This is a genomic window from Parafrankia sp. BMG5.11 (genome assembly GCF_004337455.1).
Genome location: NZ_SJXI01000001.1, coordinates 55624 through 280073, shown reverse-complemented (window position 1 = coordinate 280073; position 224450 = coordinate 55624). Strand labels below are relative to the sequence as shown.

Sequence of the window (224450 nt, the reverse complement as noted above, 5' to 3'; positions counted from 1 at the left end):
GCCGCTACGCAATTGTCGAGCCGGTGTCACAGTGAGCAAGCTTGTCGACGATCTGGTTACCCTAGCGCGGCTCTCGCCAGCACAGCTGAAGGAGAAGTGGACCGGGATAGAGGGCTGTGTTCCTCCCTCGGTTCCACCAGGCCTGCTGCGCCGCCTCATTGCACAGCGCCTGCAGGAGCGTCGCCATGGAGCCCTGCCCGCCATCGTGGCGAGAGAGCTTGCTCGCATCGCGTCGCAGGGTGTGGAACCGCCGCCACCTCGCCGGCAGATCCGTCTCACGCCCGGCGCGCGGCTGGTACGGGAGTGGAATGGGCGGACCGTGACTGTTGAGGTGCTAGAGCACGGGTTTGCTTACGCCGACCGCACTTGGCGCTCACTCAGTGAGATTGCCCGTCACGTCACCGGCGCCCACTGGTCGGGACCGCGCTTCTTCGGGCTCACCGGCAATGGCTGAGAAGCTGCTGCGCTGCGCGGTATACACCCGCAAGTCCACCGAGGACGGTCTCGAGCAGGAATTCAACAGTCTCGACGCCCAGTACGAGGCCTGCGCAGCCTATGCGCTCAGCCAGCGGCACGAAGGCTGGGTGCTGGTGAAGGATCGCTACGATGATGGCGGCTTCTCGGGTGGCAATCTGCAGCGGCCCGGCCTTAAGCGGCTGCTCGCCGATGTCGAAGCTGGCAAGGTCGACATCGTCCTCCTCTACAAGATCGACCGGCTGACCCGCAGCCTTACCGACTTTGCCAAGATCGTCGAGGTGCTCGACAAGGCGGAAGCAAGCTTCGTCAGCATCACCCAGAGTTTCAACACCACCACCAGCATGGGTCGGCTCACGCTTAACATGCTGCTGTCGTTCGCCCAGTTCGAGCGTGAGGTCACTGGCGAACGCATCCGCGACAAGATCGCGGCCTCCAAGAAGAAGGGTATCTCGATGGGCGGGCCAGTCCCGCTTGGATATCGGGTCAAGGATCGCAAGCTGCTCGTCGACGAGCGCGAAGCAGAGCAGGTCCGGCATATCATGCGCCGCTATCTTGCACTGCAGTCGGTGCCGGCCCTGATCGAGGGAGCTGAACCGCGAGGGTTACGCGACCAAGGTCCAACGGCGGAGCAGCGGACCACACAAGGGCGGCTCCATTTATCGCCGCGGCACCCTCTACCACCTGCTCTCGAACCGCATCTACCGCGGATTTATTGTCCACCAGGGCAAAGCATATCCCGGCGAACACGAGGCAATCGTCGAAGAGCCCCTGTGGGACGAAGTTCAGGCGCTGCTCGCCGCGAACGCGTCGGGCACATCACGCCGACTGAAGCACCAGCATCCAAGCCTGCTCGTCGGAAAGACCATCGACGGCGAAGGACGCGAGATGACCCCGAGCCACGCGACCAAGTCGCGCCGACGCTATCGCTACTACATAACCCGACCAGACCAGCTCGATGGCACCCGCGCCTGGCGCGTGTCAGCGCATGACCTCGAGGAGCTCGTGTGCTCCAACCTTGCAGCCAAGCTGGCCGAGGGTCAGTTCATCTACGAACTCGCCGGTTCTACCGATCCGAGCGCGGAGCAGTTTCAGGCAGCCACCTGCGAATCCGACCTCATCGCGGCGACTCTGCGAAGCGGTCATGCAAGCGCCAAAGCCGAGTTGTTGGACCAGTTCATCAAGCAGGTCCGGCTACGCGAGGATCAGGTTCAGGTCGAACTGGACGGCCTCGCCATCGCCGAACGGCTCGGTTTGAAGACCGTGTCAGAAGCCCCTGAGACGCTGCTAATCACGATACCAGCAGTCCAGATTCGACGTGGCCACCAGCTCAGGCTCATCGTGCCCGGCCCCGAAGTCGCTGCGCCGATGCCAAGACGTCGTGACAGCAAGCTAGTCGCGCTCATTGTTGAGGCTCACCAGGCAAAGACGCTCATGCTCGCCAACCCCGAGAAGTCCATTGCGACGATCGCCCGTGAACAGGGTCGATGCCGAACCCGACTTCGCAAGTTGGTCGCGCTCGCCTGCCTCGCTCCCGATGTTGTCACGGCGATCGTTGAAGGCAGGCAACCCCAGCAGATTACCGCAGTGCGACTGATGGGCACGCCGCTGCCGCTCGCCTGGACGGACCAGCGCCGCGAACTCGGTCTCTCCTGACCAAATCCAAATCCAACTGCAGTCAGAATTTTCCGGCCTGAGACCGTGGGCGAAAGGAGGCTGGATTTTCCGTTCGCGAGCCAGTCTCTGACTACAACCGTACCAACCGAAGACCAGAAAGGCCGCGGAACTGCGCCACTCATGACGCCAGTTACGCGGCCTTGCAGATCCTAGCGGATCACTAAGGACTGTGTGGTGCAGGAAACAGTCTTGAGCGAACTCGTCTCGCGTGGATTTCCCCTTCAAAAGGGAATTGGAAAGGAATTTCGCCCGGTTTCGGCTGGTATCTGATCTGGCACGGCTCCAAACCCTCGTAAAACTGCGGCTAGTGAGACGTATTCCCATCGTGCGTGGAGGGGAATTTCTAGCCCGCCTGAGGGGAGGCAAGCCGGCGCCCAACGTGACCGGAGGCTAAACGCCCGAGAGCGGCCTCAGCGGATAGTGCGCATTGGCGAAGAGGACTTAGAGCGTCGTCGCTGATGGGGTATTGACCCGCGCGCGGGCGTTACTAAGTTGGTCCGCGGTTGATCTGCCACGCGCTGATCAGCTGGTTCCTCGGCGCTTAGTGCGCCCTCTGAGATACCTAGAAGACGAGGAAAACATAGGCGGAACGTGACGGGCCCGGTGCTCGCGCATGGTCTGCCGATTGCGTTTCTCGTCTCGTCACTTCCGGCGAGGCGGCAACCGGGGCCGCGCACGCAGCGAGGCTCCTAAGTCGAGGAGCCCGTGATGGGACTCAGTGCTGGAAAATTGAGGGCAGGAACTGCCCGCGGCGCCATTAAGTCGCCCGAATTGCTTCGCTACGAAATGGTCAAGCTCGACGAGCTGAAGCCGAACCGCAAGAACGCGCGCAAGCATTCAGATCGGCAGATCAAGCAGATCGCGCGCTCGATGGAGCAGTTCGGGTCGATCAGTCCGATAGTCGTCGGGCCCGATTACACCATCATAGCGGGCCATGGGCGCTACGCCGCGGCCAAGCTCAAGGGCGACGTCGAGGTGCCGGTCCTCGTTGTGGAGGGTCTTACCGCGGTCCAGCTCAAAGCGTACGCGCTCGCGGACAATAAGCTTGGCGACCTGTCGTCATTCGACACCAAGCTGCTGATCGAGGAAATCGAGGGCATCATAACCGACAGCCCCGAGTTCGACATTACCGTTGCCGGGTTCGTAACCGCCGAACTCGACGCGATGACCGGAGTGATCCGCACCGGCGACCTCAACGATCTTGAAGATGACCCTCCGCCCGACCCGCCGCATATTCCAATAAGTCGCGAAGGCGATCTGTGGGTCCTGGACGATCATCAGCTCGCCTGCGGCGATTCCACCAAGCCGGCATTGATAGACGAGTTACTCGGCGGCGAACACGCACGGCTGATGCTGTCGGACGTTCCATTCAACCTCAAAATCGAGGGCTTCGCGTCGGGTCTCGGCCGTAAGGGTCACTCGGACTTCGCCATGGCCACTGGGGAGATGACCTACTACCAGTACGTCGGCTTTTTGCGCCGGTCGATCACCGCCTGCATGGGTCATCTGGTCGACGGAGCGATGGTGCTCTTGTTTATCGACTGGCGCCATGCCGCCGAGATGCTGGACGCGGGCCGTACAACTGGCCTCGAGCTCAAGAACGTGCTCGTGTGGGTCAAGGACAACGCCGGGATGGGGTCGCTCTGGCGCTCCCAGCATGAGCTAATTGTCGCGTTCAAGCACGGCAGTGCGCCGCACGTAAACAACGTGCAGCTCGGGGTTCACGGCCGCCATCGTTCCAACGTGCTGCAGTACCCGGGTATGAACAGCATGACAAAAGGGCGCGGGAAGGCGCTGACGATGCACGCCACGGTTAAGCCGGTCGCGCTGATCGCCGACTTGATCCTCGACGTCAGCGATCGCGGCGACATTATCCTCGATCCATTCGGCGGCTCGGGCACGGCGATCATCGCAGCCGAGAAGACGGGGCGCCGTGCGCGCCTCGCCGAGATCGATCCCGGCTTTGTCGATGTCTCTGTGAACCGCTGGCAGGACCTCACCGGCGGCACAGCGCGGCTCGCTGCCACCGGTCAATCGTTCGCTGAGGTAGGCCGTGACCGGCTTGGCGATGACCTCGAGCGTCAGGAGGCGCACCGTGGCTGACCGCGACCAGGATGCCAACGGCGAGCGCGCGGCCCCGCCCGACGACGCTAAGCACGGCTATGAGGTCGGCTACTGCCGTCCCCCCAAGCACGGGCAGATCAAGCCTGGCGAGGTCCGCAACAAGCGCGGCCCGCTAAAGGGCACCCGCTCGCTCAAGAACGATATTCGCGAAATCCTAAACATGCCGGTGCCGCTCAACGACCCCAGCAAGAAGCGCAAGGTGACGACCCGCAAGGCAGCGCTGCTCAAGCTTCGCGAAAAGGCGCTCAGGGGCGATTCACGCTCGCTCGACCGACTGCTCGAGTACGCCCGTGAGCACGACGCGGAAGAGGGTCTGGTTTCCAGCACGGGCAGCCTGATGGGCGAGGATCCGCAGATCATGGCCAATGCAATCGATCGTAGGAATCAGGCTGCCAAGGCTAATGCCCCCGACCCCGACTTTAAGGCGGACCAGCAGGAGGAAAGCTCATGACTGCAATGCTGGTCGATCCTCAACGCGAACTCGACGCGTTCTTACGCAACGACCTGGTCGCATTTTGCGAGAAGGTTTTCCACCACCTCAACCCCGGCAGGGATTTCACGCCCGGCTGGTACATCCGGGCGATGGCGTACCACCTTCAGGTGTCCGCCATCGAGCGCCAGGTTGACCGTGTGATCATCAACTTGCCGCCGCGTTCGCTGAAATCGACGATGGTCTCGGTCGCGCTTCCCGCGTTCTTGCTTGGGCGCGATCCGACGTTGCGGATCGTTGTCGCGAGCTACAGCCAAGAGCTTGCCAACATGCTCGGGCGGCAGACCCGCTCGGTCATGCAATCGGACTGGTACAAGAGGCTGTATCCCTCCACCCGCCTCAACCCTCGGCGGACGGCCGAGCACGACTTCCAGACCAAACGTGGAGGCTTCAGGTTGGCGACCTCGACGGGCGGCACTCTGACGGGTCGTGGCGGCGACATTCTTATCGTCGACGATCCGCTCAAAGCTGACGACGCCTACTCCGATGTCCGGCGCAACAGCATGATCGAGTGGACCCGAACCACCTTGTTCTCACGCCTGGACGACAAGAAGCGCGGGGTGATCATCAACGTTCAGCAGCGCCTTCACGAGGACGACTTGTCCGGCCATTTAATTCGAGCCGGGGGCTGGATGCACCTCAACCTGGCGGCGATCGCCGAACACGACGAGTGGGTCCAGCTCGGCCGCGACCGCGATCGCTATTTTAGGCGAGCCGGCGAGCCGATGGACCCCGAACGCGAGCCGCTGCAGGTGCTCGACCAGATCAGGCGCGATTTGGGCTCGGCAATCTTCTCGGCGCAATATCAGCAGTCGCCAACGCCTGCTGACGGCGACGTGATCAAAATGGGCTGGTTCAAGCGCTACGACGTGCTGCCGGCGGGCGGGCAGCTGGTCATGAGCCTCGACACAGCCTCGAAGACCTCGGAGCACAGCAGCTACTCGGCGATGACCGTCTGGCGGGTGGTCGAGGGGCGCTATTATCTCGAGTACGCGTGGCGTGACCGCGTCGATTACCCAACCTTGAAGCGCCGCGTGATCGGCTTTGCCGACGTTCTTCACCCTGACGTCCTCCTGATCGAGGACAAGGTGTCGGGAATGGGCTTGATCCAGGATCTGCAAGCCGAGGCGCAGGGGTACCCCGTGGTCGCCTACTTACCCGCCGGCGACAAGGAGACCCGCATGCGGTTGCAGTCCGCCAAGATCGAGGCAGGGCTGGTCTTCCTTCCGCGCGAGGGCGCCTGGTTGGCCGATTTCGAGGAGGAAGTGCGCCAGTTTCCCGGCGGCAAGCATAATGATCAGGTCGACTCGATGTCGCAGATGCTCGACCACATGGCCGCGAAGCACACCGGGCAGCTGTTTATCGGGTCGTATCGGGTTTAGGTATTACGAACACGCCAGGGAGCGTTGGCGCAGTTCGAGGGCGTGAATGTGGCGGGATTGCTCAGCGGCGCCGGCTTGGTCTGGGCAACTGACGCTCGCTCTCGAGCGCCCGTCGTTAATAGTCGTTCTATTGCTCGCTTAGGAATGTCCCCTTCCCGCCCAGTGCGGACATTCGCGACCGCGCCAATTACCTGTCGTTGATCTTTGCAAGCCGCTGGGCATAGGCGAGGAACAGGCCGCGCTCGAGCACGACGGTCCAGTAGCCTTCACTAAATCGCTCCGCGCGTTTGATCGAAAAGAGGCCGAATAGCAACTCCTCTCGGCTCAGGTCGCCGACCTCTTGAAGAGTGGGGGAATCTTTGTCTCGCGCAGTCCACGCTTCGTAGGCAGTCCGTGTCACGGTCGACAGCCCGGCGTGGTTTAGCGCGACCCAGAGGCGATCCATGCCCGCCTGGTAGTTTGGGTAGCCGACCTGCCAGCTCTTGTCCGCCAAGCGGACAGACGGGACGTCCTTCACGTAATGAGAAATGGGCAAATCACCGCGAGCGAACGCCTCGAGCTCTAGGATGGCGTGCGGAAGCAGATCGCTTGCGTCAATTTCGACCATTCCGCCTCCCCATCGCGCGAGTGCTCTGTGACCTCTCGGACTGCACACCCGCTAGCCCTTCGGCGAGTCCGATGATGCACGCTGTACGAACCACTGCGGGGTGGTGGTGTCGCTACTGTAGGGCATCCTCATTGGTCTGATCTCCGCCTCGACCCACCATGCTCGGTTCGGGCGCGATAGCCAGTCAAAGAGACGGTCCGTCAAAAGCCGCGGTCACGAGCTGCTGCGCATCGTTGAAAGCTGCATGTGGACTTCTTGCCCGAGAGCCCGCTTGGTGCCGGCCAAGAAAGGCAGGGCGATGATCGACGAGAGGCTGGCGCGCGATGCGATTGGCTTGCTCAGCACTGCCGCGGCGATGCTGATCGAGGATGCGCACGACGCCCTGGTCATGCGGCCGGCCGATGCCGCTTCGGCAGCCGCCCTGGCGAGCCTCCTGGAAAGCCTGGGCGCCGATATTGGCGCTCTGGGGGCTGCCGCCTCGGTGTTGGCTCGTGGCGATCGGTAGAACGGCAACAAAGACGTTCGCACTCCTTAGCCGGCCTTTTCCATCAGCCAGCCAGTCAGCCCTTGGTCGACAGCCTGGACGGCCAGCTCCTCAACGTTCCAGATGTGGACGGTCCCATTGGCCAGAGCGGGCGCAACCAGCGGACCGGGCGAGCTGTGGCAGACAAAAAAGAAATGGTTCGCCGAGGCGCTGTTCGCAAAGGTCGAAACGCAAGCGTCGAGCACGCGCTGATCGGCCGTCGACTTGACCTGGACGCTGGCGCGCTCGCCCGTCAGGGGCTGCTCGATCACCAGGTCGAGGTCCTTCATCCGCCCTCCCAGCGCCGACACCCGGCGCCATCCCGCGCGGGCAAACAAGAGATCGACGAACAGCTCGAAGTCCGCCCAGTGCAGATGGCGGATCAACGCTTCGACCGCTTTGCTCAGGCCGTCCCGGGCGATGCGGGCAGCAGCGACTATCGGTTCTTCCTGCCCGTTGATCCGCCGAACCAGATAATCCGTCGCAGAAACATTACAGATCGTACCGCGGTAGGCGGCGAGCTGGGTGAGCCTGCTGCTCAGGTCATGGTTTCGCAAAGGGAGGCCACGGATATCGTCCTTGCGCCAGCGGCCGAGCACGGGGCGTATGGCCCGAGGCTCGGTTCCTGCCTCCCCAGTGACCACGGTCACACTCGGCTCGCTGAAGGCCCACCAGAGGTGATCGCGGGCGAAAGTGATCCAGAGGCAATTCGGACCGAGAGTATAAAACTCGCGTATCTCGCGGGTGAAGCCGGTCGCAGTAGCCGGCGAGACACCTTGACCACGGTAAGCCTGCTTCACTGCATCCCAGTCACCGGCCGCAGCGAGTTCGTATGGGTTCGAGCCCATTCCCCAACGGATCGTGCCGCTGTCTAGGCAATCGCTTTCCCACGCCCCGCCTGGGCCGAGCTTTATGTAGCGCACAGCGTGGGGTGAGACAGGCTCAAAGCCCGTATCAGTGCCCGCACTTCGACCTGGTTCGCTATCGTTCGGCATCGCCAGACGTGTTGCTTCCGCGCCAACCCAAGTCCAGCGGTTTGTGACTCATCGTCCGTGGCCCGTATAGTATCGCGCGGTCCACCTCGGGGACGATGGATGTACGTAAGCGCCTGGGCATGAACTTGCGTCGGCTTCGGCTTGAGAAAGGGCTGGGTCAGGAGAAGTTCGCGCTCGAGCACGGGTTCGATCGGACCTACATTAGCGGGATTGAGCGGGGCGTGCGCAACCCGACGGTAGTCGTCGTGCAGAAGCTTGCTGATGCCCTTGGGGTGCCGATTGAAGCGCTGCTTACTTAGCTCGGAATACCTCTGCGCATGCAAGCTTCGCGCTCAATCTCATTCAGTTGAACACCATTAAGACCTGAAGGGACACGCAGCCCCTGTGCACTGAGCAGCTAATTGGCCGAGTGGGATTGTAAACGGAAAGTTCTTGATGATTTTGTTCAAAGCGCCTCGACAAAGTGAACCTTGAGCCCTTGCCACCGCTTGGTGAACGCAAGTCGCGTTCTCGCGCTATTTCGGTTAAATTCAGTATGAAGGACGCTCGCCCTAGAATGGTGTCGCCCATGAGCTCTACGTGGATAGCAAGACAGCAAGACCGGGGGCGTTGGTACTAGGCTTTAGTTTGCCGGCGCTACCGATGTTCAAATTGGGACGCGCGCATCGAGTGCCCAACACAAAGCACTCAAGCGGATCATCAATTTCCGTCCGAGTCAGTGCCGGGGTCATCTATTCCCAACAATCTCCGTAGTTCAGCAGCTGTTTCCTCCTCCGCGCGATCATCCACCTGATCGCGCGGATGTCCGCGCGCTGAATCAGGGATACTCATGGCGGCCTCGCCCGTCAGCACGGGAAAAGCTACCTCGTTATACCACTTTACTGCCTCCTCATGGGAGAGACCCCAAACATCGCTGAGAATCGCTAAGGTTTGTTGTTCCCTAGCTTCAAACACGCCATCCGCTGACGCGACTTGGGTGCAGAAATAATATGCGGTCTTTTGCAAGAAGGGGTCCGTGATGTCACGCGCCTGGTTCTCTTCGAGGCTTCGCAACTCGTGTTGAGTGGAGACGCCCTGTCTCGCTTTATGTAGCTGCAATAGTACTGGGGGCAATCCTAACAGTCCTTCGATGGATAACTCGACGGGAGTTGCAGGATCAAACATCTCGCTTGCCGCTTCCAGAGGGACGCCGTTCTCGAATGCCTCAATGGCACTTCGGGCGTGCAGCATTCGACGTATTTCACCCCGCACTAGTGACAGGTGAGACTTTTCTTCTTCTGCCAAGTGAGCGTCGCCGACCGCTACCAGATAAGCGCATCGCATCACCAGATCCGCCTGCTCCTCAATAAGCAACTGGTCTCGGCGCAAAGTGTCTATCGATCCTGTCCGTTGCTGCCAGTTGAGGTACGGAGAGTGGCCAGGATTAGCATCGCTAACTCCTGCGTTGTGCCAATGTGTAGAGGATCCCCTGAAGCGAGCCGGGCTTGCGCCATTTCGACAGACTGCGCGCCGTCGTCTGACGCGAGTACCCGTTGCGCTACTTCTTGAAGAGTTTGGGCAGGATCCAGGAACCCGGCAGGTTCATTGGGATCCTCGTTTTGATAAGCTTGCGTCCAGTTGCTGTGCGAAGAAAGCTCTGTTTCATCGAAAGCGTAGGATCGGACACTCACCTCCGAGCCTCTCCCATCAACCCAGAAACCTGGAAATTGCATCTTCTGCTCCTACCGTCCGCGATACAGGCGCTCATTCGAGCCAGCTCTAGTGCCCCTCCCGATTACGACGCGCGAGCTCAGTAATGCTTTCGCCGCCAGGCAGTGCGTTTTTGGTCGTCGCGCCCGCGTCGAGCAAAATTTTGGCTATCGTGGTATTTCCCCTCCGCACGGCATTGCCCAATGCAGTGTTTCCGTCATGTGCCACAGCATTCACGTTAGCGCCGCGCTCCAGTAAGAGCTTCACGATAGCCTCCTGCACTGTACGTTGTGCACCGGCCAACGCTCCCTCGCCTTCCCCTCCTGGCCCCTGCGCGGCGATTATCAGAGGTGTGATCCCTTTGACGAAGGATGCGTCGACGTCTGTGCCCTGATCAAGCAACTCCCTGACGCGCTCAACGTCGCCAGACTCAGCGGCCATAGCGAGCGCCAGTCCATTTCCACCGCCGTCACTGCGTGTTCGAATCGCAGGAGTGATTTCCGGATCATCAAGCACTTCCGCGATCGTGATTATGGATGGCTCGCCCGCAGGCTGGTTTACGTCCGCCCCGGCCTCCAGAAGCGCCAGTATATTCCGCCTCAGCGCGTTTCTGTAGGCCTCTAATGACGCATGTTGGGACCTTATCTCCTTTCCTTCATCTTGATCGGAGAACTTGCCTTCAGCAGCGAAGAGCGCGATGAGGGCCGTCTTGAGAAGGGGGTCGTCTTGGAGCCGCGTATTTGCGTCTAAGCCGCCATCTAGCTCCCGCCGGAGGCCATCTACGTCGCCCAAGTTGAGCAACATCTCAACGGCTGACTGCTCCTCTTCCATTCCGAAAAGCCCTGCCCGTTCTCGTCTGACTCGCCCAGCGAGGATCTCTCTAGCCTGCTTTTTTGACTCCGCCGACGCAGCGAACAGGATCTCTCCGCCTTCCCACGATGAGCCGGAAAAGGTGATCTCGTCCCCGTCTTCATCGATTTCCGTCCGCTCGAGCAACTCGGGCTTTAAGCCAATGGAAAAACACTCTTTGACGAGCTCAGCATTCAATCGAAGCCAGCCGGGCAATTTATCGGCCGAGCCAAACTGCGGATTGAGTTTCGCCTCGTAAATGGCCAGCACCGCTACGTCGGGAGAGCGTACAAGAGGTTCTCCAGGGCGATAGGCTCCTGCCAAAGGTGTCTCGCGGAAATCAAGGGCAACCACCTCCGTTCCAGTCAGACGCGGTGAGTTCGCGAAGGCAGAATGGAAGCTCTCGCTGGGCGATAGATATTTATCCTTCCCCCTTTGGGACCGACCTTCCGGGCTCACTTCGAGCGAGAATGACATCATCCTGTCGACCTCAGAAAACTCGCTTACGAACCAATTAGAGAGGAGGTTACATGCAGCGGCGTAGTGAGGACTCTCTGGGTCGTTTCGGGACTGCTCCCACTCTCTCCTCGCTTTTGCGAAATCGGAGGGAAGCGAGGCGGCATGATCTTCCTCATCATACCGCAGCTCGGTGCAGTACACCCCAAGGTAAACGGTCGACTGTCTACCCCGGGGTTGCCGAGCCGGAGCTTCGGCTAATGCGACCTTGTTTGAGGAGGTTCGGGAGCGTGTTGATCCCGACGACTGCTTTCGGTCCGGCACCGGCTCGTCCATTCGAGCCCCGGCGCCTTTGCGAGTGTATGGAACACTCAACTGCACTGCTCGTGCTGTCACGCTCTTTGCAGAAAACCCCTCTCCAAATTCATCCGCCAACTCCCGCACCTTCTCGGCGTCAAGAGGGGCTGCAGACCTTATAGCTTGATCAATGGCGGTGGTGTAGCGATCGACACGGCTTTGCTCATCCGCATGCGCGCTTTGAGGTTCTTTTCGCCCAAACAGCCACCTGAACATTCTGGTCCTCCGTGCTCGAGGTCGTTTCTAGTTAACTGGGAAGAGCTCCAATGTATCCTCTCCGCAGCGTGCCAGGGGTGGGTCCATGGAACGGGCGAAAGACGATCACCCATATCGGAGGTCCCTCATCTTTCGAGCTCAAGCGTTTTTTACCCTATCGTTCAATCAGCTCACCTTCCTTTGTTAGCCATGCGCTTGCGTTAAACGTTCGATTGCATTGACTGGGAACGGTCAGTTGTAACTGGTTGCCGAAACGCAGGGAGAATCGGGGCATGAACGAGGGAATCGAACGAGCCGACGCCCGGCTGAAGGAAGCATTTCGTCGGATCAATTACAACCTCGGCACCAACGCCAGCGTGATCGACCATACCGAGGTCCGCGACCGGCAAAACCGGTATCTCTTCGCATGGCATCGACATAAGAACCACCTGCTGTTCTACCTTCGACGCGAGGCTCTTGACGCCCGCACAACCCTTCGACAATCGGCCATCGGCCAGCATGGGCTGGAGGCAGTGCGACAAAACAATGGCCGCGAAACACTCATCACATTGACGAGTGAGCAGGATGCCGAGAAGCTGGTGGATTGGCTTATCCCCAAGCTCCCCTTGCCCTGATCTTAAAAGATTATCTGAATGAGATGGAGGCGCTTCATTCCAACTCTTAAGGCGGACAGCATCTCCGTGTTGCGTTGGCGCGACGTTCGCGGGCCCATCCGACCTCCACCGGAACCCGGCCACTTGGCCCCAACTGTTAAGACTCGTAGCTAGGCCGCGCGGTGCATCTCTCCGACCACAAACACCAGCCGCTCGGCCGCTGCCCCAGGCAGATGGATTCGAAACGCCTTTGCGAGCTCATCATAATACCAGAGCGAGCCCTCGCGGCCTCCGGTGAAGCGGTCCCAGAGTGAGGGGCCGTGAACCACCAAATCGTCCAGAATCGCGCGGGCGTTGTGCGTCTTGTCCGCCAAGCTGACCAGCAGTGAATCCGGGTGCTTGTGCGCTAGGCTTGCGATGTAAGCATTCTTGCGGGCTCGCCACGGTGGCTTGGGATCGGTGTCCGCGTCGGTGCAGTCAGACACAATGTCCGCTACCCGGTCACCGTATCGGTCTCGGATTTCTTCCAGGCACTTAGCACCGCCCTGATCTTCGACAGCGTCGTGAAGCAGCGCGGCAATCGCCTGGTCTTCATCTGCGCCGATCTCGAGGGCGATGGATGCCACACCAAGTAGGTGCGATACGTAGGGTATCTCGGTGCCCTTGCGGCGTTGGTCCCGATGCAATTCGACGGCGAACACGAGAGCCTGCTGGAAGCGTTCGGTGAGGTCTGTCACACGATCTCCTGATAGAATGTCCCGGCCCGCCTCCGGGGCAGCGACAGGAAGGGCCTAGAATGGGCAGCGATCCAAATGAGGCACCCTCGGAAGGCTACACGGTAGTGGTCGACGATAACTCCCATTACCAGGACCCCGACTATAGGCGAGTCATCACCGGCTTCGCCACGGCGGACGAAGCTTTGCAGAAATGCCGCAGCATTGTCGACGCGTGCCTGGCGGAGTGCGCAGAGCCGGGCGACACGGCGGACCAGATACTCAGAGGCTATCAGTTCTACGGCGACGATCCGTGGATAAGAGGTTCGGACGTGCGGTTCTCGGCATGGGATTACGCCGAGGAGAACGCCCACAGGTTTGTGAAGTAATGGCTGGTGCCCGGACCGGTGATCGAACGCGAGGCACAAATTTCTCATATCGCGTTGGTGGTTTTTCGGCACCTTGCGCCTCGTTCGCTCTATCAAGGGTTTCGTCGATTGGCTGGGATCTCCGCCGGCCTTAATCCATGACCCCGATTTGCGTGGTGCCTTCGGCGCGAAGCTTATGAGCTAACGGTCAGCTTCGGAATTTCGACTGGTGCGGTTCGGTCTTCGAAAGACCTTTAGCGAGGCCAAGCCGCCCTCGACGCTTGCCGAGCGTGCTACTTGACATCTTGACATGTCGCATTCTTTTTGACACGCTGCCAATATGTCTGGAGATGAACTCACGCTCGAAGAGCTGGGCAAACGCACTGGCGTTGAGCCTCGCACGTTACGCTCCTGGGTGAGCGACGGGTTACTCTCGCCGCCGCTCAAGTCCGGGCGGGGGGCGCGATATCCAGCCAGCAACATCAATCGCGCGCTGGCAGTTCTGGCGCTCAAGGACATTCACGGGCTTTCAATGTCTGAAATCGGACGCCGCTTCATGGTCGCGGCCGAGGACCAGTTGCTGGAATGGGCTTCAGAGAGGAGCCCCACGTCCGCGCCGCGCGGATCGGCGCGCGATTACCTGAGCCGCATCCAAGGGCGAAGCACCTCGCCTAAGTCGGCCCGGCGATCGACAGCCGCGTCTGCAAGCTCGCCATTCGACCACCAACCAGCACCAGTTCCACTAAAGCCGCAATCCGGCCCACGTGGCGAACGCTCCGGGGGTCTGGCGAACATAGAGCGGCTGATACTGCAACTCGAACAACTGCTCCAATCCCCAATTCCTAGACGGTCAAGGGGAGCCTTGTGGACACGCATCTCGGTCACGCCCGACCTCGAGTTCTCGGTTCGCGGAGACCTCGAACCCCGGGAGCGGATCCTGTTTGAACAACTTGCGGATCAGTTTCGCGCCATTTTGACTGGAGGGCCCAGGAATGACTGATGTGACACTCGCCGCCGCCGCTACCTTCGACCGGACGCTTTTCTGGAAAGGTGGGGACTCCGTTCGCTTCCTGGTTGCGAGACTGACGGCTCGCCGACTGGACAGCCAACCCCTGGCTGAACGGACGGGGCTGAACATCAGCCTTGTGATTGATGCGAGCGGTTCGATGACCGGCGGAAAGCTGGAGGCAGCCAAGGAAGCAGCGCTCGGGCTGGCCGAACGCCTGGGGGAACAAGATCGACTCACCCTCGTCTCTTTCTCGTCAGATGTGCAGGTACATCTCGACGCAATGCCGGTCACCAAAGAAAACGCTGCCCGGATCCGCTCGGAAATCTCAATGCTGGAGACCCGTGGCATGACCTGCCTTTCTGGTGGATGGTTCGCAGGGGTCGAGTGTGCTGCCCGGATCCTAGAAGAGGACTCTCGGATGACGCCGCGGGTCATCATCCTGAGCGACGGCCACGCAAACGAAGGAATATGCGATCGGGAAGAGCTTCGTGAACATGCCGGCGAACTCAGGATGCGCGGGATTCTAACGTCAGCTCTCGGCATTGGAGATGATTACGACGAGCAGTTGCTGCGTGGAATCGCGGAGAGTGGCGGCGGCCGCCTTCACGATGCAGAGCACACCAGCGAGATTAGCTCAGTCCTTCTAGGCGAGCTTGAAGATATCTTCGGCACACTTGTCGAAGACGCGCAGATCACGTTCACCGTGCCGGAAGGCGTGGGCATCCGTGTACTGGGCAAATTTGATGCGGAGCTTCACAATGGCCGGGTCCAGGTTCCCTTGGGCCCGATTCAGAACGGCATAGAGCGCGTGGCAGTCCTTGAAGTGAAATGTCCTAAGGCGCCGCCCGCTGAGGAACTGAGATTTGAGTTAAGTGCAACCGGGCGCTCAGTGGATGACGGATCAGGGCTGGAAACCACGGGTGCTTCTGCCACCCTCGTCGCTTCAGACGGGTCAGCCAACAAGGGCCAGCCGCGAGACCCCGAGATCGCCGAGATCGTTGCCCGTACGTGGAGCGCGCACGTCGTCTCCACTGCGGCGCGCATGAACCGGGAACGAGCATTTAAGGATGCCAAGAAATATATTGAAGGAGAATTGCGCCATTTCCGCCGCTATGTGGAGGGAATGGAGCGCGCGCAGGATATGATCCGCGAGCTGGCGATGCTGGCGCGAAACGTCGACCGCGAATTCTCGCCCCGGATGGCAAAGGAATTAGTCGTTCAATCTTCGCTGGCCATGGAGAGCAGGGTAGACCGGCGAGGCACCGGGAAGGCTTCTTGGAGCGCTCGAATGAACCGCGGCGACTAATCTGCAACACAGTCATGCTCTCGTCTCACGGACGTGCGCTCGCTTGTCCTTGATGGCTACTCCAAAGGAAGACGCATGAGCATTGAACAAACGCTGGCAAGACTTTCCAGCATGACTTCGCAACAGCGCGATACCCTGCGAAAGAACGCGGTTGAAAAGCTCGCGAGCGGCGATCCCAAGTGGATTGATGACGCTCACAAACTTCTCGCAGCCCTGGGTGATTTCGACGCTTCTCAAGAGCGGATCTATAGCGAGGGACGGCGCAAGCAAATTTCTGCGCTTGAAGCCAAGTCAGATGCCGAACGGATTGTTGTTGCATTCAAGCTAGACCCCCCAAGCGAAATCGAGGCAAAGTTAATCGGTTCGCTATTGGAGCATCCCGACAGCACTTGCGCAGAGCTCTCGTCCCACATGGGCTGGGCGCCGGGGGACTTGGGATATGGGGTTTGGCTCGGTCTGCTCCCAGCGGATGAACGTCCTGTGGCCGTTGGAGCCTATTTGTTCGTGAGGAAAAGCGGGGTTTTATCCGCTTTCTCACTGTGCAGCGGCGAACCGACGATCAGACAATTCGATACACGTTGAAGCCAGAGGCAATCGAGGCTTTCAAGCGCCTTGGTAACTGACGGATTGGAGAGCGCATATGTGGAGGGCGCTTAGAATTACTGGCTTTCGGCCAGACAACCAGCAAAGCTTGCTCCATGCGCACAAGCCATTCGCATCCACTGCAGATTGCATCTGTGCAGGCTCAGCCTGGCTTCGGCCACGTCGGCATTACCTTCTGCCCAGGGAAAAAACAGCCTTCTGGCCTGACTGGTGGATGGGACCGCGACTTGGGCCTCGATCTGCAGGCCATTCGCGAGTTCGGCGCGACAGCCGTGGTAACCCTCATTGAGCAGCACGAAGTCGAAACGCTGCAGGTGAACAATGGGCGAGGAGACTTCGCGCCGACACATGGATTGGCTGCACTTGCCCATCCGGGACATCTCGGTACCAGGTCCTGAGTTCGAGCAGGCTTGGGACATACATGGAGAGGGTCTTCGAGCAAGGCTTCGCAACGGGTTTAACATCCTTGTTCACTGCAAGGGCGGACTTGGGCGTGCAGGTACAATTGCGGCTCGCCTGCTCGTGGAGCTGGGCACCGGACGAGAAGAAGCAATCAAGGCGGTTGGCGGTCGGCGATGCGGTCGGCACTACTCTCGAGTTCAAGCAGAGAGACTCCTATCCGCTGCTGACGGACATGATTGGCGGCGGGCCCTTTCGCTTGAAGCCGGGCGAGTGGACAGATGACACTGCGATGGCTCTCGCTCTTGCCCAGAGCCTGATCGACTGCGGGGACCTTGATCCAGCGGATTTGATGAAACGCTTTGTCCAGTGGCGAAAGGACGGCGCTTACTCCTGCACAGGCACCTGCTTCGACATCGGAATGACCGTGAGTTCAGCGCTCAGCCGCTGGCAACGCACGGGCGATCCCTTGGCCGGCAGCACAGACCCAGACACCGCGGGTAACGGCTCCCTGATGCGGCTGGCTCCGGTCGCTCTGTGCTATTTCGGCGACCGGCAGAAGCTGCGCCAAGTGGCTGCTGATCAGAGCCGCACAACCCATGGCGCACCAGAGGCTGTCAGTTCATGCGTCGCTTACGCCGAACTCATTGCGGAAGCGATCGAAGGATCACCGAGAGGGCAAGTACTTAAACCACGTGACGGCGATTACGCACACCGCATCGGCAAGATCCTCGATGGATCCTGGCGTGGCAAGCCCCGCGAAGAGGTCAAATCAAGCGGCTATGTGGCGCATTCGCTTGAAGCTGCCCTCTGGAGTATCGGCCGGACTGCTGACTTTCGATCGGCGATCTTAACTGCCGCTAACCTGGGCGAAGACGCGGACACGACCGCTGCCATTGCTGGCCAACTTGCGGGCGCGCTCTACGGCGCGAGCGGAATACCCGACGATTGGCTTCAGAAAGTAGCCTGGAGAGATGAGATCCAGAAGAAGGCGTTAGAGCTGCTTCGCATCTGAACGTGATTTGGCAGCCGGGTGGGAAACACGGGCAGGGCAAAGCATCGCAGCTGGCGTTTTGGCCAGCTGCGTTGTCCCGCGCTTGAAAATCAGCGGGGTTTGAGTGCGACGGCAGCAGCCCATAATGTCAAAACTAGGTTCTGGCTCATCGTCACACCTTGATCAATAACCCGATTTCAGCGTTAGTAACTGGCGATAGAGTTACATAACCCTACGTTTGAAGCCAGGTCCATAATAACAATGGAGGCGATCGATAAACTAGCGCACCCGGTGGGCGAATTACTCTCCTGAAAAAAACACTTTGATTTCTGCGTCGGGCTGGATGTCAGGATAATCAGACTGGTTGATCACCCATGTCCGTAAATACTCTTTGATTGTGCGGCGCGCAGATTCTCGCGCGAAGTTTTTAGTCTTCTGGCTACTCGCTAAATCGCGTAGCTCGGGCCCGATAGCACGTAGGGCCGCGTCTCGCGTCCCCTGATCAGGCACGAACCAGCAGCTCTCTTCGGCGCCCTTCCTGAGTCGCTCAAAGTCAATTGGCACCGGCAACGACGGCTCTAACTGCGGGACATGTGCGATGAGCGCACCATCATGATAACGTAGCGGCCACTTGGAGGCGAGACGCACCCGGTAAGTAATTTTGTATGGAGCAGTCCAGCTAGCTTTTTCGCGGCAGTATGAAAATTTTTGGCCCAGAATTTCGGGATCGAAGGCCTTGGGAAAATTTCGCGTCCCAGTCACGGAGGCCACTTCGAGCATGCCTCCCTTGGTGCGAACGACTACGGGAAAGTCGGTGTCTGCCGATCGCCCTTCTTCCTTCACCTCGACGACTCCGAAGAGGCTGGGGAAAAACTCTGTTACCGCTCGAAGTACCGCGTAAATGGCAAGCAGCAAGAGGAGGATACCTGCCAAGCCTTTGACCATTTTGTTCATGAGATTCCGCCTTTTGCGAAGGGAGGCGAGGCCTGACATCCTACCGACGGATTGTCCATGGAATGGTCACGGTCGTGAGACACAACATTCTCCAGTCCATTTGGAGTGCGGCATTCACTAGAAGCCGATCGAGCGATTAGTGGTTCGCGCCTCGGCTTCCAGAAGCAGCCACCGAACAAGTATGGATGGATCCCGCTCCCCCAGGATTGCGGCACGCTTCGCTACCACGGAGAAATCGCCGGGCGTTTGGTCATGTAGTCCGGTGCCCGCAGGAAGCTCCGTCCCGAAATAATTACGGAACAGCGCGGAAGCCCGCCCGTGATCAAGAGCGCGAAACTCAATTCGCATTGTGAAGCGCCGTTGCGTGGCCGGATCGAGCTGGTCAGCCAAGTTGGTAGTCGCCACGAAGGGGCACTCCAGCGCCTCCATCTGGCGAAGCATCTCATTCACCATGCTGCGCTCCCAGCCGCGGGTCGCGTCGCGCCGGTTCGTGAGAAAATCGTCCGCCTCGTCGATCAGAAGAAGCGCCCGGGCCTGGGACGCCTTACGAAACGCCCGGGCGATGTTGGCTTCCGTTTCTCCGACGTACATGCCGAGCAGATCGGAGCCACGCTTATCTATAATTTCAACGCCTAGGCGCTCCGCGAGGTGGCGAGCATAAGCGCTCTTTCCTGTTCCGCTGGGGCCTGACAACAGCAGGCTCCACCCTCTCTCAGGAGCCTTTGAAAGTTGCCGCGCGAGAGCCTCGAGATCGGTGTCAGCCACGGCTAGCGTGGGGTCGTAGGCGGACGGCAGGCGGAAGGGCGCTGGTGGGCGCCCTTTCGTCACCGTAACAAGCCCCTCGCCGATCAACCATGCCTCTCCCCCGCCCCCGCCAATCTTCTTTGCGCCCTGGACTGCGCTGGCGAGCAAGGCTGGTGCCGCGGGTAGGGAAGCTAACCGGGCCACATCCTCTTCGGTCAAGCGAAGCCGCGTTTTCTTCGCATGTCGTTCAATTATCCGGTGGCGGACAGGAAGAGGTGGCCGCGGAAATTCAATGGCAATACTCATGCGGCGGATGATCGACTCCTCAAGCAGACGGGGCTCGTTGATGATCCAAACGGTCGGGCGCTCGCCTTCCTCGACAAGCCGATTGAGCCACAACTTCGACCTGCGACCTCGACTATCGTGATCTCCTAGCTGAAGAATATCGTCCGCCTCATCCATCACGAGGAGTCGGGTGGGACAGTTGCGAGTGAGCGCCCTCAAGACTGTGAAATGGGCGATGCGACCACGGCGACTGGGCTCCTGCCCAGCTTCGTCGCTCAAACCCGCAAACACCGCCCGCATGTTCGCGCGGCTCGCTAGCAGCCGGGCAAACTCGGTCTTCCCCGTTCCTGGGGGGCCGTAAAGCAGGATGGACGCACCTGACTGACTTCCGACGAGCTTCTCGGCGATCTCCCGCTGCGGGCCGATGTGGGCGAAATCTTCCCAAGCCAAGCTTGAACGAGCCGCGGCAGGCATAAGCTGGTGGCTGAGGCGCGCTGGACCCGACGGCGATCGAGCAATTCGCGTAAGGAAATCGCTCGCAGAGACTTCACCGTCACCATCGTTGTCGACGAGGCCGGTGTTTGATAGCCGCGAGCCCGGCGCGAGCCGTTCTTCGATCCTGCTAGCTCGCAGTCCAGTCAGGAAAGAGATGCGCCCGCTGCTCGGCTTACGCCCTGTGCCGGGTAGCGCGGTCAGAAGCTCCGCCCATTCATCGTGCACCGCTACGCGTGCCAAGATGGCAAGGAGCGCGCGTTCTATCTCGTCGAGTCCAAGCGTCTGGGCCAGCCACTCAACCCGGCGATCGAGGGGGGCGGCCCTCGGTCTCCGGTGGGGACGATACACGAACGCTAAATCCCCGAGCAAAGAAGAATAGCGAGCAGCAATCGGTCGCTCGAGTTCCTCCTCATCTTCAATCTGGTGGTCCGGCCTGGCGATATGTTCGTCGAACACTTCAAGCATCTGCTTGCCACGATCGCGCAGCTGGTGCGGTGACATGCGCTCCACGGCATCGCACCAGGCTGACACAAAGAGCGCGGCCTCGATGGGGGTCACGAAGGTGCTGTCGGAAGATCGGTGGTGGCGCGCTCTAGGACGCCGGCGAGTGTGCTGGTTCATTCGACGGAGATAACGGTAATCTACGACAGGATCGGTCGCCCGAAAATCGTTTGCGACGACACACTACAGTTCCTCAGGCCGGCGGTCCCGAGCAAAAAGTCTGGCGATGGCCGTCCGCCTTTAGGTCACCCCTCGGCGCTTCAGCCATGCCTGTCGGTCGACTGCATAGAGCTTTTCGCCTTTCGCCGGTTTCGGATCTACCGAAGGTGTCATGTCGAGCTTTTCCATGATCGAAACGCTGGCGCTGTTTTGCTCGTCAGCACGTGAGATTACGCGCAGCAAACCCCGGACGAAAAATGCCATGTCGAGGACTGCTTGAGCGGCTTCTGTCGCGAACCCCCGCCCCCACGCGTCGTGGCGCAGACGCCAGCCAATTTCAACTTCGCCGACTAGATGGTCCGGAACCTCGTAGCGGAGGTGATCAAGGCCGCAGAATCCGAGAAAACGCTGTGTTGCACGCTCCTCCAAGACCCACAGCGTGTAGCCAAACTCTTCGTAGCAACGCTCAAACCACCGGATGTCCTCGCTCACTTCCCATGGATCCTGAACCCCCCCGAGGTAGTTCATGACCTCGCCAGTGTTGCAGAACTGTTGATAGGGCTGCTCATGTCGCGCCTCCCATGTTCTCAGGATCAAACGTTCGGTCTCGGCTACGATCGGCATGTTCGCTATTCCTTCAATTTATCGGTTCGCTGGGTGACAGGCACCACTCCACTACATCCCACTCGGACTTGCCGTCAGGCCATGGGCTCCAACGCCAGTGGAAGGCGGGAGTTGGGCCAGCCTCGCGCCCGTTTCGGAAGCGGACTATAATCTCGGTCTTTGCCTCCACCGGGCAGTCAGAACCGCGGTGCTTGTGCCAGAGGGTGTCGCTCATGAGATCGCTGTTTCGCCGTGACTGGAGAAACCGAGCGGCTATAGGTTTCCAATGACAGATCCGGTCGCAACTCGCTCTGAAACGACTCCGAGAGGCGAGGGTGCTCCATGACGGAGAGGATGGCCAAGCTCGACCGGATCCTGACGCTGGTTCACTGCCTCGCCGATTCGAACGAAGGCCTCACACTTGATGAGATGGCGGAGAGCCTTGGGGTCAATCGGCGTACGGCCGAGCGCATGCGCGATATTATCGCACGACACTTCGAACTCGATGAACGGACCGAAGAGCGCCGCAAGCGCTTCCGCATAAGGGGCTCGCTTCGCCGGTTCTATACGCGCCCGAATGCACCTGAGATTGCAGCCCTCCAGACCGAGATCGATGTCCGCAAACGGGAAGGTGCGCCGCAAGCCCGGCTTCTCGAGAGCCTACTTGAGAAAATCAAAAGCGCATTCGACGGCCAGGAGAAGAGCCGGATCGAGCCCGACCTGGACCCCCTGGTCAATTTGCAGCGGAGCCTCTTCACGCCCGGGCCGATGGTTCAGACCGATCCGGACGTCCTGGCGACGGCCCAGCAGGCAATAGTAATGGGGCAATGCCTCGAGTTTGACTACCAATCGGACGGTTCGGATCGGCCCAAGTGGCGTCGTGTCGCAGCTTATGGACTGATCCATGGCCCTGTGAGTTACCTTGTCGGGCATCTTCCGGACTATGCCGATCCAGTCCCTTTCCGCCTGGATCGAATGCAGAATGCGCGCGTGTCCGATCTAGCCGGAGCGCCCCCCAATGATTGGAGCCTCGACGCGTGGATGGAGCGCAGCGCCAGCATCTGGCGGGAGGACGAGTACCCGATAGTTCTTCGGGTTTTCCCAGACTCGGTGGAGCTCGCTCGCCAGTGGCGCTTTCATCCTCGGCAGGTGATCGAGGCGGACGGCGATTGTCTCGTTGTCAAATTCCAGTCGGGGGGCCTGTGGCAGATCGCAGATCAGGTTTTTTCCTGGGGAGGTGGGATCGCCATCGTTGGTCCTGAGGAGTTGCAACAGGTGATGCAACAACGGTTCGAGGCCTCGACCCAAAATCTGAAATGACCGCCTCGGCACGCGTCAACGAACCAAATTTTCAGTCAAAGTTATGATCTAGGGTCGAGAATGTATTTCCGAAGATATGCTTAGCGCCGCATACGCCTAGTTCAAGTCGCCCACCCGAAGCTCCTTGTACCAATGTCCGTATATCTGACAGAACCGGAGCGCTATCGCAGAGACGGTGTCAATACGATTTTGACTAAAATCAGTATGCCCAATGTGCCTGTTAGACAGGTACCCGAGGTCTGCCGCGCCCCTGTCCGTAGGAACAGCCTTTTTCCAATAAGGCCAGTCTACAAATTCGCTAACGAAGGAGCACTGGCGAATTTCTTCCGGGCTCTTGAACCCGAAACGCACATCTTCATCCGGAAGAGTGTTCATTTTGTCGACCGGAGGCGTGTTGCCATCGGAACGGTTTGCCTCGAACGGCCAAGCGCGCAGATTTCCGACGGAACTGATCCACCATTTAACGCTCGGGGGAATGTCGTGTTTTTTTCTGATTAGGCTCTCAGGCAAAATATGATCCCAGTCCCAAGGCCGATTACTGTCTTCAATCGATTCCGGAAGTGAGGGGTCAAAGGCGGGGTACCAGTTGTGTAAGCTTGCCCGCTGCGCATAGACTAATACAGTTTCCCTACCGCCGTGCAAAGATTGGAGGAATCGCCACGCGGCTTGTGCCGTAAAGTCCCCGCTATCGTCAGATTCCTCGGCACCTTGGTCTCCGAAGCGCTCCGGCGATTCCCTACGCATCACCTCAGCTAGCGCGGGGGCGAACTGCTCATACCACCAGTTCCAGCCAGTCCAAAATCCGCCTTGAGGAAAGAATACCGTCGCCTCGCTCCGTGTCTGTCTGGTATTCCCCCGCCCAATAAATCGCTTGGAAACCCTGCCCAAGGCTTCGGGGGAAGGTAGCGGTATCATTTTCAGCCTCGCTTGATAGTCAAGTTGGCAGGCAGAATTGAACCGGGTGGAGTTAAAACGATTCAGAAGTTTCTGATCATCCAGATCTCTTTTTTGAAGGCCGCGCCAAACCGCGGCACATGCCTTCTCCTTATCTGGCGCAAACCATGCGATCGCGGTCAGGAAGCCCAAGGTACGCCGATGCAGTTTTGCTTCAATCTTCTCAACCGAAATGCCTTGATCAAATAGACGGTCTAGCCAGCGCAATAATAATAAGAATACGTCTGGCGAGCGCTGTGCGAGATCGACGACCTGTGTCGGCAGGAGGCGGAAATCCGGCTTACTTACTACAGCATCGGGTAGCGCCAGAAAAGCCCACGCTGAACTGAACAGTCGCTCTGCATCGCACTCGAGAAATGTCTTAAGGGCCTCGCTGAAACTGTCGTCACTCATCTGCCTTCGAAAATCAGCCATGCTCGGCATGGTAGGCATGACAGAGCGGTCAGACTCTTTCTTGTGACGCGCGCTTTGCCGCGCCAAAACCAAACGAACGCACATGGCCGCGATGCGCGAAGGCAACGCGGGGCGGCGGGGAAGGTCCTGCATCCATTGGGCAACCTCGGGCCACCGCGCTTTGATCAGCGAGTAAATTAGCTCTTCGCCAGATAGGGCCGTACCGCTGGCATTGAGGCGGATGAAAAGAAGTTCGACATCGTCCGTGGCTGCTGAAGCAACATTGCCGTTGATCACGGCATCACTTGCTTTACCGATGACGTCCGAGGCATTCATGTGCAGCACCAAAGCAGGAACTTGGTACGGATTAACTGAAAGTAGCGCGTGGAATCTCTGGACCACCCGCCGAAGTATGGCGTTCGATGGCGTATTGGGTTCGAAACACTCTCTCAACGCGATCTGCTGATCCCGCACCTTTTTAAGCGTTTGATCGGCTGGTTGATCTTCTCCAACGGTACCGTCCGGCAGTTCCCGCAGGAGTGGCAGTGAACTCATCTGCTTTTGAAGCTGAATTATTGCCCCATCCACATGGTCTGGGTTTTCGGTTACTGCTTGAATAACGAGTGCGACCGGCACTGGGGCTACCGCGTCCCAAGGCCATACCTCATGCAGGGCGAAGTCAGCGGAGCGGCTTTTGCGCGCACCGCCCAGCACAATTTCAAAGCACCGAAGCGCTGCTCGGATGGCAGCGCTTCCAAGGCGTTCACCTGGGTTTGTTTTGCTATATCCCCATGGGTGGGAGCGAGTGAGCACCCGAAGTATGAACTGCCGGTCGTTCTCTTTCGGCGGCTCGGAGATATCGATCCATAACGCGCCCTTTGCTTCGCTGTCTTGGCGCGCCCAAATCGCGTCAAACCCAAGGGCGATGGCAGTGGCGCGCTGCTGACCATCAAGTAGAAGATGAGTTGCGGCTCTTCGATCTAGAATCGCTGACTGGTACTTGAAATTCTGTCGCCCTAATGCTGCATCTGGCGGGGAAATTGTGAAGGCCCCAATGGGAAATCCACGCAATATCGAATCCCATAGCTCTTCGATCTGACGCACCCTCCAGATCGCACCGCGCTGAAGTGCGGGCAAATCGGCCACTACGTCGCCCCTAACGGCCGGCGGGGTTGCAATTTGCCAGCCAGCGATCTGTGCCAGGGTCAGGAACTTCGGGTCGGACGAAGACGCTACCATGCTGTTTCCGCAATAAATGAGACTGTTACGCTTCTGAGTTGACCGTCGCAACTCGAGGAATCGCTGAACTGGAGCTACTGCAGAGTCGGCGCGCCAGCACGATCATCGCTTCTGTATCCCGGCAGCAATAGTCACTCAGCGCGACTCTCAACTCACGGCGGCGTAAGTCGCTGGTGGCCGGGCTGATGGCTTCAAGATAGGCGATTTGCGCAGCTTGGCCGTCTCCTACAGCAAGAGCTGAATAATCGAGCTCCGGCGCTACAGTCGGGAGGACCGCCTTGATGGACCAGCTGCCTCGCTGTTCTCGATGATACCAGCACGTTCTTGCTACTGGCAGTAGATCCACGACTCGACTGGCCAGTAGCTGGAGGCCCTGCGCAAGATCGGGGAAGCAGGAAGCCAGTTCCAGAATCCGAGCCTTCTCGAAGCTCGCATTATAGCCGATGACGGCGCCGGACTGGGGCAGGTGCGCGAGCAATGCCTCTGCGCACTCTCGTCGGGGGTCGCTGCCATCGAGGTTCAGGAACTCCCGGTGCCTGATCGATCCATCCTCGTCCTCGACGTGCACAGAGAACTGGAAGGGTATCTGCTGGTACGGCCTCGTGCCGACCCATCGCGGGATTGCAAAGGTGATTGTTTCGAAGTCCAGCCAGCTTCGAGGATACTCCCAACCGGCCAATGTGGCGCAAGCCGCATCGCGGTCGTGGAAGATGGCCCCCGTTGCGGTGGCGTCGTAGACTCTTCGATGCAGGGGGCTCTTAAGCTCTGCGGGATCCACTTCAAGAAGGTCTGCAACCCCGCGTTCCAGCCAACGGCGCCCCCCGCCGTTCGGCAACACGGTGACCGGCCAGTCCGGCACCCCGTTGCCCGAGTGGCAGTAATCCGCGAATTCGCACGGGAAAGGGTCGTCGCAGTGGCTTCCAGTCTCGCGCTCCGGCTCGCTGCCCGCGAGGGTTTCCCGGGCTGAAGCCACGATTGCCGACCGCCCTGCTGCCAGCGCTTCCGATGACTCCATGACGGCATCGACGAAGAGCCCGTGGTAATTGCCTGGCTCGCTCAGGACAAAGGTGTTGTCGATGTGTCTGATGGATGCGCTGCTGACCTCCACGCCGGCCCCATCGGCGACCCACAGCTGGGTCGCAAGATCACCGACATGATACTCCTTGGCCCGTGTCGAACTCTTGACTTCGGCCATGTGCCACCGGCCTCCGCCGCGTGGCTCCAGGATGTCGATGCGGACCAAGACGCCCTCGTGTTCTACAGTCGCCTCGAAGATCGGACGAGGAACGGCCGCAGCAAGCAGTTCCCGCGTCCGTTCGAGTGCCGCGGCAAGATCGGGTTCCGCGAGTACCATCTCGCCTCCGGGGCAGAGCTCGCAGGCTAGGGCTCCGACTTCATGTCCTGTGGCAAATCGCGCCTGCGACCCGTCATCATGTACGGCAAGTTGGGGACGGTGGACCGAAAGCCACAGCCGCTTCGGACACTGTTCGAATGCCGTAAGGCGCGACTTTGACAGCCCGGAGCGTGGCCGGCTCGTCATGTCCTGATCTCCAGCAGCCCTTCAGCGGGCCGATCTGCAGATCGCTTCATTCGGGTAGCTGGTGACTGATCGCGTGGGCAGGCAGTCACGCGCGACGGTCCTGCAGAGTCATGGTAGCGGAGGGGCGTGCTGGCGAATGTCATGGACAAGCGCATATCTTGCTGTTGCGACAGAAATGGTCGCACCAACGCTGCTTGGTTATAACACGCGCAAATTTGCCCACGAAATGCAGCGACCCCCGAATCCCTCCGGGGAAGCTCCACCCGATCAGGGGGATTTGCAACAGATAAAGAATGGCCGTGGAATTGTTTGGGCCGACCCCTGTAGGGAAATCCGGATGATTGACCTATGGGATGGAACGCGTTCAACTGTCAGAGAAACCAGATGGGCAATATGGCAATGACGCATCGTTTCCCTTCCGCAAGCCCGCTCCATCACGCAGCGCTGAAGACAAAACAGCGGTCCCTTAGGGAGGGATTCCCGCTTCCGCTCACTTTGAGAGTTCACCGTGCCCTGAGCTGGCTGACACGCGCAGAACAGGAAAAGGACGACGAGGATGTCCGTTTCATCCTGCTCTGGGTCGGCTTCAATGCCGCCTATGCGGTCAACATCGAACAGGAAGCACATAGCGAACGCGGGCGTTTCCAGGCGTTCTTCGGGACACTCGTCGGGCTCGATGCCGCGCACCGCATCTATGACATGGTCTGGGAGCGATTCTCGAACGAGATCCGGCTTCTGCTCGACAACCGGCATGTCTTTGCGGCGTACTGGGCCCACCAGAATGGTGAGGCCGGTTATGCTGACTGGGAGCAAAGACTACAGCGGAGTCGGAACTCGGTTGCCAAGGCTCTGAGAGAGCATGACACGGCCCGGATCCTGTCGATCCTTTTCGATCGCCTTTATGTGCTGAGGAACCAGCTCGTGCACGGGGGCGCAACATGGAACAGCGATGTCAACCGGGGGCAGGTGAGGGACGGCGCCTCGCTGCTCGGGTGCCTCCTCCCGGTATTCATCGACCTGATGATGGACCATCCTGATCAGGCATGGCCGATGCCGCACTACCCGGTAGTCGAGGACTGAGATCGAGTTTGCTCGAGGCGCTTTCGCGCCGCGTCCAGGACGCCTTGTCCGAATTGTTGAGGATGTCGAAGGGCTACCGCCTCGAAGGTCAGTTCCGGCATCCCCCGATCGATCAGCATCTGGAATCCCGCTGACTCCTTTCCGGTGACGAGATCTGCAACCGACTGGAGTTCGCCGTCTCGCGCGATCTTCTGTCGGGTCCGTGCGAGCAGCGTGGTTTTGCCGCGCTCTCGTTTCAGAGCGCCCTCGAGCGCATGAATACTCTGCCAGACGTCATGTTCGAAAGTACCCGGCCTTGCTGACGGCATTACCGAGTACAGTTTCAGAAGAGCCGCATGCTCGACCTTCGAAGCTCCGCTTGCACGCGCATTCTCTGCCAGGCGTGAAAGCTTCTCGGGATCGGAGCAGCTGGCCACGAGGGACAACGCTCGGTCTTCCGGTGATTCGAGCATGCATTCCTCACAGTCGGGTTTGAGACTAGCCAGTACGCCTAGCCCTTCGGGTCCGTTGAATATCAGTCGATTTCTGCCGCGCCAAAGGCGACTGTGGAAACTGGCGCGTCTAAAGGCAACAGTGTGTGAGTATCTAAGGCAGCACCGAAGACAGGCAGGAAGTCCCGTGACCAGGCAGCACGCAGCACCAGTTCTCCTGCCAGCACACGGCGGCCGGCCTTCCGTTCTGGCGCTGTTGAACATGTCAGCCAGTTCGCAGGCAGTCAGCGAGGCTGACATCCAGCAGCTCGTGCAGGACTATCCTGCGTGCCTTCCGATAGCGGAGATCGACCCGCTCTTCGCTGATCCGGTGCCGATCTGTCTTGAACTCAACACGCCGGCAGGTCCGATCGACAACTTCATGGTCACCGCGAGCGGGCTCCCCGTGATCATCGAGTGCAAGCTGTGGCGAAACCCGGAAGGCCGCCGGGAAGTCGTCGGGCAGATCCTGGACTACGCGAAGGAACTGGGACGATGGTCATCTTCTGACCTGCAGCGCGAGGTGGGGCGCCGGCTAAAGCGAGAAGGGAACATCCTGCTTGAGCTCGTGCGTGCAGCTGGCCACGACGTTGACGAGATCGCGTTCAACGATGCCCTGACCCTGAATCTTCGTCGGGGCCGCTTTCTTCTTCTCATCGTAGGTGACGGAATCCGGGAAGGCGTGGAAGCCATTGCGGAGTATCTGCAGGCTCACGCAGGACTGCATTTCACGCTCGGACTGGTCGAATTGCCTGTCTATCTGCTTCCCAACGGAAGCAGGCTGGCGGTCCCGCGCGTCCTCGCCCGAACTCAGTTGATCACGCGGACGGTCGTCCTGGCACCGGAAGGCGCGCAGGTACTCGACGGAGAGACGATGGACGGCGGCCGTCCTGACGATGCAATCGATCCCGCCACTGCTCAGCGAGTCGCCTTCCTCGAAGAGGTCGTTCGAGGCCTTGCCCTCGATGATCCCGACCAGCCTCGTCCGAAGGTCACCCCCAAGGGCTACTGCTATCTCTACCTGCCTGCGCCAGCCAGCAGCTGCTGGGTCGCCATCACGACTAAACCGGGTGCCGCGGGGCTGTATGTGACTTCGAACACGAACACCGTCGGGGAGCAGGCTCTCCAGATGATTACCCGAGAATGGGAAGAGACACGAGACGAACTCGGAGGTCAGGTCGAGCTTCGCCTCGTGAAGGGACAGCGTCCTGTATTCGAGGAAATGCGCAACTTCGGATCAGACCCGCAGGAGATGATCGAGTGGCTGCGGACCCGAGTGAACGACTTCGTCAACTTCTTCCGTCCGCGGATCAAGGCCAACGTTCTCGATATCGAAAGTTCGCCCTGAACAACGGGTGCCTCATAGGTGCGCCGCGGGCTAGCCCGGAACATCCCCATCCCGGTATTCTCCGACGACCCAGATGAAGCTCTGGATGTCGATGTTGCCGCGCGGTTCCAGCGTGGAAATGGCGGTTCGCGTTGTCTCGACGAGATCGAGAAGCGCGATATAAGTGTCGGCATTCGGCTCGGGCGAATATCGATGTCGAAAGTCATGACTCACCCGATCCGCAAAGTCTGCAGTTACCGTCGGCTTGAGAAACATGTGGCGGTGGAAATCCCAGAGGAACGGGAGGTAAGTCAGCAAGGGCCACGAAATGCGCCCATGTTGGGCGACTGACGCGGACATCTCCTGCGCACCAGGCGCGTAGTTCCCTCGGGCAAAGTCTGCCGCCCCGCGCAGGTATCGCCCGCCCGTCTCGCCCAGCAGAGTGTCGCGCAGTCTTGCGGCCTCGAAGGGAGAAAGCATGTTTGTCTGAATACCCCCGCCGGCCACCCGGAGTGCGTCGTCATTGCTGGCGTAATCGGCCTGCCCGGCGGGGAGGATCCGCTGAAGTCGTTCGGCAGCTCTGTGCTTGTATTCGCGTTCCCTCCCTTGGCTCATCGCACCGTGGAAGCCCTCAGGGAAAAACCGCAAGTAGCGCTGAATGGCTCCATCGAAACCCACGTAGTCTGGGTGGAGGCGGCCGGCTTCATTTCGCAGACGAACCAGAAGGCGCTGCTCGTCAGCGTCATCAAATAGGGCAACCCGCTTGCCGCCGAGAATCACGGCGCCGCTGAAACCTCCGTCCTTGACCGCCTGCCACTTCAGGGTGGCCTGGCCGTATTTCTCTTCGTTCACCCGCACTTGTCGACTCCCCGCGCAAACCCATGACCCCTTCGCGCCAACGGCGCTCAGCGCTCGTTGATTGTGCGCCAACTTGCGTGAGCCGGTCACATGACCCGCTTGTCGCCCCAGAACTTCGTCACCACGGGAAACCGCGGCACTCCGTCCGGAGTCATGTGGAAAAAATGGACGGTGACCACCTTGTGCTGCTCATTCAGCAGTTCAACGGCTCGCTCTTTGCTCCCCTTGATCCCGGCACCGAAAGTGCGTCCGTCGGGCAATCGGCAGATAACGCTTTTGGCCATGCCAGCCCAGTTTCCGATGCCCTCCTCAATCGAGACTACCTCGAATTCTGCATCCTGAAACTCCTTGCGCTTCATCAGCGTCTTCGAGCGCTTCTGCTCATATTGCGCGTCACCGCGCCACATGGAGCCCTCATAGCCGGCCTCCAGCCACTCGCCGTGAAGCTGATCGTATTGCCCCTCGTCCTCCACACGCTCCGTATCGGCAAGCTGAACGGTCCCTAGTGACGGGCCCGCGATCACATCGGCCAGTTGCGCGTAGCGGTGGCTAAAGACAGCTTCCGACGAAGGGAGGTCGTAGGCGTGATACTGCACCAGCTCTCGCGAACGAGCGAGGTGATCTGCATCAGGTTCCTTTTTGCGCACCAGACTGATGATCTTGTTAAAGTCGTCCCTCAAATCGTGGTTATATAATTCGCCATCGATTATGAGGTCGGGGTGGCTAGCGAACACCCGCAAAAGCTCTTCGTGAACATGCGGAGCGCCAAGAATGGGCTGGCCTTCACGAGTGAAGAGACCTTCCTGGCGAGCGACGCAGCGCACTCCGTCCAGCTTGGGTTGCGCAAAGCCAGGGGCAAACGTCTCGTATTTCCGTGCGAGCATCGGCTTGAAGAACCGAGGCGCATCAATTTCTGATTCGCTCTCGAAGTACTCGCGCTTCAAGTGATGCGCATACGCCGACCGTATCTCGAATTCGGTCTGTTGGAGGTCGTTGCGCCGCTGCTTTCCCTCAGGATGTATCCAACCGGTGGCCACGGTCGCACCGCCCTTAACGCCAGATAGGATCCGGTAGGAACTTCCAGATTGCTCAATCTGCCATACGCGCACGTTGCCGGTGCTATCGCGCTTATAGATTGGGCGATGAATCACTGAAGCCTCGCTCAAGTTTCGTTCTCCTTCGATGACCTGCCAACCCGAAGCGATGGAGCGCTCGCAAGCAACGTTGCGATGCTCTCGAAGGCTGCATGTTCATCAGCAAAGTCCTCGTCCGCGAGCTTTTTGCGAACAGCTTCAAGCGCGGACTGGCTTTCCCCATTTGCGATGCTGGCATCTGCGCCCGCAGTCAGCAACAGTTCGACAACCTCCAGGTGTCCCTGCTCGGCAGCTCCAAATAATGGCGTGGCGTCATACCCGTCGGTTGTCACGGCGTTTGGATTGGCTCCTGCATCCAGCAGCAACCTGACGACGGAGGAATGTCCGTTATAAGCAGCGCTCATCAGCGGGCCCCATCCCTCTGCGTCGAAGAGTTCAGTGTCAGCACCCGCCTCGAGAAGGGATGAAATCACCTCATCATTCCCCTGCTGGGCAAAGAACTTGAGCGCAGTGTTACCCGCGCCGTCAGCGATATTTACCCGCACACCTCGCTGAACTAGCAGTAGCGCCATTTCCCCCTGGGCTTCACGCCCCGCAGAGAGCAGCGGCGTCGAAGCTGTCCAGTCTCCCAACTCGATGCTCTCAGGCAGGTCTAGATCGGGATCAGCACCTAATTCCAGCAAAGCCAGTGCGGCCTGAGAATTGCCACTTGCTACTGCGGTCATCAACGCCGTGTGCCCGTTGTTCATGCGATGATTCACCTCAGCGCCGGCCTTGATCAAGGCGTGCACCGCTTCGGGAAAATCATACTGAGCCGCATGGCTGAGAGGCGTTATTTCTCGCTTGGCAGGCCGGCCCTCGTGAGACAGTCCATCATGCAGTGTGGGTAATTGCGGATCAGCACCGTGATCCAAGAGCAGCTGAATCATCTCGAGATTGTAGGTCACGATTGCGCTGGCGAGCGGGGTTGTGCCTGCTAAAGACCGCCGGTCAGGGTCTGCCTTGTCGTTCAACAGGAACCGCGCAACATCCACACTGCCCGATCTGACGGCCATCTCAAGGACGGAAACGCCCCCATATAGAGAATCCCGTTCTGTTGGGGACATCTGCTCCCAGGCTTCGCGAAAGGCTGCCAGATCACCGTCTTGCGCGCGCAGCACTATCTCAGGGACACTGTACTCCTGGTCCTCGTGGTCGTCGTCGGCCTCAGCCTCGTCGCTTCCGCCAATACCTAGCGCTTCCATATTCGCAGTGAGCATTGCGATCAGCTGGTCTACATCTGTTTCGTCCCTGTCGTCGCTCGGATCGGTCAGAACTTTGCCAGCGGTTTTGATGTTCGCCAGCAAATTATCGAGGATCTCAGCACGCGGCTGATTGCCCGTGAGGACAGGATCAGCATAGGTCTGGAACCATTGATCAACCGCATCCGGGTCGAGCGCCCACACAGCGGCGATGTTGTTCAACGAGGTGCGCTCCGACGGGTGAAGCTCTCCGTCTGCCTCTGCCACCTGCATGCCCACAATCAGTGCTACTTTTCGCACAAACGGGTCGCTAATCTTGCGGGCGGTCTCCTGCTCTAGAGCCAACAGATCATTCGAATTCGCGATGGCAGCTCGCTTCTCAACCAAGCCCAGGAGGTCTGGATGGACGTCGGACAGAAGATCTCCCACATTGTGCTCGACGGGAGTGTCCGCCGAGAAAAGTTTCCTGGCTTCCTGGATATCTTGGGTTAGCTCGTAGAGTTCGATGGCTTCACGAGCGGCAAGAATTCGGCCCGTGCCGCCAATATTTTCCTGTATGCCTCTCAGCTCATCCTCGGACACCGTATAATCCCCGGCGCAGATGAGAAATGCACACTCAAGGATGTCGATAATGTTCCGATCGAGCGTCATGCAATCTCCTTAAAATCCAGAGTTTCAGATAGCACTTTTCCCCAAGATTAGCAATTATTTACGCGCAATTTGGCGCTAAAAAAGCGACCTATTTGCCTACCCGGCGAGCGCTTAAAAAGCGGCGCGGGGAGGCGCGCAGTGCACTACGGGCAGCGAGAGAGAAGCGGGTAAAAACATGCGTATTCTTCACACGAGTGACTGGCATCTGGGGCGCCAGTTTAACGGCATCTCGCTCGAGGAAGATCATCAGGCAATCCTCGATCAGGTGTTAGCAGCGATCGACGTCCGCAAACCGGACGTACTCATTATTGCCGGCGATATTTTTGATAGAGCGGCTCCACCGGCGAGCGCGGTTCGCCAGTTGAACAATTTCGTGAAACAGGTGTGGGCGGACACCAGCACTGCGATTGTGATGATTGCCGGAAATCATGACTCGGGTGATCGCGTCGGTGCGATGGGGGTGCTCGCGGCAGGAGGCCGAGCGCTGATCAGTGGCCCACTCGACCCGGTTATCCAACCGCTCATCATCCAACACGAAAGCGGACCGGTCGCTTTTTCCGCCCTGTCTTTCGGGTTTGAATATGCGGCGCGCGAATGCTTCGGGAATGAGGACATCAATTGCCCTGAACACGTACTCAGGGCCCAGATGAACGCGGCGCGGGCGCAACTACCTCCAGATTGTCGCTGGGTGGTGACGGCGCATGCTTATGTAGAGGGCGCGAGAAACAGCGAGAGCGAGCGATCCCTGGGGCGCACCGTTGGCGGCATCGAGACCGTTGCGCCGTCAATTTTCGAAGGCGCCGATTACGTGGCGCTGGGCCATCTTCATCGTCCGCAAACGGCGGGCGGCGAGCACATCCGTTATTCCGGCTCGCCGCTCGCCTTCGGCTTCGACGAGAGCGAGCATGAGAAATCGATGACGTTCGTCGAGCTCGCTCCTGATGGATCAGTCACCGTTGAACTCTTGCCATTCACGCCGCTGCGACAAGTTCGCACGCTCCGCGGAAAGCTGTCCGAGCTACTCGCCAGCAAGGGGCAGTCTAACGATTTCGTTAAGGTCATTCTCACAGATGCATCGCCTCAGATTGATGCGATGAAACGGATGCGGCAGATCTACCCAAACGCGGTCCAACTGAACTACGAAACGGACGGAGCACCTACCGGCCAAAAGCTGGAAAATGGGCGCTCGTCGCTCGACGCCCCCCAACAGGTCGTCGCGCAATTTCTGGGTGCGGTCCGCAGCCTGGAATTCGCGAAGACGGAACAGGCGATCGTTGATGAAGCTCTCAACGAGTTGGCGATTGAAAGCGACGCAGCATGAAACCGATCAAGCTGGTTATGCAGGGCTTTGGTCCTTATGCAGGCCGCGAAGAGGTCGATTTCCGCAACGCCATCGCCGCTCGCCTGTTTGGTATTTACGGCCCGACCGGATCCGGAAAGTCGTCAATTTTCAGCGCAATCACTTTCGCTCTGTTTGGCCAAGCCGCAAAAAACGAACAGTCGATAGGGACCTTGCGATCCGACCACGCTGCACCGGATTGTCCAACTCAAGTCGAGCTCCTCTTCGAACTTCGCGACAAACTCTACTATGTTCGCCGGCGTCCAGATCAGGAGAGGCCAAAGAAAAATAGTGGCGATGGTTTCACCGCCGATCAACATGCCGCCTGGCTATTCGACGCTACCGGTCTCGAAATCGAGAGCATTGGCCCGGACAATTGCGGCAAGCCGCTCGCCGAAAAAAAAGTGGGCGCGGTTGGCGAAGAAATACACAGGCTGCTCGGCTATGGAGCGGATCAGTTCCGCCAGATCGTCCTTCTTCCTCAAGGGCGGTTTGAAGCATTTCTGGCAGCGAAGAGCGAGGAGCGTCTGACGATCTTACGTTCCCTGTTCGATGTATCGCTTTATCGCAGAATGACCGACAAGATGGTCGCCGATGCGCGGGACTCCGAACTTGCGGTAACAAATGGCCGGACCTTGTGCGGCATCAGGCTTCAGCAAGTGGGATGTGAAAGCGCCGAGGCGCTTCATGATGCGATCCGTAATGCCCAAGAGGAGGCGGGACGGCGAAGCGGCGAGTTGGTGGCAGCGCAAGCCTCACTCGCCGCAGCAAACGAAGCATATGCCACTGCCAAAACTTTAGCCGATCAATTTGCAGCTCACGTCGCCGCAATGGAAGCTCTTGCGTCAATCGAAACGGAGAGCGGCAAAGTCGACGCCTTGAAAGTCCGTCTCGAAAAGGCCCGTGCGGTCCACGGCCTCGCTGACATCGACCGTGAGATGTCGGACGCAGACAGCGCATTGGCGATCGCAAAAGACGTTGCCGACAAAGCAAAGTTGGCAAACGCGGTTGCCGGGGATCAGCTCGGGCTCGCGCAGGTGGCACTGCAAGCGGAAGAAGCCCACTCGGCCGAAACTGCGAAGTTCCTGGCGGAGCGAGATGCGCTGGAACGTCACTCGGAGACTCTTGAGACTGTCGGATCGTTGAGAGACGCATGCGCTGCCAAGGAACGCACAAAGCAGGAGACTTCTGAAAAACTCGACCTCATCAATCTTGATTATCAAAGCCTCGTAGCCAAACAGAAAGCGGATGCGGAGGCGCTCAATCTAGCGAACAAGAATGAGGCACGGCGAGCTAAAATTGGTTCGCGTCTGGAAGTCGCAAAATCTGCGCTTGAAGCCGCAAGAGCCTACGGTGACGCATCACGGCGAGCGGATCGAGCCGTATGTGATTTAGCCGAGGCAAAGATCTTAGCGGAGGATGCACGAGCAGCGCGAGATGCGTCCAAGCAGGTTCATCAGACGGCCACGAATGCGCTGGAAAACGCCCGGGCCCAGATGCTGGCCGAAACCTTGATTGCAGGCGAGGCCTGCCTCGTATGCGGATCTCGTGATCATCCGTCCCCCGCAACAGGCGACGGGAATACAGCCGGTCTTGAGGCGGCAGTTCAAACTGCACTCGCTGATCTCGAGCGCCAGCGGGATGCCGAGAGAGCGGCGATAATGGCGGTCGCGACAACCGAAGGCCAAGCCAAAGAATTGAGGCTAGGTCTATCTAAACTTAGGGCCCCATCCCAATCAGACGTGGAGCTGTCGAACGAAACGGAATCGCTCGAAGCTGATCTTGCTGCGCTTGGGCCAGAGGCCAACGTCCCCAGTATGGAGGCTGCGCTCAAGTCACTTGCTGCCCGCGTGGACACAAAAGCCAATGAGCTAAAATTTGCGCAATCAAACGCCTCCGCGGCCCAGACCGAGCTAGCAGTCGCGCTAAGTTCTCTTGATCTCGCATTACGCGATGTGCCCGAGATCTATCGTGACGCCTCTGTTCTGAACGCAGAGAAGGATCGCCTGACCGTTGCTATCAGCGAGCAACAGGGTGCGCTCGAGACTGCTAGGTCAAATGAGAAGGCGGCCGCTGCTGCCGCGCAGTCAGCACAGAACGAATTTGAAAGCTCAGCCCGGGATTTGGCGAAGGCTGAGGCAGCGTTTGAGAAATGTTCGATCCGGTTAAATAATCGGCTGGCCGACATAGGGTTGGATCGCGAGACTTACGATGTCCACAAGGCGGACATCCAGGAAATCGGAAACCTCTCACAAGCCGTCGCAGAACACGAGCGCGCGTTGGACCAGGCGCGTGGGAGCGTACAGCAAGCGAAGTTAGCTCTTAGAGACCTAGAGCACCCCAACCTCGAGCATTTGGCACAGGTGCTGACGGAGTGCGTGTCAGCCGTAGAGGTCGCCGGCATTGCATCAGCAAACGCCAGTGCGAAGTTTACGCTCTTGCAGGATCTCGAAAAAGAGTTGGCAGCGGAATTTGCCCGCTTGGATCGTCTGGAAGAGGCGACGGGCCCGCTACGCGCGTTAGCCGCTGCGTTCAAAGGCGAAAACAATCTCAAGACCACGCTCGAAAGTTATGCGATTGGCGCAATGTTTGAGCAGGTCGTCGCAGCGGCCAATCTTCGCCTCATCCCGATGTCGTCAGGGCAATATCGCTTCGAGCGCGACAGCGAAAGTGTCAGCGGTCGAAGCAAGCGTGGCCTCGATATTCGTGTCCATGACGTTCACACGGGTCGGACGCGGGACATCAGCACGCTTTCGGGCGGCGAGTCCTTCATAGCAGCTTTGTCGTTAGCGCTTGGTCTTTCTGACGTCGTTGAGATGAGCAGCGGTAACATCCGCCTGGACACTATTTTCATCGATGAGGGGTTTGGAAGCTTGGATACTGACAACGACAGCGGGACGCTCGATCGGGTCCTTCAAGTGCTTCAGGATATTGTCGGGCAGAACCGGTCTGTCGGCCTGATCTCGCACGTCCCGCTCGTCCAGCAAGCGATTCCCAACGGCTTCACAATCCGCAAAACGTCAACCGGCAGTTCGATCGAAGCGCGAACCGGCTGATGACGCGGTGCTACCGCTACGTGCTCATACGATGAAAGATTGTACGTTATCAGTGGTTCTGCCAGCACTTCCCGCCATAATGAGCTTAGCGTGCCGTGGGTCCGCGTGCCCGCGCAGGAGGCCCGAGTTCCGATATCCACTACCGCACCGCGTTCGAGTTCTCTCAGACGCCGAAAAAAGATACCTGGCGTGATCCATGGGTGGGCTGGGGCCATCTCGCCTGCTCCAATCTACCATGATGAATGCGGTAGCCCAGAACGTCGACTCGGGCGCTTCACTCGAAATCGCGAAAGTGTCTGTTACCAATTTCTCTGATAGACGAGGGGGGCCTGTGACAGCCCTGCCGGGAGATCGACGTCATAGGTCGTCAGGCCGAGAAAGGTAGCGGCACGAGTAGCTCCAACATAAATGTAACGGTCAAACAAATCAGGCTCACGTTTCGCAAGTTGATCCACCATCACAAAGAACACGGCTTCGAATTCCAACCCTTTGATATCGGATATGGGGAATACTCTAATTTCATTAGTCTTGCCCAGCTTTTCACCATCAGAGGCCTTGGCCTGTAGGTTCAATCCAGCAAGATGTATATTAAGCAGCCCAGTGAGCACTTCTGCACTTTGGGCGTCCGGAACGAGGACCGCAATGGTCGGTAGCCGATCATCCGAAAGACGCTCGATTTCTCGGATCCGCTCGGTGAGCCAGTTCGCGGTCGATTCATCGTCGGAGAGTCCGCTGCCGTGCACGGGATCGTAGCCGACGTTCTCCGCGAAATCCGGAGCGTTGTCGTCCACTTCGGCCCCCTGGAGCCTCGCAAGCTCGCGCGCGTAGGCGGCAAGCTTCCGACTTTGCCTATACGTAATCGAAACGCGGTTGATTTGTAGGTCCGGCGCCGCCCAGGCGAGCTCCTCCTCAGAGCTCGTACCCCAGCGCGTCAAACGCTGGTTGAAGTCACCTGAAAGGAATAGCGATCCAGTGCCGAGGCTCGCCAACTCGGCCATCGCAGCCAGTTGAACCGGGGAGAAATCAGTTGCCTCGTCGACCAACACCTGATTGCGCCGCAATTGGGCGATCGTATCTAGGAGCGGTGGACGCCTGTCCGCTACGCGACTGGAGAGCGAGCGGTCCGTTTCCATTTCCCGCGCCGAGCGCAGCATCGCCAGTACGATTAGATCCAGCTCGGCCGGATGCAGTTGCGCCGCCAGTCCCGAAACGGGACCGTACCACCGCTGCTCTGAGCGCATCACTCGCCGAAAGCGGCGATACCGAGCGGGAAGCCGACGCAGATAATTTGAAGTTGCGCCGGCGAGACGCCCCGCAGCTCGCTGCAATAGCAAGAGGCGGCCGACCTCTTTGAGCTCAGGCTGCTCGAGCCCGCGTTCAGCGAGGAACGCGAGTATCCGGCCGGCCCGGCTCGTTTGTGCCGGCTTGCGACCCTGCGCCTGGCGCAAGGCTGCGGTTCGCATCGCGCGGCGGAAAACGTCCGCGACGAGCCGGCGCCCGTGCAATGCTGGACGCGGCTCACCGCTTTCAACTTCCCCGTCATCACCTTGGTCGTCAGAATCATCGGCGTCATCAGCATCATCGGCATCATCATCGATCGCGTTGCGAAGCATATCGGTGACGAAGACAGTTAGTGCATCGAGAAAATCGGGGTCCGCCGCGGCGAAGACGCGCAGCGGCTGCGCAAGCACACCGCGCGTTTCCCCCCCGAGGCGGGCCGCCAATCTGGCCAAGTCGGCCCGCATGTCGGCTAGGCCGGCTAGCGCGCGCAGTGGGTTGCTGGATCGCGCAAGCCCGGCGCCGACCCGCTCGCCTGCGCGCTGCGCGTCCCCATCGCCCGACTTGGCGAGAATGTTCGCCTCGGTAGTGAGCTGGCGGATGAAATCGGCGGACTGCCAGGCTTGGAACGCCTCGAACCAACCAATCTGGTTTTGCAACGCATCGTTTGCGAGCCACTCGTCCGGGGCCGCGAGTGAGACGACCAGCCCCCCGCCGCTTCCCTTGCGCAAGATACCCAGGGCGTTGCGAGCGATCGTGGCGCGGTATTCGTCCCACGTGCGCAGCCGCTCGTCGTGCGCCGGGACGCCCTCCTGCCCCAGCGCGTCCTTGACGTAGAGGCGCAAGAGCTCGGTTGGAGTGAACAGCAGCCAGCTATTGGCATGCGACAGACCGGCAGCATCTGGCTCTTCGACCAGCAGTTTCTCGTCCTCCTCGAGATATTCGAAGTCGAGCTTCTGGCGCAGCCGTCGCACCATGGTGGTGGTTTTCCCAGTTCCGGGCGGACCAAGCACAGCGATCCTGCTGTCGATCGGCAGGCGGAAGATGCGGTCCTGGAATGAGTCGAGGATGGGTGCGACCCGCAACTGCATCGCGGTCAGCGCATCGCGTCGGATGCCTTCAAGAATATTGCCGTCACCATCCTGTGCTTCGCCCTCTTCGAGCCAGGCGGCAACTGCATCGACTTCCTCGGCCGGAACGCCGGCCTCGCGCAGCAGCTCCCTCAAGGAGCGGATGGTAAGCGGGGCGGAGCGTTCACGAAAATGGATGGCGGGCTGAGAGTCCCAGCCCTCGCCGTTCTCGATCGGCCTGAACGTCATCTTTTCGCGCAAGATGAGCCATGCCTCTCCGCGCGGAAGCATTACGTCGATCTCTTCACCCACCGCTCCGGTGGCGAGACGCCCGAGCGGGCTCATGTAGCTGCACACCCGAACGGAAGCAGAGGGCGGAGAGCCAGCGGGGGAAAGGTAGAGCGTTTGCGTCGCACTGCCCTCGTCTTCGTATACGAGCCGCGCAATCGCGGGTTCGCGCCGCAGACGCTGCAGGTTGCTGTTCCGGTCGGCGTTCCGGTTTTGCAAGTCAGCCGCCAGCTTATCTGCTGTTGCCTCGTTGACAGTAGCGAAGGAATCGAGCGTGATCCCCCGGTCGGCAAGACCGCCGCGAGCCGATCCCGCGATAGATGCAAATGCGTCGAGCGCCTCACGCGCAATCGGTTTCAGTTCTTCCAAGTCTGCGTCCCCCTTATAACAAGCACGGTGGCCTCGCCCGCCGATACTTGCAGCACCGCCCCATCTACTCGCGCGGCGACGGCTGCCGTCCGAATGTCTTCCCCCATTGCACGCGTGGTAAGATCGAGTTCCTCGAAAACTTTGGATTGAAATCTCTGCTCGGGCCTAACCATCCGGATTTCAAGAACGAATTGAAGTGACTGTTGCACTTCACAGGGTAGCTCTTCGCTCACGCCCTTTCGCTTCCCTTGCCACGAAAATCGAAAACCTTGGGCTGTCCCTCTCCGTTTCCGTATGCCTTGAACTATTGAGTTGGGCGCAGGAGCGCGAAAGCTGCCCGAAGGATCGATGCTGTTTCATTGATCTCTTCCCGGGTGGTGAATCGCCCGAGTGAAAGGCGAAGGCCCGAGGCCGCGTTATCGGAGGAGAGGCCAAGTGCCTCCAATACGTGAGAGTTGTGGGGCCGACCACTAGTGCAAGCAGACCCCGTTGAAGCAGCGAGATGAGGCTGAAGACGCGACAAAAGGTCGTCGGCGTTAATTCCGTCGACCCGGATGTGCAGAGTGCCGGGATGCTGAGGGACGTCCTCGATTGTTTTCTGCACCTCTGGAAGAAGACCCTGGAGTGTTTTAGCTAGCTCGTCTCGTAGAGATTGAACGCGGGCTCGTTCAACGGAACCTTCGGAAGCCATAATTGAGAATGCCTCGGCAAAGCCGACACAAAGAGGCGTGGGGAGCGTACCGGGCCGCAAACCTTGTTCCTGGCCTCCACCGAACAGGAGTGGTTTCGGCCGCCAAGGAGAGGCCGCCGAGAGGTATAGAGCCCCAACGCCTTTCGGGCCGTAGATTTTGTGGCTCGAGAAGCTCGCCGCATCGACGCCGAGCTCCGTCAGATCAATTGGCAACGCTGCCGGAGCTTGCGTGGCATCCGTATGAACGAACGCTCCGAATGCCGCAGATTCACGGACAATCGGTTCAAGCTGTTGAATTGTGCCAATCTCGTTGTTGACCCACATTACCGAAACCACAGCGACATCGCTGCCTAGCTTCGATTGCAGATGCGCAAGTTCAATCATGCCGTTGCGATCGACCGGCAGCAGCTCGACCGCGAAGCCGAGCCGTTGGGCCGCGAATGCTGACTCTAGGACTGCTTTATGTTCGGTAGCTCCGATCAGTATGCGGCGTCGGCCCTCTGGAGCTCCCATCGCCGCTCCAAGCACCCCGATGTTATCCGCCTCAGTCGCGCCGGACGTGAAGACGATTTCATCAGCCGCGCAGCCAACCGCGCGCGCAATGGTGGCCCTAGCTTCCTCAACCCGCGCTCGCGCCGACCATCCGGCGCTATGACTTTCCGAGCTCGGATTGGCAAAATCCTGCTCCATCACCTCCATCATCACCGCGCGCACCCGTGGATCAACCGGGGTCGATGATTGATAGTCTAGGTAGATGGTCACTATTCCCCCAACTACGGGCCTGGTCTCTGAGACCAGGCGTTGACATAGCCGGCGGCCCCAAGGCAATCAACTGGAACCCTAGACCAGTGAGACCCTATGCCCCGCAGCATCATCGATGCCACCGAAGATAAACTCCACTTCGCTGGCCATGAGACGTTCCCTTTGCGATATGGCTGGCTGAAGAAGGCGTACGATGCAGTCGATGCCGAACAGAAGGCAGGCCTAGTGCCCGGCTCGATATTCAACGACGACAAGTCAATCGCGGTGTTTGGTGTTGGCCGCAATATGGTGCTTTCTATGAAGCACTGGGCCATCGCGACAGGTGTACTTTCCTCGCAGGATGTGAAAGGCGAGCGGAACGCCAGAATTAGCACGGGACCGGTCGGCGATCTACTTTTCGGCCATGCGTTAGATCCATACCTCGAGCATCCTGGTTCGCTGTGGCTCCTCCATTGGACGCTAGCTTCGAAGCCCGGGCGCGCGACTGCCTGGCATTGGGCGTTTAACGAGTTTCACGAGCCAAGCTTCGATCGAGAACTGCTTCGGCGCCGGCTTACGCAGCGCTGCGAGAAGCTCGCGGAGTCAGGGCGCCTCGGCAGCGGCCGCGCCGTTAGCGGTTCGACGATCAAGCGAGACGTCGAGTGCCTTATCCGCACCTATTTCGCTGGCTCGAAAGGTTCGCGCCGCGCGCCGGAGGATAGCATCGAGTGCCCACTTGCCGAGCTTGGGCTGGTGCAGGCCGCAGGCCTCGGAGATCTTTACCGCTTCCGCCGCGGCCCTAAGGCCTCGCTCCCGGACGAGGTGTTCCTGTTCGCCGTCTTGGAGTTCTGGGAGAGCTTTTATCCTGGCCGGCGCTCCTTCTCGGTCGAGTTTCTGACGTTCGAGCGTGGGTCCCCGGGGCAAGTGTTCCTTCTTGACGAAGATGGCGTGGCGGGCCGGCTTGCACGGCTGGAATCGCTCTCTGGAGAGAAGCTGCGTTGGGACGAGTCATCTGGGATGCGGCAGCTCTACATGCACGAACCTGAAGGCCTGAGCCGCTGGGACGTTCTGAGGCAGATGTACCAACATGATATGCGGGCGATCGCGGCATGAGCCCGGTTCTTTCCGATCTGGTCAAAGTGTCGCGGCGGTTTACGCGCTCGGTGCGAGTAGACACCGATGTTGGCGATCCCGCTGCTCTTGAGGGCTACATCTGCCCGCCTTCCGCTATCGACACTTTGCACGCCATGGCCCGCCACCGGATGGCAACGGGGCACAGTGCCTTCACGTGGACAGGTCCTTACGGCAGCGGAAAATCCAGCTTAGCCGTTGCCCTTGCATCGCTACTCCAGGGCGGAGAAGCGGGTCTCGCTGCTGCTTTGGGTGACGCCGGCGCCCCGCGGGAGGTTGAAGAGCTCAAAGGGCATTTCCGGCCGAGTTTAGATCCATGGCGTATCTGCGCAGTCGTTGGGCAGCGAGCTGATCCCGAAGCGTCCATTGCTGCCGCCATGAAGGCTGCTGGTGGCGGATTGCCGCGCAGGGCGAAGGACGAACCCTTTGCTGCGTGGGTGGGACGAGCGGCCGCTTCGATACCGGGACCGGGGCTTGCACTCATCATCGACGAGATGGGCAAGTTCCTCGAGTATGCTGCGCTTGAATACGGCGACATACACCTCTTCCAGGAGCTGGCAGAAATCTCCTCGCGCAGCGGTGGTCGCCTGCTTCTCGTTGGAATTCTTCACCAATCCTTTGACGAGTATGCGCAGCGCCTGTCCCGCGAAAGCCGCGACGAATGGCTTAAGATTCAAGGGCGCTACCTCGATCTCCCGGTCAACCTTGCTGCCGACGAGCAGATTGAACTCATCGCGCGTGCGATAGAGGCGCCTTCTCACACGGCTGAGATCGACGAAGGAACGCGCCTTGTCGCTTCCACGATGCGCGGCGGCCGCGCCAGCGATAGCGAACGGCTCGCCGATAAGCTTGCGAACTGCTGGCCGCTTCACCCCCTCACTGCTGCGTTGTTGGGGCCCATCTCACGCCGCCGCTTTGGCCAGAGCCAACGGAGCATCTTTGGCTTCCTGACCTCTGCAGAGCCGTTTGGTCTCCAAGAGTTCCTGCAAGAGACCGCTCCAGGCGAGCGGCGCTTCGGTCCTGATCAGCTGTGGGATTATCTTCGCGCTAACTTAGAAGCTGCGATTCTGGCCTCCCCGGACGGCCATCGCTGGTCAACAGCGGTCGATGCAATTGACCGATGTGAGCGGCGCGGCGGGACGGCCGCGCACATCGCAGCGATCAAAACCATCGCGTTATTGGACTTGTTCAAGGATCGATCGGGGCTGCAGCCCACGCCCGAAGTCGTCATGTACGGTGTCGGGGTGTCTTTGGATCGGCAATGGTCGACGCTCTCAGCCGATCTGATCAACTGGTCGGTAGTTGTCTTCAGAAAGCACACGGGTTCTTATGCGATCTACGCGGGCAGCGACTTCGACATCGAGAAGGCGCTCGATGACGCTCGGGCCAAAGGCGTCAGCACTGATTTCGTAAGACTTGAAGAGCAGTCCGCACTGAGACCCATATTGGCCAAGCGCCACTACGAGGCGACCGGAGCACTTCGCTGGTTTGAAGTGGGTATCGGACCCCTTCACGAGGCAGAAGAGCGGGTGCGCAGCTACCGGCCCGCTCCAGGCTCCGCAGGCATGTTTCTCATTCTGGTTAGTGCCTATGGGGAAACAAAAGTCATTGCGAGGCGCCTTGCGCGCGCAGCGGCTGATCAGGCTGGCGAGAACTTGGTTATGGTTGGCTGGACCCGCGATAGCTATCGCCTGCGCGAGCTCACCGCTGACCTTGCGGCCCTGGAGCATGTTCGTGCTCAACAACCTGAGCTCGAGGGTGATGCAGTCGCTCGCCGGGAAATCGATGCTCGCCTCGCTCGCTTGTCTGCTGAGTTAGATGATCGGCTGCGCGATGCGGTCGACCAGGTGGACTGGTACGGCCCGAGAGAAGATCTTGCGGTAGATCTTGGCGAGAACACGGGGCCAGCCGGCTTGAGTTTGCTGGCATCTCGCCTCGCGGACTGGCGATTTTCTTACACGCCGCGGCTGCACAACGAGCTAGTCAACCGTACCAGACCTTCGTCGAATGCCGTCGCAGCTACCCGGTCGCTCCTCCATGCAATGGTTGAGGGGCGGGGGGCGCCGAAGCTTGGTTTGCAAGGTTATCCGCCAGAAGCAGGGCTGTTCTTCAGCTTGCTGGAAGCCACGGGTCTCTATGGCAAGACTGCCGCAGGGAAGGTTGGCTTCGTTGCACCTCCGGCTGACGATCCGCACTGCCTGTTTCCAGTCTGGCAAGCCGCAGATACAGCGCTCCAGAGCTCTGAGGACGTCAGCATCGCGGACATCTTCGGCATTTGGCGCAAATCGCCCTTCGGAGTGAGGGACGGTCTGCTGCCGGTGCTGGGCCTTGCTTACGTATTGACGCGCGCAAGTCATACTTCGCTCTACCTCGATGGAGTGTTCCGGCCGCAACTCGACACCTATTTCGTGGACCGCATGTTGCAGGATCCCAGTGCAATCCGAGCCCGACACGTCGAGCTCACACATCATGACGTCTCGCTGGTTGCTGAGCTTGCCGGATCGCTGGGCGACAGTGATCACGTCGCCCCCACTCCGCTTGACGTCGCCAAGGCGATCGTTGGCCGAATCCGCGCTTTGCCGAGCTGGTCGCAGAGGACAGCGATGGTCTCGCCTGAGGCGATCAACTTGCGTCAGCTCGGGCTTAAATCGCATGACCCGAACCAGCTGCTATTCAACGACATCCCTAGCAAGTTCGAAGGCGAGCCAGGAGTGGTTGCCGGCGCAGTTGCCGCGGCTCTGACCGAACTACAGACCGCCTATCCCGCGATGCTCGAAGACTTGGCTAGAACGCTTCTGACAGAGCTGCGCTGCGACCCAGCCTCGGATCCCGAGCTCAAAGATCTTCATGAGCGTTGCGAAAATTTGCGAGGTCTCTCGGGCAATTTCCGCCTCGATGCACTCGCGACGAGGCTAAGTGCGTTCACAGGCGAGATCAGCGAGATTGAAGGCATCGCCAGCCTTGCTGCAAATAAGCCTGCGCGCGATTGGGTTGACCGCGATATTGATGCGGCGAAAATTGAACTCGCGGCTCTGGCGCAACAGTTCTTGCAAGCGGAAGGGCTAGCTCACCTGAAGGGACGAGGTGATCGCCAGACCAGCGTGGCCGTATATATCAGTGACCCAAGCTATCCCGCGCCCGCGTCTCCGTTTGTCGAGCTGAACGACATTGAGCGGAAAAAAGCTGATGCGTTGGCGATTGAGATAAGGCGTTTGATCAACGAGTCTGATGCGGGTTCAGCTGTCGCGCTTGGGGCCATCGCGCGGCTAGGGCTATCACTAGCCAAAGAGCTCGATGACGTTCAGCAGCCGGCGCAGGTGGCGGCATGACCGAGCGCCACGTTCTTGGAATCTCTGGTGGCAAGGATAGTGCAGCTCTCGCGGTTTACATGCGTCAAGCGAAGCCTGAGCTTGATATCGAGTACTTCTTCACAGACACGGGGAAGGAGCTGCCGGAGGTCTATGAGTTTCTAGGTCGGCTCGAGGGCTTCTTAGGCAAGCCCATCCTGCGGCTGAACCCCGATCGCGACTTCGACTTCTGGCTGCAGGAGTACAAGAACTTCCTGCCGTCTCCGCAGACCCGGTGGTGCACGAGGCAGCTTAAGATCAAGCCGTTCGAACAATGGCTGAAGCCTGCCTTGGCCGCAGGGGAGCAGATCCACAGCTACGTCGCCATCAGATCCGATGAAGATTACCGTGAGGGATACGTTTCCGGTCAGGACAGCCTGAAAGTGCATCTGCCTTTTAGAGAAGCAGGCATCGACAAAGCTGGTGTGACGGAAATCCTCGATGCGGCGGGTCTGGGTCTCCCCGACTACTATCGCTGGCGTTCTCGGAGTGGGTGCACCTTTTGCTTCTATCAGCAGAAAATTGAGTGGGCTCGCCTCCTAGACGAGCACCCGGAAGCGTTTGAAGAGGCAACTAGATACGAGAAGAATGCGCTCGAGCACGGTTCGCCATTTACCTGGAGCCACGGCGAATCCTTGGCTGAGCTTTCTCGCCCAGAACGTCTCGATCAGATCCGTCGTGACCACGCTAAGCGGGTCGAGCGGGTGCGCTCTCGCCGCCCGGTCAACATCCTTGCTGACGAAGAAGCGGTCGATATTGACGAAGTCTATGGCGCAGGCAAGCTCTGCATAACCTGTCATAAGTGAGCTGCCGTCCGATAACCAACGAGTAAGCCGAACCTCACTTGGGCTCGACCCCTTTTCCGGCCGCCCAGGTAAGTGTAGCCACTGCACACGGGTTTATCGTATTGAAAGAAGTTGCCGATTAGCGGTAGCTTGCTGAGAATGGGGCTCTTGGGGAGGGGATTGGTGGAAGAATCGTCAACTAATGCGCGTGCAGCTGAGGGGCGCGCCTTCGACCCTATCGAGATGGATAAAATCATTCGACAAATCGTCGACAAAGTGCGCGGCAACTATTTCCAGAACGGCGAAACGGGTCGGGGCATCCCGGGTGAGGTCAAGCGCATCATCGAAACCAACATCGATCGAGTATAATGCATGCTGATTGAGTTCATCCGGATTAACAATTGGCGCAGCTTCTACGGGGACAACGACTTTCTAGTATCCAAGGACCCATCAAAAAACGTTACTTTGATTAGGGCGGAAAACGGGGTTGGTAAGACAAGCCTTTTGGCCGCAATAAATTGGTGCCTTTTCGGTATATTGCCGAGCGAAAGCGAATTCGAAAATCCGAGCAAGCTCGTCAACGAATGCGCTATCCAGAAAGATGGCCAGACTAAGACGACCGTCGAGATCGACTTCGTGCACGAAGGAAAGGCTTACCGGGCATCGCGGAGCTTTGATCAAAAGACGGAGACCACCCATCCCCTGCGACTGCGCGAGCTGGCCGACGGCGGGGAAATCCCGTCGTCCAAGGATCGGCCGGACCGCTTTATCAACTCCGTCATCCCGCGCGAGATGGCGCCGCACTTCTTTTTCTACGGGGAAGCGACGAGCCGCTACACCGGATCAACGGGTGCGCGAAAATTTGGAGAGGCTGTGAAAGGGATCCTCGGTTCGACCGTCGCCCGAATGGCGCTCGAGGATTTGCGGAAGGCGTGGCAAGACTTCAATCGCCAAGCTTCTGACAACACGAGTGCTGAAGCCCAGGACGCAGAGCGTGAAATCGAAGAGGCCGTACAACGTATCGCGCAATATCGTGAAAACTTACTGAAGCTTGATGAGGAAATCGAAGCGGCAAATAGCCGAATTGACAGACTCAATCAGGAACTAGCTGGCGCCAAGCCGGCTAAAGAGGCGCAGACTCGTCGCGCGCGAATTGAGAGTCAGCTCGCTACCCGCGAAACCGAAAAAGCCAAAGCACTGCAGCGGTCCAAAGCGTGGATGCGAACTTACATCACTTCAGTTCTGGCTGAGGAGCTCGTCAAGGAATCGGCGCACGTCGTTAAGGCTGAGGACACCCGCGGGAGATTGCCCGCGCCCTACGATCAGAAGTTCGTCGATGAAATACTTGAGGATGGAACGTGCGTCTGCGGTCGCCCAATTGCCAAGGGTTCAGAGGAATTTGACCGCATTAAGTCCCTCCTAGACTCGGCTGGCGATCAAGCTGTCATGTCGCGTGTGATGACCACCAACACAGCGCTCGGTAGGCTCGAAGCGGGCGCCACCCGCGCCTGGAGCGATTACGAGCGCAATAATGAGGACCTTCGCAGGGTAGAGGCCGAAATACAGCGCCTCGATGCAGACCTCGTCGAGATTTCAAAGGAGCTGGCCGCCAATCCGCTCACGGACATCGCGGAAAAAGAAGCGGCGCGCGAGCGAGCTAAAACTCAGCGAAACCAGGCAATGAGTCGGAAAGTGGATATTCAAACATCCATTAATAACTTCGAACGTCAAAAGTCAGGGTCTGAGAGCAAACGTGACGAGCTGGTCAAGAAGTCAGAAGCGGCCCGTCGTTTCGTCAAGCGGGCGCAGCTTTCTGCCGCATTGATGGCTCGTCTGGAGAGCCGGCTTAAGTCTGAGGAAGAGGCAGCTCGCGAGGCGATTGAGAGAGAGGTCGACGCGATCGTCAAGAAGTTCATGCGGAAGCCGGCGACAGTGGAGCTCGATAAGAATTATCAACTTCGGCTCTATGACGAACGAAAGATGGAAATCGCTAAGAGTACCGGTGAGAATCAGCTCCTTGGCCTGGCCTTCACGGGAGCCATCGCGAAATATGCAAAGGAGAGAGAGAAAGACGTCGATGACATCCTGTTGCCGGGCACCGTCGCGCCCCTCGTAGTGGACTCCCCCTTCGGTCACCTCGACCCACTTTATCGTCGCAGCGTCGCCGAGTTTCTGCCGAACCTGGCTTCACAGGTCATCTTGCTCGTTTCCACATCGCAAGCGTCGGACGCGGTCATGGGAACGCTCGCGGACAAAGTTGGCCAAGAATACGTCCTTACCAGGCACAATCGGAGCGATGGTAAGGGTAAGCAGCCCGAGGTTATCGAGATCAGGGGTGACACATACGACCTTACGGCTTACAACAGCGAGATCGAGGGTACTCGCATCACGGAGGTGCGGTAGCGATGCGTTTGATCCACTCACCCGTTCGGCGAAGCAAGCTATACGAAGATACCTTGCAGAAGCTCGGCGGCAAGGAATCGTCGCTGTTCCCGACCTTGCGGGAAGCACTCACTTTCTGCGCGGTTCTGGGCTACAAGGAGAGGCGGAAACTGCCTCTCGACCAGAAGGCTGGTATGGAAGATATCGCGGGAGCGCAGTATCAGATTAACGAAGCCGTCGACCTTTTATTTGCTCTTGCATTAGCGGATAGCAAGACGTCAGACGTGTTGCGCCCAGAACGGGAGAAAGACTGCGTTCAGATTTACGAGGAGTATGCCAACGGCGGACTTGAACTCGTTAATTCTTGGATCGAGCGCTATGCGGACCTTGACGTAGAGGACGCGGTTTGGCGCGGCCTCAATTCTATCGGGGTTAAACCTCCGGCGGCGGCACAACCTGCTGGCGATGTTGTTGCTCCGACCTTCTGATGTTCCGCAAACTTGAACTGAAGACCAACTACACCTCGGAATCAGATAACCTCTACACAGAGTTCTTTTTGCCCGCTTTGACCGGAGCCATTAAGTACCAGCGTGCCGTAGGCTTCTTTTCGCTAGGTGTACTATTAAACGCCCCGTCTGCAATGTCGACTATCGTCGAAAACGACGGGCGGATTGAGCTAATTTTTGGCAAGCTTGTGGCGCCCGAGGATTTTGAAGCTATTCGTGAAGGCGCGAGTCGACCCTGGGGAGAGGATGAGCTGCCCCGCTTTGATGAAGTGCTCGCGGAGAATAGCGGGGGCCTTCTCGAATATCGAATCCGTCTACTTGCGTGGCTGTTCACTACTCAGCGGCTCGAGATGAAGGTGGCAGTTCGGCCCCAGGGCATGTTCCACCAAAAGATTGGCGTACTGGAAGACCGCTTAGGGGATACAATATCCTTCAGCGGTTCCATGAATGAGACGATGAGTGCTCTCGATCCTCGCTTTAATTCCGAAGAGATCACGGTTTTCCGTTCATGGAGCGAGGGCCAAAGGGACTATGTGGAAAACCATGCTCGTAATTTCGCCAAGCTGTGGTCGGGAGATACGGGTAGCTCCACCCTCATATGCGCCCTTCCTGAGGCGATCGAAGAAGGCCTCAATTTTGTCATGGAGCGCTTTCCGGGTCGCCCGCGAACTGAAGAAGAAGATGTAAAGGTTCGAGCCTTTTTCGAAAAGCAAGTCGGAACGACAAATTCGAAGCCTGCGGTACCTACCACGGTGGGCGGCGCTGCCTTCGCCATGCGGCCGCACCAGTTGGAGGCATTGCGAGCTTGGAGCGCGAATGGACACAATGGCATCCTCGAGCTCGCCACAGGTGCAGGCAAGACAATCACTGCCATCTATGCAGCCACGAAAACGATCGAGGCCAACATTGGGATCGCCCTTGTTGTGGCCGTTCCCTATCAGGATCTCGCCGACCAGTGGTGCGAGGAGCTGCGGCAGTTTAACATCCATTCGGTCCGATGCTACGGGTCTCGCAAAGAGTGGGAGCCTGTAGTGAACGCGTATCTCCGCCGAAACGCAGGGGAGCAGCGTGAGTTCATTGCAATAGTAGTGGTCAATAAGACCCTCAAGTCAGACTACTTTCAATCGTTCGCGACAAAGCTCGACTCAAGCAGAGTGTTTTTTATCGGGGACGAGTGCCATCACCATGGTGGAGTTGGATATGTCGGGAAATTGCTGGAAGATGCTCGCTTTCGGATAGGCTTATCGGCCACGCCGTTTCACTATCTGGATGAAGAAGCCAACGCCCGGATCCGGAATGTCTATGACCGCTCCGTCTTCCAGTACAGCCTAGCCGATGCAGTTCGCGACAAGGTCCTCACCCCCTATGAGTACGTTCCAATTCCAGTGGAGCTTACCGCGAGGGAGGCTCAGGATTATGTCGATCTTAGCGACCAGATAGCGCAGGCTTTTGCCGCTTCCCGTGACCGCCAGATGGGGCCAGGCTCCGAGCGATTGAAGGCGCTGCTAATGCAGAGGGCACGCCTTATTGGCGCCGCCGAAAATAAGATGGTCGAGCTTGAGGCGCTCCTCGAGACCGAGAAGGTGCAAGCTCACTCGCTCTTCTATTGTAGCGACGGCAGGACCATTGTTGACGAGGATGCTGATGGCGCCGAAAGCGCCGACGACTCTGTCGAGATGAAGCAGAGGCACGCGGTTGCACAGGCTTTGATGCGCCGGGGCGTGCGCGTTTCACCGTTTACGTCCGACGAGAACAGGTGGCAACGTCGGGAGATCCTGCGCCAGTTTAAAGATGGTGAGACCGAGGCGATGGTCGCCATCCGGTGCCTGGACGAGGGGATCGACGTCCCTGCGTGCAGAACTGCCTACCTTATCGCAAGCTCTCGCAACCCCCGCCAGTTTATCCAACGGCGCGGCAGGATCTTGAGGCGATCACCGGGGAAGGATCACGCCAAAATTTACGATTTCGTAGTTGTGCTGCCAGAGGACAATGCCAGGCCAGTGAGCGCCGCAGTCGACTTTCTCCGAAACGAACTTGGACGCGTCGCTGACTTCGCCCGCAATTCGCTTTATCCTGCAAGCTCCATTAAACCTTTGCTTCCTTGGCTTCGGAAGTATGATTTGGAGCACCTCGCTGCCTAACCCTAACTTAGTCAGGTGAAGGGATTGCCACTCGCGTTCAGAGAGTCGCGGGGAGCTGCGCCAGAACTTTCTGGGCGTCCGGCGGAATATAAGAGTTCCCAAATTGCTCGCTTGATTAGGACCAAATCATAGGTCCAGCAAATTCCTCTAAATCTTCTGTGTGTTAGCGACAAGGTCCCCAAACCACGACGTTCCATTGGACTTGCTGCGCACCGCAAGCATTGGTTTTGTCAGTGAATCGCGGCCCTGAAGTGGGGCCGCACCCCTGACCGGCGCGCTCGGCAGGGCCTTGGGTGGTGGGAGCGGCGCGGTGCTGCTCCGCCATGGAGAACCAACCAATGATCGAGGCAATTGAGAACAAGCCCGATACGAAGCGCCCTCGGCAGATGGCGCGCGAGCCAAAAGCGGCAGGCGCAATTGCGGTCCCAGACACCAAGCTCAGCTCCGTTGTTGAACCGAAGCCGTTCAACAAGTCCAGCCTCGTTCTGCAAATGCTCCAGCAACTCGAGGGCGCCACAATCGCGCAAATCGTTTTGGCAACCGGCTGGCTGCCACATATGACGGGAGCCGCACTGACTGGCTTGAAGAAGAAGGGCCATGATATCACGAGCGAGAAGATCGAAGGCGAGGAGCGCGGTTACCGTGTTGCGGCACGCTGATGAGGCGGGGCGCTCACGTCACCCTTGACCGGCTTGCAGTCATGACAACCGGCGAGCTGAAAGCGGAGTGGGCGCGGCGCTACGGCGCGCCCACTCCCAACCTGTCGCCGGAGCTGATGCGACTGGGGATCGCCTATCGGCTGCAGGAGCAAAGGCTCGGCGGAGTGAGCCGCTCGACCAAATCACTACTGCGTAAGCTGGCTGCGCAGCCCAAAGAAGGGGAACGGAAGGGCACCCCACCTCGCAAGCTTACGATAGGAACCCGGCTGGTCCGCGACTGGCACGGTGTCGGCCACACCGTGACCGTCCTAGAAAAAGGCTTTGAGTACGATGGGAAGCAATGGCCATCACTCACCGCTATCGCCAAGGCTATCAGTGGGTCGCATTGCAGCGGTCCGGCGTTCTTTGGCCTGACGGATCCCAAGCCATGAAGCCGCTGCGCTGCGCGGTCTACACCCGCAAGTCGACCGAAGATGGGCTCGAGCAGGAGTTCAACAGCCTCGATGCCCAGCGCGAGGCCTGCGAGGCATACATCCTGAGCCAGCGGCACGAAGGCTGGACGCTGGTGCCGAACCGTTATGACGATGGCGGGTTCTCTGGCGGGAGCATGCTCCGTCCGGGTCTCACGGCGCTGCTGGCCGATATCGAAGCTGGCCTCGTAGACGTGATCGTCGTCTACAAAGTCGATCGGTTGACCCGTAGCCTCGCCGACTTTGCCAAAATCGTCGAACAACTCGATGCAAGGCAAGCCAGCTTCGTCTCGGTCACACAGGCCTTCAACACAACCACAAGCATGGGTCGTCTGACCCTCAACGTGCTGCTGTCATTTGCCCAGTTCGAGCGCGAAGTCACCGGCGAGCGGATCCGCGACAAGATCGCCGCCTCAAAGAAGAAGGGCATGTGGATGGGAGGGCCTGTGCCGCTGGGATACGAGGTGGTCGATCGCAAGCTGGTTCCAGTTCCCGAAGAGGCCGAGCGGGTGCGCACGATCATGCGCCGCTACCTCGAGATCAGATTGGTCCCGGCCCTGATCGGGGTTCTGCGGCGGGAAGGGTTCATCACGAAGGTCCAGAACCGGACCAGCGGGCCACACAAGGGTGGCATCCCCTTCCGGCGCGGGAGCCTGTTCCACCTGCTCAAGAATCCGATCTACCGCGGCAAGATCGTTCACAAGGGGCAGGTCTACGAAGGCGAGCACGAAGCGATCGTGGACGAGGACATGTGGGATGCGGTGCAGGCACAGCTGAACGAAAAGGCACCCCCAAGGAAACGCCCCACCAATGACCCGCAACAGGCCATGTTGCGCGGCCTGCTTACCGATCCACACGGACGCCCAATGGTGCCGACTTATGCCACCAAGCGCAGCCGCCGCTATGCCTACTACGAGACCCGCAAGGATTTGGCCCGACCAGGCGATCCGCCAGCAACGCGGTTCGTACAAGGGCAACTCGAGCGGCACCTTGTCGTTCAGCTCACCCAGCTGTTGGAGGATGAGCATGCCCTGCGCCGACTGTCAGGGATCGAAGAAGCGGGTCGACTGCGTACCATGTTCGAGACTGGTCGATTGCTTGCCTGTCGGCTTGCAATTCAAGGTTCCCGCGAAACAGCGCTGCAAGATCTGATCTCCGCGATGCAAGTGTGCGCCGAGCGGATCGAGGTCGTGTTGAACTCGGATGCACTGGCGGTGGGCACGGGTCGCGAGCTCAACTGGAGCATCGCGCTGCCAGATCGAAAGCCGTTCCGCGAAGCAAGGCTCAGGATTAATGCCGAAGACAAGGGCAGCTCGCTGGATAACAAGCTTGTCCAGCTTATCGCCGACGCACTCGAAGCTCGGCAGCTCGTCATCAGCAACCCGGGGCTCAGCATCAACCAGGTGGCACACAAAGAAGGCCGCTGCCGCAAACAGCTTACCAAGCTGGCGAGCGTAAGCTGGCTGAGCCCACGTATCGTTGAGTCCATTGCAGCAGGCACCCAGCCCAAGGCGATCAACCGTACCTTGCTGCTCGAAACCACGCTCCCCACCGATTGGGCCAATCAAGAGGCCTTGCTCGGCTTTCAGGCCTGAGCGGGATCCACCGCATCTTTCCCTCCGGGTGGGCGGGAAATCTCCAGTCAGAGAATGGGGCTGACGTTAGCCGTCCTCAGTGCGAGGTAGCGGCCTCTCGCGCCCACGGAACAGAAATTCATGGCGCCAAACCCCGCAGAACTGCGCCACTTTCAAACCGCATGGCGCCCGAAGGCGAAATCATGTCTGCTTGGCTGACTGTTTGGTGCGGTCGAGAAGACTCGAACTTCCACGGGCTTTCGCCCACAACGACCTCAACGTTGCGCGTCTACCAATTCCGCCACGACCGCACATCGGATGAAACAAGGGCCGGCGCACCGGCCCTCGGTAGGCGCGCGCCTCTAGCAACGCGCCGGGCCAGCCGCAAGCGCGGTTTTACGGCAGAAACGGCTCCGCCACCGCGGCGGGCACCCGCACGAGCCGGCCGCTGGCCTTGTCGAGCATGGCCCAGGTGCTGCGCACCGCGACCAGGCGCTTGCCCGCCGCATCGCGGAACTCCACGCTCCGTTCGAACTGTGCACCGCGCGGCGGGGCGGGAATCCAGGTCTCCGCGCTAACGGTCTCGCCCAGGCCGACATTGCCGCGATAGTCGATCTCGTGCCGGGTCACGACCCACACGTAACGCTCGACATCGGCTGGCGCGGCGACCGCGGTCCAGTGCGCGGTGGCGATATCCTGCACCCACTGCAGCCACACCGCGTTGTTGACGTGGCCCAGCTCGTCGATGTGCCGCGGCGCGGCCGTGAAGCTCTTGGCGAAGCGGTTGCTCATGATCGCATCCGGCCCGCCGACGGATTGCCTGCAGCGGCGATCACATCCCGAACTGCCACAGGATGAAGGCGAATTCCTCCGCCGTTTCGCGCAAGCTTTCGAAGCGGCCCGACTTGCCGCCGTGCCCGGCGCCCATGTTGGTCTTCAGCAGCAGGACGTTGTCGTCGGTCTTGAACTCGCGCAGGCGCGCGACCCACTTCGCCGGCTCCCAGTAAGTGACCCGAGGATCGTTGAGCCCGGCGGTGACCAGTAGCGGCGGGTAGGCCTGGGCGCGGACGTTGTCGTACGGGCTGTAGCTCTGGATCAGTTCGAACGCGGCGCGGTCCTCGATCGGGTTGCCCCATTCGGGCCATTCGCCCGGCGTCAGCGGGAGCGAGGCGTCGAGCATCGTCGCCAGCACGTCCACGAACGGCACGTGCGCTACCACCGCGCCCCACAGCTCGGGGTCGGAGTTTATCACCGCGCCCATCAGCTCGCCGCCCGCCGATCCGCCGGAGATAGAGATGCGGCCCTTCCCGGTCAGGCCGCGCTCGATCAGCCCCTTCGCGACATCGACGAAGTCGGTGAAGGCGTTGGTGCGGCTCTCCAGCTTGCCGGCCTTGTACCACGCGCGGCCGAGGTCATCCCCGCCGCGAATGTGAGCGATGGCATAGGCGAAACCGCGATCGACCAGGCTGAGGCGGGTCGTCGAGAACCCCGGCGGAATGGCGATGCCATAAGCGCCGTAGCCATAGAGGTGCAGCGGGCCGGGAGACACGCGATCCTTGCGGACCATGATCGACACCGGAATGTCGGTCCCGTCGCGCGCGGTGATGTGCAGCCGCTCGGTAGTGTAGAGCGAGGCGTCGTAGCCGGAGGGGATCTCCTGCACCTTGAGCACTTCCAGCCGCCGCTCCGCGACGTGGTAGTCGTACGTCGTCGCCGGGCTGACCATCGAGTTGTAGCCGACCCGCAGCGTCTGCATCGCCCATTCGGGATTGTCGCCCAGGCCCGCGCTGTAGCTTTCCTCGGGAAAGGCGATCGGCTCGACCCGCGCCGGGTCGTCGTAATAGCGCACCTCGATCGTATCGAGCCCCGCCTGCCGCCCTTCGACCACGTAGAAATCGCGGAACAGGTCGAATCCGGTCAGGTAGAACGCGTCCGACCCCTCGATCAGCGTGGTCCATTCGCCGGGCGCGGACAGCGGCGCGGTGGCGAGGCGGAAATTCTCGTGCGTGTCGTTGGCCAGGATGAAGAGCGTGCCGTCGCGCTCCCCCACTTGCTGATAGACGTCGACATCGTATTCCACCCCCTTCTGCCGCGCCTTGACCAGCAGCGGCGTGGCCAGGGGGGCCGCGGCGGGGATCAGCCGCACTTCGCTGGTTTCGTGATCGCTGGCGGACAGCACCAGCCACTGCTCGTTCGCCGACAGCCCCGCACCGACGCGGAAGCCCTCGTCGTCCTCGTGATAAAGCTCCACGTCCTGGTCGATCGGCTGGCCCAGCCAGTGGAGCCGCGCATTGTCGGTCCGCCACTGCTCGTTGGCCAGGCTGTAGACGATGCCGGTATCGCCCGCGACCCACACCAGCGACGACAGCGTGCCGGGGATCTCGTCCGGCAGCAGCTCGCCCGAGCCGAGATCCTTCACCCGGACGGTGAATCGCTCAGACCCGTTGTCGTCGATCGCATAGGCAAGCTTCATCCCGTCGTTCGAGACCGAGATTGCGCCGAGCCGGAAATACTCCTTGCCCTCCGCCAGGGCGACCTCGTCGAGCAGCAGCTCGTCCGGCCCGCCGGAGACGGGTTTGCGCCACCATTTCTTGTACTCGGCGCCGTCCTCGTACTCGATCCAGTAGAGCCAGTTGCCGTCCTTCTGCGGCACCGAGGTGTCGGCTTCCTTGATCCGCCCGCGCATCTCGGTGAACAGCGCGTCGATCCGGTCCTGCTGGCCCGCCATCGCGGCTTCGAACCAGGCGTTCTCGGCGTCGAGGTGCGCGAGGATTTCCGGGTCGTCGACCGTGGGGTAGCTCTTGTCGCGCAGCCAGGCGTAGTTGTCGCTGACGGTGATCCCGTGGTGCGTAGCGGTGGAGGGGCGCTTGGCGGCGGCGGGCGGGGTCTGCGGCGGCCCGGAGGAGGCGTCGTTCATGGTGGAATCGGTCATGGGTGGCCCCTATGTGGGACGTGAAAGGACCGCAACAATGCTCATGCAAACGCACGAAGCCCGCCTGGCAGCCCTCCGCGAGGAGCTGAAGCGACGTGGGCTCGACGGGTTCGTCGTGCCCATTTCCGACGAACACATGAGCGAATACATCGGCGCCTATGCCCAGCGGCTCCACTGGCTGACCGGGTTCGGCGGTTCCGCTGGTACCGCCGTGGTGCTGGCGGATGAGGCGGCGATCTTCACCGACGGGCGCTACACCGTGCAGGTGCGCGAGCAGGTGGACGGCAAGCTGTTCGATTACCAGAGCGTCCCCGCCACCAGCCCGGCGAAGTGGCTGGGCGAACACGCGCCCGAACGAGCGCAGATCGGCTACGATGCCTGGCTCCACTCCAAGGGCTGGGCCGAGGGTGTCGCCAAGGCGCTGGAGAAGAGGCACGCCAGCCTGGTGCCGGTGGATGGCAACCCGATCGACGCGGTGTGGGCCGATCGGCCGCAGCCCTCCACCGCTCCCGCGCTGGTCCACGACGATAGCCGGTCGGGCCGCAACAGCGCCGACAAGCGCGCGGAAGTGGCCGATTGGCTGAAGCGCGAAGGCCATGACGTGGCGGTGATCAGCGCGCTCGATTCGGTCGCCTGGCTGCTCAACATCCGCGGCACCGACGTCGAGCGCACCCCGGTCGCGCTGTCGTACGTGGTCGCCCATGCCGACGGAACGGCGGAGGTGTTCATCGGCGAAGACAAGGTTACCCCCGAACTCGCCCAGCACCTCGGCAATGCGGTCAGCATCCGCCCGCGCACGGCGTTCGAGAGCGCGTTGGCGGCGCTTTCCGGCAAGACCGTCGCCGTCGATCCCAACTACGGGGTGGCGGCGATCTTCCACGCGCTGGAGGACGCGGGCGCGCAGCCGGTCGCGGTGCGCGATCCCACGATCCTGCCGCGTGCGGTCAAGAACCCGGTCGAGCAGCAGGGGCACCGCGATGCGCAGGCACGCGACGGGGCGGCGATCGCGCGCTACCTCCACTGGCTGAGTGTCGAAGGGCCGAAGGGCGGGCTCGACGAGCTCACCGCCGCGGCCAAGCTGCGCGAATTCCGCGATGCCAGCGACATCCTTCGCGACCTGTCGTTCGACACCATCAGCGCCGCCGGTCCCCACGCCGCGCTGCCGCACTACCGGGTGGACGAGGAATCGAACATCCCGATCGCGCCCTCCAGCATCTACCTGTGCGATTCGGGCGGCCAGTACCTCGACGGGACCACCGACATCACCCGCACGGTGTGGATCGGCCCGGGCGAACCCTCGGCAGAGCAGAAGGACCGCAACACCCGCGTCCTCAAGGGCCACATCGCGATCGCCCGCGCGGTGTTCCCGGCCGGCACTGTTGGCGGCCAGCTCGATGCCTTTGCGCGCCAGTTCCTGTGGGCCGCGGGCGTCGATTATGCCCACGGCACCGGCCACGGGGTGGGCAGCTTCCTGTCGGTTCACGAAGGGCCGCAGCGGATCGCCAAGATCACCGGCGCGCAGGCCGGCAGCGACCAGGAACTGCTCGCCGGGATGATCCTGTCGAACGAGCCCGGGTATTACAAGGAAGGCGCCTACGGCATCCGGATCGAGAACCTGGTGCTGGTGGAACCGCGCGAGATCGCGGGCGCGGAAGGCGACTACCTAGGGTTCGAAACGCTGACCTTCGCACCCATCGACCAGGCGCTGGTGGAGGTATCGCTGCTCACGCCTGAAGAGCGCGAATGGTGGAACAGCTATCATGCGCAGGTGCGCAGCGTGCTCGCCCCGCAGCTCGACGGAGAGGTGCTGGCGTGGCTGGAAGAGGCTTGCCGGCCGCTCTGATGTTCGCGTATTGTTCCGCCTGGTTCGAGTCGCCAGCAGGAGCATAGTCATGATCGGATACGTCACCCTCGGCACCAATGACCTCGCGCGGGCCGCGCCGTTCTACGACGCGATCGCCGCCGAACTGGGCGTGGGGCGGATGATGGAATTCGATACCTTCATCGCGTGGGGCGAACCCGGCGGCGCGGCGGGAATCGGCGTGACCAAGCCGTTTAACGGGGAAGCGGCCTCCATCGGCAACGGGGTGATGGTCGCGCTGGGGGCGAAGGACGAGGCGCAGGTCCAGCGGCTGTACGACATCGCGCTCGCGCATGGCGGATCTTGCGAAGGCGCGCCCGGCACGCGCGGCGGCGGGTTCTACGCCGGTTACTTCCGCGATCCTGACGGCAACAAGCTCAACGCCTTCGTGATGGCCCCGCCGCAATGAGCGGGATCCGCCTCGAAGATCGCCCGATCCATCTGGGCCGCGGCGCGACCGCGGTGCCCCAGCCGGCGTTCACGGGCATGGACTGGTATCAGGGCTACGGCGAACGCCACGATGGCGACGGGCCAGACGGGCGGCTGGTGAGCTGCCACGAATTCACCGGCAGCTGGGACAGCTGGGAGATGCATCCCGCTGGCGAAGAAGTGGTCCTGTGCCTCGAAGGCGCGATAACCCTGCATCAGGAGCATCCTGACGGAACCACCGCCAGCGTCACGATCGAGGCGGGGGAGTACGCGATCAACCCGCCCGGCACCTGGCACACCGCTGACATCGCCGGCCGCGCGAAAGCACTGTTCATCACCGCCGGCATCGGGACCGAGCACCGCCCGCGCTGACTTGCGCGCTGGTGAACGCCGGGGCTGGCGCGTTACACTGTGCGACAATTCTCCGGCTACGCGGCATAACCGTGCGACATGACGGGCCTAGAACCGTCGGCATGAGTTGCGCGGAGCCGGTGGGTTTTCCTCCCCCTTCCCCGCCGGGTCCCGCAGCTCTCCCCCGTTTCTTTTCCGGAGAGTTCGTATGCGTAAACTGACCCTTTCGATCGGCGCCGCACTGCTCGCCACCACCGGCGTCGCCATCGCCGCGCCGCAGATCGCCAAGGCCGACATGACCCGCGCCGAAGCCCAGGCTAAGGCCGCCGAGCGGTTCGCGAAGATGGACGTCAACAGCGATGGCAAGCTCGACCGGGCCGACCGCGCCGCGCGCCAGGCCCAGCGGTTCGACCGCCTCGATGCCGACAACAACGGCACCGTCAGCCGTGAGGAATTCGCCGCGAAGCACGGCGAGCGTCGCCAGGGCGCACAGGCTGCCCGCCAGGGCGGCGACGGCGCCCAGCGCATGGGCCGCCGCGGTGGCCACGGCGGCAAGATGGGCATGGCCCGGATGGCTGACACCAACAACGACGGCGCGATCAGCCAAGCGGAGTTCACCGCCGGGGCGCTGACGATGTTCGACCGGCTCGACGCCGACCGGAACGGCACCGTCACCCAGGCCGAGCGCCAGGCCGCCCGCGCCGCGATGAAGGCGCAGTGGCAGCAGCGCCGCGCTGGTGCGGCCACGCAGGGCAACTGAGGTTACCGGACGGCAGGCGCGCTTGCGGGCAGCCTGCCGAACGGGCACCAGATGACGCCGTGACCGAACCTGTGTCCACTCGCATCCTGCTGGTCGACGATGAGGCCACGCTGCGCGAACCCCTGGCCGCCTATCTGGCGCGCCAGGGGTTCGTGGTGCGCGAAGCCGCCAGCGCCGCTGCCGCGCGCGCCGCGCTGGTGGAGGAGGTGCCCGACCTCGTTCTGCTCGACATCATGATGCCGGGAGAGGACGGGCTGTCGCTGTGCCGCCACCTGGCCGAAAGCAAGAGCGTCCCGACCATCCTCCTCACCGCCAAGGGCGAACCGACCGACCGCATCGTCGGGCTTGAGATCGGCGCCGACGACTACGTGGTGAAGCCGTTCGAGCCGCGCGAGCTGGTCGCGCGCATCCGCTCGGTCCTGCGCCGCGCCGCCCGGCCGCCCGCCGCGCCCGAGGACGACGCGCTGTACGAGTTCGAAGGCTGGCGGCTCGATCCGCTGAAGCGCCGCCTGGCCGACCCGGACGGCGCGACGGTGCCGATCTCCACCGCCGAGTTCCGCCTGCTGACGGCCTTCCTCGACCGGCCGAAACAGGTGATCGACCGCGACCGCCTGCTCGACCTGGTGCAGGGGCGCGAGGCGCACCTGTTCGACCGCGCGGTCGACAACCAGATCAGCCGGCTGCGCCGCAAGATCGAGGAAGATACCCGCAATCCGCACTTTATCCAGACGGTGCGCGGCGGCGGCTACCGCTTTGCCGCCGACGTGCGCCGGATCGCCGCCCAGTGATTTCATGGCCGTGAAAATCTGGCCGCGCAGCCTGCTGGGCCAAGTGCTGGTCGCGGTGGCCGCTGCGCTGCTGGTGGCGCAGGCCATCTCCGCCGCGCTGCTGCTGCGCGCGGGCGACGAGCGGCGCGAACAGCGCGTGGTCAGCTCGCTTGCCGCCCAACTGATCGCGGCGCAGGGCGCGCCGGGGCTGACCGGGCTCGGCCCGCGCCGCGATGGCGGCGACCGTCCGCCGCGCGGGATGCGGCGCTTCCGGTTGCAGGTGAGCGCCGCCCCGCCCGCGATTCCCGCCGATCGTCCCGAACCCCGCATCACCGCCGCATTGCGCGACATCGCCGCCGAGCAGGGGCTCGATGCCGCCCGCCTGCGCGTCGCCAGCCGCCCGGCGATGAGCGATCCGCGCGTGCTGGAGCGCCTCGCGCGGGGGCGGCCGGTCGGTCTCGACAGCTCCTTCGCTGACGCGCGCATGGTGCTCGCGAGCCTGCCGGTGGGCGGCGGGCAGTGGGTCACCGCGCGCGCGCTGGTCCCCGCGCGGGAACGCGGCGCGCTGAGGGCGCTGGTGATCCAGACCGCGGTGCTGTTCGGCGTGCTGATGCTGGCGATCGGCCTGCTGCTGCGGCGCATCACCCGCCCGCTCGCCGCGCTCACCCGGCGGGTCGAGCAGTTCGCCGTGCGGCAGGACGCGTCGGATCCGCCCGCACCGCAGGGGCCCGACGACGTCCGCCGGCTGATCGCCGCGCACAACGCGATGGAAGCGCGGATCGTCGGCATGCTGGATGAAAAGGACGTCATGCTCGGGGCGATCGGCCATGACCTCAAGACCCCGCTGGCGGCGTTGCGGGTGCGCATCGAATCGGTCGAGGACGATACCGAGCGCGCGCGCATGGCCGATACGATAGAGGACATTACCCGCACCCTCGACGATATTCTCAGCCTCGCGCGGGTCGGCCGCGCGACCGAGCCGCCCGAACGGACCGAGCTCGCCGCGCTCGCCGCGTCGGTGGTCGAGGAGTTCGAGGACATGGGCGATCCCGTCGAGCTGGCCGAGGGGCCGCGCGTCGTTGCGCCGGTCCACGTCACCTGGGCCAAGCGGGCCCTGCGCAATCTCATCTCGAACGCGGTCCGCTACGCCGGCAGCGCCACGGTCGAGGTGTCGCGCGAGGGTGGGCTGGCGATCCTGCGGGTGAGCGACACCGGGCCGGGCATCCCCGAAAGCCGCATCGCCGCCATGACCGAACCGTTCACCCGGGGCGAGGCCAGCCGCAACCGCCAGACCGGCGGCGCGGGCCTTGGCCTCACGCTCGCGCGGGCGATCGCCGAAGCGCACGGCGGGCGGCTGGTGCTGGCGAACCGCCCCGGCGGCGGGCTGAGCGCGGAGCTGCGCCTGCCGCTCTAGCGTTCCCCCGTCTAGCGCTCTTTCGTGGCCGAGAACGTCAGTTCGGGGTTCTTTTCGACCTGATAGTTCACGTCCCACGGGCTCTTGGCCATGAACACCGGGTCGCCGTCGCGGTCCTTGGCGAGGTTCGCGCGGTTGAAGTCGGTGAAGGTCTTCAGCGCGGCATCGCTGCCCTTGACCCAGCGCGCGGTGGCGAACGGGGCCATTTCCAGCGCGGCTTCCACCTTGTATTCCGCCTCCAGCCGCGAAACCAGCACGTCAAGCTGCAGCTGGCCGACCACGCCGACGATCCACTGCCCGCCGATCTCGGGATAGAACACCTGGATCACGCCCTCTTCCGAAAGGTCGTCGAGCGCCTTCCTCAACTGCTTGGTCTTGGTCGGATCGCGCAGCACCACCCGGCGCAGGATCTCCGGCGCGAAGTTGGGCAAGCCGGTGAAGCGCACGTCGTTCTTTTCGGACAGGGTATCCCCCACCCGCAGCGTGCCGTGGTTGGGGATGCCGATGATGTCGCCAGCTTCCGCGGTGTCGGCGATCTCGCGGTCCTGCGCGAAGAACAGGATCGGCGAGTGAACCGCGATGGGCTTGCCAAGGCCCGACGGGGTCAGCTTCATGCCGCGCTTGAAGGTGCCCGAAACCATCCGCATGAATGCAATCCGGTCGCGGTGCTGCGGGTCCATGTTGGCCTGCACCTTGAACACGAAACCGGTCACCTCGTCGCGGGTCGGCTCGATCAGTCCCTCGCTGCTCGGCTGCGCGCGCGGCGGCGGCGCGAACCGGTCGATCGCCTGGATGAGTTCGGTGACGCCGAAGTTCTTCAATGCGCTGCCGAAAAACACCGGGGTCAAATCGCCGCTGCGAAACGCCTCGAGGTCGAATTCTGGGTAGCCGCCTTGCGCCAGCTCGGCCTCGTCGGCGAAGGCCTGCGGCATCGGCTCCCGGTCGCGCCGGCCGAGGTATTCCTTGCTCGGTCCATCCGGGCGGGCGATGTCGCCGCTCGCGAAGTCGAGCACGCCTTCGAACACCCCGCCCATGCCCACCGGCCAGGCCTGCGGACTGACGTCGAGCGCCAGCATGTCGGCCACCTCGTCCAGCAGGTCGAAGGCGCTGCGCCCCTCGCGGTCCACCTTGTTGACGAAGGTGATGATCGGGACGCTGCGCAGGCGGCACACCTCGAACAGCTTGCGGGTCTGCGGCTCGATCCCCTTGGCGGCGTCGATCACCATGATCGCCGAATCCACCGCGGTCAGCGTGCGGTAGGTGTCTTCGGAGAAATCCTCGTGCCCCGGGGTGTCGAGCAGGTTGAACACCGTGCCGTCTTTCTGGAAGGTCATCACGCTGCTGGTCACCGAAATGCCGCGCTGCTGCTCGATCTTCATCCAGTCGGACCGCGCCCGCCGCGCCTGTCCGCGCGCCTTCACCTCGCCGGCGAGGTGGATCGCGCCGCCCTGCAGCAGCAGCTTTTCAGTGAGCGTGGTCTTGCCCGCGTCGGGGTGCGAAATGATCGCGAAGGTGCGGCGGTTGGAAGTCATCGGAATTTCCTGCGTCATCCCGGCCAAACCCGGGATCGTGTCGAGCGGGGCGCCTGGCCGGACGAGGTCCCCCCAGGGGCCGGGACGGCGGACGGCGTGCTAATCGTGCGCGCGCGCCACCCGGAACCCGGCGAAGTCCTGGTTCACCGGCATCAGTTCCAGCCGGTTGATGTTGAGGTGCGGCGGCAGTTCGGCGATCCAGCGGATGGTGTCGGCGATATCCTGCGCGGTCATCGGGTTGACCCCGGCGTAGAGCGTGTCCGACGCTTGCTGGCTGCCGGTGCGCACCAGGGTGAACTCGGTCTCGACCATGCCCGGCTCGATGCTCGTCACCCGCACCCCGGTGCCGTGCAGGTCCGCCCGCAACGCCAGCGTGAAGTGGTTGGCGAACGCCTTGCTGCCGGCATAGACGTTGCCGCCCGGGTAGACGTAGTTACCCGCGACCGAGCCGATGGTGATGATCGCGCCCTTGCGCGCGATCAGCCCCGGCAACAGCTTGCGGGTGACGGTCACCATCGCGGTCACGTTGGTGTCAATCATCGTCTGCCAGTTGGTGAGGTCAGCGTGCTGCGCGTTCGACAGCCCTTGCGCGAGACCCGCGTTGTTCACCAGCAGGTCGATGTCGCGAAACCCTTCGGGCAGCGCGGCGAGCGCGGCGTCGAGCGCATCGGTGTCGCGCACGTCGAACACGGCCGGGTGCACCTTGTCCGCGCCCAGTTCCGCCACCAGCGCATCCAGCCGCTCGGCCCGCCGCCCGGTCGCGATGCAGCGCCAGCCGCTCGCGACCAGCGTGCGCACGGTGGCCGCGCCGATCCCGGCGGTCGCTCCGGTGACCAATGCGGTCTTCATGCTCTCAGCTCCGCGCCCAGTTTGCCCGCCGCACCGATGATCTTGTCGGCGATGCCGGTGAGATCGGCTTCGGTGTAGGTTTTGTCGCCGGGCTGCAGGACCACCTCGACCGCGAGCGATTTCTTGCCTTCGGGAATACCGGCGCCGCGGAAGTCATCGAACACGCGGGCGGCGACGACGTTGACCTTGTCCGCCCCCTTGACCGTGCGAACGAGGTCGCCCGCCGGCAGCGCCTGATCCACCAGGAACGCGAAGTCGCGGGTCACCGCCTGCAGCGCCGGCGGGGCGTAAGCGGGCCGGACAAAGGCAGCGTTCTTTTTCGGCGGGATCGCGTCGAAATAGATCGAACAGGCCGCGACCGGCACGGACACGTCGAACGCGCGCAGCAGCGACGGGTGGACCATGCCGCAGCGGCCCAGGATCGTCTTCGGCCCGAGGCGCAGCGTGGCCGAGCGACCGGGATGCCACAGTGCCCCCGCCTCGCCCATCACCTGAAGATTGGCGACCGGCGCTCCCGCGGCGGCAAGCAAGTCGAGACACAGCGCCTTGGCGTCGAAGGCGTCGAACGGCTGCGGCTTGCCGGTCTGCCAGTCGCGCGCGGTGCGGTGGCCGGCAAGCACCGCGACCAGGGTCGGAAGCTCCCCATCGCTGGTGTAGCGGCGCCCGATCTCGAACAGGCGCAGGCTGTCGGCACCGCGATCGAAGTTGCGCCGGACCGCCTTCAGCAGCCCGGGAAAGAGCGACGGCCGCATCACCTTCAGCTCTTCACTGATCGGGTTCTCGAGCGTCCACACGCCGCCGCCGACCGCAGCCGCGTCGGCCGGGGAAACGAACGACCAGGTGATCGCCTCGTTCAATCCCGCGGCGGCGGCGGCACGGCGCACCTTGCGTTCGCGGATCTGCTCGGGCGTCGCGGTCGGACGGGCCACCCCGTCAGGGCGGGGCAACGGGGTGGAGGGCACGTTGTCGAGGCCGTGGATGCGGACCACCTCCTCGACCAGGTCGGCGGCGCCTTCGACGTCATGGCGTCGCAGCGGCACGGTGACGTGCCAGTCGTCGGACACTGCAAAACCCAGGCTTTCGAGGATGCGGCGCTGTTCGGCCTCAGCCACCTCGATCCCGCCGAGGCGTTGGGTAAGGCCGGCGTCGAACGCGATCGTCTTGGGCGTGCTCGGCGGCGCGCCCACCCGCATGACCTGCGTGATCCTGCCGCCGCAGTGGCGCTTGATCAGATGCGCCAGGATCGTCAGCGCCTCTTCCAGGAACGCCGGATCGACCCCGCGTTCGAATCGCGAGCGTGCATCGGATGCCAGACCCAGCTTGCGCCCCGTCGCGCCGATCCGCGCGGGATCGAAATAGGCGATCTCAAGCAGAACATCGGTGGTGCCGGGCGTGACCGCCGAATGCTCCCCGCCCATGATCCCGGCGATGTCGTGCACGCCCTGGTCATCGGCGATCACCGTCATCGTCTCGTCGAGCGTGTAGGTCTTCTCGTTGAGCGCCAGCACCTGTTCGCCGGCGCGCGCGCGGCGAGCGACCACCGGCCCGCTCAGCCGCGCCAGGTCATAGGCGTGCGATGGGCGGCCATAGGTCAGCATCACGTAGTTGGTGATGTCGACGATGGCGGAGATCGGGCGCTGGCCGGCGGACTTGAGCAGCCGCTGCATCCAGTCCGGGCTCTCGCCATTTGTGACGCCTTCGATCACGCAACCATAGAATGCCGGGCAGCCCTCGGCATCGTCGATCCGGATCTCAGCCCGGCCGCCCGCGGGTCCGTCCAGCCGGGGCAGATCGGTCTCGGCGAAGGTGCCAATGCCCGCCGCGGCCAGATCGCGAGCAATGCCGTAAACGCCCATGCAGTCGGGGCGGTTGGGGGTGATCGCCACGTCGAACACCGGCGACGTGCCGTGATACCTCGCAAAGTCCGCGCCGACCGGGGCATCGGCGGGCAGCTCGATGATCCCGTCGTGCTCCTCGCCCAGCTCCAGCTCGCGGACCGAGCACATCATGCCGTTGGATTCGACTCCGCGAATGGCGCTCTTGCGCAGTTCCATCCCGTTCGCCGGCACCACCGCGCCCGGCAGGCCGAGCACGCCCTTCATCCCCGCGCGCGCGTTGGGCGCGCCGCAGACCACCTGCAACGGCTCGCCGTCTCCGGTAGAAACGGTCAGCACCTGCAGCTTGTCGGCTTGCGGATGCGGAGCGGCGGTCAGCACCTCGGCTACCCGGAAACCGGCGAGCTTGTCCGCCGGATCCTCGATCCCCTCGACCTCGTGGCCGATGCGATTAAGCGTCGCCGCGATCTCGGCCACCGATGCCTCGGTGTTGAGGAAGTGCCGCAGCCATTCGAGCGAGAACTTCATTGGCGCGCTCCCACTCCGCCCGACAGCGTCGGCTGGTCGAACGCCGAAAATCCGTAGTGCGCCAGCCAGCGTCCGTCGCCGTCGAAGAACGCCCGCAAATCGTCCATCCCGTATTTCAGCATCGCCAGCCGGTCGACGCCGACCCCGAAGGCGAAGCCCTGCCACTGATCGGGATCGAGCCCCGCGAATTCGAGCACCCGCCGGTTGACCATCCCTGATCCGAGCAGCTCCATCCACCCGTGTCCCGGCGCGTCGCCATCGCCGCCCAGCACGCGCCGCCCGCCCACATCCTGCCAGCCGACATCGACCTCGACGCTGGGCTCGGTGAACGGGAAATAGCTCGGCCGCAGCCGCAGCACGATGTCGTCGCGTTCGAAGAACGCCTTGAGAAACGTTTCCAGCGTCCACTTGAGGTGGCCCAGGTGAATGCCCCGATCGATCACCAATCCTTCGACCTGATGGAACATCGGCGTGTGGGTGGCATCGGAATCGGACCGGTAAACCCGGCCCGGCGCGATGATCCGCAAAGGGGCACCGTGCTCGACCATCGAGCGGATTTGCACCGGCGAAGTGTGCGTGCGCAGCAACATGCGGCGCTGCCCAGACCCAGGTTGAACCTCTTGTGCGTCGACTTGCTGCGGGAAATAGAAAGTGTCGTGCATCGCCCGCGCCGGGTGGCTTTCGGGCATGTTGAGCGCGGTGAAGTTGTGCCAGTCGTCCTCGATCTCGGGCCCGGTCGCGACCGCGAAGCCCATGTCGGCGAAGATCTCCGCCAGTTCGTTCATCACCTGGCTCACCGGATGAACCGAGCCTTTGGGGCTGACCGGCGCCGGCAAGGTCAGGTCGATCACCTCGGCCGCCAGCCGCGCCTCCAGCGCCGCGCTCTCCAGCGCCGCCTTGCGCGCCTCGATCGCCTCGCTGATCGCGGCACGCGTCGCCTGGATGCGGGGGCCCTGCTCCTGCCGCTCCTCCGGCGACATGCCGCCCAGGGTCTTCAGGGCGGCGCTGACCCAGCCCTGCTTGCCCAGCGCGGCGATCCGCTGCGCTTCGAGTGCATCGGCATCGCCAGCGGCGGCGATCGCGGCCAACGCTTCGGTCAGCCGGGGGTCCTGTTCAGCAGTAGTCATAGCGTGCACGCCCCTAGGGATGCAGGCGCGCTATCGCAATCGCGCATACGAAAAGGGGCGCCGCGAGCCAGAACCCGCAGCGCCCCGTTTGTTCTGTCACGCCGTGATCAGGCCGGCAGGGCGGCCTTGGCCTGCGCGATGATCGCGGTGAAGGCACCGCCTTCGTTCATCGCCAGGTCGGCCATGACCTTGCGGTCCAGTTCGATGCCCGACAGCTTCACGCCGTGCATGAACTGCGAATAGGTCAGCCCTTCGGCGCGGACTGCGGCGTTGATCCGCTGGATCCACAGCGCGCGGAACGACCGCTTCTTCACCTTGCGGTCGCGGTAGGCGTACTGCCCGGCCTTCTCGACCGCCTGGCGGGCGACGCGGATGGTGTTCTTGCGCCGGCCGCGATAGCCCTTGGCCTGGTCTAGGAGCCGCTTATGCTTCTGGCGAGTGGTTACGCCGCGTTTGATACGTGCCATTTGTCAGTACTCCTCAGCCCAGCCCGTAGGGCGCCCACTTCTTGATCACCTTCGCGTCTGCGTCGGAAATCACGTCGGTACCGCGGTTCTGGCGGATGTACTTGGCGTTGTGGCTGATCAGGCGGTGGCGCTTGCCGACGACACCATGCTTGACCTTGCCGGTGGCGGTGAGCTTGAAGCGCTTCTTCACGCCGCTCTTGGTCTTCAGTTTGGGCATTTTCGTCTCCTTTCGGGGACACGCTCGAACCAGCCCTGGCAGCCCTTGTTAGCCAGGCCAGCTGTGAATCACGTGTCGGTGAAGGGGGCGCCCCTAGTCGCCCATGCGCGAAAACGCAAGCGGTCGATCACCGCGCGACCAACCAGACGCCTGCCAGCAGAGCCAGACTGGCGAGGCTAAACAGCCCGGCGATGAGGTTGAGCCTGGGCCCGCCCAGCGGCCGGGCCGCATGCGCCTGCAGTCGCTGGCAAACCTTGCCCGCGCTGCGCGCGGCGGCGATAAACACCAGCACCCCGGTGAGCACGAAAACGCTCGCAATGACTCGAGCGAGATACGGCGGCTCCAGCTTGTCGAACAAGGCATGGAAGCCCACCCCGACGCCCACCGACGCAAGCCCGGTGCGTATCCACCCGGCGAACGTGCGCTCGTTGGCGAGCAGGGTGCGGTCCTCCGCCCATTCGGTGCGCTCGTGCGCCAGCCGTTCGCGGGAATCTTCGTCTGCGGAATCGGTCATGACGCCCAAGCTAGGCGCGGTCGTCCGTCACGCAAGCGCGGTTAGCGCTTCCGGTGCCGGTCGCGCCACCGTTCGGAACCCCAGCGGGCGACCACCGCATCGACGCGCGCCTTGTCGGCGCCGCTTAGGGAAGCATACAGCCCGCAGCGGTTCCGATCGGCGAAGCAGGCCTCTCCCGTGTCGAGCCGCAGGCTGGTGAGCGCGCCGTTGGCCCCCGCCAGGCCGATAGCGGTCGGCCGGTCGAGCGAGCCGATGTGCATGAACGGCGGAACGGGCACACCCGGCGGGCCGTCACCGCGGATCGCCGCGCTCAGGATAGCGCGGTAATCGGCCAGACCGATCGGTCCGGGCGGCAGCATGTCTGGCCGGCTTGCCACGAGCAGCGTCTGGAACTGCTGCAAATTGATGATGTGTCCGTGGCCCAGGAACCCGCTTTCGAACAGCTCCTCGCCGTGGTCCCCGGTGACCACCAGAATGGTATCGTCCCACACGCCCTTGGCTTTCAGCCGCTTGACCAGCTCCCCCAGCCAGTGATCGGCATGGGCGACCGCATTCCAGTAAGTCTCGCGCACGCGTGCGGCATTGGCCGCGCTGATCTCGCCGCGCGACAGCGGCCGGTCGGTCAGGCGGTGTCCCACCCCGGCATGGTCGTAGGGAAAATGCGCCGACTGGAAATTGAAGTAGGCGAAATGCGGGCGGACTTCCCAGTCCTCCGCCCCAAGCGTCCGGTCGAACGCCGCGACTAGGTGGCTTTCGTCCACCAGCAGCGATCCTTGCGCGGCGAAGTCGAACGCGCGCTTGTCGCGCAAGGTTTCGGCGTCGACATAGACATCCGCGGCTTCCCGTGTTCCCACGGTGCTCGCGATCCCGCCGAAGTCCTCTGGCTGACCCGAGAATACCCCGACCCGGTAGCCGCTCGCCTTGAGGTCGCGCAGCAGCTAGGGGTCACCGTCGCGGGGTGCTAACTGGCCGGAGAACAGCGATTTCAGGCTCTGCGTAGTGAAACCGACGTGGCTGTACGCGGGGCGCGTCACGCTTCCCGCCGCCGCCAGGGCCTCCAGGTGAGGCGCGACCGGTTTGCCGCCCACTCGCTGGCCGAGCACATCGGCGCGAGTGGACTCAAAGACCACGACCACGACATGAGGCCGCCGTCCGGTAAAGACTTGCGGCCCAAGCGGCGTTGCCAGCGGCACAAGCTGCAGGTCTCCACCGTAGCCATCCTCGTCGATCCCATTCCCCGGCACATCGAGCGCCAGCGGGTGGCGTGCAGGATCCAGCGGCGCATGGTCGTGCTGCACTCCGAACAGTCCATAGCCATCCCGGTCGAAGTCGGTCGCCAGATCGAGCGCGCGGGTCAGTCCGCCCCACGCGAGGGTGTGGTTCAATCCATGCGCCGCGTCGCTGCCGGTGCGCGGAATGACCGCCGCAAGCGCGAGGAAGACAAGCGCCGCCCCAAGCCATAGCGAGCGCGGCGGCGCCGGCGGAACCGGAAGGTCGCCCGGCAGGAGGCGGGCCAGGCTTTTCCACCCAAGCCACGCCGCCAGCGCGAGCGCGGCCAACGCCAACAGTCCGACCGCAATCTCGTTCATCCCGAACAGGATAGCGTCGATCAGGCTGCCTCCGCCCAGCTGCTTCAGGAGCGCGAAGCTCATCGCATCGCTGAAGTAGGCGGCGAGTTGGTATCGCGCCGCCAGCAATCCAAGAAACAGCGCCCCGTTGACCAGCGCGAAGATGAAGGCGGCCGCCCAGCCCGACCTGCCATGGGCCAGGCGCACCGCCAATGCCCAGCCGCCGATCGCCAGCAGCGTCTGGACGGACATGTAGCCACAGAGGAACAGCGCGCGTTCGGCCACACTGTCGACGGAGCGGCTCGTGCCGAACCCTCCGGTGAACAGTCCGAACTTGCGGTCCGCGAGCAGCAACTCTGTCACGGACATGGCGATCATCACCGCCGCAAGCACCCACGGCCACGCCGATGCCAGCGCGCGGGTCGAGGGCACTGCGCCCAGCCGCGCGTCATCGCGAGGTGAGGAAAGGGCGCTGGTCGCCATCGCGGCAGCTTAGCGCCCCCGCGTTTACGATTCGGCTAACGCGGCGGCTTCTAGTGCGCGCAAGCGAGCGCTTCGACCACGTCCTCCAGCCGTGCGGGATCGCCCAAAGCAATAACGTGGCCTTCGCTGCCGGCGTGGAGCGGCTCCCCGTTCCAGTCCGCCATCGTCCCGCCCGCACCCTCGACCACCGGCACCAGCGCGGCGAAATCGTGGAGCTTCAGCCCATCCTCGCACACCAGGTCGATCTGTCCGCTCGCGAGCAGGCCATAGTTGTAGCAGTCCCCGCCCCAGATCATCCGCCGGTGCGCGGTCTGCTGCGCCAGCGCCATGAAATGTTCGGCGGCATGGTCGGAGAACAGCGCCGGGCTGGTGGTGGCGAGCAGCGCGTCGGACAGCTCGCGGCATGGGCGGGTGCGCACCTCCGCGCCGTTGAAGGTGGTCCCACGTCCCGTCGCCCCGACCCACCGTTCGCCTAGGATCGGCTGGTCGATGACCCCCACGACCGGAAATCCGTCCTTGAGCAGCGCGATCAGCGTGCCGAAGATCGGCCGTCCAGCGACGAAGCTGGTGGTGCCGTCGATCGGATCGAGCACCCACCGGCGGGTGGCACTCTCCCGCTCGATCCCGAATTCCTCCCCCTGGATGCCGTCGCGGCTCGCTTCCGCGGTGAGAATCCGGCGCATCGCCTCTTCCGCCGCGCGATCGGCCAGCGTTACCGGCGAGGCATCGGCCTTGCTCTCCAGGCCGATGCTTCCCCGCCAGTAGGGGCGGATGGCTTCACCCGCGGCGTCGGCCAACCGGTGCGCGAGCGCGATGTCGTCGGTCAGGCTCATCTGCGGTCAATCGAACAGCGAGCTGACGCTGCTCTCGTCCGCGATGCGGCGCACCGCCTCGCCGATCAGCGGCGCGATGGTGAGGATGCGGATACGGTTGGAATCCGCGACCGCATCGGTTCCGCGGATCGAATCGGTGATGACCAGTTCTTCCAGCGCGGAATCGTTCACGCGCGCCACCGCTCCGCCCGACAGCACGCCGTGCGTGATGTAGGCCGCCACGCTGGACGCCCCGCCGTCGAGCAGCGCCTGCGCGGCGTTGCACAGCGTGCCGCCAGAATCGACGATGTCGTCGATCAGGATGCAATGCCGTCCCCGCACGTCGCCGATGATGTTCATCACCTCACTCTCGCCCGGCCGGTCGCGCCGCTTGTCGACGATCGCCAGCGGGGCGTTGTCGAGCCGCTTGGCGAGCGCGCGGGCGCGCACCACCCCGCCCACGTCGGGAGACACCACCATCAGGTCCTTGTCGCCATAACGGGCCTGGATGTCGGCCGCCATGACCGGCGCGGCGTAGAGATTGTCGGTCGGGATATCGAAGAAACCCTGGATCTGCCCGGCGTGCAGGTCGACGGACAGCACCCGGTCGGCACCCGCCTCGGTAATCAGGTTGGCGACCAGCTTGGCCGAGATCGGCGTGCGCGGACCGGGCTTGCGGTCCTGCCGGGCATAGCCGAAGTACGGCACCACAGCGGTGATCCGGCGCGCCGAAGCGCGCCGCAGCGCGTCGATGCAGATCAGCAGTTCCATCAGGTTGTCGTTAGCCGGAAATCCGGTCGACTGGACGACGAAGACGTCTTCGCCGCGCACGTTTTCATGGATTTCGACGAAAATCTCCTCGTCTGCGAACCGCCGCACGCTGGCGTCGGTCAGGGGCACTTCGAGATAACCGGCGATTGCGCGCGCAAGCGGCAGGTTGGCGTTGCCCGACATGATCTTCATCGGCTGGGGTCCCTCGTGCCCGGAATTAGGTCGCGGGCGCGGCTTAGCCGAGGGTCATGCGATTGCAACAGGGGCGGCGAGCGCTGGCTCGGCGGAATGCACCGGCGAGGAGCCACTCGCAGGGTCCGGAAGGAGATGAAGGGGCTGCGCCGGCCCCCTCATCTGCGCAGTCACAAACCGCTGACCGCGGCGAGCGAGATCACGGCGCCCGGTGTCCCGCGCGCGGCCCAGCTGGAATTTACCCGCTGGGCCCGCTTGGCAACCTCGGCATTCAAGCGCCTCAATTGCCTCTGGTCATCGGCCACGACGACCGCAGCCTCGAAGACCTGTCCTTCCTTGACCCCGGCGAACAGGGGGTGAAGCGAGGACATCCGCTGAACCGCCTCGCGGCCGACGCGATCCAGGTTGGGTTTGTAATCGGACGTCGCCACCGTCGCGATGTTCTGCGCCTTGCCATCGGCACTGCAGGTGAAGCGGACGTAGGTAATGCCCGTTTCGCTTCGCCCCAGGTCGATCTCGTCGAGCGAGCGCCCGAGCCTTTCAGAGGCGGAGGACACCCATTCGTTGAGCGAGGTGTGGGCCGTGACCGTCATCGTCTGCTCCCTGGCAGACGCGGGCACGGCAAGACTTGCCGCCAGAGCGGCGATTAGCAGGTTTCTCATGGTAACAGTTCCTCTCCAGGATGAACTGACCAGCGGGTTCAGCGACCCGTTTATCATACCGTTGGCCGGGCGTTTGTTATCCGCTTCGGCGGCGGTCGCCGCAACCCTGCGACTCAAGTGCCGCGAAACAATTCTGTAGTGATTTGAGTTATAACCACATAATAATTACGCGGTACGACCCATTGACACTAATCTTATTGCGACATGTTTGCATGCAATCCACCGACCATCCGTTCGTCGGAATAGCGCAGCGGTTAGGCGATTATCGAAAGCTAGTTAGACGACCCGGTGCTCGCCCCTGATCCAGCGGACGGTGCCGCTGCTAGCGCGCATCACCACGCTCTCGGTGGTCATCTTGCCGCCACGCAGGTGCTTCACGCCATCGAGCAGCGAGCCGCTCGTGACCCCGGTCGCGGCGAAGATGCAGTCACCCTTCGCCAGGTCATGCAGCTTGTAAATCTTGTCGAAGTCCTGGTCGGGGATACCCCACTTGCGCGCGCGGGCTTTCTCGTCGTCGTTGCGGAACACCAGCCGGCCGTTGAACTGGCCGCCGACGCAGCGCAGCGCCGCTGCCGCCAGCACGCCCTCGGGCGCGCCGCCCGAACCCATGTACATATCGATCGTGGTATCCGGATCGGTCGTCGCGATCACTCCCGCCACATCGCCGTCGCCGATCAGCACCACCCCGCAGCCGAGCCCGCGCAACTCGGCAATCAGGTCGGCATGGCGCGGCCGGTCGAGCACGCAGACGATGATGTCATGCGGCTCCACGCCTTTGGCAGCCGCCACCGCGCGGACATTGTCGGACGGACTCTTGGCGAGATCGATCACGCCTTCGGGGTAGCCCGGCCCGACCGCCAGCTTGTCCATGTAGGTATCGGGCGCATTGAGCAGGCAGCCCTTCTCCGCCGCCGCGAGCACGGCCAACGCGTTGGGTCCGGCCTTGGCGGTGATCGTCGTCCCCTCCAGCGGATCGAGCGCGATGTCGATCTGCGGTCCGGAGCCGATCGCGCCGCCGACCTTCTCCCCGATATACAGCATCGGCGCCTCGTCGCGCTCGCCTTCGCCGATCACCACGGTGCCGTCGATCGCCAGTTCGTCGAATGCCCGGCGCATGGCCTCGACCGCAGCGGCGTCGGCGGCCTTTTCATCGCCGCGACCGATCAGCTTGCTGGCCGCCACCGCGGCGGCTTCGGTGACGCGCACCATTTCCAGCACGAGCACCCGGTCGAGGACGCTGGAGGCCGTGGGCGAGGCCGCGGAAGAGGCGGTAGGAGAGGCGGCGGCTGCGCTATCGTTCATCGGAAATTCAATTCCCCGGCTGGAGGTGAGGGGCGGCGCTTAGACGACGGAGAGCAGGATTGTCGAGAAGACTGGGGGTCGTGGCAGTGGCCCTCTTCCTGACAGCGTCCGTCGTGCCAGTGCCGGTGTCCGCGCAGAACGCCCCGCCGCCGTCCGCCGAAGACGTGATCCAGAGCGCCCGGCGCGCCTATTCGCTGCCCGATCCCGCGGCGGCGCGCGCCGCAGCATGTCCGGTCCCGAGGCCGGGCGACGACATCGTCGTCTGCGCACCGGCACCCTCGGGCGACTTCGGGGTGGAATCGGGTGACGATCTTGAGCAGGGCGGCTTGCGCGGGGCCGGGCGGCGCGCGCCAGATGTGGCGACCGCTTACCCCGGCAGCGTTGCGGCGACGGGCTGTTTCATCGGCCCCTGCCCCCCGCCGATGCCGGTGCTGATCGACCTTGCCGCGATCCCCGAGGCGCCGGAAGGTTCCGATGCCGACCTGATCGCACGAGGCGAGAAGCGTCCGTGAGGGCGCTATACCTGGTGCTGTTGCCGATGCTTGCCGCGTCAGCCGTCGCCCCGGCTCAGGACGCTGCGGGCGTCACCGCGGAGCAGGCGGTGGAGGCCGCACAGGAAGCTTACGGACCTCCGGATCCGCGCGCGAAGCCCGAATGTGCCGCCCCGCAGCCCGGTGGCGAGATCGTGGTGTGCGGCCAGGCGGAGGATCCCGAGAAGTATCGTGTCCGCTCAAGCGGCGACCTCGACCCAACGGGTAAGGGCGCGCAAGGCCCTCCCCGCGCGCCGGACCTGTTCAATCTGCCGCAAACGCCGATGGTTGGCGTGGGCGTCTCTGCCAAAGGATGCTTCATCCCGCCGTGTCCGTCGCCGATGCCCTTGCTCATCGATCTGAAGGCAATCCCGGAAGCCCCGCCGGGATCCAATGCCGATCGCGTGGCGCAGGGGCTCGCGCCCAGCGGCGAACCCGTCGCTCCGCTGCCCTTGCCCGCGCCGGACGTTACCGGCGCAGCGCCGGCGCCTACGCCTCGAGCAGCGGCAGGACCAGCGGAGGTGCCGTCAGGCTAGCGGCCCCCGAAAGCAGTTCCAGCGCCCTGGTGACGCATTGCTCCGGCCCTTCGTGGGTGACCATTGCCACCAGCACATCGCCTTCGGCATTGGGCTGGCCCTGCTGGATCAGGCTTTCGATCGAAACTTCCGCATCGCGCATCGCGGCGGTGATTTCGGCCAGCACGCCAGGGCGGTCTGCCACCGTAAACCGGATATAGCTGCGACCCAGCCGATCGCCCGGCTCGGCCGGCTGCATCGCCGCCAGTCTCCCGACCGGAACCGAAAAGGCGGGGTGCGATTCGCCGCGGGCGATGTCGATCAGATCGGCGACCACCGCGCTGGCGGTGGGGCCATCGCCGGCCCCCGCGCCCTGAAACAGCAGCCGGCCGGAGAAATTGCCTTCGGCAACGACCGCGTTGGTCGCGCCGTCCACATGCGCCAGCGGGTGCGCGCGAGGAACCAGGCACGGCCTGACGCGCTGCAGCAGGCGCTGCGCGCCTACGTCGATGTCGGCCTCCCCCACCAGCCGGATGACGAAGCCCAGATCGCGGGCGCGGGCGATGTCAGCGGCGCGCACCTGCGCAATGCCTCCGCACGAGACATGGGCGAAATCGAGCCGCGCGCCGAAGGCGATCGCCGCGAGGATCGCCAGCTTGTGTCCCGCGTCGATCCCGTCGATGTCGAATGACGGGTCCGCCTCGGCAAATCCCAATGCCTGGGCTTCGGCGAGCACGTCGGCGAAGTCGCGGCCGCTCTGCTCCATCGCGGAAAGAATGAAATTGCACGTGCCGTTGAGGATGCCCTGCACCCGGCCGATGTGGTTGGCGGCAGCGCCTTCGCGCAGACCCTTGATGACCGGGATTCCCCCCGCCACCGCAGCTTCGAACTTCAGCGGAACGCCCGCCTCCTCCGCCGCCTGGGCAAGGGCCAGCCCATGATGCGCGATCATGGCCTTGTTCGCCGTTACCAGCGCCTTGCCTTCACGGGTCGCAGCGCGGGCCAGCGTCAGCGCCGGACCATCGGCTCCCCCGACTAGCTCGACCACCGCGTCAACGTCGGGGCGAGCAGCCATCGCGGTCATGTCGTCGCACCAGTCGAACGCGCTCAGGTCCACCCCGCGATCACGGCTGCGGTCGCGCGCACTGACTGCGACGATGCGGATATCCCGCCCGGCACGAGCGCCGACCAGTGCGGCATTGGTGTGCAGCAACCGGACCACGCCCGCGCCGACCGTGCCCAGCCCGGCGAGCGCGATGCGCAATGGTTCAGCCATGCTGTCTCCCCTCCCAGTCGGCCCGCCGCTTATTCCACGGCGGGATGGCCGGCCAACAAAGAGATACTATCGGGCCGTCAGGGTTCGCGGGCACGGGCCAAGCTGGCGCAGCACGAAGCCATAGTCTTCAGTCGCGCGGGCCCGCGAAGCGGGATCCTGCGACAGGTTGGCTTCTCGCGGCAATTGCGCAGGCAGGAAGCAGGCGAGGCGGTACCACGCCAGCGTATCAGGCTCCGGCGGGCGCGCCGCCTGGTCCACGATCTCCGAATAGGAAACCCCCCACGTTGGCGTCATTCCCGGCCGGCGCACCACGGTCAGCGACACTGGCTCGCCGTTGGCGGTGCCCAGGAAAACCTGCGTTTCGGATTCGCCGACCAGCGCGCCTGGAACACTCAACGCGTCGCGCACCCCGGTAACCGAAGGGGCGGCATCGGTGGCTGCCAGTTCGCTGAGGATGGGACGAAGCCGATCAGCGAGGGCCCCGTCGAACGGCAACTGTGCGGTGGGACTGGCCAGTTGCAGTTCGCCCGGGCGACCAGGCACCGGTTTGGCGAACAGCAGAAACTCGCGCTTCTTCAGCTTCGGCGGCTTGCCCTTGGCGTTGGTCGGCACATCGACCAGATAGCTGACCGATCCGCCCAGCGGTGCCGATCCGGCGAGTAAGGCCAGCGTCCGCGCCTGGATGTACAACCGGGTAAACCCTGGCGCCACGCCCGGCGCCCGTTCGGGGGGCAGCGCCGTCTGCCGGGTCACCGCCACGTGCACCACCAGGTCGGCTTTGTCAGCAAGATCGGCAAGGTCCGCATAGGTCGGCGCCGGCGCCGCCACCGGGACCGGCGCGGCAGCCACTCCCGTGGCTAACACGGCGGCCAGGATAATCGGTCGGGCGAAGTGTATCGGGTTGTTCATGGCATAGTCCGCTAGGCGCATCTCGGCGCGTTGGAAACCGGAAGGCATCTGCGCCGTTGCAGCCTCAATGGACTGAATCCCCGGTTAACCGCAAAAGCGTTTGCGCGGGATTTGCTTCAACGTTAAGGCTCGCCGGGAACCGGGGAGCGAAGATATAAGCTAACCCCCCGGAGGGCCCGTGCCGGGTCATCGGGGATCCGGCGGGTCGCAAGGCCGTCGTTTCTCGATGGGCTTCAGGGCGGAAAATGGAATGGATGCGTCGGCCGGCGCGCTTGCAGCGCCGGCTCGATGCAGGCATGCCGGGGTGATTCCCGGCGCCTGACATGGAGTGATGCGACTGAATGGCCTACTCTGATCAACAGATGAGCGGTAATCGCATTGTAGCGATCATCATCGTTGCGCTGATCCATATCGCCGTCGGTTACGCCCTGGTGACCGGGCTTGCCTATTCGGCAGTTCAGAAGGCGATCGAGCGCGTAACAACCGTCGATATCGAGGAACCGCCGCCGCCCGAGGAGGAGCCGCCGCCACCGCCGCCTGAAGAGGTGCCGGATGTTGCGCCGCCGCCGGTTGCGCCGCCCCCGCCGATCAACGTGGCGGTCGCGCCGCCGCCGATCCGCACTCAGCCCACGATCCCGCCGCCGGCCCCGCCCGTGCTGCGAGTGCCGCCGCCGGCTGCGGTTGCGCCTCCTCCGGCGCCCCCGCCAGCCCCGCCGCCGCCACCGCGCGTGCAGCCCAAGGCCGTGTCGCCGAAGGGTAACCCGGGCAATTGGGCTAACGCCAACGACTATCCAAGCCGTGCTCTGCGCGAGGAAAAGGAAGGCGTGACGCGCTTCACCGTTCAGGTAAGCGCCGATGGCCGGGTCACCAACTGCTCGGTCACCGGGTCGAGCGGTACTCCGGAACTCGACAGCACGACCTGCTCGCTGATCACCCGGCGTGGACGCTTCAATCCAGCCACCAACGGTGAAGGGCAGCCTATCGCCAGCAGCTGGTCAAGCTCGGTTCGCTGGCAAATCCCGCAATAACACCCCTATTCTGACCTTCATCTGAGAGGACACTCGCATGTACATCGAACTTCTTACCGCGGCGGCAGGCGGCACCGCCGCCCCCGTCAACCAGTTCGGCTTTTGGGAAGCAATGAATCAGGGCGGTCTGATCGCCTGGTCCATCTTCATCGTTCTGGTGATCATGTCCGTCGGATCGTTCTACATCCTTATCACCAAGTGGCTCGAGCAGCAGAAGATCTTCAACCAGTATAAGAACGTGCGCTCGGGCTTCTGGCGCGCATCGACGCTGCGCGAAGGTGCCAACAAGCTCGACAAGAACAGCGCTTGGCGCCAGCTCGTCGATGACGGCCTGACCGCCGAAGAATCGCACGAGAAGATGACGGACAAGCTGGACGCGCACGACTGGCTGCACGGTTCGCTCGCCCGTTCGGAAGCCGCGATCAACGCGAAGCTGGCCGGCGGTCTGCCGTTCCTTGCCACCGTCGGTGCGACCGCGCCGTTCGTGGGTCTGCTCGGCACCGTGATCGGTATCTACCGCGCGCTGATCAACATCGGTCTCGCCGGTTCGGCGTCGATCGACAAGGTTGCCGGCCCGGTGGGTGAGGCGCTCATCATGACCGCGATCGGTCTGCTCGTGGCGGTGCCGGCGGTGCTGGCCTACAACTGGCTGCAGAGCCGCAACAAGCGTATCGCGCAGATGCTTTCGGGTTTCTCGACCGACATCCTGGCGAACATCAACTCGCGTGGCGCGGTGCGTCCTGCGGTGATGACGCAGACCTCCACACAGGCAGCGGGCAAGGCTGCGGCGACCGCTCCGGCCAAGCCGGTAGCGTCGACCACCGCTCCCCGTCCCTGAGCGATCGTGCGGGAGGAGCGTCCCATTCGCTCCTCCCCGCGCTTCGCAAAGAACTGAAATAGGATAGGAAGCCCATGGCCATTTCCGCAGGCGGACCGACCGAGGCGCCGATGTCGGACATCAACACCACGCCGCTCGTTGACGTGATGCTGGTGCTCCTGATCATCTTCCTGATCGCGGTCCCGGTTGCCATCCAGACGATCGAGAAGCTCAGGCTGCCAGTGATGGAGTCGACGGAGTCCAAGGACAAGGTCGAGAACCTGCTGCTCACCGTCAGCACCTCCGACGATGCCGGCCGCAGCGCGGGAGAGCCCGGATTTGCCGGCGCATCGCGCAACGGGGAGTGCCGGGTCTACTTCAACAACACCACGCCGGTCGATTCGCAGGAACTGTACGACCGCGCGTTTGAGCGGCTCGACAGGATCGTCCAGGCCGCCGGTGGTCCCGAAGCGCTGATGGAAAATCCGGACAGCGTTCCGCAGGTCCATATCCGCGGGGACGTTAATGCCCCGTGGCGCTGTGTCGCGGGCACGATCTACAACGTCCAGGCGGCCGGTTACCCGACCGTCGGCTTCATCTCTAACCCGGTCGATCCGAACGGCTAACCAGCCTTTCGACCGAGTTGGCGACACTGATTCAGGAGTAACCCACGATGGCAATGTCAGGCGGCAGCGACGATGGCTCGCCGATGATGGAGATGAACACGACGCCGCTGATCGACGTCATGCTCGTGCTCCTGATCATGTTCATCATTACCATTCCGGTGGCCACGCACTCGGTTGACATCGATCTGCCGGTGCCCAGTCCGCAGGACAATCCTCCGCCCGTGGACCCGATCAAGAACAAGATCGTGCTTACCCCGGACAACCAGATCCTGTGGAATGCGACGCCCGTCTCGGACAGCGAGCTGGTGGCGAATCTGAACACTTCCAGGTCCATGGCGGTGGAGCCCGAATTGCAGTTCGAGCCGACGGATCAGGCCAGCTACGACCTGTCGATCCGGGTGTTGAACATCATCAAGGCTTCGGGCGTGACCAAGTTCGGTTTCGTCGGCAACGAAAAGTACCGGCAGTTCGGCAAAGCGGCCTGACCGCAGCCGTCATTCGAACCTTTGCAAGGGGCGGAGAAATCCGCCCCTTTTCTTTGTCTCGACGGCGCGATTGCGAGCGAAGGGCGGGTATCGGAAGGCCGGCGTACAAATCCCGCCCGGCGCGCCGTATTGGTTTTAATCGCCCTCGAATGGCACCGCCGCATCGACCCGCATTGCTTCGGACGCGAGCGTTTCCGCCTCCAGCAGCAGTTCGTCATCGGCCGCGCCATCCGGCAGCTTCTCCCGGCCGATCAGCGTCATGACCGGCACCGCCAGCGGGCTGACACGGTCGAGCTCCACGTGCAGCAGCTGGCTTGCCGCGCTGTCCAGCAAATCGCCTAACCGGCCGATATCCGTCATGCGGGTACGCGCATCGGCCCAGGCCGCTTCCAGCAGCACGTGGTCCGGCTCGTATTTGCGCAGCACGTCATAGATCAGATCAGTCGAGAACGTGACCTGCTTGCCGCTTTTGCGCTTCCCCGGATGTTGTCGCTCCACCAGCCCCCCGATCACCGCCACCTCGCGGAAAGCGCGACGCAGGAGATGCGAGTTCTGCACCCATTCGACGAATTCGTCTTGCAGGATATCGGGTGACAGCAGCGGCGCCACGTCGGCAACCGGTTTCAGCCCCCAGATCGCCAGGCAATAATCGTTGGCGTTGAAGCCGAGCGGCATGAGACCCCGCTCCTCCATCCGCTTGGTAATCAGCATGCCGAGCGACTGGTTCGCGTTCCATCCGATGAAGGTATAGTAGACCGCGTAATGCTTCTTGGCGTGCGGGAAGCTTTCGACCAGCAGAGTGCCCGGACCCGGCATCTCGCTGCGCCAGTGCTGCACCTCCAGCCATTCGCGCACATCGTCGGGAAAGCGCGCCCACCCCGCCCGGTCCATCAGCATTTCACGCACCCGCGTGGCGAGATGGGTCGTCAGCGGCAAGCGTTGGCCGCCATAGCTGGGGATCATGGCCGCCTTGGTGCTGGCCCTGACTGTCAGCTCCATGTCCTTGATACGCTCGACTTCCAGGTTCACCCCAGCGAACTGGAACGTGTCCCCGGGGCTCAGCGACGCGGCGAAGCGCTCCTCCACCTTGCCCAGCGAACGGCCGTTCTTGAACCGCACCTCAAGCATTTCGGAATCGACGATAATCCCGGCGTTAAGTCGATGGCGAGCAGCGTGCTCGGGGTGGGATAGCCGCCACACCGGCTCGCCGGCGCCGGAGGGTGTGTCGCGCACGATGCGGCGAAACTTGTCGTACGCTTTCAGCGCGTACCCGCCGGTCGCCACGAAATTGAGCACGCGCTCCCATGCGGCCTGATCGACCCAGGCGTAAGGCAGGCTGGAGCGCACTTCCCGAAGCAGCGCCGCCTCGCCAAACGGCGCGGCACACGCGCAGGCCATCACATGCTGGGCCAGCACGTCGAGCCCGCCGGGACGAAAATCCTCTCCATCGCGCTGGCCCTGATCCACGGCCTCCTTGGCGGCAGTCGCCTCTAGGAATTCGAAGCGATTGCCTGGTACCAGTACCGCGCGGCTCGCCTGATCAAGCCGGTGATTGGCGCGCCCGACCCGCTGAAGCAGCCGGCTTGACCCCTTGGGCGCGCCCATCTGCACCACCAGGTCAATATCTCCCCAGTCGACGCCAAGATCCAAGCTGGCGGTGGCGACCAGCGCGCGCAGTTCGCCGCGCGCCATGGCGCCTTCCACCTTGCGCCGCGCTTCCTTGCTCAACGACCCGTGGTGGATGCCGATCGGCAGGTTGTCGTCATTCACGTCCCACAAGTTCTGGAAGACGTATTCGGCCAGAAAGCGGGTGTTGGTGAACACCAGCGTGGTTCGGTTGCGGCGAATCTCCTCATACAATTGGGGGATGGCCCAGGTCGCCGCGTGGCCGCCCCACGGCACCCGTTCCTCGATCGGCAACAGCACCTCGACCACCGGCGGCGCACCGGGCTCCCCCTCGACCAGCGTGACCGTATCGATCTCCCCCCAGGGGGCGAGCCATTCGCGGAACTCCTGCGGATCGGCCAAGGTGGCCGACAGCGCCGCGCGCTGAAGATCGAGCGCGATCGCCTGCAGCCGGCTCATCGCCAGCGCGAGGAGATCGCCGCGCTTGCCGGTGGCAAACGCATGGACCTCGTCGATCACCACGCGCTTGAGCCCGGCAAACAGATCGAAGCTTTCCGGATAACTCAGCAGCAGCGACAAGGACTCAGGCGTAGTCAGCAGGACATGCGGAGGGCGGGCGCGCTGGCGCTTCTTGCGATCGGAGGGGGTATCGCCGCTGCGCGTCTCGACCCGGATCGGCAGAGCCATCTCCTCGATCGGCGTGACCAGATTGCGCTGCACGTCATGCGCCAGCGCCTTCAGCGGGGAAACGTAGAGCGTGTGCAGCCCTTCGGGCACCGGCGTGTCGCCCAGGGTGGAGGGGCAGAACGCGGCCAACGTGGGCAGGAACCCGGCGAGCGTCTTCCCGGCTCCGGTATCCGCCACCAGCAGAGCATGCTGCCCCGCCTCGCTTGCTGCCAGCATCTCGGTCTGGTGGCGGCGAATGCGCCAGCCGCGGCCCGCGAACCATTCTCGGATTTCGCGCGGAACCTGCCCCGCCCCATCAGGTCCGATTTCGTCGTTCATGGATATGCCAAAGCACGAGCGGCGGCAAAGCTCCGCCTCGCCATGGTCACGACCCGGCGCGGCGTTCTTCCCGCGCCGCCTCCCACACATCACGCGCGGCATCGAGATTGATCGCGGCGATCGCCAGCCCGACGATCAGGTCCGGCCACGGCGAATACCAGGCGAAGGCGGTGACCAGCCCCGCCGCGATGATCGCAACGTTCGCCAGCGCATCGTTACGCGCCGACAGGAACGCCGCCTTGCTCAAGCTGCCGGAATGCGCCCGAAAACGCACCAGGATCACCGCACACGTCAGGTTGATCGCCAGAGCGCCCAGACCGGTGAGCGTCAGCGGCAGCGGCGCGGGTGCCAGCGGCTCTCCCAGCTTCGACCATGCGGTCCACAGGGTAACCAAGCCCGGGACCAGCAACAGTGCGGCCAGCGCCATCCCGATGCGTGCACGCGCCGCCACGCTCCAGCCAAGCGCGAGGAGGATCAGCAGATTGAGCGAGGTGTCTTCAAGGAAGTCCACCGAATCGGCGAATAGCGCGACCGATCGAATTGCGAGGGCGACCGCGAATTCGATTCCAAAGTATGCCAGGTTGAGCACGGCAACCCACGCGACCGCACGGCGAAATGCGGCGCTGGTTGCCGTGCGCGCGGTCAATGCCCCGCCTGCTCACCTCGTTCGAGGCCGGAGGCTGCGAGCTGCTCGTCGATCTGCGCCATCAGCCGATCAAGGCCGGCCTGGCTCTCGCTTTCCGCCCGGGCGACCAGCACGTCCTGGGTGTTGGATGCGCGCAGCAACCACCACCCATCTGGGGTGGTCACCCGCACCCCGTCGGTGCCGTCCACGCTGATGTTCGCGGGAGCACCGGTACCCGCGAGCCGCTGCTTTACTTCTTCGATCGCTGCGAACTTGCGGCTCTCATCGACACGGAAGCGTAGTTCCGGCGTGTTGACCATCGGCGGCATGGCGCCGCGCAGCTCGGTCACCGATTTGCCCAAGCGCACCGACGCGGCCATCAGCCGGATCGCAGCGTACAATGCGTCGTCGTAGCCGTAATAGGTGTCCGCGAAGAAGACATGGCCGCTCATCTCGCCAGCCAGCGGTGCGCCAGTCTCCTTCATTTTGGACTTAATCAGGCTGTGCCCGGTCTTCCACATCAGCGGCTTTCCGCCCAGCTCGGCCACGCGCTCGAACAGTGCGCGACTGGCCTTCACGTCGGCGATGATCGCGGCATTAGGTAGTCTTGCGAGGAGGTCCTCGGCGTAGATCATCAAGAGTTGATCCCCCCAAATGATCCGCCCCTCGCCGTCGACGGCGCCGATCCGGTCGCCATCGCCGTCGAAAGCAACTCCGAAGTCGAGGTTCTTGTCCGCGACAAGGCGCTGAAGGTCTTCGAGGTTGGCGGGAACAGTAGGATCAGGATGATGATTGGGAAACGACCCGTCGATATCGGTGTAGAGAAGGTGGTGCTCCCCCGGCAGCCGGGCGGCCAGCGCCTCAAGCGAGGGACCCGCGGCTCCGTTGCCCGCGTCCCAACCGATTCTAAAACCGGCCAGCGCTTCACCGTCGATCCCCTCCAGCCCGGTGAGCAGGCGATCGATATACTCGCCCATGATCTCGCGCGTCTCGATGGTGCCGGTGCCATCGGCCCATTCACCCGCCTCGGCACGGCGGCCGATCTCGGTGATGTCCTCTCCGAAAAAAGGTCGGCCAAGGAATACCATCTTGAAGCCGTTGTAATTGGCGGGATTGTGGCTGCCAGTTATCTGAATGCCGCCGTCCACCTGTTCGGTTGACGCTTCGGCATAGTACAGCATCGGCGTCGGCCCCATGCCCACACGCACGACATCGCAGCCCGACGCGGTCAATCCTTCGATCAACGCGTGCTCCAGCATCGGAGAGCTCAGGCGCCCATCGTAGCCCACGGCCACGGTCTTGCCGCCCGCTTCGCGCAGCATCGTAGCAAAGCCCCGACCGATGGCGCGGGCATCGTCTGCCCCCAGGGTTTCGCCGATGATCCCGCGGATGTCGTATTCGCGCAGGACGCTGGGGTCGAATGTGTGACTCAAGCGGATTTCCTTAGTTGTCGGACAGACGATCCAGCAACAAGTCGCGCGCGGCATTCGCCTCGTGCACCTGGCTGTTCGTGCCGCCCCGATCGGGATGGACTCGTGCAAGCAGCCGCTTGTGCCCGTCGAGGATCTCGGCCCGGGTGGCCTCCTCGCGTACGCCCAGCAGCTTGCGTGCATGGAAAACGTCCAGGCCACGGGTCGGTTTCGCGGTCAGGTAATTCCACGGCCATCGGCCAAACAGCCAGCGGCAGCCGAGCGCGAGCAGCGCTGCAATGATCAGCACCTTAATCACACCCGCACGCTCGGCGCCAGACAGATCGGGGAGGCGGAGGGGGTGGCGACCGCGCCTTTGAGGCTGCGGCGAACAGATGACCACTGGCCCAAGCGCTGTGCCCCCGGCAAATGGCGCGATGCGACGGAAAGGCGGGCGCGAATTCTCGCGCGCGGGATCACGAACGGGTCAAAGGCGGCAGCCGAGTGGCTCATCGCCGTCCGCCGTAGCGAACCGCGGGCGCGTACGACAGTGGCGAAGGGCGGATCAGGCGAGGGCCAGTTCGGCCGCGGGTTTGGTAGTGACCGGCAGATTGAGCGCCGCCACCAGCGCCCGCAGTTCCTGCCGCGCCACCAGGTGGCTGGTGCCGAGTTCCCCCAGGTGCCCCTTGTCGAGCAACGTGAGCCCGCTGGGAAACAGTTCGCGGTAGATCACGCGTTCGGACAGGCCGTGCGCGACCCGGAAACCCACGCGCTTCGACAGTTCCTTGAGCGCGGCCTCGATACGGACCATGTTCCGCGCCTCGGTGTGACCGGTGCGATTGCGCACGACGATCCAGTCCATCTCGCGCCGCTGCTGCTCGATCGTCGCGCGGCTGCGCTTCAGCCGGGCCTCCCAGATCAGCTCGGCATAGAACGACAGCTTGCGCACCTTGAAGGTTTCCGCATCGACCTGGCCGATCAGGTCGAAATCGACGAAGCTGTCGTTGAGCGGGGTGACCAGCGTATCCGCTTCGGTGGCGGCGTGGCGCGCCAGCGGGTCGTCGCGCCCGGGGGTGTCGAAGACGATGAAGTCGCACCCTTCGCTCAGCGATGCGACCACCGCCTCCAGCTCTTCGGGACTACCGTCTTCGAACACCTCGAAACGGGCAGTCGGCAGGTCGATCCCGCGGCGCGCGGCGGTTTCCTGACGGTTCTCGAAATAGCGGTAGAGCGTGCGCTGGCGCGGATCGAGGTCGATAGCCGCCACGCGCGCGCCGCGATACGCCAGCGCCACTGCGATGTGCACCGCCGTGGTCGATTTGCCGGTGCCGCCCTTTTCGTTGGCGAAGACGATGCGATGTGCGCTTCGGGGCGTCGGGCGGGCGTCGGTCACGCGTGCATTCCTGTTGCGCCCCGATTAGGGCGATGGGCGGGATCAGAATAGTCGAGGGACACTGCTGCGTGCAAACCGCCACCACTCTGGAAGTGTTGAGAAGCGCTCTCGCCCAGCTCCGCGCGGAGGGCAAGCGAGTCGCGCTGGTCGCGACGATGGGTGCGCTGCACGAGGGACATTTGACGCTGGTGCGGGAGGCGCGGCGACGGGCCGACGCGGTCGTCACCTCGATCTTCGTCAATCCGAAGCAGTTCGGTCAGAACGAAGACCTCGACGCCTATCCGCGGCAGCTGGCGCAGGATTCGGCCCTGCTGGAGGCTGAGGGGGTGGACTTGCTGTGGGCCCCCACGGTGACGGCGATGTACCCGCACGGGTTTACCTCCAACGTCTCAGTATCCGGGGTCAGCGAAGGCCTGTGCGGCGCCCAGCGCCCCGGACACTTTGACGGGGTGGCGACGGTGGTACTCAAGCTGTTCAATCAGGTGCAGCCGGACGTCGCGCTATTCGGCGAAAAGGACTGGCAACAGCTCAGCGTCATCCGCCGCATGGCCCGCGACCTCGACCTGACCCAGCCGCATGTCGACGCGATCATCGGCGCTCCCACGGTGCGCGAAGCCGATGGGCTCGCGCTGTCGAGCCGCAACCGCTACCTCTCGCCAGAGCAGCGAGCGCAGGCAGCGGCTCTGCCGCAGGCGATGCGGGAGACGATTGCGGCGCTGGCGGCGGGAAGCGCGGTGGCGCCGACGCTCGCGGCTTTAGAAGCCCATCTGCTGCAAGCCGGCTTCGACAGCGTCGATTACGCGCAGCTGGTCGACGCGGAGAGCCTGACGCCGCTGGAAATGCACGGAGAACGGCGAGCGCGGCTGCTGGTGGCGGCACGGATCGGTGGAACCCGGCTGATCGACAACATGGCGGTCTGAGCGCCGGGTTGGGCTGAGCAGGCAAGCCTGGAGCGGGTAAGGGGAATCGAACCCCTCTAGCTAGCTTGGAAGGCTAGAGCATTACCACTATGCTATACCCGCGTGAGGCTGACGCGCGTTGCCACGTGACCCGCCCCCGCGTCAATGGCCGGGAAAGTCCATCAGCGCATCCACCTCCAGCCCCGCCTCGCGCAGGCGGGACGCACCGCCGAGGTCAGGCAGGTCGATCACGAACAGCGCCTGCGCGACCACGGCCTGCGCCTGACGGAGGAGCTGGGCGGCGGTCAGAGCGGTACCCCCCGTGGCGATCAGGTCATCGACAATGGCGACCCGCTGGCCAGGCGCGATCGCGGTGGGATCGATCTCCAGCCGGTCGGTGCCGTACTCCAGCTCGTAGTCGATGCCGATGGTCGGCACCGGCAGCTTGCCGGGCTTGCGGATCGGAACAAATCCCACGCCGAGTTCGATCGCGACCGCGGCGCCAAAGATGAACCCGCGCGCCTCCATTCCGGCAATTGCTTGCGCGCCTCCCGCGCGCGCGCGATCCGCGAGATGACCCACCGCCGCGCGCAATCCCGCGCCGTGGCTGATCAGGGTGGTGATATCGCGGAACAGCACGCCCGGCGCCGGAAAGTCCGGCACCGAGCGTACAAGTGCCCTGAGTTCTTCAGTAGTCACGCGCGCCCTAGTCGGCGCGGCGCTTCTTCGGCTTGATGGCGGCCCACACCTGGTTCTTCGCCAGCCACGCGAGGATGGTCGCGAACAGCAGGAACCCGAGCACCGGCCAGCCTACCTGGGTGCGCTTCACCTTCTTGGGTTCGGCAGTCCAGGTCAGGAACGCCGCCACATCCTTCGACATCTGATCGACCGTCGGCTGAGGATTGCCGGGGGCGTAAGTTACCTGTCCAGCTTGGGTCAGCGGCGGTGCCATCGCGATGTTGAGGTTCGCGAAATACGGGTTGAAGTGGGTATTGGGCGGAGTGGTGAATTCGGGGAATTCTTCCTTCACCTTGTGCCCGTCGACGCTGAAGCGGTCGACGTTGCGGTACCCGGTGAGCAGCGAGTAGACGTAGTTGCTGCCGTCATGGCGCGCCTTGGTCATCAGCGAAAGGTCGGGCGGCACTGCGTTGTTGTTGGCAGCGCGGGCGGCCACGGCGTTGGGATAAGGATCCGGGAAGTAATCCGTCGGCAGGCCCGGACGGGTGTTCGCCTCGCCGGTGTTCGGATCGATGCCCGGAACCTGGAAGCCGGCTGCGATCGCCTTCACTTCCGCTTCCGAATAGCCGAGCGCGGTCAGGTCACGAAATGCCACGTACTTGAGGCTGTGGCAGGCGGCGCACACTTCCTTGTACACCTGCATGCCGCGCTGCAGCTGGGCGATGTCCCAGGTGCCGAACGGCCCATCCGACTGCAGGCCGGCTTTACGCGGGTGCAGGTGGAATTCGTGCTCGGCGGTCTTTTCCTTGAGCTGCCCCTCACCGATGACGGTGGCGACGCCGTTGCCCAGGCCCCACAGGGCGGCAACCGCGAAGAACAGGCCGGCGAGGATTCCGATAAGACGGATCATTGTCGTGTCGCTTTCCCTAAAGCCTGTTTGATCACACGCCCGGCGTGGCGTTTTCGCCCAGCACCGCAGCCTTGTCCTCACCGAGAACCGCCTCGGTGATGGAATACGGCAGCGGATCGGGCCGCTCGATCATCGAAACGATCGGCAGGATCACCAGGAAGTGCAGGAAGTAATACGCCGTCGCGATCTGGCTGAGCATCACGTACGGCTCTTCAGCCGGCGCGCCGCCGCAATAGAACAGCAGCGCCATCGCCGGGATGAGGCCGAACCAGAAGAACTTGCGGAACAGCGGGCGATAGTGGCCGCTGCGCACCGGGCCCTTGTCCAGCCAGGGTAGGAAGAACCACAGCAGGATCGCGCTGAACATCGCCAACACGCCCATCAGCTTGGCGGGGATGAAGAAGAAGTCCGCCGTGAAGGCGCGCAGGATCGCGTAAAATGGCCAGAAATACCATTCGGGCACGATGTGTGCCGGCGTCGAAAGCGCGTTCGCCTCGATATAGTTGTCGGGGTGCGCCAGGTAATTCGGCAGGAAGAACAGCAGCGTGCAGTAGACGATCAGGAACACGCCCAGTCCGAACCCATCCTTGGCCGTGTAATACGGGTGGAACGGGATCGTGTCGCTTTCCTTCTTCACTTCCACGCCGGTCGGGTTCGACGAGCCGGGAATGTGCAGCGCCCAGATGTGGAGGATTACTGCGCCGGCGATCACGAACGGCAGCAGGTAGTGCAGGCTGAAAAAGCGGTTGAGCGCGGCGTTGTCGGGTGCATACCCGCCGAGCAGCCAGATCTGGATTGGCTCACCCACCAGCGGAATCGCACCGAACAGGCCAGTGATGACCTTGGCGCCCCAGAAGCTCATCTGCCCCCACGGAAGGACGTAGCCCATGAAGCCGGTGGCCATCAGCAGCAGGAAGATGACCACGCCGATCAGCCACACCATCTCGCGCGGGGCCTTGTACGACGAATAGAAGAACCCGCGGAAGATGTGCAGGTAGATCACCGCGAAGAACATGCTGGCGCCGTTGGCGTGGGCATAGCGCAGCATCCAGCCCCAGTTGACGTCACGCATGATGTGCTCGACCGAAGAGAACGCCACACCGGCATTGGCGGCATAGTGCATGGCCAGCACGATGCCGGTGACGATCTGCAGCACCAGGCAGAACCCGGCGAGTACGCCGAAATTCCACATGTAGTTGAGGTTGCGCGGCACCGGATAGCCGCCACCGATCGCGTTGTAGACCAGACGCGGAAGCGGCAGCTTCTCGTCCAGGTACCGCATCAGCGGGTTAACCGGTTCGTAGTGCTTGGCCCAGGGATAGCTCATCGTATTCGCTCTCTCTCGCCTCAGCCGACCCTGACGACGGTGTCGCTGGTGAACTCGTATTCCGGAACTTCCAGATTGGTGGGAGCCGGGCCTTTACGGATGCGGGCCGCCGTATCGTAGTGCGATCCGTGGCAGGGGCAGAAATACCCGCCGAACTCACCCTTCACCTCGCCTTCGGCCGCACCCAGCGGCACGCAGCCAAGGTGGGTGCACACGCCCATGGTAATGAGCACGTCCTCGTGCCCCTCCTTGGTCCGCTCCGCCAGGGTCTGCGGATCGCGCAAGCTGCCGACGCTGACCGCATTGGCTGCCTGAATTTCAGCAGGAGTCAGGCGCCGGACGAACAGCGGCTGCTTGCGGAAGATCGCCTTGATCGCCTGACCGGGCTGGATCGCGGACACGTCAACCTCGGTGCTGCTTTCGGCGAGCACGTCGGCCGAGGGGGCCATCTGGCTGATCAGCGGCAGAAGAACCGAAACGCCCGCAACGCCGGCTGCGCCGACCGCCGCGATGTTGATGAAATCGCGCCGCCGGACCCCGTCCCCATCGTGGACGTCCGAGGCCGTAACGGTCCCCGGGATCGCGTCGCCAGTCGTGTCAGCCATCAGCCGTGCCTGCCCTGCATTGTAATCGTCTTCGCGAATGGAACCCGCCGGACGGCGGGACACTGAACCTGCAACCAGGGTCCACGAGAAAGGAAGCTTCAGCCCCTGTTTCGCGGTTCACGCGCGGCGCCGATATGGCGCCGACGGTGCCGGTTTGCGGCGCGCATATACGCAACTCGGCAGGTTGCCAACCGCCATTGTGGCCGTTTCATGAACGCTCTACCGCCAGTCCGACCAGTGAAAGTTGACGCCCGTAAGTGGCCTCTCCCCGGTGGGTTGCGCGCCGAAAGGAAAAGAACCGCGCGGGATCGGCATACGTGTCGCAACCCAACAGGTCGATCGTCTCGACGCCGACATCGCGCAGGCGGGCGTGGACATAGCCCGGCAGATCGAATTGCCAGTGTCCCGGCGCGTGGGGCGCGAAGAAGCGGTGTTCTGCGCTGTCGAATTGCGCCCGTAAGTCCTCGCCAACCTCGTAGCTGTCCTGCGCAATGCACGGCCCCACAGCCGCAACGATGCGCCCACGCGACGCGCCAAGCGACTCCATCGCAGCGACGGTGTTGGCGATCACCCCGTCGTGCGCCCCCCGCCAGCCGGCATGTGCAGCGCCCACGACGCCCGCGCCCAAATCCGCCAGCAAGACCGGCGCGCAGTCGGCGGTGACGATGCCGAGCAGCACGCCCGCGCGATCGGTCACCATGGCATCGGCTCGCGGGCGCTCGTCGTCGCCCCACGGTTCTGCCACTGTCGCTACGTCGGCCGAGTGTATCTGGTATACGCCCACCAGCGAGGCCCCCGGCAACACGGCGTCAGCGGCGCGGCGGCGGTTTTCGGCCACCGCCGCAGGATCGTCCTCTGCCCCGAAGCCGCAGTTGAGGCCGGCGACTGCGCCGCGAGAGACTCCGCCCGCGCGGGTGAGGAACCCGTGCGGGACGCCGGCCAACACCCCCGACCGGAGCGCTTCAACCAAGGCTGCGCGTCACCTGCTCGAACGTGTCGCGTGACAGGCCAGCCTTCGCGGCGATCCGCTCCAGCTCTCCGCGCATCAATGCCGCGCGGCCTGGCTCCAGCCGGCGCCAGCGGCCCAGCGGAGTGACAAACCGCGCAGCGGTGGAGGGGTTGATCGGATCGAGTGCCAGGATCAGGTCGGCGATCATCCGGTATCCTTCGCCGCTCGGCGCATGGAAGCCCAGCGGAGTGCCGGTAAAGGCCATGAACAGACTGCGCACCCGGTTGGGGTTCTTCAGATTGAAATCGGGGTGCCGGGCGAGCGCCTTGACGTGTTCGATGACCTGCGGGTGGAGCGAACTTGCCTGCAGGCTGAACCACTTGTCGATCACCAGCGGATCGTTCTGGAAGCGGTTGTAGAAGTCGATCAGCTTGCGCGTCCGCTCTGCACCCGGCAGCCCGGTGAGCACCATCAGCGCTGCCTGCCGATCGGTCATCGTTTCCGCCGCATCGTACTGGCTGGCAGCCATCGTGGCGGCGAGTTCGGGATTGCCGGCGGCCAGGAACACCAGCGCCTGGCCCTTCACCTTGCGGGCGCCGCGTGCCGCGTGGCCCATCCCGGCCGACTGGCTGCTGGCCCGCTGGTGGAGCGCTGCGAGTTCGCCCTCCAGCGTGCGCCCCAGCCACGCCTTCAACGCTTCTCGCTCCGCGTGGATCGTGCCCGGGTCAGCGACCAGCAGCTGCTCGGAAAGGTAGGTCTGGCTCGGCAGCATCATCAGCTCGCCGCGCATCGCATCGTCGAGTTCGGGATCGGTCAGGATGGCGCTCAGGGCGCCCCCGATCGCCTGCCTCGCCTCTGTGCGAGCGGCATCGGGAAGGCCGCCGCCGATCGCACTCACCAGGTGGCCGACGATCAGTTCCTGCATCGCTTCATACCGGGCGAAGGCATCGTCGTCATGACGGGCGAGAAAGACCAGGTCGTCAGGCTCGACCGTTCGCTCGATCGCCACCGGCGCGGAAAAGCCGCGGTTGATCGACAGCACCGGCTTCTCGGCAAAGCCTGCGAAGCGCACAACTGATTCAACCTCGGTCAGAACCACCAGCTGTTCGCCATTGTGGCGGCCGGTGGCGCGGTCGAACAGCGCCAGCCGCAGCGGGATTGGCACGGGCAGCTTGGTCGGCTGGTCCGGCGTGGGGGGCACCATCTGGCGCAGCGTCAGAGTGGCGGTCTCGCCATCATGATCCAGCACCGCTTCGACTTTCGGCGTTCCGGCTTGCGCATACCACAAGCGAAACTGCGTCAGATCGAGACCTGCTCCGTCCTCAATGGCGCGGATGAAATCCTCGCACGTTGCCGCCTCGCCATCGTGGCGCTCAAAATACAGGTCGGTACCCTGCCGGAACCGCTCGGGCCCCGCCATGGTGCGCATCATGCGGATGACTTCGGCCCCCTTGTTGTAGATCGTGGGGGTGTAGAAGTTGCCGATCTCGCGGAAGCTGTCCGGGCGGATGGGATGCGCGAGCGGCCCCGAATCTTCCGGGAACTGCACGCTGCGCAACAGACGCACGTCCTCGATCCGCTTGACCGCCGCCCCGCGCATGTCCTCGCTGAACAGCTGGTCGCGCAGCACGGTGAAGCCTTCCTTCAGGCTGAGCTGGAACCAGTCGCGGCAGGTGACCCGGTTGCCCGACCAGTTGTGGAAGTATTCGTGTGCGATGACGCCCTCGACCCCGTCATAGTCGCCGTCGGTGGCGGTTTCGGGATCAGCCAGCACGTACTTGGTGTTGAAGACGTTGAGGCCCTTGTTCTCCATCGCCCCCATGTTGAAATCGCCCACCGCGACGATGTTGAACTGATCGAGATCGTATTCGCGGCCGAACACCTCCTCGTCCCAGCGCATGGACCTGATCAGCGACTCCATCGCGTGTTCGGTGCGGTCGAGGTCTTCGGCCCGGACCCAGATCGCGAGGTCGACGGTACGCCCGCTCATGGTGGTGAAGGTATCGCGCCGGGCGACCAGATCGCCGGCGACCAGCGCGAACAGGTACGATGGCTTGGGCCAGGGATCGTGCCATTCGGCCCAATGTCCGCTGCTGTCCTCTCCCTGCGCCACCAGGTTGCCGTTCGACAGCAGCACCGGAAACGCCTGGCGCTCGCCGCTCATCCGCACGGTATAGGTGCTGAGGACATCGGGCCGGTCGGGGAAGAAGGCAATCCGGCGGAACCCCTCCGCCTCGCACTGGGTGCACAGCATCCCGTTCGACGCGTAAAGACCCATGAGCTGCGAATTGGCCGCGGGATCGATCTCCGTCACCAGGCGGATCTCGTGCGCTTCGCCGGCAAGCGGGAGGATCAGGTCATTGCCATCCATCCGCCAGCTGTTTGACGCCTGCCCATCGACCGCTACCTCGATCGGGGTCAGTCCGTCGCCATTGAGGCGGATCTCGCCTGCCTGCTCGCCGGCCGGATTGCGCGCGACCGACAGCGTGGCGGTGACGCGGGTGCTCTCCACGCCCAGCGCGAAATCGAGGCGGGTCTGCGGCACCAGCCAGTCGAACGGCTTGTAATCCTCTCGCCGGATCAGCGGGGGATCGACCGGCTCTGGCGGCGCATCGGCCATTTGGTAATTGCCGTCGGGGGTCGAAGGGGTGCGGGCGATATCCATGGCTTTCGCACTAAGCGCTTTCGTGCGCGCGTCCAGCCGCTAGAAGCCGCGCCATGCGGCTGTTCGTGTTTGGGCTGGGATACACCGCGCGGGCGATCGCCGCGCAACTTGAGGGCTGGTCGGTCGAGGCGACGGGCGCGCATGGCACCGTGGCTTTTGATGACGATGACGCGGTGCGCGGGCGGCTGTCGCGGGCCACGCACGTGCTGTCCTCAGTCCCGCCCGATGCCGCAGGCGACCCCGTCCTAGCCCGTTATGGCGATGCGTTGGCGGGCCGCTGGCTCGGCTACCTTTCGTCCACCGGGGTCTATGGCGATACCGGCGGGGCGTGGGTGGACGAGAGCGCACCTGTCGGCAGTGGCCGCCGCACCGCGCGCAGCGACGCGGACGCGGCATGGCTCGCCCTCGGCGCGCGGGTCCTGCGGCTTCCCGGCATCTACGGCCCCGGCCGCAGCCCGCTCGACCGCGTGCGCGAAGGCCGCTCGCACCGCATCGACCTGCCCGGCCACGTGTTCAGCCGGGTGCATGTGGCGGATATCGCCCGCGGCTGCGCGCTGGCGTTCGAGGCTCCGCCGGGCCCGTACAACCTGGCTGACGATCTGCCGGCGAGCGGCGCTGCGGTTACTGCGGAAGCATGCCGGCTGCTGGGCGTCGAACCGCCGCCACTGCAGACGCTGGACCAGGCGGCCCTGTCGCCCGCCGCGCGCGGGTTCTATGCCGAGAGCCGCCGGGTCGCCAATGGCAAGGCCAAGCGGGTGCTCGGCTGGCGGCTGCGCTTTCCAACGTATCGCGAAGGGCTGGCGAGTCTGCGCTAGACCTGCCGGGCGCGCAGGGCGACGATCATGCCCAGGGTGCCAAGCGTTGCTCCCGCGACCGCCAGCAGTGACCATTCGTATCCTTCGATGAAGGTCGAGATGACCATCGCGACCACAATCACCAGGACGCCGTTGTACGCCGCCCGGCCCGGTCCGATCTCGCGCACGATCCGCCAGTACAACGGAAAGGTGACCACCGATCCGGCGAACGCCAGCCACGCGGTGCCCGCCCAGAACGCCGAGGAGGTGGGCACCACCGGCGGTCCCGCAACCGCCCAGGCGATCGCGGCATCGATCAGCGTGCCATACAGCATGGCGAAGGCAAGCAGCGCCATCATCGGTTGGGCGCGCCCGGTCGCGGTCGCCTGGCTGACGTTGGCGATCGAGGCTGACAAGATGCCGCCAAGCGCCAGCGCCACGCCGAGCGCAACGTTGCCGCCAAGTCGCGCCACCTGCGCTTCGTGGATCAGCAACAGGGCGATTCCGGCGATGGCAATGGCGCTGCCGGCCAGAAACCGCGGCGTCACCTGCTGCCCCAGCCACCAGCGGGCGAGCAGCGCGTTGGGCACCATCAGCATCCCGAACATGACTGCGACCACGCCGGATGTCAGATGCTCTTCGGCACGATAAACGAAGTTGAAGTTGCCGCAGAACTGGGTCGCGCCGAGCAGCAGCGCAAGCAGGTGGCCCGATCGACTCATCACCAGCGACTGCCGCATCGCCAGCACGACCACGAACATCGCCGGCGTCGCCAGCGCGAAGCGGTACACCACCGACCAGCTGGGCGGGACGTCGGCGATCTGCCCGGTGATGACGTACCAGGTGGATCCCCAGATCAGCGCCACCAGCACGAACGGCAGTGCGATGCGCGGCCGCAGCAGCGCGTGCGGCGGGGCGTGGCCCGGCGCTTCGCTCACAGCGCGGCGATAGCCTTGGCCAGCGCCATCGCATCGTCTGCGCGGGTGTTCCAGGCGGTAACGAAGCGGGCTGCGTCCGCACCCCAGTCATAGAACCCGAAACCTTGTGTCCGGAGCGCCTCGCGCTCAGTCGGAGAGAGGCGCACGAAGAGCTCGTTGGCCTCGACCGCGTGCAGCAGCCGGTCGCCGCAGGCTCCGGCGATCTCGGTAGCGGCGGCATTGGCGGCCCGGCCGTTGGCCAGCCACAGATCGTCGTCCAGCATCGCGTGGAGCTGCGCGGCGAGAAAACGGCCTTTCGATTGCAGGTGCCCCGCTCGCTTGCGGCGGTAACGCGCCAGCGCGGCGAGCGCCCCATCGAAGAACACGATCGCCTCGGCATTCATGCCGCCGTTCTTCACGCAGCCGAAACTCAGCGCATCGCATGGTCCGGCGGCTGCCGCGGGCGGGCAGCCAAGGAACGCGGCGGCGTTCGCAAACCGCGCGCCGTCGACGTGGAAGCCCAGCTTGCGCTCCCTGGCGAGCGCGCCCAGCGCCGCGAGCTCGGCCGGGCGGTACGCACGCCCGTATTCGCTCGCCTGGGTGACGCTGACCGCGTGCGGCTGGACCTGGTGGACGTCGTCGCGGATCGGATCGACCACGGCGCGCACGCCTTCGGGCGTGAGCTTGGCGCCCTCACCCTCGGCCAGCAGCAGCTTGGAGCCGTGCAGATAGAACCCCGGCGCACCGGCTTCATCCACCTCGATATGCGCCTCCCGGTGGCACACCACCCCGCCGTGCGGCGGACACAGCGTGGCCAGCGCCAGGCAGTTGGCGGCAGTGCCGGTGGCGACCCACAGGACATGCGCCTCCCGCCCGAACAGCGCCGAAAACCGCTCGTCGAGCGACTGCGACAGCGCGTCGTTGTCATAGGGCGCGCGCGCCTCGTCGGCGGCGCGCAGCGCGTCCCACACACGGGGGTGAACCGCCGCGGCGTTGTCGGACAGGAACTGGGCGGCTCCGGAGGCAGTGTCGGTCATCGCGGAACGGCCCTAGCGGCGCCCGCGTTGAGCGCAAGAAGGAGACACCTCACATGGCCATCGACGGCATCAAGATCACCAGCCACGGAAACGCGGCCCGCGGCGAATACCGCGCCGAAGTGCCCGGTAGCGAGGCGGTCGGCCGCCTTACCTGGATCGCGCGTGGAGAAGCCCGCATCGCTGACCACACCCTGGTGCCGCCCGAAATCGGCGGCCAAGGCGTCGCCGCGTCCTTGGTCAATGCGCTGGTCGCTGACGCCCAGCGCGAGGGATTCACCATCGTGCCGCAGTGCAGTTATGTCGAGGCGCAGTTCAAGCGCCATCCCGAATGGTCGGATCTGCTGGCCGCCACCCCAAGCTGACCGGACCGCGCAGGAAGTGCGAAAGGGCTAGTTGCCCCCGGCCGGCTGTCCGGTCTGGATGCCAAGGTTCTGCAGCAGTTCGATCAAAGACGTGGTCTGATCGGTTTCCGCCGGAAGTGGCTGGGCCGGCGCTTCGGGAGCGCCGAGATAGACTGCGGCGAGTTCCTGATTGCTTTCCAGGTCCGCGTCGGGTTCGCCGGTGGTCGCCAGCCGCAAGCGCATCGCGCTGGAGCTGCGGGCCAGCCGATCGTCCGAATCGCGCAGTTCGCCCAACAGGCGCTGTTCCGGGCTGAGTACGGCGGGACCCGGCGCGCTGAACTCGGCGGCGCGCAGTTCAAGGATCCGCAGGCATTCCGCAAGGGCCGCCCGCTCGAGCTGGGGATCGCATTTGTCCTGTCCCCCGATCCGCTGGACGGCACCCGGTACCCGGTCCCCGGGGTTCGCAGCGGCGCCCGCCAGGCCGGTGCGCGACTGCGTCGGGCTGGCCAGCTGCGCCACCGGGCCCGCATCGTCAGTGCCGGTCAGCTGCGTCGAGGTGGTTCCAGCCGCTTCGGACCGGGCGGGGCGCGCCAGCGTGCGGTCGCGCGTTTGTTCGGGAAGCGGCGCAGTGGTGCCGCGCGACACCTGCTCAAGCGGCTGGGCCTGCTCGGTGGCGGGTAGCGAGAAATCGTCTAGCCGGACCTTGTCACTGCCATCCTGCGCGTGCGCCGCCGCACCCGCGAAAACCAGCAGAGCCAGGCCAGCCAGCCGGATCATCGCGTTTGCGTGACCAGCAGCGCCTGGCCGGCGGGCTGGGTGATGTGGAGGTCCGACAGACCGGTGCCGGTCTGAGTCCAGGTCAGCTGGTTGTTGCCGTTCTGCACCGCGGTCATCGTGTTGTCCGATCCGTCCTGTGTCAGGCGCGCCATGTTGTTCTCGCCATTCTGGGTGAGCGACATGGCGTTGCGATCGCCCAGTTGCATCGCGGCGACCCCCGACGTGGTGAGCCCGCCGTTCTGCGTGACGCTCATGGCATTGGCCGCACCGTCCTGCAGCAGATAGGCGACCTGCGCCCCTGATCCGGATTGAGTGACGTTCGCGGCGTTATCGGCCCCGTCCTGCACGACGCTGGCGTAATGCGCGCCGGTGCCGCTTTGCGCGGCGGTCGCGGAGTTGCGGTCGCCGGTCTGCCCGATGCGGGCAAACTGGGTATTGCGGGTCTGGGTGATCGTCGCCGCGTTGACGCTGCCGACCTGCTCGACAAACGCGCCGCGACCGTCACCGCGCACGACCGTGAAGAGCGGCGGCTTCTTGTCATACTTGACCGTTTCGCCGGCGTTGCCTTCGGGGCTGGGATTGCCGTTGTTGCCGTTGCACGGGTTGCCGGTGCCTAGCCCGCCGCCGGGCGTGCACGGCGATCCCGGCGTTTCTTTGTCGGTGGTGGCGTAAGCGGCAGGCGCAAGCGCCATGGCGGCCGACACGGCGGCGGCAGAGAGCGCGCGGCGGATCATTGGCTGCCTCCTTTCGCCGGTCCCTGCCGGACGACCACCCGGTTGCCGTTACCGGACTGCGTGACGGTTGCACGATTGCCCGCACCGGCTTGGCTGACATCGGCCGCGTTGCACGTGCCGCCCTGAACCACATCGGCGCGGGCCGAGGCGCCGCTCTGCTCAATGGCCAGGCTGCCGCCGCTGCCCTGCTGGACCGCGACCGCGGAATGATCGGTGCCGTGCTGGCCCAGGCGGACGGTGCCGTCGGCATCGGTCTGGACGATCACGCGGCTGTGGCCGCTGCCGCTGGTGTCGATGGTGACGCCGGGTTTGTCGCTAGCCATGGCTGTGTCTCCCGGACAGGATTTCGGCACGGTTGCGCCAGTATCGGCGGCCACGGCGCCGGGCATCGCAAGGCCGGCGGCGAGAAGCGCCAGGTACTTGTGAGTGCACTGCTGCGTCATCGATCCTGTCCTACTCTAAATCTGGGTGGAGCACCAATCCCGGCCCGCGGAGGTCCGCGAGCCGGGCGGTGCGGCGGAGCGGGGGTGTCCGCTCCGCCGGTTTTGGTACTTAGTTCTGCGTCACAGTGACGACGTTCGAGTTGCCGGTCTGGGCAACAGACGAGTAGTCGCTGGCGCCCTGAGTGGCCGTGGCGATGTTGCTGTTGCCGGTCTGCGTGATCGACGAATACGAGTTCGCACCCTGCGAGGAGGTCGCGATGTTGTCGTCGCCCGTCTGGGTGACCAGCGAAGTACCGAACGCGCCCGACTGGGTCACGGTCGCCAGGTTATCGTCTCCGGACTGCATGACATCGATCGTGTTGTCAGCGCCCGTCTGCGCCAAGACCGCCTGGTTCCGGTTACCTATCTGATCCACCTGGATGTTCGAACGGGCATCATCCTGAACGAGGTTCAAATCCTGGTCCTTCGTGGTCGTGACCAGGTTGTCATCGCCTTCCTGACGCACATCCAGCGTGGTGTCCGTGCCGGTCTGTACCGTGCCGGCAAAGTTACGGTCACCGATCTGCTCGATGATCGCGTCACCCCCGCCAGCCTGCGAGACGTAGGCTTCGTTGTCGTTGCCGTTCTGCTTCAAGCCAACGATCGTCGGGCTGTATCCGCCGCCGCTGTAGGACGGGTTCACGTTGTAGGCGCCAGGGGTCACGTTCGGTTGCGCATCGCCGACGTCATTGGCATCCCCGGTCTGCAGAACGGTGGCCTTGTTATCGTTGCCCATCTGCTCAACTGCAGCTTCGTTCGCTGCACCCTCCTGCGAGAGAAGGGCGTAGTTGGCGTCCCCGAACTGGGTGCTGTTCGCGACGTTGTCGTCGCCCTTCTGAGTGGCGTTGAGGATGTTGTCAGAGCCACCTTGATTCGCGTCGATCACGTTGTCGCGACCTTCCTGTCCAATGGACGCAAAGTTCCGCTCGGCGATGTTGCTGTATGCGCTCTGGTTCAGGAGCGCGATGTTAGCATCGCCATTTTGCGTGATCGTTCCATCGTTCGTGGAACCATCTTGAACGATACCAGCGATATTACGCGCGGTGAGCGAACTCGGGTTTACCGAATTTGCGGTGTCCGTCTGCGTGATCTTGGCCACGTTACCGCCGCCAGCGCGAAAGTTGTTGTTGATGCCCTGGCTGATGTCGGCACGCCCGTCGCCCGTCTGCTCAACAGTCGCGGAGTTATTGTTTGATTCCTGCCAGACGTTGGATTCAGCCTTGCCGTTGCCGTCTGCGCGAGCCTTCTGAGTGATGGTCGCTTCGTTATTGATCGTGGCACCCCCGCCTGTCTCGCCCTGACGGACGGAAGCGCTGTGGGCGTTGCCGGTCTGTTCGATCGATGCGGTCTGCTCGGTCTGATTCTGAGTGACAGTAGCCTTGTTGCTGTTGCCGGTCTGCAGAATGGTGGTTTCGTTCTCAGCCGAATCCTGCGTGACGGTCTGCGCCATCGCCGGCGCAGTGAAGGCGAGAGCGGCGGCCGAGGCCGTCGCGAAAAGAGTAATCTTCATTTTTAAAGCTCCAGAGTTTGCTGATCGTCAGCAAGAAAAGGATTGGGAAGCGGCGGCCTCAGGTCAGGCCGCCGCTCCGTAGTCATTAGTTCTGCGTGACGGTGGCAGTGTTGCTGCTGCCAATCTGGGTCACGCTCGACCAGTCGCTCGCACCTTGGCTAACAGTGGCAGTGTTGCCATTGCCGCCCGTTTGCGAGACCAGCGAGTACGAGTTCGCACCCTGGCTGACGTCGGCGAAGTGGTTGTCACCGGTCTGGGTAATCTCCGACACCGCAAACGAAGCCTGACTGACCTCTGCACGGTTGTTGTTGCCGGTCTGCGCGATGGTCGATTCAGCATCGGCAGCTGCCGGGGCCTGCGAGGTCGCGGCAACGTTGCCGTTACCCACCTGCGCGATGTCGACATAGGCACGGTCGCCAATCTGGTCGAGAACGGCTTGGTTGTCGTCACCGTCTTGCGCGACGAAGATCCCGGCGGCTGCACCGGCCTGGCGCACGTTGCCCTTCGCGTCTTCGGTGCTGCTCACCGAGTTACCGTTGCCGGTCTGCTGAACGTCGAACATAGCTCCGACACCGTCCTGCGCCACACCGGCGAAGTTGTCGTCGCCTTCCTGCGCGATCTTGGCGCTGCCGCCGCCGGTCTGCGAGACATAAGCCTCGTTATCGTCTCCGACCTGGTCGATACCCACGGCCAGCGCATTGTAGGTGGTGACGCGCGGGTTGGGGAAGTTGCCCGGGAAGTTCGCGGTCTCACCGACAGCGTTGCCGTTCGCGTCCTGGTCGACGGTGGCCTGGTTCGAGTTGCCGTCCTGCCGGACGGCGGCCTCGTTCAGGTTACCCGTCTGTGTCAGGGTAGTGGCGTTCCCGTCGCCTAGCTGGAGAACGTCCGCACGGTTGTCGTCACCGAGCTGACCAGCGGAAAGGGTGTTGCCATTGCCGGTCTGGCCAAGGTCAAGCACGTTGCGTAGGCCGTCCTGCGAGACGGTCGACTCGTTGCCTTCGCTGCCGACATCGTTGGTCTGCTTCACGAGAGCGATGTTGCTGTCGCCCTTCTGTTCGGTCGAGCCTACGTTGTTCGAACCGTCCTGGCGGATGCCGGCAATGTTTAGGTTGACGCCGGCGGCGATCAGGTTGGTGTCCGACTGCTTGATGGTCGCCGAGTTATTGCTGCCTTTCAAGTTGTCGTTTGTTCCCTGAGCGATGTCGGCCTGGTTACGGCCCTTCTGCTCGATTGTGGCATCGTTGTCGGCAGTGAGCTGCAGGATCGTAGCGGCCGAACCGGTCGTCGCTGTCGAGTTGTCTTCGCGCTTGCCCTGCTTGATCGTCGCCTCATTACCCGAGCTGAGCGATGCCGCGCCGAAGTTGTGACCCTGGGTCACAGTCGCGGTGTGGCTATTGCCGGTCTGCTCAATTTTCGAGGTCTGCTCGTTGAAACGCTGCGTGACAGTCGCACTGTTGCTATTGCCGGTTTGCGACACGGTCGACGCGTTGTTCGCTGCAGCTTCAGTAACGGTCTGCGCCATGGCGGGAGCGCCAATAACGAGTGCGGCCGCGGAGACGGTCGCGAAAAGCATATTCTTCATTTCAAAAGCTCCTGATGGATGGATTGGTCCGTGTTCTGCGGCCCGGCACCCGGCGAAAGGGATCGCTGGATGCTGAAGCGTGGACCCTTTGCCGGGCCTCGATTTTGTCGTTCGGACGCGCGAAGGCGCCCGTTTTCCGGACAGGAGCTTGAATGAAACGGAAAATTAATTTCTGCCGTGGCAGGAACCCAAAGTCGAAAATGGGCTTGTTCCCGTAACATGGTTGTCAAACTCCAGCCGGAGATTCATAACCATGTCTGTCTCGCGCCTTGGCGCGGGACGGACCTGGTTGTTTCACACGCAACTTAGTCAATCGGGGCGCGTCGGGGCTGCAACTCCGGCGCGCCTTTATTTCACCGACCCAGCGAAGCGGCTGCAACCGCCAGCGTCAGGCCACCGGAAAAATCCTGGCGTCATCGGACGGGTCCGGCCCCCGCCCGCGCCTTGGTCACCACCCGAAGGCAGTGATCAATTGTTGACGCGCTCCCTCTTCCGCCGGCCGGGATTGCCATCGTCGGCGTCGGCAGAGGCAGTGCGCTTAATCTTCTGCGGGGCCATCGGCGGCGCATTGCGCAGCGCCTCGGCCACCTTGTCCGAATCGATCCGCCCGTCGCGCTCTTGGCGGTATTGCGAGAGCAGCGGGTCGCCCGCGCCCGGACTGGCGAACTTCCACAGGTTGAGTTCCACCCCTTCGAGCACCAGCGAATGGACCGCCTTTTCGATCGCCTGTTGCAGGGCAACCTGGTCTGGCTCGTTCGTGGTGTAGCCGGCTTCGGCCTGGAGCAGTTCCTTGAACCCGATATAGCGAAAAGCGTTGGCGCCGATCGACTGGCTGGCGATCGTCTTAGAAGCGGTGACGGTGGTCAGCACCTCGCCCGTGCGCACCGATACCGCCCGCAGGTAAACCGTGACAGTGTCCTGGCGATATTCGGTTCGGCCGCCGATGCCGAGGAAGGCTGCGCCCGCTCCGCCGGTTACCGTGTTGGTGTCATAGCCGACGACACCGCCCTCCAGGATCACCCCGGCGAACAGCAACGCCGGCAGCGCCTGCGGATTGAGGTCCTTCTCGCCCAGATAACGTTCGCGCATTTCGCGGATGATCTGGCGCTCGTTCAGCAGGTTCTTGAGCGATTCGCGCTCGACGATGGTGAACCACTGCCGGTTTCCGGCGTCCTGCAATGCCTTGACCAGGATCGAAGCGCCACCCTGCGTCACCGCGCGAGACAGGGTCTGGCCTGCCTCGGTCGGCTTGAACTGACCGGTCTGGTCGGAGAATCCGTAGACCGCCACCGCGACCGGACGATCGGGCGAAGGCAGCGCCGACAGCAGGGTCTGGGTCTGCGTGCGATCGGGAATGAAAGCGCGCGAGGTGGTTTCGGGCCACAGCGTGTTGCCGCTGCCGGTCACCGTCTGACACGCAGAGAGCGATAGGGCGACCAGGCCGACGAAAAGAGACTTGGGCTTCATGGTCGGCTTACGGCTGCACGTCGATGAAGGTGGGGATGACGATGGTGGTGACTTCGCCCGTGTCGTCGTCGGTGATCGTCAGCGTGACTTCCGTCAGGCTGCGCAAGAACGTGATGGTCTGGCCACCGAAGCTGATCGTGCCGCTTTCCTGCGGGTTTTCGCCGAAGATCGCGTTGACGATCTGCGAGGAGAGGGCCGACAACAGGCGCGACTGCAACTGACGGGCGAAAATATCCGCCTGCGAGCTCTTGGTCGTCGCCGCCGGGTCTTTGTAGTCGTTCTGCGCGTTGGCTATGCCAAGCAGGTGCGCCGAATTGAATGGATTGCCGCCGAAGCTGGGGTCGATCGGTTGGTAAGTGATGTCTTGCGCGACCGCCGGCGTCACCATCAGCGCCGCCGATATGGCGGAGACCTTCGCTGCTCGCGCCCAAAACTGACCCATTTGAAGCATCCCCCTTAAGAGCGGGGGTTAATTGCCCCGCCCCGTAAACCCTGCGCTTTAAGCGGCTGGGTTAACTGCAAGTTATGTCCGGGCTAACCGATTCGCATCCCCAATCGAGGGGAGATTAGCGAAAGATTCGGCTGATCCGCCGGCTGCGTCCCGCGATGAAACAACCCCGTCAGCAATTCTTAACATGCACAGAAACCCCTGACGAGTTGCGTCAGCTGAACCGCTGACTCCACTCCCGCCTTGGAGTGGATCTGCTTCAGATGGCTGCGCACGGTGCTGAGCGATATAGCCATTTGCTGGGCGATCTCGCGCGGACTGTATAGCCGGGCAAAGTGATCGAGCACGCGGGTTTCCGTGGCTGTCAGCCGGAGCGCGCGGGCCAGTCCGCTGTCCTGGACGCCGCGATGCGGGATGGACAGGTTCATCAGCAGGCACACGAGATCGGTATCGTCCGGCAAGCTCCAGCCGATCACCATGGCCCAGTGGCGGGTGTTGCGGCCGCGCAGAAGCACGCTGTCGCACGAACCGCTGGCGGCCTCCACGAAGTCTGCCAGCGCGGCATTTGCCGATGGGTCGTCAACCGCAAGCGCCCCGTTCTCGATATGGAGGGGGAACGGCGGGACGAGCAGGCGGGTCGCATTGTCACTGCACCAAACCAGCCCGCAGTCACGGTCGAGCACAAGACGCGGCCTCGCGTCCAGAGCGCCGAGCATCTTTTCGAACTGCAATTCGAAGTCGCGCCCAACCGCGGGCGCGATTTTGCGCCCTAGCGCCCCCTGCACCGGAATACTTGCCTCCTGCCCCCAAAGACCCGGCAGCCTAGCCGCGAGTTCTTACCCACCCCGGTTAACGAGCTAATTTTTCGGTGAATAGGACAAAAGCGACAACGAGCCGGCAACCTGATCCGATCTGGATCAGATGCGCCGTACCTGGCCGGTGTCGCGCCACTGCTGATGAGGGGTGAAGTTAAGCGATGGTGCTGCTGGAGAGGATTGAACTCTCGGCCTCACCCTTACCAAGGGTGTGCTCTACCACTGAGCTACAGCAGCTTGAACCATCGGATCGCCCCTCGCGGCAATGCCGGGCCGGGAGCGGGCGCGCCTTACAACGCGCCCGCCCCTTGTCAATCATTTCCGCCGCGGGCAAGCATTCGCGCGATGCCCGAGCACAAGCCTTCTCGCGAGGAACGATTGGCTGCCAAGCTGCGCGAAAACCTGCGCCTGCGCAAAGCCCAGGCCCGCGCGCTGGATACCTGCCCAACCGATCCGGCCCACCGCGCACTTCCCAACGGCGAGGACGGCGGCTAGAGGACGCGGCCTTGGGGGGCAGGCGCTCCGTTCACTCGCGGGAGCGCGCACTTTGCCCACGCTGATCCTGGTCCGCCACGGCCAAAGCCAATGGAATCTGGAAAACCGTTTCACCGGCTGGTGGGACGTCGACCTGACCGAACAGGGCGTTGCCGAAGCGACCGCGGCCGGCGCGTTGCTGGCCGACAAGCGGCTGCTGCCGACGGTCGCCTTCACCTCGCTGCAGACCCGCGCGATCAAGACGCTGCATCTGGCGCTGGAGGCGTGCGGCCGGCTGTGGATTCCCGAAACCAAGGACTGGCGCCTTAACGAGCGGCACTATGGCGGCCTTACCGGGCTGGACAAGCAGGAGACCCGCGATCGCCACGGCGAGGAACAGGTCCACATCTGGCGCCGCAGCTTCGACATCCCGCCGCCGGCCATGGCCGAGGGAAGCGCATTCGATCTGGCGGCCGACCTGCGCTATGCCGATGTCGAGGTGCCGCGCGCCGAAAGCCTCAAGCTGACGATCGACCGCGTGCTGCCGTACTGGGAACGGGCGATCCTGCCGCAGCTGGTGCGTGACGAAACGGTGATCGTGTCGGCCCACGGCAACAGCCTGCGCGCGCTGGTGAAACATCTGTCGGGCATTTCCGATGCGGACATCACCGACCTGGAGATTCCCACCGGCCAGCCGATCGTCTACCACTTCGATGATCAGCTCACGCCCGGCGAGCGGCGTTACCTCAAGGACCTGTAATGGCCGCCAGCGTGCCGCGAGTCGCGATCGTGATGGGAAGCCAGTCCGACTGGCAGACGATGCGCTGCGCCGCCGACGTGCTCGACGAACTCGGCGTCGGATACACCGCCAGCATCGTGTCCGCGCACCGCACGCCCGACCGTCTCCACCGGTTCGGCAAGACTGCGCACGAGGCCGGTTTCAAGGTCATCGTCGCCGGTGCGGGCGGCGCGGCGCATTTGCCGGGAATGCTGGCCGCTCTCACGCATCTGCCGGTGCTCGGTGTGCCAGTGCAGTCGAAAGCGCTGAACGGACTGGATAGCCTGCTGTCGATCGTCCAGATGCCCGCCGGCGTGCCGACCGGCACTTTGGCGATCGGCGAACCCGGCGCGACCAACGCCGGTCTGCTGGCGGCGGCGATCCTTGCCCTGGGAGATGAAGGCCTGTCGCAGCGGCTGCAGGACTGGCGGGCTGCGCGGACCGCGGCGGTTGGCGAGGCGCCCGAAGACTGATGCTGCACGCAGGCGGCACCATCGGCATCCTGGGCGGGGGCCAGCTTGGGCGCATGCTCGCCCTCGCCGCAGCGCAACTCGGCTACCGGACGCACATCTACACGCCCGAACGAGACAGCGTCGCCGCCGAAGTGGCGAGCGAAGCGACCATCGCGCCGTTCACCGATCCGTTGGCGCTGGGCCGCTTTGCACAAAGTTGTGACGCGGTGACGTTCGAGTTCGAGAACGTGCCCGCCACCCCGCTGGCGTTCCTGGCAGAGCGTCTGGCGCCGGGCCTCCGCGCGCTCGAGACGGCGCAGGACCGGGTAAAGGAAAAGCGTTTCGCCGAAAGTCTCGGCGGCCGGACCGCACCGTTCGCCGCGGTGGAAACGCCTGACGATCTGGCCCGCGCAGTGGACCGCATCGGCGCCCCGGGCATCCTCAAGACCGCGCGCGAAGGTTATGACGGCAAGGGCCAGTGGAGGCTCGAATCCGCCCGCGACGCCGATTCGATCCGTCTGCCGCACACGACCTGCGTGTACGAAGGTCTGGTGCAGTTCACCGCCGAGTTCTCGGTCATCCTGGTGCGCGGCCATGATGGCGAAGTGCGGTTCTGGGATTCGACCGAGAACCGTCACGTCGACGGCATCCTTGCCGAATCGATCTGGCCGCCGTCGGACGCGATTGCCGGCCAGGTCGCGGACGCGCGCGGACTGACCCGCCGGATCGCCGACGCGCTGCAATACGTCGGGGTGTTGACGGCGGAATTCTTCGCGACTGCTGCCGGTCCGGTTTTCAACGAGATGGCGCCGCGGGTGCACAATTCCGGCCACTGGACGATCGAAGGTGCGACGACGAGCCAGTTCGAAAACCACATCCGCGCGGTCGCCGGACTGCCCCCGGGAGACACCGCCACCACCGCGGCGCGACTGGCGATGACCAACCTGATCGGAGCGGACGCGCTGTCGGCCCACCAGCAGTTGTCCGACCCGGCCGCGCACCTCCACCTCTACGGCAAGCGCGAGGCGCGGCCAGGGCGCAAGATGGGGCACGTAACGCGCGTGTGGCACGCCACTTGAACGGCGGTGCTTCGGGCAGCGTCGTGACGGCGATCCTCGCCCGCGCCGACAACGGGATCATCGGCCGCGATGGCACCCTGCCCTGGCGTATCTCGGCCGACCTCAAGCGGTTTAAGGCGCTGACGCTGGGGACGCCGATGATCATGGGTCGCAAGACGTTCGACAGTCTTGGCCATCCGCTTCCCGGGCGCAGGCACATCGTGCTCACCCGCAATGCGGAGTGGGCAGCCGAGGGTGCCGAAGTAGCCCGTTCGGCAGACGAAGCCCTCGCGCTGGCGGGCGGCGGGGCGTCGGTGATCGGCGGGGCGGAGGTGTACCGGGTGATGCTGCCGTTCACCGCGCGCATCGAACTCACCGAGGTGCACGGCGATTTCGCCGGCGATACCGAGATGCCTTACCCGGGCCAAGACTTCCGCGAAGTGGCGCGGGTCGACCATCCGGCGTCAGGCGACGTGCCGGCATTCTCGTTTGTGACCCTGGAGCGCACGCGATGAAAAAGGCGGCCTGGGGGCTGATCGTCCTGTTGCTGGTGGCGCTGGTCGGGTTCTTCGCGCTCGGTCCGGGCATGGTCGAGCGGTCGATGAACCGGATCGACGGCCAGCCGCTGATCCCGGTGTCCGCGCTGGCCAAGGCGCTGCACCAGACGCTCACCATCGTCGATCTGCATTCCGACACCCTCATGTGGAAGCGCAGCCTGCTGTCGGCGGGCAAAGGCGGTCACGAGGATCTGGGCCGGCTGGAACAAGGCAACGTGGCGCTGCAGGTGTTTTCCAGCGTCACCAAGACTCCCAAGGGTCAGAATTACGATTCCAATTCAGCTGAGACCGACAACATCACGCTGCTGACCGTGGCGCAGCTGCAACCGGTGCGGACCTGGACGTCGCTGCTCGAACGATCGTTGTGGCACGCCGAAAAGCTGCACCGCGTCGCAGACAAGGCGGGGGGGCGGCTGGTCGCGGTCGAAAGGCCATCTGACATTGGCGGACTGCTGGGGCGGCGCGAGATCAAGGGCCGCGGGGTCGGCGCGATGCTCAGCATCGAAGGCCTGCAGAACCTTGAAGGCGATCTCGGCAACCTCGACCGGCTGCACGCTGCGGGCTTCCGCATGGCGGGGCTGACGCATTTCTTCGACAATGACCTCGCAGGATCCATGCACGGAGAGCGCAAGGGCGGCCTGACCCTCAAGGGACGCGAGGCGGTGCGGCGGATGGAACGGCTCGGCATGATTGTGGACGTCGCGCACTGCAGCCATGCCTGCGTGGCCGATATCCTCGCCATGGCCAAGCGGCCGGTGGTCTCCAGCCACGGCGGGGTGCAGGCAACCTGCAAGGTCAACCGCAACCTGACCGACGACGAAATCCGCGGGGTTGCCCGCACCGGCGGCGTTATCGGCATCGGATACTGGGATGCGGCGATCTGCGGCACGAGCCCACGCGACGCCGCACGGGCCATGAAGCACGTGCGCGACCTGGTGGGCATCGACCACGTGGCGCTGGGCAGCGACTACGACGGCGCCACCACTGTCCGGTTCGACACCAGTCAATTGACGCAGGTTACCCAGGCGCTGCTGGACGAAGGGTTTTCCGAGAGCGAGGTCCGCCAGGCGATGGGCGAGAACGCCTTGCGGGTGATTCGCCAAGGCATCGTCGCCCGATGACCTGGCTCGACCACCGCGCGCCTGTGCCCGATCCCTTGCGCGGTGCAATCGTTGCGCTGGGCAATTTCGACGGCTTCCACCTCGGCCACCAGGCGGTGGCGGGGGAGGCGATTCGCTGGGCCCGCGAGGAAGGTCGGCCGAGCATCGTCGCCACGTTCGATCCGCATCCGGTGCGCCATTTCCAGCCCGATGCCGCGCCCTTTCGCCTGACCACGCTCGAACAGCGGCAGGAACTGTTCCTCGCCGCCGGTGCCAGCGCGATGCTGGTATTCCACTTCAACAGCGAGCTTGCGGCCACCACGGCGGAGGATTTCGTGAAGGTGCTGCTGCGCGAGCAGATCGGCGCGGCGGGCGTGGTGACCGGGGAGGATTTCACCTTCGGCAAGGCGCGCGGCGGCAACCGCACGGTGCTGGAGGCGCTGGGCCGCAAGTGCGGAATCACGGCGCGGGCGGTGGCGCCGGTGCTGGAGGGCGGCGCGCCCGTATCGTCCAGCCGCATCCGCCAGGCGCTGCAGAACGGGGATTGCGAAACCGCCGCCCGCCTCCTCACGCGCCCGTTCGCCATCCGCGGCACGGTCCAGCACGGCGACAAGGTGGGTCGCACGATCGGCTACCCCACGGCTAACCTCGCCTTGGGCAACTACCTGCGTCCGCGCTACGGCATCTATGCCGTGACCGGGCGGGTGCTGTCGTCGGGCGAGGAATTGAAGGGCGCCGCCAACGTGGGCGTGCGCCCGACCTTCGATCCGCCGAAAGAGCTGCTGGAGCCGTATTTCTTCGACTTCGCGGGCGATCTCTACGGAAAGGAGATCGAGGTGGCGTTCCACCATTTTCTGCGGCCGGAGGCGAAGTTCGCCGGGCTGGAGGAACTGCAGGCGCAGATGGCGGAGGATTGTGCCCGCGCACGGGAGCTTCTAAGCGCCGCCGCGTAATGAGCGACGCCGAACCCACTCCTCCGCGCGATTATCGCGCCACCGTGTTCCTGCCCAAGACCGACTTCCCGATGAAGGCCGGCCTGCCGCAGAAGGAGCCGGGCATCGCGGCGAAGTGGGAGGCCGAGGGACTCTATCGCCAGCTGCGCGATGCGCGAGCCGGACGCGAAAAGTTCATGTACCATGACGGCCCGCCTTACGCGAACGGCGACATGCACATTGGCCACGCGCTCAACCACACGATCAAGGACATGGTCTGCCGCACGCAGAACCTGCTCGGCAAGGACGCGCCTTACGTCCCCGGGTGGGACTGCCACGGCCTGCCGATCGAGTGGAAGGTCGAGGAACAGTACCGCAAGGCCAAGCGCGACAAGGACAGCGTGCCGCTGCTCGAATTCCGCGCCGAGTGCCGCGCCTATGCCCAGCACTGGGTCGACGTGCAGCGCGAGCAGCTGAAACGCCTCGGCGTGATGGCCGACTGGGACAACCCCTACCTGACCATGCAGCCCGAGAGCGAGGCGACCATCGTCGCCGAACTGCTCAAGTTCGCCACCAGCGGGCAACTGTATCGCGGGGCCAAGCCGGTGATGTGGTCCCCGGTCGAAAAGACCGCGCTGGCCGAGGCCGAGGTCGAGTACGAGGACGTCGTCTCGACCCAGATCGACGTGGCGTTCGAGATCGTCGAGAGCCCAATCCCCGAACTCGTCGGCGCACACGCGGTGATCTGGACCACCACGCCGTGGACCATCCCGGTCAACCAGGCGATCGCCTATGGGCCGGAGATTGAGTATCGACTTTGCCGCAAGCGTGAGGACGACGGCCGCCAATTTCTCGTCGCGCTCGAACTAATTGGGATTGCCGAAGCCCGCATTGGCGACCTCGTTCCCATGCGAGCGATCAAAGGCTCCGACCTCGCCGGCACCGTTGCGCGCCACCCGATGCACCACCTCGGTGGGTTCTTCGCCGAGGCGCGGCCGTTCCTGCCGGGCGAGTTCGTCACCACCGACACCGGCACCGGGCTCGTCCACATGGCGCCCGACCACGGCGAGGACGATTTCGAGCTGTGCAAGGCCTATGGCCTGACCCCGAAGTTCGCGGTCGAGGGCGACGGCAAGTACCGCGAAGACTGGGGCTGGCTTGGCGCGCAGGGCTCGGTGATCAACCCCAAGTTCAACGCGCCCGACGGGCCGATCTGCTCGGACCTCAGCGATGTAGGCGCGCTGCTGGCGGCGAGCGCGGACTACAAGCACAGCTACCCGCACTCGTGGCGGTCGAAAGCCAAGGTGATCTTCCGCTGCACGCCGCAGTGGTTCGTGCCGATGGACCAGCCGCTCGGCAGCGGACAGACGCTGCGCGAAACCGCGCTTGGCGAGATCAGCCGCGTCAAGTTCATCCCCGAAAAGGGCCGCAACCGGATCGGCTCGATGGTTGAAGGGCGGCCCGACTGGGTGCTCTCCCGCCAGCGCGCCTGGGGCGTGCCGATGACCCTGTTCGTCAACCGCGCGACGGGCGAATACCTGGTGGACGAAGCGGTCAACGCGCGGATCGTCGCGGCGGTGCGCGAGCACGGCATCGACGCCTGGACGCCGGAAACCGCGCACTCCTTCCTGGGCGACGACTACGCGCCCGACGAGTGGGAAGCAGTCAGCGACATCCTCGACGTGTGGTTCGATAGCGGCACCAGCCACGCCTATGTGCTCGACAGCGGGCGCTGGCCCGACCTGTCGTGGCCGGCGGACATCTATGTCGAGGGGTCCGACCAGCATCGCGGCTGGTTCCAGTCCTCCCTGCTGGAATCCTGCGCCACCCGCGGCCGCGCGCCTTACGACCAGATCCTCACCCACGGCTTCACGATGGACGCCAAGGGCATGAAGATGTCCAAGAGCCTCGGCAACACGGTCGATCCTATCAAGGTGATGGAAACCTACGGCGCGGACATCATCCGGCTGTGGGCGCTGAGCGTCGATTTCACCGAGGACCACCGCATCGGCGACGAGATCCTGAAGGGTGTAGCGGACCAGTACCGCAAGCTGCGCAACACCTTCCGCTACCTGCTCGGCGCGCTCGACGGGTTCGAGTGGGAGAGCGAGGGCGTCGGTTACGGCGAGATGCCCCCGCTCGAACGATATGTGCTTGCGCGGCTGGCGCAGCTCGATGCGACGATCCGCGGCGCGATCGCTGCGTACGACTTCAACGAGTACGTCCGGGCGCTGATCGAGTTCTGCAACGAGGACCTGTCGGCGTTCTATTTCGATGTCCGCAAGGACCGCCTTTATTGCGACGACGCCAATTCGCTCGAACGGCGGGCGACCCGCACCGTGCTCGATGTCCTGTTCCAGGCGCTGGTGCGCTATGCCGCGCCGGTGCTGGTGTTCACCGCCGAAGAGGTGTGGGGCACCCGCTTCCCGGACCGCGGCAGCGTCCACCTGCTGGAAGCACACCCGCTGCCGACTGAGTTTGCTGACGAGGCGCTGGTCGCGCAGTACGCCGCGCTGCTCGAACTGCGCGAACAGGTGACCGAGGCGATCGAACCGCTGCGGCGCGAGAAGATCGTCCGCTCGGGCCTCGAGGCCGAAGTGACCGTGCCCGCGAGCGCGGTGCCGGCAGGCTTCAGCGATGCCGACCTTGCCGAACTGTTCATCACCGCGACAGTGCGCCGGAGCGATGACGACACGGTGACCGTCACCCGCACCGCCGACGAGAAGTGCGGCCGCTGCTGGCGGCTGCTGCCCGAAGTGCCGGTGGACGGCGCGCTGTGCGCTCGCTGCGAAGACGTGGTGGGCGAGGAGGAGCTGGCGTGAACCCGGTCACCCGCAACCGCCTGATCGGCCTTGCCATCGCGGTCGTGCTGTTCGCGGTCGATCAGGCGAGCAAGGCCTATGTCCTTGACACCCTGCGGCTCCAACTGGGTGAGACGCACTATCTGGTGCCGTTCTTCCAGTTCACCCTGACGCACAATTACGGCGTGTCGCTGGGTATGTTCACCGCGCAGTCGGACTCGCAGCGGTGGATGCTGGTGGCGGTGACCGGGGTGATCGCGGCGGTCGTCACCGTGTGGCTGCTGCGCGAGCGCAAGCTGGGCGATATCCTGGGGCTGGCGCTGATTCTCGGCGGCGCGCTCGGCAATATCAAGGACCGCTACGAGCTGGGCTATGTGGTCGACTTCCTCGACCTGCACTTTGGCGAATGGCGCCCGTTCCTGATCTTCAACGTGGCCGACGCCGCGATCACCATCGGCGTCGTCATCATCCTTGCCCGATCGCTGCTTATCCGCGAAAAGGCGCCCGACAATCCGGCCGATACGGTCGTGGAGAGCTGACAACCATGCGCAAGACCCTTCCCTTCGTGCTTCTCGCGACCGTCGCGCTGGCGGGCTGCGGCTCGACCGGCCTGCTCAACCGCGAGCGGCCCGATGAATTCGCCGTGCAGCGCCAGGCGCCGCTGGTGGTGCCGCCCGATTTCAGCCTCACCCCGCCCGCTCCCGGCGCGCCGCGCCCGGCCGAAGGCACCGCGTCCAGCCAGGCGCTCGACGCGCTGTTCGGCGGTCCGGCTCCGCGCAGCCAGGTCGAAACCAGCGCGCTCGATCGTGCCGGCACGGCCGAGCCGGGCATCCGCACCTCGGTCGGCGATCCGCAGACCAACACCGTCGCCAAGGGCGGCGTCACGCGCGACATCATCGCCGCGCCCGAAGGCGATGGTGCCGGGGCTTCGGCGGTCATTCCGGGCTGATTTGGTTGCGACCCCGCCCCCGCGGGGTCACAAACAAACAGCCAGCAGCTTGTCGATCTTGCGCCCGTCCATGTCGATCACTTCGATGCGCCAGCCCTGATCGACGAAGCTTTCACCCTCTTCGGGCAGCTTCTTTAGGCTCCACAGCACATAGCCGGCAGCCGTCGCGAACTCGCGGTCTTCCGGCAAGTCGATGCACAGCCGGTCAGCCAGCTGGTCGGCCGGCAGCGCGCCTGAGATCAGCAGGCTGCCGTCCTCCCGCTCGGTGATCGTGGGCGCCTCGCCCAGGTCCTGATCGCTGGCGAAGTTGCCGACGATGGCGGTCAGGAGGTCAACCGGCGTGACGATCCCTTCAAGGTGGCCGTATTCGTCGTGCACCATCGCCATCGCGACTTCGGCCTGCTGCAGGCTGCGCAGCGCGTCCATCGCGTCGAGCTGATCGGGCACCACGTCAGGTTTTTTCATGAGCGCGCCCAGATCGACCGGCTGACCGGCGAGCAGCACGCGGAGCACCTCGCGCGCCTTGACCACCCCGACGACGCGGTCGGGCGAGCCATCGGCCACCGGCAGCACCGAGTGCGGGCTGGCGTCGATCCGCGCGCGCAGATCGACCTCGGGCGCGTTGAGATCGAGCCAGTCGAGTTCGGTGCGCGGGGTCATCAGTTCGCGCACGGGCCGCTCGGCCAGGCGCACCACCCCGGCCAGAATCTGGCTCTGGCCCTTTTCGATCACGCCGGAATGGGTCGCCTCGGTGAAGATCATGTGCAGTTCTTCCGACGTGACCGTGCCCTGCCCTGCCGCGCGCACGCCGAGCAGGCGGATCAGCAGCGAAGACGAGGTGTCGAGCAGCCAGACCACCGGCATCGCCACCCGCGACAGCAGCGCCATCGGCTGCGCGGCGATCAGCGCGATGGGCACGGCGGCGCGCAGCGCGATCTGCTTGGGCACCAGTTCGCCCACGACGACGCTGAAATACGTGGTGATCGCGATCACCAGCGCAAAGCCAGCTTCGGGTGCATATTCCGCCGGAATGCCGAGCGCGGCCAGACGCTCACCCACTGGACCGCCCAGGCTGGATCCCGAATAGGCGCCGGCGACGATTCCGACCATGGTGATCCCGATCTGCACGGTCGAGAGGAATTTTCCGGGATCCCCGGCCAGGGCCTGGGCCACTTTGGCCCCCTTGCTGCCGCGGTCGGCGATCGCCTTGAGGCGCGAGGGCTTGGCCGAAACGATGGCCAGCTCGCTCATGGCGAACACCCCGTTGAGCAGGAGCAAGCCGGCGATGATCAGGACGTCGGTCCAGGGAAACGGTGTCACGCGACCCGCGCTAGCACAAAACCGCCCCGCTGCCAGCGGGAACCGCCGTGCGCGCGCGTTCGTTGAGGGGCTGGAGGCGCGGGTAGGGCGCGCCCGCCTCGGCGTGCGGCAAATGCTTCACGCGGCGGACGAACGATAGAAAAAGGGGATTACCCAATGAAGACTTCGCGCAAATTCACCGCGGCCATCGCCGCGGTTTCGCTGGTGGGCGTTTCGGCCTGCGTCACCGATCCCAACACCGGCGAGCAGAAGATCTCCCGCGCGGCGATCGGCGGCGTGCTCGGCGCGGGCGGCGGCGCGTTGCTGGGCGGCCTGATCGGCGGCCGGACCGCACGTATCGCCGGGGCAGTCGCGGGCGGTGCGCTGGGCGGCTACGCCGGCTACCGGATGGACAACCAGATCCGCGAACTGAAGGATCAGACCGCCGGTTCGGGAATCGATGTGAACGAAGTCGATGGCGGCCAGGCGATCCTCGTCAATCTGCCTGAGGGCGTGACCTTCACCACCGGCAGCTATCAGATCAACTCGGGCTTCCAGACCCTGCTCGATCGGGTCGCTGCGAGCCTGCAACAGTACCCCAACAGCCTGGTGGACGTGTACGGCTACACCGATACCGTCGGGTCGGCGACCTCGAACCAGCGCCTGTCCGAACAGCGCGCGCAGGCGGTTGCGAACTACCTGATCAGCCGCGGGGTCAGCTCGTCGCGCATCCGCTGGCTGGGCTTTGGCGAAACCAACCTCAAGGTGCAGACCGGGGACAACGTCAACGAGCCGGCCAACCGCCGGGTCGAGGTGAAGATCATCCCGATCAGCCAGGCCGAGGCGAACGCCGCCAACTGACGCACGATACCGCGCGGTCGCACGCGGAAAGGGCCGGCTCCGTCAGGGGCCGGCCCTTTTTATGTATGTTTGCGTTCCGTCCGCCGGCCCCAGCCGCTCGGCAATCAGGTTTGCGCGCGGGTCAGCTCGCTTACCCGGCGAGCGAGCTCGCCAAGCTCGAACGGCTTGGTCAGCAGGTGCATCCCGCCGTCCAGCGGAGCGTCGCCGAACACCGTGTTCTCCGCGTATCCGGTGATGAACAGCACGTTGAGATCGGGCCTGCGCGTGCGCGCCGCGTCGGCCAGCTGCCGGCCATTGAGGCCGTTCGGCAGCCCCACGTCGGTAATCAGCAGGTCGATGCCAGAGGCATCGCCGATTATGCCGAGTGCCTGGACGCCGTCGCTGGCCTGGATTGTCCGGTAGCCCAGCTCCTCCAGCGATTCGGCAACCAGCGTGCGGATCAGCACCTCGTCATCCACGATCATCACCGTCTCCCCGCGGTTCGGCTGATCGCGCCGCTCCTGCCGGGAAGGCGCGGTCGCGATCGCTTCGCGATGCTCCGAACGCGGGAAGTAGAGATGGACCGCGGTCCCCTCGCCCACTTGCGATTCGATCCGCACATGACCACCCGACTGGCGCACGAAGCCATAGACCATTGACAGGCCCAAGCCGGTACCCTCACCCAGCGGCTTGGTGGTGTAGAACGGGTCGAACGCGCGCTCGATGATGTCCGCCGCCATGCCGGTGCCGGTGTCGCTCACCGTGATGCGGACATAATCGCCGGGTTCAGGCGCGTCGGCGGCGCTACCCGTCTGATCGACGGTGCGGTTTTCCGTTTCGATCACGATTTCGCCGCCATCGGGCATCGCATCGCGCGCATTGATGCACAGGTTGAGCAGCGCGTTCTCGAACTGGTTCTGGTCGATCAAGGTGGGCCACAGCGTCATCTGGTGCTGCACCGTAACGGAGATGGACGGACCGACCGACCGTTGCAGAAAGTCCGCCAGGTTGGCGACCACGGACTTGAGATCAGTCGGCTTGGGATCGAGCGTCTGCCGGCGGGAGAACGCCAGCAACCGGTGCGTCAGACCAGCCGCGCGCGCGATGCCGCCTTCCGCCATTTCGAGATACTTGGGAATCTCCGCGAACCGTTCCTGCTTCGCGCGCCGTCCGATCAGGTCTAGCGCCCCGGACACCCCCATCAGCAGGTTGTTGAAATCGTGCGCCAGGCCACCGGTCAGCTGCCCCACGGCCTCCATCTTCTGGGATTGGCGCAACTGCTCCTGCGCGGCCTCGCTCTCGCGCGTGCGCTCATCGACTTGCTGCTCGAGATTCTCGGCCAGACTGGCGAGGGCCTGCTCGGCCACCCGCCGCTCCACCGCGGCGTGCGTCCGGTCCGCCACATCGCGCACGAACGCCAGCTCGGCCGGGGTCCATTCGCGGACATGCTCGTGATTGAGAAATAGCAGCGCCACGAAATTGTTGTGGTCGATCAGCGGCATGTTGATGAACGAGCGGGCGTGAATCGCTTCCAGTTCGCTCGCGGTGTCCGCGGTCCGGGGATCAAGCCGGGCATCCGCGACGACGACGGTCTCTCCCTGCTTCAGTTCTTCGATGTACGTTCCGTAATCGCGGAACTGCAACACCCCCGAAATCGACCGCGTACCCGGCTGATTCCAGTCCCGCTCGATCGTCACGGTTTCGGCGACCGGATCGATGATGCCGTATCCCGCGCGGCTGACCCCTAGGGTGGTGCCCAGGATTTCCGCGGCGAGATAGGTCATCTCGGTCGGTTCGAGCTTGTTGCGCAAGCCGTCACCCAGGGCGAGCAACGCGGCCCGGCGGTGCTCAGTGGCACGGGCGGACGTAACATCCTGGCTGACCCCCACAATGCGTACCGCGACGTCCGCGGCGTCGCGTTCGATCCGGCCATTGATCTTGACCCGGTGAAGCGAGCGATCCGGCCAGATGCAGCGGTACTCGATATCCAGGTCACGCCCCGAATCGACGCTGCCGGCCACCGCCTGTTCCCAGCGCGGCAGATCATCGGGATGGATGGCATCACGCAGGTCTTCGAGGGTCAGCGGTTCATCGGGCGCGCGACCGTAATGCGCCTTCCCCTCAGGAGAAGTCGTGAGATCGCCGGTTGCGAGGTGGAACGACCACGAACCCAGCCGGCCGGCGCTGAGCGCCAGGCTCATCCGCTCCTGCCCCTCGCGGATTTCCTCGAGCCGGCGGCGCGCTTCGTACTGGCGGAGCCGTGCCCGCCGGGCCGAGCGCGCGAGGCTGACCAGCGAAGTGGGGTGAAACGGCCGCTCCAGAAAGGTGACGTTACCCAGCATCTCGAGCAGTCGTGACGCCGCCGGGTTGCGCTCGATCCCGCCACCGCGCGCGGTCAGGACGATGAACGGGAAATCGGACCATTCGGCCTGTTCAGCGAGGAACTCCGCCACCGCCCGCAGGTCGGAGCCCCGCAGCGCGTCCTCCGTGACGATCGCGAATCCGGCACCCTCGCGCAAGGCGGCGACGAACCCGGGCACGTCGGCGACCGCGGCGGCGTCGAGCCCCGCCTCCGCCAGCACCGCCGTCGCGACGGCGGCATCGCGGCCCAGAGGGGCGAGGACGATCGCCCGTTCGGACAGGGTACGGTTCAATGGATGCTCACGTTGTGGACGTATCCAGCAGTCCGACCGGGTCACCCACCAGGTCGGGCACCCCGCGCAAGACGCCCTGGAAGCCAACCAGCGGCTCACCAAGCGTGATTCCGCTGAGGCCGATCATATATTCGCGGATGGTGTCCTCGTGCGGACCGGTACGCTTCTTGACCACCGAAATGGCTCGGCGAACCCGGCCCAACGCCTCGAAATAGCGCAGCAGGATCACCGTGTCGGCCAGATAGGTCACGTCGACCGGCGACTTCATGTCGCCCACCAGCCCATGCTGCGCGACGGTCAGGAAAGTCGTGGCGCCCTGCCGGTTCAGGTACTGCAGCAGTTCGTGCATATGCAGGATCAGGGCCTGTTCTTCCGGCATCGCGGCCTGGAAGCCGTTGAGACTGTCGATGACGACCGTGCGCGCGCCGTACTTTTCGACGCACCGCCTGACCCGCTCGGAGAACTCGCCGGGGGTCAGCTCGGCTGCATCGATCTGTTCGATGATCAGGCGTCCGGCGTCGACCTTTGCCTGAAGGTCGATGCCCATCCCCTTGGCGCGTTCGAACAGCAATCCGAGTTCCTCGTCGAACACGAACATCGCCGCATTCTCACTCCGCTCGACGGCTGCCTGGATGAAAGTCAGCGTAAGCAGCGACTTGCCGGTACCGGCAGGGCCCAGGATCAGGTTGCTCGCGCCGCGCGGCAGCCCCCCCCCCAGCAGGTCGTTCAACGCGGTATTCGGCACCGGAACAGTTTCCCGCTCGAACGAGGCGCGATGCTCCGCCGAAATCAGGCGCGGGAACACTCGGGTGCCGCCGGTGTCAATCACGAAATCGTGGTAGCCGCCGCGATAGCGTCGCCCGCGATACTTGAGCACCCGCAGGCGCCGGCGCTCGGCGCCATAGGTCGGCGAAAGTTCCTCCAGCCGGATCACCGCATGGGCGACGCTGTGGACCGTCTTGTCGAGCGCCTCTGCCGTAAGATCGTCCAGCATCATCACGGTCGCGGAATTCTTGGCGAAGTAGTGCTTGAGCGCGAGAATCTGCCGCCGGTACCGCAACGAGCTTTGCGCCAGCAGCCGAATCTCCGACAGACTGTCGAGCACCACCCGCGACGGCTTCACCCGTTCGAACGCCTCGAAGATGCGCCGGGTCGTCTCGCCCAGCTCAAGGTCGGATGAATACAGCAGGCTCTGCTCCTGCTGGTCGTTCAGCAGACTTTCCGGCGGCGCCAGTTCGAAGATCTCGAATTTCGGATCGAACGCCCAGCCGTGGGAGGCAGCGCCGGCGCGCAGTTCCTCCTCGGTCTCGGACAAAGTGATGTAGAGGCCGGTCTCGCAGTTCCGGGCCCCTTCCATGAGGAACTGGCTCGCCAGGGTGGTCTTGCCCGTACCGGGGCTTCCCTCCACCAGATACAGCCGCCCCCTGAACAGGCCGCCTGCCAATATCTCGTCGAGACCGGGCACGCCGGTCGCACAATTATCCATCAACGCAAACTTTCGCAGTTGCCGTCGTTTTTTTGAACGGTGGCTCTACTCCGTCAAGTCGCGCGCGAAGCTGTGGTTCCGGTCAGCCGGCGATCGCCGCCGCCCGATCCGCCAGCCGCCCAACCGCAGCAGAGTGGATGGCCGGGGCACTGATCAGCAGGCCGAAGGCGCGCGGATCACGCTTGTTGTAATTCAGCGCGCGCCCGAAGGCGTCGGTCACGGCGGCCCCGGCTTCGCGGGCGATCAGGGCCGCGGCGCCGATGTCCCACTCGTAACCCCAGCGCAGTGTCGCCAGAAGGTCGGCGTCTCCGCTGGCCACCATCGCGGCGCGCAGGGCGATCGAGTTGGGTTTGTCGACCATCACTAGGTCACGATCTTCCTTGGGCAGCGAATCGGCCGGCACGCGGGCGCCGGCAAACTCCGTCCGCTGGGACACCGCCAGCGGCTCCCCATTGCGCCATGCTCCCTGGCCCGACACCCCGCTCCAGAACTCATCGCGTGCCGGTGCCGACAGGAAACCCATCAGCGGCCGGCCTTCGCTGATCAGCGCGACCGAGACCGCCCAGCCCGGGCGCCCGCGGATGAAGTCGCGCGTGCCGTCCACCGGATCGACCAGCCAGATCAGCCCCTTTCCAAGCCGTGCGGGATCGTCGGCGGTCTCCTCACTCAGCCAGCCGGCCGCCGGCAGCAAGCGCCCCAGTTCGCGCTTCAGGAAAGCATCCACCTCGATATCGGCCGCGCATACCGGATTGCCCGGGCTCTTCTCCCACGCATCCAGCGCGTGACCCGCGCCGGGCCACTGGCCAAAGGCAATCCGCCCGGCCTCCCGGACGATCGCTTCCAGACGTCGTGCATCGATCATCAACCGGCCTTGCAGCGGCACCGCGCCCTTTTCAAGCGCACCGATCCATGCTTAGGCCCCGGCCTACTTGCCCATCACACAGGAAGCTGCGCCAGCGATGAATATCCACGAATACCAGGCGAAGGAACTGCTCGCACAGCATGGCATCGCGGTGCCCGCGGGTCATGCGGCACTGAGCGTCGAGGAAGCGGTCGCGGCGGCGAAGCAGCTTCCCGGGCCACTCTACGTCGTCAAGGCGCAGATCCACGCCGGCGGCCGCGGCAAGGGCAAGTTCACCGAACTGGGCCCCGATGCTAAGGGCGGCGTCCGGCTGGCGAAGTCGGTGGAAGAGGTTGAGGCGAACGCCCGCGAGATGCTCGGCAACACGCTGGTGACGATCCAGACCGGCGACGCCGGCAAGGAAGTGCAGCGCCTCTACATCACCGACGGCGTCGATATCGAAAGCGAATTCTACCTCTCGCTGCTGGTCGACCGGGCGACGGGCCGGGTGGCGTTCGTGGTTTCGACCGAAGGCGGAATGGACATCGAGGCGGTCGCGCACGACACGCCCGAGCGGATCACGACCTTCTCCATCGATCCCGCCGAAGGGTTCCAGCCGCACCATGGCCGCGCCGTGGCGTTCGCGCTGAAGCTGAAGGGCGATCTGAACAAGCAGGCCCAGAAGCTCAGCCGGCAGCTGTACGATGCCTTCATGGCCACCGACTGCTCGATGCTCGAGATCAACCCGCTGGTAGTGACCGAAGACCAGCGGCTGCTGGTGCTCGACGCCAAGATGAGCTTCGATACCAACGCACTCTACCGCCACCCCGAAATCGAGGCGCTGCGCGACAAGACCGAAGAAGACCCGGCCGAAGTCGAAGCGAGCGAATACGACCTCGCGTACATCAAGCTGGACGGCAACATCGGCTGCATGGTGAACGGTGCCGGTCTGGCGATGGCGACGATGGACATCATCAAGCTGAACGGTGCGTTCCCGGCCAACTTCCTCGACGTCGGTGGCGGCGCTTCGAAGGAAAAGGTCACCGCGGCGTTCAAGATCATCCTGAAGGACCCGGCCGTGAAGGGGATCCTGGTCAACATCTTCGGCGGGATCATGAAATGCGACATCATCGCTGACGGGATCGTCGCCGCAGCCAAGGATGTGAACCTGTCGGTCCCGCTGGTCGTTCGGCTGGAGGGCACCAACGTGGAGCAGGGCAAGGCCATCCTCGACAATTCGGGCCTGGCGATCGTCAGCGCCGATGATCTCGGCGATGCGGCCCGCAAGATCGTCGCCGAGGTCAAGCAGGCCGCCTGATCGCGGCAGGGCGTCGGTTGACGCTTACGTAAAGGTTATCTAGATGCGCCACGCAAAGCTTAGGAGCGCGATGACATGAAGATCCTCGTCCCCGTGAAGCGGGTAATCGACTACAACGTGAAGCCGCGGGTCAAGGCCGACGGTAGCGGGGTCGATCTTGCGAACGTCAAGATGAGCATGAACCCGTTCGACGAGATCGCGGTCGAAGAAGCGCTGCGCCTGAAGGAAAAGGGCGCCGCTACCGAGGTCGTGGTGGTTAGCATCGGTCCGGCAAAGGCCACTGAAACGCTGCGCACCGGCCTTGCCATGGGCGCTGACCGGGCGATCCTGGTTCAGTCCGACGACGAGGTCGAGCCGCTGGCGGTCGCCAAGATCCTGAAAGCCATCGCCGACGCCGAACAGCCCGGCCTGGTGATCCTGGGCAAGCAGGCGATCGACGACGATTCGAACCAGACCGGCCAGATGCTCGCCGCGCTGATGGGTCGGCCCCAGGGCACTTTCGCGAACGAGGTCACCGTCGAAGGCGATCACGTCACCGTGAAGCGCGAGATCGACGGTGGACTGGAGACGGTCAAGCTGGCGATGCCTGCGATCGTCACCACCGACCTGCGCCTCAACGAGCCGCGCTACGCCTCGCTGCCCAACATCATGAAGGCCAAGTCCAAGCCGCTCGAGACCAAGAGCCCGGCCGACTACGGCGTCGACACCGCGCCGCGGATCAAGACCGTCAAGGTCGCGGAGCCGCCGGTCCGCCAGGCCGGTATCAAGGTCGCCGACGTCGACGAGCTGGTCGCCAAGATGAAGGCGCTTGGCATCGCATAAGAATTCCCGCTGGGAAAGGTTGAAGACATGAAGACTCTCGTTCTGGTCGAACACGACAACACCTCGGTAAGAGACGCGACGCTGGCGGTGGTCACCGCGGCCTCGAAGCTCGGCGAAGTGCACTTGCTCGTCGCCGGCAGCGGCTGCGGAGCCGCGGCCGAGGCTGCCGCCAGGATTGCTGGCGTGGGCAAGGTTCACGTGGCCGACGATGCGGCTTACGAAAACCAGCTGGCGGAAAACGTCGCGCCGCTGGTGGTCGACCTGATGGGCCACCACGACGCGTTCCTTGCCGCGGCCACCACCAACGGCAAGAACATCGCCCCGCGCGTGGCCGCGCTGCTCGACGTGATGCAGCTGAGCGAGATCACCGGGATCGAGGGTGAGCGCACGTTTGTTCGCCCGATCTATGCCGGCAACGCCATCGCCACGGTGGAAACCAGCGATGCCAAGCTGGTCATCACCGTGCGCGGGACCGCGTTCGACAAGGCGGCCAGCGAGGGCGGCAATGGCACCATCGAGGCCGTCAGCGGAACGGGTGACGCGGGCCTGTCGAGCTTCGTCGGCAGCGAGCTTGCCAAGAGCGAACGTCCCGAGCTGACCAGCGCCAAGGTCATCGTGTCCGGCGGCCGCGCGCTGAAGGACGGCGAAACGTTCAAGGAACTGATCTTCCCGCTGGCCGACAAGCTGAACGCCGGCGTCGGCGCAAGCCGCGCAGCGGTGGACGCGGGTTATGTGCCCAACGATTTCCAGGTCGGTCAGACCGGCAAGATCGTCGCCCCCGAAGTGTACATCGCGGTCGGCATTTCCGGCGCGATCCAGCACCTTGCCGGGATGAAGGATTCCAAGACCATCATCGCCATCAACAAGGACGAGGACGCACCGATCTTCCAGGTGGCCGACATCGGCCTGGTGGGCGACCTGTTCAAGCTGGTGCCGGAGCTGACCCAGAAGCTCTGACGTGAGCATCCCGGCGGGCGAGCAGCGTCTCGAGGCTAGCCGCCGAGGCGGAGCGTTCGCCGGGGTCGGCAAGAAGGGACATGGCCGCGCGGCGACAATCGCCGCGATCGCGCGCGACGCCCGCCTGACCCGCGGCTATCTGCTGCAGATCGTCCTGTCGACGGCGATCGCCCATCTTGGCTTGCTGATGGATTCGGCCCCGGTGGTGATCGGTGCCATGCTGATCTCACCGCTGCTGGCGCCGATCATGGGTTTCGGGTTTGCCCTGGCGACTTTCGACGGACGGCTGCTGCGGCGTTCGCTGCAGACGCTTGGCATCGGCACCGGCGCCGCGATCCTCGTCGCGCTGCTGCTGACCGTGCTGTCGCCGATCACCGATGCGACCCCCGCCCTGCTCGCGCGCGTGCGGCCCAGCCTGCTCGACCTGATGGTCGCGATCTTCGGCGGGGTCGCCGGGGCCTATGCGCTGCTCCGCAAGTTCTCCGCCACCCTCGTGGGCGTCGCCATCGCCACCGCCCTGATCCCTCCGCTGGCGACCGTGGGCTGGGGTCTGGCGTTGGGGCGATACGAATATGCCGGCGGCGCGCTTCTGCTCTACATCACCAACACCGCCGCGATCGCGTTCATGGCGACGGTCGTGGCGCGCTTCAACGGCTTCGGCACCGGACTGTCTCCGCGCCAGACCTGGATCCAGAGCGGAGGCATCCTGGCCGCCCTCGCGATCCTGGCGATCCCGCTCGCCTTCAGCCTCTCCGCCATCGTGCGCGAGGCGCGGACCACCACCGTGTTGCGGGATTCGCTGGAGAAGATGATCGGCCCCGCGGCAACGATCGATCGCTTCGATGTCGATTACCAGTCCCGCCGGCCAGGGGTGACTGCGGTGGTGATCGCGCCCGCTTTTGCCCCCGGCCTGGAGAAATCTTTCGGCAAGCTCGCGCGCGACGAGCTGGGGAACAGCACCCGCGTGTCGGTCATCCAGCTGCGCAACGGTACCGCTGAAGCGGAAAGCCAGCGCCTTGCACAGGCAGCCGCCGCGCGCGAAAGTGCCCTGACCGCCCGTGAGGCGCAGCGTGTGCGCGCCGCACTGGCGGTGTCCTTTGCCATCGACCCAGCGGAGGTGCTGATTGACGCCGAGCGCCGGGATGCCGCCGTGCGGCTCACACCCGGCGATGAGGACGAGGAACAGGACAGCGGCGCCGCCGACCCAGCTGCGGCGGTGCGCGCTGCCTATCCCGACTGGTCGATCGAAGTGGTGCGGCCGATACCCGCGCCTCAACCGAGCGCCGCCCCCGCACCTGCGCGCGAGACTACCCCCCAGGCGCCCGCTGGAACAATTGCACGTCCTCAGCAGTAGCCGGCAGCTGCGCCAGTCGCGTAGGCACGAAACCCAGCTTCCCGGCCAAACGGATCGACGGGACGTTGGCGGGCGCAATCATGGCGACGACCTCTCGCGGACCCTGCGTGTGATCGAACCATTCGAGGATGGCCGCCATGGCTTCGTGCGCGATGCCTTGGCCAAAGTAGGCCTCGCCCACGATCCAGCCGGCCTCGGGCCGGTCGTCGAAGTCCTCGCCCAACCCCCGCCACGAATAGAACACGCCGCAGTTGCCGATGAGGGGCTGTTGGTCCCGCAGGCGCACGGCGAACGAGCCGTAGCCATGCAAGGGCCAGGAACCGGCGTTGCGCAGGAACCGGGTGACATGGTCCGCGCGCTCGGCTGGCCGACCGAAATGGCGCCATACGCCAGGCGCCTGCATCAGGGCGAACAGCTCCGGCTCATCGGATGCTTGCGGTCGCCATAGCTCCAGCCGGTCGGTGACCAGTACGGGGCGATCCGTCACAGCAGCACGTCGGCGGCGTGGATCGCCACTCCCGCCAGTCCGCCCACGATGGTCCCGTTCAGACGAATGAACTGGAGGTCCCGGCCCACCGCCCCTTCGATCCGGTCGGTCACCGTGCGTGCGTCCCACCGGCGGACTGTCTCCGACACCAGACGCACGATCTGCCCGCCATAACGTGTGGCAACGCCGACGGCGGTGCGGCGCGCGAAGCGGTTGAGCTGCAGCTGCATGCGCGGATCGTCCCGCAGCACCTTGCCGAGCTCCGCCAGGCTCTGGGTCAGTTGCCCGCCGAGCCCGCCGCCGGGTTCGCGCGCGGTCTTGATCAGGCTGGTTCGGATCCGCTCCCACACTCCGATCCACCAGGTCGATACCGCCGGGTTGTCGAGCAGCTCGTTCTTCATCCGCTCGATCTTCTCGCGGGTCTCGGCGTCGTGGAGAAGGTCGTTCGCGAGCTTGGCGAGCCCCTCGTCAAGCTTTCCGCGCAGCGGATGCGCCGGATCGATCAGGACTTCGGCAAGCAGCTTGTACAGCCCGTCGAGCACGGCGTTCGCCAGCCGCTCGTCGAGGCCGGTCCAGCGGACCAGGCCGTTGGCCTTGTCGTGGATCATCGCGCGGATGAGCCCTTCGTTGGCCTCGATCGTCAGCCCGGCCCAGCGGATGGCCGAATCCATCAGCGGCAGGTGGCGCTTGTCGGCGATGGCCGCGGTCAGCATCTGGCCCAGCAGCGGCGCGACCTCGACCTTCGCAGCCAGCGCCTTGAGCCCGCCGCGCACCTGCGTGCCCAACCGTTCGGGATCGAGCGATTCGAGAAACTCGGCCAGCAGTTCGCCCGCCCCAGCGCGCAGGCGAGCGCCGGTCTCGCCCTGCGATGGCGCCGCCAGGTATTCGCCAGCGGCGCGGGCGAGGTTCATGTCCTGCATCCGCCGCGCCACCACTGCGGGGGTCAGGAAGTTGTCCTGCAGGAACGACGCCATCGTATCGGCGATGCGGTCCTTGTTTTCCGGGATGATCGCCGTGTGCGGGATCGGCAGGCCAAGCGGGCGGCGAAACAGCGCCGTCACCGCGAACCAGTCGGCAAGGCCGCCGATCATCGCCGCTTCGGCAAAGGCGCGCACGAAGCCCCAGGCGGGGTGCACCTCAACCCACTGGCCCGAAATGACGAACAGCGCCGCCATCGCTACCAGCAGGCCGGTGGCGGTGCGGCGCATGATCCGCGCGCGATCGGGTGTGGTCGGGATGCCCCCCATCCTCCGCCAACGCAGGGGAGCCGGGGGAGTTTCGCCGGTCACTCGGCGGGCAGGCCTTCCACGCCGGCCCGGGGCGGGGTGATCTGGTTCTCGTCCCCCGGCTTGTACGTCAGGAACCGGGTCCGCAGCCACGGGCCAACCCGCTTCTCGAACCCGTCAGCCAGGCTGAAGCCGGCTGGGATCAGGACGAGAGTGAGCAACGTCGACAGGATCAGGCCGCCGATCACCACCACGCCCATCGGGGCGCGCCACGCGCCGTCGCCCGACAGCGACAGCGCGGTGGGCACCATGCCGGCGGTCATCGCGACGGTGGTCATCACGATCGGCTGAGCGCGCTTGTGTCCGGCGTCGATGATCGCCGCGCGCTTGGGCACCCCGTGGGCCATTTCCTCGATCGCAAAGTCGATCAGCAGGATGGAGTTCTTGGCGACGATCCCCAGCAGCATCAGCAGCCCGATGTACACCGGCATCGAGATCGGCTCGCCATACAGGGCCAGCGCCAGCACCCCGCCGAGCGGCGCCAGCAGCAGCGAGGTCATGTTGACGAGCGGCGATACGAAGCGCTTGTACAGCAGCACCAGCACCGCGAAGACCAGGAAGATGCCGCTGACCACCGCGATGGCGAAATTGGTCAGCATCTCCATCATGAACTTGTCCTCGCCGACCGGCGCGTTGGACACGCCCTGCGGCAGGTTCTGCATGATCGGCAGCTTCTGGATCGCCTGGCTGACCGGCCCCTTCACCACGCCTTCGCCCAGATCGGCGCCGACGAACACGCGGCGCGACTGGTTGAACCGCTGGATCTGCGTCGGCCCAGCGCCAAAGCGGATCTCCGCCACCCGGCTAAGCGGCACGTAGCCGCCCGATGTGGTTGGGACGGGCAGGTTCTCGATCGTCGAGAGGTCCTGCCGCGAAGCGCGCGGCAGCTTCACCCGGATCGGCACCTGGCGATCCGACAGCGAGAACTTGGCTGCGTTCTGGTCGATTTCGCCCAAGGTGGCGATGCGGATCGTCTGGCTGAGCGCGGCCGTGGTCACCCCCAGCTGGGCCGCGAGGTCCAGCCTTGGAACCACGACCAGTTCAGGCCGCTGCAAGTCGGCCGCGATGCGCGGCGCGAGTACACCCGGCACCGTGCGCATCTGCTCGACCAGGGTCTGCGCGGTGCTTTCCAGGAGTTCGGTGTTCGAACCCGACAGCATGATCGACACGTCGCGGCCCGAGCCGCCACCGCCGCCACCGTTGTTGGGCGACTGGAAGCTCACTCGCGCGTCGGCGATTGTCTGCAACTTGGGTGCAAGGCGACGTTCGAAGTCGGTGCTGGTCGCCTCGCGTTCGGTGGCTTCGACCAGCGCGGCGAACAGCGTGGCGTTACCCTCGCGGACACTCTCCATGACCCGCTCGACCTCAGGTTGCGCTTCGAGGATGGCGGTGACCTTGTCCGCGACGACCAGCGTCTGTTCCAGCGTAGTCCCCGGGACCATCTCGATCGTGACCCGGCTGGTGTCCTGGTTTTCGTTTGGCTGGAACTGCTGCGGCAGGGTCGCGAGCATGCCGAAGGTGACCACCAGCGCGTACACCCCCAGCAGGAAGGCGAAGAACCGGTGATCGCGCATGCGCGCGCCGAAGCGATCGACGAGAACGCGATACCAAGCCCCGAAACCGCCCAGCCAACCGACGACGATCTGCAGCCCGCGGCCGACTAGATACGCTACGCCGAAGGCGACGAACGGAGCGACGAGGATCGCCAGGATCGTCGGGATCACGGCAGATAGCGCTTCTCCAGCCAAATATCCAACGTACCCGCCTACGCCGAGCACAAGAAGGATCGGCAGGATCGCGGCCGTGCCGTACCACCACTTGCCGGGAACCCGCTGGATGCGCGAACGCAATTCCTGGCTCCGCCGGCCGTCGAGAGTCCAGCGCAGGACTTTCATGTACCAGTCCATCGCCCGGCCTTCGCCGTGCTCCGCCGCGCCGTGCGCCTTCAGGAAATAAGCCGCGACCATCGGGGTAATCAGGCGCGCGACCGCCAGGCTCATCAGCACCGCGACCACGACCGTGAGGCCGAACGCCTTGAAGAACTGCCCCGAGACGCCCGGCATCAGCCCGACCGGCAGGAACACAGCGACGATCGAGAAAGTGGTGGCGACCACCGCCAGCCCGATCTCGTCGGCCGCGTCGATCGATGCCTGATAGGCGCTTTTGCCCATGCGCATGTGGCGCACGATGTTCTCGATCTCCACGATCGCATCGTCGACCAGCACCCCCGCGACCAGGCTGAGGGCCAGCAGGGAGAGGAAGTTGAGCGTAAAGCCCATCAGGTCCATGAACCAGAACGTGGGAATTGCCGACAGCGGAATGGCAATCGCGCTGATCAGCGTGGCCCGCCAGTCGCGCAGGAACAGGAACACCACCACGATCGCCAGCACCGCGCCTTCGACCAGAGCCTCCATCGAGCTGGCGTACTGCCCCTTGGTGTAGTTCACTTCCGTATAGAGGCGCGTGAAGTGAATCTGCGGGTTCGCCTTCTCGATCGCCTCCAGCTTCTTCATCGATTCGTCGTAGACGGTCACGTCGGACGCGCCCCGCGACCGCTCGAAGCCGAAGGTGACGACTTCGCGCCCCTTCAGTTTGGCGGTCCGCGTCTTTTCAGAGAAGCCATCGGTGACGGTCGCGACGTCGGACAGCTTGACCGTGCGCCCGTTGCCGAGGTTGATCCGCGTGTTCGACAGATCGAATGCTGTCTTGGCGTTGCCGAGGACGCGGACCGACTGGCGCGAGCCGCCGATCTCGGCCTGACCGCCCGCCGCGTCGGTATTGGTGGCGCGCAGTGCATTGTTGAGATCGCGCGCGGTGACCCCGAGCGACTGCATGCGCGCAGGGTCGAGCACGACGCTGATCTCGCGATCCACGCCGCCCGCCCGGCTGACCGTGGCGACGCCTTCGACCGCCAGCAGTTCCTTTGCCACGGTATCGTCGATGAACCAGCTCAGCTGCTCGATCGTCATGTCGTCGGCACTGACCGCGAAGTACGCGATCGAGCCGCCGCCGCCGGCTTCCACCTTGAACACGCGCGGCTCGAGGATTCCTTCGGGAAGGTCGCTGCGGATCTGGTCGATCGCGTTCTTGACCTCGTTGACCGCCTCGTCGACGTCCTCGCCGATCTCGAACTGGACCAGGGTCTGCGAATTGCCTTCCGACGCGGTGGAGGAGATTTCCTCCACCCCGCTGATCGAGCGCGCGGCGGCTTCAACCTTCTGCGTGATCTGGGTCTCGATCTCGCTCGGCGCGGCGCCAGGCTGCGAGATGGTGACGATGACGCCCGGAAACTCGACATCCGGCATCTGGTTCACGTCCATACGGATGAACGACACGATGCCGGCGATGCACAGCCCGATGAACAGCACGATCGGGATGACCGGATTGCGAATCGACCAGGCTGAGATGTTGCGCATGCTTGTTGGGTATCCCGCTGCTCAGCTGGCGCGCTGCGGCTTGACCTTGTCGCCATCGGCCAGGAACCCGCCCGCGCGCAGGACCACCCGCTCGTTGCCACTCAGGCCTTCGGTGATGGCCACGCCGTCCGCCGTGACGATGCCGGTCCTGACCGCACGCCGGCGGACCTGGTTCTTGTTGTCGACGACATAGACGAAGCGCCCCTTGTCATCCGACTGGATCGCCGATTCGGGCAGTAGCGGGGCGACAACCGTGCCGCTGTTGAGCACGGCCGAGGCGAAACCGCCTGGCCGCAATCCCGGCGCATAGGCCAGCGCGATACGCGCCTCGCCCTGGCGGCTCTGCTCGCTGATGGTCGGGCTGATCTGCCAGATCTGCCCGGTGAAGCTCTTGTCGCTCGATACCGGGGTCACCACGGCCGATTGGCCGACGGCAACCCGCGCCAGGTCTTCTTCGCTCAACAGCGCGGCCAGTTCCATTTCCCCGCCCTGCGCAATGGTGAACAGCGGCGTGCCGCCTGCGCCGACAGTCTGCCCCGGTTCCACGGCGCGCGTCAGGATGAGGCCCGAAGCAGGTGCATAGATGTTGAGCCGCGCGGTGCGGGCCTGCAATTCGCCCAGGGTCGCCCGGGCGACGGACACCCGCGCACGGGCCGCATCGCGGGTCGCCGTCAACCGATCGACATCTGCGCGCGAGATGAAGCCGCGGTCGACCAGCTTGAGCGCGCGGTCGAGATTGGCCTGGGCCAGATTGAGATCGGCCTGCGCCACGCCGATCTGGGCGCGCGCCCCCTCGATCTGCTGGACCTGCACCGAGCGGTCGATCGATACGAGCACCTGGCCCTGGCGCACCCACTGACCTTCGTCGACCGGGACGGAGACCACGCGGCCCCCTTCGCCCACGGAGCCGACCGGCAGTTCGCGCCGAGCGGACAGCGTTCCCGTCGCCTGGATCGTGCCCGCGATGGTCGCCCGTCCGGGCGTCACCACGCTGACCAGCGGAACCTGGCCTGCGTCGGCCACGGCGAAAGGATCCTCCTCCTCGCCGCCGCTGAGCAGGAAGAACGCCGCGACCAGCGCAATCGCCAGGACGATCGCGATGACCGCGTACTTGCGGCGGCCCGGAGCCGCATCCTCGCCCGGCACTGCCGAGAGATCGGCGTCGCCTTCGAGCGGGTAGCGCTCCCCATCCTGCGCTTCGAGGGTCGTCTCGTAGTTCATCCCACCATGCCTAAAGGGCTCACGTGTGTAGTGCGCGCATTCGGTCTCTGCGCGCGAGTTGGAGCCCGTCGCCCATAGACTGCGCGCATGATGAGGGCAATCGCAGGCTCGACCGGGGTGCCAATGCACCCGACGAAAGGTGTGGCTCAGCCGGTCATCGCGGTGGCGAGCAAAAACGCCGGGGCGGCCGGCACGAGCGCGAACACCACGCTGCCGTAGCCGAGCGCGCGCTTTGCGGGGCGCCGGACCCGCCGCACGCGGCGAAGCCATTCGCGCACCTGCCAGCCGAGCGGGATGGCGGCCAGTGCTCCCGCTACCGCGCCGGCGCGCGAATCGAAGATGCTGATGACGAACGCCGCGGACAGCAGAACCGCATACTGCAGCCACCACCCGCGCAGCCAGCTTGACGCGCGGCCGGCCATTTTGGTCGCCGCCCAGATCGCGATCGCTGGCGGAAGAACCATCTGGACGACCGTCGGGATCGGTTGCTGCCAGATCGGGAGGGCGGAATCCGGACCATTGGCGAGGCACTGCGGAGCCATTTGCGACACGATCGCCAACGCCCCGCCAACGACCAGTGCAAATCCAGTGCTCACGATCAAGCGCGGCTGCGGGCCCAGCGCGGAACAGACGGTCACGACCGCCGCGCCCCATGCAAACATGGCCAGATGCATCAGCGAGATGGCGTTGCAGGCGGCGATGACACCGGGCGCCCCCCCGCCGAGCAGGAGGAGGACCGCAGTGGAAGCCGCCAGGGCCTGCAGGGAGCTGACCAGCCATTGGCGTTCGGCCCGGTTGCCCAGCCAGCGCCCCGCCAGAACTCCCAGCACCGCGACGGCCAGCGGCAGCCCCTCGATCGAAATAGACAGTCCGAGCGCCAGCGCGCTGCCAACCAGCCAACCGCCGACTCGCGCCGAGCGGGCCATCAGTCCGTTCATGGCGAGCAGGACACAGGCGATCTGACCGCCATAGTGGTCGATCTGCATGGGCCGGAAATGCTCGATCACGGGAACGCAGAATGCAAACGCCAGGCACGCAAGCAGGGCGACTTCATCGCCCATGATGCGCCCGGCGATCCGCCCGATCAGGATCAGGCACGCAAAGAGCAAGATCAGCGGCGCCAGGATGAGCGCCGCCCAGGTTGCGGCGGAGGAGCCGAGCAGCGGACGAAGCGCAGCGACCAAGCGCACGCTTTCACCAGCAGCGGGGGTGTCATGCGCCAGGATGCCGGGCAGGTTGGTGACCAGCAACAGGGCAGCGATCATCGTCCAGGCGAGGGTTACTCGCGCGGCCAACTCGGCGGAAAACATCGGCCGGCGTCGCTCGACGAACAAGGTCATGCCGCGCTCCGGAAGTACCAGCGCGCGGCTGGGTTCGCGGTGATGATGGTCACTTTGCTCGGTTGCACCGAAATCCCCCCGGTTCGATTGGCCGAGGATGAAGTTTAATGGTTACCGGGCGGTAAAGGCAGTCCCGTCCCGCGCCGCCTCGGGTTTAGCGGCGCAGCGCGGCCGCACAGGCTGGCTGGGCGAGCAGGGCCGGTGCCTGCACTCCCGCCGCGAAAGTGGCCAGTTGACTGAGGGTGAAGGTATCGTCGAACACCAGGCCGTATTCGCGCTTGCTGCGCCAGCGAACCCGTGCCCGGACTTCGGGCAGCAGCCCCGAACACAGGCGCAGCGGCTGGTCGAGCGCTAGCAGGGTGTCGCACTCGATGCGGGCGCCCTGCTGAGACAGGTTGATCACATCGGCCCGGACCCGCCCCCCGAGAAACGCCAGTTCGACCTCCAACCCGATGTTGAGGCGCAGCCGCCGCTTGGGATAGCGCCCAGCCTCGGCGATCAGCGTGGCGACATCGACCGCGCCGGCGAACCGGTACCCGGCCTCCAGACCCCGGCTCCAGACCGGCTCGATGGCATAGCGCTCGCCGGTTTGCAGTTCGAGCCAGTGGGGGCCACCTTCGGGCAACGCGTGAAAGCCGCGGAGCGACACGCCGCTTTGCGAGACATCGCGGATCACGCAGATGAATTCGCCAGCGGGCGTGACCACCTTGGCCGCGCGGATAAGCAGCGTGAAGCGCGGCGCCGTGCGCTCTTCACACACCGGCTCGCACACCGTGGGTGCCCCCTCGTGCGGCACGCTGATACGCCCCTGCTCCATCGCTCATCCCCCTGGCACGACACCCCTGCCGCAGTGGTTCCGGCGTGACCGGGAACCGGCCATGTCATTGCTCTGGCACGGGTAAAGAGCAGGTTAGCGGAAGCCTGCGTACTCTCGCTCAACATGGAGGCAAACGTTTAGGGGTGGTGCGGGCGGTGGGACTCGAACCCACACGAGCAAGGCTCAGGGGATTTTAAGTCCCCGGCGTCTACCATTCCGCCACGCCCGCGCAGCGTTTGCGCTAGCGCGGCACGGGCGCAGGAGCAATTCGCGGCGGCGAAGTTGTCAGTCGTCGTTGACGACGCGGCGCATTTCCTTGCCCGGCTTGAAGTACGGAACCTTCTTCGCGGGCACTTCCACCGCTTCTCCGGTTCGCGGATTGCGGCCCTTGCGGGCGCCGCGCTCACGGGTGGAGAAGGCGCCGAACCCGCGCAATTCGACCCGGCCGCCTTCGGCCAGGCGCTTGGCGATTTCGTCAAAGAAGGTGTCGACCACCTGCTCGACCTCTTCGGCTCGCAGATCGGGATTTTCCCGACCCAGCGCCTGTAGCAGCTCCGACCTGATCATGTGCGCATCTCCCGAGCCAGTCACCGAGCGCGACGAGCTCGAACCAATTCCCGCAATCTGGCAGAGGCACGCCGGCTGCGCAACGGACAGTTTGCAGCCGGTCAGGCGTCCGCCAGCAACTGCGCCGCGTCCAGACCGAGCCGGCGCATCCGCGCCTTGAGCTCGGGCCACTCCTCGTCAAGAAAGCGCGATCGCTCCGCGCTCCGCAGCCTGTCCGCCGCGCCTGCCGCGACATACATTCCAACGCCCCGCTGCACCTCGATCAGCCCATCCGCCTGGAACTGCTGGTACGCCTTGGCGACCGTGAGGGGGTTGGCTCCCTGTTCAGCGGCCAAAGCGCGTACCGACGGCAGCATTTCGCCTTCGCGATAGCGTCCGTCCATGATCGCGGCCGCGACTAGGTCACGCAGCCTCAGGTACACCGGTCGGCTCTGCTGAGTCATGAGACATCCTCGATTTCCAGGTGCGTCAGTGACATAATACAGCGCAGCGCGTCAAGTTCCCCGCCTCGCGGCGAGAGCGGTTGCGGGTGAAACAATTGCTTCACATGAGCGAGCAAGCCGCTAGGCTAGGTCATCTTTTTCGGGCGGTCAGCGGCGACAGATCGCGCTCCGCCAGGGTACATGAGGGCAAGCTATACATGGCTACACAGCAGCTTCCGCACGGCGATAGCGCCGGCACGTTTCTGGGGCATCCGAAGGGCCTGTTCATGCTCTTCTTCGCCGAGATGTGGGAACGGTTCTCCTACTACGGCATGCGCGCGCTGCTGATCTTCTACCTGACCAAGCACTGGCTCTATTCCGACAGCGAAGCCGGCGTCATCTACGGCGCCTACACCGCGTTGGTCTACATTACCCCGGTGGTGGGCGGCTATCTGGCCGACCGGTACCTGGGGCAACGCAAGGCGGTGCAGTTCGGTGCGGTCTTGCTGACGCTGGGCCACTTCTTCATGGCCTTCGAAGGCGAGGCTGGCGCGGGTCACACCGACAATCCGGTCATCAGCGTGTTCTGGCTTGCGCTGGCGCTGATCATCGTGGGCTCGGGCTTCCTCAAGGCGAACATCTCGGTGATCGTCGGCCAGCTATATCCGCGCACCGACGTACGGCGCGATGGCGCCTACACGATCTTCTACATGGGCATTAACCTCGGCGCGGCGCTCGGCTCGCTGCTGTGCGGCTACATCGGTGAAACCTATGGCTGGTCGTACGGCTTCGGCCTGGCCGGGATCGGCATGCTCGCCGGCCTGATCGTGTTCGTGCTCGGCCGCGGCCTGCTGCTGGGCCGGGGTGAGCCTCCCAAGGCGCTGGCCAAGAGCCGCGAATGGTCGATGTACGGTGTCGGCCTGGCGCTGGTCGCGCTGGCCTGGGTGCTCGTGCAGAACCAGTCGGTCGTCGGCTGGCTGCTGGGCATCTTCGGCGGCTTGCTGGTGCTGTACGTATTGTTCACGGCCGTCACCAAGCTTGAACCCCATGATCGCGACCGGATCTTCGCGGCCATGTTCCTGATCCTTGCGTCGATCATTTTCTGGGCGCTGTTCGAGCAGGCGGGATCGAGCCTCAACCTGTTCACCGACCGTCACGTCGATCGCGGCGGGGTGCCGGCATCGGTATTCCAGTCAATCAACGCGATCTACATCATCCTCCTCGCGCCCGTCTTCGCGACGGTATGGACCGTGCTTGGCCGCAAGGGGTTGGAGCCGTCCACTCCGTTCAAGTTCGGCCTCGGCGTGATCCAGGTCGGGCTCGGCTTCCTGGTGCTCGTGTGGGGCGCCAGCTCGGTGGGCATCGACGTGCCGACGCCGGTGATCTTCATCTTCCTGATCTACCTGCTCCACACCACCGGAGAGCTGTGCCTTAGCCCGGTCGGCCTGTCGGCGATGAACCGGCTGGCGCCCGCGCACATGGCGTCGTTGATCATGGGCACCTGGTTCTTCGCCTCGGCCACCGGCAACTTTGCCGCCGGCCTGATCGCGTCGGCCACTGGCGCGGAAGGCGTGGGCGAGGAAGCGGGCAAGACCGTGGTGCTCGATGTTTACTCGACCGTCGGGTGGGTCGCGGTCGGCGTTGGCGTCGGCGTGCTGCTGATCAGCCCGCTCATCAAGCGGTTGATGCATCTCGACACGCTGCGCGACGACAATGTCGGCGATGACCTTGAAGGACAGAGCCAGGCCGGGGTCGAGCCGCAGGAAGCCGGGATCCATCCGGCAACCCGCAACACCTGATCAGACGATATCCCGGCGCGGCCGCTCCACTGCGGCCGCGCCGGACTTCAACGGGGGAAGTATGACACTCTGGCGAACGACGTGCGCGGCCCTGGGCGCGCTGGCGCTGACCGCTTGCGCGACCACGGGCGGTGGCAACGATAACTCCAGCGCGTCAACGGCGATCGACGAGGATCCCTATCCGTCGACCTATCGCGCGTATACTGGCGCGCCCACCGCACTGGTCGGCGCCACGGTGTTCGACGGCGCGGGCGGTCGGATCGACGGCGGCACGGTGCTGTTCGCCGATGGCAAGGTTGTTGGTGTGGGCGGGGCCGACCTAGCCATCCCGGCCGGCTACACCCGGATCGACGGCACCGGCAAATTCGTCACGCCCGGCATCATCGACATCCACTCGCATCTCGGTGCGTATCCGTCGCCCGGGATCGCGGCTTTGTCCGATGGCAACGAGGCGACCAACCCGACCACGCCGGACGTCTGGGTCGAACATTCGGTGTGGCCGCAGGACCCCGGGTTCAGCCGCGCGCTGGCCAACGGCGGCGTCACCTCGCTGATGATCCTGCCCGGTTCGGCGAACCTGGTCGGCGGCCGCTCGGTCACGCTCAAGAACGTCCCGTCGCGCACGATGCAGGGCATGAAGTTCCCCGACGCGCCCTATGGCATGAAGATGGCGTGCGGCGAGAACCCCAAGCGGGTCTATGGCAGCAAGGGACGTCAGCCCTCCACCCGGATGGGCAACATCGCGGTCGACCGGCAGACCTGGATCGATGCCCGCAAGTGGATGGATGATGGGCGCAAGACGCGCGACCTCGCCAAGGAAACGCTTGCGGGCGTGCTCGACGGCAAGATCCTGGTCCAGAACCACTGTTACCGCGCCGACGAGATGGCCGTCGTGCTCGATATGGCAAAGGAAGCCGGGTACAAGGTCACCGCGTTCCACCACGCGGTCGAAAGCTACAAGGTCGCCGATCTGCTGCGCGAGAATGGCGTCTGCTCGGCGGTGTGGGCCGACTGGTTCGGTTTCAAGATGGAAAGCTACGACGGCATCCCCGAGAACGCCGCGTTAATCCATAATGCGGGCGCCTGCGCCATCATCCACTCGGATGACGAAAATGGCATCCAGCGCCTCAATCAGGAAGCCGCCAAGGCGCAGACGGCGGGCCGGCGGGCCGGCATCACGATCCCCGATGAAACCGTGATCCGCTGGCTGACCCTCAACCCCGCGACCGCCATGGGCATCGCGGAGAAGACCGGCAGCCTTGCGAGCGGCAAGATGGCCGACGTTGTGCTGTGGAACGGCAACCCGTTGTCCGTCTATTCGCGCCCCGAGAAGGTGTGGATCGACGGCGCGCTGATGTTCGACGCATTCGATCCGAAGCGCCGGCCGGTGAGCGATTTCGAACTTGGCCAGCCCGGTGAAGGAGACGTGAAATGATCGCCCGTCTCGCGCTTGGGGCGGCGCTGCTCGCCCTCGCGGTTCCTGCCGCTGCGCAGGACTTCGCCATCACCAACGCCACCGTCGCGACCGGCGACGGATCGGCGCCAGTGCAGGGCGCAACAGTCGTCGTGCGCGGGGGTAAGGTTGTCGCTGCGGGCCAAGGAGTGGCGATACCGGCCGGGGTCGAGACGATCGACGGAACCGGCAAGTGGGTTACCCCCGGGCTGTTCGCCGCCATGACCGCGCTCGGCCTCTCGGACGCGGACGGCATCGGCGAATCGAACGACGTCGGCGCGCGCAATTCGCCGTTCAGCGCCGCGCTCGACGTGATGCCCGCGCTCAACCCGGCGTCCCAGCACGTCGCCGTCGCCCGCAATAACGGGATCACTCGGGCCAGCGTTTCGCCTGCCCCGGCCAGTTCCATCTTCGGCGGGCAAGGCGCGGTGGTCGACCTGGGAGCGGACCCCGCCATGATTGTACGTCCCCGCGCATTCCAGGTGGTCGCGCTGGGCGAATACGGTGCGCAACTCGCCGGCGGCAGCCGGGTAAGCGCCCATGCGGTGCTGCGGAACGCGCTGCGCGAGGCGCGGCAGTACGGCAGCGATAGCCGGATCACCGGCGGCGGGGGTCCGCGCCAGGTATCCACCGGCGATGACATTCCCATCGACAGCCGCCTGATCGACAACAATGCCGAGCGGGATGACGTGCTGCTGACGCGGTTCGACGCGGCGGCGCTGGTGCCGGTGGTGAGCGGGCAGCAGCCGCTCTACGTCGGGGTTGAGCGCGCATCCGACATCCGCGCGGTGCTGGCGCTGCGCAGCGAATTCCCCAACCTCAAGCTGGTGCTGGTCGGCGTCAGCGAAGGGTGGCGCGTGGCGAGCGACATCGCCGCTGCCGGGGTGCCGGTGATCGCCGATCCGGTGGATGACCTGCCCTCCCGGTTCGAACAGCTGGCCGCGACGCAAAGCAACATCGGCCGCATGGCTGCCGCCGGGGTGAAGGTGGCGCTGGGCGGGCTGTCGGGCTCGACCGGTGATCAGCCGCGCAATCTCAAGCAATACGCCGGCAACCTGGTGGCCCTGACCAGGCTTCCCGGGGCAAGCGGCCTCACCTGGGCACAGGCGTTTGCCGCAATCACATCGGTCCCGGCGGAAATCTCGGGTCAGGGAGGCCGCGCGGGCGTGCTCGCCCCGGGCGCGGTTGGCGATGTGGTGATCTGGGACGGCGATCCGCTGGAACTGTCGAGCACCGCCGAACGAGTGTTCATCGATGGCGTGGAACAACCGCGCGACGATCACCAGACCCGGCTGAAGGACCGCTACCGTGATCTGGACGACCGGGACCAGCCGAAAGCCTACGACTGGTGAGGCGGCGGTTCGCAGGCGAAAGCGGCGCCACGCTGGCGCTCGGCGCGGCCCTGATCGCAGGTGCGGCAGCGATCGCGCAGCCGGTCACTGCGCCGACTGACCGCAGCCAGGATATCGGCTGGATGAATGCCCAGCAGACGGCGCTGGCCACGCGCGCGGCGCAGCCGGGCTGGCAGGCGCTGGATGGCGGGGTGTTGTGGCGGCGAGTGGCGGGGGACGGGGCGGGCGTGCATCCCCGGCCGACCGACGTCGTCACGGTCCACTATACCGGCACCTTCGTCGACGGCAGCACCTTCGATTCGTCCGAAGGTGGGGATCCGGCTACGTTTCCGCTCAACAAGCTGATTCCGGCGTGGACTCTGGCGATCCCGCAGATGGGGTTGGGCGATACCATCGAGATCGCGGCGCCGGCCACCAGCGCCTATGGCGTGAAAGGCAAAGGGCCGATCCCGGGAGGCGCCACCTTGCTGTTTACCGTTCGGCTGCTCGATGTCTCTGAGGGCGATTAGCAAGTTCATTGCAATCGGCGCCTGACGTGCTACCCATGTTGACACCGTTCACATGGGGAGAGCAATTGTGGACCCGGCGCTGCTGACACTGACTGCCGCAAGCATTGCGTTCGTCGGCACACACTTCGCGCTGTCGCACCCGCTGCGACCTCCGCTGGTGGCGTGGCTGGGAGAGCGGGGGTTTCTGCCGCTTTATTCCCTGGTCGCGTTCGCCGCCCTTGGCTGGATGATTGTCGCCTTTCGCGACGCCCCTCCCGCGGACCTGCCGGGCTCCGGGGAGATCGGCTGGGTCGCGGCGACGCTGCTGACGATCCCTGCTCTGCTGCTGTTCCTCGGCTCGTTGCGCGGCAACCCGGCCTTTCCCAATCCCACCAGGACAAAACCAGTCATCCGCGCACCTGCAGGGGTGTTCGCCATCACGCGCCATCCGATGATGTGGGGTTTCGCGCTATGGGCTCTCTCGCACATCGTCCTGTGGTGGAGTTGGCGGACGGTGATTGTGGGCGTGGCGATCCTGGTCCTGGCACTGGTCGGCGCGCACCTGCAGGACCGCAAGAAGGCCGCGCTGCTGGGCGAGGCGTGGACCGCGTGGGAAGCGCAGACGAGCTACTGGCCGCGCTGGGGCCGCATCTTCGAAGCTGGGGCGATGCTCTGGCTGGCCGCGGTCACACTGTGGCTGGCGATCACATGGGCACACCTGCCGACCGCCGGCATCCCTGCAGGCGCGTGGCGCTGGCTTGGCTAGAGCGGGGATCGGGGCGTGAGCGAACCGTTCGGCACGATCTCAGCCATCCTACGGCGCCATGCGACCGGCCTCATCGCAGAGGTCGATACCGCCGATCACCTGCAACTCACTCGTCCGGCGGCAGCCGACCGGAAGCCGGCGTTCGTGGCTTCGGTGAAAATTGCCAAGCGCTACGTCGCGTTGCACCTGATGCCGCTCTACTGTCACCCCGAACTGGTGGAGGCGATGCCGCAAGCGCTGCGCCCGCACATGCACGGCAAGTCCTGCCTTAACTTCAAGCCTGGGAAACCGGTGCCGGAAAGCGACCTGGACACCCTGATCGCCGCCGCGATGGCCGCTGAACTGGACTAGGCCCGCGCCTCTTCCACCCCCGCGCTGTTGTGGCGGAGCGCTTTCAGCACCGTCTCCACGATATGCGGCGCGTTGAGGCCCGCCGCGTCGTACTGCTTCACCGGATCGTCGTGGTCCTGGAAAACGTCGGGCAGGCGCATGGTGCGGATCTTGAGGCCACCGCTTACACCATCGGAGTCGAGCAGCCCGGCGTCGCTCGCATGAGTGAGCACGTGCGCGCCCAGACCGCCGATCGCCGCTTCCTCCACGGTCACCACCACTTCGTGAGTCCGCATCAGCCGATCGATCAACCCGGTGTCGAGCGGCTTGGCGAAGCGCAAGTCCGCGACCGTGGTCGACAGCCCCTTGGCTTCAAGTGCGTCGGCCGCCTTCAGTGCCTCCGCCAGACGGGTGCCGAGCGACAGCAGCGCGACCTTGGTTCCTTCGCGGACCACCCGCCCCTTGCCGATCTCCAGCAACTGCGGCGTATCGGGCAGGGCTACCCCGGTGCCATTGCCGCGTGGATAGCGGAAAGCGATCGGGCCCGCGTCATGCTGCGCGGCGGTGTAGGTCATGTGGACCAGCTCGGCCTCGTCCGCGGCGGCCATCACCACCATGTTGGGCAATGTGGCCAGATAGGTGACGTCGAACGATCCGGCGTGCGTCGCCCCATCGGCGCCGACCAGGCCCGCCCGGTCGATCGCAAAGCGCACCGGCAGGTTCTGGATGGCCACGTCGTGCACCACCTGGTCGAACGCGCGCTGGAGAAAGGTCGAATAGATCGCGCAGAACGGACGCATGCCCTGCGCCGCGAGCCCCGCGGCAAACGTCACCCCATGCTGTTCGGCAATGCCGACATCGAAGCTGCGGTCCGGGTGCGCCTTGGCGAAACGATCGATCCCGGTGCCGCTCGGCATGGCCGCGGTGATGGCGACGATCCGGTCGTCGTCGTGGGCCAGCTTCGCCAGCGTGTCGCCGAACACGTTCTGATAAGCGGGCGGACCGCCGGCGCTTTTCTTCTGTTCGCCGGTGATGACATCGAACTTCTGGACGCCATGGTACTTGTCGGCGGAGTTTTCCGCCGGAGCATACCCCTTGCCCTTCTTGGTGACGACGTGAACCAGGATCGGCCCCTGCTCACTGTCGCGCACGTTTTCGAGCACCGGGATGAGGTGCTCCAGATTGTGCCCGTCGATCGGCCCGACGTAATAGAACCCCAATTCCTCGAACAGGGTGCCTCCGGTCACCATTCCGCGAGTGAACTCCTCGGCTTTCTCCAGGCCGTGGTTCAGCCGCCGGCTGAGCTTTGCGGACAGCCGCTTGGCGAGGCTGCGCAGCCCGAGGTACTCGCTGGAGGACACCATCCGGGCGAGGTACGCCGACAGACCGCCCACCGGCGGCGCGATCGACATGTCGTTGTCGTTGAGGATCACCACCAGCCGGTTGCCCGCGGCCTCGGCGTTGTTCATCGCCTCGTACGCCATGCCGGCGCTCATCGCGCCGTCACCGATCACCGCGATGCCGCGGCCGGGTTCACCTTTCAGCTTGCTGGCGATGGCGAACCCGAGCGCAGCCGAGATCGAAGTGCTCGAATGTGCAGCGCCGAAGGGGTCGTATTCGCTCTCGCTGCGCTTGGTGAAGCCGCTAAGGCCACCGCCCTGGCGCAGCGTGCGAATGCGGTCGCGCCGGCCGGTCAGGATCTTGTGCGGGTACGCCTGATGGCCGACGTCCCAGATCAGCTTGTCGGTCGGCGTATCGAATACATAGTGGACCGCCACCGTCAGTTCGACCACGCCGAGGCCGGAGCCGAGGTGCCCCCCGGTGGAGCCCACCGCGCTGATCATCTCGGTGCGCAGCTCGTCGGCCAGCTGGCGCAAGTCTTCCGGCTTGAGCCGGCGGAGGTCGGCGGGGGTGTCGACAGTGTCGAGCAGGGGCGTCACGGGGCGCGATGTCATGCCAGGCGTCCTACACTCACGCGGCGGGGCTGTCGATGAAGGCGCGGTGAGAGATGCATGAGGATTGCGTGACGGACGTCAACGGCAGTCGGCACACAATCCGCGGATCTCGATCACCGGGCGCTCGGGCTTGAAGTTGGCCCGTTCCGCCAGGCCGCGGACCGAACCGGTCAGCGCGTCATCATCGATATGCGTGGCTTCGCCGCATTCGTCGCACACCAGGAAGATGCAGTCGTGCAGGCAACCCGGGTGGTTGTTGGCGAGGTATGCGTTGCTGCTCTCCACCCTCAGCGCGAGGTTGTTCGCCACAAACACGTCGAGGATTCGGTAGATCGAGTTAGGGGCGATCCGCTTGCCGCGCCGGGCGGATACCTCGTCCGCGATGTCGTATGCGCTGGCTGGCGTGGCGTGGGTGGCAAGCGCATCGAACACCTCGGCGCGCAGTTCGGTCCACTGCTCGCCGGCGGCGATCAGCGCGTCGCGCGCAGCGGGGGCGAGGCTGACGCCCGAGTGTTCACGGTGATCATGAGCGGACATGGCGACCATGTAGTGCGCCCCGGCGCGGCGCGCCAGCCCGGGGTCAGTTCCGCACGAAGCCGGTCTGCCACACCCCGGGGTACATCGCTTTCAACGCAGCGACTTTGGGCGCATCCCACCGCACGATGTAGCCGTGCCGGGGGTTCTTGAGCGCGTAATCCTGATGGTATGCCTCGGCCGGGTAGAACGCCCCGCTCTCGATCGTCGTGACGATCGGCGCCTTCCACAGCTTGGTCCCGGAAAGCTGTGCAAGATAAGCCTTGGCGACCCTGGTCTGCTCGGCGCTCTGCGGGAACAACGCTGTGCGGTACTGGCTGCCGGTGTCGGGCCCCTGCCGGTTCTTCAGGGTGGGATCGGCGATCACCGAAAAGTAGATCCGCAGCAGCTGGTCATAGCGAATGACGGCGGGGTCGTAGGTCACCTTGACCGCCTCGGCATGATCGGTGACGCCGCTGGACACGGCATCGTAGTTCGCTACCCCTTTGGCGCCGCCGGCATAGCCGCTGACCGCGCTCTTCACGCCCTTCACATGGCTGAACACCGCCTCGACACCCCAGAAGCAGCCCCCGGCGAACACTGCCGTCTTGAGGCCTTTTTCGGCCGCTTCGCGCTGCGCCATTGGTGCGGACACGGCGGTTTCGCCGGCATGGGCCGCGCTCTGGCAGCCTGAGAGCGCCAGGCCGGCCGCAACGATCAGGACCGCGCCGCGTCTCACTGAGCGGTGGCCTCCAGCGTCGCCGCCTGGGCCTGCGAGATCAGACCGTTGTCGCCCTGCAGCGCCATCTGGAACACCGCGATGGCGGCACCGATGACGAAACCGATGCCGAGGTTGCGATAGAGGTCGGACTTGAACAGACGCATGCGAATTTCCTTTGGCTCGCCGATATGGCTAGCGAACGCGCAATTGCGAGATGCTTAATGGCAAGGTTGCGCGGGGTTCAGAAAGCTTAGCCTCACCCGAAGGGCAATCAGCAGGGCGCAGTACGTCGCGTAAGCTGAGCGGCCGCGCGGCGGACGGGTCAGTGGCGGAAGTGACGCATCCCGGTAAAGACCATCGCCAGGCCCGCTTCGTCCGCGGCGCGGATCACCTCGTCGTCGCGGATCGATCCGCCCGGCTGGATCACCGCGGTGGCGCCGGCTTCGGCTGCCGCCAGCAAACCATCGGCAAACGGGAAGAACGCGTCCGACGCGACCGCGCTGCCGACGGTGCGCGGGCGTTCCCAGCCGAATTTACCGGCGGCTTCGGCTGCCTTCATCGCCGCGATGCGTGACGAATCGCGCCGGTTCATCTGGCCCGCGCCGATGCCCGCGGTGACGCCGTCCTTGGCATAGACGATCGCGTTCGATTTCACGTGGCGTGCGACGGTCCACGCGAACAGGCAATCCTTCAGTTCCTGTGGAGTCGGCGCGCGCCGGGTGACCACTTTGAGGTCTGCTTCGGTGATCGCACCGTTGTCGCGATCCTGCACCAGGATGCCCCCGGCGATCACCGCCAGCGTCTGCCCCGGGCGCCGCGGATCGGGGAGATCGTCGGTCAACAACAGGCGCAGGTTCTTCTTGCGGGCGAAGGCAGCGCGGGCGGCGTCGTCGGCACCGGGCGCGACCACCACTTCGGTGAAAATCTGGCAGATCGCTTCGGCGGTGGGGCCATCAAGGGGCACATTGGTGGCGACGATCCCGCCGAACGCGGACACGTCGTCGCACGCCAGCGCACCCTGCCATGCCTCCAGCAACGTGCCCGCCTGGGCGACCCCGCACGGGTTGGCATGCTTGACGATCACCACCACGGGGTCCTGCCCCCGGAACTCGGCGACGAGCTCCAGCGCGGCGTTGGCGTCGTTGTAGTTGTTGTACGACAGCTCCTTGCCCTGCACCTGCTCGGCCTGCGGCAACCCGCGCGCATGCGGTCCGGTGGGCAGGTACAGCGCGGCCTGCTGGTGCGGGTTTTCGCCATAGCGCAGCGGGCCGGCGAGCACGCGCGTCATGCTGACGGAAGGCGGAAACCGCTCCCCTTGGTCGGCAAAGGCGAACCACTGGCTGATCATGCTGTCATACGCGGCGGTGGCGGCGAATGCCTTGGCCGCCATGCGCTGGCGGAAGGCAAGCGTCGTCGCGCCGTCGTTGGCACCCAACTCGGCTAGCAATTCGTCGTAATCGGCCGGATCGGTGATGATCGTGACATAGCGATGGTTCTTGGCGGCCGACCGCACCATCGACGGCCCACCGATATCGATGTTCTCGATAATCTCGTCGCGCGCGGCGCCGCGCATCACGGTCGCTTCGAACGGGTAGAGATTGACGACCACCAGATCGATCGCGCCAATCTCGTGAGCCTCCATCGCGGCGGCGTGCTCCGGGTTGTCGCGCACCGCCAGCAGCCCGCCGTGGACCACCGGGTGGAGTGTCTTGACCCGCCCGTCCATCATCTCGGGAAAATCGGTCAGGTCCGATACGTCGCGCACCATCAGTCCCGCATCGCGCAGCGCCCGGGCGGTGCCACCGGTGGAGACCAGCTCGATCCCCGCGTCACCCAAAGTCGAGCCCAGGGCGGCGAGCCCGTCCTTGTCGGACACAGACAGCAGCGCCCGCTTGATCGATACGTTGGTCACGGAAAAAAGCTTATCCCATTCTCTTGAACAGCCACGAGACTGTGGCCCCGGCGCGCGGCACCAGCCCCTGTATCACCAGTTGCTCGATCGGCTGTGGCCGACCCTGGCCGTCCACCCACATACTTTCTTCGACCGACAAGGTCACGCCTTCGCCCAGTTCCCCGCAGCGAAACTGCCAGTAACTTCCGTCCGGCAGGGCCAGACCGGCACCACGGCCGTTTTCCGCTAGGCCAAGCTCGATCCCCGGTCCGATGTGAAACCGGATCGTGAGCGCGATCTTGCCGCGCTTGCCCTTCTTGCCGGCTGGAACCAGCAGATCGTCCCCGCGCAGTTCGCGCCCGTCGTCGCGCAAGGTAAGGATGCGGCGATGGATAATCCCGTGCCGCGCGACATAGCCGTCGTGGCTCGCCTCCAGGCGGGTCGCCCCGCCGTTTTCCAGCGCGAGCATGCGGCGATCGATCTCCACCTCGCCCACTCCGGCGCCGAGCTTGCCGTGGAGGAGCACGGCCGTCGAGTTGGTGTCGCCCAGCGACAGTGTCGAATGGGCCGCGGTGCCGCGCAGGCCCTGCTCGATGCGGGCGGGCACCTGTCCCCCGGCGAACGCCGCGCCGCCGCAGTTGACCACGATCCGCTGCGGTCCGTGGCTGAGTTCGAACGCCAGGGTGGAGGCGCAACCGCTGCGCGCGTGCCGGGCCAGCGGCGGCGGGGCGGCATCGAACTGCAGCACCGCCTTGCCGCCGGTGGCGCGCTGGTAACCCCACTGCCGTGCATCCTTCAGCGGGCGCGTGCGCACCCCGCTGGCCGAGATCAGCGCAGCGATACGCTCGGCCGTCACCGCGCCGGCCCCTTGCCATGAACCCAGCCCGCCATCGCCGTGAGTCAGGCCCAGCAGCGGTGGCACCAGCATCGCCAGCATCGCTTCGATGGCAGAGGGAGGCTCGCGCCGCACGGCGCGGTAGCACGCGCGCAGTTCGATCAGGAGTGTGATCGCTTCGGCCTGGGCGAGCGGGCTGCGCGACAGCACCCCGCCATCGTCGCCCACCAGTTCACCCAGCGCACGCACCAGGCCCGCTTCGCCGAACAGCCGCCGCGGCTTGCCGTCGGGCAGCAGCAACCCGGCCGCGACGATCGCGCTCCATCCGGCGACCTGGGCCAGCCCGTCGGGCGCCTTGCCGGCGTGACGGTCCAGCCAGCGGGCGGTGTCTTCCATCGCGGCCAGGGTCCGGCTGCGCAGCCGGGCGTTGTCACCCGACAGGATCAGCGGCGCGTGGACCAGCCAGCCGAGCAAGCGCCGTCCGGCGTTCTCGACGGTCCAGGCGGCGCCCTTCCCGCCGGTTTTCGGATTGGCGCCGAGCCATGCCGTCAGCACCCGCTCCGCAGTCGCGGTGCACTGCTCGCGCGGAGCCGAAGCGCACAAGTCGCGCAGCCACATGAAGCCGTGCACCGTTCGCTCGAACGGTGGGGTCAGCCGGGCGGAAGGGGTGAAATCGATCTGCGCGATCGGCGCCTTGACCCCGTAAACCAGGAAGTGCCCCGCTCTCAGCGCCATGCCCACTGCACGGTCGCCCGAGATCGGACTGTCCACGGTGGCCAGAAGGCGCGGCCGGGCCGGCTTGCCGAACGGTCGCGCCAGCGTCGAACCGGAAACGCCCATGCGATAGGCCAGGCGGATCAGCGCCTCCCCCGGCCCCACCGAGGGCGGAGCGAAATCAGCCAGCGCCAGCGCGCGGCCGGGTTCGATGACTTCGCTTGGCGGCTCGACGACTTGCGGTTCGTCGCGCTGGTTCAAGGGGATCGCAGGCCCACCACTCAGGCCGGCATCGCTCAGGCTGGCGGCCTGTCTGGCGGCGCGTTTCCCGGTAACCGCCGCGCCGTCCATCACTCGCCCTTCAGCGCGGCAATGTTGGCGGCGTAGCTCGCTGGCCCGCCCTTGAAGCTGGCGGAGCCCGCAACCAGGACGTTCGCACCGGCTTCGACGCACTGCCGCGCGGTCACCGCGTCGACCCCGCCATCGACTTCGAGGTCGATTGCCCGGCCCGATCTGTCGATCATCTTGCGCACCGCCTCGATCTTCTTGAGCTGACTGGCGATGAAGCTCTGCCCGCCGAAGCCGGGGTTGACGCTCATCACCAGCACGAGGTCGATCTCGTCGATCAGATAGTCGAGCATCTTGGCCGGAGTTGCGGGGTTGAGGCTGATGCCAGCCTTCTTCCCCAGCGCCTTGATCGCCTGCACGGTGCGGTGGACGTGAGGCCCCGCCTCCGGATGCACGGTGATGATATCGGCGCCAGCGTCAGCGAACGGCTGCAGCCAGAGGTCCACCGGACTGACCATCAGGTGCACGTCGAACGGCAGGTCAGAGTGGGGACGCAGCGCCTTGACCACCGCCGGGCCGATGGTGAGGTTCGGCACGAAATGCCCGTCCATCACGTCGACGTGAATCCAGTCGGCGCCGGCCTCGTCGATGGCGCGCACTTCTTCACCGAGCCGGGCGAAATCGGCAGACAGGATCGACGGGCTGATCAGCGGGCGGGCCATGGCGGTCGCCTTTGGGCTCCTTGAGATGCCTTTCAAGTGCTTAACCATCGGTTCTGAAGCCGCACAAGCGATTCAACCTGCCTTTTCCACATGGCCCCGGCTCGAATGCGGCGACTGTCCCGATTAAGGGCAAATTCAGCCCGCCCCCGGTAGTGGCCGCGGCGATCCCGGGCTGCCACCATGCGCACCGCCGGCTTGAGCCGTGTCGACCCGCCCGCCATATGGATATGCACATGACTTCGACGACCTCCCGCCTTTCCATCAGCACGGTCGCGCTCGGCGCGCTGGCGATGAGCCTCGCGGTGCCGGCGCAGGCGCAGTACCGGCAGACGATCGGCAACAACCTGAACCAGTGCCGCAGCGGCGGTGGCCCGGCCGTGCTGGTGACGGTCGACGGGATCAAGGAGTCGCGCGGGAAGATCCGCGTGCAAAGCTACCGCGCGACGGCGGCGGACTGGCTGAAGAAAGGCCGCTGGATCAACCGCATCGAAGCGTCCGCCCGGGCCGGCACGATGACCTTTTGCGTCCCCGTTCCGGCGGCGGGCAGCTATGGCATCGCCGTCCGCCACGATCTCAACGGCAATGGTGACACCGATCTGTCGAGCGATGGCGGCGGCATGTCGAACAATCCGTCGATCAACATCTTCAACCTGGGCAAGCCGAGCCACACCAAGACGGCGTTCGCGGTCGGCAGCGGAGTGAAATCGATCCGCATCGGCATGCGCTACATGTAACTCAGCGCCGGCTGCGCCACACGCGCCACAGCACGGCGGGGGCGGCGAGCACCGGATGCTTTTCGCGCCACGGGGTGATCGCGATCGGCACGCCGGTGTGCCGCTCGATCTTCCAGGCAGCATAGCGGGCCGCGCCGTCGAAGGTGGTGCTCGCCTTGACCAGCCGCAGGAGGTTGAACGGTTTGCCGAGCCGGGCACGAGTGCGCCACCATCGTTCGATGCGGGCGCGCTCCCGGACGCCCAGCCGCGGGCGCAGATCCGATCCATCCCGGTCGAATGCGATCCCCGCCGCTTCCCACGCGATCGGCAGCAGACCGGCGAAGTGGCCGGCGTTGACTGACAGGATGTCGTTTTCGCGCCCCGGCTTCTCGACCCGGAATTCAGCCCGGTAGGTCGCGCGAAACAGCGCCCGCCAGTACGCCTCGGCGGTTCCCTGCACAGGCCCGAGGGCCGCCGCGAGCCGCGCCGCGGTCACCGCCGCACCCGCCACCGCCGCGACCACCGCGCCCCGCGCCGCCTCGTCCGCCGCCCACGCAAGTCCCGCCGGCTGGACGAAGCGCGCCCAGATCGTGGTATCGCGCGATTGCCCCCCGGCAGCGCGGGCAAAGGTTTCCAAGGACAGAGTCGCGATCTTGGCTCGCAAGGTCACCCCGTCCGCCGGCCATTCGCGGTATGACACCCGCGGCCAGATCCTCTCGACCTGCCGGCCAGGCAGCAGGACATAGAAATCAAGCACTCCGTCGAGCGATCCGGTGCGCAGGTTGGAGCCGTAGAACAGCACCGCCCGCGCACCCGCCTCGTGGCCGAGCGCCGCCGCGATTGCCCGCACTTCAGGCACGATCGGCGCGTCCAGCGCCGCCACGACCCGTTGTTCCAGCGCGGGGGTCACGGCACCACGAAGCGCAGCGGCGGTCCTGGCGTGAGTTCGTACGATCCTTCGGGAAACGCCTCTCCATCAAGGATGAACCGGCCGCCGAGGTCGAGCAGGATGCGGTCGGTCTCGCACCGGTGCAGCCCCAGCCGGGCGAGCAGCGGCCGGTCCCATCCGGCGGCGATCATCGGGATCAGCGCCATCAGCCGCCGGCGCGGGTGGTCGATCACGCCGAGTTTCAGGCCGGTGCGCGCGCCGAACGGCTTCATGCCGAACGAAAACCCTTCGATGGTGGACGCCAGCAGCAGCGCGCGCCGCTGCGGATCGCCCTTGGCGGCGTGCGGCAATTCGCGCGCGTCCTGCCCCAAGCGCACGCGCATCGGCGCCCCCCGGCGCCACACGTTGCGGTCGGACCCGAACAGTGTCTGCAACAGACCCCAGCCCGCGGTCGCGCCGATCGCCAGGCTGTCGAACGCGCCCAGCCGGTGGGCATCCTGCCCGGCGTTGATAGCGACGGTGAACAGCCCCGCGCCGAACACGAAGCCGACCAGTTCACCCCCGTCGCTGAGGTCGCGGACCACCAGGGGGCGCCGCACCACCTGGCGCCCGTCTGCGATCGCGGCGATCACCCCTTCCAGCGTCCAGTTCTTCGGCGCGCCGAGATCGACGTTGAGCGCGTTGGTCTTGCCGGTCGGCAGCACCGCGAGCAGCGGCCAGTCGGCCCCGAACAGCGGCATCCCGGCGGTCAGCACGTCGCGCACGGTCCCGTCGCCGCCGCTGATGACGATGCAGTCCACCGCGCGCTCGGCGAAGTCGGTCAGCACGCCGCGCAGCTCCCCCCGCATGGCGGGCGAGGCCACCACCACGCCGGGCAGCGCCTCGGCCGCGGCGCGGCTGGTGCGGTTGCGATGGCTGCGGGGATTGAAGATGACCCCGACCTTCGGCGACGCAGGGTTTGCGGGCGGGGAAAGCGGCATGAGCGGCGCGTCTTTAGACCGGGCGGGCGCGGCGCTGATACACTTTTCTTGCGTGCGCGGGGGCGAAGCGAAGTAGCCTGCCGCCATGCTGCACCCTGACCTGCTCGATTCGGCGCGCGCGATCTCCGACCGGATCGTGTCCCTGCGCCGCGCCATCCACGCCGAACCCGAACTGGGCCTCGACACCCCCAAGACCCTCGCCAAAGTGCGCGCGGCGCTGGCCCACCTGCCGCTGGAGTGGCGCGAAGGCGGCAGCACGACGGGCGCGGTGGCGACGCTCAAGGGCGGCAAAGCGGGTGTCGAAGGACATGGCCGGGTCCTGTTGCGCGGCGACATGGACGCGCTGCCGATGGACGAGCACACCGGGCTGGAGTTTGCCTCCACCACCCCCGGCCGGATGCACTCGTGCGGTCACGACACCCATACCGCGATGCTGGCGGGCGCCGCCGAGCTGCTGTGCGCGCGTCGCGAGGAAATCGCCGGTGAGGTCCAGTTCATGTTCCAGCCGGGCGAGGAAGGGTTTCACGGCGCCCGGCACATGCTCGATGACGGGCTGATCGCCCCCATGCCGCAAGCGGCGTTCGCGCTGCACATCATGCCCAACGCGCGCCACGGCGCGTTCGCCGGCCGCGCGGGCGCGCTGATGGCGAGTGCCGACCAGATCGAGATCGTGGTCGAGGGCCGTGGCGGGCACGCCTCGATGCCGCACGACACGCTCGATCCGGTCCCCGCCGCCTGCGCGGTCGTCACCGCGCTGCAGGCGATGGTCACCCGCCGCTTCAACGCCGCCGACGCGGTGGTGGTGACGGTGACGATGATCGAGGCCGGCACCGCGCACAACGTGATCCCCGACCAGGTGACCTTGCGCGGTACGCTCCGCACGCTGACCCCGCGCAACCGCGAACGCGCGCACGAGCTGGTGGCCGAAACCGCCCGGGGCATCGCCGCCGGATATGGCCTGTCCGCCAGCGTCACGGTCACCCCGGGCTTCCCGGTCACCATGTGCGACGAGCGGGCGGTTGCGCTGGGCCGCGGCGTGACCGGCGAATTGTTCGGGGAAAGTGACTGGATCACCCTGCCCGCGCCGATCATGGGCGCGGAAGATTTCTCCTATGTCCTGGAGCAGGTGCCGGGCGCGATGTTCTTCCTGGGCGTGGCGCGCGAAGGTGACGACTGGCGCAGCGCCTGTTCGATCCACAGCCCGCGCATGTACGTCGACGAGACGGCCCTGCCGCGCGGTTCGGCGCTGCTCGCGGGGTGCGCCTTGCGCTTCCTGGAGCGGGGGTTCGACTAAGCCGCTTGCGATAACGAGTTTCCCGACGCAACCTGTCTTCCGGATTGACCGCCAAAGGCGGCTCGAGAGGAGAGGTTGATGGATTTTCCCGACAAGTCGCGGACCCTGGGCGATGCGCTGGCGCAATGGGCGGCAGAGACCCCCGATGGGGTCGCCCTGCGCCACAACGACGTGACGGTGGACTGGCGCACTTACGATCGCCACGCCACGCAGGTCGCCAACGGCCTCGCCGCGATGGGCCTTAAGCCCGGCGCGCGCATCGCCTATCTCGGCAAGAATTCGTTCCGCGCGTGCGAGCTGGTGCTGGGCGCGGCGCGCGCCGGCATGGTGCTGGTGCCGATCATCTGGCGCCTCGCCCCGGCGGAGATCGAGTTCATCCTGCGCGATGCTGAGGCCGGCGCGCTGTTCGTCGAGCCGTTGTTCGAAAATCAGGCGTTCGACGGCGAGCGGGTGATGATGGACGAGCGGTTCGATGCCTGGCGCGATGCGCAGTCCGCCGCCCCGGTGCAGACCCCGGTCGATCGCGGGGACGTGTTCCTGCAGCTCTACACCTCGGGCACCACCGGGATGCCCAAGGGGGTGATGCTCACTCACCGCAATGCCACCGTGCTGCGGCCGATCATGCAGGAGCAGGGGATCGGCTGGTTCAGCTCGCAGCCGGGCGATACGCTGATCCACGCGATGCCGTTCGGCCACATCGCCGGGGTCGGCTCCGTCACCGGGGCGGTCAACGGCGGGCAGGAACTGATCATCCACACCGAATTCGATCCCGCGCTGATCCTGAACGACATCCAGCGCTACAAGGCCAAGTGGGCCTTCCTGGTGCCCGCCGCGCTGGCCATGATGCTCGACCATCCCGACGCCCAGGGCGCCGATTTCTCGAACCTGGAAGGCATGGCCTATGGCGCCAGCCCGATCCCGCTCGACCTGCTGCAGCGCGGGGTGGACAAGCTCGGCTGCGACTTTGCGCAGATGTACGGCATGACCGAGACGTACGGCACCGTCGTCAGCCTGCCGCCCGAGGATCACCGGCCGGGGCGCGAGGGCGTGATGCGCTCAGCCGGCAAGGCGCTGCCGGCGTGCGGGATCCGCATTCTCGATGCCGAAGGCAACATCTTGCCGCCGGGCGAGATCGGCGAAGTGGCGATCTGGAGCCCGACCACGATGAAGGGGTACTGGAACCGTCCGGAAGAAACCGCGCGGGTGCTCTCGCCCGACGGCTGGTTGCGCACCGGCGATGCGGGCATCCTCGACGAGGACGGCTACCTATTCATCCAGGACCGCATCAAGGACATGATCATCACCGGCGGCGAGAACGTCTATCCCGCCGAGGTGGAAAGCGCGATCTACGGCCACCCGGATATCGCCGACGTCGCGGTGATCGGCGTGCCCGACGACAAGTGGGGCGAGGCGGTGAAAGCAGTGGTCGTTCGCCGCCCGGGCGTGCAGCTCGAGGCTGACGGAGTGATTGGCTACGCGCGGGAGAAGATCGCCGGGTTCAAGTGCCCCAAGACGGTCGACTTCATCGATGCCCTGCCCCGCAACCCATCGGGCAAGATCCTGCGCCGCGAATTACGCGCACCGTACTGGGAAGGCCGCGAGCGGCAGGTGAACTGAGCGCGGGAGGGCTCGCGCACTTGGGGCCAAGCTGAATCTTGGCCCAGGCTTGCGTGGCCTCCGCCGCTGTTCGCTCCACGATTAGTCACGAAAGGCATCGCGCGCAGGCCGGTCACCCCAAGGCTGATAGGATTCGACTCTGCCCGCGTTCCGGGACACGATCCAAGCTTAACCGGAAGTAAACGTGAGGTTTATGCACTAGTTAGCGGGGGAAAAAGTCTTGTTAGAACAATCTGTGATTGTAGCGCATGAAAATGCGCTGTCACGGGTCGGAATTAAAACGATAATAGAAAATTCTTGCGGCAAGGTTTCCGTTTCGACGGTCGGTTCATTCGAAGCCCTTGTTGATGCCATCCACCAGCGGACCGATTCGCTGTTGATTGTGGACGTTGATCTTCCCGGGATGAGCGGGATGACGGGCCTTGGCACAGTGCTGCGCGAACACCATCCGCCCAGAACGTGCCTGGCCGTGCCCGCGGTCTCTCGTGACCTCGTCTCGAGATGCATCGCCGTAGGGGCGTTGGCCTGCATCGATCACGACCATATCGCCGACGAGGTATGCGACGTGATCGCCGCGCTTGCCGATGGGCGGCCCTATTTTTCGCGGCTTTGCGGCGATCCGGCCGTCACCCCCTGCAAGACCACCGCCGCGTTGACGCAGCAACAGCTGAACGTGTTGCACGTCCTGGCGCAAGGGAAGTCGAACAAGCAGATCGGCCGCGAGCTGGGCATTTGCGAAGGGACGGTCAAGGTCCACCTGAACGCCGCGTACCGCGCGCTCGGCGTGGTCAACCGGGTATCGGCCGTCACGAAGCTGCAAGACCTCAGCCGAACGAAGGATGCCGGCGCCTCCGCGGCCGCAGTCCGCTACCACCACTAGACTTTTCCCGCCCCGGATTGCCCCTGCGCGAAAGCGCGGGAGCTGTCCGTTCGTCCTGCGCGCTTTCTATAACCAACGATATAGAACGAAAGACCAGCCGGTTAGTCAATTAGGCAAGAAGTCTACCCCGACCAGTAATCCGTCAGGAGAATAGACCAAAGCATCCCCTGTCAATCATTGTTCCCACTCTATCCACGAGTCGGGAAACACCCGGCGACATTGAAGAATAACCCGCAGCCCGTTTTTAACGGTGTCTGCCCGCTGATCTTCATGTCTGCTACCATAGGGGGCGAACATGACTGTTAAGCTCAATCTGCACGACCTTGTTTTCATTCTTCGCCAGATCAAGATCGCCGAAGCGCACGCGTCCGGAACGCCGCTTTCGGAACTGATCGAGGATCCGCGCCTGCCGGTCGGCCTGCGCACGGTCGACGGAACGTACAACAACCTCGTGGAGGGGCGGGAAACCTGGGGCGCGTCCGACCAGAATCTTCCGCGCATGTTCGACCCCTATTACCGCAACGACGCGGACGGCGACCAGTTCGACCCCGATGGACCGGGCCCGGCCCCGGCCGTGACCAACACCAATTACGGCGCCACCGGCAGCGTGGCCGATGCCGATCCGCGGCTCATCTCCAACCTGATCGTCGACCAGACGCCGGGCAATCCGGCAGCGATCTCCGCCGCGCTGACGCAGACCGGTTATGCTGGGGATCCCATGGCCGCCGTGCAGACGCTGCACCTGGCCTGGAACGCGTTCGAGGCCGGAACCCTGACCCGTGAGCAGTTCGATTCGCTGGCCGGCGATTATGGACTAACGATGCAGGGCGACAGCCTGGTCATCCCCAACACCGCACCCGACGAAGGCCTCTCCGCGCCCTTCAACGCGTGGATGACCTTCTTCGGGCAGTTCTTTGATCACGGTCTCGACCTGATCCCCAAGGGCGGAAACGGCACCGTCTACATCCCATTGCAGCCCGACGACCCGCTGTACGTCGAAGGCAGCCACACCAACTTCATGGTGATGACCCGCGCGCAGGTCGACGCCAATGGCGAAACGCCCAACACCACCACGCCGTTCGTCGACCAGAACCAGACCTACGGCTCGCACGCGTCGAAGCAGATCTTCATGCGCGAGTACGAACTCGTCGATGGCCGGCCGCAAGCCACGGGGCACCTGCTCGAAGGCAGCACCGGCGGCCTTGCCACCTGGGCCGACGTCAAGGCGCATGCGCGCGAGATGCTGGGGATCGTGCTGACCGACAAGGACATCGGGGCGATCCCGCTGATCCGCAGCGATCCGTACGGCAACTTCATCCCCGACGCGAATGGCTTTGCGCAGGTCATCATCGGCATCGGGCCGGACGGCATCCCCAACACCGCGGACGACATCGTGGTCAGCGGGACGCCTGACGCCCCGGTACACCTGTTGCTGGGCCTGCCGGGAGAAACCGGCCCGGACGGAGCGGTGGTGCCGGTGCGCACCGCGCACGCCTTCCTTGACGACATCGCGCACAACGCGGCGCCCGTCCTGAGCGGGGGCAATCTGGTGGCGGATGCCGACAGCGCGACCGGCAATGCGGTCACCTCGGTCAATGGGCGGAACACCCAGTACGACAACGAACTGCTCGATCGCCATTTCATCACCGGCGACGGGCGCGGCAACGAGAACATCGGACTGACCGCGGTCCACCATGTGTTCCACTCCGAACACAACCGCCAGGTCGAAGCCAACAAGCTGGAGATCCTGAAGTCGGGCGATGTCGCCTTCATCAACGAGTGGCTGGACGTCGCGATCACGCAGTCGGAAGCGAACGCGCTGGCCGGGATGAGCGCAGCATGATCGTGGCGCACCGGGCCGCCATCCTGTCGACTGCCGAAAAACTGCTGGTGCTGGAAGACGGCGCGGTCGCCGATTTCGGGCCGCGTGAGGAGATCATGGCGAAAATCCGCGCCCGGATGGAGAAACATACCGTGGTGCCGATGACGGGGAGAGCGCACGCATGAACGACATGAGCTGGACGCCCGTGACGGGCACCTCGCAACCCGCCGACGACGCCGTGGATGCGCCGCGACGCGAACTGCGCAGTGGCGCCGTGATCGGCGGCGCCTTTTTCGTGGCGCTGCTGGGCTTCGCGGCCCTCGTGCCCCTGGATGCCGGCGCCTTCGCCGAGGGCGTGGTCACGGTTTCGGGTAATCGGCAAACCGTGCAGCACCGCGACGGGGGCATCGTGACCACGCTGAACGCGCGGGAGGGCGCCATGGTCGAAGCCGGCGACGTGCTGCTGACCGTATCCGCGCCCGAGGTGCTGGCGAGCGAGCGCGGCCTCACCGGCGAACTGATCGCCTTGCAGGCGCAGCAGGCCCGACTGCTGGCTGAGCGGGACCGGCGGTCAAGCGTGCCCGAACCGGCCGAGTTTGCGAACCTCAAACCCGCCGACCGGCTGATCGCCGACGAAGCCATGCGCGGCCAGCGGCTGCTGTTCGAAGCCCGGCGCGCGTCGATGTCCAACGAACGCGACCTTCTGGTTCAGCGCACCCGCCAGCAATCCGAACAGATCGGCGGGTATCGCGAGCAGATCCATTACAATCGCGAACAGAGCCGGCTCATCAACGAAGAGCTGTCGGGTCTGCGCGAACTGGCGGATCGGGGCTTCGTCTCCAAGTCGCAGATCCGGGCGACCGAACGCGCCGCAGCCGAACTGAACGGCAGCTTCGGCGCCCTTCAGGCCGAGGTCGCGCGGACGTCCGAAGGGATCGGCGAGACACGCCTGCGCACGGTGTCGCTGGACCGCGAAATGATGGAACAGGTGGCCGACGACCTGCGCGCCGTGCAGGTCCGCCTGAGCGAGATCACCCCGCGCCTCCATGCCGCCCGCGAGCAGATCGAACGCTCCAAGATCCGCGCGCCGGCAGGCGGACGGGTCGTGGGGCTCAAGGTGTTCACCGTCGGGGGCGTCATCTCACCGGGGGAAACGCTGATGGAGATCGTGCCGCAGGACCGCCGGCTGCTGATCGAGGCCAAGGCTTCGCCAAGCGACGCCGACGATCTGGCGGTCGGCATGGCCACCCAGATCCGCTTCCCCGCCCTCCAGGAACGCAACATTCCCATCCTCGAAGGGCGGCTGGCGAACGTGTCGGCGGACAGTTTCGAGGACGAACGCAGCGGCGCCCGGTTTTTCCGGATCGAGGTGGAGGTGCCGCGCGAACAGCTGGCGGTGATCAGCGAGTTCCGCGCGCGCGGAGGACTGAAGCCCGGCCTGCCGGCCGAGGTGCTCATTCCTCTACGCAAGCGCAGTGCCCTGTCCTACCTCACCGAACCGTTGACGCAGACGCTGTGGCGAGCCGGGCGCGAACATTGACGGTTGGAAAGCAATGCTCCGGCTGGTTTGAGCCCGCCTGACACGGCGGGGGCTTGCACCGCGCAACGCGCAAGCACGAGCGGCCTGAACCTTGATCGGCGAGAATTGCGAAAGTTGGTGCACCCGACAGGATCAGCCTGAGGGTGACCATCTCCAGCAGCATCTACAGACGCTTTCCCGAAATGCCGGAAGCTGTGGAACGCAGTCCGGTCCTGCTTCGCGCCTGTCTTCAGGAGATATCGCGCAAACCATTTAGAGAAGTTCGCCGACGCGTAGCCGAAGCGATCCAACTCCAACTCGGACCACAAACGTCGCTGCTCCGCAGCTTTGCAGGCTCGCCAGTGATCAAGTAATCGAGCGCGGACCAGTACTGGGTGGACCGGGACCAATCGCTCGCTGGACGTTGTTTTCACGCGCTTGCCCAACTCGCGGTCAGGCTGAACTACAAACGCGAACACGCCGTCGATTTCGACGATGTCATCGATGGTCTGTTGGCAGATTTCGTTCTGCCTCAGACCACTGAACAGCGCGATCAGTGGAACGTAGAAGGCCGAGGGCGTCATCGGGTCGGCTCTGCCCTCGGAGATCGCCTTGAGGTCGTGGAAAGGCTCGCCGCTGAAAATGCGTTGAAGTTGTCCCGGTGAGAACGGTAGCCGTTTTTCGCGGACGGGAACCGGGTCTGCCACCCGCAGGCCTATGCAGGGGTTCCGGCTCGCAAGCTCCTCCTTCACAAGCCAGTTCATCATGCCTGACCAACGGGTCATGTACCCGTTGCAGTTTGCAGCCGACATCGGTCGAAGCCCTTCGCGCTGAGCCATTTCTGCGATGGCTTCCGGCGTCATGTCAGGCCATCTCTTCCGGAAGTTCGAAGGCAGGCGATGCAGGGTTTCCATCACACGGCGACAGTCCTGTCGGCCCACGGATGAAATGAGCCGATCACCGAGAATGGCGACGATAAAATTCCTGACTGTCTCGTAGGCCAACCGAGTTTTTCGCGTCCGAGCACTACTCGGGTCTGCGAGATAGCGATCCCACGCTTGGATGAGGGTGAGACCTTTCTCTGCCCGTGCGTGGGAAGGTGCGGATCGATCAGAAGCCGGTCGCGCAGCGATTCCGTGGGGGAGGGCCGCACCGAGCCTCGCGCTCTCAAACGCATCGACGATTTCGAGGGCGAGCACGCGAGACCGTACGAGAGCATCCCGGTATGACGCTGTGCCCAACGTCCGATTGATGTGAGTCTTGCCGATGATCGAGACGAGGTCGGCAGGAACCCGAATACGTAGTTGATAGGTTGCGCCTCGACGCCACATTCCCCGGAGGCGCTTGTGATACACCCTTGTGTCACGGGTAATCGTCGAGAATGCTTCAGCAGAACAGTCGTTTAGACCATCAGGAGTGGAGGTCTTGTGCGACACAGTTGTGCTACACGTTGCACGCCGAGCGTTTCTAAGATGCTCAGAAGACGGTGATTTTTGAGGTTTGGTGCACCCGACAGGATTCGAACCTGTGACCTCTGCCTTCGGAGGGCAGCGCTCTATCCAGCTGAGCTACGGGTGCTGACCGGACAAGCCCGGAAGGCGCGCGCTTAGCAAAGCGGGTTCGGGGTGGCCAGAGACTTTGCACCGTCTTTGCACGCCGCGCATTAGCGATTTGGCAAGCGAAGCCAGGTTAACGACCGCGTCACGATGAACGCCATCCCCACCGACTTCGCGACAGCGATTCGCCACGACGGCTCCGCCGCGCGCGGACCGAGCGCGATGAGCATCCAGTGGGCCGCGTTGCAGGATGCGGCCGCCGCGGTGGCGTCGATGGCCGGACTGGCGGCGGAAAAACCCAGCGCTCAGGTCCGCAACTTCCCGGCGCTGATCAAGGACGCCGGCGGCTGGCGGCTGGAACTTGCCGCCACCGGCGTGGCCGACATCGCCGCGATGATGACGCCCGGAGTCAAGGCGCTGCTCGCGGTTGCGGCGCGGGGGCAGGATCCCACGCCCGCCGCGCTCAGCCTGTGGCGCGAATACCATCAGGCGCGCGGCGCCCTTTTGGAACTGGTACCCGAGCAGGGTCACATGGGGCCGCTGCGCAAGCGTGAGAGGCCAAGGTCGCGCTAGAGCTTGACCAGGTTCGCGTTTCGTTCCAATCCGCATGGATGCCCGATTTACCTGCGCTGTCGCTCGCCGCTGAAAACCCGTGTGCCCAATCGGTGGCCCGCGGGATCTGCCGGTTGTTTGCGCGCAACGACATCTGGTGCCTGTCCGAAATGCCGCTGCGCAACGGGCGGCGGGCGGATCTGATGGGCGTCGATCCGAAGGGCCGGATCGTGATTGTCGAGATCAAGGTCAGCCGCGCCGACCTGATGGGCGACGGCAAGTGGCCCGACTATCTCGATTTCTGCGACCGGTTCTACTGGGGCATCCCGCCGGCGATCGACAGCGCGCTGCTTGATGCGCTGGATTTCAGGCCGGATTGCTGCGGGGTGATCGTCGCCGACGGCTACGACGCGGAGATCATCCGCCCCGCCCCCAGCCACCCCCTGGCGCCCGCCCGGCGCAAGGTGGAGGTGGAGCGTCTCGCCCGCGCGTCGTTGCGGCGCCAGATCGTGGCGGGCGATCCGCATTGCGCGCCATGGGGCCAGGGGTTGTAGCGCGCACCGATAAGCGCGCATAAGCACCACCGTGCTGCTCGCCATCATCCTGTCCGCGCTGGCGATGACCGCGATCGTCGCGGCGCGCTACTTCGCGTCCAGCGGGCTGTTCGCGTTGGCCACGCGGCGCGTGCGACCCGGCCATTACGACGGTCTCGACGCGCAGATCAGGCGCGAAGTGCTGTGGTCGCTGGCATCCGCGGCGATCTATGGCATCCCCGCCGGGATCGTCGCGTGGGGCTGGCAGGAGCGCGGCTGGACCCGGATTTACACCGGCTGGACCGATTGGCCGCTGTGGTATCTGCCGCTGGCTCCGCTGCTCTACCTCGTGCTGCACGACACGTGGTTTTACTGGACTCACCGCTGGATGCACCGGCCGCGCGCCTTTCGCATCGCGCACGCGGTTCATCACGCCAGCCGCCCGCCGACCGCCTGGGCGGCGATGAGCTTTCACCCGATCGAGGCGCTGACCGGCGCGATCGTGATCCCGGCGTTAGTGTTCCTGATCCCGATTCACGTGGCGATGCTGGGGCTCGTCCTCACCGTCATGACGGTGATGGGAGTGACGAATCATATGGGGTGGGAGATGTTTCCCCGCTGGTTGGTTCATTCCCCCGCAGGTAATTGGCTGATAACGGCGAGCCACCATCAACGGCATCACGATCGCTACACATGCAACTATGGCCTCTACTTCCGGTTCTGGGACAAGCTGTGCGGCACCGACCGCGGCCTCGCCACGCCCTGATCCTGGCGATCTCGGCCAGCATGCTGGGGGGTGCGGCAAGTCCGGGCGGCAGCGTCAGCCTGACGGTGACCGGCCTGCGCTCCGCCAAGGGGCAGGTGCTGGTATGTCTCACGCGCGAAGAAGACCGGTTCCCTAACTGCAAGGGCAGCACCACCGCGCGCACCGCCAAGCTGCCGGCGAACCACGCGATGGTCAGCTTCGGCCAGTTGCCGCAAGGCAAATACGCGATTTCGGTGCTGCACGATGAGAACGGCAACGGCAAAGCCGATCGCACGCTGGGCCTGATCCCGCGCGAAGGGTTCGGCTTCTCGCGCGACGCCCCAGTGAAGATGGGTCCGCCGAAGTTCGGCCAGGCGGCCTTTCCGGTCGGTTCGCGCGATGTCAGCGAAACGATCCGGATGCGCTATCTGATGTGACTGCCGCCGCCGCTGACGAAAGTCGCGGCGCAACTTAACGGTATGTTTACCACGCCGCGCCACAACGCTCCCCATCGCTATTCAGAGGGGCAGCGGCGAGCAGATGGACACCTTGCGCGGACATTTCGGTCTGGCCGATTACGACGAAGCGCTCGACCTGGCGCCGGCCGATGACGATTTCAGCAGCGAACCACCGCCCAGCCCCGTCGGGCAGGACGAGCGCCGGATGCAGGTGCGCGCCTACAATCACTGGGCCAGCCTGCTGTCGGACAAGAACCTGCCGTCGATCGAGGATCTGGAGCCGGCCGATCTGCCCGACTTCGGCCCCTATTCGGTGCTGCTCGATTTCACCAACGGGATCGAGAATCCTGCGGTACGCTATCTGGGCACCGCGCTGGCGGCCGAATGTGATACCCCTGCCGGGATCACGCAACTGGCCGACGTGCCCGCCCGCTCGCTGCTGAGCCGGATTACCGACCACTACATGCAGATCCTCGCCAACCAGGCGCCGATCGGGTTCGAGGCGGAATTCGTCAACCAGCGCGGCAGCACCATCCTCTACCGCGGGATCCTGCTGCCGTATTCAAGCGACGACGACATGATCGATTTCATCTTTGGCGTGATCAACTGGAAAGAAATGGCTGACCAACTGACCAGTGACGAGCTGCTGCTCGAAATCGACCAGGCGCTGGAGACCAGCGACGAGCCGGCGCCCGACCGCCGCAGTCCCGACCCGGTGACCGACTGGGCCGATGGACCCGGCACATTCGAGAGCGCACCGGCGCCGCATCCTTCGCGCCGTGCACCGGCGTCCGCCGACCCCTTCCCGCTGCCCGCGTTCGGCGCGAACGATTACGATGACGAGGACGAAAGCGACGATGATTCGGCCGACCTCTACGAAGCGATCGAGGCCGTCGATGACGAGCCGGCCGGGCTGACCCGCTTTGCGTCGTTGCTGTCCCTCGGCGGGTCCAAGCTGGGCCGGGAGCCGCTCGATCTTGGCGAAGCCGATGAATTCGGCGCCGATGACGAGGACGAGGCCGACGAATACGACTATGCCGACCAGGATGCCGCGCTGGCTGCGTGGCAGAACCCGACCCCTGTCGAACTGCTTCCCGAGCCGGCCCTGGAGCCAGCCCCCGAGCCAGTCGAAGAGCCGGTCGCCGAACTGGCGCACCCGGTGTCGCTGGTGCCCGCACCCGTGCAGTCGACGGCGCTCGTCCCGGCGGAACCCGCCGGCGAAGAAGGCCTGTTCGATTGCCTCGCCGAAGCACGCGAACTGGCGTTGGCGGCCCGCAGTTGCGAGGATCGCAGCCGCAGCGCGCTGTATGCCGCGGTCGGCCGCGCCTATGATTTCAGCCTCGCCGCCGCGAGCGAACCCGATGCATTTGCCGAACTGGTCGCCGACAGTGGCCTGACGGTCCAGGAACGCGCGCCGATGACGCCGGTGGTCAAGCTGGTGTTCGGCGCCGATTACGACAAGACGCGCCTGACCGAATATGCCGCCGTCCTCAGCCATGCGCACCGCATGGGCGTGGAGCGTGGCACCCTCGCCCGCTTGCTGGGCGAGGCCGAGGGCGGGCTCAAGGGCGTGGTGCAGGCCGAACGCGACTATCGCCGCGCCGACAACGGCGACGTGGCGGTCCGTGAAACCCCGCGTGAGGCGCTGGCGCGCAAGCTGCGGGCGATCGCCCCGCTGGGGTTCGAGGATATTGCGGCCGAAGGCGAGGAATTCGCACTGGTGATGATCCGCCGGGTCGACGGCAACGTGGTGGTGCTGGGCGAAGTCGCCGACCTGCCGTTGGTGGAAAAGGTCGGCAAGAAGCTCGTCGCCTGAACTGAACGCTCACTAGGTCCGGGGCTGTCCTTTGCGCCCTGGTGCCGCTAGCGCAGGCAGCGATGCCGTTGTTCGACCGTGCTTCCATCCGTTTGCAGCCGTACTTCGGCTATCGCAGCGAAACACGCCTGACGATCGCCGCTCGCGCCTTGCGGGCGGGAACGCCGCGCGGGGACGTGTTCGCGCCCCGCGGCCGGCTCCAGGCGATGCGCACAATGCTCGCGCAGTTCGCCTCGCGCGAGGTGCCGGGCCTTGCGGTTCGACTGGAACTCAAGCGGCCCGATGGCGCCACGATTGAGCGTGAGGGCGTCACCGACCAGGAAGGCTACGTCCGGTTCGATGTGCCGCTCGACCCCGCCTGGCCGCTGGCGCGTGACCCCGCGTGGGAAGTCGTCTGCTTTCACTGGCTGACCGCGGCGGGGCCCCAGTGCGCCGAAGGTTTCGTGCTGGCCCCGGGAAGCACCACGCAGCTCGCCGTAATCTCCGACATCGACGACACGATCGTGGAGACCGGGATCACCGGCGGGCCGCGCGCGATGCTGCGCAACTGGCGCCGCGTCCTGGCCGAACTGCCGGACGAGCGGATCGCGGTGCCAAGCGCCGATGTATTCTTCGGCGCGCTCGGCGGCGGCGCGGTGTTGGCGAAGCCGGAGGTGGTCGGGGCGCGGTATGCGGCGACGCACCGGCCGTTCTTCTATGTGTCCTCCAGCCCGTGGAACCTGTTCTCTTATCTCGTCGCGTTCCAGCAGAGCCGCAATCTGCCGCTCGGGCCGCTGCTGCTGCGCGACTGGGGGCTCAACCGTGCGACCCTGGGTTCGGAAAGCCACGGAGCCCACAAGCGCGCCGCGCTGGATGCGTTGCTGGTGTTCTATCCCGACATGCGCTTCGCGCTGATCGGCGATGATACGCAAGGCGACTTGCCCGCATACGCAGACACGGTGCGAGGCCATCCCGGCCGGATCGCCGCGGTGTTCATCCGGACCGGGGCCGGTCCGCTGTCGCCGCAGGAGATCGCCGGCCGCTCGACGATCGAGGCTGCCGGAGTGCCGCTGTGGCTGGGTGACGATTACGCCACGGGCGACGCATTCCTGCGCGCGAACGGGATTTCCACCGGCGGCGAGACCGCGCAGATCGTCCACACCATCCAGGACAAGGGAACTGCGAAGTGACGCGCAGCAGGGGAAGGCGCTGGCTCATGGTGACGCTGATCGTGCTCGCGGTGCTGGGCTTGGGCGCTTTTGGCCTGTGGCGCTGGGCGGCCGCGCAAGGTTCGGCCGGAACCCTCGAATGGATCGACGCGCGTTTTGCCCGCGACGTGCCGGCGCGGCTGGCGGCGCAGGGCCGTTATGGCCCGGCCGATCACCAGAACGTGGAACTGTGGACCCCGGCGGGCAAGGCGCCGGCCGGCGGGTGGCCGCTGGTGGTGTTCATCTATGGCGGCGGGTGGCACTCGGGCGATACGCCCGAATACCGCTTTGTCGCCCGCACGCTGGCCGACCGTGGCTATGCCACCGCGCTGGTTGGTTACCGACTGGTGCCCGAAGGCCGCTTTCCCGCGATGCTGAAGGACAGCGCCGCCGGGGTGCGGTGGGCGCGAGATCGAGCCGCGGCGGCGCAGATCAGCGCCGACAAGCTGGTGCTCGCGGGCCATTCGGCTGGGGCCTACAACGTGCTGATGCTGACGCTGGACCCGCAGTGGCTGGCGGAGGCGGGGGTGCCCGAACGCGTCATCGCCGGGACGGTGAGCCTGGCGGGACCGGCCGATTTCTATCCCTTCACCAGCGATTCGGCCCGCAACGCGATGGCCGGCGTGGCCAATCCGCGCACGACCCAGCCGATCAGCTTCGCCCGCGCGGATGCGCCGCCCATCCTGTTGCTGCACGGTACCGACGACACCGTCGTGCGCGTGCGCAACTCCCGGCGCCTCGCGAGCGCCCTCAAGTCCGCGGGCGGTCGGGTGCAGGAGGTGGAGTTCGAGGGCATGGGCCACGCCGGCATCATCATGGCGCTGTCGAAGCCGTTCGCGCAGGGCGGCAAGGTGCTGGACCCGTTGCTCGCCTTCGCTGCGCAGGCGCGCGGGGCTTCAGTTCCGGTTCAGCGCGAAAATCGCTAGCGTTCGCGCCATGCGCATCCTGCCCCGCCTTTTCGCGATCGTCGCGGCGCTGTCGCTGCTGACCCAGCCGGCGAGCGCCCAGTCGGTCCTGCGCGATGCGGAGACCGAAGCCCTGCTGAGCGACATGGCCGCGCCGCTGGTGGCCGCCGCCGGTCTCGCCCCCGGCAATGTCGAGATCGTCATGATCAACGATCGATCCGTCAACGCCTTCGTCGCGGGCGGGCAGGCGGTCTACATCCATTCCGGCCTGATCGAGAAAGCCGACACCGCCGCCGAAGTTCAGGGCGTCATCGCGCACGAACTGGGGCACATCACCGGCGGGCACGTGATCACCTCGTCGCAAGGATATGCCAAGGCCAGCCGGATCTCGATCCTGTCTATGCTGCTGGGCGTCGCGGCCGCGGTCGCCGGCGCGGGGGATGCCGCGATGGGGGTGATGATGGCCGGCCAGCAGGCGGCGATGGGCAAATTCCTGGCGTTCAGCCGCGTACAGGAAAGCGCCGCCGACGCCGCCGGCGCGCAGTACCTCTCCAAGGCGGGCATGTCGGGCCGGGGCAGCCTGGCGTTCTTCAAAAAGCTCCAGAGCATGGAGTTCCGCTATGGCGTGAGCCACAGCGACGAGGCGGGCTATGGCTCGACGCACCCGATGTCGGGGGATCGGATCGCCCGCTTGACCCGCGATTACGAGGCGGATCCCGCTTGGGCCAAGCCCGACGACGCGCAGCTCCAGGCGCGGTTCGAACGGGTCAAGGCCAAGCTCGCGGGCTATATCCAAGAACCGGCGCAGACCCTGCGGCAATATCCCGAAACCGACACCACCGCACCGGCGCGTTATGCTCGCGCCTATGCGTTTCACAAACAGGCGCTGATGGACAAGGCGCTGAGCGAGACCGATGCGCTGCTGAAAAGCGATCCGGACGATCCGTATTTCCTGGAACTGGAAGGTCAGGTGCTGCTGGAATCCGGGCGGCCCGCCGATGCGATCGAACCGCTGCGCGAGGCGACGGCGCTGACCAGCAACCAGCCTCTGATCGCGTCACTGTTCGGCCACGCGCTGATCGCGACCGAGGACAAGAGCCACTACGCCGAAGCCGAGCAGGTGCTGCGGGCGGCGGTGGCGCGCGATCGGCTGAACCCGTTCGCGTGGTATCAGCTGGGGGTGATCTATGCCGCGAACGGCGACATGCCACGCGCGCGCCTCGCCAGTGCCGAGCAACAGGTGATGAGCGGGCAGTATACCGAAGCGCTACGCAGCGCGCAGGCGGCCGAAGCCGGCCTTGAGACCGGCACCCCTGACTGGCTGCGCGCGCAGGATATCGCGATGCAGGCGCGGGGCGAGCTTGAACGCGGCAAGAAGCGCAAGTAGCCGCTCCTGATGAAACGGACCATCATGACCGCGCTGGCGGCACTGATATGCGGCTTCGCGGGCGCCTGGCTGTTTTCGGTCAGCGGCCTGCAAGACCGCGCGACTGAGCGCTGGCTGCTGGCCAATCCCGAAGTGCTGCCCAAGATGGCGGAGCGACTGCAGCAGAACGAAGGGCGGAAGCGCGTGGCGTCTGTCTCGGCGGATGTCGCCAAGCCGTTCCCCGGCGCTGTGCTGGGCAATCCGCAAGGCTCGGTTACGCTGGTCGAATTCACCGATTATGGCTGCACATTCTGTCGCCAGTCGGTCGCCGATGTGCAGGCGCTGATCGCCGACAACCCGAACCTGCGGGTGGTGGTGCGCGAATGGCCCATCTTCGAAGGCAGCGATGGAGCTGCCCGGATGGCGCTCGCCGCCGCGAACCAGGGCAAGTATGCCGCCTTTCACGACCTGATGTTCGCGCAAAGCCCGCCCAGCCCGGCTTCGGTCGAGCGCGCGGCCACGGGCGCCGGGCTCGACATGGCGTCTGCCCGCGCATTCGCCGCATCTCCCGCGGTGGAGCTCGAACTCAGGACCAACTACGAACTGGCGCGCAAGCTGGGGTTCGAAGGGACGCCGAGTTGGGTGATCGGCGACCAGGCGTTCTCCGGCGCTGTCGGGCGCGACAAGCTGGCCGAGGCGATCGCGGCGGCGGCCGACGGCGGGGCGTGACGCGCGCGCCGGCTCGCCTGCTGGCAGTGGCCGCGGCGCTGGCGCTCATGCCTGGCGCGGTCCAGGCCGGGGTGGCGGAAGACCGGGCTGCGCTCGCCAGCTTGCAGGCGGATGACCTGCGGCTCCAATCGATCGGCTGGCGCCTGGCCACCGGCAACGCGGCATTCTGCGATGCCGTCCCCGCGATCGGGCTGCTGCTGCAGGACATGACCAACTATGCGCGGCCCGCGCGGATGCGCGCGGCAGCGGGCATCGCGGGCGATATCGCGGTCGAGGCCGCGGTGCCTGGCTCTCCCGCCGCGCTCGCCGGCCTAGCCGCGAATCACGAGATCGTCGCGCTGGACGGTCAGCCGATGGCGAACCTGCCGGCAGCGCCCGCTAACGATTGGCGGCGCCTTGCCGGCCTGCATGATGTGATCGACGCTGCACTGAAGCGCGACGGCGCGGTGCGCATCGCCTGGCGCGGACCTGACGGAGCGGTTCGCGAAGCGACCATCGCCGGCGTACCTGCGTGCCCCACCCGGTTCGAACTGCTCGATGGCGGCGGGCGGGCGCTGGCTGATGGCAAGCGGGTGGTGTTCGGCCGCAAGTTCGCGGGCTTTGGCCTCGCCGAAGACGAGATCGCCGCAGCGACCGCGCACGAATTCGCGCATAACCTCCTCGCTCACCGCGCGTGGCTGACGGGCCGCCGCAGCGCCAGGAACATCCGCGTCACCGAGCGCGAGGCCGACCGGCTGATGCCCTGGCTGCTGGCGAACGCCGGCTACGAACCCGCGGCCGCGGTGCGATTCTTCCGCAAATGGGGCCCGGGCAACGACGGCTGGATCTTCCGCGCGCCGACGCATGACGGGTGGGACGAGCGCGCCGCGTCGGTTGCCGGAGAATTGGCCCAGATCGCCGCATTGGCAGCCGCCGGGGCGCCCGCCGACTGGCGCACGCATTTCCGGCGGGATTCGACCGCGCGCTAAGCTGCCTTGGCTTCGGCCACCTTGGCGTAAATCGAGTTGATCGGCCGCGCCATCACCCGGCGCACCATCGGTTCGAAGAATTCCAGGCGCTCGCTCTCGTACGCCGGATCGAACGCCGCCTGATCGTATTCCTCGCAGAATTCCGCGCAGGCGTCGAAGAACGGATTGTCACGGAACTGCTCGCGCGAATGCTGGTCCATGCCGAGGTAGTGGAAGTAGTAATAGCCCTGGAAATGCCCGTGGTTCTGGCAGATCCAGTGCACTTCTTCGGACACGAACGGCTTGATGATCGAGGCGGCGACTTCGGGATGATTGAAGGTGCCCAGCGTGTCGCCGATGTCGTGCAGCAGCGCCATCACCACGTAAGCTTCGTCGCGCCCGTCGCGGTGCGCGCGGGTGGCGGTCTGCAGCGAGTGTTCGAGCCGGCAGATCGGAAAGCCGCCAAAGTCGCCTTCCAGCAGCTTCAGGTGGGCGAGCACGCGATCGGGCAGCCCTTGCGCAAACGCCATGTATTCGCCGCCGATGAGGGCCCAGTCTTCCTGGGTCCCTTCCTTCATCTCACGGAACTTGGCGCGCTCGGCGGCGCCATGGAGGGTGTCTGCGGTCACGTCCATCGGGTCTCTCCTTGCGTGCCGTATAACGCATCCCGCGGGTCGTTGCCAAAACTTGTCTGACGGCCAGACGAGATTAGTTTAAGGCCAACGCGAATGGTCAAGCTGCCTTTCCGCCCGGCACCGTTCTTCGACAACAAGAACGCAGCCTTCTGGAACCTGCAGTTCGCGGGCTGGGGCGGTGTGTTCGCGCTGCGCGCGGTGTCCGCATTCGCGAACGAAGCGCCGTGGGACCTGCTGCTGATCATCCTGGTGCAGGTGGTCACCGGGTTCGCGATCAGCCTGGTGCTGTCGGTGATCTATCGCCACCTGATGCAACGCACCGCGCTGGTCACCTGGGGCATGACGGCAGTCACGCTGGCGGTAGCGGTCGGGTTCTACGCCGCGGTCGACGCCTGGCTGCAGGGGATCTATTTCTCAGGCAGCCGCGAGACAACCTTCGCTCAGCGGATCGTCGGCCTGGCGTTCCTCGACGGCACGCTGATCGGCGCCTGGTCGGCGCTGTATTATGCCATCAACTTCTTCCTGACCGTGGAGGAACAGGCTGACCGTCTGGAGCGGCTGGAAGCGCAGGCGACCAGCGCGCAGCTCGCCATGCTGCGCTACCAGCTGAACCCGCACTTCCTGTTCAATACGCTCAATTCGATTTCCACGCTGGTGCTGCTCAAGCAGACCGAGCCCGCGAATGCGATGCTCACCCGCCTGAGCGCGTTCCTGCGCCATACGCTGGTGAGCGAGCCGGGCAGCAAGGTGACCATCGCGCAGGAAGTGGAGACCCTGAACCTCTATCTTGGCATCGAGCGGATGCGATTCGAAGAACGCCTGCGCACCGATTTCCAGATCGAGCCGGAGGCGGCGAACGCCTGCCTGCCGTCGATGCTGCTGCAGCCGCTGGTGGAGAACGCGATCAAGTACGCGGTCAGCCCGCAGGAGGAAGGCGCTTCCATCTCGCTCACCGCGCAACTCGTCGGACGGCGGCTGCGGGTCGCCGTGTCCGACAGCGGGCCGGGATTGCGCGAAGGCGGCGGCGGAGCCAGCGTGGCCTCGCTCGCCGGTGTGGGCCGGACCGTGTCGACCGGCGTCGGCCTGGCCAACATCCGCGACCGCCTGCAACAAGCCTATGGCGAGGATCACCGCTTCGAAATCCGCAATCCGCCGGAAGGCGGTTTCACCGTCATCATCGAAATTCCCTACGAACCCGCTCACCGCCGCGAATCCCAGGCGGTCGAACGGCCGCCTGCCGCCCCCGCCGCGCTCGCCCCTGAGCCGCCGGCGCTTTCGATTGGAAACACTGCCGCATGACCATCCGCACTCTGCTCGTCGATGACGAGAAGCTGGCCATCCAGGGCCTGCAGCTGCGCCTCGACAAGTTCGACGATGTCGAGGTGATCGGCACCTGCGCCAACGGGCGCGAGGCGATCCGCTCGATCAAGACCGAGAAACCCGACCTCGTTTTTCTCGACATCCAGATGCCCGGCTTCGACGGGTTCAGCGTGGTGAAGGGCGTGATGGAGATCGAGCCGCCGCTGTTCGTGTTCGTGACCGCGTTCGAGGAACACGCGATCCGCGCTTTCGAGGCGAACGCGGTCAATTACCTGATGAAGCCGGTGGACGAGGACAAGCTGGCCGACACGATCGAGCGGGTGCGCCAGCGGCTGGCCGAAAAGCGCAGCGCGGAAGAAGCCGAAAAGCTCAAGAACGTGCTGAGCGAGGTGGCGCCCGACGCGGCGGAGGAATTCGCTGCCGGCGACGAGGCCCCGGCTGACAGCGCCGATCGCTACGAAAAGCTGATCAACATCAAGGACCGCGGGCAGATCTTCCGGGTGGAGATCGATTCCATCGAACATATCGAGGCTGCCGGCGACTACATGTGCATTTACACCGGCGACAACAGCCTGATCCTGCGCGAAACGATGAAGGACCTGGAGCGCCGGCTCGATCCGCGCACCTTCCAGCGCGTCCACCGCTCCACCATCGTGAACCTCAACCTCGTCCGCCAGGTGAAGCCGCACACCAATGGCGAGTGCTTCCTAGTGCTCGACAGCGGCGCGGAAGTGAAAGTGAGCCGGTCTTACCGCGACGTGGTGGCGCGCTTTGTCCACTGATGCCTGGTCGCTTCCCGGCTTCGACCTCGACCGTTTCGTCCGCGAGACGCTGGCGGAGGATCTGGGCGAAGGGCTGCCGGGCGGCGGGCGCGATGTCACCAGCGAAAGCGTGATCCCGGCCGATGCGCGCTTTGCCGGCGTCATGGACAGCCGCGATCCGATCGTCGTCGCCGGGTTGCCGGCGGCCGAGGCGTTCTTCCGCGCGCTCGACCCCGGAATGATCGTCGAACGGCTGGTGGAAGACGGGCAGGACGTCTCCCCCGGCACCGACCTGCTGCGGCTGGAAGGAAACGCCCGGGCGATGCTGACCGCCGAACGCAGCGCGCTCAATATCGTGCAGCACCTGTCCGGGGTCGCCACGCTGACCCGCGCCTACGTGCGCGCGATGGACAATCCCCACTGCACCCTGCTCGATACGCGGAAGACCATTCCGGGCCTGCGTCACCTTGAAAAGTACGCGGTGCGGATGGGCGGCGGCGCCAACCACCGCATGGGCCTGTGGGATGCGGCGATGATCAAGGACAACCATGTACTGGTCGCCGGCAGCGTGGGTGATGCGGTGCGCCGCGCGGTCGCCGCCGGGGTGCGCGAGATCATCTGCGAGGTCGACCGGGTCGAGCAGATCGAGCCGGCGCTGGCAGCCGGGGCCACTCGCCTGCTGCTCGACAACATGGCGCCGGCCACCTTGCGCGAAGCCGTGCGCATCGTCGCTGGCCGCGTGCCCACCGAAGCGAGCGGCGGGATCAACCTCGACACCATCAAGGCGAAAGCGGCGACCGGCGTCGATTTCGTTTCCGTCGGGCGGCTGACCCAGAGCGCGCCCGCGGTGGACATCGGGCTCGATTTCACCGCGTTGTGAGGTGGCGCCAGGGCCCACGGCCGGGGGCGATCCGGGCGTTCGCGGTCATATACCTCGGCGCGGCCCTGCTGATCTTTGCCCACGGGCTTGTGGCCCTTGAGGAAACCCGAGTGGCATTGGCGACGCGTCTGCCAGGCTTTGCCGTCTCGTCCGACACGGCGATCGTTGTGCTGTCCGCGCAACTGTCGATCGCTGCGATCACCTTGTGCTTGGTGTGGTTTGTCGCGGCTCCGTTTGCCCGTTGGCTGCTCCTGGCCATGGCACTGGTAAACGCGTGGGGCATCGTCTCCGCGTTTCCGCGCTTGCTCGGCGCGGACGTCGACTTTGCCGCCAGCATCCTCGCCAGGCTCGCGGCACTGGTCGCGGTCGGGTGCCTGTTTCTCGCCGGCGCGCGGCGCTGGTTCGACCATTCCAGGGGGCGCGATGCGGCACTTAGCGGTTAGCGCGGTCCTCTTCGTGGCGGTGAGCCCGTTCCCGGCGGCCGCGCAGGCGTATCAGTGCCGTGTTCCCGCCAGGGTAGCGGTTCCGAACGTGCGGCCCGATGGCCCGGCGCGCCGGATGCCGGTGACCGGCTATGTCCTGGCGCTGAGCTGGGCGCCCGAGTTCTGCAAGGGGCGCGAACGGCGCGCAGCCGACGCGGTCCAGTGCTCCGGCGCCAACGGCCGCTTCGGCCTGGTGGTGCACGGACTGTGGCCGCAGGGGCGCAGCAACTGGCCGCAGTGGTGCCCCACGACCCGCAAGCCCTCCCCCGCGGACATCCGCGCCAATCTCTGCATTAGCCCATCGGCGCGGCTGCAAGGGCGGCAATGGGCCAAGCACGGTGCGTGCATGGTCCGCACCCCGGCCGCCTATGCCAAAGTCACCCGGATCCTCTATCAGGGGCTGCGGCTGCCCGATTTCGATCAGTTGTCCAAGGACCCAGAGCTGAACGTCGGCCTGATCCGCCGCCGCTTCGCCGCCGCCAACCCGGGCTGGCGCGCCGATGCCGTGGGGGTGAAGCTCAACCAGCGTGGCTGGCTGGAAGAGCTGCGGCTGTGTTACGACAGACGCTTCATGCCGGCGCCCTGCGGCCGCCGCCTGGGCCCGCCAGACCGCGCGCCGGTCAGGATCTGGCGCGGGCTTTAGCGGCGGGCGCGGAAGAATTCGCGCAGCATACCCGCCGCCTCGCCCTCGCCGATCCCGCAGACCACCTCCGGCCGGTGCAGGCACTGGGGATGATCGAACACCCGCGCCCCATGAGCGACCGCGCCGCCCTTGGGATCGGGCGCGGCATAGGTTACCCGCGCCAGCCGCGCATGGACGATCGCGCCGGCGCACATCGCACACGGCTCCAGCGTGACGAACAGTTCGCAGGCCGTCAGCCGTTCGTCGCCGAGCGTCCGCGCGGCAGCGCGGATCGCCACGATCTCTGCATGCGCGGTCGGGTCATGGTCGCCGCGCGGCGCGTTGCGTCCTTCGCCGATCACCCGCCCGTCCTTGACCACGACCGCACCGATCGGCACTTCACCGGCGTCCGCCGCTTCCCGCGCAAGGGCGAGCGCGCGCTTCATCGGGTCAGGCAAGGGCCACCGGTTCATTGCGCCTGCCTAGGGATACGCTTGACGATTCGCGAGGGCTTAGCTAAGCGCGCGCCTTTCCCGGCACCGCCGAACCCATTCTTGCGAAGAGATTTGTCATGTCGCGTATTTGCGAACTCACCGGCAAAGGCCGTCAGGTCGGCCACAATGTGAGCCACGCCAACAACAAGACCAAGAAGACCTTTCTGCCGAACCTGCAGAACGTGACGCTGATGAGCGAGAAGCTCGACCGCAGCTTCAAGTTCCGCGTGTCGACGCACGGTCTGCGTTCGGTGGAGCACAACGGCGGGCTCGATGCCTGGCTGCTCAAGACCAGCGACGAGAAGCTGTCGACCACCGCGTTGAAGGTGAAGCGCGAACTGAAAAAGGCCGCGCAAGCCGCCGCCTGATCCTTCGAGGATTTCGAAAATGCGCGCTGGAGCTTCGGCTTCGGCGCGCTTTTTCGTGCGCTTCAGCGAGGCGGCAGGAACAGCAGCGGATCAAGTCGCGCGTCGCGCCACTTGATCGACCAGTGGAGGTGCGGCCCCGTCGCGCGACCGGTGGCGCCGACAGTGCCGAGCAGCTGGCCCTGCTTGACGGATTGTCCTTCACTCACCGCCAGGCTCTGCGAATGCAGGAACGCGCTGTTGAGGCCCATGCCGTGGTCGATGATCAGCAGATTGCCCTCCAGCGAGAAGGGCGATTGCGCTGCCAGCACCACCACCCCGTCCGCCGGCGCGACATAAGCCGCGCCCGCACCGGGGGCGATGTCTAGCCCGGAATGATACGCCGCCGGCTCACCGCGATAGATCCGCTGCGAGCCGAACCGGCCAGAGATGCGGCCCTGAACCGGCCAGATGAAGCTCTGCCGCCAGCCGTCGCTGGGGCTGTTGCGGTCCCGTGCCGCCCCGATCCGGGCCAGTTCCAGGCGGCGCCGCGCCAGAAAGGCCTCGGTCACTCCGCCGGGCGCGCGGGCCACGTTGACCCGTTCGATCTCCCATTCGCGCGGCGTGATCGCGAGCGGGCTCGTCACCTCCCGGCCATCGGCCAGCCGCGCCGACAGCACCGCGCTCGATGCTGCATCGCGATCGAACGCGGCGAAGAAGCGACCTTGCGCATCGAGTGCCAGCGGTTCGCCATTCAGCGCTGCGCTGCGCGTCCCGCCGGGCGCTTGTCCGCGAATCCAGCCGCCCTGAGTCAGCTGACCGTCGAACACGAAGGTGGCCGGACCGCTGATCACCGGTGCGGCAGCTGGCGCGGACGTGCGGACCGGCTGGACGACGGGGGTGGACGCGGGCGCGGCGTTCAGGCGCGGTATCGCTCGCGGTACAAGCTGTCAGCGTCAGCGCCGCCGCGAGAGAGGGGGCGGCGCGGATCACTTCAGCAGACGGCGGGTGGCCACTTCCGGGTTGGCGTAGGCTTCCTGCCGCTCGACGCTCCAGTACCGCAGTCCTTCGAGCGGGATCGCCTCGCCGGTGACCGCGCAGACCACGTGACTGCCGGGGCGCATCACCCTGAATCCGTTGGGTCCGTAGATCAGTTGCGCGGCCTGTTCGCCCGATTTCATCAGCATGCCTGAAGTCCTATCACTTAGCCTTCACCCGAACAAATCGTCTTGCGCGCTGGATGCCACTGACCGTTTCGCCGGCGCGACGGGTCGCGGCTTGCGCTGCATGCCGCTTAGCGGGGCGACCTCGAGCGTGCCGTCCGCGAACTCCACGGCGAGGGCGGGCGACCGCGCGGCATCGTCCCGCGAACGCATCAGCTTGCCGTCCGCATCCCGCACCAGTGCAAAGCCCCGCGTAAGCGGCGCGCGGGGATCGAAGGATGCCAGCAGCCTGCCCGAAGCGACGACCTGTGCCCGCTCGCGGTCCATCCTGGTGGTGAGCAAGGCGGGCGACAGACGCGCGTGTCCCAGTCGCGTTTGCGCATCGCGCGCCGCGCGATCGAGCACGGAGCGGTTTAGCGGCAGGCGCGCCAGCCGCTCGCGACCATGTGCCGCCCGGTCGCGCAATCCGCGCCGGAGCCGATCCGCGAGATCGTCGAGCTTCTGCGCTTGAGGTGCGAGCAGCACCTGTGGCTGCGGCAGGCGCTTGGCGCGCGCTTCCAGCCGTTCGCGCCCCAGGTCGACCGGGCGCAGCGCACAGCGCTGCTTGCGGTGGGCGAAATCGGCCAGCGTGGCGCTCAGTTCGCGCAATACCGGCACCGCGATTTCGGCCGCGGCGGTTGGCGTGGGGGCGCGGCGGTCGGCGGCGTGATCGGCTAGCGTGGTATCGGTCTCGTGCCCCACCGCGCTGATGGTCGGTATGGAGCATTCCGCGATCGCCCGCACGACCGCTTCTTCGTTGAAACTCCACAAGTCTTCGATCGAACCGCCCCCACGCGCCACGATCACCAGGTCCGGCCGCAGCGGATGGCCTTCCGGCAGGGCGGAAAACCCGCGCACCGCGGCAGCCACCTGTTCGGCGGCGCCCTGCCCCTGGACGAGTACCGGCCACACCAGCACCCGGCTGGGGAAGCGGTCGGCAAGGCGGTGGAGAATGTCGCGGATCACCGCTCCGGTGGGGGATGTGACCACGCCGATGGTGGCGGGCAAAAACGGCAGCGGCCGCTTGCGCTCGGGCGCGAACAACCCCTCCGCCGCCAGCCGCAACCGCAATTTCTCCAGCAGCGCGAGCAGCGCGCCCTCGCCGGCCAGTTCCAGCTTCTCGATCACCACCTGATACTTGGAGCGGCCCGGGTACGTCGTCAGCTTGCCGCTGGCGACCACCTCCAGCCCGTCCTCTGGCCGGAACGCCAGCGCGGCGGCGGGACCGCGCCACATCACGCCGTCGATCACCGCGCCCTCGTCCTTGAGGCAGCAATAGAGGTGGCCCGAGGCGGCGCGCTTCACCCCCGACAGCTCGCCGCGCAGGCGGACGAAACCGAAGCGGTCCTCGACCGTGCGCTTGAGCATGCCGGCGAGTTCGCTGACCGACAGCGGCTCGGCGTTGTCCCCGGCCCGGCCCTTCGCTACCAGCCCACCACTTTCTTCAAGGAAATCGGGAGCGGGCATGAACATCCTTCTGCTAGGCGGCGGCGGACGCGAACATGCGCTGGCCTGGAAGCTGGCCCAATCGCGCCTGCTCGCCGGTCCTGAAGATAGGCTCTACGCCGCGCCGGGCAACCCGGGGATCGCCGACCACGCAGAGCTGGTCGAACTGCTGCTCACGGATCATGCGAGCGTGGTGCGCTTCTGCAACGACCAGCGCGTCGGGCTGGTGGTGATCGGCCCCGAGGCGCCGCTGGTCGATGGCCTGGCCGATACATTGCGCGCCGCGGGCGTGGCGGTGTTCGGTCCGTCCGCGCAGGCGGCGCGGCTGGAGGGGAGCAAGAGCTTCACCAAGAAGCTGTGCCGACGGGCAGGCATTCCGACCGCCGGGTACGTGCACGCTCGCTCGCTCGACGAAGCCCGCGCCGCGCTGGACGGCTTCGCGCCGCCGTTCGTGCTCAAGGCCGATGGCCTGGCCGCGGGCAAGGGCGTGGTGATCGCCGAAAGCCGCGCCGACGCCGAGGACGCGCTCGCCGACATGTTCGGCGGACAGTTCGGCACCGCGGGCGCGGAAGTGGTGATCGAGGAGTTCATGACCGGCGAGGAAGTGAGCTTCTTCGCGCTGACCGACGGCGCATCGGTGCTCTCGTTCGGCAGCGCGCAGGACCACAAGCGCGTGGGCGATGCCGATACCGGCCCCAACACCGGCGGCATGGGGGCTTACAGCCCGGCGCGCGTGCTGACGCCGCTGCTGGAGGGCGAGGTGCTGGAGCGGATCATCCTGCCGACTGTCCGCGCGATGGCCGACATCGGGGCGCCCTATTCAGGCGTGCTGTTCGCCGGGCTGATGCTGACGAGCGAGGGGCCCAAGCTCATCGAATACAACTGCCGGTTTGGCGACCCCGAATGCCAGGTACTGATGGTGCGGCTGGAGGACGATCTGGGCGGACTGCTGCTCGCCTGCGCCGAGAACCGGCTGGCGGCCGCGCCCCCGGTGAACATGGCGCAGGACGTGGCCCTAACGGTGGTCATGGCCGCCGACGGTTACCCAGACACGCCCACCAGGGGCGGCGCGATCACGCTGGGCGACGCCGAGGCGGAGGGTGCCAAGGTCTTCCACGCCGGCACCGCGCTGCAGGACGGCGAGCTTGTCGCCAGCGGCGGCCGGGTCCTCAACGTCACCGCCACCGGAACCACCGTCGCCGAAGCGCAGGCCCGAGCCTATTCCGCCATCGGCGCGGTCGACGCACCCGATCTATTCTGCCGCCGCGACATCGGCTGGCGCGAAGTGGAACGCGAGAAGACCGACTGATCCGGAGCAAAGCGGCTCTGCCAGGATTGGGTCACGTAAGCCGGACGCACAGCAGGATCGGATCAAGCGTTGCACACCATCACCCACGGCGAAGGACGGTCGCTCCTGCTGGTCCACGGGATTGGCAGCAACCACACGACCTGGCGGAAGATCGTGCCGTCGCTCGCCGCCGAGCGAAAGGTGATCGCAATCGACCTTCCAGGACACGGGCAGACCCCCGCCACGCCCGGCAGCGACACGTTCGCCGGCTTGGCTGACAGTCTGGCGGAGTACCTGGTGAGCCAGGGCTTTCAGTCGGTGGATATGGTCGGCAGTTCGCTGGGTGGCCGGCTGGTGCTGGAAATGGCGCGGCGCGGTCATGCGGGAGCGGTGGTGGCGCTCGATCCCGGCGGCTTCTGGATGGGGTGGGAGCGACATTACCTGCAGACCACGCTGCTCGCCTCCGTGTACTTGCTGCGGGGTCTGGGCGGGATGCGCAAGCCGATGGCGCATAGCCCTGTCACCCGCTCGATGCTGCTTGCCCAACTGTCCGCGCACCCTTGGGAGCTCGACGGTGAAATGGTCGCTGACGAGCTCGACAGCTACGCCAGCACTCGCACGTTCACGCAGCTCGTCAACGATCTCGCCGCAGCGCCGATGCAAGAAGGTCCGGCGTCGTCCAGCAGCGGCGCGATCACGATCGGCTGGGGCCGCCACGATCGCCTGTGCTGGCCCGGTCAGGCCGAGCGGGCGCTGGCGGCTTTCCCTTCAGCGCGGCTTCACTGGTTCGAGCATAGCGGACACTTCCCGCTATGGGACGAACCGGAGGAAACTGTCCGAGTGATCTTGGAGACCACCACCGCGTGACGCCCTAGCCCAGCTGCTTCGTCATCAGCGCCTTGAGATTCGCCTCGGGCCGGGCGCCGTAGTGGCTGATGATCTCCGCCGCGCAGACCGCGCCGCGCTGCAGGCAGCGTTCCAGCGGCTCACCGTTCACATGGCCGTAGAGGAAGCCGGAAGCGAACAGGTCGCCCGCGCCGGTGGTGTCGACGATCGTGGTGGCGACTGATGGCACCTGCGCCCGTTCGCCACCCTTGAGCGCGACCGCACCTTCGGCGCCGCAGGTCACGACCAGCGTCGGCACCTTGTCCTGCAGCGCGGCCAGTCCGGCTTCCAACTCGCTCTCGCCGGTCAGCGCGGCGAGTTCGGTGTGGTTGGCGAACAGTACGTCGATCAGCCCATCGGCGATCAGGCTGCGGAAATCGTCACCGTGGCGGTCGATCACGAACACCTCGCTCAAGGTGAAGGCAACCTCGCGTCCGGCCGAACGCGCGGCGTCGATCGCCCGGCGCATCGCCGCGCGGGGTTCTTCGGGATCCCATAGGTACCCTTCGAGATACAGCACCTTCGCCGCCGCGATGGCCGCCTCGTCGAGCGCGGCCGCGGGCAGGAACTGGCTCGCGCCCAGGAACGTGTTCATGGTCCGCTGGGCATCGGGCGTGACGAAGATCAGGCACTGTGCGGTGGGGGGCTCGGCCTCGCGCGCAGGAGTGTCGAACGCGATTCCGCCCGCGCGGATGTCGTGTGCGAACACCCGGCCAAACTGATCGTCGGCGACTTGCCCGATGAACGCGCATTGCGCGCCGAGCGCCGCCAGCCCCGCCAAGGTGTTGGCCGCGCTGCCGCCCGATATCTCGCGCGCCGGGCCCATCGCCTCGTACAGCCGCCGCGCGCCATCGGCGTCGACCAGCGTCATCCCGCCCTTGTTGAGCGACAGTCGCTCGATCGTCGCATCGTCGCTCGGCGCCATGATGTCCACGATGGCGTTGCCGATGGCGATCACGTCGTAACGGGTTTCGGGCACTTCAATTCCTTCGCGTTCTCGGTCGCCGCGCGCCTAGCGGGTGGCGGCCCTCGCGCCAAGCGCTATGGGCCGGGGCGCCAGGGGCGTTGAGTTCGCAGCACTTGCTCTCAAGCAGCGACGCGGTAGGGCAGGCAGCGATGATCGGCGTTCCTGCAGCCTTTGCCCGCGCGCTGGGGCAGATCGGCGACCGCCGGGTGCTCGCGGTGCTGGCGAAGAGCATGGCGATAACGCTGGCGATCTTCGCCGCGTTTGCCGTGGCCGCGTGGCGCGGCGCTGCCACCCTGATCGAGAATTACGCGGCGGGTTATGGTGAGATCGGCGGGTTGATCGGCATTGTCCTGGCGATCATCGGCGGCTGGCTGCTGTTCCGCGTCGTGGCCTTGGCGGTCTTGCAGTTCTTCGCCGATGAAGTGGTCCTGGCGGTCGAAGCCCGATATTACCCCGATGCGGCGAGGACCGCGCGCCAGCTGTCGTTTGCCCAAGACGCCCGCAACGCGGCATCGGGTTTGATCCGCGCGGTTCTGGTCAACCTGATGGCGTTGCCGGTCGCGCTGCTGCTGCTGGTGACGGGGGTCGGCACCGCCCTGCTGTTCTGGGCGGTCAACGCCTGGCTTCTCGGGCGCGAACTGATGGACATGGTATGGCTGCGCCATCAGCCGAGTGCCGCCACCGCCCCGCCGCTCGGCGCCTTGACACGCCTGGCGCTCGGCGGGATCGTCGCGGGCATGCTGCTTATCCCGTTCGCCAATCTGCTCGCGCCCGTCATCGGTGCCGCCGCCGCCACGCATCTCGTACATGGGCGGAGGATGCGCGGATGAAAGCCTGGCCGCTACTGGCGATCGCGGCGCTCGGCGCGTGTGCCCCCACGACCGGAGCGAGAGTGTCCTCCGCCCCCGCGGCCGCGCCCGTACGAGCCGCAGCGGTGCCCGCGACGCGACCGGCGGCGCCGGCCACAGGCGGCTTCCGCCCGGCACGGGTGATGAACCTGCCCGGCCTGGAAGGGGTGATCGGCGCCGACAGCGCGGGGCTTCAGCGCCAGTTCGGCGTCCCGCGGCTCGATGTCTGGGAAGGCGACGCGCGCAAGCTGCAATTCGGCAGCGAAGCCTGCGTGCTCGACGTCTATCTCTACCCGCCCGCCCCCGGAGCCGCGCCCAAGGCAACGTACGTCGATGCCCGCCGCTCTAGCGACGGGCTTGATGTCGACCGGGCGGCCTGCGTCAAAGCGTTGAAGCGCTAGTCGCCGAACTCGAGCGGGGCGCTGCGCTATGATTCCGGTCCGGCATAGGGTCGGGACGCGGCCCCGGCAGATTACACCATGAAGCTTTCGCCGCACCCGCACGCGCCCTTGGCGTTGGGGTTGGCGAACTGGAAGCCGGCGGTGAAATCGTCCTCCACCCAGTCCATCGTGCTGCCGATCAGGTACAGCACGCTGGCCCCGTCGATGTAGAACGTGCCGCCGGGGGTAACGATCTTCTCGTCGAACTTGGCTTCTTCGGTCACATAGTCGACCGAGTAGGCGAGGCCCGAGCATCCGCGGCGCGGGGTCGACAGCTTCACCCCGATCGCATCGGCCGGCGCCTTGCTCATCAGTTCAGCGATCCGCGCCTCGGCAGCGGGGGTCAGCAGGACCGCGGCGGGTCGTTCGCGCAACGTCGTGGTCATCACAGCATCCCCAGTTCGAGCCGCGCCTCGTCGGTCATCTTGTCCGGGCCCCACGGCGGGTCCCACACCAGCAGCACTTCCGCATCGCGCACCCCGGGCACCGCGCCAACGCGCAGCTCGACTTCGCCCGGCATGGTTTCGGCAACCGGACAGTGCGGGGTGGTGAGCGTCATCGTCACCTTGGCCTCGCCGTCGGAGGTCACATCGACGCCGTAGATCAGGCCCAGGTCATAGATGTTCACCGGGATTTCCGGGTCGTAGATTTCCTTCAGGGCCTCGACGACGTTCTCGTACAGGTCGCCGCCAGGCTCTCCGGCATGTGCCACCTGCGGTTTCTGCGCGAGGAATCCTTCGAGATAATCCCGCTTGCGCTCGAAGGTATCGCGCGGGGTTTCGGCGTCTTCGACCGAGGCGCGCGGCGGGGCGGGGACGGCATCCACTTCCTCGATTTCGAACTTGGGCTGGTCGGTCATGCGAAGATCCTGAGTCATGCGAAAATGCGCCGGGCCCGCTCGATCCCTCGAACCAGGGCAGCGACATCGGCCTGGTCACTGTAAAGCCCGAAGCTTGCCCGGGCCGTGGCGGGCACGCCGAGCGTATCCATCAACGGCTGCGCGCAGTGGTGCCCGGCGCGGATAGCGACGTTTTCCTCATCCAATATTGTGCCGAGATCGTGCGGATGCACCCCTTGAAGCGCGAAACTGACGATGCCGGCGCTGTCTTCGGGCCCGAACAGGGTGACGTCGCTCATGGGCGCGAGCGCACCGCGCAAGGCCGCCACCAGGTCCGCTTCGTGCCGTACAATCGATGCAACCTCGATCGAATCGACATAATCGCACGCCGCGGCGAATCCGATCGCCTCGACGATCGCCGGTGTTCCGGCTTCGAACCGCTGCGGCGGGAGGGCATAGGTGGTGCGTTCGAACGTGACCCGGTCGATCATCGACCCGCCGCCCTGCCACGGCGGCAGCGCATCGAGCAGTTCGGCCCGACCCCACAGTGCGCCGATCCCGGTCGGGCCATAAAGCTTGTGCGCCGAGAACGCGTAGAAGTCGCAGTCGAGTGCGGCGACATCGACCGGCATCCGCGGCACCGCCTGGCACCCGTCGAGCAGCAGCTTCGCGCCGACCGAGTGCGCGAGGTCGGCCGCGCGCCGCGCATCGAGAACGCTGCCGAGCACGTTGGAGACATGCGCCAGCGCGACCATCGTGTGATCGGGGGTGAGCATGGCCTCGACCGCGTCGAGATCGATCCGGCCGTCGGTGGTCAGCGGGCAGACGTCGACCTGCCAACCGGCGAGCTGCCAGGGCACGATGTTGGAGTGATGCTCCAACTGGCTGAGCAGCACCCGGCGCTTGTCGGGATAGCTGTAGGCGACGAGGTTGATCGCCTCGGTCGCGCCGCGGGTGAACACGAGTTCGTCTTCCCGCCCACCGATGAACGCGGCGACCCGGCGCCGGGCCGCTTCGTAGCCCAAGGTCATCTGCGCCGAGCGGGAGTACACGCCGCGGTGGACCGTAGCGTAGTCGGCGCCCAGTGCGCGGCTCATCGCATCGATCACCATTTGCGGCTTCTGCGCGGTGGCGGCGGTATCGAGATAGTGCCACGGCTGGCCGTCCGCGCCAACGAGACCGGGGAACTCCGCCTTGCGGCTGATGGCGCTCATCACGTTCATCGCGCGTCTCCTCCCGAAGCCGCGAGCGCGTCCAATGCCGCATCGAGCAGCGCGTCGGATTCGGCCCGCGCCACGAAGGCGTCGGCGACGAACGCCTGCACCAGCAGCTTGCGCGCCAGTTCGGGCGGCAGCCCGCGCGCAGCCATGTAATAGGCCGCTGCCTGGTCGAGCTGTCCGATCGCGGCGCCGTGGGCGCACTTCACGTCGTCGGCGAAGATCTCCAGCTCGGGCTTGGCATTGGCGCTCGCGCCGCGGGTGAGCAGCAGCGCCTTGAAGCTTTGCGCGGCATCGGTCTTCTGCGCATCGCGGGCGACCATCAGCCGGCCGAGGAAGTTGCCGGTGGCGGCGTCCCAGTGCACGGCGCGCACCACCTGGTTGCTGGTGGCGTTGGGATGCGCGTGGTTCACCCGGGTGACGATCTCGCGCACCACGTTGCCGCCGCCGATGGTCACCCCGCCCAGTTCAAAATGCGCGCCTTCGGCCAGCGTCACCTCGACTTCCAGCCGGGTGTAGGCAGACGCCGACAGCACCGCGAACAGCTCGGCCCGCGCGCCCGCGCCGACGTGCAGGCGGACGCGGTGGATGCCGGGATGCGCATCATCCAGGATCAGGTCCTTGCCCCGCACCTCGCCCGGCGCCAGCGTGGTGTCGTGCCAGGCGTCGAGCGCGGCCGGTTCCAGCGCCGCGAGTTCGCCCGCATCGGCATAGCGCCAGTCCTCGTCGCGGGTGGTGGGACGCACGGCGAGCGTCATCCCCGCCCCCGCTTCACCGCCAGTTCGGCGATCCCATGACCGCGGTGTTCGCGCATGCACGGCTGGAGGGTGGCGAGCTTCTCGCCCATCCGGCGCTGCTTGTCGGCTTCGGTGCCCGCGCCGTCGGCAATCGCCTTGAGCGCCGGCAGTTCGGTCTTCACGCAGGCGATCGTCGAGGCGCAGCCGAGCGCGTCGATTTCCTCGTCGCCGCTCGACCGGGTGGTTCGGCACGCGAGCTTGCTGCCAACCACGCCCCAGGTGCCCTGCCACTGTTCCAGCTTGCCGGCGATGATCGGCACTTGCGCCGCGACCTTGGGGTCGATCTCCCGCGGAGTTGGCGCCGGCGCAGCCGCTGCGGTGGCCTGCGCCGCGATCAGCAGGAGGGGTGCGAGCCAGCTCATGCCGCCACCGCCCCGGCCACGCTTTCGTAGCCTTCGCTTTCGAGCTGGTGCGCCAGTTCCGGCCCGCCCGAGGCGACGATCCGCCCCCTGGCGAGCACGTGGACCCGGTCCGGCTTCACGTAATCGAGCAGCCGCTGGTAGTGGGTGATCAGCAGCACGCCCTTGCCGGGCGCGCGCATGATGGCATTGATCCCGTCGCCGACGATCCGCAGCGCATCGATGTCGAGCCCGCTGTCGGTTTCGTCGAGCACAGCGAACGCGGGATCGAGGATGCCCATCTGGACCATCTCGGCGCGCTTCTTCTCGCCGCCCGAAAAGCCGACGTTCACCGGCCGCTTCAGCATGTCCATGTCCATCCGCAGCAGGCCGGCCTTTTCTTCCGCCAGCTTCAGGAACTCGCCGCCGGTCAGCTGCTCTTCCCCGCGCGCGGCGCGCTGGGCATTGAGCGCCTCGCGCAGGAACTGGACGTTGCTGACGCCGGGAATCTCGACCGGGTACTGGAAACCCAGGAACAGGCCGGCGGCGGCGCGTTCGTGCGGTTCGAGGGCAAGCAGGTCCTGGCCCTGGAACGTGACCGATCCGCCGGTCACCTCGTATCCGGGACGTCCGCCCAGCGTATAGGCGAGCGTCGACTTGCCCGCGCCGTTGGGCCCCATGATCGCGTGCACCTCGCCCGCGCCCACTTCGAGGCCAAGGCCCTGCAGGATCGGCTTGTCGGCGACAGTGGCGTGGAGATTGTCGATCTTGAGCATGTCAGGGTGTCAGTCCGGTGAAGTTGGCGACCGCCTGCGCGATCTCGGTGTTCAAGTCGCGGATCGCGCGGGTCTTGGCCGCTTGCGCGTCATTGCCTGAAAGACCGCGCGTGGCAGCGGCGATGCGCAGCGCCTGCACGCGGCCGATCTGGGCGCCGCAGTACGCCCGGGTCTGGATCACCGCGGCTTCAAGCTGAGTCTGCCCGGTGCCCGACGCGCCCGCCAGCAGGCACCCGCGCAAGCGCGATTCGGCAAGCTTGTCGCCCAGCGCGTCCTGCGCGCCGGCGGGTGCGGCAAGACCGAGCGCGAGCGCGGCGATAGCCAGGATCCGGGTCATCGCGGTTTCCGATCGTCGCGGGGTCCGCGTGATGGTGTGCGGGCGGGACGCGACCAGTCCTGATCGGGATTGGCAGCGGCATGCTCGCGCGCACGGGTCCGCTTGTCGTTTATGCGCATCTTCATGCCGGCGGTGATCCGCGCGAGCACGGCGTCCATGTCTTCGAGGATGTCGCTCGCCTTGATCCGCATCACGCGGATGCCGACCGCGTTGAGGCTCTTGTCGCGGCGCTGGGCGATGGCGGGGTCCACCCCCTCCTCGTCGATCGACACCGCCATGCCGAGCATCGGGCAGCCGAAATCGACGATCGCGCTGCCGATCACCGCGTGGCGGGTGAACTTGTATTTGCCGAGGTCGGCCTTGGCGAACCGTTCGGCCAGCGCCTTGTGCGCCGGGGTCGAGTGCCGCCGCATGTCGCGCGCGCGGTCGTGCAGCGCATCGAGCCGCTTGTCGGAAATCTCCCACCCGCGGCCCTTCTTCTTGATGACGGGCGCGGCGTCGGCGGATTCTTCCGGCGAGCGAAGCTGGAGGGTCTTGCGGTCGGTCATCCCACGCTTCCCTCGAGCGAGATCGCCAGCAGCTTCTGCGCCTCGACCGCAAACTCCATCGGCAGCTGTTTCATCACGTCCTTGGCGAAGCCGTTGACGATCAGCGCCACAGCTTCTTCCGTGCCCAGCCCGCGCTGCTGCGCGTAGAACAGCTGGTCGTCGCTGATCTTGCTGGTGGTCGCCTCATGCTCGATCTGCGCGGTGGGATTCTTGACCTCGATGTAGGGCACGGTGTGCGCGCCGCTGAGGCTGCCGAGCAGCAGCGAATCGCACTGGGTGAAGTTGCGCGCGTTCTCCGCATTCGGACCCATGCGGACGAGGCCGCGATAAGTGTTGTTGCTCTTCCCCGCCGAAATGCCCTTGGAGATGATCGTCGAGCGGGTGTTCGCCCCGTTGTGGATCATCTTGGTCCCGGTGTCGGCCTGCTGGTGGTTGTTGGTCACCGCGACCGAGTAGAACTCGCCCACAGAGCTCTCGCCATTGAGCACGCAGCTCGGGTACTTCCACGTCACCGCGCTGCCGGTCTCGACCTGGGTCCAGCTGATCTTGCTGCGCGCGCCCTGGCACAGCCCGCGCTTGGTGACGAAGTTGAAGATCCCGCCCACGCCCTCGGCGTTGCCGGGGTACCAGTTCTGCACGGTCGAATACTTGATCTCGGCATCGTCCATCGCGACCAGCTCGACCACCGCGGCGTGGAGCTGGTTCTCGTCGCGCATCGGCGCGGTGCAGCCTTCGAGATAGCTGACGTAGCTGCCCTTCTCCGCGATGATCAGCGTGCGTTCGAACTGGCCGGTGTTCTCCGCATTGATGCGGAAATAGGTGGACAGCTCCATCGGGCAGCGCACGCCTTCGGGGATGTAAACGAACGTCCCGTCTGAAAAGACCGCGCTGTTCAAGGTGGCGAAGTAGTTGTCGCGCTGCGGCACCACCTTGCCGAGCCACTTCCTGACCTGATCGGGATATTCGCGGATCGCCTCGCTGATCGAGCGGAAGATGACCCCGGCGCGCTCCAGTTCGGCGCGGAAGCTGGTCGCCACGCTGACGCTGTCGAACACCGCGTCGACCGCGACCTTGCGCACGCCCGCGAGCACTTCCTGCTCCCCGATCGGGATGCCGAGCTTGTCGTAGACCGCCTTAATCTCGGGATCGAGCTCGTCGAGCGATTCCAGTTCCGGCTTCTTCTTCGGCGCGGCGTAGTAATACGCGTCCTGGTAGTCGATCGGCGGGTAGCCGAGCTTGGCCCAGTCGGGCTCCGCCATCGTCTGCCACAACCGGAACGCCTTCAGCCGCCAGTCGAGCATCCATTCCGGCTCGTCCTTCTTGGCGGAGATATAACGGACGGTATCTTCGGACAGGCCCTTGGGCGCGAATTCGGTCTCGATGTCGGCGGACCAGCCGTGCTCGTAGTCCGCCGCGCGGGCGGCGGCGTCGTGCGCGGCCTGATCCTGGAGAAGCACGTTGTCGCTCATGCCGCCGGCTCCCGGCTCAGTTGGACGAGGCTGACGCTGGCGAGCGCGCCGCGCAGCGCCTGGTTGACCACCGGCCAATGGGGCCGCACCGCGCAGGTCTGGTCGATCGCGCACTCGCCGCCGTCGCTGCAGGCGCTCAATGCGATCGGCCCCTCGACCGCCTCGACGATGTCGGCCAGCGTGATCGCCGCTGCCGGACGCGCGAGTTGTAGCCCGCCGCCCGCTCCGCGCACCGAGCGCAGCAGGCCCGCCGCGCTCAGCCGGCTGACCAGCTTGGCGACGGTCGGCGCGGGCAGCCCGGTCTCGGCGGCGAGTTCGGCCGCGCTGGTGCGCCCGCCGCCGCAATGGCGCGCCGCGGCGCCCATCGTAACGACGGCGTAATCGGCAAGATTGGACAGGCGCATGAAGCGGCGAAAACCTCTAATCGGACGGGATTGCTCCGATTACCTAGGCCTGCCGGCCAAGTCTTTCAACACACGTCGCTTTCTTGCGAGTCGTTCGCAGTGAATCATCGGAACGGTGCGTGGAAGGTGGCGTTGGCCAAGTACATTCAGGAGACTCACGATGGCCGATCTCGACCGCGACGCAAATCCGCTGATGATGCTGCTGGCAGGCGGCGCCGGGCTGATGCTGGGCCTGCTCGCCAACCCCGCGCGCAAGCTGGCGGTGCAGGCGCCGACCATGCTCAAGGGCGAATGGGACGAGGCGCTCGCCGCCGAGCATAAGGCGACGCTGGCGGTGTTCGACTTGCTGGAGAAAACGTCCAGCGACGACACCGCGCGCCGGTCATTCCACCTGATGCAGATCAAGCACATCATCGGCAAGCATGCCTTCCAGGAAGAGAACGTGGTGTATGCGACGATGCGCCAGCGCGGCCTGCTGGAGCAGGCGCAGCACCTCAACGAGGATCACGGCGTCGTGAAGCAGCTGCTGTTCGACCTGACGATGATGCCCAAGGACGACGCCCGCTGGCTGGAGACCGCCCGCACGCTGCGCGGCAACCTCGAAACGCACATGGCGGAGGAAGAAAACGACCATTTCCCCAAGCTGCGCGCGGCCCTCAGCGCGCAGGAGAACGCGGAGCTTGCCAAGGCGATGAACAAGGAAGGCCTCAAGCTCGCGTAACGAGTCCGGCGCCGCACGAAAAAGCGGCCCCGGCTGGTGCCGGAGCCGCCTTGAAGTCAAGGAACTCGTCGCTCGCAAGCTTCGAGCCCTTCGGGTCGCACCCGCTGCCTAGCCGATTCCCCATCGGCGGGATTGTATAAAAGCGACAGCCGCCGCGCCCGCTGGTCCGGACGATTGCCGGGCGCTCGACAGCCCATGCCGCCCGCGCCATAGCCTCCGGCGTGTTCTATCGCCTCGCCGCCCCCGCGCTGTTCGCGCTCGAGCCCGAAACCGCCCACCGGCTGACGATCGCGGCGCTGCGGCTGGCCCCGGACCGCGCGCCGCCGGCTGACGGCCCGCTGGGGTCGGAGATCGCGGGCGTACGGTTCCCCAACCCGGTCGGCCTGGCGGCGGGTTTCGACAAGAACGCCGAGGTGCCCGACGCGATGCTGGGCCTGGGTTTCGGGTTTGTCGAGGTGGGTTCGGTCACTCCATTCCCGCAGCCCGGCAATCCCCGCCCCCGCCTGTTCCGGCTGACGCAGGACCGCGGGGTCATCAACCGGATGGGTTTCAACAACGCCGGGGCGCAGGCGGCGGTGGCGCGGCTCGCCCGGCGCCGCCGGGTGGGGGTGGTCGGCGCCAACGTAGGCGCGAACAAGGATACGCCCGACCGCATCGCGGACTACGTGGCCGGCATCCGCACGTTCGCGCCGCTGGCCGATTACCTGACCATCAACATCAGCTCCCCCAACACGCCGGGTCTGCGCGACCTGCAAGCGGAAGGGGAACTGGCCGCGCTCCTCTCCGCCATTGCGGGCGAGCGGCGCGCGGGCGATCCGCCGGTGTTCCTGAAGGTCGCGCCCGATCTGACAGGCGGCGATCACGAACGGATCGTCCGCGCCGCGCTGGACCACGGCATCGCCGCGCTGATCGTCGCCAATACCACGGTGTCCCGGCCCACCCTGTCGTCGCGTGACGCCGGCGAGACCGGCGGGCTGTCGGGCGCTCCGCTGCACGACCTGGCGCTGGCGCAGATGCGCCGCTTCCGCGCCATCGCGGGCGCCGAGCTGCCGCTGATCGGCGTCGGCGGAATCGCCAGCGCGGAGCAGGCCTGGCAGCGCATTCGCGCCGGGGCCAGCCTGGTGCAGCTTTACAGCGCGCTGGTGTACGAAGGTCCCGGCCTCGCCCGCCGCATGACCCGGGGTCTGGAACACCTGATGCGCCGCGACGGGTTCGCTTCGATTGCGGAGGCGGTCGGGACGGAGTAGCGCTGCCAGCCATGCTGCGCCGCTTTATCCCGATGCTCGCCGCGCTGCCGCTGCTCGCGGCCTGCGCCACCCTTCCCGCCCCCCAGGCTGCCGCTCCGCTGGCGCCCGACGTCGGCCTGGTGTCCGCCGCCGATCCGCGCGCGGTCGAAGCCGGCATGGCGATGCTGCGCCAGGGCGGCAGCGCAACCGACGCGGCGATCGCCACGATGCTGGCGCTGACGGTGGTTGAGCCGCAGAGCTCGGGCATCGGCGGCGGCGGATTCTATGTGCACGGCAATGCGGCGGGCGAAGTGGAGACCATCGACGGCCGCGAGAAAGCCCCCGCGGGCGCGACCGGTGACTGGTTCCTTGGCCCCGATGGCAAGCCGCTGCCGTTCGGCCAGGCGCAGGCGAGCGGGCTGTCGGTGGGCGTTCCCGGCAATCTTCGCCTGGCCGAACTGGCGCACCGGGAGCACGGCCGGCTTGGCTGGGCGAAGCTGTTCGCGCCGGCGATCGCGCTGTCGCGCGACGGTTTCCAGATCACCGAGCGCTTCCGCGAAGCACTTGCCTCCGGCCGCGCTACCGGTGCCCGCGATGCCGATGGCCGGGCGCTGTTCTATGGCGCCGACGGACAGCCGCTGGCGGTTGGTACCACCGTGCGCAACCCGGCGCTCGCCGCCACGCTGGAGCGGCTGGCGAAAGCGGGCGCGGACAGCTTCTACCAGGGGCCGGCAGCCGCCGCGCTCGCCGCCGAGGTGGCCGCCGATACCCCGCGCCCGCGCCCGCTGAATGCCGGCGACCTCGCCGCGTACGAGGCGAAGGAGCGCCCGCCGGTGTGCGGCACCTATCGCACGTATCGCATCTGCGGGATGGGCCCGCCTTCGTCCGGCGCCACCACGGTCTATGCGATTCTCAAGCAGCTTGAGCGGTTCGATCTGGCCGCGCTCGGCCCCGACAGTCCGACCTTCTGGCACCTGTTCGCCGAATCGCAGCGGCTCGCCTACGCCGATCGCGAAAAGTTCGCCGCCGACAGCGACTTCATCCTCGTGCCCGTCGCCGGAATGACCGACCCGGCATACCTCGCCGCGCGCGGCGCGCTGATCGCGCCCGATCGCACGATGCCGACGCCCACCGCGGGTCCGGTGCCCGGCGCGCTGGCCCTGGCCGATGGCGACGAGCCCGAAGAGAACGGCACCTCGCACTTCGTTGCTCTGGACCGGTGGGGGAACGCGGTCAGCTATACTTCCACGATCGAGAGCGGGTTCGGCTCGGGCCTGGTGTTCGGCGGCTTCTACCTCAACAACGAGCTGACCGATTTCAGCATGACCCCGGCGAAGAACGGCGTGATGGTCGCTAACCGGGTGGAAGGCGGCAAACGGCCACGCAGCTCGATGAGCCCGACGCTGGTGTACGATGCGCAGGGGCGCCTGCTGATCGCGGTTGGCGCGGCGGGGGGCGCGACGATCCCGGTGCAGACCGCCAAGAACCTGATCGCGATGCTCGATTTTGGCATGGAGCCGCAACCGGCGCTGGCGCTGCCGGTGCTGTTCAGCCCCGGCGACACGGTTTATCTGGAACAGGGCACCGCACTCGCCGGCATGGCCGATCAGCTCCATGCGCTGGGGCACACCGTCGCGGTGCGCCCGCCCGGTTTCAAGGCCAACGCCGCCAAGCGGGTGGGCGGCCGCTGGATCGGCGCGGCCGATCCGCGCAGCGAGGGTTCGTGGACAGCGGAGTGAGGCGGCTTGTCGGTCGTGCAGGCCCGGCTTAAGCCGGCAGTTTATCCGGCGGCAGACCGGGATTGGGAGCGAATACCTTGCTGCTGAGCGATATCGATTCGGCCAACAATCTCGTGGAGCTGTTCCTGAAGCGCGCGGACGCGCGTGCGGGGCAGCCGTTCCTGGGCGCCAAGATCGGCGGCGAATGGCGCACGCAGACCTGGGGAGAGGTCGCGGACAAGGTGTGCCTGCTGGCGGAAAGCCTGCGCCGACTGGGCCTGAACGATGGCGACCGCGTGGCGCTGGTGTCGGAGAACCGCCCGGAATGGTGCATCGCCGACCTTGCCATCATGTCCGCCGGCTGCGTCACGGTGCCGGCCTATGTCACCAACACCGAGCGCGATCACCAGCACATCCTGGATAATTCGGGCGCGCGGGCTGTGATCGTCTCGACGCAGAAGCTGTCGGTGCCGCTGATCCCCGCGATGATGCGCAGCGGCATGGCGGAAATCCTCGTCCCGATCGATGGCGTGGTCCAGTATCAGGGCGGGCAGATCGCGTGCCATCCGTGGAGTTCGCTGCTCGAAGGCGACCCGGCCGAGGCCCGCCGCGCGGTGCAGGCGCGCATCGCCTCCATCGGACGCGGCGACACCGCCTGCATCATCTACACCAGCGGCACCGGCGGCGCCCCGCGCGGCGTGCTGCAGCACCACGGCGCGATTCTGTGCAACGTCGCCGGCGCGGGCGAAGTGCTGGAGGTCGATTTCGGCCTCAGCGAGGAGGAACGGTTCCTCTCGTTCCTGCCCCTGAGCCATGCGTACGAGCATACCGGGGGGCAGTACCTGCCGATCGCCGCCGGGGCGCAGATCTATTATGCCGAAGGGCTGGAGAAGCTCGCCAGCAATATCGAGGAGACCAGCCCGACGCTGATGGTGGTCGTCCCGCGACTGTTCGAGGTGCTGCGCGCGCGCATCATGAAAGTGGTCGAGAAGCAGGGCAAGGTGCCAAGCTACCTGATGACCCGCGCGCTGGAGATCGCCGCCCAGCCCAAGCCGCGCTTGCGCGATCGCCCGATCGAACTCGTCATCGACAAGCTGCTGCGCCCCAAGATCCGTGCGCGCTTTGGCGGGCGGATGAAGGCGATGGTTTCGGGCGGCGCCCCGCTCAACCCGGAAGTCGGCACCTTTTTCACCGCGATGGGCCTCACCCTGTTGCAGGGATATGGCCAGACCGAAGCGGGCCCGGTGATCAGCTGCAACCGGCCCCGGGCCGGCATCAAGATGGACACGGTCGGCCCGCCGCTGCGCGGGGTGGAAGTGCGGATCGCCGACGATGGCGAGATCCTGGTGCGCGGGGAACTCGTGATGCACGGGTACTGGCGCAACAAGGCGGAGACCGACAAGGCGCTGCAGCCCGATGCGCAGGACCCCGCGGGCGGCGTCTGGCTGCACACGGGGGACATCGGCCATCTCGACGAAGGCGGGCGGATCGTGATCACCGACCGCAAGAAGGACATGATCGTCAACGACAAGGGCGACAACGTCGCGCCGCAGAAGGTCGAGGGCATGCTGACGCTGCAGCCGGAGATCGCGCAGGCGATGGTCAGCGGCGACAAGCGCCCGTACCTCGTCGGCCTGATCGTGCCCGACGCGGAATGGACGATGGAGTGGGCCAAGGCCAACGGCGAGAAGTTCGATTTCAAGGCGCTGCAGGACCTCCCCGCGTTTCGCAGCGCGGTGCGCGCCGCGGTCGATCGCACGAACAAGGAGCTGTCGGTGATCGAAAAGGTCCGCCAGTTCGCCTTCGCCGACGAGCCGTTCACCACCGATAACGAGGAAATGACCCCCAGCCTCAAGATCCGCCGCCACAAGATCCGCGAACGCTACGGCGCGCGGCTGGATGGGTTGTACAAGGGCTAGGTCGCGGCGCCTTCGCAAAGCTTGTCGATCGCGCCGAGCTGACTTCCCAAGGCTGTTTTCAAGCGATCGAGCTCGCTCAACTTGCGGAGCATGTCGGTGGGAGTAATCCGGTCCGTCCGTTCGCTGCTTCCGCTTTTTTCGTGCAGGGTCCAGTGAAGAGAAACGGCGGTGCCCGTCGGTCTGATCCGGCCATGGCAAAGCCCATTGCGCTCATCCCAAGCCGCGTGGACCGCCTGCAGCGACTTGCGCGCTGGTGCAGCCTTCGAAGCTAGCCTCGGGTGGCTAAGCGCCTTGAGCAGCAGCTTGCAGCGCTGACGCGGCAAGATCGCGTCCGAACCTTTCGGTACGATACTGGCGGCCACGCAGCGTGCCAGCGAGCGATCGATGAAAAACTCGATCTGCGCAAACCGGTCGACCATGGCCCCGCGCCACAACGTGGCAGTGACTAAAATCGGATCATCGCTGCTGAGACCAAATGCGGACTGCGGGATCGGCGCGCTCATCCTATCGATCGTCGCAGCAAAAGGTTAAGCGACTTTTCTCAAGCCGCCTCGCGCTCGATGTATTCCGGGTAGAAGCTCGGCGCGCGGTTGCTCCAGGCGGGGGCGGTCGCGGCGGCTTCGCTCAGCGACTGCAGCAGCATCTTGCGCCGCTCGGGGCGGATTTGCGGCAGCGCGCTCGCGGCGCAGAATGCGCTGGGCAGCCACGGCCGCGCCTCGGCGCCCAGCAGGCGCTCATACAGGAACCGGAACGCGGAAAAGCAGTCGATCCGCTCCTGCCCAAGGTCAAACGCGGCCACACGGGTCAGTTTGCCGATGAAGCTTTCCACCCCCTCGAATGCCGTTTCGCACGGCACCCGGGTGCGCAGCAGCTTCAGATCCTGATAAACGACGTACTGGCTGCGGATGGCGGCGCATTCGTCGGCGCTCCGCGCCCATAGCTTGAAGGCGTCCTGGCGCCCCAGCCCGATGTCGAGACTGCGGCGAATGTAACGCTGTTCGCTCGCGGTGAAGCTGGCGAATTCGCGCATTTCCGAAATGGTCAGCGAAGCGGCATTTGTGACAGCCATGGCTGCAATCCCCCTGTAACGATCGAAGCATCGCCCAAGGTGGTTAATTTCGCGTTAGCCATGCCGCGGCAATTGTCCGTTGCGCTGCCACGCGCCGCCTATACGCTGAGCCGATGAGCGTTGCCGCGAGCCAGAGCGAACACCTGTGCGTTGCTTGCGGCATCTGCTGCTCGGGCACGCTGTTCAACCGGGCGGTGGTGTACGAGGGCGAGGACGAGCGCCTGCTGGCCCTGGGGTTTTCGGTGACGGAGGTCGACGGTGACCGGGTCTTTCCCCTGCGGTGCGTCCAGCTTAGCGGCACGTTGTGCACCGTCTATCCCGACCGGCCGCTCGCCTGCCGCACTTACCGCTGCGCCACGTTGCGCGCGTTCGAGGCGCTGGAAATCGATCGCCCCGAAGCGGATCGCCGGGTGGTTACAACGAAGGCGGCGATCGCCGATCTGCACGTCACGCTGGGCGACGAGTCGATCGCCGAGCTGAAGCAGCAGCTGACCGCCGGCACACCGGTCGCGCCCGAACTCAAGCTGCAACTGGGCATCGTCGAGCTGCTGTTGGGCCGCTATTTCAAATTGCCCGACGATCACCCGGATTCGGGCGTGACCGACTTGGCCAGGGCGTAGCCGGCGAACGCGGGTCAGATCAGTCCGGCGAGCGGGCTGGACGGATCAGCGTACTTCCGGGTCGCCATCCGGCCGGCAAGATAGGCCTCGCGCCCGCCTTCGACCGCCAGCTTCATCGCCCGCGCCATGCGCAAGGGGTCCTTCGCCTCGGCGATCGCGGTGTTCATCAGCACCCCGGTGCAGCCCAGTTCCATCGCCACGGCAGCGTCGCTGGCGGTGCCGACGCCCGCATCCACGAGCACCGGCACGCTGGCACCTTCGACGATCAGCCGGATCGTGACCCGGTTCTGGATGCCCAGCCCCGATCCGATCGGCGCGCCCAGCGGCATGACCGCCACGGCGCCTGCATCCTCCAGCTGTTTCGCCGCGATGGGATCGTCGGTGCAATAGACCATCGGCAGGAAGCCCTCGCGGCTGAGCACTTCGGTCGCCTTCAGCGTTTCGCGCATGTCGGGGTAGAGCGTGCGCGCCTCGCCCAGCACCTCCAGCTTGACAAGATCCCAGCCGCCCGCCTCGCGCGCCAGGCGGAGCGTGCGGATCGCCTCGTCGGCGGTGAAGCATCCCGCGGTGTTGGGCAGGTAGGTGATCTTTTTCGGATCGATGAAGTCCGTCAGCATCGGCGCGTTCGGATCGCTGACGTTGACCCGCCGCACCGCCACCGTGACGATTTCCGCCCCGCTGGCTTCCAGCGCGGCTGCGTTCTGGGCGAAGTCCTTGTACTTCCCGGTGCCGACGATCAGTCGGGAGGTGAAACGGCGGCCGGCGACTTCCCAGCCGTCCGACCCCGCTCCCGCGTGATGGTCGCCCCCGCCGACAAAGTGGACGATCTCCAGCACGTCGCCATCGGCCAGGGCCAGTTCGGCAAGCCGCGAGCGCGGGGCGATCTCGCCATTGCGCTCGACGGCGACCTTTTCGGGCGCCAGGCCCAGTTCGCAGACGAGATCGGCGATGGTGGCGGCGGCGGTGCGGCGGCTTTCGCCGTTAACGGTCAGGGTCAGCGGTGCAGGCATGCTCACCAGATAGCGAGCAGCGGCACGCGCGCAAGTTGAGGATGTGCCCCAGCGACACCAGGCCGACGCCGATGATCGTCAGCAGCGCCTCTTCCGCGCCATGCGGCACCGCCAGCGCGCCGCCCATGAACGACAGGCCGGTCATCGCGGTCACGAACGGCACCGCCCGCCGGTGACGCAGCGCGCCGATTCCGATCGCGACCGCGGCGATGATCATCGCCAGCGCCAGCCCGATTTCGTGGATCAGCGGATTGCCCAGCAGTTCTCCCCCGATGCCGAGTGTCGACACCAGCACCACCGTCGCCAGGCAGTGCACGGCGCACAGCGCGGAGAGGGTAATCCCGGCGCGGTCGATGGAGGTCCGAATCGAGGAGATGAAAGCGTTGGCCATGGTCTGCGCCGGCTATCTATGTAACGCTGTATCGTTACGCAAGCGCCGCGCGGTCATGGGCCTTGCGATTCGCGTCCGTCCGCCGCACATGCGCGGTCAATGGACGCTACCGCTCCCGCTCCCGCCTTCTCTCTCCCATCCGCTCACCACGCGCCGCGGGCGATCGCGCGCTGGCTTCTGTTCGTGGCGGCGCTGGTCACCGCGATGGTCGTGGTCGGCGGGATCACCCGCCTTACCGAATCGGGCCTGTCGATCACCGAATGGAAGCCGGTCACCGGCACGCTGCCGCCGCTGAGCGAAGCGCAGTGGCAGGCCGAGTTCGCCGCGTATCAGCAGATCGGCGAGTATCGCCAGGTCACCGGCCCAGCGGGGATGACCCTGGCGGACTACAAGTTCATCTACTTCTGGGAATGGTTCCACCGCCTGCTCGGCCGGGTGATCGGGCTTGCGTTCGCGCTGCCGCTGGCGTGGTTCTGGCTGCGGCGGCAAATCCCGGCGGGCTACAAGCCGCGGCTGGTCGCCTTGCTGGCGCTCGGCGGGCTGCAGGGGGCGTTCGGCTGGTTCATGGTGCGGTCCGGCATCAACGAGACCGCGACCGACGTCAGCCATTTCTGGCTGTCGATCCACCTGCTGACTGCGCTGTTCACGCTGGCCGGCCTGGTATGGACCGCGCTCGACCTGCTGGCGCACGAGCGCAACCCGACTGCAAGGCGGGCGCGCCTGACGGGACTTGGCTGGCTGGTCACCGTGGTGCTGTTCATCCAGCTGCTGCTGGGCGCCTGGGTGGCAGGGCTCGACGCCGGGCTCGCGTCGGACACCTGGCCGCTGATGCAGGGCCGGGTCGTGCCCGAATACGATGGCAGCCGCGGCCTGGGCTGGGCGGCGGCGCACGACCCCTTCCTGATCCATTTCCTGCACCGGTGGTGGGCCTGGGCGGCGGTTGCCGTGCTGATCGTGCTGGCGCGCAAGGTGCGCCCGATCGAGCGGCGCGCGTCGATCGCGATCCACTCCACGTTCGGCACGCAGATCATCCTCGGCATCGCCACCGTCCTGACGGGCGTGGCGCTGTGGCTCGCCGTGCTGCACCAGTTCGTCGGGGCGCTGGTGGTGATCGCGACCGCGTGGGGAGCGCACATTATCGGCCGGCGAGACTGACCGGCAAACCCTCGCGGTATCATTTTACCACCTCGGAAACCCGCGCTTTTGCTTGACTTCCGCAGGCCCGATCGTCAGAGGGCGCGTCTTCGCACGGGTATTCCGTGCGCACCAATTGCATTATTCAAGGACCAGCCATGAAGGCTCTCAGCAAGGTCACCCGGTCGGTCAAGCCGGCCGAGGTCGACAAGAAATGGCACGTGATCGATGCCGACGGCCTCGTCGTCGGCCGGCTCGCCTCGATCGTTGCCAACATCCTCCGCGGCAAGCACAAGCCGATCTACACCCCCCACGTCGATTGCGGCGACCACGTGATCGTGATCAACGCCGACAAGGTGCGGTTCACCGGCAACAAGCTGACCGACAAAAAGTACTACAAGCACACCGGCTACATCGGCGGCATCAAGGAAACGACCCCGGCCAAGGTGCTGGAAGGCCGCTTTCCCGAGCGAGTGCTGGAAAAGGCGGTTGAGCGCATGGTCCCCCGCGGTCCGCTCGGTCGCCAGCAGATGAAGGCGCTGCACCTCTATGCCGGCACCGAACATCCGCACGCCGGCAACCAGCCCGAGACGCTCGACGTCGCTTCGATGAACCGCAAGAACAAGGTCACCGCGTAATGGCCCCGGAAGACACTGGCGCAGATACTGGCGCGACGAACACCGTGTCGGATCTGGCCGACCTCAAGAATCTGGCGAACACCGGCGAAGGCGCAGCAGCTAGCGACACGCAGGACGAGGCGCCTGCCGTCTTCACGCCTGTCGTCAGCAATGCTCCGCTGCGTGAGCAGGAACTCGACAAGCAGGGCCGTGCCTATGCCACCGGCCGCCGCAAGGATGCGGTTGCCCGCGTCTGGCTCAAGCCCGGCAGCGGCAAGATCGTGGTCAATGGCCGTGATCAGGAAGTGTACTTCGCCCGCCCGACGCTGCGCCTCGTGATCAACCAGGTGTTCGGTCTGACCGAGCGCACCGGCCAGTACGATGTCATCGCCACCGTCAAGGGCGGCGGACTGTCCGGCCAGGCCGGCGCGGTCAAGCACGGCATCGCCCAGGCGCTGTCGAAGTACGAGCCGACCCTGCGCGCCACGGTCAAGGCCGCCGGCTTCCTGACCCGCGATCCGCGCGTGGTCGAGCGCAAGAAGTACGGCCGCGCCAAGGCGCGCCGCAGCTTCCAGTTCTCGAAGCGCTAGAACCCACACCAGCTTTCCGCGACGGCGGATTGGAAGGGCGGCTCCGCAAGGGGTCGCCCTTTTCCTTTGCGGCGCCGGCTTTTTAGTGGACCGGCGGGTCGGTCCGGGGAACCGCGCCCACGGGAGCAACCGGCTCGTCCGCCTCGCGCGGCGGCATCGCATCTTCCGGCACCGCATCGATCTTCATCGACTCGGTCGGCACGTCCTGCAGGTTGCGCGCCTCCACGCACAGGCGGCCGTCAGGCTCGAAGCGCAATTCGTTGAAGCTTTGCGGGGTCGAACGAATACGCTGCGACAGCGTGCCGGCGCCGATCATCCGCACCGGCCCGTTCACGGTATCCTGCTGCATGTCGAACGGGTCGTGGACATGGCCCGACAGGACCGCAGTGATGTTGCGCTTGGCCAGTTCGGCCAGCGCGCGGGTTCCGCCGTGAGTAAGCGCGGTTCCGCGCGTGCCCACCTCGACCAGCGGGTGATGAACCGTCACCAGCACCTTCTTGCCCGCCGGCAGCGCGTCGATCGCGGCGAGGCACTTCGCCAGCGCGGCGTCACTGACCCAGCCTTTCGACCAGTCGAGGCGGGGCTGCGCGCGCATCGTCGTCTTCAGCGAAACGATGGCGATGTCGGGCAACTGCAACTCCCGCTCGACCACCGACTCCATGCCGCGGATCTTCTTGTATGGATTGAAGAACCGCTCGATCAGATTGAAATACGGCAGGTCGTGATTGCCGACCTCCACCGTCACCGGCGTCGGCAACGCCGTGATCCAGTTCTGCGCGGCAGCGAATTCGTGGCTGCGTGCGCGCATCGTCAAGTCGCCGGTGATGAGCACCGCGGCAGGCTTGCGGGTGGCCACCTCGTGCGCGACCCAGTCCAGCGCGCGGTTATGCTCGAGCCCGAAATGAATGTCGGACAGGTGGAACAGGAGGGTGCTATCGCTCATCCGCCGGCCCCAGCAGATCGCAATCGAGCGTGTCGAGCGAAAAGGTCAGTTGGCTGCCGCCTTCGCTGCGTTCGCCGTCCACCATCAGCGGCACGGGTGCCCCGTCCAGCGATCGGCATGAGACCCGCGGCGCCAGGCCTAGCTCGTCATGCGGGCCTTCGCGGAAGTCGCGCTTGAGGATGGCAATGCCCTGCTGGAGGTAGTCGCCCAGCCCTTCGGCCGCGTATCCTTCGATCTCGATACCCTGCGCCGTGGGGCAGAGCCGCAGCCCGGCGTAGCCATCCTCTCGCCCCGACGGGGGTTCGGCCAGCGCCACCATCGGGCCAACCGTGCTGGTCGCCGCCGCGTCCCATCCCTTCGCGATGACTTCCGTGAGATTGGCCTCACGCATTTCTTCGCGGACATCGGCCCACTTCGCGCCCGGACCGGCAAGCAATTCGGACAGCGCCAGCACGCCCTCGCCGCGGATGCAGGTCCGCCGGCGCGTGGTAAGTCCGCCGCTGCCCAGGAGATCGACGATCTCCAGCGGGTCGCGCTCGCCAAATATCTGACGGGCAAGCAGGTTGAAGGTACCACCCGGCAACGGCAGCACCGCGCCGCCGAACCCTTCCAGCTTGCCGATGGTCCGGCTGAGGGTCCCGTCACCGCCATGAATGACGATCAGCGAAAGACCGGCGGTATTCGCTGCGTCAGCGTCGGGCGTGTCATCCTTGCAATCGATGACCCGCGCGGGCGGGCGTCCTGCCGCTGTCAGCCCTTCGACAAGGGCCTCCAAACGCGCTTCGTCATGACTGCCGCTGGCGCCGTTGTAGATCAGCCAGGTATCGCCCGTCCCTATCATGGTGAGGTAAGCGCGCGGACGCCAGGACGTTCCCCGACGTCCGCTACACCCGACCGGTCAGGATCAGCCACGCACCGATCGCATTGAGCCCGGTATAGGCCGCATAGGCCCAGCCCAGCCACAGCCAGCCTTGCGCCGCCAGTAGTAGCGCGGCCAGCAACAGCAGGAACTCGGTGATCAGCGTCACCTTGCCGCCCAGTAGATGCACGTACCACGCCGAGTGACCGAGCAGACGGTGCCCGCTGTCCAGCACCGCGCGATGCAACGCGAAGTTGCCGACCCCCAGCAGGAAGATGATCACAAGCGTCATCGCATCATGTCATGTGGGCGCCGTTGGTCGGTTCGCAAGCGCGCTTGATCCGGCGAAATGCGACAGTCATCCGCCGCCGCTGTCCCAATCGAAGCGCCGATGGCGGTCGTCGACCTGTTGGTGATCGTGCGACCGGGTCCCCCTATTTCGATGATCAGGCGGTTGCCCGAGTCCCCATTGGGGCAACCGCCGCCACAGAAAGGGAGATTGAAAATGCGCAAGAATCTGATCGGCCTGGCGGCCGCATCGCTCGCCATCGCTACCCCGGCCATGGCCAAGGATTTCGTGGTTCAGCACGACGACCTCAACCTGGCGACGGCCAAGGGCCAGAAAATGTTGGATCGGCGGATCGATGCCGCGGCGCGCGATTATTGCGGCATGAACCAGGTCCAGGTCGGCACGCGCATCCGCTCGGCTGGCAAGACCGTCTGCTACAACGACGCGCGCAATGCGGCCCGCGAACAGATGGCTTCGCTGGTGGCACAGCAGACCCGGCAGACCCAGCTGGGCGGCTGACGCCAACCTACCGACCGACAGCAACGATGCGGCGCGGTCTCCCGGCGAGGCCGCGCTGCCTGTATCAGCGGCCTGTCATCGCCTTGACCTTGGCCAGATACGTGCGGCCGATGCGCAAGACCTCGCCGTCGCCCAGTTCGATCGACCACACACCCAATCCATCGTGGCGCAGACCGCGAATGCAGTCGCGCCGCAGGATGGTGGAGCGATGGATGCGGATGAAGCGCGACGGATCCAGCCGGGATTCGAGCCCGGCGATGGTCTGCAGCAACAGGTAACTGCGCGCGCCCTCCCCCTCGCCGACGTGCAGCCGAACATAGTCGCGCTCCGCATCGATCCGGCCCACTTGCGCGACCTCGATCCGGAGCAGCTCGGACCGGTGCGGCACCCACAATTCCTGCAGCCAGCCGCCATCGGACGTTCCAACGTCGGCTTCCTTGCGGGTCAGCGCCCGACCGATCGCGCGCCGCAGCCGATCGGGCGCGACCGGCTTCAGGACGTAATCCACCGCATCGAGATCGAAGGCCTCGACCGCGAAATGCTCGTGCGCGGTCACGAAGATCACCGCCGGGCGCCGGCTCAGCTTGGTGAGCTTCCGCGCCACGGCGAGGCCATCCACTTCGGGCATCGTCAGGTCGAGCAGGACCAGCTCGGGCGACAGCGCCTCGATCAGGCGCAGCGCGGCGGCACCATCGCTGGCGGTACCGACCACCTGCAATTCGGGCAGGCGCGCGCAGATGACCTGCATCCGTTCGACCGCGAGCGGTTCGTCATCGACGATGAGAGTGCGCAGCGGAGCGCTGGTGCCTTCAGTCATGGCGCACCAGCGGCAGGCGCAGTTCGGTGCGATACCCCCCTTCGATTTCGCCTGAAACGATCATCGCATCTCCCCCGAAGCGAGCGGCAAGGCGGTCGCGCACGTTGGCAAGACCGATACCGAACCCGTGTTTTCCGCTACCCTGTGCGCCAGGCCCGTCATCGCTCACCGTGATGACCAGCCGCCCGAATTCCTCCCGCGCCGCGATCGTGATCGTCACCGGACGACTGACCGGCGCCACCGCATATTTCACCGAATTTTCCACCAGCGGCTGAAGGATCATGCCGGGAATCCGCGCGCTGGCGAGCTCGTCGGGCAAATCGATCGCGGTTCGCAGCCGGTCGGGAAAGCGCAGCGCCTCCACCGCCAGGTAATCACGCTGCAGCGCGATCTCGTCCGCCAGTTCCGCGTCGCCGGTAGGGTCATCAGCCAGGCTCTGGCGATAGAAGCTGGACAGCCCTTGGATCATCTCTTCGGCCCGATCGCTCTTCCCCGTCATCACGAGGGAGGACAGCGAATTGAGCGCGTTGAACAGGAAGTGGGGATTGACCTGATACCGCAAGCTCCGCAGCTCGGCCGCGCGGGCGGCGTTGCGGAAGCGGGTCTCGCGCCGTTCGGCGGCACGGGTGCGTTGGCCTGCCAGCAGGGTGAAATAGAGCGCGGCCCACGCCAGGATCAGGAAATACCGGCTCAGCGCGAGGTCGATCAGGGCCACCACACGCGATCCCGGCTGGTTCACCCCCGGCAGCAGCAGCCGCGCGCGCGGCGCTTCGCTTCCCAGCGGATCGGTGCCCGCGGCCGATTCTATTCCGCTGGCCGGCGCCGGACCCTCGATCACCAGGTTGCCCGCCTGGTCGCGCCGCAGGGCGTAACCCTGCCGCTCGACGATCTTGGCGCTCACCCGTTCCTGCACGTCGGCAAACACCCGCTCGTTGGTCAGCGCGATGAGCCCCGCCGCCGGCATCGCCAGCACCAGCGCCGCCGCGATCTGGAGCCACAGCCGCCGGCGATCGAACAGGCGCAGCACCAGCCACATGACCAGCGTGATCGCGATGCCGGCCAGGCAGACCAGCGCGCGGCGCCACAGGAGTTCACCCTGCAATTCCAGCCCGATCGCCGAACGGATCGAGGTCAGCACGAAATAGCACAGCCACAGGCCGGCGATCGAGGCAACGACGGCGGGCAGGGGAACCCGGACAGGCTCGTCGAACGCGGTTTCGCTCATTGTCCCCGCAATAGCCGCAGGCGGGGGCCGCTCGCCAGCGCGGGTGTCGGAGCGATTCGGCACTTCGTCGAGCGATCAGGCGGCAGGGTTCAGCGCGCCCGCGGCGATGCGCGCGCGCCATTCGGCCGGGGCCAGCGTATGGACGTTTGCGCCGGTGGCATCGACCGCGACCGTCACCGGCATGTCCTCGACCCGAAATTCGTAGATCGCCTCCATGCCAAGGTCCTCGAACGCGACCACTTTCGCCTCGCGGATCGCGCGGGCGACCAGGTAGGCCGCCCCGCCGACCGCCATCAGGTACGCCACCTTGTGCCGGGCGATCTCCTGCACTGCGCCCTGCCCGCGTTCGGCCTTGCCGATCATCGCCAGTAGGCCGAGGTCGAGCATGGTGTCGGTGAACTTGTCCATCCGGGTTGCGGTGGTCGGTCCGGCCGGCCCGACCACTTCGCCCAGCACCGGATCGACCGGACCGACGTAGTAGATCGCGCGGCCCTTGAAGTTGACCGGCAGCTCTTCACCCTTGGCGAGCATGTCGGCGATCCGCTTGTGCGCCGCATCGCGCCCGGTCAGCATTATCCCGTTAAGCAACAGGCGGTCGCCGGCCTGCCAGCTCTGCACTTCTTCCGGCGTGAGGTGATCGAGGTCCACGCGCTTTGCCGCCGCGTCGGGCTGCCACTGCACTTGCGGCCAGTCGGACAGCTTGGGCGTTTCGAGGAAGCTCGGGCCCGAACCGTCGAGCGTGAAATGCGCGTGGCGGGTGGCCGCGCAGTTCGGGATCATCGCCACCGGCTTGCCCGCGGCGTGGCACGGCCAGTCGAGGATCTTCACATCGAGGATGGTGGCAAGCCCGCCCAGACCCTGCGCCCCGATGCCGAGCGCGTTGACCTTGTCGAAGATCTCGATCCGCAGCGCTTCGAGGTCGGTCTGGGCGCCGCGGGCCTTCAGCTGGGCCATGTCGATCGGCTCCATCAAGCTCTGCTTGGCGAGCTTCACGCAGTGTTCCGCCGTGCCGCCGATGCCGATCCCGAGCATGCCCGGCGGGCACCACCCGGCACCCATCTGCGGCAGCATCTCGAGCACCCAGTCGACGATCGAATCGCTGGGGTTCATCATCTTGAACTTCGACTTGTTCTCGCTGCCCCCGCCCTTGGCGGCAACGTCGATCGAAACGGTGCGTCCCGGGACCATCTCGACCGACAGCACGCAGGGCGTGTTATCGCGCGTGTTGCGGCGGGTGAATGCCGGATCGGCGAGCACCGACGCGCGCAGCTTGTTCTCCGGGTGGTTGTAGGCGCGGCGGACGCCTTCATCGACCACGTCCTGCAAGCTGCGGGCGGATTCGAGCCGGCAGTCCTGCCCCCAGCGGACGAATACGTTCACGATGCCGGTGTCCTGGCAGATCGGCCGATGGCCTTCGGCGCACATCCGGCTGTTGGTCAGGATCTGCGCGATGGCGTCCTTCGCCGCCGGGCCCTGCTCAGCCTCATAAGCATCGCCCAGCGCGCGGATATAGTCCATCGGGTGGTAGTAGCTGATGAACTGCAGCGCATCCGCGACGCTGTCGATCAGGTCCGCCTCGCGGATCACCACCGCGTCCGCCCATGTGAAGTCGCTCATCGATACTTATCCCTTGCCCGTAGATATGTCACAGCGCGATAGCGTTCGCCCGGTCAAGCCCTCAAAGCGCTTGGACGACTTTCACCATGCGCGTAAAAGCAGGCTCTCACCCAGCTGTGTCATTCGATTAGTACAGGTATCGTGATAATGGCTTCAGCCGCCCCTTCGATTTCCAGTTCAGATGCCACCCGCCGGGCGATGATCGACAGTCAGCTGCGTGCCAGCGGCGTGACCGAACCGTCGGTGCTGGCCCGCTTCGCCGCCGTGCCGCGCGAACAGTACGTGCCGGCCAGCGCGCGTGCGGCCGCCTATACCGATCGCGCGGTGCCGCTGGATGGCGACGGGATGCTGCCGGCTCCGGTCGTGCATGGGCTGATGCTGTCGGAGGCCGGGCCGCGGATGACCGACCGCGCGCTGATCGTGGACGGCGGCAGCGGTTACCTGCCGGCCTTGCTTGAAGGCCTCGTCGGATCGATCGCCGTCATCACACCCGCAGAAGCGCTGCAGGGCGGCGAGGCGGGCGATTTCACGCTGCTGCTGATCGATGGCGCGGTCGAACGCCTGCCTGACACGCTGGTCGAGCGGCTGGCGGACGACGCCCGCGTCGCGACGGGGATCGTCGAAGACGGCGTCACCCGGCTGGCGATCGGCCGCAAGATCACAGGGTCGGTCGCGCTGCTGCCGGTGGCCGAGATCGGGATCCCGCGCCTCGCCGTGTTCGACGCGCCCAAGGCGTGGAGCTTCTGACCGTGAATCGCGCGAAGGTAGTGCGCGCGCTCCTGAGCGGAGCGGCAGCGGGCGCGGTGTGCTTCGCGCCGCAAGCGATGGCCGATACGCTGCGTGACGCGCTCATTGGCGCGTATCGAACCAATCCCAACCTGCAGGCGGCGCGTGCCCAGCAGCGCGCGATCGACGAGACCGTGCCGCTGGAGAAGGCGGCGGGCCGGCCGAGCGCCACCGCCGGGGTGAGCTACGTTGAGTTCGTCAAGGCCAGCAATTCGAGCCAGAACGGGCCCGATCGATCGCTGGGCGTCAATCTCGATCTGGGGGTGCCGATCTACAGCGGCGGCGCGGTCAAGAATGCGGTGCGCGCGGCGGAACGGCGCGTCGAGGCCGGCCAGGCCGATCTTCGCGCCACGGAATCGGCGATTTTCTCGCAAACCGTTGCCGCGTACATGGACGTGATCAGGGGCGAGGCACTGGTCGGCCTCAACGCCAACCAGGTCGAAGTGCTGCGGGTCAACACCCAGGCGACGAGTGACCGGTTCGAGATCGGTGACCTGACCCGCACCGACGTGGCCCAGTCGCAATCCCGCCTGGCACTGGCGCAGGGTGATTTGCGCAGCGCGCAGGCGAACCTCATCGCCGCGCGCGAGGATTACATCCGCCTGACCGGCCTCGCGCCGGATGAACTGCAACCGCCGCCGCCGTTGCCGGGCCTGCCCGCCAGCGTCGAGGACGCGGTCGCGACCGCGCTCGACAACAACCCCGACATCATCGCCGCGCAGGAACGGGCCGAGGCATCGGGTTTCGACATCGACGTCGCGGGTGCCTCGCGCCTGCCGCGGGTGTCGGTGTTCACCGGCAGCGATTACAGCAACACGCTCGGCTCGCTCGACATCCCCGGTTCTCCAGTGTCGGTCTCGCAATCGGGCCTGGGGGTCCAGGCGGGCGTGCAGGTCAGCGTGCCGCTGTTCCAGGGCGGGCGACCGGCCGCGCTGCAGCGGCAGGCGCAGGCGCGCTCGGCGGCGGCGCTTGAAACAATCATCGCCGTCGAGCGGGATGTGATCGCGCAGGTTCGCTCCGCTTATTCGAGCTGGCAGGCGGCCACCCAGATCATCATCAGCACCCAAAGCGCGGTCGATGCCGCGGCCCTGAGCCTCGAGGGCGTGCGGGCCGAGAACACCGTCGGCAACCGGACCATCCTCGATATCCTGAATGCCGAGCAGGAACTGGTGATCGCCCGCTCGCAGTTGGTCACCGCGCGCCGCAACGCCTATGTGGCCGGGTTCACCCTGCTGGCCGCGATGGGCCGCGCCGAAGCACGCGATCTGGGCCTCGGCGACGATGGCCCGCTGTACGATCCGCAGGTGAATTACGAGCGGGTGCGCGACAAGTGGTGGGATTGGGACCGCGAGCCCGACCCGGTCGTCCAGTCGACCCGCACCGTTGACATCCCGGCCGCCGACGCTGAAACTCCTGTTAACGATGATTCGGGCGTCGCTAGCGGCGCTTACTGAGACGGGGGTCCAGCAACTATGCGCCAGGATGGCGAAGCGTCGGTCGAGGAAATCCTCGAATCGATCAAGAAAGTGATCGCGCGCGACAACCGCACCAGCGCTTTCGATACGCGTCGTCGGCGCGAGAACGAGGGCGTGGCGGAAGCCGCGCCGGAACCGGCTGACGAGGAAGAAGCGGAAGAGGTCCTCGATCTGGCCGCGGCCGAGTTCGTCGAACAGGCGCCGGAAGACGACCTTGAGGACCACGAACCTGTTCACGCAGACGAGCCCGAAGCTCCGCTGGTGACCGAAGCCGCGCGGGTGTCGATGCGCGAGAACCTCGCCGCGCTGGCCCTGTTGGCCGAGCCCGGCGTCCCGCCGCAGATCGTGCGATCGGGCGAGACTTCGCTGGAAGGGCTGACCCGCGATTTGCTGCGCCCGATGCTCAGCCAGTGGCTCGACCAGAACCTGCCCAGCATGGTCGAACGGATGGTCAAGGATGAGATCGCGCGGATCGCCGGCAAGCGCGGCTAAAGCGCTTTCCACGCTTTGGCGGGCGCGCTAGTCCCGCCTCCATGAACATCAGCGCGACCAAAATCAGCTTCACTCGAACCGGCCCGTCACGCTTGGTCGGGCGCCTGGTGGCTCTTGTCGCCCTGTGCGCGGTTCCAGCCGTTCCTGCCATGGCCCAGTCCCGTGCCGCCGCCGCAGACGCGCGGGCGCCGATGACCGCGCAGGACCTCGTCACCCTCCCCCGGCTGGGCGCAGCGGTGGTCAGCGGCGACGGCACGCTGGCCGTGTACCCGGTGACTGAAACCGATCCGGCGAGCTACCAACGCACTACCGCATTTTACGTCCGCAGCCTGCGCGACACCCGCGCGCCCGCAACCCGGCTGGATCTTGGCGGCAGCGCCAGCAGCGCGGCGTTCGCGGATGACGGGTGGCTCTACTTCCTGTCCGATCGCGGCGAGGGGGGGACCGATCAGGTCTGGCGGGCGCGGGTTTCGGCAACGGGAACGGTCAGCGACATCGCGCAGGTCACCGCGCTGAAAGCCGCGGTCGGCGGGTTCGCCGTCGCGCCCGACGCGACGAAGATTGCCGTGTGGGGCGACATCGGCCGCGAATGCGCCAGCTTCGGATGCGATCCCGATGGGTCGACGCATCTGCCCGGCCCCGGCACTGGCCGGCTGTACGACGCGGAGGTCGGCTTCGTACGCCACTGGGACCAGTGGGAGACGCCGGGCGTCTATGGCCGCGCGTTCGCGTTCCCGCTGACCGGCGGCAAGGCGAGCGGCAACGGGGTTCCGCTCGACGGGCCGCCGGGCAAGAGCGCGCTGGTCGGCGACACCCCGACCAAACCGTTCGGCGGCAACGAGGAGATCGCCTGGGCGGCCGACGGGCACGGCCTGTTCTTCGCCGCGCGCAAGTCCGACGCCGCCGAACCCCGCTCCACCAACGTGGACTTGTGGTTCAACGACCTGTCCGGCCGCGCGCCGATCAATCTGACCGAAAGCAACGAGGCGACCGACACGCTGCCAGCGCCCTCGCCCGACGGCAAGTACCTCGCCTACGCTGCGATGGCCCGACCGGGGTATGAAGCCGACAAGCTGACGGTCATGTTGCGCGATCTCGCCACCGGCCAGGTGCGTGCGCTCACGACAGACTGGGACCGCTCGGTCGGCTCGCTGACGTGGACCCCGGATTCGAAGTTCATCGTCGCCACCGCGCAGGACGTGCTGGACACCCCGGCATTCCGCATCGATCCGGTGACCGGCAAGGTCGATAAGCTCGATCTAATGGCAGGGACCGAAGCGCACATCGGCGATGTCGTGCCGCTTGCCAATGGCGATCTGGTGTTCACCCGCGCCTCGATCGGCGCCCCGAACGAGCTCTATCTGGCGCGCAAGTGGGGCCAGGCGATGCCGCTCACCGACGTGGCGACCTCGACACTGGGCAAGCGCGCTCCGATCGTCACCCGCCGCTTCAGCTTCACCGGCGCGAATGGCGATACCGTGTGGGGCCAGATCACGAAGCTCGACGGCCGGAAAGGGCCCATGCCGGCGATCCTCTATGTCCATGGCGGACCCCAGGGCAGCTTCAACGATGCCTGGTCGACCCGGTGGAATCCGCGCGTGGTGGCGAGCCAGGGTTACGCGGTGGTGTCGATCGATTTCCATGGTTCGACCGGATACGGCCAGGCCTTTACCGACAGCATCACCAACGACTGGGGCGGCAAGCCGCTCGAGGACCTGCAAAAGGGGTTCGCAGCGGCTGGCGCGCTCGATGCCCAGATCGATACCGACAACGCCTGCGCCATGGGCGCCAGTTATGGCGGGTACATGATGAACTGGATCGCGGGCCGCTGGCCGGACAAGTTCAAGTGCCTGGTCCAGCACGACGGCGTGTTCGATGCGCGCGCCATGGCGTACGAGACCGAAGAGCTGTGGTTCGACACCTGGGAGCATGGCGGCAAGACCTATTTCGAGGATCCCGCCGCCTACGAGAAGTGGAACCCGGTGAACTACGTCGATCAGTGGAAGACGCCGATGCTGGTGATCACCGGCGAGAAGGACTTCCGTATCCCCTACACCCAGGGGCTGGCCTCGTTCACCGCGTTGCAGATGAAGAACATCCCGGCGCAGCTGCTGGTCTTCCCGGACGAGAACCACTGGGTGCTCAAGCCCAAGAACTCGCTTCAGTGGCACAACACGGTGTTCGGCTGGCTCGACCGGTGGCTTAACTCGGCAAGCAAGTGACCGACCCGCTCGACCTGACGAAGGCGCGCGTCGCGCTCGCCAAGATCGGGGGCGAAAGGGTCCAGCGTCAGATTTTTTTGTGCGCGTTGTCTGACAAGCAGGCGTGTTGCTCGCGCGAGCAGGGCGCGCGGTCGTGGAATTACCTCAAGCGGCGGCTGAAGGAGCTGGGACTCGTCTGCCAGACGGTGCAGCGGACCAAGGCCGATTGTCTGCAGGTGTGCGATGCAGGACCGATCGCGGTCGTGTGGCCCGATCAGGTGTGGTATCATTCGTGCGACGAAGCGGCACTCGAGAAGATCATCCAGCAGCACCTGATCGGCGGCGAGCCGGTGGAGGAACTGCGCCTGCGCGCGGCGCCTGTCGGCTGATCAATCCCGCCGGTCGTGCGGATCCGAAATCGATTCATCGTGGCCGGTGCCGTTCGACATGAACACCAGCCCCATCAGCGCGCTCATCAGCAGCATCGACAGACCCACGCCCAGCGCGGTGGCGATGTAGAAGTGGATCGAAACCTCCGGCACCGTGGCCCACAGGTACAGTAGCACTGCAACGACGGTGACCGCGGTGAAGCCGCCCATCAGCCACATCATTCGCTTCCACCGCGCCCAGGCGAACGCGGCCTTGTCGGGATCGTCGAGCGGAGAGGGCCGGGACATGGCGGGGTAGATGGGCGCCCCGCCCCCGCCTGGCAATGGCCGCGCTGGCCATCCTTGCGAAATCGTGGCATCCTGATCGTCCCGTTGGAGAGAAGGGAGAGTCCCCATGGACGTCGCCCACTTGCTATCGCGCCGTCAAAGCGCAGCATCTGGCGCAGGGCCTGGCGCCGAGATCGTCACCTGCGATGTCGCCATGACCATGCGCGATGCGCTGTCGATCCTCGCCACCCGCCGCATCGGCGCCCTGCCGGTCATGCAACACGGACAGGTGGTCGGCGTGTTTTCCGAACGCGACGTCATCTACTGCCTGGAGCGCGAGGGCGAGGCGAGCCTGGACAAGCCGGTCGGTGAAGTGATGACCGCGCCGGCGATCACCATCGAACCTGCAACCCGCATCGATGACGCGCTGGAAATGATGACCCGGCGGCGCATCCGGCATTTGCCGGTCGTCCAGAACGGCGGCATGTGCGGGTTCGTGTCGATCGGCGATCTGGTGAAGGCGCAGATCGATGAAATCGCCGGCGAGGCGGAGGCGATGCGGGTTTACATCCAGACCGCTTGAGCGGCGGCCGGATCGATCCCATATACCCCTCATGTCCGAACCGCTGATCCTGACCACCAACGCCGCCCGGCGCGTCGCGGCGATTGCCGACAAGCAGGGCAAGCCCGCGATCCTGAGGCTGGCGGTCGAGGGCGGCGGATGCTCGGGCTTCCAGTACAAGTTCGATCTGGCCGAAGCGGCCGAGAGCGACGATTCCGTCAGCGAAACCGATGGGGTGAAGCTGCTGGTGGATCCCGTCAGCCTGGACCTGATTGCGGGCAGCACCGTGGACTTCGTCGAATCGCTTGGCGGAGCCGCGTTCAAGGTCGAGAATCCGCAAGCGGCCGCGGGTTGCGGTTGCGGATCGAGCTTCGGCATCTAAAGCTCCGCGGATGCGGATTGCATCCTTCAACATCAACGGCATCAAGGCGCGGCTGCCGCGGCTCCTCGAATGGCTGGAGGAACGCCGCCCGGCGGTCGCCTGCCTTCAGGAGATCAAGAGCCAGGACGAAGGCTTCCCGTACGAAGAGTTCGAGAAGATCGGTTACCACGCCATCTGGCACGGTCAGAAGGGCTTCAACGGGGTCGCGATCCTGGCCGACGGGCTGAAGCCTACGGAAGTCCAGCGCACCCTGCCCGGCGACCCGCTCGACGAGCACGCCCGCTACATCGAGGCAGACGTCAGCGGCGTGCGCATCGCCTGCCTGTACCTGCCCAACGGCAACCCGGTCCCCGGACCCAAGTTCGATTACAAGCTGGCGTGGATGGAACGCCTCGACGCCCGGATGCGGGAGCTATGGGCGCTGGAATTGCCGGTGGTCGTGCTGGGCGATTACAACGTCATCCCGGAGGACAAGGACGTGTGGTCCCCGACCGCCATGGCCCGCGATGCGTTGATGCAGCCGGAATCGCGCGATGCCTATGCCCGGCTTCTTGCCCAGGGCTGGACTGACGCGCTCGACACCCTCAACCCGCGCGGGGGCGTGTGGACGTTCTGGGACTATCAGGCGGGAGCCTGGCAACGCGACCACGGCTTCCGGATCGACCACCTGCTCCTCAGCCCCGAGGCCGCCGACCGAATGACCGCCGCCGGCGTGGACAAGGAGTACCGCGGGCGGGAAAAGGCCAGCGACCACGTGCCGGTGTGGGTGGAGCTGGCCGACCCGGCCTGAACGACCGGTAGCTGGTTCACCGATAGAAGATGTGACTGTCGATCGTCGCCCGGGCGATCTTGGTGCGGCTCCAGCTCGGCTTCACATAGCGGGCGTGGAAATAAAGCGAGTCGCCCGCCTGGCTATCCCACAATCCTTCGTGAGCGATGCGGGCAATGGCGCTGGCCCGTTTCCAGGCGGCCGAACCACGGTCGATCCGCGGCATGGTGCCGCCGCGAATGAACGAGAACTGCGCCCGCTGGTAGACGACGCCGCAGTAATCTGACGGGAAGACACCCGATTCGCTGCGGTTGATGATCACCTGGCCGACGGCCAACTGACCCGCGAGGGGCTCGCCGCGCGATTCGAAATAGATGGCTCCGGCAAGACATTCCATCTCGCGAGAGAGCGTGCCGGAAGCGGGCATGGCCGAAACGAGTTCAGTCAGCGAACCGGCGCTGGCCTCGAACGGTCGTTCGCTGGCAACTTGCGTGGTCGGCTGGACCACTTCCTGCGAAACGAACGCTACCGGAGTATCGGGCGTGGGCGCTTCAGGCACCGTTTCGTCAGTCAGGGCGATCGTCTGAGCGACTTGGGTCTTGCTGATTTCAGCATTGGCGCCGGAACCCTCGGCGGCGAAGAACGTAAGAAAAGCAGTCGCGGCAAGCGCCGCGAGAGTTGCGCGATGAAATTGCATTGATCCGTCGGTTTAGGCGGTGGACGGGCACTGTCGCAGGCGAGGTTCGCGCTGGCGGACATATCCACCATGCGAAACCGAGTATTCTAACGCCTGCCGGCCGTCCCCCGTCTACGCGCTGACTGTCCGACCCCGTGTCGTTCAAGCCGCCTGCGTCCGTGAAGGTGTCGCCCAGATAATTGCTGCACCTGCGAAGTCAAATTTTCACGGCAAAGCTGCGGCGAACCGTGAGATATCCGGGACGTCCACCTCAATTAACCAAATATCCGGGTCACGTTCACGCTTTTTCCGAATTGCCTCGGAAAAAAGATCCTCGTTTTCAGTAGTTTGCAAGAGGGACGTAACGAAAGGACGGTTCCCGTCGAGCTGAGGCATGCGTTCAATCAGCCTGGCTTCCTTACCGCGACACATGATTACCAAAGCGATGGTTCCGGCGTCTCGGTCGCCCTTTGCCAACACCGTCGCGAACCCGCCCTGCGATTCGGCCAGACGGCGGATCGCGCTCACTTCCAGATGCGATGGCAGACGCGAATCCACCGATCAGCGGCGGTCGGCGTAGCCGGGCAGCCCCGACAGCGCGATGCGAGAGCGCATGAACGTTCCGGTACCGCGGCCGATCTCGTCCCCATCGGCGTCCACCAGCCGCGATTCGGCCACCAGCACCCGCTTGCGGCCGCTCACCCACCGTCCTTCCGCGATGACCTCGCCCTCTCGGACCGGCTTGGTGAAGTGCAGATTGAAGGAGGTGGTCAGCAGGAACCGGTCGGTGACCAGTGTATTCGCGGCATAGAACGCAGCGTCGTCTAGCATCTTGAAATACACCGTTCCGTGCGCTGCGCCCGCGGCGTGAAACACGGCGCGTTCGACCTGAAAAATCAGCCGCGCCCGCCCTTCGCCCGGTATCTCGAGCCGCGAGGGGAACAGCGTGTTGACCGGAGCCGCCTCGTACAGTCGTTCCAGCGCGCGGTAATGGGATGCCGCCCCGGCGGGCTCGTCAGGCGGCGTCACGGTCAGCCGCATTCGTGAGCAGCGCGTAGAGCGTCTCGGTGTCGGTTGCGCTGGTGAGGGCCCTGTGCATCACTTCGTCCCGGACCATGCGCGACAACGCCGCCAGCGCATGCAAGTGCGTCGCGCCCGCGTTCACGGGTGACAGCAAACCGATCACGAGATCCACCGGCAGGCGGTCCGCGGCCGCGAAATCGACCGGGGCCGACAGCTTAAGCAGGGCTGCCACCGGGCGGGTCAGGCCGTCGATACGCGCGTGGGGCAGGGCCACGCCGCGCCCGAAACCGGTGCTGCCCAGGGCCTCGCGTTCATTGAGCGCGTCCAACACCCTGTGACGGTCCAACAGGTAAACCGACGCGAACCGCTCTGCTATCGCTGCCAGGATTGCTGGCTTGTCGCTTCGATCATCGACCCAGACGGCTTCCGGCAGCAGCTTGAAGAGCACGTTCATCGTCATTTTGGTTTCGCAAGCTGGCGCGCGTCGCAGGAAAGATGGCGACGCCCCTGGCCGACCTCAGCCAGGATGGCGCCTCAGGTGGCGGGTTCAGCGCGCGGTTCGACCCAACCGACCGAGCCATCGCGACGGCGATAGACCATATTGTGCCGACCGGTGCCAGCGTTCTTGAACAGCATCGCGTTGGTGTCGCGCAGATCCAGCATCATCACCGCGTCAGCGACGCTCGCTTCAGGGATGTCGGCAGTGGTTTCGGCAATGATCATCGGCGTGTCGGCGATGTCGACCTCGTCAGCCTCGGCATCGGGCGCCGCGATGATGGTATAAGCGGCCTCTTCCTGCTCGGCGGTGAAGGCCGTTTGCTGATGACGGTCCTGCAACCGGCGCTTGTAGCGGCGGAGCTGTTTCTCGATCTTCTCGGCCGCCTGGTCGAACGCCTGATGCGCGTCGTGCGCCGCGCCGTGCGACTTCAGTATCAGCCCGTGCATCACATGGGTGACGATATCGCAGCTGAACGCACCTGCAGGCGCCTTGCCGAAGGTGACCTGACTGGAAATCGCGCGGCTGAAATACTTCTCGACGGCAGTGGAGAGGCGCTCCTCCACATGCTCCTGCAGGGCAGCGCCGGTTTCAATCTGGTGGCCCGAGACGCGAATATCCATCGACGGTCTAACTCCTGTTAAATGTGCAGCCTTCAGGACAGAAACGTTACGCGGCCCAGATCGCTCCCTCGATCCGACCGATGAATGCGGCATGCCGTGCCAATTCGTCAGCCGAGGGGTGATGCGGACGCGGGGCGCGGAATGGCCGTTCGCGCACGACGATGCCCGGCATCTCGATCACCGAGGCGCCGGCGCGGTCTCCTGCCAGCTCCAGCCCGATCTGGCGGCCCCCGGTCAGCTCCACATAAACCTGCGCCAACAACTCCGCATCGAGCAGGGCGCCGTGCTTGACCCGGTGACTGCGATCGATGCCGTAGCGGGTGCACAGGGCATCGAGCGACAGCTTGGCGCCCGGGTGCCGGCGCTTGGCGAGCGCAACGGTGTCGATCATCCGCGACAGGCAAACGATCTCCAGCCCGCACAGTTCAAGCTCGTGGTTAAGGAAGGCGAAGTCGAACCCCGCGTTGTGCGCGACAAGCGGAGCGTCCGCGATGAATTCGAGCAGGTCGTGACAGCGGTCAGGAAAGCGCGGCTTGTCGGCCAGGAACGCCGCCGACAGCCCGTGCACCGCTTCCGCCCCGGCGGGCATGTCGCGGTCGGGGTTGAAATAGGCGTGAAAGTGCGCCCCGGTCGGCACCCGGTTCACCAGTTCGATACAGCCGATCTCGACCATTCGGTCTCCCGTCCGGGGATCGAGGCCGGTGGTTTCAGTATCGAAGACGATTTCGCGCATGAGACCGTTTCTATCGGCCGCTCAGGTCGGCCTGACAAGAGGGGAGCGTTCGGTCAGCCGGGCGATCAGCCGAACGATCTCGGCCTCCGTCTGGTAAATCGAGGTGCCGGTGTCGATGACATAATCGGCCCGGGCGCGCTTGTCGGCGTCCGGCACCTGGAGCGACAGGATGTGCGCGAACTTCTCCGGCGTCATGCCGGGACGGGCGAGCACGCGCTGGCGCTGGATTTCGGCCGGAGCAGATACCACCGCCGCCGCGTCCACGCTCTCCCAGCCGCCTTTTTCGAACAGCAGGGGAATATCGAACACCACCAGCGGCTGGCCTGCGTGCTCGATCATGAACGCTTGACGCTCAGCCGCCACGGCGGGATGGACGATGGCTTCGAGCCGCGCGAGCGCGGCGCGGTCGGCAAAGACCTGCGCGCCCAGTTGCTCGCGCAGCACGCCCTCCGGTCCAGTCGAGCCGGGAAATGCCTGCTCGATCGCCGGCACCAGCGCGCCGCCCGCGCCCTGCAGCCGCCGCACCGTGGCATCGGCATCGAACACCGGCACGCCGGCCGCTTCGAACATCGCGGCGACCGTCGATTTGCCCATCCCGATCGAGCCGGTCAGGCCAAGGATGAACGGGCGGCTCATGACATCAGCAGCGCGCGTAATTCGGCGTCATGCTCGCGCGGAGCGGGGCAGCCGAAAAAGCGCTCGAACGCCAGCGCCGCCTGACCGATCAGCATGGTCAGTCCGTCAATCGTGCGGTGTCCCGCCGCGCGCGCGTCGGACAGAAAGGGCGTGGCCAACGGATCGGTGACGATATCATACGCGATCGCCCCGGGCGGCGCATGGCTCCAGTCGAACACCAGCGGCGGCTGGCCGCGCATCCCGAGCGGGCTCGCGTTCACGACGAGATCGAGGCAGCCTTCGCGGTCATCGAAGGCAAATTCGGTCGAGTCGGCGAAATGGGCGAGGTCGACCGCGTGATGCTCACCGCCCGGATCCAGTTCATCGAGGATGTCGCGCGCCTTGGACGGGTCGCGTCCAGCAAGCACGATGATGAACTTTTCCGCCGCCAGCGCCGCCACGATCGCCCGCGCCGCCCCGCCGGTGCCGAGCACCCGCGCCATCCGAAAGTAGTGCGTCGATCCGAGGTGTTGCCGGAGCGGCTCCAAGAACCCGCCCGCATCGGTGTTGCTGCCGACCAGCGCGTCGCCCTCACGCACGACGGTGTTCACCGCGCCGATGCGGGCGGCCAGCGGATCAAGCCGGTCCACCAGCGGGACGACGGCCTGCTTATGCGGCATCGTGACGTTGCACCCGCGCCACGCAGGGTCCCCGCGCGCCACGGCCAGATAGGACGCGAGGGCGTCTGCGGGGACGTGATGCGGTCGATAACTTGCGGCAAGGCCCAGCTTGCCGAGCCAGAAACCGTGGATCGCCGGCGACTTGGATTGGGCGATCGGATCGCCGATCACTTCGGCATACGCGGTCATGCGGGCAGCTCCCCCGACTCGCGCAAGGCATCGAGAACCAACAGCAAGGGCATGCCAAGGACCGTGAAATGATCGCCGTCGATAGCGCTGAACAACTGCACGCCGCGCGCTTCGATACGGAAGACGCCCACGCACGCGGCGACGGCGGGCCACTCGGCATCGAGGTATGATTCGATGAACGAACCGGACAGCGGCCTAACCGTCAGGCGGGCGACCTCGGCGCCGCGCCAGACGACCGCCCCCGTCCGCGTCAGCGCGGCTGCGCTATGGAGTTCGATCGTCCGTCCGGAAAACCATTCCAAATGGCGCGCGGCATCTTCGCGGCTGGCGGGTTTGTCGAACCTGCGCCCGCCGCACACCACCAGCGAATCGCTTCCCAGCACGAGATCGCCGGGCCGGTCGCGCGACACCGCCAGCGCCTTGGCCTCGGCGAGCGCCAGCGCAATCTCCTGTGGCGCGGCGCCGGCCAGGCCGGCTTCGACTGCGCGTTCGTCGATCGCGGCTGCGGCGACTTCGAACGTCAGTCCGGCTGCCGCCAACATCTCCCGCCGCGAGGCGCTCTGGGACGCAAGAACCAGGTTCACGGCAGGCCCGGCCGGCCCATCCCCGGCACGTCGCGCGCGTCGCGTTCGGTCAGCAGGCGGATCACCGCGGCGGCGGTTTCCTCGATCGAGCGGCGGGTGACGTCGATCACCGGCCAGCCGTTATCGGCAAACAGCCGGCGGGCGAACTTGACCTCGGCGGCGACCCGTTCCGCATCGACGTAGTCGCTTTCCCGTCCTTCGGCGATTGTCAGCAGGCGATTGCGGCGGATCTGGATCAGCCGGTCCGGTGCGGTCGTCAGTCCGACGATCAGGGGATGGCGCAAGGTGAACAAGGCCGACGGCGGCGGGCTTTCCACCACCAGCGGGATGTTCGCGACCTTGTAACCGCGGTTCGCCAGGTAAATGCTGGTGGGCGTCTTGGAACTGCGTGACACGCCGGCGAGGAGGATGTCGGCCTCTTCCCATTCCTCCCAGGCGATCCCGTCGTCGTGCGCGATAGTGTATTGAATCGCATCGACCCGCGCGAAATACGCCGCGTCCATCGAGTGCTGTCGGCCCGGACGACCGTGCGCCTCCTGCCCCAGGTGGCTCTCCAGCGCTTCGGTGACCGCATCGAGCACCGGCACTGCGGGCAGGCCAATCGTGCGGCAATGTTCTTCCAGCCGGGTGCGCGTTTCGGGGTTCACTAGGGTGAACAGCACCAGCCCCGGATGCGCGGCGATATCGGGCACGATCCGGTCGATGTGCTGCCGGCTGCGGACCATCGGCCAAAAGTGGCGCTGGACATCGGCTTCGTCGAACTGCGCGAGTGCCGCCTTCGCGATCATCTCCAGCGTTTCGCCGGTGGAATCCGACAGCAGATGGAGGTGGATGCGCGGCATGGCGGGACGTCGTCGCTCCGGTCGGCGGCCTGTGGAGAAGGTGCGGCATAAACCACGGGAGGAAACCGCGGACAAGCGATCTGCGCGATTCCATGCCCACTGCCAGCCGGGAACCGGGCCGCTTGTGGACATGGCGACAAGCTTCTCGACAGGCTGGTGATAGCGGGGACAACGAACCGTTGACGCGGGAATCCCATGATTCGATGGCGCTGGAAACCTGTTCAGAGCGGGAGAAATCGGGCAGGGCGCCGCAATCCCCGCTTTCCACAGGGCCAACAGACTCCTTCATCTTTCTATAGAATCTTATTGAATTGGATTAGAGACGCATGCCGGGCCCGTTACTCGACACTCTGAATGGCCATCGGCGCGGGCGGGTGCCGCTGTGGCTGATGCGCCAGGCAGGCCGCTATCTCCCCGAATATCGCGCCTTGCGAGCGGAGAAGGGCGGCTTCCTGGCGTTGGTATACGACAGCGAAGCGGCGGCCGAAGTGACCCTACAGCCGATCCGCCGGTTCGGCTTCGACGGCGCGATCCTGTTTTCCGATATCCTGATCGTACCGTACGCCATGGGGCAGGACCTGACCTTCGGCGCAGGGGAGGGACCGCGACTGTCCCCGCCGCTGGTCGATAGCGCGCTGGAAGCCCTGCAGAGCGTGCCTGAGCGCCTTCAGCCGATCTACCGGACGGTGGAACGGGTGCGCGCCGCCCTGGGCCCTGAGACCACTCTGCTGGGCTTTGCGGGAAGTCCGTGGACCGTCGCCACCTACATGGTCGCGGGCGAAGGGTCGAAGGACCATCACGCGGCGCGGGCGATGGCCTACCGCGACCCGGCCGGCTTCGCCGCGATCATCGCCGCCATCGAGGCGGTGACGGTCGAATATCTGGTCGGCCAGATCGAAGCGGGGGCCGAGGCGGTCCAGCTGTTCGATTCCTGGGCCGGAAGTCTCGCGCCCGAGCAGTTCGAACGCTGGGTGATCGCGCCCAACGCCCGCATCACCGCGGCTGTCCATACGCGCTGTCCCGGGGTGCCGGTGATCGGCTTTCCCAAGGGGGCCGGGGCCAAGCTCGCCGCTTACGCACGCGAGACCGGCGTCGATGCCGTGGGGGTCGACGAGACGATCGATCCCGCATGGGCCGCGCGCGAACTGCCCGCGGGCATGCCGGTGCAGGGCAACCTCGATCCGCTGCTGCTGCTGGCTGGCGGGGCGGCGCTGGAGGAGCGCACTCACGCCATCTTGCGCGCGTTCGCCGATCGCCCGCATGTGTTCAATCTCGGCCACGGCATCGGCCAGCACACCCCGGTCGAACATGTCGAGCGCTTGCGCGATACGGTGCGTCAGTGGCAGGGGTGACAGGTGCCTCGGCAAT

The 224450-nt window shown here is 65.1% G+C and carries 223 protein-coding genes, 5 tRNA genes and 5 pseudogenes (1 of these 233 running past the window's edge); 114 read left to right on the top strand and 119 right to left on the bottom strand.

All coding sequences use genetic code 11. The features are described 5' to 3' along the window. The 8 genes and pseudogenes from E0504_RS01415 to terL form a co-directional block, all read left to right on the top strand. Positions 1 to 35, top strand: partial view of a DUF3489 domain-containing protein gene (locus E0504_RS01415; protein WP_131621185.1) — the end only. 304 nt of this gene lie to the left of the window's left edge; only the last 35 of its 339 coding nucleotides appear in the window; its start codon lies beyond the left edge, outside the window; its stop codon occupies positions 33 to 35. Then, a complete protein-coding gene (locus E0504_RS01410) occupies positions 32 to 454 on the top strand; it encodes a DUF2924 domain-containing protein (protein ID WP_165938370.1) in 423 nt (140 codons plus the stop codon). Before E0504_RS01415 ends, E0504_RS01410 begins: the two co-directional genes overlap by 4 nt. Beyond that, a pseudogene (locus tag E0504_RS53985) lies at positions 447 to 863 on the top strand (recombinase family protein); the annotation flags it as partial. The gene E0504_RS01410 and the pseudogene E0504_RS53985, both read left to right, overlap by 8 nt. A gap of 202 nt (positions 864 to 1065) precedes the next feature. Beyond that, positions 1066 to 1218: pseudogene (locus tag E0504_RS53980) on the top strand (hypothetical protein); the annotation flags it as partial. A 144-nt stretch (positions 1219 to 1362) separates the two neighbouring features. Then, positions 1363 to 2130, top strand: coding sequence for a hypothetical protein (locus tag E0504_RS51140; protein ID WP_207912124.1), 768 nt, complete (start codon positions 1363 to 1365; stop codon positions 2128 to 2130). A gap of 729 nt (positions 2131 to 2859) precedes the next feature. Beyond that, entirely contained in the window at positions 2860 to 4254 is a 1395-nt protein-coding gene (locus tag E0504_RS01400; RefSeq protein ID WP_131621181.1) for a site-specific DNA-methyltransferase, read from the top strand. Next, positions 4247 to 4726, top strand: coding sequence for a DUF5681 domain-containing protein (locus E0504_RS01395; protein ID WP_131621179.1), 480 nt, complete (start codon positions 4247 to 4249; stop codon positions 4724 to 4726). Before E0504_RS01400 ends, E0504_RS01395 begins: the two co-directional genes overlap by 8 nt. Beyond that, positions 4723 to 6147: a phage terminase large subunit gene (gene terL, locus E0504_RS01390; RefSeq protein WP_131621177.1), complete on the top strand. Its 1425-nt coding sequence runs from the start codon at positions 4723 to 4725 to the stop codon at positions 6145 to 6147. The genes E0504_RS01395 and terL overlap by 4 nt, the downstream gene beginning before the upstream one ends. A 187-nt stretch (positions 6148 to 6334) precedes the next feature. Here the strand turns inward: terL and E0504_RS01385 are convergent, their stop codons facing one another. After that, a complete protein-coding gene (locus tag E0504_RS01385) occupies positions 6335 to 6754 on the bottom strand; it encodes a DUF6508 domain-containing protein (RefSeq protein ID WP_131621175.1) in 420 nt (139 codons plus the stop codon). A 298-nt stretch (positions 6755 to 7052) separates the two neighbouring features. Here E0504_RS01385 and E0504_RS01380 point away from each other — a divergent pair, with 298 nt between their 5' ends. Then, entirely contained in the window at positions 7053 to 7259 is a 207-nt protein-coding gene (locus E0504_RS01380) for a hypothetical protein (RefSeq protein ID WP_131621173.1), read from the top strand. Positions 7260 to 7285: 26 nt separating this feature from the next. Here E0504_RS01380 and E0504_RS01375 read toward each other — a convergent pair whose 3' ends face one another. Next, positions 7286 to 8125, bottom strand: a complete 840-nt coding sequence (locus E0504_RS01375; protein ID WP_165938369.1) for a restriction endonuclease — start codon at positions 8123 to 8125, stop codon at positions 7286 to 7288. Positions 8126 to 8367: 242 nt separating this feature from the next. Between E0504_RS01375 and E0504_RS01370 the strand changes: the two genes are divergently transcribed. Further along, positions 8368 to 8571, top strand: coding sequence for a helix-turn-helix domain-containing protein (locus E0504_RS01370; protein ID WP_131621169.1), 204 nt, complete (start codon positions 8368 to 8370; stop codon positions 8569 to 8571). Between the two features lie 400 nt (positions 8572 to 8971). Here E0504_RS01370 and E0504_RS01365 read toward each other — a convergent pair whose 3' ends face one another. Both E0504_RS01365 and E0504_RS01360 read right to left on the bottom strand, forming a co-directional pair. Continuing rightward, a complete protein-coding gene (locus tag E0504_RS01365) occupies positions 8972 to 9625 on the bottom strand; it encodes a hypothetical protein (RefSeq protein WP_131621167.1) in 654 nt (217 codons plus the stop codon). A gap of 405 nt (positions 9626 to 10030) precedes the next feature. Continuing rightward, the gene (locus tag E0504_RS01360; protein ID WP_131621165.1) at positions 10031 to 11839 is read right to left on the bottom strand and encodes an ankyrin repeat domain-containing protein; all 1809 of its coding nucleotides are present in this window, start codon (positions 11837 to 11839) and stop codon (positions 10031 to 10033) included. Positions 11840 to 12111: 272 nt separating this feature from the next. Between E0504_RS01360 and E0504_RS01355 the strand changes: the two genes are divergently transcribed. Continuing rightward, positions 12112 to 12453 (top strand): hypothetical protein, encoded by a 342-nt coding sequence (locus E0504_RS01355; protein ID WP_131621163.1) that lies wholly within the window; start codon positions 12112 to 12114, stop codon positions 12451 to 12453. 149 nt (positions 12454 to 12602) lie between these two features. Here the strand turns inward: E0504_RS01355 and E0504_RS01350 are convergent, their stop codons facing one another. Next, positions 12603 to 13169 carry an HD domain-containing protein gene (locus E0504_RS01350; RefSeq protein WP_131621162.1) on the bottom strand — a complete coding sequence of 189 codons (567 nt, stop codon included), beginning with the start codon at positions 13167 to 13169 and terminating at the stop codon, positions 12603 to 12605. 59 nt (positions 13170 to 13228) lie between these two features. Between E0504_RS01350 and E0504_RS01345 the strand changes: the two genes are divergently transcribed. From E0504_RS01345 to E0504_RS01330, 4 genes are all read left to right on the top strand, one after another. After that, positions 13229 to 13534, top strand: coding sequence for a hypothetical protein (locus E0504_RS01345; RefSeq protein WP_131621160.1), 306 nt, complete (start codon positions 13229 to 13231; stop codon positions 13532 to 13534). Between the two features lie 319 nt (positions 13535 to 13853). Continuing rightward, positions 13854 to 14513: a helix-turn-helix domain-containing protein gene (locus tag E0504_RS53975; RefSeq protein ID WP_131621158.1), complete on the top strand. Its 660-nt coding sequence runs from the start codon at positions 13854 to 13856 to the stop codon at positions 14511 to 14513. Beyond that, positions 14506 to 15828 (top strand): VWA domain-containing protein, encoded by a 1323-nt coding sequence (locus E0504_RS01335; RefSeq protein WP_131621156.1) that lies wholly within the window; start codon positions 14506 to 14508, stop codon positions 15826 to 15828. The genes E0504_RS53975 and E0504_RS01335 overlap by 8 nt, the downstream gene beginning before the upstream one ends. Positions 15829 to 15903: 75 nt before the next feature. Then, entirely contained in the window at positions 15904 to 16410 is a 507-nt protein-coding gene (locus E0504_RS01330) for a hypothetical protein (RefSeq protein WP_131621154.1), read from the top strand. A gap of 77 nt (positions 16411 to 16487) precedes the next feature. Here the strand turns inward: E0504_RS01330 and E0504_RS51135 are convergent, their stop codons facing one another. Next, positions 16488 to 16802 (bottom strand): hypothetical protein, encoded by a 315-nt coding sequence (locus E0504_RS51135; RefSeq protein ID WP_207912066.1) that lies wholly within the window; start codon positions 16800 to 16802, stop codon positions 16488 to 16490. Here E0504_RS51135 and E0504_RS53970 point away from each other — a divergent pair. Both E0504_RS53970 and E0504_RS51130 read left to right on the top strand, forming a co-directional pair. Beyond that, positions 16753 to 17019 (top strand): annotated as a pseudogene (locus E0504_RS53970) (hypothetical protein); the annotation flags it as partial. The gene E0504_RS51135 and the pseudogene E0504_RS53970 overlap by 50 nt on opposite strands. Further along, positions 16925 to 17845, top strand: coding sequence for an ADP-ribosylglycohydrolase family protein (locus E0504_RS51130; RefSeq protein ID WP_373693851.1), 921 nt, complete (start codon positions 16925 to 16927; stop codon positions 17843 to 17845). The pseudogene E0504_RS53970 and the gene E0504_RS51130, both read left to right, overlap by 95 nt. A 279-nt stretch (positions 17846 to 18124) precedes the next feature. Here E0504_RS51130 and E0504_RS01315 read toward each other — a convergent pair whose 3' ends face one another. The 3 genes from E0504_RS01315 to E0504_RS01305 all read right to left on the bottom strand — a co-directional run bounded on the left by E0504_RS01315 (position 18125) and on the right by E0504_RS01305 (position 21586). Then, positions 18125 to 18778 (bottom strand): hypothetical protein, encoded by a 654-nt coding sequence (locus E0504_RS01315; RefSeq protein ID WP_131621150.1) that lies wholly within the window; start codon positions 18776 to 18778, stop codon positions 18125 to 18127. 117 nt (positions 18779 to 18895) lie between these two features. Continuing rightward, on the bottom strand, positions 18896 to 20860 hold the full coding sequence (locus E0504_RS01310; RefSeq protein WP_165938367.1) for an ATP-binding protein: 1965 nt from the start codon (positions 20858 to 20860) through the stop codon (positions 18896 to 18898). Between the two features lie 183 nt (positions 20861 to 21043). Continuing rightward, entirely contained in the window at positions 21044 to 21586 is a 543-nt protein-coding gene (locus E0504_RS01305) for a GNAT family N-acetyltransferase (RefSeq protein ID WP_131621147.1), read from the bottom strand. A gap of 333 nt (positions 21587 to 21919) precedes the next feature. Here E0504_RS01305 and E0504_RS01300 point away from each other — a divergent pair, with 333 nt between their 5' ends. Beyond that, on the top strand, positions 21920 to 22885 hold the full coding sequence (locus tag E0504_RS01300; RefSeq protein ID WP_207912064.1) for a YafY family protein: 966 nt from the start codon (positions 21920 to 21922) through the stop codon (positions 22883 to 22885). A gap of 96 nt (positions 22886 to 22981) precedes the next feature. Here the strand turns inward: E0504_RS01300 and E0504_RS01295 are convergent, their stop codons facing one another. Together E0504_RS01295 and E0504_RS01290 are read right to left on the bottom strand one after the other, a co-directional pair. Continuing rightward, positions 22982 to 25471 carry a DUF262 domain-containing protein gene (locus tag E0504_RS01295; RefSeq protein ID WP_131621143.1) on the bottom strand — a complete coding sequence of 830 codons (2490 nt, stop codon included), beginning with the start codon at positions 25469 to 25471 and terminating at the stop codon, positions 22982 to 22984. Positions 25472 to 25496: 25 nt separating this feature from the next. Beyond that, a complete protein-coding gene (locus E0504_RS01290) occupies positions 25497 to 26825 on the bottom strand; it encodes a DUF2779 domain-containing protein (RefSeq protein WP_207912063.1) in 1329 nt (442 codons plus the stop codon). Positions 26826 to 27410: 585 nt separating this feature from the next. On the opposite strand from E0504_RS01290, the gene E0504_RS01285 reads away from it, so the two are divergent. Beyond that, positions 27411 to 28091 (top strand): HEPN domain-containing protein, encoded by a 681-nt coding sequence (locus E0504_RS01285; protein ID WP_131621606.1) that lies wholly within the window; start codon positions 27411 to 27413, stop codon positions 28089 to 28091. Here E0504_RS01285 and E0504_RS01280 read toward each other — a convergent pair. Beyond that, positions 28070 to 28543, bottom strand: a complete 474-nt coding sequence (locus E0504_RS01280) for a hypothetical protein (RefSeq protein ID WP_131621139.1) — start codon at positions 28541 to 28543, stop codon at positions 28070 to 28072. The two genes, E0504_RS01285 and E0504_RS01280, sit on opposite strands and share 22 nt — an antisense overlap. 166 nt (positions 28544 to 28709) lie before the next feature. On the opposite strand from E0504_RS01280, the gene E0504_RS01275 reads away from it, so the two are divergent. Beyond that, positions 28710 to 29909 (top strand): hypothetical protein, encoded by a 1200-nt coding sequence (locus E0504_RS01275; protein ID WP_131621137.1) that lies wholly within the window; start codon positions 28710 to 28712, stop codon positions 29907 to 29909. A gap of 30 nt (positions 29910 to 29939) precedes the next feature. On the opposite strand, the gene E0504_RS01270 is transcribed toward E0504_RS01275, so the two are convergent. The 3 genes from E0504_RS01270 to E0504_RS01260 form a co-directional block, all read right to left on the bottom strand. Then, on the bottom strand, positions 29940 to 30740 hold the full coding sequence (locus E0504_RS01270) for a hypothetical protein (RefSeq protein ID WP_131621135.1): 801 nt from the start codon (positions 30738 to 30740) through the stop codon (positions 29940 to 29942). A gap of 92 nt (positions 30741 to 30832) precedes the next feature. Continuing rightward, positions 30833 to 31912 (bottom strand): hypothetical protein, encoded by a 1080-nt coding sequence (locus tag E0504_RS01265; protein WP_131621133.1) that lies wholly within the window; start codon positions 31910 to 31912, stop codon positions 30833 to 30835. Continuing rightward, positions 31909 to 33732 (bottom strand): ankyrin repeat domain-containing protein, encoded by a 1824-nt coding sequence (locus tag E0504_RS01260; RefSeq protein ID WP_131621131.1) that lies wholly within the window; start codon positions 33730 to 33732, stop codon positions 31909 to 31911. Before E0504_RS01260 ends, E0504_RS01265 begins: the two co-directional genes overlap by 4 nt. A 175-nt stretch (positions 33733 to 33907) precedes the next feature. On the opposite strand from E0504_RS01260, the gene E0504_RS01255 reads away from it, so the two are divergent. Then, positions 33908 to 35053 carry an exonuclease SbcCD subunit D gene (locus tag E0504_RS01255; RefSeq protein WP_131621129.1) on the top strand — a complete coding sequence of 382 codons (1146 nt, stop codon included), beginning with the start codon at positions 33908 to 33910 and terminating at the stop codon, positions 35051 to 35053. Then, the gene (locus tag E0504_RS01250; protein WP_131621127.1) at positions 35050 to 38127 is read left to right on the top strand and encodes an AAA family ATPase; all 3078 of its coding nucleotides are present in this window, start codon (positions 35050 to 35052) and stop codon (positions 38125 to 38127) included. Before E0504_RS01255 ends, E0504_RS01250 begins: the two co-directional genes overlap by 4 nt. 299 nt (positions 38128 to 38426) lie before the next feature. Here E0504_RS01250 and E0504_RS01245 read toward each other — a convergent pair whose 3' ends face one another. Together E0504_RS01245 and E0504_RS01240 are read right to left on the bottom strand one after the other, a co-directional pair. Further along, the gene (locus tag E0504_RS01245) at positions 38427 to 41132 is read right to left on the bottom strand and encodes an ATP-binding domain-containing protein (RefSeq protein WP_131621125.1); all 2706 of its coding nucleotides are present in this window, start codon (positions 41130 to 41132) and stop codon (positions 38427 to 38429) included. 304 nt (positions 41133 to 41436) lie between these two features. Beyond that, positions 41437 to 42585: a cysteine desulfurase family protein gene (locus E0504_RS01240; RefSeq protein WP_165938366.1), complete on the bottom strand. Its 1149-nt coding sequence runs from the start codon at positions 42583 to 42585 to the stop codon at positions 41437 to 41439. 96 nt (positions 42586 to 42681) lie between these two features. Here E0504_RS01240 and E0504_RS01235 point away from each other — a divergent pair, with 96 nt between their 5' ends. From E0504_RS01235 to E0504_RS01190, 10 genes are all read left to right on the top strand, one after another. Continuing rightward, complete coding sequence (locus E0504_RS01235; protein WP_131621121.1) at positions 42682 to 43677, top strand: DUF4007 family protein; 996 nt, start codon at positions 42682 to 42684, stop codon at positions 43675 to 43677. Then, positions 43674 to 47024 carry an ATP-binding protein gene (locus tag E0504_RS01230; RefSeq protein WP_131621120.1) on the top strand — a complete coding sequence of 1117 codons (3351 nt, stop codon included), beginning with the start codon at positions 43674 to 43676 and terminating at the stop codon, positions 47022 to 47024. The genes E0504_RS01235 and E0504_RS01230 overlap by 4 nt, the downstream gene beginning before the upstream one ends. After that, positions 47021 to 47848: a phosphoadenosine phosphosulfate reductase family protein gene (locus tag E0504_RS01225; protein ID WP_131621118.1), complete on the top strand. Its 828-nt coding sequence runs from the start codon at positions 47021 to 47023 to the stop codon at positions 47846 to 47848. Before E0504_RS01230 ends, E0504_RS01225 begins: the two co-directional genes overlap by 4 nt. A 162-nt stretch (positions 47849 to 48010) precedes the next feature. Beyond that, on the top strand, positions 48011 to 48196 hold the full coding sequence (locus tag E0504_RS01220; protein ID WP_131621116.1) for a hypothetical protein: 186 nt from the start codon (positions 48011 to 48013) through the stop codon (positions 48194 to 48196). Between the two features lie 3 nt (positions 48197 to 48199). Continuing rightward, a complete protein-coding gene (locus tag E0504_RS01215; protein ID WP_131621114.1) occupies positions 48200 to 50230 on the top strand; it encodes an AAA family ATPase in 2031 nt (676 codons plus the stop codon). A gap of 2 nt (positions 50231 to 50232) precedes the next feature. Continuing rightward, entirely contained in the window at positions 50233 to 50697 is a 465-nt protein-coding gene (locus E0504_RS01210) for a hypothetical protein (RefSeq protein ID WP_131621112.1), read from the top strand. After that, complete coding sequence (locus E0504_RS01205; protein ID WP_131621110.1) at positions 50697 to 52856, top strand: DEAD/DEAH box helicase family protein; 2160 nt, start codon at positions 50697 to 50699, stop codon at positions 52854 to 52856. The genes E0504_RS01210 and E0504_RS01205 overlap by 1 nt, the downstream gene beginning before the upstream one ends. Positions 52857 to 53194: 338 nt before the next feature. Beyond that, positions 53195 to 53515: a DUF3489 domain-containing protein gene (locus tag E0504_RS01200; RefSeq protein WP_207912061.1), complete on the top strand. Its 321-nt coding sequence runs from the start codon at positions 53195 to 53197 to the stop codon at positions 53513 to 53515. Continuing rightward, positions 53515 to 53946 (top strand): DUF2924 domain-containing protein, encoded by a 432-nt coding sequence (locus tag E0504_RS01195; protein WP_131621106.1) that lies wholly within the window; start codon positions 53515 to 53517, stop codon positions 53944 to 53946. Before E0504_RS01200 ends, E0504_RS01195 begins: the two co-directional genes overlap by 1 nt. After that, complete coding sequence (locus tag E0504_RS01190; protein ID WP_165938365.1) at positions 53943 to 55580, top strand: recombinase family protein; 1638 nt, start codon at positions 53943 to 53945, stop codon at positions 55578 to 55580. Before E0504_RS01195 ends, E0504_RS01190 begins: the two co-directional genes overlap by 4 nt. 203 nt (positions 55581 to 55783) lie before the next feature. Here E0504_RS01190 and E0504_RS01185 read toward each other — a convergent pair. From E0504_RS01185 to E0504_RS01175, 3 genes are all read right to left on the bottom strand, one after another. Continuing rightward, a tRNA-Leu gene (locus tag E0504_RS01185) sits at positions 55784 to 55870 on the bottom strand. An 85-nt stretch (positions 55871 to 55955) separates the two neighbouring features. Next, entirely contained in the window at positions 55956 to 56351 is a 396-nt protein-coding gene (locus tag E0504_RS01180) for a thioesterase family protein (protein WP_131621102.1), read from the bottom strand. Between the two features lie 40 nt (positions 56352 to 56391). Beyond that, positions 56392 to 58491, bottom strand: a complete 2100-nt coding sequence (locus E0504_RS01175; RefSeq protein WP_131621100.1) for a S9 family peptidase — start codon at positions 58489 to 58491, stop codon at positions 56392 to 56394. A 37-nt stretch (positions 58492 to 58528) separates the two neighbouring features. Here E0504_RS01175 and E0504_RS01170 point away from each other — a divergent pair, with 37 nt between their 5' ends. The 6 genes from E0504_RS01170 (at position 58529) to E0504_RS01145 (ending at position 64073) form a co-directional block, all read left to right on the top strand. Next, positions 58529 to 60334 (top strand): aminopeptidase P family protein, encoded by a 1806-nt coding sequence (locus E0504_RS01170; protein ID WP_131621604.1) that lies wholly within the window; start codon positions 58529 to 58531, stop codon positions 60332 to 60334. 49 nt (positions 60335 to 60383) lie between these two features. Continuing rightward, positions 60384 to 60761, top strand: a complete 378-nt coding sequence (locus tag E0504_RS01165; protein ID WP_131621098.1) for a VOC family protein — start codon at positions 60384 to 60386, stop codon at positions 60759 to 60761. Further along, positions 60758 to 61153: a cupin domain-containing protein gene (locus tag E0504_RS01160; protein ID WP_131621096.1), complete on the top strand. Its 396-nt coding sequence runs from the start codon at positions 60758 to 60760 to the stop codon at positions 61151 to 61153. The genes E0504_RS01165 and E0504_RS01160 overlap by 4 nt, the downstream gene beginning before the upstream one ends. A 187-nt stretch (positions 61154 to 61340) precedes the next feature. Beyond that, positions 61341 to 61892, top strand: a complete 552-nt coding sequence (locus E0504_RS01155; protein ID WP_131621094.1) for an EF-hand domain-containing protein — start codon at positions 61341 to 61343, stop codon at positions 61890 to 61892. A 59-nt stretch (positions 61893 to 61951) separates the two neighbouring features. Then, on the top strand, positions 61952 to 62680 hold the full coding sequence (locus E0504_RS01150; protein WP_131621602.1) for a response regulator: 729 nt from the start codon (positions 61952 to 61954) through the stop codon (positions 62678 to 62680). Positions 62681 to 62684: 4 nt separating this feature from the next. Beyond that, positions 62685 to 64073 carry a HAMP domain-containing sensor histidine kinase gene (locus tag E0504_RS01145; RefSeq protein ID WP_131621092.1) on the top strand — a complete coding sequence of 463 codons (1389 nt, stop codon included), beginning with the start codon at positions 62685 to 62687 and terminating at the stop codon, positions 64071 to 64073. A gap of 11 nt (positions 64074 to 64084) precedes the next feature. Here E0504_RS01145 and E0504_RS01140 read toward each other — a convergent pair whose 3' ends face one another. The 11 genes and pseudogenes from E0504_RS01140 to E0504_RS01085 all read right to left on the bottom strand — a co-directional run bounded on the left by E0504_RS01140 (position 64085) and on the right by E0504_RS01085 (position 75561). Then, complete coding sequence (locus E0504_RS01140; protein WP_131621600.1) at positions 64085 to 65605, bottom strand: peptide chain release factor 3; 1521 nt, start codon at positions 65603 to 65605, stop codon at positions 64085 to 64087. A 99-nt stretch (positions 65606 to 65704) separates the two neighbouring features. Further along, positions 65705 to 66454, bottom strand: coding sequence for an SDR family NAD(P)-dependent oxidoreductase (locus tag E0504_RS01135; protein WP_131621090.1), 750 nt, complete (start codon positions 66452 to 66454; stop codon positions 65705 to 65707). Further along, positions 66451 to 68817 carry a phenylalanine--tRNA ligase subunit beta gene (pheT, locus tag E0504_RS01130; protein WP_131621088.1) on the bottom strand — a complete coding sequence of 789 codons (2367 nt, stop codon included), beginning with the start codon at positions 68815 to 68817 and terminating at the stop codon, positions 66451 to 66453. Before pheT ends, E0504_RS01135 begins: the two co-directional genes overlap by 4 nt. Further along, complete coding sequence (pheS, locus tag E0504_RS01125) at positions 68814 to 69944, bottom strand: phenylalanine--tRNA ligase subunit alpha (RefSeq protein WP_131621086.1); 1131 nt, start codon at positions 69942 to 69944, stop codon at positions 68814 to 68816. The genes pheT and pheS overlap by 4 nt, the downstream gene beginning before the upstream one ends. A 107-nt stretch (positions 69945 to 70051) precedes the next feature. Next, complete coding sequence (gene rplT, locus E0504_RS01120) at positions 70052 to 70411, bottom strand: 50S ribosomal protein L20 (RefSeq protein ID WP_131621084.1); 360 nt, start codon at positions 70409 to 70411, stop codon at positions 70052 to 70054. A 13-nt stretch (positions 70412 to 70424) separates the two neighbouring features. Then, complete coding sequence (gene rpmI / locus E0504_RS01115) at positions 70425 to 70628, bottom strand: 50S ribosomal protein L35 (RefSeq protein ID WP_131621082.1); 204 nt, start codon at positions 70626 to 70628, stop codon at positions 70425 to 70427. A gap of 127 nt (positions 70629 to 70755) precedes the next feature. After that, entirely contained in the window at positions 70756 to 71142 is a 387-nt protein-coding gene (locus E0504_RS01110) for a YidH family protein (RefSeq protein ID WP_131621080.1), read from the bottom strand. Positions 71143 to 71183: 41 nt separating this feature from the next. Beyond that, positions 71184 to 72731: pseudogene (locus E0504_RS53965) on the bottom strand (sulfatase-like hydrolase/transferase). 512 nt (positions 72732 to 73243) lie between these two features. Further along, positions 73244 to 74026 (bottom strand): histidinol-phosphatase, encoded by a 783-nt coding sequence (gene hisN / locus E0504_RS01095; RefSeq protein WP_131621074.1) that lies wholly within the window; start codon positions 74024 to 74026, stop codon positions 73244 to 73246. Positions 74027 to 74032: 6 nt separating this feature from the next. Further along, on the bottom strand, positions 74033 to 74968 hold the full coding sequence (locus E0504_RS01090) for a ribose-phosphate pyrophosphokinase (protein ID WP_131621072.1): 936 nt from the start codon (positions 74966 to 74968) through the stop codon (positions 74033 to 74035). A 170-nt stretch (positions 74969 to 75138) separates the two neighbouring features. Further along, positions 75139 to 75561, bottom strand: a complete 423-nt coding sequence (locus E0504_RS01085) for a hypothetical protein (RefSeq protein ID WP_131621070.1) — start codon at positions 75559 to 75561, stop codon at positions 75139 to 75141. Between E0504_RS01085 and E0504_RS01080 the strand changes: the two genes are divergently transcribed. Further along, positions 75551 to 75769: a hypothetical protein gene (locus E0504_RS01080; protein WP_131621068.1), complete on the top strand. Its 219-nt coding sequence runs from the start codon at positions 75551 to 75553 to the stop codon at positions 75767 to 75769. The genes E0504_RS01085 and E0504_RS01080 overlap by 11 nt on opposite strands. Positions 75770 to 75906: 137 nt before the next feature. Here the strand turns inward: E0504_RS01080 and glpX are convergent, their stop codons facing one another. Next, positions 75907 to 76932, bottom strand: coding sequence for a class II fructose-bisphosphatase (glpX, locus tag E0504_RS01075; RefSeq protein ID WP_131621066.1), 1026 nt, complete (start codon positions 76930 to 76932; stop codon positions 75907 to 75909). Positions 76933 to 77012: 80 nt separating this feature from the next. Here glpX and E0504_RS01070 point away from each other — a divergent pair, with 80 nt between their 5' ends. Continuing rightward, the gene (locus E0504_RS01070) at positions 77013 to 77444 is read left to right on the top strand and encodes a hypothetical protein (protein WP_131621064.1); all 432 of its coding nucleotides are present in this window, start codon (positions 77013 to 77015) and stop codon (positions 77442 to 77444) included. Beyond that, positions 77441 to 77998, top strand: a complete 558-nt coding sequence (locus E0504_RS51125) for a hypothetical protein (RefSeq protein ID WP_131621062.1) — start codon at positions 77441 to 77443, stop codon at positions 77996 to 77998. Before E0504_RS01070 ends, E0504_RS51125 begins: the two co-directional genes overlap by 4 nt. Here E0504_RS51125 and E0504_RS01060 read toward each other — a convergent pair. Together E0504_RS01060 and E0504_RS01055 are read right to left on the bottom strand one after the other, a co-directional pair. Beyond that, on the bottom strand, positions 77952 to 79253 hold the full coding sequence (locus E0504_RS01060) for a homoserine dehydrogenase (protein ID WP_131621060.1): 1302 nt from the start codon (positions 79251 to 79253) through the stop codon (positions 77952 to 77954). The two genes, E0504_RS51125 and E0504_RS01060, sit on opposite strands and share 47 nt — an antisense overlap. Positions 79254 to 79319: 66 nt before the next feature. Continuing rightward, the gene (locus tag E0504_RS01055) at positions 79320 to 80162 is read right to left on the bottom strand and encodes a hypothetical protein (RefSeq protein ID WP_207912057.1); all 843 of its coding nucleotides are present in this window, start codon (positions 80160 to 80162) and stop codon (positions 79320 to 79322) included. Positions 80163 to 80503: 341 nt separating this feature from the next. Between E0504_RS01055 and E0504_RS01050 the strand changes: the two genes are divergently transcribed. The 4 genes from E0504_RS01050 (at position 80504) to E0504_RS01035 (ending at position 83118) form a co-directional block, all read left to right on the top strand. Then, the gene (locus tag E0504_RS01050; protein ID WP_131621058.1) at positions 80504 to 81190 is read left to right on the top strand and encodes an energy transducer TonB; all 687 of its coding nucleotides are present in this window, start codon (positions 80504 to 80506) and stop codon (positions 81188 to 81190) included. Between the two features lie 37 nt (positions 81191 to 81227). Continuing rightward, positions 81228 to 82028 (top strand): MotA/TolQ/ExbB proton channel family protein, encoded by an 801-nt coding sequence (locus E0504_RS01045; protein ID WP_131621056.1) that lies wholly within the window; start codon positions 81228 to 81230, stop codon positions 82026 to 82028. A 74-nt stretch (positions 82029 to 82102) separates the two neighbouring features. Continuing rightward, on the top strand, positions 82103 to 82633 hold the full coding sequence (locus E0504_RS01040; protein WP_210413402.1) for a biopolymer transporter ExbD: 531 nt from the start codon (positions 82103 to 82105) through the stop codon (positions 82631 to 82633). A gap of 47 nt (positions 82634 to 82680) precedes the next feature. Further along, positions 82681 to 83118, top strand: a complete 438-nt coding sequence (locus tag E0504_RS01035; protein ID WP_131621054.1) for a biopolymer transporter ExbD — start codon at positions 82681 to 82683, stop codon at positions 83116 to 83118. 135 nt (positions 83119 to 83253) lie between these two features. On the opposite strand, the gene E0504_RS01030 is transcribed toward E0504_RS01035, so the two are convergent. From E0504_RS01030 to E0504_RS01010, 5 genes are all read right to left on the bottom strand, one after another. Continuing rightward, entirely contained in the window at positions 83254 to 85749 is a 2496-nt protein-coding gene (locus E0504_RS01030) for a ligase-associated DNA damage response DEXH box helicase (RefSeq protein WP_131621052.1), read from the bottom strand. Between the two features lie 46 nt (positions 85750 to 85795). Next, entirely contained in the window at positions 85796 to 86395 is a 600-nt protein-coding gene (locus E0504_RS01025; RefSeq protein WP_131621050.1) for a cation transporter, read from the bottom strand. Next, positions 86392 to 87807 carry a phosphoglucomutase/phosphomannomutase PgmG gene (pgmG, locus tag E0504_RS01020; protein WP_131621048.1) on the bottom strand — a complete coding sequence of 472 codons (1416 nt, stop codon included), beginning with the start codon at positions 87805 to 87807 and terminating at the stop codon, positions 86392 to 86394. Before pgmG ends, E0504_RS01025 begins: the two co-directional genes overlap by 4 nt. Positions 87808 to 87817: 10 nt before the next feature. Then, positions 87818 to 88102 carry a molecular chaperone DnaJ gene (locus E0504_RS01015; protein WP_131621046.1) on the bottom strand — a complete coding sequence of 95 codons (285 nt, stop codon included), beginning with the start codon at positions 88100 to 88102 and terminating at the stop codon, positions 87818 to 87820. A gap of 246 nt (positions 88103 to 88348) precedes the next feature. Next, positions 88349 to 89176, bottom strand: a complete 828-nt coding sequence (locus E0504_RS01010) for a division plane positioning ATPase MipZ (protein ID WP_131621044.1) — start codon at positions 89174 to 89176, stop codon at positions 88349 to 88351. Between the two features lie 68 nt (positions 89177 to 89244). Here E0504_RS01010 and panC point away from each other — a divergent pair, with 68 nt between their 5' ends. Then, the gene (gene panC / locus E0504_RS01005) at positions 89245 to 90096 is read left to right on the top strand and encodes a pantoate--beta-alanine ligase (protein WP_131621042.1); all 852 of its coding nucleotides are present in this window, start codon (positions 89245 to 89247) and stop codon (positions 90094 to 90096) included. A 28-nt stretch (positions 90097 to 90124) separates the two neighbouring features. On the opposite strand, the gene E0504_RS01000 is transcribed toward panC, so the two are convergent. From E0504_RS01000 to pepN, 7 genes are all read right to left on the bottom strand, one after another. After that, positions 90125 to 90198 (bottom strand) — tRNA-Gly (locus E0504_RS01000). A 39-nt stretch (positions 90199 to 90237) separates the two neighbouring features. After that, positions 90238 to 90774 (bottom strand): adenine phosphoribosyltransferase, encoded by a 537-nt coding sequence (locus E0504_RS00995; RefSeq protein WP_131621040.1) that lies wholly within the window; start codon positions 90772 to 90774, stop codon positions 90238 to 90240. 7 nt (positions 90775 to 90781) lie between these two features. Then, on the bottom strand, positions 90782 to 91663 hold the full coding sequence (locus tag E0504_RS00990) for a cytochrome c1 (RefSeq protein WP_131621038.1): 882 nt from the start codon (positions 91661 to 91663) through the stop codon (positions 90782 to 90784). 31 nt (positions 91664 to 91694) lie between these two features. Next, positions 91695 to 92990: a cytochrome b/b6 gene (locus tag E0504_RS00985; RefSeq protein ID WP_131621036.1), complete on the bottom strand. Its 1296-nt coding sequence runs from the start codon at positions 92988 to 92990 to the stop codon at positions 91695 to 91697. 20 nt (positions 92991 to 93010) lie between these two features. Then, the gene (gene petA, locus E0504_RS00980) at positions 93011 to 93595 is read right to left on the bottom strand and encodes a ubiquinol-cytochrome c reductase iron-sulfur subunit (RefSeq protein ID WP_131621034.1); all 585 of its coding nucleotides are present in this window, start codon (positions 93593 to 93595) and stop codon (positions 93011 to 93013) included. A 208-nt stretch (positions 93596 to 93803) separates the two neighbouring features. After that, a complete protein-coding gene (gene pgeF / locus E0504_RS00975) occupies positions 93804 to 94565 on the bottom strand; it encodes a peptidoglycan editing factor PgeF (RefSeq protein WP_207912055.1) in 762 nt (253 codons plus the stop codon). Next, the gene (gene pepN, locus E0504_RS00970) at positions 94558 to 97209 is read right to left on the bottom strand and encodes an aminopeptidase N (RefSeq protein ID WP_131621032.1); all 2652 of its coding nucleotides are present in this window, start codon (positions 97207 to 97209) and stop codon (positions 94558 to 94560) included. The genes pgeF and pepN overlap by 8 nt, the downstream gene beginning before the upstream one ends. A 53-nt stretch (positions 97210 to 97262) precedes the next feature. On the opposite strand from pepN, the gene E0504_RS00965 reads away from it, so the two are divergent. Further along, entirely contained in the window at positions 97263 to 98024 is a 762-nt protein-coding gene (locus E0504_RS00965; protein WP_131621030.1) for an SDR family NAD(P)-dependent oxidoreductase, read from the top strand. Here E0504_RS00965 and E0504_RS00960 read toward each other — a convergent pair. Further along, positions 98021 to 98875, bottom strand: a complete 855-nt coding sequence (locus E0504_RS00960) for a DMT family transporter (protein WP_207912054.1) — start codon at positions 98873 to 98875, stop codon at positions 98021 to 98023. The two genes, E0504_RS00965 and E0504_RS00960, sit on opposite strands and share 4 nt — an antisense overlap. 62 nt (positions 98876 to 98937) lie before the next feature. Then, the gene (locus E0504_RS00955) at positions 98938 to 99957 is read right to left on the bottom strand and encodes a low specificity L-threonine aldolase (protein WP_131621028.1); all 1020 of its coding nucleotides are present in this window, start codon (positions 99955 to 99957) and stop codon (positions 98938 to 98940) included. 53 nt (positions 99958 to 100010) lie between these two features. Between E0504_RS00955 and E0504_RS00950 the strand changes: the two genes are divergently transcribed. After that, positions 100011 to 100319 (top strand): GNAT family N-acetyltransferase, encoded by a 309-nt coding sequence (locus E0504_RS00950; protein ID WP_131621026.1) that lies wholly within the window; start codon positions 100011 to 100013, stop codon positions 100317 to 100319. Positions 100320 to 100346: 27 nt separating this feature from the next. On the opposite strand, the gene E0504_RS00945 is transcribed toward E0504_RS00950, so the two are convergent. The 9 genes from E0504_RS00945 to E0504_RS00905 all read right to left on the bottom strand — a co-directional run bounded on the left by E0504_RS00945 (position 100347) and on the right by E0504_RS00905 (position 108350). Then, positions 100347 to 101075: a hypothetical protein gene (locus E0504_RS00945; protein WP_131621024.1), complete on the bottom strand. Its 729-nt coding sequence runs from the start codon at positions 101073 to 101075 to the stop codon at positions 100347 to 100349. Then, positions 101072 to 101809: a hypothetical protein gene (locus E0504_RS00940; RefSeq protein ID WP_131621022.1), complete on the bottom strand. Its 738-nt coding sequence runs from the start codon at positions 101807 to 101809 to the stop codon at positions 101072 to 101074. Before E0504_RS00940 ends, E0504_RS00945 begins: the two co-directional genes overlap by 4 nt. Next, a complete protein-coding gene (locus E0504_RS00935) occupies positions 101806 to 102252 on the bottom strand; it encodes a hypothetical protein (protein ID WP_131621020.1) in 447 nt (148 codons plus the stop codon). Before E0504_RS00935 ends, E0504_RS00940 begins: the two co-directional genes overlap by 4 nt. Before the next feature lie 109 nt (positions 102253 to 102361). Beyond that, positions 102362 to 103801 carry a hypothetical protein gene (locus tag E0504_RS00930; RefSeq protein ID WP_131621018.1) on the bottom strand — a complete coding sequence of 480 codons (1440 nt, stop codon included), beginning with the start codon at positions 103799 to 103801 and terminating at the stop codon, positions 102362 to 102364. A gap of 85 nt (positions 103802 to 103886) precedes the next feature. Continuing rightward, positions 103887 to 105383: a hypothetical protein gene (locus E0504_RS00925; RefSeq protein ID WP_131621016.1), complete on the bottom strand. Its 1497-nt coding sequence runs from the start codon at positions 105381 to 105383 to the stop codon at positions 103887 to 103889. Between the two features lie 468 nt (positions 105384 to 105851). Continuing rightward, positions 105852 to 106850: a CsgG/HfaB family protein gene (locus tag E0504_RS00920; RefSeq protein WP_131621014.1), complete on the bottom strand. Its 999-nt coding sequence runs from the start codon at positions 106848 to 106850 to the stop codon at positions 105852 to 105854. A gap of 7 nt (positions 106851 to 106857) precedes the next feature. Next, positions 106858 to 107292, bottom strand: coding sequence for a curli assembly protein CsgF (locus E0504_RS00915; protein ID WP_131621012.1), 435 nt, complete (start codon positions 107290 to 107292; stop codon positions 106858 to 106860). Positions 107293 to 107480: 188 nt separating this feature from the next. Continuing rightward, the gene (locus E0504_RS00910) at positions 107481 to 108083 is read right to left on the bottom strand and encodes a helix-turn-helix transcriptional regulator (RefSeq protein WP_131621010.1); all 603 of its coding nucleotides are present in this window, start codon (positions 108081 to 108083) and stop codon (positions 107481 to 107483) included. Positions 108084 to 108275: 192 nt separating this feature from the next. Continuing rightward, positions 108276 to 108350: transfer RNA gene (locus E0504_RS00905), tRNA-Thr, on the bottom strand. Positions 108351 to 108458: 108 nt separating this feature from the next. On the opposite strand from E0504_RS00905, the gene E0504_RS50155 reads away from it, so the two are divergent. The 10 genes from E0504_RS50155 to E0504_RS00860 are packed head-to-tail and all read left to right on the top strand — an operon-like array spanning position 108459 to position 117214. Beyond that, positions 108459 to 108608 (top strand): hypothetical protein, encoded by a 150-nt coding sequence (locus E0504_RS50155; RefSeq protein ID WP_165938363.1) that lies wholly within the window; start codon positions 108459 to 108461, stop codon positions 108606 to 108608. Positions 108609 to 108660: 52 nt separating this feature from the next. Further along, positions 108661 to 109347 carry a 2,3-diphosphoglycerate-dependent phosphoglycerate mutase gene (gene gpmA / locus E0504_RS00900; protein ID WP_131621008.1) on the top strand — a complete coding sequence of 229 codons (687 nt, stop codon included), beginning with the start codon at positions 108661 to 108663 and terminating at the stop codon, positions 109345 to 109347. Next, a complete protein-coding gene (purE, locus tag E0504_RS00895) occupies positions 109347 to 109838 on the top strand; it encodes a 5-(carboxyamino)imidazole ribonucleotide mutase (protein WP_131621006.1) in 492 nt (163 codons plus the stop codon). The genes gpmA and purE overlap by 1 nt, the downstream gene beginning before the upstream one ends. Further along, on the top strand, positions 109838 to 110896 hold the full coding sequence (locus E0504_RS00890; protein WP_131621004.1) for a 5-(carboxyamino)imidazole ribonucleotide synthase: 1059 nt from the start codon (positions 109838 to 109840) through the stop codon (positions 110894 to 110896). The genes purE and E0504_RS00890 overlap by 1 nt, the downstream gene beginning before the upstream one ends. Further along, a complete protein-coding gene (locus E0504_RS00885) occupies positions 110893 to 111390 on the top strand; it encodes a dihydrofolate reductase (RefSeq protein ID WP_131621003.1) in 498 nt (165 codons plus the stop codon). The genes E0504_RS00890 and E0504_RS00885 overlap by 4 nt, the downstream gene beginning before the upstream one ends. Next, complete coding sequence (locus E0504_RS00880; RefSeq protein ID WP_131621001.1) at positions 111387 to 112553, top strand: dipeptidase; 1167 nt, start codon at positions 111387 to 111389, stop codon at positions 112551 to 112553. The genes E0504_RS00885 and E0504_RS00880 overlap by 4 nt, the downstream gene beginning before the upstream one ends. Further along, positions 112550 to 113485 (top strand): bifunctional riboflavin kinase/FAD synthetase, encoded by a 936-nt coding sequence (locus tag E0504_RS00875; protein ID WP_131620999.1) that lies wholly within the window; start codon positions 112550 to 112552, stop codon positions 113483 to 113485. The genes E0504_RS00880 and E0504_RS00875 overlap by 4 nt, the downstream gene beginning before the upstream one ends. Beyond that, positions 113485 to 116286, top strand: coding sequence for an isoleucine--tRNA ligase (ileS, locus tag E0504_RS00870; RefSeq protein WP_131620997.1), 2802 nt, complete (start codon positions 113485 to 113487; stop codon positions 116284 to 116286). The genes E0504_RS00875 and ileS overlap by 1 nt, the downstream gene beginning before the upstream one ends. Next, positions 116283 to 116804 (top strand): signal peptidase II, encoded by a 522-nt coding sequence (gene lspA, locus E0504_RS00865; protein WP_131620995.1) that lies wholly within the window; start codon positions 116283 to 116285, stop codon positions 116802 to 116804. Before ileS ends, lspA begins: the two co-directional genes overlap by 4 nt. A 5-nt stretch (positions 116805 to 116809) precedes the next feature. Next, positions 116810 to 117214, top strand: a complete 405-nt coding sequence (locus tag E0504_RS00860) for a DUF3035 domain-containing protein (RefSeq protein ID WP_131620993.1) — start codon at positions 116810 to 116812, stop codon at positions 117212 to 117214. A 27-nt stretch (positions 117215 to 117241) separates the two neighbouring features. Here E0504_RS00860 and E0504_RS00855 read toward each other — a convergent pair whose 3' ends face one another. Continuing rightward, positions 117242 to 118534 carry a hemolysin family protein gene (locus E0504_RS00855; protein ID WP_131620991.1) on the bottom strand — a complete coding sequence of 431 codons (1293 nt, stop codon included), beginning with the start codon at positions 118532 to 118534 and terminating at the stop codon, positions 117242 to 117244. A gap of 156 nt (positions 118535 to 118690) precedes the next feature. On the opposite strand from E0504_RS00855, the gene E0504_RS00850 reads away from it, so the two are divergent. Then, positions 118691 to 119374: an OmpA family protein gene (locus E0504_RS00850; protein WP_131620989.1), complete on the top strand. Its 684-nt coding sequence runs from the start codon at positions 118691 to 118693 to the stop codon at positions 119372 to 119374. A 104-nt stretch (positions 119375 to 119478) separates the two neighbouring features. On the opposite strand, the gene E0504_RS00845 is transcribed toward E0504_RS00850, so the two are convergent. The 3 genes from E0504_RS00845 to E0504_RS00835 form a co-directional block, all read right to left on the bottom strand. After that, the gene (locus E0504_RS00845) at positions 119479 to 122007 is read right to left on the bottom strand and encodes an ATP-binding protein (protein WP_131620987.1); all 2529 of its coding nucleotides are present in this window, start codon (positions 122005 to 122007) and stop codon (positions 119479 to 119481) included. Between the two features lie 7 nt (positions 122008 to 122014). Then, positions 122015 to 123493: an ATPase domain-containing protein gene (locus E0504_RS00840; protein WP_131620985.1), complete on the bottom strand. Its 1479-nt coding sequence runs from the start codon at positions 123491 to 123493 to the stop codon at positions 122015 to 122017. 82 nt (positions 123494 to 123575) lie between these two features. Then, the gene (locus tag E0504_RS00835; RefSeq protein WP_131621590.1) at positions 123576 to 124355 is read right to left on the bottom strand and encodes a 3'(2'),5'-bisphosphate nucleotidase CysQ; all 780 of its coding nucleotides are present in this window, start codon (positions 124353 to 124355) and stop codon (positions 123576 to 123578) included. Positions 124356 to 124452: 97 nt separating this feature from the next. Here E0504_RS00835 and sucC point away from each other — a divergent pair, with 97 nt between their 5' ends. The 4 genes from sucC to E0504_RS00815 all read left to right on the top strand — a co-directional run bounded on the left by sucC (position 124453) and on the right by E0504_RS00815 (position 128785). Then, complete coding sequence (gene sucC / locus E0504_RS00830; protein ID WP_131620983.1) at positions 124453 to 125652, top strand: ADP-forming succinate--CoA ligase subunit beta; 1200 nt, start codon at positions 124453 to 124455, stop codon at positions 125650 to 125652. Between the two features lie 75 nt (positions 125653 to 125727). Then, a complete protein-coding gene (locus E0504_RS00825; protein ID WP_131620981.1) occupies positions 125728 to 126474 on the top strand; it encodes an electron transfer flavoprotein subunit beta/FixA family protein in 747 nt (248 codons plus the stop codon). Between the two features lie 27 nt (positions 126475 to 126501). Beyond that, positions 126502 to 127431: an electron transfer flavoprotein subunit alpha/FixB family protein gene (locus E0504_RS00820; RefSeq protein ID WP_131620979.1), complete on the top strand. Its 930-nt coding sequence runs from the start codon at positions 126502 to 126504 to the stop codon at positions 127429 to 127431. Position 127432: 1 nt separating this feature from the next. Continuing rightward, the gene (locus tag E0504_RS00815) at positions 127433 to 128785 is read left to right on the top strand and encodes a DUF389 domain-containing protein (RefSeq protein WP_131620977.1); all 1353 of its coding nucleotides are present in this window, start codon (positions 127433 to 127435) and stop codon (positions 128783 to 128785) included. On the opposite strand, the gene E0504_RS00810 is transcribed toward E0504_RS00815, so the two are convergent. The 9 genes from E0504_RS00810 to E0504_RS00770 all read right to left on the bottom strand — a co-directional run bounded on the left by E0504_RS00810 (position 128739) and on the right by E0504_RS00770 (position 138362). Continuing rightward, a complete protein-coding gene (locus E0504_RS00810) occupies positions 128739 to 129272 on the bottom strand; it encodes a GNAT family N-acetyltransferase (protein ID WP_131620975.1) in 534 nt (177 codons plus the stop codon). The two genes, E0504_RS00815 and E0504_RS00810, sit on opposite strands and share 47 nt — an antisense overlap. Next, a complete protein-coding gene (locus tag E0504_RS00805) occupies positions 129269 to 130519 on the bottom strand; it encodes a DUF445 domain-containing protein (protein WP_207912052.1) in 1251 nt (416 codons plus the stop codon). Before E0504_RS00805 ends, E0504_RS00810 begins: the two co-directional genes overlap by 4 nt. 38 nt (positions 130520 to 130557) lie before the next feature. After that, on the bottom strand, positions 130558 to 133974 hold the full coding sequence (locus E0504_RS00800) for an efflux RND transporter permease subunit (protein ID WP_131620974.1): 3417 nt from the start codon (positions 133972 to 133974) through the stop codon (positions 130558 to 130560). Between the two features lie 21 nt (positions 133975 to 133995). Further along, positions 133996 to 135195, bottom strand: a complete 1200-nt coding sequence (locus E0504_RS00795; RefSeq protein ID WP_131620972.1) for an efflux RND transporter periplasmic adaptor subunit — start codon at positions 135193 to 135195, stop codon at positions 133996 to 133998. Positions 135196 to 135341: 146 nt separating this feature from the next. Beyond that, a complete protein-coding gene (locus tag E0504_RS00790) occupies positions 135342 to 136535 on the bottom strand; it encodes a hypothetical protein (RefSeq protein WP_131620970.1) in 1194 nt (397 codons plus the stop codon). A 154-nt stretch (positions 136536 to 136689) separates the two neighbouring features. After that, entirely contained in the window at positions 136690 to 137352 is a 663-nt protein-coding gene (locus E0504_RS00785; protein WP_131620969.1) for a PilZ domain-containing protein, read from the bottom strand. 144 nt (positions 137353 to 137496) lie between these two features. Continuing rightward, positions 137497 to 137581 (bottom strand) — tRNA-Leu (locus E0504_RS00780). A 56-nt stretch (positions 137582 to 137637) separates the two neighbouring features. Continuing rightward, positions 137638 to 137919, bottom strand: a complete 282-nt coding sequence (locus tag E0504_RS00775) for an integration host factor subunit beta (protein ID WP_131620967.1) — start codon at positions 137917 to 137919, stop codon at positions 137638 to 137640. Between the two features lie 101 nt (positions 137920 to 138020). Next, positions 138021 to 138362 (bottom strand): GntR family transcriptional regulator, encoded by a 342-nt coding sequence (locus tag E0504_RS00770; RefSeq protein ID WP_131620965.1) that lies wholly within the window; start codon positions 138360 to 138362, stop codon positions 138021 to 138023. Between the two features lie 197 nt (positions 138363 to 138559). Between E0504_RS00770 and E0504_RS00765 the strand changes: the two genes are divergently transcribed. From E0504_RS00765 to E0504_RS00740, 6 genes are all read left to right on the top strand, one after another. Next, on the top strand, positions 138560 to 140140 hold the full coding sequence (locus E0504_RS00765; RefSeq protein ID WP_131620963.1) for a peptide MFS transporter: 1581 nt from the start codon (positions 138560 to 138562) through the stop codon (positions 140138 to 140140). 61 nt (positions 140141 to 140201) lie between these two features. Continuing rightward, a complete protein-coding gene (locus E0504_RS00760) occupies positions 140202 to 141575 on the top strand; it encodes an amidohydrolase (protein ID WP_131620961.1) in 1374 nt (457 codons plus the stop codon). Next, positions 141572 to 142945, top strand: a complete 1374-nt coding sequence (locus E0504_RS00755; RefSeq protein ID WP_131620959.1) for an amidohydrolase family protein — start codon at positions 141572 to 141574, stop codon at positions 142943 to 142945. Before E0504_RS00760 ends, E0504_RS00755 begins: the two co-directional genes overlap by 4 nt. Next, positions 142942 to 143454 (top strand): FKBP-type peptidyl-prolyl cis-trans isomerase, encoded by a 513-nt coding sequence (locus tag E0504_RS00750; protein ID WP_207912051.1) that lies wholly within the window; start codon positions 142942 to 142944, stop codon positions 143452 to 143454. Before E0504_RS00755 ends, E0504_RS00750 begins: the two co-directional genes overlap by 4 nt. Positions 143455 to 143521: 67 nt before the next feature. Further along, positions 143522 to 144199, top strand: a complete 678-nt coding sequence (locus E0504_RS00745; RefSeq protein WP_207912050.1) for an NnrU family protein — start codon at positions 143522 to 143524, stop codon at positions 144197 to 144199. A 15-nt stretch (positions 144200 to 144214) separates the two neighbouring features. Next, positions 144215 to 144550 carry a hypothetical protein gene (locus E0504_RS00740; protein WP_131620956.1) on the top strand — a complete coding sequence of 112 codons (336 nt, stop codon included), beginning with the start codon at positions 144215 to 144217 and terminating at the stop codon, positions 144548 to 144550. On the opposite strand, the gene dxs is transcribed toward E0504_RS00740, so the two are convergent. From dxs to rpe, 7 genes are all read right to left on the bottom strand, one after another. Next, the gene (gene dxs, locus E0504_RS00735) at positions 144547 to 146484 is read right to left on the bottom strand and encodes a 1-deoxy-D-xylulose-5-phosphate synthase (protein ID WP_131620955.1); all 1938 of its coding nucleotides are present in this window, start codon (positions 146482 to 146484) and stop codon (positions 144547 to 144549) included. The genes E0504_RS00740 and dxs overlap by 4 nt on opposite strands. A gap of 78 nt (positions 146485 to 146562) precedes the next feature. Continuing rightward, the gene (locus E0504_RS00730) at positions 146563 to 147030 is read right to left on the bottom strand and encodes a Fur family transcriptional regulator (RefSeq protein WP_131620954.1); all 468 of its coding nucleotides are present in this window, start codon (positions 147028 to 147030) and stop codon (positions 146563 to 146565) included. Positions 147031 to 147064: 34 nt separating this feature from the next. Next, entirely contained in the window at positions 147065 to 147736 is a 672-nt protein-coding gene (msrA, locus tag E0504_RS00725) for a peptide-methionine (S)-S-oxide reductase MsrA (RefSeq protein WP_207912049.1), read from the bottom strand. Continuing rightward, entirely contained in the window at positions 147733 to 147882 is a 150-nt protein-coding gene (locus E0504_RS50150) for a hypothetical protein (RefSeq protein ID WP_165938362.1), read from the bottom strand. The genes msrA and E0504_RS50150 overlap by 4 nt, the downstream gene beginning before the upstream one ends. A gap of 158 nt (positions 147883 to 148040) precedes the next feature. Then, a complete protein-coding gene (purH, locus tag E0504_RS00720; protein WP_131620952.1) occupies positions 148041 to 149630 on the bottom strand; it encodes a bifunctional phosphoribosylaminoimidazolecarboxamide formyltransferase/IMP cyclohydrolase in 1590 nt (529 codons plus the stop codon). Between the two features lie 10 nt (positions 149631 to 149640). Further along, positions 149641 to 151509, bottom strand: coding sequence for a heparinase II/III family protein (locus E0504_RS00715; protein WP_131620950.1), 1869 nt, complete (start codon positions 151507 to 151509; stop codon positions 149641 to 149643). After that, positions 151509 to 152168 (bottom strand): ribulose-phosphate 3-epimerase, encoded by a 660-nt coding sequence (rpe, locus tag E0504_RS00710; protein WP_131620948.1) that lies wholly within the window; start codon positions 152166 to 152168, stop codon positions 151509 to 151511. The genes E0504_RS00715 and rpe overlap by 1 nt, the downstream gene beginning before the upstream one ends. Before the next feature lie 227 nt (positions 152169 to 152395). Here rpe and E0504_RS00705 point away from each other — a divergent pair, with 227 nt between their 5' ends. Continuing rightward, positions 152396 to 152902 (top strand): DUF2141 domain-containing protein, encoded by a 507-nt coding sequence (locus E0504_RS00705; RefSeq protein WP_165938383.1) that lies wholly within the window; start codon positions 152396 to 152398, stop codon positions 152900 to 152902. A gap of 1 nt (position 152903) precedes the next feature. Here E0504_RS00705 and E0504_RS00700 read toward each other — a convergent pair whose 3' ends face one another. Both E0504_RS00700 and E0504_RS00695 read right to left on the bottom strand, forming a co-directional pair. After that, a complete protein-coding gene (locus E0504_RS00700) occupies positions 152904 to 153791 on the bottom strand; it encodes a hypothetical protein (protein WP_131620946.1) in 888 nt (295 codons plus the stop codon). Beyond that, positions 153788 to 154837 (bottom strand): diacylglycerol kinase family protein, encoded by a 1050-nt coding sequence (locus E0504_RS00695; protein WP_165938361.1) that lies wholly within the window; start codon positions 154835 to 154837, stop codon positions 153788 to 153790. The genes E0504_RS00700 and E0504_RS00695 overlap by 4 nt, the downstream gene beginning before the upstream one ends. On the opposite strand from E0504_RS00695, the gene E0504_RS00690 reads away from it, so the two are divergent. The 6 genes from E0504_RS00690 to E0504_RS00670 all read left to right on the top strand — a co-directional run bounded on the left by E0504_RS00690 (position 154836) and on the right by E0504_RS00670 (position 161903). Next, positions 154836 to 156044 carry a M20 family metallopeptidase gene (locus E0504_RS00690; RefSeq protein WP_131620942.1) on the top strand — a complete coding sequence of 403 codons (1209 nt, stop codon included), beginning with the start codon at positions 154836 to 154838 and terminating at the stop codon, positions 156042 to 156044. The genes E0504_RS00695 and E0504_RS00690 overlap by 2 nt on opposite strands. A 78-nt stretch (positions 156045 to 156122) precedes the next feature. Next, complete coding sequence (locus E0504_RS00685; RefSeq protein ID WP_131620940.1) at positions 156123 to 157661, top strand: long-chain-fatty-acid--CoA ligase; 1539 nt, start codon at positions 156123 to 156125, stop codon at positions 157659 to 157661. 235 nt (positions 157662 to 157896) lie between these two features. Next, positions 157897 to 158541 (top strand): LuxR family transcriptional regulator, encoded by a 645-nt coding sequence (locus E0504_RS00680; RefSeq protein ID WP_165938360.1) that lies wholly within the window; start codon positions 157897 to 157899, stop codon positions 158539 to 158541. Positions 158542 to 159040: 499 nt separating this feature from the next. After that, a complete protein-coding gene (locus E0504_RS00675; protein ID WP_243657375.1) occupies positions 159041 to 160384 on the top strand; it encodes a peroxidase family protein in 1344 nt (447 codons plus the stop codon). Further along, entirely contained in the window at positions 160381 to 160548 is a 168-nt protein-coding gene (locus tag E0504_RS50145) for a hypothetical protein (RefSeq protein ID WP_165938359.1), read from the top strand. The genes E0504_RS00675 and E0504_RS50145 overlap by 4 nt, the downstream gene beginning before the upstream one ends. Next, entirely contained in the window at positions 160545 to 161903 is a 1359-nt protein-coding gene (locus tag E0504_RS00670; protein WP_207912046.1) for an HlyD family type I secretion periplasmic adaptor subunit, read from the top strand. The genes E0504_RS50145 and E0504_RS00670 overlap by 4 nt, the downstream gene beginning before the upstream one ends. Here E0504_RS00670 and E0504_RS00665 read toward each other — a convergent pair. The 3 genes and pseudogenes from E0504_RS00665 to E0504_RS00660 form a co-directional block, all read right to left on the bottom strand. Further along, positions 161849 to 162886 (bottom strand): site-specific integrase, encoded by a 1038-nt coding sequence (locus tag E0504_RS00665; RefSeq protein WP_131620934.1) that lies wholly within the window; start codon positions 162884 to 162886, stop codon positions 161849 to 161851. The genes E0504_RS00670 and E0504_RS00665 overlap by 55 nt on opposite strands. Before the next feature lie 165 nt (positions 162887 to 163051). Then, positions 163052 to 163213 (bottom strand): annotated as a pseudogene (locus E0504_RS53960) (DUF6538 domain-containing protein); the annotation flags it as partial. Positions 163214 to 163383: 170 nt separating this feature from the next. After that, positions 163384 to 163460 (bottom strand) — tRNA-Arg (locus E0504_RS00660). A gap of 128 nt (positions 163461 to 163588) precedes the next feature. Here E0504_RS00660 and E0504_RS00655 point away from each other — a divergent pair. The 10 genes from E0504_RS00655 (at position 163589) to E0504_RS00610 (ending at position 172697) form a co-directional block, all read left to right on the top strand. Continuing rightward, on the top strand, positions 163589 to 164011 hold the full coding sequence (locus tag E0504_RS00655) for a hypothetical protein (protein ID WP_207912045.1): 423 nt from the start codon (positions 163589 to 163591) through the stop codon (positions 164009 to 164011). 38 nt (positions 164012 to 164049) lie between these two features. Beyond that, a complete protein-coding gene (locus E0504_RS00650) occupies positions 164050 to 164544 on the top strand; it encodes an MmcB family DNA repair protein (RefSeq protein WP_131620932.1) in 495 nt (164 codons plus the stop codon). Positions 164545 to 164575: 31 nt separating this feature from the next. Further along, complete coding sequence (locus E0504_RS00645) at positions 164576 to 165289, top strand: sterol desaturase family protein (protein ID WP_131620930.1); 714 nt, start codon at positions 164576 to 164578, stop codon at positions 165287 to 165289. Between the two features lie 20 nt (positions 165290 to 165309). After that, complete coding sequence (locus E0504_RS00640; RefSeq protein WP_131620928.1) at positions 165310 to 165705, top strand: DUF2141 domain-containing protein; 396 nt, start codon at positions 165310 to 165312, stop codon at positions 165703 to 165705. A gap of 103 nt (positions 165706 to 165808) precedes the next feature. Continuing rightward, positions 165809 to 167542: a hypothetical protein gene (locus E0504_RS00635; RefSeq protein ID WP_131620926.1), complete on the top strand. Its 1734-nt coding sequence runs from the start codon at positions 165809 to 165811 to the stop codon at positions 167540 to 167542. A gap of 62 nt (positions 167543 to 167604) precedes the next feature. After that, a complete protein-coding gene (locus E0504_RS00630) occupies positions 167605 to 168711 on the top strand; it encodes a phosphatase domain-containing protein (RefSeq protein ID WP_131620924.1) in 1107 nt (368 codons plus the stop codon). Between the two features lie 26 nt (positions 168712 to 168737). After that, positions 168738 to 169655: an alpha/beta hydrolase gene (locus tag E0504_RS00625; protein WP_131620922.1), complete on the top strand. Its 918-nt coding sequence runs from the start codon at positions 168738 to 168740 to the stop codon at positions 169653 to 169655. Between the two features lie 10 nt (positions 169656 to 169665). Further along, entirely contained in the window at positions 169666 to 171021 is a 1356-nt protein-coding gene (locus E0504_RS00620) for a M48 family metalloprotease (protein WP_131620920.1), read from the top strand. 9 nt (positions 171022 to 171030) lie between these two features. Continuing rightward, complete coding sequence (locus E0504_RS00615) at positions 171031 to 171729, top strand: DsbA family protein (protein WP_131620918.1); 699 nt, start codon at positions 171031 to 171033, stop codon at positions 171727 to 171729. Continuing rightward, positions 171726 to 172697, top strand: a complete 972-nt coding sequence (locus E0504_RS00610) for a PDZ domain-containing protein (protein WP_131620916.1) — start codon at positions 171726 to 171728, stop codon at positions 172695 to 172697. Before E0504_RS00615 ends, E0504_RS00610 begins: the two co-directional genes overlap by 4 nt. Here E0504_RS00610 and E0504_RS00605 read toward each other — a convergent pair. Next, positions 172694 to 173311: an HD domain-containing protein gene (locus E0504_RS00605; RefSeq protein WP_131620914.1), complete on the bottom strand. Its 618-nt coding sequence runs from the start codon at positions 173309 to 173311 to the stop codon at positions 172694 to 172696. The genes E0504_RS00610 and E0504_RS00605 overlap by 4 nt on opposite strands. 93 nt (positions 173312 to 173404) lie before the next feature. On the opposite strand from E0504_RS00605, the gene E0504_RS00600 reads away from it, so the two are divergent. The 5 genes from E0504_RS00600 (at position 173405) to E0504_RS00580 (ending at position 177397) form a co-directional block, all read left to right on the top strand. Beyond that, the gene (locus E0504_RS00600) at positions 173405 to 174610 is read left to right on the top strand and encodes a sensor histidine kinase (protein WP_131620912.1); all 1206 of its coding nucleotides are present in this window, start codon (positions 173405 to 173407) and stop codon (positions 174608 to 174610) included. Continuing rightward, the gene (locus tag E0504_RS00595; RefSeq protein ID WP_131620910.1) at positions 174607 to 175413 is read left to right on the top strand and encodes a LytTR family DNA-binding domain-containing protein; all 807 of its coding nucleotides are present in this window, start codon (positions 174607 to 174609) and stop codon (positions 175411 to 175413) included. Before E0504_RS00600 ends, E0504_RS00595 begins: the two co-directional genes overlap by 4 nt. Beyond that, positions 175403 to 176272 (top strand): carboxylating nicotinate-nucleotide diphosphorylase, encoded by an 870-nt coding sequence (nadC, locus tag E0504_RS00590; RefSeq protein ID WP_131620908.1) that lies wholly within the window; start codon positions 175403 to 175405, stop codon positions 176270 to 176272. The genes E0504_RS00595 and nadC overlap by 11 nt, the downstream gene beginning before the upstream one ends. Before the next feature lie 110 nt (positions 176273 to 176382). After that, the gene (locus tag E0504_RS00585) at positions 176383 to 176715 is read left to right on the top strand and encodes a hypothetical protein (RefSeq protein WP_131620906.1); all 333 of its coding nucleotides are present in this window, start codon (positions 176383 to 176385) and stop codon (positions 176713 to 176715) included. Between the two features lie 13 nt (positions 176716 to 176728). Further along, positions 176729 to 177397, top strand: coding sequence for a hypothetical protein (locus tag E0504_RS00580; protein WP_207912044.1), 669 nt, complete (start codon positions 176729 to 176731; stop codon positions 177395 to 177397). Here the strand turns inward: E0504_RS00580 and tadA are convergent. Continuing rightward, positions 177394 to 177849: a tRNA adenosine(34) deaminase TadA gene (gene tadA, locus E0504_RS00575; RefSeq protein WP_131620902.1), complete on the bottom strand. Its 456-nt coding sequence runs from the start codon at positions 177847 to 177849 to the stop codon at positions 177394 to 177396. The genes E0504_RS00580 and tadA overlap by 4 nt on opposite strands. A gap of 98 nt (positions 177850 to 177947) precedes the next feature. Between tadA and rpmB the strand changes: the two genes are divergently transcribed. After that, complete coding sequence (rpmB, locus tag E0504_RS00570; RefSeq protein ID WP_131620901.1) at positions 177948 to 178238, top strand: 50S ribosomal protein L28; 291 nt, start codon at positions 177948 to 177950, stop codon at positions 178236 to 178238. A gap of 62 nt (positions 178239 to 178300) precedes the next feature. Here rpmB and E0504_RS00565 read toward each other — a convergent pair whose 3' ends face one another. The 3 genes from E0504_RS00565 to xseA all read right to left on the bottom strand — a co-directional run bounded on the left by E0504_RS00565 (position 178301) and on the right by xseA (position 180883). Then, on the bottom strand, positions 178301 to 179068 hold the full coding sequence (locus E0504_RS00565) for a M23 family metallopeptidase (protein ID WP_207912042.1): 768 nt from the start codon (positions 179066 to 179068) through the stop codon (positions 178301 to 178303). A gap of 135 nt (positions 179069 to 179203) precedes the next feature. Continuing rightward, on the bottom strand, positions 179204 to 179401 hold the full coding sequence (locus tag E0504_RS00560) for a DUF2093 domain-containing protein (protein ID WP_131620897.1): 198 nt from the start codon (positions 179399 to 179401) through the stop codon (positions 179204 to 179206). 24 nt (positions 179402 to 179425) lie between these two features. Further along, positions 179426 to 180883 carry an exodeoxyribonuclease VII large subunit gene (gene xseA / locus E0504_RS00555; protein WP_131620895.1) on the bottom strand — a complete coding sequence of 486 codons (1458 nt, stop codon included), beginning with the start codon at positions 180881 to 180883 and terminating at the stop codon, positions 179426 to 179428. Between xseA and purD the strand changes: the two genes are divergently transcribed. Further along, positions 180882 to 182171, top strand: coding sequence for a phosphoribosylamine--glycine ligase (gene purD, locus E0504_RS00550; protein WP_131620893.1), 1290 nt, complete (start codon positions 180882 to 180884; stop codon positions 182169 to 182171). The two genes, xseA and purD, sit on opposite strands and share 2 nt — an antisense overlap. A 69-nt stretch (positions 182172 to 182240) precedes the next feature. Beyond that, positions 182241 to 183017: an alpha/beta fold hydrolase gene (locus E0504_RS00545; RefSeq protein WP_131620891.1), complete on the top strand. Its 777-nt coding sequence runs from the start codon at positions 182241 to 182243 to the stop codon at positions 183015 to 183017. Between the two features lie 4 nt (positions 183018 to 183021). Here the strand turns inward: E0504_RS00545 and E0504_RS00540 are convergent, their stop codons facing one another. Further along, positions 183022 to 184014 (bottom strand): adenosine kinase, encoded by a 993-nt coding sequence (locus tag E0504_RS00540; RefSeq protein ID WP_207912041.1) that lies wholly within the window; start codon positions 184012 to 184014, stop codon positions 183022 to 183024. Positions 184015 to 184151: 137 nt separating this feature from the next. Here E0504_RS00540 and E0504_RS00535 point away from each other — a divergent pair, with 137 nt between their 5' ends. Continuing rightward, the gene (locus E0504_RS00535; protein WP_131620889.1) at positions 184152 to 184832 is read left to right on the top strand and encodes an EI24 domain-containing protein; all 681 of its coding nucleotides are present in this window, start codon (positions 184152 to 184154) and stop codon (positions 184830 to 184832) included. Then, complete coding sequence (locus E0504_RS00530) at positions 184829 to 185251, top strand: hypothetical protein (protein WP_131620887.1); 423 nt, start codon at positions 184829 to 184831, stop codon at positions 185249 to 185251. The genes E0504_RS00535 and E0504_RS00530 overlap by 4 nt, the downstream gene beginning before the upstream one ends. A gap of 71 nt (positions 185252 to 185322) precedes the next feature. Here the strand turns inward: E0504_RS00530 and E0504_RS00525 are convergent, their stop codons facing one another. Genes E0504_RS00525 through E0504_RS00480 form a run of 10 tightly spaced genes read right to left on the bottom strand, consistent with a single transcriptional unit; the run spans position 185323 to position 192014 of the window. Next, entirely contained in the window at positions 185323 to 185676 is a 354-nt protein-coding gene (locus tag E0504_RS00525; protein ID WP_131620885.1) for an iron-sulfur cluster assembly accessory protein, read from the bottom strand. Further along, entirely contained in the window at positions 185676 to 186149 is a 474-nt protein-coding gene (locus E0504_RS00520; protein WP_131620883.1) for an SUF system Fe-S cluster assembly protein, read from the bottom strand. Before E0504_RS00520 ends, E0504_RS00525 begins: the two co-directional genes overlap by 1 nt. A 14-nt stretch (positions 186150 to 186163) precedes the next feature. Beyond that, entirely contained in the window at positions 186164 to 187351 is a 1188-nt protein-coding gene (locus E0504_RS00515; protein ID WP_131620881.1) for an aminotransferase class V-fold PLP-dependent enzyme, read from the bottom strand. Beyond that, the gene (locus E0504_RS00510) at positions 187348 to 188103 is read right to left on the bottom strand and encodes a SufD family Fe-S cluster assembly protein (protein ID WP_131620879.1); all 756 of its coding nucleotides are present in this window, start codon (positions 188101 to 188103) and stop codon (positions 187348 to 187350) included. Before E0504_RS00510 ends, E0504_RS00515 begins: the two co-directional genes overlap by 4 nt. Further along, on the bottom strand, positions 188100 to 188504 hold the full coding sequence (locus tag E0504_RS00505) for a hypothetical protein (protein ID WP_131620877.1): 405 nt from the start codon (positions 188502 to 188504) through the stop codon (positions 188100 to 188102). The genes E0504_RS00510 and E0504_RS00505 overlap by 4 nt, the downstream gene beginning before the upstream one ends. Beyond that, positions 188501 to 189256, bottom strand: a complete 756-nt coding sequence (gene sufC / locus E0504_RS00500; RefSeq protein WP_131620875.1) for a Fe-S cluster assembly ATPase SufC — start codon at positions 189254 to 189256, stop codon at positions 188501 to 188503. The genes E0504_RS00505 and sufC overlap by 4 nt, the downstream gene beginning before the upstream one ends. 1 nt (position 189257) lies before the next feature. Continuing rightward, positions 189258 to 189593: a hypothetical protein gene (locus E0504_RS00495; RefSeq protein WP_131620873.1), complete on the bottom strand. Its 336-nt coding sequence runs from the start codon at positions 189591 to 189593 to the stop codon at positions 189258 to 189260. Continuing rightward, complete coding sequence (locus E0504_RS00490; protein WP_131620871.1) at positions 189590 to 190141, bottom strand: endonuclease domain-containing protein; 552 nt, start codon at positions 190139 to 190141, stop codon at positions 189590 to 189592. The genes E0504_RS00495 and E0504_RS00490 overlap by 4 nt, the downstream gene beginning before the upstream one ends. Continuing rightward, positions 190138 to 191610: a Fe-S cluster assembly protein SufB gene (gene sufB, locus E0504_RS00485; protein ID WP_131620869.1), complete on the bottom strand. Its 1473-nt coding sequence runs from the start codon at positions 191608 to 191610 to the stop codon at positions 190138 to 190140. The genes E0504_RS00490 and sufB overlap by 4 nt, the downstream gene beginning before the upstream one ends. Then, complete coding sequence (locus E0504_RS00480; RefSeq protein ID WP_131620867.1) at positions 191607 to 192014, bottom strand: SUF system Fe-S cluster assembly regulator; 408 nt, start codon at positions 192012 to 192014, stop codon at positions 191607 to 191609. Before E0504_RS00480 ends, sufB begins: the two co-directional genes overlap by 4 nt. Positions 192015 to 192174: 160 nt before the next feature. Here E0504_RS00480 and E0504_RS00475 point away from each other — a divergent pair, with 160 nt between their 5' ends. From E0504_RS00475 to E0504_RS00460, 4 genes are all read left to right on the top strand, one after another. Beyond that, a complete protein-coding gene (locus tag E0504_RS00475) occupies positions 192175 to 192735 on the top strand; it encodes a hemerythrin domain-containing protein (RefSeq protein WP_207912040.1) in 561 nt (186 codons plus the stop codon). A 221-nt stretch (positions 192736 to 192956) separates the two neighbouring features. Then, entirely contained in the window at positions 192957 to 193982 is a 1026-nt protein-coding gene (locus E0504_RS00470) for a quinone-dependent dihydroorotate dehydrogenase (RefSeq protein WP_131620865.1), read from the top strand. 11 nt (positions 193983 to 193993) lie between these two features. After that, the gene (ggt, locus tag E0504_RS00465; protein WP_131620863.1) at positions 193994 to 195700 is read left to right on the top strand and encodes a gamma-glutamyltransferase; all 1707 of its coding nucleotides are present in this window, start codon (positions 193994 to 193996) and stop codon (positions 195698 to 195700) included. Positions 195701 to 195777: 77 nt separating this feature from the next. Beyond that, positions 195778 to 197598 (top strand): long-chain fatty acid--CoA ligase, encoded by a 1821-nt coding sequence (locus tag E0504_RS00460; RefSeq protein ID WP_131620861.1) that lies wholly within the window; start codon positions 195778 to 195780, stop codon positions 197596 to 197598. Here the strand turns inward: E0504_RS00460 and E0504_RS00455 are convergent. Both E0504_RS00455 and E0504_RS00450 read right to left on the bottom strand, forming a co-directional pair. Beyond that, positions 197595 to 198101, bottom strand: a complete 507-nt coding sequence (locus E0504_RS00455; RefSeq protein ID WP_131620859.1) for a hypothetical protein — start codon at positions 198099 to 198101, stop codon at positions 197595 to 197597. The two genes, E0504_RS00460 and E0504_RS00455, sit on opposite strands and share 4 nt — an antisense overlap. A gap of 38 nt (positions 198102 to 198139) precedes the next feature. After that, positions 198140 to 198667, bottom strand: coding sequence for a hypothetical protein (locus E0504_RS00450; RefSeq protein ID WP_131620857.1), 528 nt, complete (start codon positions 198665 to 198667; stop codon positions 198140 to 198142). 113 nt (positions 198668 to 198780) lie between these two features. Here E0504_RS00450 and E0504_RS00445 point away from each other — a divergent pair, with 113 nt between their 5' ends. After that, the gene (locus E0504_RS00445; protein ID WP_131620855.1) at positions 198781 to 199287 is read left to right on the top strand and encodes a YkgJ family cysteine cluster protein; all 507 of its coding nucleotides are present in this window, start codon (positions 198781 to 198783) and stop codon (positions 199285 to 199287) included. Positions 199288 to 199301: 14 nt separating this feature from the next. Here the strand turns inward: E0504_RS00445 and thiS are convergent, their stop codons facing one another. Then, positions 199302 to 200297, bottom strand: coding sequence for a sulfur carrier protein ThiS (gene thiS / locus E0504_RS00440; RefSeq protein WP_131620853.1), 996 nt, complete (start codon positions 200295 to 200297; stop codon positions 199302 to 199304). After that, a complete protein-coding gene (locus E0504_RS00435) occupies positions 200269 to 200688 on the bottom strand; it encodes a MerC domain-containing protein (protein WP_131620851.1) in 420 nt (139 codons plus the stop codon). Before E0504_RS00435 ends, thiS begins: the two co-directional genes overlap by 29 nt. 99 nt (positions 200689 to 200787) lie before the next feature. Here E0504_RS00435 and E0504_RS00430 point away from each other — a divergent pair, with 99 nt between their 5' ends. The 3 genes from E0504_RS00430 to rpsI all read left to right on the top strand — a co-directional run bounded on the left by E0504_RS00430 (position 200788) and on the right by rpsI (position 203029). Beyond that, positions 200788 to 201843 carry a COX15/CtaA family protein gene (locus tag E0504_RS00430; protein WP_131620849.1) on the top strand — a complete coding sequence of 352 codons (1056 nt, stop codon included), beginning with the start codon at positions 200788 to 200790 and terminating at the stop codon, positions 201841 to 201843. Between the two features lie 137 nt (positions 201844 to 201980). Next, on the top strand, positions 201981 to 202460 hold the full coding sequence (gene rplM / locus E0504_RS00425; RefSeq protein ID WP_131621572.1) for a 50S ribosomal protein L13: 480 nt from the start codon (positions 201981 to 201983) through the stop codon (positions 202458 to 202460). Next, entirely contained in the window at positions 202460 to 203029 is a 570-nt protein-coding gene (rpsI, locus tag E0504_RS00420; RefSeq protein ID WP_131620848.1) for a 30S ribosomal protein S9, read from the top strand. Before rplM ends, rpsI begins: the two co-directional genes overlap by 1 nt. An 82-nt stretch (positions 203030 to 203111) precedes the next feature. Here rpsI and E0504_RS00415 read toward each other — a convergent pair whose 3' ends face one another. The 3 genes from E0504_RS00415 to E0504_RS00405 are packed head-to-tail and all read right to left on the bottom strand — an operon-like array spanning position 203112 to position 205123. Beyond that, positions 203112 to 203972 carry a metallophosphoesterase gene (locus tag E0504_RS00415; protein ID WP_131620846.1) on the bottom strand — a complete coding sequence of 287 codons (861 nt, stop codon included), beginning with the start codon at positions 203970 to 203972 and terminating at the stop codon, positions 203112 to 203114. After that, positions 203962 to 204813: a diacylglycerol kinase family protein gene (locus tag E0504_RS00410; RefSeq protein ID WP_131620844.1), complete on the bottom strand. Its 852-nt coding sequence runs from the start codon at positions 204811 to 204813 to the stop codon at positions 203962 to 203964. The genes E0504_RS00415 and E0504_RS00410 overlap by 11 nt, the downstream gene beginning before the upstream one ends. A gap of 43 nt (positions 204814 to 204856) precedes the next feature. After that, positions 204857 to 205123, bottom strand: coding sequence for a hypothetical protein (locus E0504_RS00405; protein WP_131620842.1), 267 nt, complete (start codon positions 205121 to 205123; stop codon positions 204857 to 204859). 213 nt (positions 205124 to 205336) lie between these two features. Between E0504_RS00405 and E0504_RS00400 the strand changes: the two genes are divergently transcribed. After that, positions 205337 to 205639 carry a UrcA family protein gene (locus tag E0504_RS00400; protein ID WP_165938358.1) on the top strand — a complete coding sequence of 101 codons (303 nt, stop codon included), beginning with the start codon at positions 205337 to 205339 and terminating at the stop codon, positions 205637 to 205639. A 64-nt stretch (positions 205640 to 205703) separates the two neighbouring features. Here the strand turns inward: E0504_RS00400 and E0504_RS00395 are convergent, their stop codons facing one another. The 3 genes from E0504_RS00395 to E0504_RS00385 form a co-directional block, all read right to left on the bottom strand. After that, on the bottom strand, positions 205704 to 206456 hold the full coding sequence (locus E0504_RS00395) for a LytTR family DNA-binding domain-containing protein (RefSeq protein WP_131620838.1): 753 nt from the start codon (positions 206454 to 206456) through the stop codon (positions 205704 to 205706). Further along, on the bottom strand, positions 206449 to 207681 hold the full coding sequence (locus tag E0504_RS00390; protein WP_131620837.1) for a sensor histidine kinase: 1233 nt from the start codon (positions 207679 to 207681) through the stop codon (positions 206449 to 206451). Before E0504_RS00390 ends, E0504_RS00395 begins: the two co-directional genes overlap by 8 nt. 75 nt (positions 207682 to 207756) lie before the next feature. Next, positions 207757 to 209298: a fumarate hydratase gene (locus E0504_RS00385; protein WP_131620835.1), complete on the bottom strand. Its 1542-nt coding sequence runs from the start codon at positions 209296 to 209298 to the stop codon at positions 207757 to 207759. Between the two features lie 198 nt (positions 209299 to 209496). Here E0504_RS00385 and E0504_RS00380 point away from each other — a divergent pair, with 198 nt between their 5' ends. The 5 genes from E0504_RS00380 (at position 209497) to E0504_RS00360 (ending at position 214641) form a co-directional block, all read left to right on the top strand. Continuing rightward, the gene (locus tag E0504_RS00380; protein ID WP_131620833.1) at positions 209497 to 210045 is read left to right on the top strand and encodes a protein-L-isoaspartate O-methyltransferase; all 549 of its coding nucleotides are present in this window, start codon (positions 209497 to 209499) and stop codon (positions 210043 to 210045) included. 77 nt (positions 210046 to 210122) lie between these two features. Beyond that, positions 210123 to 211538, top strand: a complete 1416-nt coding sequence (locus E0504_RS00375) for a TolC family outer membrane protein (protein WP_131621571.1) — start codon at positions 210123 to 210125, stop codon at positions 211536 to 211538. Between the two features lie 18 nt (positions 211539 to 211556). After that, positions 211557 to 212051, top strand: a complete 495-nt coding sequence (locus tag E0504_RS00370; protein ID WP_131620831.1) for a DUF2497 domain-containing protein — start codon at positions 211557 to 211559, stop codon at positions 212049 to 212051. A gap of 41 nt (positions 212052 to 212092) precedes the next feature. Then, positions 212093 to 214273 (top strand): S9 family peptidase, encoded by a 2181-nt coding sequence (locus E0504_RS00365; RefSeq protein WP_207912037.1) that lies wholly within the window; start codon positions 212093 to 212095, stop codon positions 214271 to 214273. Continuing rightward, a complete protein-coding gene (locus E0504_RS00360; RefSeq protein ID WP_131620829.1) occupies positions 214270 to 214641 on the top strand; it encodes a ferredoxin in 372 nt (123 codons plus the stop codon). Before E0504_RS00365 ends, E0504_RS00360 begins: the two co-directional genes overlap by 4 nt. On the opposite strand, the gene E0504_RS00355 is transcribed toward E0504_RS00360, so the two are convergent. Beyond that, positions 214642 to 214863 carry a hypothetical protein gene (locus E0504_RS00355; protein ID WP_207912036.1) on the bottom strand — a complete coding sequence of 74 codons (222 nt, stop codon included), beginning with the start codon at positions 214861 to 214863 and terminating at the stop codon, positions 214642 to 214644. A gap of 172 nt (positions 214864 to 215035) precedes the next feature. On the opposite strand from E0504_RS00355, the gene E0504_RS00350 reads away from it, so the two are divergent. The 3 genes from E0504_RS00350 to xth are packed head-to-tail and all read left to right on the top strand — an operon-like array spanning position 215036 to position 216642. After that, on the top strand, positions 215036 to 215491 hold the full coding sequence (locus E0504_RS00350; RefSeq protein ID WP_131620826.1) for a CBS domain-containing protein: 456 nt from the start codon (positions 215036 to 215038) through the stop codon (positions 215489 to 215491). A 31-nt stretch (positions 215492 to 215522) separates the two neighbouring features. After that, a complete protein-coding gene (gene erpA / locus E0504_RS00345) occupies positions 215523 to 215852 on the top strand; it encodes an iron-sulfur cluster insertion protein ErpA (RefSeq protein WP_131620824.1) in 330 nt (109 codons plus the stop codon). Positions 215853 to 215862: 10 nt separating this feature from the next. Then, the gene (gene xth, locus E0504_RS00340) at positions 215863 to 216642 is read left to right on the top strand and encodes an exodeoxyribonuclease III (RefSeq protein ID WP_131620822.1); all 780 of its coding nucleotides are present in this window, start codon (positions 215863 to 215865) and stop codon (positions 216640 to 216642) included. Positions 216643 to 216658: 16 nt separating this feature from the next. On the opposite strand, the gene E0504_RS00335 is transcribed toward xth, so the two are convergent. From E0504_RS00335 to E0504_RS00290, 10 genes are all read right to left on the bottom strand, one after another. Further along, positions 216659 to 217318: a cell wall hydrolase gene (locus E0504_RS00335; protein ID WP_131620820.1), complete on the bottom strand. Its 660-nt coding sequence runs from the start codon at positions 217316 to 217318 to the stop codon at positions 216659 to 216661. Positions 217319 to 217522: 204 nt separating this feature from the next. Continuing rightward, complete coding sequence (locus E0504_RS00330) at positions 217523 to 217855, bottom strand: DUF1491 family protein (protein WP_131620818.1); 333 nt, start codon at positions 217853 to 217855, stop codon at positions 217523 to 217525. A 3-nt stretch (positions 217856 to 217858) separates the two neighbouring features. Beyond that, positions 217859 to 218338, bottom strand: a complete 480-nt coding sequence (locus E0504_RS00325) for a PaaI family thioesterase (protein ID WP_131620816.1) — start codon at positions 218336 to 218338, stop codon at positions 217859 to 217861. Continuing rightward, the gene (locus E0504_RS00320; protein ID WP_131621567.1) at positions 218313 to 218774 is read right to left on the bottom strand and encodes a PTS sugar transporter subunit IIA; all 462 of its coding nucleotides are present in this window, start codon (positions 218772 to 218774) and stop codon (positions 218313 to 218315) included. The genes E0504_RS00325 and E0504_RS00320 overlap by 26 nt, the downstream gene beginning before the upstream one ends. 80 nt (positions 218775 to 218854) lie before the next feature. Beyond that, the gene (gene hpf / locus E0504_RS00315; RefSeq protein ID WP_131620814.1) at positions 218855 to 219439 is read right to left on the bottom strand and encodes a ribosome hibernation-promoting factor, HPF/YfiA family; all 585 of its coding nucleotides are present in this window, start codon (positions 219437 to 219439) and stop codon (positions 218855 to 218857) included. Positions 219440 to 219485: 46 nt separating this feature from the next. Continuing rightward, complete coding sequence (dnaQ, locus tag E0504_RS00310) at positions 219486 to 220172, bottom strand: DNA polymerase III subunit epsilon (RefSeq protein ID WP_131620812.1); 687 nt, start codon at positions 220170 to 220172, stop codon at positions 219486 to 219488. A gap of 21 nt (positions 220173 to 220193) precedes the next feature. Next, positions 220194 to 220808: a dephospho-CoA kinase gene (gene coaE, locus E0504_RS00305; RefSeq protein ID WP_131620810.1), complete on the bottom strand. Its 615-nt coding sequence runs from the start codon at positions 220806 to 220808 to the stop codon at positions 220194 to 220196. After that, positions 220805 to 221656: a shikimate dehydrogenase gene (locus E0504_RS00300; RefSeq protein WP_131620808.1), complete on the bottom strand. Its 852-nt coding sequence runs from the start codon at positions 221654 to 221656 to the stop codon at positions 220805 to 220807. Before E0504_RS00300 ends, coaE begins: the two co-directional genes overlap by 4 nt. Further along, complete coding sequence (locus E0504_RS00295; protein WP_131620806.1) at positions 221653 to 222240, bottom strand: nucleoside triphosphate pyrophosphatase; 588 nt, start codon at positions 222238 to 222240, stop codon at positions 221653 to 221655. Before E0504_RS00295 ends, E0504_RS00300 begins: the two co-directional genes overlap by 4 nt. Then, positions 222237 to 223082, bottom strand: coding sequence for a pyruvate, water dikinase regulatory protein (locus E0504_RS00290; RefSeq protein ID WP_131620804.1), 846 nt, complete (start codon positions 223080 to 223082; stop codon positions 222237 to 222239). Before E0504_RS00290 ends, E0504_RS00295 begins: the two co-directional genes overlap by 4 nt. 326 nt (positions 223083 to 223408) lie before the next feature. On the opposite strand from E0504_RS00290, the gene hemE reads away from it, so the two are divergent. Then, positions 223409 to 224434, top strand: a complete 1026-nt coding sequence (gene hemE, locus E0504_RS00285; RefSeq protein ID WP_131620802.1) for a uroporphyrinogen decarboxylase — start codon at positions 223409 to 223411, stop codon at positions 224432 to 224434. Positions 224435 to 224450: the final 16 nt, after the last annotated feature.

Excerpts from the sequence above, each read along its gene's own strand:
- E0504_RS51140 (WP_207912124.1), top strand. The coding sequence starts at position 1,363 with ATGACCCCGAGCCACGCGACCAAGTCGCGCCGACGCTATCGCTACTAC.
- E0504_RS01400 (WP_131621181.1), top strand. The coding sequence starts at position 2,860 with ATGGGACTCAGTGCTGGAAAATTGAGGGCAGGAACTGCCCGCGGCGCC.
- terL (WP_131621177.1), top strand. The coding sequence starts at position 4,723 with ATGACTGCAATGCTGGTCGATCCTCAACGCGAACTCGACGCGTTCTTA.
- E0504_RS01385 (WP_131621175.1), bottom strand. The coding sequence starts at position 6,754 with ATGGTCGAAATTGACGCAAGCGATCTGCTTCCGCACGCCATCCTAGAG.
- E0504_RS01380 (WP_131621173.1), top strand. The coding sequence starts at position 7,053 with ATGATCGACGAGAGGCTGGCGCGCGATGCGATTGGCTTGCTCAGCACT.
- E0504_RS01375 (WP_165938369.1), bottom strand. The coding sequence starts at position 8,125 with ATGGGCTCGAACCCATACGAACTCGCTGCGGCCGGTGACTGGGATGCA.
- E0504_RS01370 (WP_131621169.1), top strand. The coding sequence starts at position 8,368 with ATGGATGTACGTAAGCGCCTGGGCATGAACTTGCGTCGGCTTCGGCTT.
- E0504_RS01360 (WP_131621165.1), bottom strand. The coding sequence starts at position 11,839 with ATGTTCAGGTGGCTGTTTGGGCGAAAAGAACCTCAAAGCGCGCATGCG.
- E0504_RS01355 (WP_131621163.1), top strand. The coding sequence starts at position 12,112 with ATGAACGAGGGAATCGAACGAGCCGACGCCCGGCTGAAGGAAGCATTT.
- E0504_RS01345 (WP_131621160.1), top strand. The coding sequence starts at position 13,229 with ATGGGCAGCGATCCAAATGAGGCACCCTCGGAAGGCTACACGGTAGTG.
- E0504_RS53975 (WP_131621158.1), top strand. The coding sequence starts at position 13,854 with ATGTCTGGAGATGAACTCACGCTCGAAGAGCTGGGCAAACGCACTGGC.
- E0504_RS01335 (WP_131621156.1), top strand. The coding sequence starts at position 14,506 with ATGACTGATGTGACACTCGCCGCCGCCGCTACCTTCGACCGGACGCTT.
- E0504_RS01330 (WP_131621154.1), top strand. The coding sequence starts at position 15,904 with ATGAGCATTGAACAAACGCTGGCAAGACTTTCCAGCATGACTTCGCAA.
- E0504_RS51135 (WP_207912066.1), bottom strand. The coding sequence starts at position 16,802 with ATGGGCAAGTGCAGCCAATCCATGTGTCGGCGCGAAGTCTCCTCGCCC.
- E0504_RS01315 (WP_131621150.1), bottom strand. The coding sequence starts at position 18,778 with ATGAACAAAATGGTCAAAGGCTTGGCAGGTATCCTCCTCTTGCTGCTT.
- E0504_RS01305 (WP_131621147.1), bottom strand. The coding sequence starts at position 21,586 with ATGCCGATCGTAGCCGAGACCGAACGTTTGATCCTGAGAACATGGGAG.
- E0504_RS01300 (WP_207912064.1), top strand. The coding sequence starts at position 21,920 with ATGGCCAAGCTCGACCGGATCCTGACGCTGGTTCACTGCCTCGCCGAT.
- E0504_RS01295 (WP_131621143.1), bottom strand. The coding sequence starts at position 25,471 with ATGGTAGCGTCTTCGTCCGACCCGAAGTTCCTGACCCTGGCACAGATC.
- E0504_RS01290 (WP_207912063.1), bottom strand. The coding sequence starts at position 26,825 with ATGGTACTCGCGGAACCCGATCTTGCCGCGGCACTCGAACGGACGCGG.
- E0504_RS01285 (WP_131621606.1), top strand. The coding sequence starts at position 27,411 with ATGACGCATCGTTTCCCTTCCGCAAGCCCGCTCCATCACGCAGCGCTG.
- E0504_RS01280 (WP_131621139.1), bottom strand. The coding sequence starts at position 28,543 with ATGCTCGAATCACCGGAAGACCGAGCGTTGTCCCTCGTGGCCAGCTGC.
- E0504_RS01260 (WP_131621131.1), bottom strand. The coding sequence starts at position 33,732 with ATGACGCTCGATCGGAACATTATCGACATCCTTGAGTGTGCATTTCTC.
- E0504_RS01255 (WP_131621129.1), top strand. The coding sequence starts at position 33,908 with ATGCGTATTCTTCACACGAGTGACTGGCATCTGGGGCGCCAGTTTAAC.
- E0504_RS01250 (WP_131621127.1), top strand. The coding sequence starts at position 35,050 with ATGAAACCGATCAAGCTGGTTATGCAGGGCTTTGGTCCTTATGCAGGC.
- E0504_RS01235 (WP_131621121.1), top strand. The coding sequence starts at position 42,682 with ATGCCCCGCAGCATCATCGATGCCACCGAAGATAAACTCCACTTCGCT.
- E0504_RS01230 (WP_131621120.1), top strand. The coding sequence starts at position 43,674 with ATGAGCCCGGTTCTTTCCGATCTGGTCAAAGTGTCGCGGCGGTTTACG.
- E0504_RS01225 (WP_131621118.1), top strand. The coding sequence starts at position 47,021 with ATGACCGAGCGCCACGTTCTTGGAATCTCTGGTGGCAAGGATAGTGCA.
- E0504_RS01215 (WP_131621114.1), top strand. The coding sequence starts at position 48,200 with ATGCTGATTGAGTTCATCCGGATTAACAATTGGCGCAGCTTCTACGGG.
- E0504_RS01210 (WP_131621112.1), top strand. The coding sequence starts at position 50,233 with ATGCGTTTGATCCACTCACCCGTTCGGCGAAGCAAGCTATACGAAGAT.
- E0504_RS01205 (WP_131621110.1), top strand. The coding sequence starts at position 50,697 with ATGTTCCGCAAACTTGAACTGAAGACCAACTACACCTCGGAATCAGAT.
- E0504_RS01200 (WP_207912061.1), top strand. The coding sequence starts at position 53,195 with ATGATCGAGGCAATTGAGAACAAGCCCGATACGAAGCGCCCTCGGCAG.
- E0504_RS01195 (WP_131621106.1), top strand. The coding sequence starts at position 53,515 with ATGAGGCGGGGCGCTCACGTCACCCTTGACCGGCTTGCAGTCATGACA.
- E0504_RS01190 (WP_165938365.1), top strand. The coding sequence starts at position 53,943 with ATGAAGCCGCTGCGCTGCGCGGTCTACACCCGCAAGTCGACCGAAGAT.
- E0504_RS01180 (WP_131621102.1), bottom strand. The coding sequence starts at position 56,351 with ATGAGCAACCGCTTCGCCAAGAGCTTCACGGCCGCGCCGCGGCACATC.
- E0504_RS01175 (WP_131621100.1), bottom strand. The coding sequence starts at position 58,491 with ATGACCGATTCCACCATGAACGACGCCTCCTCCGGGCCGCCGCAGACC.
- E0504_RS01170 (WP_131621604.1), top strand. The coding sequence starts at position 58,529 with ATGCTCATGCAAACGCACGAAGCCCGCCTGGCAGCCCTCCGCGAGGAG.
- E0504_RS01165 (WP_131621098.1), top strand. The coding sequence starts at position 60,384 with ATGATCGGATACGTCACCCTCGGCACCAATGACCTCGCGCGGGCCGCG.
- E0504_RS01160 (WP_131621096.1), top strand. The coding sequence starts at position 60,758 with ATGAGCGGGATCCGCCTCGAAGATCGCCCGATCCATCTGGGCCGCGGC.
- E0504_RS01155 (WP_131621094.1), top strand. The coding sequence starts at position 61,341 with ATGCGTAAACTGACCCTTTCGATCGGCGCCGCACTGCTCGCCACCACC.
- E0504_RS01145 (WP_131621092.1), top strand. The coding sequence starts at position 62,685 with ATGGCCGTGAAAATCTGGCCGCGCAGCCTGCTGGGCCAAGTGCTGGTC.
- E0504_RS01140 (WP_131621600.1), bottom strand. The coding sequence starts at position 65,605 with ATGACTTCCAACCGCCGCACCTTCGCGATCATTTCGCACCCCGACGCG.
- E0504_RS01135 (WP_131621090.1), bottom strand. The coding sequence starts at position 66,454 with ATGAAGACCGCATTGGTCACCGGAGCGACCGCCGGGATCGGCGCGGCC.
- pheT (WP_131621088.1), bottom strand. The coding sequence starts at position 68,817 with ATGAAGTTCTCGCTCGAATGGCTGCGGCACTTCCTCAACACCGAGGCA.
- pheS (WP_131621086.1), bottom strand. The coding sequence starts at position 69,944 with ATGACTACTGCTGAACAGGACCCCCGGCTGACCGAAGCGTTGGCCGCG.
- rplT (WP_131621084.1), bottom strand. The coding sequence starts at position 70,411 with ATGGCACGTATCAAACGCGGCGTAACCACTCGCCAGAAGCATAAGCGG.
- rpmI (WP_131621082.1), bottom strand. The coding sequence starts at position 70,628 with ATGCCCAAACTGAAGACCAAGAGCGGCGTGAAGAAGCGCTTCAAGCTC.
- E0504_RS01110 (WP_131621080.1), bottom strand. The coding sequence starts at position 71,142 with ATGACCGATTCCGCAGACGAAGATTCCCGCGAACGGCTGGCGCACGAG.
- hisN (WP_131621074.1), bottom strand. The coding sequence starts at position 74,026 with ATGAGCCTGACCGACGACATCGCGCTCGCGCACCGGTTGGCCGACGCC.
- E0504_RS01090 (WP_131621072.1), bottom strand. The coding sequence starts at position 74,968 with ATGAAGATCATGTCGGGCAACGCCAACCTGCCGCTTGCGCGCGCAATC.
- E0504_RS01085 (WP_131621070.1), bottom strand. The coding sequence starts at position 75,561 with ATGACGGTCACGGCCCACACCTCGCTCAACGAATGGGTGTCCTCCGCC.
- glpX (WP_131621066.1), bottom strand. The coding sequence starts at position 76,932 with ATGAACGATAGCGCAGCCGCCGCCTCTCCTACCGCCTCTTCCGCGGCC.
- E0504_RS01060 (WP_131621060.1), bottom strand. The coding sequence starts at position 79,253 with ATGGCTGAACCATTGCGCATCGCGCTCGCCGGGCTGGGCACGGTCGGC.
- E0504_RS01055 (WP_207912057.1), bottom strand. The coding sequence starts at position 80,162 with ATGAACAACCCGATACACTTCGCCCGACCGATTATCCTGGCCGCCGTG.
- E0504_RS01050 (WP_131621058.1), top strand. The coding sequence starts at position 80,504 with ATGGCCTACTCTGATCAACAGATGAGCGGTAATCGCATTGTAGCGATC.
- E0504_RS01045 (WP_131621056.1), top strand. The coding sequence starts at position 81,228 with ATGTACATCGAACTTCTTACCGCGGCGGCAGGCGGCACCGCCGCCCCC.
- E0504_RS01040 (WP_210413402.1), top strand. The coding sequence starts at position 82,103 with ATGGCCATTTCCGCAGGCGGACCGACCGAGGCGCCGATGTCGGACATC.
- E0504_RS01035 (WP_131621054.1), top strand. The coding sequence starts at position 82,681 with ATGGCAATGTCAGGCGGCAGCGACGATGGCTCGCCGATGATGGAGATG.
- E0504_RS01030 (WP_131621052.1), bottom strand. The coding sequence starts at position 85,749 with ATGAACGACGAAATCGGACCTGATGGGGCGGGGCAGGTTCCGCGCGAA.
- E0504_RS00990 (WP_131621038.1), bottom strand. The coding sequence starts at position 91,663 with ATGATCCGTCTTATCGGAATCCTCGCCGGCCTGTTCTTCGCGGTTGCC.
- E0504_RS00985 (WP_131621036.1), bottom strand. The coding sequence starts at position 92,990 with ATGAGCTATCCCTGGGCCAAGCACTACGAACCGGTTAACCCGCTGATG.
- petA (WP_131621034.1), bottom strand. The coding sequence starts at position 93,595 with ATGGCTGACACGACTGGCGACGCGATCCCGGGGACCGTTACGGCCTCG.
- pepN (WP_131621032.1), bottom strand. The coding sequence starts at position 97,209 with ATGGATATCGCCCGCACCCCTTCGACCCCCGACGGCAATTACCAAATG.
- E0504_RS00965 (WP_131621030.1), top strand. The coding sequence starts at position 97,263 with ATGCGGCTGTTCGTGTTTGGGCTGGGATACACCGCGCGGGCGATCGCC.
- E0504_RS00955 (WP_131621028.1), bottom strand. The coding sequence starts at position 99,957 with ATGACCGACACTGCCTCCGGAGCCGCCCAGTTCCTGTCCGACAACGCC.
- E0504_RS00950 (WP_131621026.1), top strand. The coding sequence starts at position 100,011 with ATGGCCATCGACGGCATCAAGATCACCAGCCACGGAAACGCGGCCCGC.
- E0504_RS00945 (WP_131621024.1), bottom strand. The coding sequence starts at position 101,075 with ATGATCCGGCTGGCTGGCCTGGCTCTGCTGGTTTTCGCGGGTGCGGCG.
- E0504_RS00940 (WP_131621022.1), bottom strand. The coding sequence starts at position 101,809 with ATGATCCGCCGCGCGCTCTCTGCCGCCGCCGTGTCGGCCGCCATGGCG.
- E0504_RS00935 (WP_131621020.1), bottom strand. The coding sequence starts at position 102,252 with ATGACGCAGCAGTGCACTCACAAGTACCTGGCGCTTCTCGCCGCCGGC.
- E0504_RS00930 (WP_131621018.1), bottom strand. The coding sequence starts at position 103,801 with ATGAAGATTACTCTTTTCGCGACGGCCTCGGCCGCCGCTCTCGCCTTC.
- E0504_RS00925 (WP_131621016.1), bottom strand. The coding sequence starts at position 105,383 with ATGAAGAATATGCTTTTCGCGACCGTCTCCGCGGCCGCACTCGTTATT.
- E0504_RS00920 (WP_131621014.1), bottom strand. The coding sequence starts at position 106,850 with ATGAAGCCCAAGTCTCTTTTCGTCGGCCTGGTCGCCCTATCGCTCTCT.
- E0504_RS00915 (WP_131621012.1), bottom strand. The coding sequence starts at position 107,292 with ATGGGTCAGTTTTGGGCGCGAGCAGCGAAGGTCTCCGCCATATCGGCG.
- E0504_RS50155 (WP_165938363.1), top strand. The coding sequence starts at position 108,459 with ATGCCCGAGCACAAGCCTTCTCGCGAGGAACGATTGGCTGCCAAGCTG.
- purE (WP_131621006.1), top strand. The coding sequence starts at position 109,347 with ATGGCCGCCAGCGTGCCGCGAGTCGCGATCGTGATGGGAAGCCAGTCC.
- E0504_RS00890 (WP_131621004.1), top strand. The coding sequence starts at position 109,838 with ATGCTGCACGCAGGCGGCACCATCGGCATCCTGGGCGGGGGCCAGCTT.
- E0504_RS00880 (WP_131621001.1), top strand. The coding sequence starts at position 111,387 with ATGAAAAAGGCGGCCTGGGGGCTGATCGTCCTGTTGCTGGTGGCGCTG.
- E0504_RS00875 (WP_131620999.1), top strand. The coding sequence starts at position 112,550 with ATGACCTGGCTCGACCACCGCGCGCCTGTGCCCGATCCCTTGCGCGGT.
- ileS (WP_131620997.1), top strand. The coding sequence starts at position 113,485 with ATGAGCGACGCCGAACCCACTCCTCCGCGCGATTATCGCGCCACCGTG.
- E0504_RS00860 (WP_131620993.1), top strand. The coding sequence starts at position 116,810 with ATGCGCAAGACCCTTCCCTTCGTGCTTCTCGCGACCGTCGCGCTGGCG.
- E0504_RS00850 (WP_131620989.1), top strand. The coding sequence starts at position 118,691 with ATGAAGACTTCGCGCAAATTCACCGCGGCCATCGCCGCGGTTTCGCTG.
- E0504_RS00840 (WP_131620985.1), bottom strand. The coding sequence starts at position 123,493 with ATGGATAATTGTGCGACCGGCGTGCCCGGTCTCGACGAGATATTGGCA.
- E0504_RS00835 (WP_131621590.1), bottom strand. The coding sequence starts at position 124,355 with ATGATCGATGCACGACGTCTGGAAGCGATCGTCCGGGAGGCCGGGCGG.
- sucC (WP_131620983.1), top strand. The coding sequence starts at position 124,453 with ATGAATATCCACGAATACCAGGCGAAGGAACTGCTCGCACAGCATGGC.
- E0504_RS00825 (WP_131620981.1), top strand. The coding sequence starts at position 125,728 with ATGAAGATCCTCGTCCCCGTGAAGCGGGTAATCGACTACAACGTGAAG.
- E0504_RS00820 (WP_131620979.1), top strand. The coding sequence starts at position 126,502 with ATGAAGACTCTCGTTCTGGTCGAACACGACAACACCTCGGTAAGAGAC.
- E0504_RS00805 (WP_207912052.1), bottom strand. The coding sequence starts at position 130,519 with ATGGGGGGCATCCCGACCACACCCGATCGCGCGCGGATCATGCGCCGC.
- E0504_RS00800 (WP_131620974.1), bottom strand. The coding sequence starts at position 133,974 with ATGCGCAACATCTCAGCCTGGTCGATTCGCAATCCGGTCATCCCGATC.
- E0504_RS00795 (WP_131620972.1), bottom strand. The coding sequence starts at position 135,195 with ATGAACTACGAGACGACCCTCGAAGCGCAGGATGGGGAGCGCTACCCG.
- E0504_RS00790 (WP_131620970.1), bottom strand. The coding sequence starts at position 136,535 with ATGACCTTGTTCGTCGAGCGACGCCGGCCGATGTTTTCCGCCGAGTTG.
- E0504_RS00785 (WP_131620969.1), bottom strand. The coding sequence starts at position 137,352 with ATGGAGCAGGGGCGTATCAGCGTGCCGCACGAGGGGGCACCCACGGTG.
- E0504_RS00775 (WP_131620967.1), bottom strand. The coding sequence starts at position 137,919 with ATGATCAGGTCGGAGCTGCTACAGGCGCTGGGTCGGGAAAATCCCGAT.
- E0504_RS00770 (WP_131620965.1), bottom strand. The coding sequence starts at position 138,362 with ATGACTCAGCAGAGCCGACCGGTGTACCTGAGGCTGCGTGACCTAGTC.
- E0504_RS00765 (WP_131620963.1), top strand. The coding sequence starts at position 138,560 with ATGGCTACACAGCAGCTTCCGCACGGCGATAGCGCCGGCACGTTTCTG.
- E0504_RS00760 (WP_131620961.1), top strand. The coding sequence starts at position 140,202 with ATGACACTCTGGCGAACGACGTGCGCGGCCCTGGGCGCGCTGGCGCTG.
- E0504_RS00755 (WP_131620959.1), top strand. The coding sequence starts at position 141,572 with ATGATCGCCCGTCTCGCGCTTGGGGCGGCGCTGCTCGCCCTCGCGGTT.
- dxs (WP_131620955.1), bottom strand. The coding sequence starts at position 146,484 with ATGACATCGCGCCCCGTGACGCCCCTGCTCGACACTGTCGACACCCCC.
- E0504_RS00730 (WP_131620954.1), bottom strand. The coding sequence starts at position 147,030 with ATGGTCGCCATGTCCGCTCATGATCACCGTGAACACTCGGGCGTCAGC.
- E0504_RS50150 (WP_165938362.1), bottom strand. The coding sequence starts at position 147,882 with ATGCGTCTGTTCAAGTCCGACCTCTATCGCAACCTCGGCATCGGTTTC.
- E0504_RS00715 (WP_131620950.1), bottom strand. The coding sequence starts at position 151,509 with ATGGACGGCGCGGCGGTTACCGGGAAACGCGCCGCCAGACAGGCCGCC.
- rpe (WP_131620948.1), bottom strand. The coding sequence starts at position 152,168 with ATGGCCCGCCCGCTGATCAGCCCGTCGATCCTGTCTGCCGATTTCGCC.
- E0504_RS00705 (WP_165938383.1), top strand. The coding sequence starts at position 152,396 with ATGCACATGACTTCGACGACCTCCCGCCTTTCCATCAGCACGGTCGCG.
- E0504_RS00690 (WP_131620942.1), top strand. The coding sequence starts at position 154,836 with ATGCTGCACCCTGACCTGCTCGATTCGGCGCGCGCGATCTCCGACCGG.
- E0504_RS00695 (WP_165938361.1), bottom strand. The coding sequence starts at position 154,837 with ATGGCGGCAGGCTACTTCGCTTCGCCCCCGCGCACGCAAGAAAAGTGT.
- E0504_RS00685 (WP_131620940.1), top strand. The coding sequence starts at position 156,123 with ATGGATTTTCCCGACAAGTCGCGGACCCTGGGCGATGCGCTGGCGCAA.
- E0504_RS00675 (WP_243657375.1), top strand. The coding sequence starts at position 159,041 with ATGTTCGACCCCTATTACCGCAACGACGCGGACGGCGACCAGTTCGAC.
- E0504_RS50145 (WP_165938359.1), top strand. The coding sequence starts at position 160,381 with ATGATCGTGGCGCACCGGGCCGCCATCCTGTCGACTGCCGAAAAACTG.
- E0504_RS00670 (WP_207912046.1), top strand. The coding sequence starts at position 160,545 with ATGAACGACATGAGCTGGACGCCCGTGACGGGCACCTCGCAACCCGCC.
- E0504_RS00655 (WP_207912045.1), top strand. The coding sequence starts at position 163,589 with ATGAACGCCATCCCCACCGACTTCGCGACAGCGATTCGCCACGACGGC.
- E0504_RS00650 (WP_131620932.1), top strand. The coding sequence starts at position 164,050 with ATGCCCGATTTACCTGCGCTGTCGCTCGCCGCTGAAAACCCGTGTGCC.
- E0504_RS00640 (WP_131620928.1), top strand. The coding sequence starts at position 165,310 with ATGCTGGGGGGTGCGGCAAGTCCGGGCGGCAGCGTCAGCCTGACGGTG.
- E0504_RS00635 (WP_131620926.1), top strand. The coding sequence starts at position 165,809 with ATGGACACCTTGCGCGGACATTTCGGTCTGGCCGATTACGACGAAGCG.
- E0504_RS00630 (WP_131620924.1), top strand. The coding sequence starts at position 167,605 with ATGCCGTTGTTCGACCGTGCTTCCATCCGTTTGCAGCCGTACTTCGGC.
- E0504_RS00625 (WP_131620922.1), top strand. The coding sequence starts at position 168,738 with ATGGTGACGCTGATCGTGCTCGCGGTGCTGGGCTTGGGCGCTTTTGGC.
- E0504_RS00620 (WP_131620920.1), top strand. The coding sequence starts at position 169,666 with ATGCGCATCCTGCCCCGCCTTTTCGCGATCGTCGCGGCGCTGTCGCTG.
- E0504_RS00615 (WP_131620918.1), top strand. The coding sequence starts at position 171,031 with ATGAAACGGACCATCATGACCGCGCTGGCGGCACTGATATGCGGCTTC.
- E0504_RS00605 (WP_131620914.1), bottom strand. The coding sequence starts at position 173,311 with ATGGACGTGACCGCAGACACCCTCCATGGCGCCGCCGAGCGCGCCAAG.
- E0504_RS00600 (WP_131620912.1), top strand. The coding sequence starts at position 173,405 with ATGGTCAAGCTGCCTTTCCGCCCGGCACCGTTCTTCGACAACAAGAAC.
- E0504_RS00595 (WP_131620910.1), top strand. The coding sequence starts at position 174,607 with ATGACCATCCGCACTCTGCTCGTCGATGACGAGAAGCTGGCCATCCAG.
- tadA (WP_131620902.1), bottom strand. The coding sequence starts at position 177,849 with ATGAACCGGTGGCCCTTGCCTGACCCGATGAAGCGCGCGCTCGCCCTT.
- rpmB (WP_131620901.1), top strand. The coding sequence starts at position 177,948 with ATGTCGCGTATTTGCGAACTCACCGGCAAAGGCCGTCAGGTCGGCCAC.
- E0504_RS00560 (WP_131620897.1), bottom strand. The coding sequence starts at position 179,401 with ATGCTGATGAAATCGGGCGAACAGGCCGCGCAACTGATCTACGGACCC.
- purD (WP_131620893.1), top strand. The coding sequence starts at position 180,882 with ATGAACATCCTTCTGCTAGGCGGCGGCGGACGCGAACATGCGCTGGCC.
- xseA (WP_131620895.1), bottom strand. The coding sequence starts at position 180,883 with ATGCCCGCTCCCGATTTCCTTGAAGAAAGTGGTGGGCTGGTAGCGAAG.
- E0504_RS00535 (WP_131620889.1), top strand. The coding sequence starts at position 184,152 with ATGATCGGCGTTCCTGCAGCCTTTGCCCGCGCGCTGGGGCAGATCGGC.
- E0504_RS00530 (WP_131620887.1), top strand. The coding sequence starts at position 184,829 with ATGAAAGCCTGGCCGCTACTGGCGATCGCGGCGCTCGGCGCGTGTGCC.
- E0504_RS00525 (WP_131620885.1), bottom strand. The coding sequence starts at position 185,676 with ATGACCACGACGTTGCGCGAACGACCCGCCGCGGTCCTGCTGACCCCC.
- E0504_RS00520 (WP_131620883.1), bottom strand. The coding sequence starts at position 186,149 with ATGACCGACCAGCCCAAGTTCGAAATCGAGGAAGTGGATGCCGTCCCC.
- E0504_RS00515 (WP_131620881.1), bottom strand. The coding sequence starts at position 187,351 with ATGAACGTGATGAGCGCCATCAGCCGCAAGGCGGAGTTCCCCGGTCTC.
- E0504_RS00510 (WP_131620879.1), bottom strand. The coding sequence starts at position 188,103 with ATGACGCTCGCCGTGCGTCCCACCACCCGCGACGAGGACTGGCGCTAT.
- E0504_RS00505 (WP_131620877.1), bottom strand. The coding sequence starts at position 188,504 with ATGAGCTGGCTCGCACCCCTCCTGCTGATCGCGGCGCAGGCCACCGCA.
- sufC (WP_131620875.1), bottom strand. The coding sequence starts at position 189,256 with ATGCTCAAGATCGACAATCTCCACGCCACTGTCGCCGACAAGCCGATC.
- E0504_RS00495 (WP_131620873.1), bottom strand. The coding sequence starts at position 189,593 with ATGACCCGGATCCTGGCTATCGCCGCGCTCGCGCTCGGTCTTGCCGCA.
- E0504_RS00490 (WP_131620871.1), bottom strand. The coding sequence starts at position 190,141 with ATGACCGACCGCAAGACCCTCCAGCTTCGCTCGCCGGAAGAATCCGCC.
- sufB (WP_131620869.1), bottom strand. The coding sequence starts at position 191,610 with ATGAGCGACAACGTGCTTCTCCAGGATCAGGCCGCGCACGACGCCGCC.
- E0504_RS00480 (WP_131620867.1), bottom strand. The coding sequence starts at position 192,014 with ATGCGCCTGTCCAATCTTGCCGATTACGCCGTCGTTACGATGGGCGCC.
- E0504_RS00475 (WP_207912040.1), top strand. The coding sequence starts at position 192,175 with ATGGCCGATCTCGACCGCGACGCAAATCCGCTGATGATGCTGCTGGCA.
- ggt (WP_131620863.1), top strand. The coding sequence starts at position 193,994 with ATGCTGCGCCGCTTTATCCCGATGCTCGCCGCGCTGCCGCTGCTCGCG.
- E0504_RS00455 (WP_131620859.1), bottom strand. The coding sequence starts at position 198,101 with ATGAGCGCGCCGATCCCGCAGTCCGCATTTGGTCTCAGCAGCGATGAT.
- E0504_RS00450 (WP_131620857.1), bottom strand. The coding sequence starts at position 198,667 with ATGGCTGTCACAAATGCCGCTTCGCTGACCATTTCGGAAATGCGCGAA.
- E0504_RS00445 (WP_131620855.1), top strand. The coding sequence starts at position 198,781 with ATGAGCGTTGCCGCGAGCCAGAGCGAACACCTGTGCGTTGCTTGCGGC.
- thiS (WP_131620853.1), bottom strand. The coding sequence starts at position 200,297 with ATGCCTGCACCGCTGACCCTGACCGTTAACGGCGAAAGCCGCCGCACC.
- E0504_RS00435 (WP_131620851.1), bottom strand. The coding sequence starts at position 200,688 with ATGGCCAACGCTTTCATCTCCTCGATTCGGACCTCCATCGACCGCGCC.
- E0504_RS00430 (WP_131620849.1), top strand. The coding sequence starts at position 200,788 with ATGGACGCTACCGCTCCCGCTCCCGCCTTCTCTCTCCCATCCGCTCAC.
- rplM (WP_131621572.1), top strand. The coding sequence starts at position 201,981 with ATGAAGGCTCTCAGCAAGGTCACCCGGTCGGTCAAGCCGGCCGAGGTC.
- rpsI (WP_131620848.1), top strand. The coding sequence starts at position 202,460 with ATGGCCCCGGAAGACACTGGCGCAGATACTGGCGCGACGAACACCGTG.
- E0504_RS00415 (WP_131620846.1), bottom strand. The coding sequence starts at position 203,972 with ATGAGCGATAGCACCCTCCTGTTCCACCTGTCCGACATTCATTTCGGG.
- E0504_RS00410 (WP_131620844.1), bottom strand. The coding sequence starts at position 204,813 with ATGATAGGGACGGGCGATACCTGGCTGATCTACAACGGCGCCAGCGGC.
- E0504_RS00405 (WP_131620842.1), bottom strand. The coding sequence starts at position 205,123 with ATGACGCTTGTGATCATCTTCCTGCTGGGGGTCGGCAACTTCGCGTTG.
- E0504_RS00400 (WP_165938358.1), top strand. The coding sequence starts at position 205,337 with ATGCGCAAGAATCTGATCGGCCTGGCGGCCGCATCGCTCGCCATCGCT.
- E0504_RS00395 (WP_131620838.1), bottom strand. The coding sequence starts at position 206,456 with ATGACTGAAGGCACCAGCGCTCCGCTGCGCACTCTCATCGTCGATGAC.
- E0504_RS00390 (WP_131620837.1), bottom strand. The coding sequence starts at position 207,681 with ATGAGCGAAACCGCGTTCGACGAGCCTGTCCGGGTTCCCCTGCCCGCC.
- E0504_RS00385 (WP_131620835.1), bottom strand. The coding sequence starts at position 209,298 with ATGAGCGACTTCACATGGGCGGACGCGGTGGTGATCCGCGAGGCGGAC.
- E0504_RS00380 (WP_131620833.1), top strand. The coding sequence starts at position 209,497 with ATGATCGACAGTCAGCTGCGTGCCAGCGGCGTGACCGAACCGTCGGTG.
- E0504_RS00375 (WP_131621571.1), top strand. The coding sequence starts at position 210,123 with ATGGCCGATACGCTGCGTGACGCGCTCATTGGCGCGTATCGAACCAAT.
- E0504_RS00370 (WP_131620831.1), top strand. The coding sequence starts at position 211,557 with ATGCGCCAGGATGGCGAAGCGTCGGTCGAGGAAATCCTCGAATCGATC.
- E0504_RS00365 (WP_207912037.1), top strand. The coding sequence starts at position 212,093 with ATGAACATCAGCGCGACCAAAATCAGCTTCACTCGAACCGGCCCGTCA.
- E0504_RS00355 (WP_207912036.1), bottom strand. The coding sequence starts at position 214,863 with ATGATGTGGCTGATGGGCGGCTTCACCGCGGTCACCGTCGTTGCAGTG.
- E0504_RS00350 (WP_131620826.1), top strand. The coding sequence starts at position 215,036 with ATGGACGTCGCCCACTTGCTATCGCGCCGTCAAAGCGCAGCATCTGGC.
- erpA (WP_131620824.1), top strand. The coding sequence starts at position 215,523 with ATGTCCGAACCGCTGATCCTGACCACCAACGCCGCCCGGCGCGTCGCG.
- xth (WP_131620822.1), top strand. The coding sequence starts at position 215,863 with ATGCGGATTGCATCCTTCAACATCAACGGCATCAAGGCGCGGCTGCCG.
- E0504_RS00335 (WP_131620820.1), bottom strand. The coding sequence starts at position 217,318 with ATGCAATTTCATCGCGCAACTCTCGCGGCGCTTGCCGCGACTGCTTTT.
- E0504_RS00325 (WP_131620816.1), bottom strand. The coding sequence starts at position 218,338 with ATGCGGCTGACCGTGACGCCGCCTGACGAGCCCGCCGGGGCGGCATCC.
- E0504_RS00320 (WP_131621567.1), bottom strand. The coding sequence starts at position 218,774 with ATGAACGTGCTCTTCAAGCTGCTGCCGGAAGCCGTCTGGGTCGATGAT.
- hpf (WP_131620814.1), bottom strand. The coding sequence starts at position 219,439 with ATGGATATTCGCGTCTCGGGCCACCAGATTGAAACCGGCGCTGCCCTG.
- dnaQ (WP_131620812.1), bottom strand. The coding sequence starts at position 220,172 with ATGCGCGAAATCGTCTTCGATACTGAAACCACCGGCCTCGATCCCCGG.
- coaE (WP_131620810.1), bottom strand. The coding sequence starts at position 220,808 with ATGAGCCGCCCGTTCATCCTTGGCCTGACCGGCTCGATCGGGATGGGC.
- E0504_RS00300 (WP_131620808.1), bottom strand. The coding sequence starts at position 221,656 with ATGACCGCGTATGCCGAAGTGATCGGCGATCCGATCGCCCAATCCAAG.
- E0504_RS00290 (WP_131620804.1), bottom strand. The coding sequence starts at position 223,082 with ATGCCGCGCATCCACCTCCATCTGCTGTCGGATTCCACCGGCGAAACG.
- hemE (WP_131620802.1), top strand. The coding sequence starts at position 223,409 with ATGCCGGGCCCGTTACTCGACACTCTGAATGGCCATCGGCGCGGGCGG.